Source organism: Streptomyces melanosporofaciens, assembly GCF_900105695.1.
Taxonomy (GTDB): Bacteria; Actinomycetota; Actinomycetes; order Streptomycetales; family Streptomycetaceae; genus Streptomyces; species Streptomyces antimycoticus.
In genome coordinates this window covers 5,257,708-5,488,393 of record NZ_FNST01000002.1, presented here as the reverse complement: position 1 = coordinate 5,488,393, position 230,686 = coordinate 5,257,708, and the positions used below count along the sequence as shown (strand labels likewise).

Below are 230,686 nucleotides of genomic sequence, written 5' to 3'. Positions count from 1 at the left end.
GGAGGCGGGCAGCACGCTGCGGCGGTAGTCGGCGGGGGCGAGGGCGCCCACCCAGGAGTCGAAGAGCTGGACGGCCGAGGCGCCCGCCTCGATCTGGACCTTGAGGAAGGCGGCGGTGATGTCGGCGAGCCGGTCGAGCAGCGCGGCCCACAGCGCCGGGTCGCCGTACATGAGCGCCTTGGTGTGCTCGTGGTTGCGCGAGGGGCCGCCCTCGACCAGATAGCTGGCGAGCGTGAAGGGGGCGCCCGCGAAGCCGATGAGCGGGGTCGCGCCGAGCTCGCCGACGAGCGCCCCGATGGCCTCGGTGACGTACTTCACATCGTCCGGATCGAGCGGACGCAGCCGCTCCAGATCGGCGCGGGTACGGATCGGCCGCTCGACGACGGGCCCGACTCCGGGCTTGATGTCGAGGTCGATGCCGATGGCCTTGAGCGGCACGACGATGTCGCTGAAGTAGATGGCCGCGTCCACCCGGTGCCGGCGCACCGGCTGCAGGGTGATCTCGGTGACCAGGTCGGGCCGCATACAGGACTCGAGCATCGCGGTGCCCTCACGCAGCTTGCGGTACTCCGGAAGCGAGCGCCCCGCCTGCCGCATGAACCACACCGGCGTATGAGGCACCGGCTCCCGGCGGCAGGCCCGCAGAAAGGCCGAATCGGCTGTGGCACGAGCCGCGGCGCGGCCGGTCTGCTGCTGGCCCGAGGGCCGCTCATTGGCGCTCATGCCCCAAATCTTCGCACGGGCCGAACGAGTGACCCGCCAACCCGGGTGTTCCTCCCCGGTTAGGGCCCTCACTGCGCCTAGTCTTCCGGGCATGGCAGCGGTTCAAGGACACCTCTCGAACGGTGCTGACGGCCCTGACGGCACGGAAGCAGGCGGTGAGGACACCCCTCCCGCCTTCCGGCATGCCGTCGCCGCGCTGTGCGGTGTGCGGGTACGGCCCGAGGTGGAGCTCGATCCGACCCCACCCCCGCGTCGGCTCGCACCCTACTCGTACGCGCTGGAGGCGGTGGTCACCGGCGCGTCGGACGACGAGGAGCTGGCCGAGGGGCGGCTGATCCTGCTGCACGACCCGGCCGGACACGACTCCTGGCGCGGCACCTTCCGTCTGGTGACCCTGGTCCACGCGGACCTGGAGCCGGAGATCGCGGCGGATCCGCTGCTGCCGGAGGTGTGCTGGTCCTGGCTCACCGGCGCGCTGGAGGCCCGCGGTCTGCCTTACGGGGAGCCGAGCGGCACGGTCACCCGGGCGAGCTCGCACTACTTCGGCGCGATGGGCGCACGGGAGCCGTCGACCCGGATCGAGATCCGCGCCTCGTGGACCCCGGCCGCCCACCCGGCCCCCGAACCGGCCCGCCCCGGCCCACGGCGCCCGGAGCCCGCGGAAGAGGGCGCGGGCGAACCGCTGGGCGTGCCGGACACCGCGGGACATCTGGCCGCCTGGTGCGACCTTCTGTGCCAGATCGCCGGGCTGCCCCCGGCGGGGGCGGCGGAGGCGGGGGTCGTGTCGCTGCCCCAACGGCGGGGTCCTCAGGCCCGCTGATCCGTCAAGGGGCAACCAGCCAAGCCCCAAGGGCACCGAAGCGCACAAGGTGGCCCGGGTCTTCTGGCCCGGGCCACTTCCCTGCGGCAACCGAGTAAGCCGATGGGCACCGCGACGTATCCGGCTCCTTGGGCCTTCCGGCAGAGGGCACTTCCCAGCGGTAGCTGGGGGAGGCTTTTGCGCCCCGGAGGCGGACCGAGCCCTGAAAAAGTGCACCCGTGATCGATCAGTCGTCCTAATTGCCCGAATTGTTACTCACCAAATCGTGATCATTCCCTAAAGCCAGGCCGTATCGGTGCCGAAGGACGTGGTGACCCGTCCCACAACTCCCCAGGAGGCCTGGTGTCTGTTCTCCTCGAGCAACCGTCCAGCCTGGTCGCCTACCGCCCGAACAAGCCGACGGCCATGGTCGTCGTCGCCGACCCCCGCGTACGTTCCACCGTCACCCGCCATCTCTGGGCCCTCGGAGTGCGCGACGTCATCGAGGCGTCGTCCATCGCCGAGGCCCGTCCCCGCATCGGCAATCCGCGCGACATCTGCGTCGCCGATGTCCACCTTCCCGACGGCTCCGGCCTCACCCTGCTCTCCGAGACCCGCGCCGCGGGCTGGCCCAATGGGCTGGCCCTGTCCGCCGCCGATGACATCGGCGCCGTAAGGAACGCGCTGGCCGGCGGCGTCAAGGGCTATGTCGTCACCGGCACCCGCACCAACCTCGGCATCCCGGGCCGTCCCGGCACCGCCCCGCTCGGCGCCGCCGCCCGGATGCACCGCCGCCCGCCGGGCGCCCCCGGCCACCCCGGCGGCTACCGGGAGCTGTCGGGCCGCGAGGTCGAGGTGCTGAGGCTGGTTGCGGAGGGCCAGTCCAACAAGGCCATCGGCGTCTCGATGGGCCTGTCCGCCCTGACCGTCAAGAGTCACCTCGCCCGGATCGCCCGCAAGCTGGGCACCGGGGACCGGGCCGGCATGGTCGCGGTCGCACTGCGCACCGGGATCATCCACTGAGCCGTATCGACCGCCCGGCCGTCGCGCCTCTCCCCACCGCCCCCGCGCCCGTCGACGGAACGTTCCGTCGACGGGCGCCCTGCGTACTCGCCGCACACAGCTACCCTTGACAGGTGACCGACGCCCAAGAGACCGCAGCAGAGACGACACTGCGAACCACCGGGGGCGCTCCTCCGGACGACCTCCCCCCGGCGCCGGTCCCCTTGCTGGAGCCGCGCGAGGGCATCCCGCCCGTCACCGCCGACGCGGACGCGCTCGCCGAGGTCATCGCGACCTTCGCCGCGGGCCACGGCCCGGTGGCCGTCGACGCCGAGCGCGCCTCCGGCTACCGCTACGGACAGCGGGCCTATCTGGTCCAGCTGCGCCGGGCCGGAGCGGGGACCGCACTGATCGACCCCGTCGGCTGCCCCGACCTCTCGGGTCTGGGCGCCGCGATCGCCGACGCCGAATGGGTCCTGCACGCCGCGACCCAGGATCTGCCCTGTCTGCGTGACATAGGCATGATCCCCACCCGGATCTTCGACACCGAACTCGCGGGCCGGCTGGCCGGATTCGCCCGGGTGGGGCTCGGCGCCATGGTCGAGAACATCCTCGGATACGCCCTGGAGAAGGGGCACTCCGCCGTCGACTGGTCCACCCGCCCGCTGCCCGACCCCTGGCTGCACTACGCCGCGCTCGATGTCGAGCTGCTGGTCGACCTCCGCGACGCGCTGGAGGAGGAGCTGGAGCGGCAGAGCAAGCTGGAGTGGGCGCACCAGGAGTTCGCGGCCATCGCCGCGGCCCCGCCCGCCCCGCCGCGCAAGGACCCCTGGCGGCGGACGTCGGGGATGCACAAGGTCCGGCGGCGCCGGCAGATGGCCGTGGTGCGCGAGCTGTGGACGGCCCGGGACCGGATCGCCCAGCGCCGCGATGTCTCGCCGGGCAAGGTGCTGGGCGACGCGGCCATCGTCGAGGCCGCGCTGGCCCTGCCCGCGAACGTGCGGGCGCTGGCCGCGCTGAGCGGTTTCGGCCACCGGATGAACCGGCGCCAGCTTGAGCAGTGGCAGGCCGCCGTGGACCGGGCGCGGGAGCTGCCGGAGGCCGACCTCCCGCAGCCGGGCCAGCCGGTGGCCGGTCCGCCCCCGCCGCGGGCCTGGGCCGACAAGGACCCGGCCGCGGCGGCACGGCTCTCCGCGGCGCGTGCGGCCGTCACCCAACTGGCCGAAGGGCTGAATCTTCCGCAGGAGAACCTGATCGCCCCGGACACCGTCCGGCGGCTGTGCTGGGAGCCGCCCGCCGAGCCGACGACGGACGCGGTCGCTTCCGTTCTCGCAGGTCACGGTGCCCGTCCCTGGCAGATCGACCAGGTGACCCCGGTGCTCGCGGCCGCCTTGCTGGCGACCCCGGCCTGATGTGACGCGCGTGGACCGGCGGCGGTTGCCGCCGGTCCACGGCTGTGACCTTCAACCCTCCGGTCGTGAGGACTGGGCAGCTTGGTTACTCATAAGTAGCATGAGGTGGTGAGGCGCGCCCCGGGCGTGCCCGCAGCAGTGCCATCCCGCACCTGGAGGAGAGCCAACGTGCCTCGTACCGCTAGGGACGTCGTCTTCGTCGACGGCGTCCGGACCCCATTCGGCAAGGCGGGCCCGAAGGGCATTTACCATGAGACCCGCGCCGACGACATGGTCGTCAAGTGCATCCGGGAGCTGCTGCGCCGCAACCCGGATCTGCCGCCGGAGCGCATCGACGAGGTGGCCATCGCCGCGACGACGCAGATCGGCGACCAGGGCCTGACCATCGGCCGCACCGCGGGCATCCTGGCCGGGCTGCCCCAGTCGGTCCCCGGCTACGCCATCGACCGGATGTGTGCCGGTGCGATGACGGCCGTGACGACCACCGCGGGATCCATCGCCTTCGGCGCCTATGACGCCGTCATCGCGGGCGGCGTCGAGCACATGGGCCGCCACCCCATGGGCGAGGCGGTCGACCCCAACCCCCGCTTCGTCTCGGAGAAGCTGGTCGACGAGTCGGCCCTGTTCATGGGCATGACGGCGGAGAACCTGCACGACCGGCTGCCGCACATCACCAAGGCGCGCGCCGACGAGTTCGCGGTGCGCAGCCAGGAGAAGGCCGCCAAGGCGTACGCCAACGGCAAGATCCAGCAGGACCTGGTGCCGGTCTCGGTGCGCCGCACCTCCCCCGAGGGCGGCGAGCTGGGCTGGGGCCTGGCGACCGCCGACGAGCCGATGCGCCCGGGCACCACGCTGGAGGGCCTGGCCTCGCTGAAGACCCCCTTCCGCCCGCACGGCCGGATCACCGCCGGTAACTCCGCGGGGCTCAACGACGGCGCCACCGCCTCGCTGGTCGCCTCCGAGGACTTCGCCCGGGAGCTGGGCCTGCCGGTGCGGATGCGCCTGGTCTCCTTCGCCTTCGCGGGCGTCGAGCCCGAGGTGATGGGCTACGGCCCGGTCCCGGCGACCAAGAAGGCGCTCGCCAAGGCCGGTCTGTCGATCGAGGACATCGGCCTGTTCGAGATCAACGAGGCGTTCGCCGTCCAGGTCCTGTCGTTCCTGGACCACTACGGCATCGCGGACGACGATGAGCGCGTCAACCAGTACGGCGGCGCCATCGCCTTCGGCCATCCGCTGGCCTCCTCCGGTGTCCGGCTGATGACGCAGCTGGCGCGGCAGTTCGAGGAGCAGCCGGAGGTCCGCTACGGCATCACCACGATGTGCATCGGCTTCGGCATGGGTGGCACCGTGATCTGGGAGAACCCGCACTTCGAGGGGAACAAGTGACCAACACCGCAGAGCTTCTCAAGGGGGCGGCAGAGCTGTTCCCGGGCGAGGTCGTGACGCAGGCGCACGTCCGCCACCTCGATCTCCCCCTGGGCGCGGGCCGCTTCGCGCTCATCACGCTGGACAACGGCCTGGACCACACCAAGCCCACCACCTTCGGCCCGGCCTCGCTCGCCCACCTCAACACGGCGATCGACCAGGTCGAGAAGGAGGCGGCGGACGGCACGATCACCGGTGTGGGCATCACCGGCAAGCCGTTCATCTTCGCCGTGGGCGCCGACCTCAAGGGCGTGGAGCTGCTGAAGCGCCATGAGGACGCGCTGGCCATCGGCAAGGGCGGCCATGACGTCTTCAAGCGGCTCTCCGCGCTCGCCGTGCCCACCTTCGCGTACTACAACGGCGCGGCGATGGGCGGCGGGGTCGAGGTCGGGCTGCACTGTTCCTACCGCACCGTCTCCGCGGCGCTGCCGGCCTTCTCGCTGCCCGAGGTGTTCCTGGGCCTGGTCCCCGGCTGGGGCGGCTGCACCCTGCTGCCGAACCTGATCGGCGCCGACCGCGCGGTCTCGGTCATCATCGAGAACTCGCTCAACCAGAACAAGCAGCTCAAGGGCGAGCAGGTCTATGACCTCGGGATCGCGGACGCGATCTTCGAGGGCGCGGACTTCCTGGAGCAGTCGCTGATCTGGACCGCCTCCGTCCTCAAGGGCGAGATCGAGGTCGTACGGCCGGAGATCGACCGCGGCGACGCCTGGCACGAGGCCGTGGTGCGCGGCCGCGCCATCGCCGACGGCAAGGTGCACGGGGCGGCCCCGGCCGCCTACCGCGCGCTGGAGATCATCGACGCCGCGCGCAACGGTGACCTCGCCCGTGGCTACGAGGCCGAGGAGAAGGCGCTCGCCGACCTGATCATGGGCAGCGAGCTGCGCAGCGGCATCTACGCCTTCAACCTGGTGCAGAAGCGCGGCAAGCGCCCGGCCGGCGCCCCGGACAAGTCGCTGGCGCGCCCGGTCTCCAAGGTGGGCGTCGTGGGCGCGGGTCTGATGGCCTCGCAGCTTGCGCTGCTGTTCGTGCGGCGGCTGGAGGTGCCGGTCGTCCTGACCGACATCGACCAGGAGCGGGTCGACAAGGGCGTGGGCTATGTCCACGGCGAGATCGACAAGCTGCTGCTCAAGGGCCGGATCAACCAGGACAAGGCCAATCGCCTCAAGGCCGCGGTGACCGGTTCGCTGGACAAGGCCGCCGCCTTCGGCGACGCGGACTTCGTCATCGAGGCCGTCTTCGAGGAGATGGGCGTCAAGCAGAAGGTGTTCGCCGAGGTCGAGGCGGTCGTGCCGGAGCACGCCATCCTCGCCACCAACACCTCCTCGCTGTCGGTGTCCGAGATGGCGTCCCAGCTCAAGCACCCCGAGCGGGTCGTGGGCTTCCACTTCTTCAACCCGGTCGCGATCCTGCCGCTGCTGGAGATCGTCCGCGGTGAGAAGACCGACGACGCGGCGCTGGCCACCGCCTTCGGCGTGGCCAAGAAGCTGAAGAAGACCGCCGTCCTGGTCAAGGACGCCCCGGCGTTCGTGGTCAACCGGATCCTGACCCGCTTCATGGGCGAGATCCAGAACGTCATCGACGAGGGCACCCCGGTCGACGCCGCCGAGCGCGCCATCGAGCCGCTGGGCCTGCCGATGTCCCCGCTGGTGCTGCTGGAGCTGGTCGGCCCGGCGATCGGTCTGCACGTCTCCGAGACGCTGCACGGGGCGTTCCCGGACCGCTTCACGGTCTCGGAGAACCTCCGGCGCGTGGTCGAGGCGGGCAAGCGCGGCTTCTACGTCCACGACTCCGGTAAGCCGGAGCTGGACCCGGAGGTCGCCGCGCTGCTCCAGCAGGGCGACACCGTCCTCACCGAGGAGCAGGTGCGCACCCGGGTGCTGGACGCCGTCGCGCAGGAGATCGGCCTGATGCTCGAGGAGGGCATCGTCGCCGAGGCGCAGGACATCGACCTGTGCCTGATCACCGGTGCGGGCTGGCCCTTCCACCTGGGCGGCATCACGCCGTACCTGGACCGCGAGGGCGTCTCGGAGCGGGTGAACGGGAAGGCGTTCCTGGCCCCGGGCGTGGCGAGCGTCCCGGCGTAACGCGACAGGGTCCGGCCGAGCGCCGGGCGGGCCGAGGAATCGGTCCCGCCCGGCGCTCGCGCCGTTTCCGGCCCTTCAGCGGGGCCCGCGGGCCGCTCAGCCGCTTCCCACGCGGCTCCAGGCCCTCAGGGCCAGCCCGGCCTCGTCGGTCTTCTGACGGGCCACCAGGAGCCGTCCGTCCAGTCCCAGCGCGGCCAGCACCACCCGGCCCTGGCCGTCCAGCGCCAGTGCCGGGGTGTGGGCGCCCTGCTCGCCCGAGGGCGTCCACCACACCCCCGCCGCCTCGTCCTCGCTGGGGTGGGCGGCGACCGCCAGCCGCCCGCCGTCCTGGTGGACCAGGACGGTGCAGTCATGACCGTCCACCACGGCGCGCACCGCGGCGACCGGGCCGGTGCCCGTCGACCCGCCCAGCGGCGCGGGGGCCGGGGCGTCCGGCCGCCAGGCCATAAGCTCACCGCTGCCGGCGTCGCGCCAGTAGTGGGTGAGGGTGCCGGGGCTGGTCTCCACCACGACCGCCGAATCCGGCCGGGCGTCGGCGGGGACGTCCTCGCCCCGCTTCGGGGCGGCGCCGGGCTTGGGCTGGTACCAGCGCAGCGCGGCGCCCTTACCGGCCGGTGCGAGCAGTTCGAGCCGGCCGTCGGCGGTCGCGGCCGCCGACAGGCCGCCCAGCACGTGGGTGCCCTTCCAGTCGGTCCAGCGCTCCCAGGTGCCCTTGGGGTCCTGCCGCCGCGCGCTCACCCCGCCCCCGGCGTTGCGGACGAAGACGCGCAGGGCGCCGGAGGAGTCCACCGCCATGGCGGGCGAGCCGGTCCGCTCGGCCTTACGGGCGTCTTTTGGATGCGGGTTGCCCAGCGAGTGCCACGCCGTCAGCGGGCGGCCGGTCTGGAACTGGGTGGCGTGGACGACGTCCACGCGCGCCGGCTCGCCCGCGCCGCCCGGGCGGCGCCGAAGCCCCACCAGATGCGCGTACCCCTCCGCGCTCTGAGCGACGGTCAGGCTGACCAGGCCGGGGGCCTCGATCAGCCAGGGGCCCGTCCACCCCGGCCCTCCGGGCCGGTCTTCCGTCCAGCGCGCCACACCGCCTGCCACCAGTGCATAGGCTGTGAGCCTGTCGTCCTTGCCGCGGAGCAACCGCAACGCCATGGCCCGCTGCCAACCTTCCCCGAGCTGGTCCACCTGATCGAACGATGTCCATAGTAATTTGCCTGGACTATGGATGGACTTGTGGTCGTCGATGCCGCCAACGTGATCGGTTCGGTCCCCGACGGCTGGTGGCGTGACCGCCGCGGCGCCGCCGAGCGGCTCCGCGACCGGCTGGCCGTCCTGGCCGGGACCGGGCTCCCCGACCGCCCGGGGGTGCCCGGCTGGGCCACCCGCCCTCCGGTGGACATCGTGATGGTGGTCGAGGGCGCCGCGCGGGGCATCGAGCCGGTGGAGGGCGTACGGGTGGAGAGCGCGCCGGGCAGCGGCGACGACCACATCGTGCGGGTGGTGGCGGCCCGCGAGGAGGGCCGCCCCTGCTTGGTGGTGACGGCGGACCAGGAGCTGCGGGCGCGGGTCACCGCGCTGGGCGCACAGGTGACGGGCCCCCGGTCGGTCCGCCCTGACCGCTCGTCCTAGGCCGGGTCAGACAGCTCCTCGCGGGCCCTGCTCCGTACGCGTCCCCACCTCGGTCACCCGGCTGTGGCGGCGCCCGTACAGGAAGTAGACGATGAAGCCGATGGCCATCCACACCGCGAACCGCAGCCAGGTCTCGGCGGGCAGATTGAGCATCAGCCACAGCGAGGCGGCCACCGACACGATCGGCAGCACCGGCACCCAGGGCGTACGGAAGGCGCGGGGCAGATCGGGCCGGGTGCCGCGGAGGATCAGCACGCCGAGCGCGACCACGGCGAAGGCGAAGAGGGTGCCGATGTTCACCAGGGCCGCCAGCTGGGAGATGCTGGTGAACCCGGCGACGACGGCGATGAGCGTGCCGAGCAGGATCGTCGAGCGGTAGGGCGTGCCGAAGCGCGGGTGCACCCGGGAGAAGACCCTGGGCAGCAGCCCGTCCCGGCTCATGGCGAAGAACACCCGGCTCTGGCCGAGCAGCAGGATCATGCACACGGTGGTGAGCCCGACCGCGGCGCCGAAGCTGATGACGCCCGCGTAGAAGGGGTGTCCGGTGGCCTTGAAGGCGTCGGCGAGCGGGGCGTCCACCGTCAGCCGGGTGTACTTCTGCATCCCGGTGACCACGATCGACACGGCGACGTAGAGCACGGTGCAGATGAGGAGCGAGCCGAGGATGCCCCGGGGCATGTCCCGTTGGGGGTTTCTGGTCTCCTCCGCCGCGGTCGCCACCACATCGAAGCCGATGAAGGCGAAGAAGACCACGGCGGCGGCGGTGAAGATGCCTTCGACGCCGAAGGTCGTCGGCTCGTAGCCGAACATCAGCTGGATCAGCGGGGCGGTGAGTCCCGAGCCCGAGATCGTGCCCTTGGGCTCGGGGACGAAGGGACGGTAGTTGGCCGGGTCGATGAAGAAGGAGCCCGCGATGATGACCAGCAGCACCACCGTCACCTTCACCCCGACCACCACCGAGGTGACCCGCGCCGACAGCTTCATCCCGAGGACCAGGATCACGGTGAGCGCCAGCACCAGCGCGGCGGCGAGTACGTCGAAGGAGAAGCCGTGCGCCGCGTCGGGCCCGGACAGGGCGGCGGGCAGTTCCCAGCCCCCGTTGGCCAGCAGCGAGCGGATGTAGCCGGCCCAGCCGACCGCGACCACGGCGGTGCCGAGCGCGAACTCCAGCACCAGGTCCCAGCCGATGGTCCAGGCGGGCAGCTCGCCCAGCGAGGCGTACGAGAAGGTGTACGCGGACCCGGCCACCGGCACGGTCGAGGCGAACTCGGCGTAGCAGAGCGCGGCCAGGGCGCAGACGATGCCCGCGACGACGAAGGCGAGGGCGGTCGCGGGGCCCGCCTGTTCCTTGGCGACGGCCCCGGTGAGGACGAAGATGCCGGTCCCGATGATCACGCCGACGCCGAAGACGGTGAGGTCCAGGGCGGACAGCGACCGGGTCAGGGCGTGCTCGGGCTCCTCGGTGTCCTTGATGGACTGTTCGATCGACTTCGTCCGCAGATAGTCCGGACGAGCCTTACGGCTGCCATCGCCATCAGTGCCGCCGCCGGAGCGGCCTTCGGGTTCCCGCTCGCTCACCGATGCCACCTCCACGCCTGCCCGTGCCCCGTGGCCGCCCATGGTTCTGCCAACCGGGCGGGAGGGAGGTGCGCACACCCGAAGCCCCGGCCGATTCACCCGATGGGGGCGGGCCCGGGGGACGCGCGCTGGGCCGGTCGGAGCAGGAAGCTCCGACCGGCCCAGGCGGCGGAAAGGGGGCGGCGGCCCGGTGGCTCAGTCGCGCACCGGCTCGGCCGTCGTCGACCGGGTCACATCGGCACTCCGGGAGCCCGCGTCCGCGGACTCGCTCCCGTAGCGGCCACCGATCCTGGAGACCAGCCCGGTGACCTGCCGGGCGATGTCCGGTGCGGTCAGCCCGATCTCCGCCATGACCTCCTTACGGGAGGCATGGTCGAGGAAGCGCGGCGGGATGCCGAAGTCGCGCACCGGCATGTCGACGCCGGAGTCGCGCAGCGCCTGGGCCACGGCGGAGCCCACACCGCCGACCCGGCTGTTGTCCTCGACGGTGACGACGACGCGGTGGCGCTCGGCGAGGGCGGGCAGCTCCTCGTCGACCGGCTTGACCCAGCGGGGGTCGACCACCGTAGCGGAAATGCCCTGTTTGTCGAGAAGGTCGGCGACCTCCAGACACATCGGGGCCAGCGCGCCCACCGAGACCAGCAGCACATCGGGCCGCTCACGGTCGGCCGCCGCGGGCTCCCGCAGCACGTCCATGCCGCCGATCCTGCCGACGGCCGCGACCGCCGGGCCCACCGCGCCCTTGGAGTAGCGCACCACGGTCGGCGCGTCCTCCACCTGAACGGCCTCGCGAAGCTGGGCGCGGACCTGGTCGGCGTCGCGCGGGGCGGCGATCCGCAGACCCGGGACGACCTGCAGCAGCGACATGTCCCACATGCCGTTGTGCGAGGCCCCGTCGGTGCCGGTGATACCGGCGCGGTCCAGCACGAAGGTCACCCCGCACTTGTGCAGGGCCACATCCATCAGGACCTGGTCGAAGGCGCGGTTGAGGAAGGTGGCGTAGACGGCGAAGACCGGGTGGAGCCCGCCGGTGGCGAGCCCGGCCGCCGAGACGGCCGCGTGCTGCTCGGCGATGCCCACGTCGTAGACCCGCTCCGGGAAGCGCTTGGCGAACTCGGTGAGCCCCACCGGGTGCAGCATGGCCGCCGTGATCGCGACGATGTCCTCGCGCTCCTCGCCGAGCTTGACCATCTCCTCGCCGAAGACCGAGGTCCAGTCGGCGCCGGAGGCCGAGATCGGCAGCCCGGTGTCCGGGTGGATCTTGCCGACGGCGTGGAAGCGGTCCGCCTCGTCCTGGAGGGCGGGCTGGTAGCCGCGGCCCTTCTCGGTGAGGCAGTGCACGATGACCGGGCCGCCGAAACGCTTCGCCCGCTGCAGGGCCGACTCCAGCGCCTCGATGTCATGGCCGTTGATCGGGCCGACGTACTTCAGCCCCAGATCCTCGAACATGCCCTGCGGGGTGATGAAGTCCTTCAGCCCCTTCTTGGCCCCGTGCAGCGTCTCGTACAGCGGCCTGCCGACGACCGGGGTGCGCTCCAGCAGGTCCTTGCCGCGGGCCAGGAAGCGCTCATAGCCGTCGGTGGTGCGGAGGGTGGCGAGGTGGTTGGCCAGGCCGCCGATGGTCGGGCCGTAGGAACGCTCGTTGTCGTTGACGACGATGACCAGCGGGCGGTTCTTGGCGGCGGCGATGTTGTTGAGCGCCTCCCAGGCCATACCGCCGGTCAGCGCGCCGTCGCCGATCACGGCGACCACGTGGTCCTGCTTGCCGAGCAGCTCATTGGCCTTGGCGAGGCCCTCGGCCCAGCCGAGGACGGTCGAGGCGTGGCTGTTCTCGATGACGTCGTGCTCGGACTCGGACCGCGAGGGATAACCGGACAAACCACCCTTGCTCTTGAGCTTGGAGAAGTCCTGGCGGCCGGTGAGCAGCTTGTGGACGTAGGACTGGTGCCCGGTGTCCAGCAGCACCTTGTCCCGGGGCGACTCGAAGACCCGGTGCAGGGCGATGGTCAGCTCCACCACGCCGAGATTGGGGCCGAGATGGCCACCGGTCTTGGAGACGGCGTCGACGAGGAAGGAGCGGATCTCCGCGGCCAGCTGGTCCAGCTCCTCCGGAGTGAGCCGGTCCAGATCGCGCGGTCCCGTGATGCGGGTCAGCAGCACCCGTGCCTCCTTGCTTCGAGCGTCTCCATGGAGCTTGCCGGTCCGCCCGAGTCTAATGTTCCGCCCTCCGGCGCAGACCTCCCCCATGCGATGTCCGTCACGCGTGTTCTTTTCAGACAGCTGCCCGGCGCCTCCGAGGAGGCACCGGGCAGCCGGGTGGGACGTGCGGGTCAGCCGCGACCCGCGGACCGTTGTGTCCTGCGCGACACCGAGTCGATGACGACGGCGGCCAGCAGCACGCCACCGGTGATCATGTACTGGACGGAGTTCGCGACGCCCAGCAGGTTCATCCCCGACGAGATCGAGCCGATGACCAGCATGCCGAGCAGCGCCGACCAGACCGAGCCCCGGCCACCGAAGAGGCTGGTGCCACCGATGACCGCGGCCGCGATGGCCTCCATCAGCAGGTTGCCGGTGCCGGCCTGCTGACTGGCGGAGCCGATCCGGGAGGCGATCATGATGCCGCCGAAGGCGGCCATCAGCCCGGCCAGCGAGTAGACCGAGATCCGGATGGCGACGACGTTGATGCCCGCACGGCGGGCCGCCTCGACGCTGCCGCCCAGGGCGATCACCTTGCGGCCGTAGGCGGTGCGCCGGACCACGAAGTCGAGGATCACCAGGACCGCCACGAAGATCACCAGGGCCAGGGGCAGGCCCTTGTACTCGTTCAGCCGCCAGGCCGCGGTGAAGGCGATCAACGCGAGCACGCCGGTGCGGACCAGGATCTCGCTCAGCGGCCGCGAGGGCACGCCGACCGCCTTACGGCGCCTGCTGTCCAGGAACTGGGCGAGGAAGAAGCCCGCCGTCGCCAGCGCGGCCACCCCGTACGCGGCGATGAGCTGGCTGAAGTAGTGGGCGGTGAGATCCCGCACGAAGCTGTCGTCCGCGATGCTGATGGTGCCGGTGGTGCCGAGCACCTGGAGCATCAGACCGTTCCAGGCCAGCAGACCGGCCAGGGTCACCACGAAGGCCGGGACGCCTATCTTGGCGAAGAAGAAGCCGTGCAGCGCGCCGAGCACCGCGCCGCTGGCGAGCGCGGCGAGCACCGCGATCCCCTCGGGCACGCCCTCGTTGACGTTGAGCACCGCCAACGTGGCCGCGGCCAGACCGCTGAGCGAGCCGACGGACAGGTCGATCTCACCGAGCAGCAGCACGAAGACGATCCCGACCGAGATCATGCCGGTGCCGCCGAGCAGGATCGAGAGGTCGGAGAGGTTCTTGGGCGAGAGGAAGGCGCTGTCCTTCCACTGGAAGACCGCCCAGATGATGGCGATGCCGACGATGACCGGGACCGCGCCCAGATCGCCGCTGCGCATCTTCCGGCCGAACTCCGTCAGATAGCCCTTGAACCCCTCCTGACGGACCAGCAGCCGGGGGTCGACGACGGTGACCGCGTCCTTGGCCACGGGGTTGACGTCGGCCGGGCCGCTCGCCTTGTTGCCGCCGTTCGACGGGCCGCCGTTGGTCTTGTCGACGTTCGTGGTCACTTCGCGACCTCCCCGCTACGCGCCTTGCGGCGGGTCACGGCGTTGTCCGTGGCGCCGGTGATGGCGGAAATGATCTCTTCCTGAGAGGTGGTCTTCACATCGAAGATGCCGTTGTTACGGCCCAGCCGCAGCACCGCGACGCGGTCCGCGACGGCCTTGACGTCGGCCATGTTGTGGCTGATGAGAATGACGGCCAGGCCGCGGTCGCGCAGCCGCTCGACCAGGTCGAGGACCTGCGCGGTCTGCTCGACACCGAGGGCGGCGGTCGGCTCGTCCAGGATCACCAGCTTGGGCTCGCCGAGCATCGAACGGGCGATGGCGACGGTCTGCCGCTGGCCACCCGAGAGCGAGGCGATCGGGATCCGCACACTGGGGATGCGGATCGACAGGGTCTGCAGCAACTCGCGGGAGCGCCGCTCCATCTCGACCTCGTCGAGCACCCCGGCGCGCAGGATCTCGCGGCCGAGGAAGAGGTTGCCGACGACGTCGATGTTGTCGCAGAGGGCGAGGTCCTGGTACACCGTCGCGATGCCCAGCCCCTGGGCGTCGTGCGGCCGGGTGACCTGGACGGACTTGCCCTGCCACTCGATGACGCCTTCGTCGGCGGGGCCGACTCCGGCGATGGTCTTGACGAGGGTCGACTTGCCTGCGCCGTTGTCGCCCACCAGGGCGACGACTTCACCGGCGTGGACCTCCAGATCGATGTCGGTGAGCGCCTGGACGGCGCCGAACCGCTTGGAGATCCCGCGCAACGCCAACACGGGTCCGTTCGGCACGATGGCCAGCTCCGTTCCGGGCAGGGAGATCCCTGCTGTGTGACGGAGGGGAGAGCGCGCTCTCCCCTCGGTTGGGGGGTGTGTCAGGGGCGGGCGGGCCGTCCGCGAGGGACGGACGGCCCCGCGCCGCTACTTCAGACCGGCCTCGTCGCACGCCGCCTTGTACTTGGCGGTGCAGATCTGGGCGACCGTGTAGTTCCCGTCCTTGACGACGGTGTCCTTGATGTTCTTCTTGGTCAGCGAGATCGGGGTGATCAGCGTGGCCGGGATGTCCTTGGTGGTCGGGCTGTCGACCGTGTTGGACTCGTTGACCTTCTCGCCGCGGCCGAGCGCGATGGCCATCTCCGCGGCGGCGGCGGCCTCGTCCAGGTAGGACTTGTAGACGCTCATGTACTGCTCGCCGGTGACGACCCGGCGCACACCCTCGAGTTCGGCGTCCTGGCCGGTGACCGGGGGCAGCGGGTTGAAGCCGCCGCTCTTGAGCGCGGTGATCGCGCCGCCCGCCATGCTGTCGTTGGCCGAGTAGACGCCGATGATGTTCTTCTTGCCGAGCGAGGAGATGGCGCCCGTCATGGCCTCGTTGGCCTTGTCCGCGAGCCAGCGGTCGATGTCGTACGACTTGCCGACGTTCACCTTGCCCTTGAGGACGGACATCGCGCCCTTCTTGAACAGGGCGGCGTTGGGGTCGGCCTCCCAGCCGTTGAGCATGACGACCTTGCCGCTCTTGGCCTTGTCGCCCAGCGCCTCGAGCAGCGCCTGGCCCTGGACCTTGCCGACCGTCTCGTTGTCGAACGAGGTGTACGCGGAGACCGGGCCCTCGGCCAGCCGGTCGTAGGCGACGACCGGGATACCGTCCTCGTCGGCCTTCTTGACCGAGCTGGCGATGGACTTGGAGTCCACCGAGTCGAGGATGATCGCGTCGACCTTCTTGGTGATCATCGAGTCGACCTGCTGCTGCTGAACCGACGTATCCGACTTGGCGTTGACGTAAAGGATCTTGCAGTCCGCGCAGAGCGCCTTGATCTTCTTGGTGATGTACGGCCGGTCGAAGTTCTCGTATCTGGCCGTCTGGTCCTCGGGCAGCAAGAGCCCGATCGTGAGCGGACCGGTCTTCTTCTTCTGATCCTTCTTGTCGCTGTCGGCCTCCTTCGCCGAACCACAAGCGGCGAGGGCTACGGTCATCGACACGACAGAAGCAGCAAGAGCGACGCGACGCATCGTTGCGTTCATTTGGGGGTGACCTCCCTGACGAGGCCGCGTCATTGCGGCCGAGGTGGCTGGAAGTCAACTCGGCCGCCCGCATGGCGTCAAGAAGTAAATCCTTAACGAGATGGCAACGGTGCCATTCGTTATCTGAGTGAACGCAGCCGGACAGGCCGGATAGACGGAGCGTGACCGGACAAAGCCGCTCAGGCAAGACCGGAGCCAACGGCCGCGATCCGGCGGTCAGGTGAGGGCCGGAGCCCCCGCCGAGAGCGCACCGTCCAGCAGCGTCGAATCTCCCATCTCGCTGAGCACCAGCGCCAGGGCGCCCAGCACCTCGGCCCGGCCGCCGAGCGCCCCGGGCATCACCGACAGCTGATGGGCCGCGCTGGGGATCGCGTACCGCGCGACCGACTCCCGGATCGGGCCCAGCACCAGCTCCCCCGCCTCGGCGAGCTGACCGCCCAGCACCATCCGGCTCGGATTGATCAGATTGCAGAGGTTGGCCACCCCGCTGCCGATGTGCCGGCCGACGTCCCCGATCACCCGCCGGCAGCCGGGGTCGCCCTCGCGGGCCAGCTGCACCATGCGCTCCACGGTGAGGTCCGCGCCATGGCTGGATTGCAGCAGCGGCAGCACATAGCGGGCCGCGGTGAAGGTCTCCAGACAGCCGCGGTTGCCGCAGCGGCACACCGGGCCCGACTCGTCGAGGGTGATATGGCCGATCTCGCCCGCCGTACCGCCGGGGCCGCGGTAGATCTTCCCGCTGATCACCAGCCCCGCGCCGACACCGTCGGCGACCTTGATGTACGCGAGGTCGGCGACCCCGCGGCCGGAGCCCCAGACCAGCTCGCCGAGGGCGCCGAGGTTGGCGTCGTTGTCCACGTGCACCGGCACCCCGAGCCGCTGGGCCAGGTCATCGCGCGGATTGGTGCCCGCCCAGCCCGGCAGGATCGCGGTCGAGCCCAGCGTGCCGGTCTCCACATCGATCGGCGCGGGCACCCCGAGGCCGACGCCGACCACCTTGTCCTGGCTGAGTCCGCTGGCCGTGATCAGCCTGCTGACCAGCTGCTCCGCCCGGTCCAGGCCCTGTGAGGAGGAGGCGTCCACATCCAGCGGCTCGGCCTCCTCGGCCAGTACCTGATGGGCGAGGTTGCCGATGGCGACGCGCAGATGCGTATGGCCGAAATCCACCCCTACGACGATGCCCGCGTCGCCGCTGAGCGAGACGCTGCGCGCCCGGCGGCCGCCCGCCGAGGTGGGGGTGACCTCGACCGTTCCGCCGTCCTTGAGCTCACGCACGATGTTGGAGACGGTGGCGGCGGACAGCCCGGTGGACCGGGCGATCTCCGCCTGGGTCAGCGAGCCCGCCATCCGCACCGCACGGACCACCCGCTCGAGATTGGCCCGGTGCAGCGACGACTGCGATCCCGGAGTCTCCACGCCCATCCACTCCCGCCTTCGCGGGCGGCACGACGGCCGCTCCGCCGGCCGGGCCGCAGCAGTGAGGCCCAGCGGTGTCTCCAACATGTGAACTCTAAGCTGAGCCGCCACGGTTGTCCCACGTCAAGTCCCTGACCGTCCCGGGACGCCCGGCGGCACCTTCTGATATCTCCGGTCCACCTCCTGATATCTCCCGCCCGCCTCCGGATGGCTCCCGGGCACCTCCGGATACCTCCCGCCCGTCTCCCGACGGGTCCGCGGCAGCGTGGCGATATCCCGCCAGCGTACGACCGGCGCGGCGGAACAAAATCCCCGGGGCGGCCCACAGCACACGGCCCCGTCCTTTCCGCGCGACGGAAAGGACGGGGCCGTGAAAAGCGCTCTCCGGCTGCCCCTATTTGAGCGCGCCCGCGGTCAGGCCCGCCTGGACCTGCCGCTGGAAGAGGATGTAGACGCCCAGCACCGGAAGCATCGCCAGCACCAGACCGGCGAAAAGCGCGGACCAGTCGCCCTTGTACTGCTGGCTGGCCGCGAGCTGCACAAGCCCCTGGGTGAGCACCCGTTTGTCCTCATCGGTGTTGAGCACCGTGGGCAGCATGTACTGGTTCCACTGGCCGAGGAAGTTGAAGATCCCGACGCTGATCAGGCCGGGCTTCGCCATCGGCAGCATGACCTGGAAGAACGTACGGGTATGGGAGGCCCCGTCGATCAGGGCCGCCTCCGCGACCGAGGACGGCAGCGTCTTGAAGAACGAGGTGAGGAAGAAGACCGTGAACGGCAGCGAATAGGCGATATAGACCAGAATGAGCCCATGGAAGGTGTTGAGCAGGCTCATGTTCTTCATCACGAAGAACAGCGGCACCAGCGCCAGGATGATGGGAAAGCTCATCCCGCCGACGAACATGAAATAGATGAATCGCTTTCCCGGGAATTCAAAGCGAGCCAGGATGTATGCCGCCATCGAGCCGAGCAGCATCGTGCCGATCAGGGAGCAGCCCACGACCAGGATCGTATTGAGGAAGAAGTCGCCGATGTTCGACTTGCTCCAGGCCCGGGTCCAGTTGTCGAAGTGCAGGGCGGAGGGGAGTCCCCAGGGCGAGGTGAAGATCTGCTTGTCGGTCTTGAGGGAGCTCATCACCGCCCACAGCAGGGGCAGGGTGACGAGCAGCCCCCAGACCACCAGGATGCCGTGCGAGAAGACGTTGAGGACCTTGCCCTCGCTGCCGAGCCGGCCCTCGGGGGTGAAGCCCGGCGGCGGCTGCTTGCGGACGGGCCCGGCGGGCGGCGCCTCGTCCTCCTTGGTGACGCCCGGGAGTTCCGAGGGCTCTGCGTGCGAGGTCACTGTGGTACCCCCAGATCGGCGGTCGGGCGGCGGTGGCCGGGTGCGGTCGGTGTGATCGGCATCAGTACTCCAGCCGCTCGCGCCGGCCGAGCCTGGTCACGATGACCGCGAAGATCAGGGTGACGATGAGCATCGCGACGCCGATCGTGGTGGCCCGTCCGGCCTGCCCGTCGTGGAAGGTCTTGGTGTAGACGTAGTAGCCCATGACCTGTGTGGAGTCGGCGGGGCCGCCCGGCCCCACGGTCATGATCTGCACCACGGCGAACGCGTCGAGCGCGATGATGCCCATATAGATCCAGCCGGTCTGGACCGTGTCCCACAGCAGCGGCAGGGTGATCTTGAAGAAGGTCTTGATCCGGTTGGCCCCGTCGAGCAGCGCCGCCTCGTAGAAGTCCTTCGGGATGGAGCTCATCCCGGCGGAGAAGAGGACGACGTAGAAGCCGACGTTGCTCCAGACCATCACCGCCATCAGGCACCACAGCGCCAGCTTCGGATCGGACAGCCAGCCCTGCTGGAGCGAATCCAGGCCGATTCCGCCGAGGAAGGCGTTGATCGCGCCGTTGCGCGGGTTGTAGGTGAACTGGAACAGCAGGGCGACGATCGCGATCGACAGCACCTGCGGAAAGAAGTAGATCACCTTGTACAGGCTCGACCCGCGCACCCCGGAGATCGCCGAGTTCTTCCTCCCCCGGCCGCCCACATTGAGCATGAAGGCGAAGAAGAGCCCGAGGCCGAGCGTCACCAGCGGCACCACCAGCAGCAGCACGACATTGTGCCCGACCGCTTTCCAGAAGAGGTCGTCGTGCAGCAGCCAGTTGTAGTTCTTGAACCCGACCATCTTGAAGTCGGAGCTCAGCCCGGTCCAGTCCGTGAAGGAGTAGTAGATGGCCTGGACGAATGGCGAGATCACGAAGACCGCGTAAAGGATCACCGGCAGGGCCAGGAACCCCGCGATGAACCGGTACTTCCCATGCTGCATTTCTACCGACCTCGGTCTTCCCCTACGGATAATGCCGCCGGTGACGCGTCGCGCTGCATCAGACGTGCTTGTACTTCTTGACGGCGTCGTCCTTGGCCGTTTCATCGGCGAACTTCTGGCACTTCTTGATCGTCTCGGCGGGGGTCATCCGGCCCGCCATCATCTCGCCGAGCGCGCCGACGCCGATCTGCTGCTTCTGCAGCGTCACGTACCAGTCCTGGAGCCGCGGGTTGACCACGTTCTTGCCCGCCTTGGTCAGCGCCTCCTGCGCCGAGGCCAGGCCCGGCGGCAGGCTGAGGCCCTCGGTGCCGCCGTTGAGCGAGGAGAGCGAGGAGACCTGCTTGATGAAGTTCTTGGTGGACTTCTCACCGAGCATGATCCGCAGCAGCTCCATGCCGCCCTGGGGGTTCTTGGCCGACTTCGGGACGATGAAGGGCTCACCGCCGGAGGCCCAGAGGGTGCCGAACGGCAGCTTGTCGCTCTTGTCGAGGCTGGAGGGCGCGGCCACCGCCATCTGGAAGTCCTTGGGCGTGGTCTTCTTCGCCTCGTTCTCCACCCAGGAGCCGTTGGGGATGAACAGCGCCTTGCCCTGGTTCCACGCGGTCTGGGACTCGATGTGGGTCAGACCGGGGGTGCCCTTGAGGATGTAGCCCTTCTTGTAGAGCTCGTAGTACGCCTCGAAGGCGGCCTTGACGGCCGGGTGCTTCCAGGCGTTCGGCTCCAGGTTGTCGATCGAGTCCAGGACGTCCCGGCCGCCGATCTTGGCGATGAAGGGGTAGAGGCTGAACGGCAGGTAGTAGGGGTACTTGCCGGGGTAGGTCCAGCCCGCGATCCCCTTCTTCTTCGCCGCCTCGCAGACCTTGAGCATGTCGTCCCAGGTCTCGGGGTACTCCATGTCGAGCTTGGCGAGATTGCTCTTGGAGTACCAGACGCCGTAGACGGTGTAGGCGTAGTAGAGGATCCACACCGGCTTGCCGTCGAACTGGCCCATCTCCACGACACCGGGGCGCAGCGTCTCGCGCACCGTCTTGTTGGGGTCGTCGAGGGAGGGCGCGTCCAGCAGCGGGGTGAGGTCGGTCAGCTGGTTCTTGCCGACCAGGGTGCCCATGTCCATCTGCTCGGCGCCGGAGTTGTCGACCAGGTCCGGCGGGGTGCCGCCGTTGAAGCGCGGCTGGAGCACGGTCTGGATCTTCTGGGTGGCCGCGTGCTTGACCTTGCCCTTGGTCTTCGGGAAGGCCGCGGCGTACTCCGCCTCGGCGTCCTTGGCGTACTGCTGCCCGAAACCGCCGTCGAAGATGACGACGTCGAGCGCGGCGCTCTCATTGACCGCGAGCGGGTTCTTGGCGCTCTTCTTGCCCTTGTCGACCTTCTTGGCGTCGTCGTCACCGCCACTGGCACAGGCGGACAGCGCGCTCATCGCGGGCACGGAGATCAATCCGAGCGCCGCCGAGCGCTTGATCAGATCGCGACGGCCGACATCTGAGGTGGATCCCATGCTCAAGTCCTCGCCTTCGTCAGGACTCAGGCGGTGTAACGGTTTCCCGTACATACTCGCCTCCGGCGAGGGGCCCGACACCGCGGGTCAGTTGAAGCGTCAAGCGGAGTATTGCTGGGTGTACGCCGGGGAGTGCGGAGGACCCGCCGAGGCCCTCCGATATGGGCCGCGGTGCGGCCTTCCCCCTGGGGCGACAGGTATAGTCCACTGGGCCTCATATGGGCAAGATCGAGAGGTCATCGGGTATCAGTCTTTCCCGAGTTGAGACCTGCCCGACATACCGTGGGTGGAGACAGTCCGTGCGGCACGCCGCCGTGCGCGCTCCCCGAAAGGCGGTTCCCGTGTCCCGGAAGCAGCTCACCCTCGCCACCAGCATTGTCGTGACCGCGACACTCGCGATCACCGCGGGGTGCGGCTCCGGCAAAGGGGGCTCGTCGGCCGGGGACAGCAAGGGCGGCGCGGCGATAGGCAAGGGCATGGCCCAACTGCCGGTGGAGCCCACTCAGGCGCCGACCGAGGAGCCCACCGACGACCCGTATGACGAGCCGTCGGACTCCCCCACCGGCGGCTCCGGCCTGATCACCCCGGACGCCAAGATGGGAACGTGCGGATGGGGTTCGGACGGCAAGCCCTACGCCAACGTGAAGATCAGCAACTCCGGCTCCGGCACCGCCTACTACTCGCTGCTGGTCGGCTTCGTCGACAGCTCCGGCAAGGCCGTGACCACCGGGGTGGAGTCCGACGCGGCCGTGGCGGGCGGCGCCGACAAGACCATCAAGGTCACCGGGCTCAAGGCGGACAGCTCCCACACCGCGAAGAAGTGCCGGCTCTCGCTCGCCACCAAGTCCGACAGCGCCGACTGAGCCGACGGCGGCGGCCGAGCCCGAGAGCGCCGACCACGTCCCACAGCGGCGGCTGACGACATACCAGGGACAGCCGCATCGGGCGCGCCGAAACGCCCCCCTGGACGCGGGCCGTGCCACCGATGGTGGTACGGCCCGTGTCGTACCGCCCCCCGGGCGCAGCCGAATTGGCGGTTGTCCGCATCCTTGACACCACCCTCCCCCTGCCTCCCTACTTATCTCTGCCCGACCCAGAGGACAACGTTGTCAGACTCGTTGAGAGGCTGCGTATGCGACAGAGACGACCACAGAGACGATGGCGTGGGATCGGACGGACCGCCCCCCTGGTGGCGGCCGTCCTGCTGGCGGTGACGGCCCAGGGCGGTGCGGTCGCCGCCCCCGCCGGCCCGGCCTCCGCGCACCACGCCGACCGCACCTTCGCCTCGTCCTTCGAGTCGGGCGACCCCCAGCCCGACTGGCTCAACACGGTCGAGACCGGACCCGACGGGAAGAAGAAGGCCTCCGGGGTGGACGGAGGCTACTCCTCCGGGATCCCCGGCAATGTGACCGACAAGGTCACCGAGGTCCGGGCGAGCGGGGAGAACACCGAAGGCGGGGAGATCAAGGAGAACCTCGTCGACGGCGAGCTCACCAGCAAGTGGCTGGCCTTCGACACCACCACCGCCTGGCTCGAGTTCGATCTGAGCGAGTCGGTGAAGGCCGTCCGCTACGCCCTCACCTCCGCCAATGACGCCCCCGGCCGGGACCCGAAGGACTGGACTCTCAAGGGCTCCGCCAACGGCTCCGACTGGACGACGCTGGACACCCGTAAGGACGAGACGTTCTCCTCGCGCCAGCAGACGCGGGAGTTCTCCTTCGACAGCGCCACGGCGTACCAGCACTTCCGGCTGGAGATCACCCGCAACGCCGGGGACGACCTCATCCAGCTCGCCGAGGTGCAGTTCGCGACCGGCGACACCACGCCGCCCGCGCCCTCCGACATGCGCACCCAGATCGACCGCGGCCCGACCGGCTCCCCCACCGCCAAGGCCAACGCGGGCTTCACCGGCACCCATGCCCTGCGCTACGCGGGCACCCACAAGCCGGACGGCCGGGCGTACTCGTACAACAAGGTCTTCGACGTCGACACGGCCGTCACCCGGGACACCCGGCTGTCCTACCGGATCTTCCCGTCGATGCCGGAGACCGATCTCAACTACCCGGCCACCCATGTCTCCGTCGATCTCGCCTTCACCGACGGCACCTATCTGAGCGATCTGCCCGGCGCGGTCGACCAGCACGGCGCCCGGATGAGCCCGCAGGGCCAGGCCGACTCCAAGACGCTCTACGTCAACCAGTGGAACAACAAGGAGTCGCGGATCGGCGCGGTCGCCGCGGGCAAGACGGTCGACCGGATACTCGTGGCGTACGACTCCCCCAAGGGCCCCGCGCAGTTCCGTGGCTGGGTGGACGACGTCTCGATCGCCCCCAAGGCGCCCGAGAAGCCGCTGAAGCACCTGTCGGACTACGCGCTGACCACCCGCGGCACCAACTCCAGCGGCAGCTTCTCGCGCGGCAACAACTTCCCGGCCACCGCCGTCCCCAACGGCTTCAACTTCTGGACGCCGGTGACCAACGCGGGCTCCACCGACTGGCTCTACCAGTACGCCCGCGCCAACAACGCCGACAACCTCCCCACCATCCAGGCGTTCAGCGCGAGCCATGAGCCCAGCCCCTGGATGGGCGACCGGCAGACCTTCCAGGTGATGCCGTCCGGCGCGGCCGGCACCCCCGACGCCGGGCGCACCTCCCGCGCGCTCCCCTTCCGCCATGAGAAGGAGACCGCCCGGCCGTATTACTACGGGGTGACCTTCGAGAACGGCCTCAAGGCGGAGATGGCGCCGACCGATCACGCCGCGGCGATGCGCTTCACCTATCCGGGTGAGGACGCGAGCGTCCTCTTCGACAATGTCACGGGCGACGGCGGGCTGACCCTCGACGCCGAGCACGGCGTCGTCACCGGCTACTCCGACGTCAAGAGCGGACTGTCCACCGGCGCCACCCGGATGTTCGTCTACGGGGTCTTCGACACCCCGGTGAGCGCGAGCGGCAAGCTGGACGGAGACGGCGGCAAGGATGTCACCGGCTACTTCCGCTTCAAGCCGGGGAAGGACCGCACCGTCACGCTGCGGCTCGCCACCTCGCTGATAGGTGTCGACCAGGCGAAGGCCAACCTCGACCGGGAGCTGCCCGCGTCGCGGTCGTTCGGGCAGGTCCAGCGGGCCGCGCAGGCGCAGTGGGACGACATCCTGGGCCGGATCGAGGTCGAGGGCGCGGACCGCGGCCAGCTCACCACGCTCTACTCCAGCCTCTACCGGCTGTACCTCTATCCCAATTCCGCTTTCGAGAACACGGGCACGGCGGCCAAGCCCCGTCACCAGTACGCGAGCGCCTTCTCGCCGGGCACCGGGGAGAACACCCCCACCCACACCGGCGCGAAGATCGTCGACGGCAAGGTGTACGTCAACAACGGCTTCTGGGACACCTACCGCACCACCTGGCCCGCCTACTCACTGCTCACCCCCAAGCGGGCGGGCACGATGGTCGACGGCTTCGTACAGCAGTACAAGGACGGCGGCTGGATCTCCCGCTGGTCCTCGCCGGGCTATGCCGATCTGATGACCGGTACCAGCTCGGACGTGGCCTTCGCCGACGCGTACCTCAAGGGCGTGCGGTTCGACGCCGAGGCGGCGTACGAGGCGGCGCTGAAGAACGCCACCGCCGTGCCGCCCTCGTCGGGCGTCGGCCGTAAGGGCATGGCCAGCTCGCCCTTCCTCGGCTACACGAGCACCGAGACCCATGAGGGACTGTCCTGGGCGCTGGAGGGCTATCTCAACGACTTCGGCCTCGCCAATATGGGCAAGGCGCTCTACGCGAAGACGAAGAAGGCCCGCTACAAGGAGGAGTCCGAGTACTTCCTGCACCGCGCCCAGGGCTATGTCTCGCTCTTCGACGACAAGGCCGGCTTCTTCCAGGGCAAGGACGCGGCAGGAAAGTGGCGCGTGCCCTCCGACAAGTACGACCCCCGGATCTGGGGCTACGACTACACCGAGACCAACGGCTGGGGCTACGCCTTCACCGCGCCCCAGGACAGCCGGGGCCTGGCCAATCTCTACGGCGGCCGGGCGGGCCTGGCCAAGAAGCTGGACACCTATTTCTCCACCCCGGAGACCGCCTCCCCCGAGTTCGCCGGTTCCTACGGCGGCGTCATCCATGAGATGACCGAGGCGCGGGACGTCCGCATGGGTAACTACGGCCACAGCAACCAGGTCGCCCACCATGTGACGTACATGTACGACGCGGCGGGCCAGCCGTGGAAGACCCAGGAGAAGGTGCGCGAGGTGCTCTCCCGCCTCTACACCGGAAGCGAGATCGGCCAGGGCTACCACGGCGACGAGGACAACGGCGAGCAGTCCGCCTGGTACCTCTTCAGCTCGCTGGGCTTCTATCCGCTGGTGATGGGCGGCTCCGAGTACGCGGTCGGATCGCCGCAGTTCACCAAGGCCACGGTGCATCTGGAGAACGGCCGCGATCTGGTCATCAAGGCCCCGCACAACAGCGCGCGGAATGTGTACGTCCAGGGCCTGAAGGTCAACGGCAAGGCGTGGAACTCCACCGCCCTGCCGCACGACATCCTCGCCCGGGGCGGCACGCTGGAGTTCGCGATGGGCGCCAAGCCGTCGGCCTGGGGCACGGGGAAGAACGCCGCGCCGTCCTCCATCACGAAGGACGACAAGGTGCCCACCCCGCGCCACGACCTGACGGTGCCGAGCGGTGGCACGGCCCTGCTGGACAACACCTCGGGCACCGAGGCCACCTTCGAGTCGGTGGACCTCCCGACCACGAAGGCGGGCCGCGCGGTGCAGTACACCCTGACCTCGTCCGACCGGAGCAAGGCCCCGGCCGGATGGGTGCTGCAGGGCTCGCATGACGGCGAGAAGTGGCGGGACCTGGACCGGAGGTCGGCAGAGACCTTCAACTGGGACAAGCAGACCCGCGTCTTCTCGGTGCGCACGCCCGGTGCGTACGAGCACTACCGCCTGGTGCCGGACGACAAGTCGACACTGGCGGAGGTCGAGCTGCTCGGCTGAGCCGCCGGGTGGGCCGGGTCCGTACGCACGGACCCGGCCTGCCCGGCCTGCCCGACCTCCCGGCCCCGCAGCAGACTCACGCGGCTCACGAGCGGCGAGCCTGGGCGGACCGTTACGGTGAGTCCATGTCACATGCCTCCGCGCTCCTCGTCATCGATATGCAGAACGCCCTGGCGGCGATCTCGTACCGGGCCACCGAGACCGTCGCCGTGATCGCGGGGCTGCGCGAACGCGCCCAAGCCGCGGGCGTACCGGTCGTGACGATTCAGCACCGTGGCGGGGGGCTGGAGGCTGATACGGACGGCTGGCGGATCGTGCCCGAGCTCACGCCCTCCGCCGACGAGACGGTCGTCCACAAGACCAGTGCGGACAGCTTCCTGCACACGGATCTCGACAAGATCCTCAAGGCGCTGGGCGTCACCGAGGTGATCGTCACCGGGTTCGCGACCGAGATCTGCGTGGACACCACGACCCGGCAGGCGCTGAGCCACCAGTACGACGTGGTGCTGGTCGCCGATGGGCACACCACGTCCGAGCGGCCCGACACCGGCGATCTCGCCGCACCGGAGCGGTCGATCGCCCATCACAACGCGATCTTCCGGCACATCGACTTTCCGGGGCGCCGCATCCGGGTACTGCCCGCGGCCGAAGTGGATTTCGCCGCCGCTTAGCGCTGCCCTCACCGGGGAGCGGTGGGGGCCGTCTCCTCACCGTCGTAATCCAGCCGGGCCCGCTCGACCTTGGGCAGGTTCTCGGCCGACCAGGTCGCGAGCGACGCGAACAGCGGTGCCAGGCTGCGGCCCAGCCCACTGATCTCGTACTCCACCCGGGGCGGGACCTCCGGGTGATACGTGCGCAGCACCAGCCCGTCGCGCTCCAGTTGCCGCAGCCGCTGGGTCAGCACCTTGGGCGTGATCGTGCCGATGCGGCGCTGCAGCTCCACGAAGCGCTGACGGCCGTGTTCATGCAGCGTCCAGAGGATGGGCGTGGTCCAGCGGCTGAAGACGATGTCGACCACGGGGGCGATCGGACACGCCTGTTCCGGTTCCTTCGACATAGTCACTTTCCTCTAGGTACCTACTATCCCCACGATGCTAGCTTCACCGTGCCGCGGCGAGGACAAGGTCTGTCACTACGGAACGGGGAGTCGCACATGATCGTGGTAACCGGAGCGACCGGGAATGTCGGTCGGCCACTGGTGGAGGCACTCGCGGCCGGCGGCGAGCAGGTGACGGCCGTATCGCGCCGGCCCGCCGGCCCGGAGTTGCCGGCAGGGGTACGTCACCATCAAGCCGATCTGGCCGACCGAGGGAGCCTGCGACCCGCGCTGGACGGGGCCGACGCGCTGTTCCTGCTCTTCGCGGGCGAAGTGCCGATCGGCGAACGGCTCGTCCGCGAACTCCTGGAGGACGCCGGATCCGCCGGGGCACGACGCGTGGTCGCGCTCTCCTCCCAGGCGGTCGGATCGCGGTCGCGGGCGGCATCCCACGCCCCTCTGCGGGCCCTCGAAGAGGCCGTGCGGGCGTCGGGGCTGGCCTGGACGGTCCTGCGACCGGGAGGCTTCGCTTCCAACGCGTTCGCCTGGGCCGAGTCGGTCCGTACCCGGCGGACGGTCGCGGCGCCGTTCGGCGATGTGGGGCTGCCGGTCGTGGGCCCGGCGGACATCGCCGAGGTCGCGGCGGCGACGCTACGGGGGCAGGGCCACGCCGGGCGTACGTACGAACTCACCGGCCCGGCGCCGGTCTCCCCACGCGAGCAGGCCCGGACGATCGGGGATGTGCTGGGCGAACCCGTACGCTTCACCGAGCTGAGCCGGGAGCAAGCACGTGCGGAGATGCTGCGGTTCATGCCGGAGCCCGTCGCGGACGGCACGCTCGACATCCTGGGCGAGCCGACGGCCGACGAACAGCGGGTGAGCCCCGACGTCGAGCAGGTCCTCGGCCGCCCGCCGCGTCACTTCGCCGAGTGGGCGCTCCGCAACATCACGGCCTTCCGCTGATCCGGCCAGGATGGGCGGATGGCCACCGTCGCTGCTGCTGGGCCGGGAGTGGTTCATCGACGTCGCCCCTCCCGGCCCCCGCAGCGACGCGCTCGCGGACCTCGGCAGTGACCTCGAGCCCCCGAGCGTTGAGGACCCGCAAGACGCTCTCGGCGCGGGCCTCGGCCCGTGCTTCGGCCCGTGCTTCGGCGCGGACCTCCGCAAAGGCTCGCTGGGCGTGCTCGGAACGGAAGAAGTTCAGCAACGCGGACATCAGGTCGCTCCAGATCTTTCGTGCCGGGGTGTTTCCGAGTCCCGCTTCGACGTTGTCTGAGCGCTCGTACGATGGCCCCGGTGTCCTCCTGGAAAGTCCGGTGGAGGGCCTCATGTGAAGAACTGACCATGCGTCGAAAGCTGGAGAGGCGAGGGCAAGTGCCGGTGGCACTTGCCCTCGTTTCACTCGATCGTATGCAGTAACCCTTGGGGTTGACTCCGTCAGCCGCGGGCGATCGCGAAGACGTGGAGATCCGCGTTGTCGGGCAGGGTGACGCTCTTGACCGTCTTGCCCTCGGGCGCCCGGAACGCCTTCGTGGCGAAGATGTACGCGTCCACCACGTCCTTGTCGCCGCCGCTGATGTTGCGGTAGCCGGTCTTGGCGAGGGTCACGTTTCCGTACTGGACCGTTCCGCCGCCGCCTCCCACCGTCCAGTCGGTGAAGGACAGGTCCGCCTCGTCCGAGCTGCCGTCCGTGTAAGTGACCTTGGCCGTGGCCTTCTGGTTGCCGTTGACCGCGCTGCCGATGAAGGACAGGGACGTGGAGGCCGGGAGGTTGATCGTCTGGCCGGTGGTGGAGGCGTTGTCGGGACGGCCGGGCGGGGAGGCGGGCCAGGTGTAGTCCAGGCCCTGGGTGGTCCCCTTGGCGCCCGGTTCGAGGCCGGTGGCGGCGAGGGCCTGGCGGGAGTAGCTCCAGCCGCCGCCGTCGTAGTCGCCCTCGTCGTGCTCGCCGTCGTCGTCGGTCGCGCCGGTGTTGTTGTACGCGGCGAGCAGGGTGCCGGGGGCGGCGACGGTCAGCGTGATCGGCTGGACGACCTTGGTGTCCTCGCTGGTCACCGTGACCTTCGCGGCGTAGAAGCCCTCGGCCGTGTCCTTCCCCGCGCGCAGGGAGATCTCCGCCGTACCGTCCGGGCCCACCGTCCCGGAGGCGGGTGAGGCGGTGAGCCCGTCGGGGGCGTCGGTGGTGAAGCGCACCTCGGGGCGGTCGCCCTCGCCGACCGGGACGGCGGCCACCTTCATGGTCAGGCTCTCGCCCGGGGCGAGCGTGCCCGTGGTCGGCCCGACCCCGATCTGGTACGGCTGCTCACCGTCGCGGAAGGAGGGCGGGGCGTCGGCCGGGGACGCGCCCCAGGCGCGGTCGGGGGCGTCGGACAGGGTGTAGTCCAGCGTGCCGCCGTGCCGGACGAAGGACTCCGCGAGCCAGGGGCGGTCGCTCGCCCGCCCGTTCACCTTCAGCGACTGGACGTACGGCGCGTCGGGCGCGGCCTGCGGGGCGCGGATGGAGATGTCCCGGGCGCCGCCGTCGATCTCGATCCGCGGGAAGAGGGGCGAGGCCAGGACGAGTTCGGCGCGGGAGGGCACCTGCGGGTACATGCCGAGGGCGGAGAAGACGTACCACGAGGACATCTCGCCGAGGTCGTCGTTGCCGGGGATGCCGTCGGGCTTCGTGGTCCACAGCTGACGCATCGCGGCGCGCACGGTCTCCTGGGTCTTGTACGGCTGCCCGGCGTACGCGTAGAGGTAGGGGACGTTGATCGACGGCTCGTTGTCCAGCTCGGACTTCTCGCCGCCCTTACCGGTGAGCGCCCAGCCCCCGTCGGCGTCGTGGAAGAAGGCGTCCAGACGCTTGATCGCGGCGTCCTTACCGCCCATCGCGGCGAAGAGACCGGCGGGGTTGTGCGGGACCATCCAGGTGTACTGGGCGCTGGTGCCCTCGACGAAGCCGTTGCCGGTGGCCGGGGTGAAGCCGGTGACCCAGCTGCCGTCGGCCTTACGGTTGGCGATATAGCCGCCGGTCTCCGGGTCGGCGGCGGCGTTGAAGTTGTTCTGCCACCACTGGGCGCGGTGCGCGAAGGTGTCGGCGGTGTCCTTACGGCCCGCGGCCCGCGCGAGCTGGGAGAGGGCGAAGTCCGCGCCGGACATCTCCAGGGTCTCGGCCGCGCCGCCCCACGCGTTGGAGACGGACGGCATGTAGTGCAGCTCGAGGTACTTGTCGAGGGAGGGCCGCTGGCCGACCGACATGATGGGCTTGCCCGCCGGGCTGAGGTCCTTCTCCGTCGGTACGGTGGCCGCCTTGAGCAGCGAGTCGAGGGCGGCGTCGAGATCGAAGTCGCCGCCGCCGAAGGCCCGGATCCCGGCGAGGGCGGCGGCCGACGGATCGCCGTTCATCACATGCGTCCCCGAGGCGCCCTGGAGCCAGCGGTCCCAGACGCCGCCGTTCTGCTGGGCGAGGTTCAGCAGGGACTGGGCGATGTCGGAGCCCGCCCGCGGCTCCAGCAGGGTGAGCAACTGGAGCTGGGAGCGGTAGATGTCCCAGCCGGAGAAGGTGCCGTACTGGGCCCGGTGGCCCCGGCTCACCCGGTGCACCTCACCGTCGCTGCCCCGGTAGCGGCCGTCGGTGTCGCTGATGACGTTGGGGTGCAGCAGGGAGTGGTAGAGCGCGGTGTAGAAGGCGGTGCGGTCCGCGTCCGCGCCACCGCCGACCCGGATGGCGGCGAGCTGCCGCCGCCAGGCGTCGTACGCGGCGGTGCGCACCTGGTCGAAGCCGCGCCGCGGCGGGTTCTCGGCGGCGAGGTTGGCCCGGGCGCCCTTGTCGTCGACGTAGCTGATGCCGACCTTGACGCCCACCCGGCGGGTGCCCGGGGCGAATTGGAGGTAGCCGCCGGAGCCCTTCCCGGCCACCGGGCGGCCGTCGGTGCCATAGCCGGAGCCGCCCTCGGCGCTGGTCGTGCCGGGCCGCAGCGTGCCGTCCTGCCAGGTGCCCTGGGCGGTGAACGCGGTGTCGAAGACCGCGGTGAAGTGCAGGGTGTAGTAGCTCCGGCGCCCCTCGGGGTCCAGATAGCCGCAGAAGTTGCCGCCGGTGACCGAGCCGGAGACGGTGCGGTGCGCCGGGTCGATGGTGAGGTCGGCGGCGCTGCTGCCGACCTCGGAGGAGGAGGTGCGGATCAGCAGGGAGGCGGCCCTGTCGGCGGGGTAGCTGAAGCGGGCCGAGCCGGTACGGGCGGTGGCGGTCAGCTCCGCGCCGGCGCCGGAGGCGAGGGCGACCTTGTAGCGGCCGGGTTCGGCGGTCTCGTCCGAGTGGCTGAAGTCGGAGGCGTAGACCTGGTCCTTGGTGTCGGCGGCGGGTGAGGAGGTGACCTCGCCCACATGAGGGAAGAAGGGGATGTCGCCCGCGCCGCCCGCACAGCCGGTGCCGGACATATGGGTGAGGCTGAAGCCGCGGACGCGGGTGGCGTCGTAGTGGTAGCCGCCGGGCGCGGCGGTGCGGGTGGCGTCGCCGCGGGTGTTCTCCGGGCTCCACGACAGCATGCCGAAGGGGGCGACGGCACCGGGGAAGGTGTTGCCGCCGGCCGAGCTGCCGATCAGCGGATCGACATACGCCGCCGGGTCCTTGACCAGCGTCGGCGGCGGGGCGGCCGACGCGGGCGCGGTGGCCGCGGTGGCGAGGAGCCCCGCGGTCAGGGCCGCGGCCGCCAGGGCGGCCAGGGGTCTTGAGGGCATTGCGGTCCCACCTTGTCGGAAGGGCCGCGATCGCCGGGTCGAACAAGCCGTGGGGACCGTACCGCACGGGGGCCGTCGGCCGTAAGAGTGCGCCAACGGTCTTGACAGGGACACCCGGTTGGCGGCGTACTGATCGTTAAAGTCATGCTGACAACGTTGTCGCGTTCGCCGGTCGAGCAAGCCGCTTCCACGTACCGACAATCCCCTCACCGGACGCGCCATCATGGGCTCATGATCCTCCGCCAGCTACGCGACACCGACGAGGACGCCGAGGCCGCCTGGGAGGTGGTGGCCGCCGCCTTCGGGGACGCCGCCGCCCTCGCGGGCAAGGACGGATTGCCGCCGGGGTACGTCGCCGAGATCCACGACCGGCACCGGCATCTGGCCCGTACCGACCCGGGCGGCTGCTGGATCGCCCTGGACGACGCCGGGATGCCGCTCGGCGTGGCGCTGTCCGCGCGGCGCGAGGGCACCTGGGGGCTCGCGCTGCTCGCGGTGCTGCCGCGCGCCCAACGGCAGGGCGTGGGGCGGGAGTTGCTGGCCGCGGCGCTGATGTACGGACGGGGCTGTCTGCGCGGCATCATCTGCGGCTCGGAGGATCCCCGCGCGGCGAGCACCTACCGGCGGGCGGGATTCGCGCTGCATCCCGCGATGCGGCTGCGCGGCACCGTCGGACCGGAGACCAAGCAGCGGCTGTCCCCGCCCGACGGCGCCGTCCACGAGGGCGTGGCCCGCCACCGGGATCTGCTGGACTCGGTGGACCGCCGCACCCGCGGCGGTGCGCACGGCGCCGACCACGAGCTGCTCGTGCGCCAGCGGCGGCTGCTGGTCGTGGACGACCTGGCGGGCAGCGGCTACTGCTATGTCGCCGAGGACGGCAAGGTCGAGCTGCTGGCCGCGACCTCGCGACGGCTGGCGAAGCGGCTGCTGACGGCGGCGCTGCTGTGCCTTCCGGAGGGCACCGACGCCCGGGTCGCGGGGCTGACGGCCGAGCAGCAGTGGGCGGTGGACGTGGGGCTCGAGGCCGGGCTCGAGCTGTCCACCAGCGGCTATGTGTGCATGCGGGGGATGCCGCCGCCGACGCCGTACATCCCCTCGGGGACGTTTCTCTGACCGCGCACGCGGACGGGCCGCACCCCACATCGGGGGTGCGGCCCGTCGCCGCTGCCGTAAGGCGCCGCAGTAAGCCGCCGTAGGCCCTGCTTACTTGCGGATCAGCGAGCGCAGCACGTACTGCATGATGCCGCCGTTGCGGTAGTAGTCCGCCTCGCCGGGGGTGTCGATGCGCACCTTGGCGTCGAACGCAACTTCCCCTCCGCGGTCGTCCCTGGCCTTGACCTTCACCGTCTCCGGGATGCCGCCCTCGTTGAGCGCGGTGACGCCGGTGATGTCGAAGGTCTCCTCGCCGGTCAGGCCCAGCGACTCGGCCGTGGCGCCCTCGGGGAACTGGAGCGGCAGGACGCCCATGCCGATGAGGTTCGAGCGGTGGATGCGCTCGTACGACTCGGCGACGACGGCCTTGACGCCGAGCAGCGCGGTGCCCTTCGCGGCCCAGTCGCGGGACGAGCCGGAGCCGTACTCCTTGCCCGCCAGGATGACCAGCGGGGTCCCGGCGGCCTGGTAGTTCTGCGACGCGTCGTAGATGAAGGAGACCGGCCCGCCGTCCTGCGTGAAGTCGCGGGTGAAGCCGCCCTCGGTGCCCGGCGCGATCTGGTTGCGCAGCCGGATGTTGGCGAAGGTGCCGCGGATCATGACCTCGTGGTTGCCCCGGCGCGAGCCGTAGGAGTTGAAGTCACGACGCTCGACACCGTGCTCGGTGAGGTACTTGCCGGCCGGGGTGTCGGCCTTGATCGCACCGGCCGGGGAGATGTGGTCGGTGGTGACCGAGTCGCCCAGCTTGGCCAGCACCCGGGCGGCGGCGATGTCCTCGACCGGGGCCGGGTCCATCGTCAGGCCCTCGAAGTACGGGGGCTTACGGACGTAGGTGGACTCCGGGTCCCACTCGAAGGTGTTGCCGGTCGGCACCGGAAGCGCCTGCCACTGGGCGTCACCGGCGAAGACGTCGGCGTAGCTGGTGTTGAACATCTCCTGGCCGATCGAGGAGGCCACGACCTCCTCGACCTCCTTCTCGGAGGGCCAGATGTCCTTCAGGTGGACCGGGTTGCCGTCCTGGTCGATGCCGAGGGCGTCCTTGGTGATGTCCACCTTCATGGAGCCGGCGATGGCGTAGGCGACGACCAGCGGCGGGGACGCCAGGTAGTTCATCTTGACGTCGGGGTTGATCCGGCCCTCGAAGTTACGGTTGCCGGAGAGCACCGAGGTGACCGCCAGGTCGGCCTCGTTGACCGCCTTGGAGACCTCCTCCGGCAGCGGGCCGGAGTTGCCGATGCAGGTGGTGCAGCCGTAGCCGACGAGGTTGAAGCCCAGCTTGTCGAGGTACGGGGTGAGCCCGGCGCGGTCGTAGTAGTCCATGACGACCTTGGACCCGGGGGCCAGGGTGGTCTTGACCCACGGCTTGCGGGTGAGGCCCTTCTCGACGGCCTTCTTGGCCACCAGGGCGGCCGCGACCATCACATACGGGTTGGAGGTGTTGGTGCACGAGGTGATCGCGGCGACGGTGACGGCACCGTGGTCGATCTCGTACTGCGAGCCGTCGGGGGCGATCACCGGGGTCGGCTTGGTGGGCACGCCGTTGGAGACGGCCGGGGCGTCGGAGGCCGGGAAGGACTCGACACCCGCCTCGTCCAGGTCGGCCACCGGGGCGTAGGCGCGGACGTCCTGGGCGAACTTCTCGGCGGCCTCGGACAGGATGATGCGATCCTGCGGGCGCTTGGGGCCGGCGATCGACGGGACGACCGTCGCCAGGTCCAGCTCCAGCTTCTCGGAGAACTCCGGCTCGGCGGCCGGGTCCAGCCACAGGCCCTGCTCCTTGGCGTACGCCTCGACGAGCGCGAGCTGCTGCTCGCTGCGGCCGGTGAGCTTGAGGTAGTTGATGGTCTCGCCGTCGATGGGGAAGATCGCGGCGGTGGAGCCGAACTCCGGCGACATGTTGCCGATGGTCGCGCGGTTGGCCAGCGGGATGGAGGAGACGCCCTCGCCGTAGAACTCGACGAACTTGCCGACCACACCGTGCTTGCGCAGCATCTCGGTGATGGTGAGCACGAGGTCGGTGGCGGTGGTGCCGGTCGGCAGCGAGCCGGTGAGCTTGAAGCCGACGACGCGCGGGATCAGCATGGAGACCGGCTGGCCCAGCATCGCGGCCTCGGCCTCGATGCCGCCGACGCCCCAGCCGAGCACACCGAGGCCGTTGACCATGGTGGTGTGGGAGTCGGTGCCGACCAGGGTGTCCGGGTACGCCTGGCCGCCTCGGACCATGACGGTACGCGCCAGGTGCTCGATGTTGACCTGGTGGACGATGCCGGTGCCGGGGGGGACGACCTTGAACTCGTCGAAGGCGGTCTGGCCCCAGCGCAGGAACTGGTAGCGCTCCTTGTTGCGGCCGTACTCCAGCTCCACGTTCTTGGCGAACGCGTCGGGCGCGCCGAAGACGTCGGCGATCACCGAGTGGTCGATGACCAGCTCGGCCGGGGCCAGCGGGTTGATCTTCGCCGGGTCGCCGCCGAGCTCCTTGACGGCCTCACGCATGGTGGCGAGGTCCACCACACACGGCACACCGGTGAAGTCCTGCATGATCACGCGGGCCGGCGTGAACTGGATCTCCTGGCTGGGCTGGGCCTGCGGGTCCCAGCTGCCCAGGGCGCGGATGTGGTCGGCGGTGATGTTCGCGCCGTCCTCGGTGCGGAGCAGGTTCTCCAGCAGGACCTTCAGGCTGTATGGAAGCCGGGCCGACCCCTCGACCTTGTCCAGCCTGAAGATCTCGTACGATTCGTCGCCCACCTGCAGGGTGCTGCGGGCGTCGAAGCTGTTCGCCGACACGACAGTCTCCTTCATGCATGATTTCGCGCGTACCACCGCAATGCTGCCGTCACATGCCCGCGCCGATCCGCTAAGGTATGGCTAAGTTAGGTAAGCCTTACCGACGCGGGGCGGCGATGCGTCTTCCAGCAGATATCTCGATGTCGAGATAACTCTAATACATCGCCCCCGCGCGGTCATGCCCTGCCCTGCCGCGAGCGCGTCCCCGGTGCGGTTCATGGGGGCTCACCGGCTGTCCCGTCTCATCGAGGGTTGCGTGCCGCCGAGGCGTGACCGGCTGGGGAGACGTGGCTGACGGCCACGGCCGGGAGCGGCAGACTGGCCGCGTGAAGCGACGATGGGTGGATGTGGACAGCGTCACGACGCGGCTGGTTCGTCGGTTCGGTCCACAGGTTGCCGAATGGTGCGCCGACACGCCGAACCTGATCGCACGGTTGACGTCCCGTTGGGGCCTTTCCCTCGGTGAATCCCTCCCGGATGGTGCCTCGTCGGTCACGCTGCGGTGCCAATGGCCCGACGGCACGCCCGCGGTGCTGAAGCTCAGCCCGGATCGGGCCCTTCTGGTCGAGCAGGCCGGAATGCTGGGGTGGTTCGCCGCCTCGGGCCGGGTGCCCGCCGTGCTGGCCGTCGACGAGGACGCGGGCGCGATGGTGCTGGAAGAGGTCGTGCCCGGAACGCCGGCGGAGGACATGCCTGCCGCTTCGCTTCCGGGGCAGTGGTCGGAGCTGCTCGCCGCGTTGCACGGGGTCGCTCCGCCTCCGCGGCCGCCGCGTGTGCTGCGCGGCCGGTGCGAGGAAGCCTTCGCCCGTGTCGGCAGGCGGCTGTCCGAGCCCGCGATCAGTGCACGTATGGATGTCACCGCGTGGGACAGGGCCGTCCAGCGGTGTGAGCGGCTGCTGGACACGGAAGCGACAACCGTGTTGCTCCACGGCGACCTGCACCTGGGCAACGCGCTCGACGGTGGCGCGAGGCGCGGTCTGATGGCCATCGATCCGAAGGCATGTGTGGGTGATCCCTGCTTCGACGCTGTGGACTACGTCGTGGCCGGCGCCGGGCTGGAGGGCGTCGAGACCCGCTGCGCGCGTGTGGCGGCGGCGTGCGGGCTCGACGGCGACCGGCTCCACGCCTGGAGCCAGGTGATCGCCCCGTTCGCGGCCATCGCCCACCTCGGTAACGGTGGTGAGGAGCCGGTGATCGATGAACTGCTCGCGTTGGCCCGGTGAGCACACCTGGATGAGACCGCTCAGCCTTCGACGGGACAGGACACCGGCGGGCGCGAGCGCGTCCCCGGTGCGGTTCATGGGGGCTCACCGGCGTTCACCGGTAAGGGTGACCGTCGGCCGGAAGGGCCCCGGGGGGCGGCGTTCCGCGTTAGACCTGAGGCCATGAGCATGTGCGCGGACGCGACCGACGGCCCCGGAACGGACGACGGCCGGGCCCGAACCGGCCCCGGTCACCTCCGAGTTCGGAACTGAGCCGCCCCGGCCCCCGCGATACTGCTGCCATGGACCCGCACCTGCTCCGCACGTTCGTCTCCGTGGCCCGCTGCGGATCCTTCTCCGACGCCGCCCATGAGCTGGGCTTCACCCCGGCGGCGGTCTCCGAGCACATCGCGTCCCTCGAAGCGGATCTGCGCACGTCACTGCTGACCCGGCGGCCGGTCATGCTCACCAGCGCGGGCGCACGGCTGCTGGAACACGCCGGTCCGCTGCTGCTGCGGCTGGACGCGGCGCGGGCCGACGTCGAGCGGCTGTCGGGGGCCGGCGCCGCCCGGCTGGTGGTGGGGGCCTCGCCGCTGGCGATGACCCCGCGAATCGCCGCGGCCCTGGACCGGGTGCGCCAGGCGCATCCGGCCATCCGGGCCTCGTTGCGGATCCTCGGCCGCCGGGAGATCCCGGCGGCGGTGGCGTCCGGGGCGCTGGGCCTGGGGCTGGTCGACGGCCCGACGACCCCCGCCGACGCCCTGCCGCTGCCCGAGGTGGGTCCGCTCACCTCCGTCACGGTCGCGGAGGCCCCGCTGGTGGTGGCCCTGCCCACCGGCCATCCGCTGGCCCGTCGGCTCGGCCTGCGGCTGGCCGACCTCGCCGAGGCCCAGTGGCTGGACGCACCGGACGCCGCCATGCCGCTGGCGCAGCTGCGCGCGATGAGCCGGAGCGGCGGCTTCCGGGCCTCGCTGACGTACGAGGGCACCGATGTACGCGGGCTCGTCGCCCTCACCGCCGCGGGCCACGGGCTGGCCCTCCTCCCCCACCCGGCCACCAAGGGCGCCCCCGGCATCGTCACGGCCCCCCTGATCGCCCCCCGCCTGGTCCACCGCACCGAACTCCTCCACGGCCCCGCAGTCGACGGCCCGGCACGGGCGCTGGCGGCGGTGGTGACGGGGGATCGTCACCGGTACGGGTGAGTACCGGGCACATTTGCCCAAGCTCGTGGAGGATTGCGATAGACCTTGCTCAGTCGTCATGCTGCAGCTACGCCGCCTGGTGGAGGACCGATGAGCGCGCAACCCCATTCGGAAACGGCTTCGTATGTGGCCGACGACCCCGAAACCGCATTGAAGTACGCGATCCAGCACATCCGGGGGGATGGCCGGGTGCAGATCGTGGAGGGGGTCATCGAGCAGTTGTCACCGACATGGGGCCATGAAAAGGCAGCGGACAAGATCCGCAATCAGATCGCGCCGGTCGTTGCCAAACTCGGCTGCGTATCGGGGTCGGGCAATCTGGACCTCCCCGGCAGCAGCAATTGGTACGTGCCAGATGTGGCGGTCGTTCCTGAAGAACTGGCGGAGGCTGCGGCGCTGGTACCCGATCAGACCCTGCTGGTAGTCGAGGTGACCTCCGACTCGAACGGGGACACCGACCGGATCGTCAAGCGACGCCGCTACGCGGAATACGGAGCCCCGCTGCATCTCCTGGTCGACCGGCAGCAGCGCACCTGCACGCTCTATGCGGCGCCCGGGAGCCTCGGCTACACCAAGGTGGACGGCCCCCACCCCTTCGGCACCCCCCTCGCCCTCCCGGAACCGTTCGATCTGGAGCTGGACACCTCCGGACTCTGAGGGGCCTCAGTCGCCCGCGAGGCGGGCGGCTGACCGGAACGGCACTCGCCACCCAGAGGAACCCACCCGGACGGCCGTCACTCCTTCGCCCCCTCCGGTCGCGTGCGTATCTCATATGTGAGATAGCCTCTTCTCCATGACTGACGACTACCTCTCACGTATCGGCAAGCTCATCCGTGACGCCCGCCAACACCGAGGCTGGACCCAGTCCCAGCTCGCGGAGGCGCTCGGCACAAGCCAGAGTGCGGTCAACCGCATTGAGCGGGGAAACCAGAACATCAGCCTTGAGATGATCGCCAGGATCGGTGAGGCCCTGGACAGTGAGATCGTCTCCCTCGGCTACGCGGGCCCGATGCACCTTCGGGTGGTCGGCGGCCGTCGGCTGTCCGGTGCCATCGACGTCAAGACGAGCAAGAACGCGTGTGTGGCGCTGCTGTGCGCCACGCTTCTCAACGCGGGCCGTACGACACTGCGGAGAGTCGCCAGGATCGAGGAGGTCTACCGCATCCTCGAGGTCCTGGGCAGCATCGGTGTACGCACCCGCTGGATCAACGACGGCGCCGATCTGGAGATCGTGCCGCCCGCCGAGTTGGACCTCGACGCCATGGACACCGAGGCCGCGCGCCGGACGCGCAGCGTCATCATGTTCCTCGGTCCGCTGCTGCACCGGATGAACCACTTCCGGATTCCCTACGCGGGCGGTTGTGACCTCGGCACCCGCACCGTTCAGCCGCATATGACCGCCTTGCGCCATTTCGGCCTCGAAGTGACCGCCACCGACGGGATGTACCACTCCGCGGTCGATCGCACGGTCGCCCCCACCCGCGCCATCGTGCTGACCGAACGGGGCGACACCGTCACCGAGAACGCGCTGCTGGCGGCCGCCCGGCACGACGGTGTCACGGTGATCCGCAACGCCTCGTCCAACTACATGGTCCAGGACCTCTGCTTCTTCCTGGAGGAGTTGGGCGTCAAGGTCGAGGGCGTGGGCACCACGACGCTGACCGTCCACGGCGTCGCCCATATCGACCGCGATGTGGACTACTCGCCCTCCGAGGACCCGGTCGAGGCGATGAGCCTGCTGGCCGCCGCCGTCATCACCGAGTCGGAGCTGACGATCCGCCGGGTACCGGTGGAGTTCCTGGAGATCGAGCTGGCCGTCCTGGAGGAGATGGGGCTGGACCACGAGCGCGGCCGGGAGTACGCGGCGGACAACGGCCGCACCCGGCTGGTCGACCTGACCGTGCGGCCGTCGAAGCTGCAGGCCCCCATCGACAAGATCCACCCGATGCCGTTCCCCGGCATCAATATCGACAACGTGCCCTTCTTCGCGGCGATCGCGGCCGTCGCCCAGGGCTCGACGCTGATCCACGACTGGGTCTACGACAACCGCGCGATCTACCTCACCGAGCTCAACCGGCTCGGCGCCCACGTCAAACTCCTCGACCCGCACCGCGTCCTGGTCGAGGGCCCCACCCGCTGGCGCTCCGCCGAGATGATGTGCCCGCCCGCCCTGCGCCCCGCGGTGGTCGTCCTGCTGGCGATGATGGCCGCGCCGGGCACCTCGGTCCTGCGCAACGTGTATGTCATCAACCGGGGTTACGAGGACCTGGCCGAGCGGCTGAACTCGATCGGCGCCCAGATCGAGACCTTCCGCGACATCTGACGCCGCGTCTGCCGCCGCACCCCCCTCACCCGCGAGGCAGGGTTGCGGCGGCCGCCGTGGGACCTTCTCGCCGGAGATGAACTCGCCTGCCGGGGTTGGTCGCGCCGCGAGGGTCAGGAGGACGACCCTGGTATCCCGGCCGACGCGCCGCCCTCCGCGAGCTGAGTCCGCACACCGCGCGGCACACGCACGCCATGGCTGCGCAGGTTGCCGATGAATCGTGCGACGAGCGGATCCGGTTCCCCGGACGTCACCGCCACCAGCTGCCTGATCCACCGCGGCGAGAACGGCCGCACGGCGCCCGGAAAGCCGTCGCTGACCGCACTCACGGGGCATACGGCGATTCCCAGACCGGCGGCCGCGAGCTGTGGTGCCGCCGTCGTCACCGATGTCCTCATCACCGGCTCCAGGCGGACTCCGGCGCGGGCGAAGGACTGATCGAGCCAGGCGCTGAGGCCGTTGTCCGGGGCGAAGTGAACGAGCGGCGCCCCGTCGAGATCCTCGAGGCGCACGGCCGATTGCCGGGCCAGCGGGTGGTCGTCGGTCGTCGCCAGCACGATCTCTTCCTCGGCGACGGCAGTGATCGTGAAGCGGTCGGACGAGGGAGTGGGCACCAGGGCGACATCGGCTTCGTCGGAGTCGACGAGGCCAAGTGCCTCGTCCATCGACGTGGACTCGCGCAAGGTGATCGCCACGTCGGGGTAGCGGCGGCCCCACCGGCGAATGACCGGGGCGAGCAGCGCCACGCTGAGGCTCTGCGCACTGACCAGCCGCAGCACCCCTCCGGCCGCCTGCCCCGCCGCACGTGCCGACCTCACCGCGGAGGCGGCCGCCTCGATCGCCCGTCTGGCATCCGCGACAGCCGCACGCCCCGCGGGAGTGAGCTTGACCCCCCGTGGTTCACGTCGAAGCAGGATCGTTCCGGCCTCGCGTTCCAGGGAGGCGATCTGGTGAGAGACAGCGGGCTGCGACGAATGCAGCAGGAGGGCGGCCTGCGTGATGGATCCGGAGTCCGCGACCGCGACCAGGCACTCCAACGCCCGAAGGGTAGCCATATACCGATCTTATCGCAGGAGGCATAAGCATGAATGACATCGATATAGGGCCCTCCCTCCTGGCATGAGGAAAATCTATGGCAAGGCCCATTTTTATCGATGCTCCGACGGGAAGGACCGTACCTCGCCGGCTGTTGGACTGGCCGACGAGGACGGGTACACCGCCTGTCCTGCGCGATATGCGTGGAGCGTTCGATGCCGTATTCATTGAAGGACAAGCGCGTTCTGATCGTGGGAGGCAGCTCGGACATCGCCGCTGCCCTGGCCACGGATCTCCTCCGGGAGGGTGCGCGGGTCACGCTCGCGGGCCGGAACGTCGAGAAGACGACCGTCGCGGCGAAGGCCGTCGGGGACGCCGTCCGGCCCATGACACTCGACCTCTCGGACGAGGAGTCGATCCAGGCAGCCGCGGATCAGGTCAGGGCCGCCGGCGGGCTCGACCATCTCGTCAGCGTCGCCACGGAGCGGAGCAACGGGCCGGTCGCCTCCCTTGAGCGCCGCGCGCTGCTCGCGGCCTTCGACGCCAAGGTCGTGGGCCCGATCCTGCTGGCCAAGCACTTCGCCCGGTTGATCGCCGAGAAGGGGTCGCTGCTGTTCTTCTCCGGCCTGGCCGCGTGGCGCCCCTCGCCCGGACTCGTCGCGATGGCGGCCACCAACGGCGGCGTGAGCACGCTCGCGTCCGCCCTCGCGGTCGAATTGGCGCCCACGCGCGTCAACGCCGTCTCCCCCGGCGTGATCGACACCAGCAACTGGGACACCGCGGTACCCGACAAGCAGGAGTGGTTCCGGCAGATCGCAACCTCCGCGCCGGTGGGCCGGGTCGGGGAGCCCTCCGACGTCTCGGCCGCCGCCCGCGCGTTGCTGGTCAACCCGTACATCACCGGCGAGACCCTCCACGTCGACGGCGGAGCGCGCTGGTCCTGAACCCGGCAGAAGCAGCACAAGCGAAGAACGGCAACAAGGGAAGAGCACTCACCATGAGCGACATCAGCATCATCGGCCTGGGACACATGGCCCGCGTCCTCGCCGCCCGCGCCCTCGATGGCGGCAACGCCGTCGAGGTCATCGGCCGTGACGCGGCCAAGACGGCCGACGTGGTCGGCGCGCTCGGCCGCGGCGCCACGGCGGGAAAGATCGACGCCGCCCCGGCCGGAGACATCGTCATCCTCGCCGTGCCCTACGCCGGGGCCGTGCCGGTCGTCAGCCAGTACGGGGACGCACTGGCCGGCAAGGTCATCGTCGACATCACCAACCCGTTCAACCCCACTGCCACCGGGCTGGCCACCCCTGACGGCACCTCCGTCGCGCAGCAGATCGCCGAGGCCGCCCCCGAGAGCGCCCATGTCGTCAAGGCGTTCAACACCATCTTCGGCCATGTCCTGGCCGAGGACCGCCCGCTGGACGTGTTCATGGCCGGCGACGACGCGCGGGCCAAGGCGAGCGTGTCGGCGTTCGTCGAGAGCATCGGACTGCGCCCGCTGGACACCGGCGACCTGAAGATGGCGCAGTGGCTGGAGGGAGCGGGCCTGCTGATGATGGGCCTGGGCCGCTATGGCGTGGGGAACTACGGCTTCTCGCTCGGCGTCAGCGTGCCCGGCTGAGCGCGCCCGCGCCCTCCGCTGCCGCGCGTCCGGCGTGTGACGTCATCCCGGCCTGCCCGGCTCCCGCTCGACGGGCCGGGATGGCGGGCCTGGACGGCGGGCAGCCCGCGCACCATCCAGTCCATGGACAACACCGTGAGATGCGTCCGGTCAGCCCAGCGACGCGCTCGCCGCACGCAGTTCGTCCAGGGCCGCCAGGGCGTACCCGGCGAGCTCGTCCTTGCCGTCACGGTCGCCCTCCGACCATTCGGCGTACCCCCGCTTGAAGGCGAGAAGGCCCAACTCGCCCGCGAGGGCCGCGGTCGGATCGGGTACGCCGCGGGCGACCAGGGCGGTCGTCATCGCGGCCGCCAGGCTGACGCTCTTGAGGGCGTCACGCTCTTGAAGCTCGGCGCTGGAGGCGACGGCCGCCTTCAGACGAGGGGCGAAGTCCCGATTGACGGGGCCCATCGCGGTCGAGGCGCGCTCGAGACCGGCAGCGACCGCCTCGAGCGGGCTGGCGCCATCGGGCGCCTCGGCGATCCCCTCGGCCAGCAGCCGGCTCAGCGTCTCCTGTCCGGCCACCAGCAGCTCGCGCTTGTCGGGGAAGTGCCGGAAGAACGTGCTTTTGGTGACCCCGGCGCGCTCGGCGATCTGCGCGACCGTCGTGGCGTCGTACCCCTGCTCGGTGAACAGGTCGACAGCAGCCACGACGAGGCGTTCGCGCGCCCCTGGTTCCCATCTGCCCATGGGCCCATCATAGGTGACGGGACTCTTGTCCCATCACTCGGCTATAGTGACGGGACAAGAGTCCCATCACTTGCGGGAGAGTATCCATGCGCGTCTTCGTCACCGGTGGCACCGGCCTGATCGGGTCAGCCGTCGTCGCCGAACTGCTCGGCAACGGCCACACCGTCCTCGCACTCGCCCGCTCCGACGCGTCCGCACAGGCCGCCGAGGCGGCCGGCGCCGAGCCGCTCCGAGGAGCTCTCGGCGACCTGGACGTCCTTCGCGCCGGCGTCGCGCAGACCGATGGGGTGATCCACCTCGCCTTCGCCAACGACTTCAGCAGCCCCGACGCCCTCGCCAAGGCGGTCGCCGAGGAAAGCGCCGCCATCGCGGCCCTCGGCGAGGAACTCGTCGGCAGCGACCGCCCCTTCGTCACCGCCTCGGGGACGCCCCATGTGCCGGGCCGCGCCTCCACCGAGGCCGACCCCGCCATGACCGATGGTCCGGTCGGTGGGCGCGGCCGCGCGGTCACGGCGGCCCTGGGCCTGGCCTCGCGCGGGGTCCGGAGCACGGCCGTACGCCTGCCGCGCACGGTTCACCACCAGGGCACCGGCGGGTTCGCCGGTCTGCTGACCGACATCGCCCGCCGGACCGGCATATCCGGCTATCCGGGAGACGGCGCACAGCGCTGGCCGGCCGTGCACGCGCTCGACACGGCCGTCCTCTTCCGGCTTGCCCTGGAGCTGGCGCCGGCCGGCAGCTCCTGGCACGCCGTGGCCGACGAGGGAGACCAGGTGCGTGACGTCGCCGCGGTCATCGGCCGACGGCTGGACGTGCCGGTCGAGTCGGTGTCACCGGAGACCTACGGCCCCCTCGGCCCGATCTTCGCGACCGACCAGCCCTCGTCCAGCGCCCACACCCGAGAGGCGCTCGGCTGGGAGCCGAAGCACCCGTCCCTTCTGGAGGACCTGGAGAACATCCAGCCCTGACCGGCGGCCGGGAGGACCGGCCACGCCCGCTGCCGGCGCTCGCGCCGGCAGCGGAAGACCCTCAGCTCCGGAGCCTGGTGTCCCGGCCCCTACCGACGGCATCCGTCGAGCAGCAGCCGAATCGTGACACGCACGTCGTAATGCGGATCGACCCTCTCTCCGCCCGCACAGATGTCGCCGATCGCGCGGATCAACTGATAGGGGGCGACGTCGGCCGTGACCTCGCCCGCGTCCCGGGCGGCATGGAGGATCTCGGCGAGCGCCGGCACGAGGCGCTCGATGAACAGCGCGTGCAGGGCGGTGAAGCCGTCGGGATCATTGCGCATGGCGGCGGCCAGCCCGTGCTTGGTCGCCAGGAAGTCCACGAAGAGTTCCACCCATTGACGCAGCGCGGCGAACGGTGACGCCGCCGTCGCGAGCAGGGTGGGCCCGGCTTCGGCGCAGGTGTCGACCTGGTGCCGATACACGGCCACGACGAGGTCCGCGCGCGTGGGGAAGTGCCGGTAGATCGTGCCCATGCCGACGCCGGCCGCGGCGGCGATCCGGCGCACCGGCGCGTCCACCCCGTCCGTGACGAACACCGACGCCGCGGCATCGAGCAGCGCCTTCTCGTTCCGCCGGGCGTCCGCGCGCTTGGCCGAGCTCGGGGTGGCCGGCATCGGCTTGTCGCCTTCACTCACGGGGGCGCTCCTGTCCTACGACCGCACTTGCCAAGCGGAACCCTGCTCCGTATATTCGGAACGTCGCTCCGCTTAACCGCGTATCCGGTGGCTCATGTCGTCGGACCTGCACCGGCGACGCATGTATTCCCCATGGACACGGCGCTCATCGCAACCGAAAGGCAGCTCCGCATGCCCGCACCCGATACGGCCGCCCCGCGCGCCGTTCCCGCCACGACCACTGCGATCATCAGCGTCAAGCCGGTCGTCCTGCCCGCACCGGAGCGCGGCGACGACCTGTGGGTACGCGTGTCAGCGCCCGCCTCCGGCAGCGGCCTCCCGATCGTCGTCCTCGCCCATGGCTTCGGCTTGTCGATGTCCTCGTACGACCCGCTGGTCGATTTCTGGGCCGCCAACGGCTTCGTCGTCCTGCAGCCCACCTTCCTCGACTCGCTGACCCTCGGCATCACTCCCGCCGACCCGCGATACCCCGACATCTGGCGCATCCGGGTCCAGGACGTCGAGCGCGTACTCGACGAACTCGACCGCATCGTCGCCGCGGTCCCCGGCCTCGGCGACCGCGTCGACAGCGACCGCATCGCCGTCGCGGGTCACTCCTGGGGCGGACAGACCGTCAGCATGCTCCTCGGCGCCCGTGTCGTCGGCGCGGACGGGCAGCCCGGCCCCGACAAGACCGATACCCGCGTGAAAGCCGGCGTGCTCCTCGCGACGACGGGCATCGGCGGCGACGCCCTGACGCCGTTCGCCGCGGAGAACTTCTCCTTCATGAGCCCCGACTTCGACCGCCTGACCACGCCGGCACTCGTGATCGCGGGCGACCACGACCAGTCCTTGCTCTCGACGCGCGGCCCCGACTGGTTCACCGACGTGTACAGGTACAGCCCCGGGGCCCAGAGCCTGCTCACCCTCTTCGGGGCCGAGCACTCCCTCGGCGGGATCCACGCCTACGGCGCCAAGGACACCACGGACGAGAGCCCCGAGCGCGTCGCTCTGATCCAGAAGGCTTCGTGGGCCTACCTCCGTAGCGCCCTCGGGATCGACGACAGGGATTGGAAGCAGGTGCGGACCGAGCTCGCGGAGACCGCCGACCCGATCGGGCGCATCGACGACAAGTAGGGCCGCGAGGAGACCCACCATCGGCGAAGGCCGCCGCACAGGATGACCTGTGCGGCGGCCTTCGCGATCTGCCTGGCCTGGCGGGGGGCCATCGACCGCTTAAGGGGGAGGCATAACGCAAACGAAGGTCAAAGCCCGGGCGACAGAGGAATCAATCCACAGTCCCGCCAGTTGGCATGCGTTGAATCTCCAGAATCCTTAAGAAGGAGGCACGATCGATGTATGACAAGGTGAATTGGCCCGAGCGGTACGACCCGAAGACATCAGCCATCTACGCGCTCAACGACATCGATGTGAAGGCGCCGCCCGAAGTGGTGTGGAAGCTGCTCGTCGACGCCGAGAACTGGTCGAGCTACTTTCCTCCCGAGGACCAGGTCAAAATCCTTGGCGGTGAGCCGGAACTGGCGCTCGGAACCCAGTACCGCAGGGTGACGGTGGGGTTTCCCATGAGTCTGAGGGTGACCGAGCACGAGCCCTTCAGCAGGCTCTCCTGGGAGACGTTCGTCGACGGCGACGAAACCGGTTCAGGCGCGTACCACGGCTGGGTCATCACGCCCACGGACGACGGTTGTCACGTGCTGAGCGAGGAAACGCAGCAGGGCCCCTTCTTCCTCGAGGAGCTCGGGCGCAAGAATCCCGGTGCGCTCTACCGCTATCACCAGGACTGGGTCGAACGCCTCGCCCACGCCGCAGAGGCGGAGGCGGCGCCTCGCCCCGCATAACGTGTATGGGCAGAACCGAGGCCCTCTGAACCGTGGCGGTTCGGAGGGCCTCGGTATCGACATGTTGATCAGGAACGTCCGGCGGTGTACCCAGGATCGGTCGCGACCTTGGCGAGCGCCGCAAGAAGCTCCTCGTGGGTGCGCCAATAGACGTCGGGGGCCGGCTTCGCCATTTCGATCCAGTGCGGGCCCTGCATCGTCTCTTCCGTCCAAAGGTGGCATCCCTTGGAAGTGGGGGTGATGATCCAGGCATGGTGGGCCTTGGATTCTTCCGAGACCTTCGGGTAACCACCCCAGGCGATGCGCGACACAGGCTCAAACTCCTGTACCGACGCGAAGACATCTTGTCCGGCCAGGTTGGTTTCGAACCGTGTGCCAAGGCGCAGTGACTCGTGGCCGTCAAGCAGCTGGACATGCTCGACGCCCGGGTAGAAGCTGGGCCAAGCCTCGGGATCCACGAGCAGGGACCAAATCCTTTCCGGAGAGGCTTCGACCTCGAGCTCGTTGGTGAAGTGGATCGGTGAGCGGCTGGGAACCATGGTCTCGGGCCAATTGATAGCTTCGAACATATCGCACTCCAAATAACCGGCTTCCGTTCGCCGGATCAGCTGTATCGAAAATTCAGGCGCGCCGTGGCCAGTGCGGGAAAGCGGGTGGTCGGCCCGCGACGGGCGCCGTGTGTGGCACTTTCACGCGCCGTCGGTGGCCACCGAGTTCCGGACGGCGTCCAGACCGGCGGCATGGGAAACCATGGGCTGGTAATCGAGTTCGGCCACGGCTTTGTCCGTCCGCAGAACGCACGACTGCCCGAGGAACCACCGGGCGGGAACGGGGACCTCCTGAGCGGCGGTATCGGCGTCCAGGTCGGGGATCGGCGTATCGACGCCATAGATCCCGAACAGCGTCTCCATGAACTCGCGCAGGATGACACGGTGCTGGTCGGTGATGAAGTAGGCCTGACCCGGTCGGCCGCGCAGCCATCCGAGGACGAGGCCCTCGACGGCATTGTCGACAAAGGTGACGTCGGTCGTGTGCCGACCTCCGTCGATCCAGGCGAACTCTCCCGCCCTCGCCGCGGCCACCAGTCCCTCGATGAGGATGCTGCCGGGACCCCAGACGAACCGGGGGCGGATCGACACCGTGGCGAAGCCGGGGGCGTTCGCGTCGAGCACGATCTTCTCGGCGGCGGCCTTTGTCGCGCTGTAGGCGGCCGGCGAGTCCGGTCGCAGCGGCGCGGTCTCATCGACGTCAACGAGCGGGTCGCCGGCCAGGAGGGCCGCTTCACTTCCGCAGTGGACGAACCGAGGCACCTGCGCGTAGCGGGCCGCGTCGACGGCCGCCTGGGTGCCGCGGACCGATACATGTTCATGACGCGCACGGTCGGCGGTGATGTCCGTCTCGGCAGCGAGGTGGAACACCACGTCGCTGCCCGTCACCTGGCTCCGCCACGTGGTCGGGTCGGTCAACTCGCCGCGTACGGGCTCCGCGCCAAGCGCGGACACCTTCGCGGCCGACGCCTCGCTTCTGACCAGAACACGGACCGTGTGCCCCTCGTGGAGGAGCCGGTGTACCAGCACCTGGCCGATGAACCCCGAACCGCCCGTGATGAACGCCTGTGCCATGAGCCTCTCCTTCGCCTCGTACGAGCCTCCTCGCTCGCCTTGGGCGAGAAGGTCTCGTGGGGTGAAGCGATCAGGGATCTCCAGGCCTTCCCTCGACAGCCTTTATATTTTGAAGGCTTGCGATAAAAACTTTGAATGGCTTCGTCTCGGCCGCGGCAGCAGCTCTCGGCAGGCCGACGCCCACCGGAAGACTGTTTGAATAAATTAGGAATAATTCTTGACAGGGTCTCGGCCGCGGGCCACAGTCATCGCCGTGACGCCGCCGACGCCCGTCCGAGGGCGGCCGCGTCATGTCTCCTCCTGCTTCCCAACCCTCCGGAGAGGCACGTGATTTCACACCCGCCCGCGCACAGACCCCGCCACCGAACGCTGACCCGCGGCGCCGTCGCGACCGCGATCGCCCTGGTCCTGGCCACGACCGCGGCTCCCATGGCCATGGCCGCCCCCGCCGTGGACCAGGGGGCGCCCGACTACTACGACAGCGGGCTCGCCCCGACGCCCTATATGGGGTGGAACACCTACTACGGACTGGGAGCGCCCACCGAGAAGGAGGTGCGCGCGGTCGCCGACCGGCTTGTCAGCAGCGGGCTGCGCGACAGCGGGTACGACATCGTGTGGCTGGACGGCGGCTGGCAGGCCGACAACCCCCGCGACGCACAGGGACGGTTGGCGGCCCACCCGGACCGGTTCCCCTCCGGCATCCCGGCCCTCGTCTCCTACCTGCATCAACGCGGTCTGCGGGCCGGGATCTACACCGACGCGGGCACCTACGACGGCGGCAAGAGCTGCGGCCTCGGCAGCCGTGGCCACTACACCGAGGACGCGCGGCAGTTCGCCCAGTGGAAGGTCGACGCGATCAAGGTCGACTTCCTGTGCGGCATCAGCGAGAAGCTCGACCCGGGCCCGGCGTTCAAGGAGTTCAGCGACGCCGTCGCGAAGTCCGGGCGCCGGATGCTGCTGAATCTGTGCAACCCGCTCACCGATGACTGGGGCCTGCCGCACACCCCGGAGCAGGACGCCCACAACACCTACGCCTACGCCCCGACGGCCGCGGACTCCTGGCGCACCGGCACCGATATCGCCTGGGGCACCCCGAGCCCCGGCCAGTGGCCCAATGTGCTGCGCAACATGGACGCCAACGCCTGGCACCCCGAGGCCCAGGGGCCCGGCCACTACAACGACCCGGACTATCTGATCCCGATGCGCCGCATGACCGACGGGTCGTACGAGCTGTCGGAGGAGGAGTCCACCACGCAGTTCGTGATGTGGGCCGAGATGGGCTCCCCGCTCGTCCTGGGCTCCGATCCCCGTACCCTGTCCGACTCGATGCTCCGGACGCTGCGCAACCCGGAGATCATCGCGGTCGACCAGGACCCGCTGGCCGTCCAGGGCGTGCGGGTGGCCACCGACTCCGTCGGCGATGTCTACAGCAAGGTCCTCTCGGGCCACGGCCGGCGCGCGGTCGTCCTGCTCAACCGCTCGGACCGGCCCGTCGAGCGCACCGTGAACTTCTCCGATGCGGCGCTGGGCGGCGCCGTCGCGGTCCGTGACCTGCGGGCGCGTGCCGACCGCGGAACGCACACCGGGTCGTACACCGTCGAGGTACCGGCGCATGGCACCGCGTTCCTCGGGCTCACCGGCGAGGACGCCCTCCCCGGTGCCGACCTGGGCGCGAAGGCCACGGCGAGCCCGGCCGTCGTACGGGACGGCGACGCGCTGACCACGTTCTTCCGCGGGCCGGGCGGTTCGCTCGTCCAGCAGGCGGATGGCAGGACGCGGGACCTCGGCGGCCCGGCGCACGGGAAGGTCCTCGGCCAGCCCGCCGCGTACGCCTCGGCGGACGGGCGGATCGACGTCTTCGTGCGGGGTGCCGACTCCCGGGCGTACCGGCGGGTCTTCGCACACGGGCGCTGGGGCGGCTGGCAGGACCTCGGCGGGAAGCTGACCGACGCCCCGTCGGTGGCGTTCACCGACCCCGCCCGCTGGACGCTGTTCGCGCGCGGCGCCGACGGGCGGATCGCGCAGCGGGGGTCGTCGTCCGGCTGGTCGTCGCTCGGCGCGCCGGGCGACCGGCCGACGTACGGCAGGCCGTCGGCCGTCGTGGACGCGCACGGCCGCGTTCATCTGGCCGTACGCACCGCTGCCGACGAGGTGTGGACGCGGTCGCGGGATGCCTCCGGGCAGTGGTCGGCGTGGAGTTCGCTCGGCGGGACCGTCAGCGGCAGCCCGGCGCTGGTCGCCGTCGGCGACGCGGTGGTGCTGTTCGCGCGGGGCGGCGACTACACGCTCTGGCAGCAGCGGTACGAGAACGGCGCCTGGCAGGGCTGGAGCAAGCGGCAGGAGTTCCCCAGCGCCGCGTTCGACGGTGCGCTCGGGGCGGTCGCGGGCCAGGACGGTGTGATCGACGCCGTGTACCGCGGGGTCGACGGTTCGGTGCACCGAACCCAATTCAAATAAATTAGGTATTAATCTTGACGTGGTGCGAGCGCCACGCGAACCTGGATCCGCCGCGAGCGGGGGCCCGGCGGGCAGCAAGCAGCCGGGCCCGCCGAGTGGATCCACAAGGAGCACTCCATGACGAACCAACTCCCCAGCCGACGACTGCTTCTCGCCGGCCTCGGCGCCGCCGGGACGACAGCGCTGCTCAGCGGCTGTGTCACCGCCAGCTCCTCCGGCAAGGGCTCCTCCGGGGGCGGCGCGGTGACCCTCCAGTCCAATCTCTCCGCCCCGCAGGCGAAGGCGGCCATGGAGGACCTCGCCGCCGCCTACGCCAAGCAGGGCTCCGGGCGCGCGAGCCTCAACACGGTCGCCGCCGAGACCTTCCGCACCCAACTGCCGACGTATCTGACCTCGGCCAATCCACCGGACGTGCTCACCTGGTACCCCGGCTCGGTGGCGGAGGCCTATGCCAAGAAGAACCTGCTGCTCGACCTCAGCGAGGTGTGGGCCTCCCCCGATCTGGGGCGCTACTCCACGGCGCTGAACAAGCTGTGCACCGCGGCCTCCGGCAAGAAGGTCTTCGTCCCCACCACCTACTACTGGTGGGGCATGTTCTACCGGAAGTCCAACTTCGCCAAGTGGGGCGTGAGCGAGCCGAAGAGCTGGGACGACTTCCTCGACCTGTGCGACAAGCTGAAGTCCAAGGGCGTCGCCCCGATCGGGCTCGGCGCCGGCGGCAACACCACCTGGGTGGCGTCCGCCTGGTTCGACTACCTGAACATACGGATCAACGGCGCCCCCTACCACCGCGAGCTCCTCGCCGGGAAGCACCGCTTCGACGACCCCGAGGTGCACAAGGTCTTCGACCGCTGGCGGGAGGTGCTGCCGTACTTCGACCCCAACGGCACCGCCGTGGCCTTCCAGGACGCCACGACCGCCCTGCTCAACGGCCGCAGCGGCATGATGCTCATCGGCACCTTCTTCGCCGACGCGGTGCCGAAGAGCGCCCTCGACGACATCGACTTCTTCCGCTTCCCGGTCATCGACCCCAAGGTCCCGCTCGCCGAGGAGGCGCCCACCGACGGGTACTTCGCCAGCGCCCGCACCGGACGCCGGGACGAGGTCTTCGACCTGCTGCGCTACCTCGCCACGGCCGAGGCGCAGGAGATCTACATCAAGGGCTCCTCGGGCACCGCCCTGCCCTGCCACCCCGATGCCAAGGACTCCGGGACGCCGCTGGTGAAGAAGGGCCGCAAGCACATCGAGGAGGCCGCCGAGCTCACCCAGTTCTTCAACCGCGACTCCAGCGACGCGCTCCAGCCCGCGACGGACACCGCGCTGACCAAGTTCATCGCCAAGCCGAAGAGCGTCGGGTCGATCCTCACCAACTGGCAGCGTGACGCCGAGAAGATCTGGCGGGCCTGACGTGGCCGTCCTCACCGCCCCCGAACGCACCTCCCCGGCCCCGCCGCCGCCCCGCGGCAGGCGGGCCCGGGGTCCTGGGCGCACACCCCCGCTGGTGCTCGCCTTCCTCCTCGTCCCGCTGCTCGCCGAGGCCGTCTGGGTCTTCTGGCCCGCGCTCCAGGGCTTCTACCTCGCCCTGACCAACTGGGACGGCGTGTCGGCGCCCGAGTTCGTGGGCCTCGGCAACTTCCGCGAGATGGTCCACGACGAGGTCTTCCGCACCGCCGCCGTCGACACCGTGCTGTGGCTGGTGCTGTTCGGCGGACTGTCCGCGCTGCTCGGCCTCGGCGCGGCCCTCCTCCTCCAGCAGGAGCGCCGCGGCGTCGGCTTCTACCGCGCCGCCCTGTTCCTGCCGGTCGTGTTCTCCCTGGTCGCCACCGCCCTCGTCTGGCAGGCCATCTACCAGCCCGACGGCGTCCTGAACCAGCTCCTGGAATCGGTCGGCCTCGACAGCCTGCGCCACGCCTGGCTCGCCGACCAGGACACCGCCCTGTACGCGGTGATCGTGCCCGCGCTGTGGCGCCAGGTCGGCTATGTGATGGTGCTGTACCTGGCCGGGCTCAAGGGCATCGACCCGGCCCTGTACGAGGCGGCCAAGGTCGACGGCGCCGGGCCCTGGCAGCGCTTCCGCTATGTGACGCTGCCGCAGCTGCGCGGTGTCAACGCGGTCGTCCTGTCCGTGATCATCATCGACTCGCTGCGCTCCTTCGACGTCGTGTGGTCGCTGACCCGGGGCGGTCCCTACCACTCGTCCGAACTGCTGAGCACCTACATGTACTCCACCGCTTTCCAGTCCCTGCGGCTGGGATACGGCTCCGCACTGGCGGTCGTCATCTTCGTCCTGGCCTTCGGCGTCATCGCCTCCTACCTCGTGCGCGCCTTCCGGGAGGCCGACTGATGTCCGCCACCTCCACCGCCGTGCGCCGCAAGCGCGCCGCGACCGCCGGATTCCACCTGGGCGCCGGTGCGCTGGCCGTCCTGTGGCTGCTGCCCATCGCGCTGGTCCTGGTGACCAGCCTGCGCTCCTTCGACGACATCGCCGTCCATGGCCTGGGCAGTTGGCCCCGCTCCTTCACCCTCGACAACTTCCGTCAGGCCTGGGTCGACGGCGGCCAGCAGCGGGCCCTGATCAACAGCCTGGTCGTCACCATTCCGTGCGTGCTGGTGACGCTGACCCTGGCCGCCATGGCCGCGTTCGCCCTCAGCCGCTACGAGGTGCCCTTCCGCCGCTCCCTGTTGCTGCTCATGCTCGGCGGCAACCTGCTCCCGCCGCAGATCCTGCTCATCCCCGTCTCCAAGCTGAGCGAGCTGATGGGCGTCTACGACACGCTCCCCGCGCTCATCGGGGTGCAGATCGGCTTCGGCGTCGGCTTCTACGTCTTCGTCCTGCACGGCTTCATGCGGGCGATCCCGGTCGAGATCCAGCAGGCCGCCGTCATCGACGGCGCCGGGCCCTGGCAGATCTTCTGGCGGATCATCCTGCCGCTCACCCGCCCGGCGCTGGCCGCGCTCAGCGCGCTGTCCTTCACCTGGATCTTCAACGATCTGCTGTGGGCGATCACCGTGCTGCGCAGCGACGCCAAGATGCCCATCACCGGCGCCCTGATCGGGCTGCAGGGCCAGTTCGTATCGATGTGGAACGTGATCGCGGCCGGGTCCGTCATCGCCGCGGCGCCCACCGTGGCCGTCTTCCTCCGCTTCCAGCGCCACTTCGTGGCCGGTCTCAACCTCGGAGCGGTGAAATGACCTCGTACCGGCGCTGGACCCTGCGCACCGAGCACACCTGCTACACCGTCCGCCTCTCCCCCGACGGCCCGTGGGCCGAGCTCGACGCGTGGGGGCCGCCCGGTGTCGAGACCGGCCCGTCCGCGCTGGACTGGTCGAGGCGCACCCACTTCATCACGCCCGCCGACGCCGCGCCCGCCGAGTATCTGCCCTACGGGCTGCGGCCGTTCACCGGGGCCGACCTGGTGGCGGGGCGCCCGGGCGCGGAGCGGGGAGCGTGGTGGGAGTTCGAGGGCGCCGAGGAGGGGCCGGGGACCCTGCGGCTCACCTTCACCGACGACCTGCTCGGTCTGCGTACGGCCCTGTGCTACGCCACGGTGCCCGGCACCGACGTCATCCACCGCTGGACCGAGCTCACCTGCACGGGCGACGAGGACCTGCGGCTGGAGCGGTTCGACTCGGCCGCCGTGAACGTCCCCGTGACCGCCGGCGCCCGGCTGACCTACCTCACCGGCCAGTGGTCGCAGGAATTCCAGCGCACCCAACTCACCCTGACCAGGGGCGCGTTCACCATGGGCAGCAGCCAGGGCGTGCCCGGGCACGCCTACGCGCCCTGGCTCGCGGTCCAGGACGCCGCGGAGCCCGGGGACCCGCCCGCCTATGGCGTGGCCCTGGAGTGGCCCGGCAACTGGCACATCACCGCGGAGGCCGAACCGGGCGGCGCCGTGCGCGTACGCGCCGGTCGCGTACCGCACGAAGGCGTGGTGCGCCTGGCACCCGGCGACACCCTCACCACACCGCGCCTCGCCTGCGCCTTCAGCGCCGAAGGGCTCGACGGGCTCTCCCGCGTCTGGCACCGCTACGAACGTCATCTGACCGGTGAGCGGCTGCACCGTCCCCGCAAGGTGCTCTACAACTCCTGGGAGGCCACCACCTTCGACGTCGACGCGGCGGCGCAGCTCGAACTGGCGAAGACGGCAGCGGACATCGGGGCCGAGCTGTTCGTCGTGGACGACGGGTGGTTCACCGGCCGCGCCGACGACACCGGGGGGCTGGGCGACTGGTATCCGGACCCGGCGGCCTTCCCGTCCGGCTTCGACACGTTCGTGGCCGACGTACGCGCGCTGGGCCTGGACTTCGGCCTGTGGATCGAGCCGGAGGCCGTCAGCCCCGGCAGCAGGCTGTACGCCGACCACCCGGACTGGGTGTACCGGATCGACGGCCGCCCCGCCCGGCTGGTGCGCAACCAGCTCCTGCTCGACCTGGGCCGGACCGATGTCCAGGACTTCGTCATCGCCACCCTCGACCGGCTGCTGACCGGCCATGACATCAGCTACCTCAAGTGGGACATGAACCGGCCGCCGACCGAGCGCGGCCGCCCCGGCGCCGGTCCGGCCGACCGTCTCGACCTGGACGCCCAGCATGTCGCGGGCTATCTGCGCGTCCTGGACCAGCTGCGCACCGCCCACCCCGGGGTCACCGTCGAGGGGTGCGCGGGCGGCGGCGGGCGCATCGACCACGCGACCCTCGCCCGCACCGACGTGGTCTGGCCCAGCGACAACACCGCGCCCCTGGACCGGCTGGCCATCCAGTACGGCTTCCTGCACGCCCATGCCCCGCATGTGATGAGCTCGTGGGTCACCGACGCCCCCGGCGTCTTCGACCCCCGTCCGCGCAGCCTCGCCTTCCGCTTCGTGAGCGCCATGTGCGGAGTGCTCGGCATCGGCGCCGACCTGCGGAAGTGGGACGCCGGGCAGCGCGCCGAGGCCGCCGGCTGGATCGCCCGCTACAAGGAGGTGCGCGATGTCGTCCACCTCGGCGAGGCCCGGCTCCTGGGCAGCCCGCTGGACGCCACCTGCGGCCTCCAGTACGACGGCCCGGACGCACGTACCGTCGTGGCCGCGCTCAGCACCGGCCGCCTGGACGGCTCCCCGCTCGTCCCGGGACGTCCGGCCCGGCTCCGGCTGCGCGGCCTCGACCCGGCCGCCCACTACCGGGACGCCGCGTCGGCGACCACGTACAGCGGCGCCCATCTGCTCCACTACGGGCTGCCGTTCACGTGGAGCGCCGACCACGACGCGGAACTGGTGGTGCTGACACGGCAGTAGACCGCCGACCGGCCCATGTCCGCCCCCGCCCGCAGTACAGCGAAGGAGCCCGAACCCCCGATGGAACAGTCCCGCCGGTACGGTGACCGCTTCACCGCCCGCACGGCCGTGGTCACCGGAGCCGCCTCCGGCATCGGTGCCGCCACCGCCGAACGCCTCGCCCAGGAGGGCGCCGCCGTCGTGCTCGCCGACATCGCCGAGGAGCGCGGCGCGGCGGTCGCCGAGCGGATCTGTGCGGACGGCGGCCGTGCCCGCTTCGTGGCCGCCGATGTCTCCGCGGAGGAGGACTGGGAGCGGATCGCGGCCGCCGCCCACGACTTCGGCCCCGTCGACGTGCTGGTCAGCAATGCCTACACGGTCGACGTCACCCCCGCCCACGACATGTCCCTGGGCTCCTGGCAGCGGCAGCTCTCCGTCAACCTCACGGGTGCCTTCCTGGGATTCAAGGCCGTCCTGGACGATCTGCGCGCCCGCCGCGGAGCCGTCGTCCTGACCTCGTCCGTCCACGCCCACAAGGGCATCCCCGGCCACCCCGCCTACGCGGCCTCCAAGGGGGCGCTGCTGTCCCTGTGCGGACAGCTCGCCGTCGAGTACGGTCCCGAGGTGCGGGTCAACGCCGTCGTGCCCGGCCCGATCCTGACGGCGGCCTGGGACCGGGTGTCCCCCGAGGACCGCGCACGCAGCGTCGCCGAAACCGCGGCCGGCCGTTTCGGCACCCCGGAGGAGGTGGCCGCGGCCATCGCCTTCCTGGGCTCCCATGAGGCCGCCTACGTCACCGGTGCGAGTCTTGTCGTGGACGGCGGCTGGAGCGTCGTCAAGTCCTCCGCATGACCACCGCGATCAGCTCGCAGCAGAAAGGCACTACGACATGACGCCCTACGCCCGTCGCGGCGTGCACGGCCAGACCGTGGAGGCCCTCGCCCGCCGCATCCTGGGCGGCGAGATCCCCGAAGGAGCCACCCTGGACCTGGTCGCCCTGCAGAGCGAACTGGACGTCAGCCTCACCGCCCTGCGCGAGTCGCTGAAGGTACTGGCCGCCAAGGGGATGGTCGACGCCCGTCAGAAGCGCGGCACCTTCGTACGGAACCGCTCGGACTGGAATCTGCTCGACGCCGACGTGCTGCGCTGGCAGTTCGACAGCGACCGCACCACCGACGCCGACCGCGCGCTGCTGCGCAACCTCGCCGAGGTGCGCTCCATCATCGAACCGGCGGCCGTACGCCTGGCCGCCGGGCGGCGCACCGACGCCGACCTCGCCGCCCTGGACACCGCCGTGGACGCGATGGGGGCGGGCGGCTCGGACGCCGCCCACGCGGTGGAGGCCGACCTCGCCTTCCACCGGGCCCTGCTCGCCGCCACCCACAACGAACTCCTCGAACGCATGGAGATGGTGATCGAGTCGGGCCTCGCCCACCGCGACCGCATCGTGCACAGCTCCCCCCACAGCCAGGACCCCGTACCCGCCCACCGCGCCGTCCTGGACGCCGTGCGCGCCCAGGACCCGCAGGCCGCCGAGGCCGCCATGCGGGCCCTGCTCGACCAGGCAGGCCGCGACCTGGACCGGGTCGGCGGCTCCGACAACGACATGGAAAGGCCCTCTGGCCAGTGAAGATCACCCGTATTGAGACCTTCGCCGTGCCGCCGCGCTGGCTGTTCTGCCGCGTCGAGACCGACGACGGCGTGGTCGGCTGGGGCGAGCCCGTCGTCGAGGGGCGCGCCGAAGTGGTCCGCGCCGCCATCGACGTCCTCGCCGAATACCTGATCGGCAAGGATCCGCTGCGCATCCAGGACCACTGGCAGGTGCTCACCAAGGGCGGCTTCTACCGCGGCGGACCCGTGCTCTCCAGCGCCGTCGCCGGCCTCGACCAGGCCCTGTGGGACATCGCCGGCAAGACCTACGGCGCCCCCGTGCACGCCCTGCTGGGCGGTCCCGTGCGCGACCGGGTCCGGGTGTACGCCTGGGTCGGCGGCGACGAGCCCGCCGAGCTGACCGAGCAGATCACCGCGCAGGTCGAGGCGGGCTTCACGGCGGTGAAGATGAACGGCGCCGGGGCGACCTCTCCGGTGGCCACCGCGGCCGAGACCGCCGCGGTCGTCGACCGGGTGGCCGCGGCCCGCGAGGTCCTCGGCCCGGACCGGGACGTGGCCGTCGACTTCCACGGACGCTTCACCGCCGCCAGCTCCCGCCGCGTCCTGGCCGAACTGGCCGCCCTCCACCCGCTGTTCGTGGAGGAACCCGTCGTCCCCGAGCACAGCCATCTGCTGCCCGGCCTGGTCGCCGCGACCCCCGTGCCCCTGGCCACCGGCGAACGGCTCTACGGACGGACGGAGTTCCTGCCCGTCCTCGCCGCCGGTATCGCCGTCGCGCAGCCCGATCTGTCCCATGCGGGCGGCATCTCCGAGGTGCACCGCATCGCCTCGCTCGCCGAGACCTACGGCGCCCAGCTCGCCCCGCACTGCCCGCTCGGCCCCATCGCGCTGGCGGCCAGCCTCCAGGTCGCGTTCGCGACACCGAACTTCCTGATCCAGGAGCAGAGCCGCGGCATCCACTACAACAAGGACGCCGATCTGCTGTCCTACCTCGTCGACCCCGAGCCGTTCCGCTTCGTGGACGGCCATGCGCCCCGCGGCGACGCCCCCGGCCTGGGCATCACCATCGACGAGGCGGCCGTACGCGAGGCCGACCGGACCGGTCACACCTGGCGCAACCCGGTCTGGCGGCACCCCGACGGCTCCTTCGCGGAGTGGTGACGACGGTGCTGGAGATCGTCACCGACCCGGCGCACGGCGGCCGCTGGACCTCGCTGCGCGCCGGGGACCGCGAATGGCTGTGGCACGGCACGGCGGCCGGACGGGACCGGGTGTCCCCCGGGGACGCGTTCGTGGACGCGGGCGGTCTGGAGGAGTGCGTCCCCACCGTCCGCGGCAACCCCGACCACGGCGACGCCTGGTCACGTCCCTGGAAGCGCGAGGGGGACACGGACACCGTCCGGTGCGACCGGTTCACGCTGAAGCGCACGATCCGCGGGACGGCCCAGGGTGCGGAGGTCGACTACGTCCTTGAGGCCGACCTGGGCTTCTCCTTCGTCTGGGCCGCCCACGCACTGCTCGATCTGTCGCCGCGGGCGACCCTGCGCCTGCGCGACGGGGCGCGCGCCCGGCTCTTCCCGGAGGCCGCACCGCTGCTGGACCGGCTTTGGCCGGCCGGGGCGCCGTGGGTGGAGGGTGACTGGCCCACGCCCCTCGGCCTGCCCCTGGACCGGTTCGGGCCGGACGACGGCACCGCGGTCGGCGCGGTCGTGGACGACTCGCGCGCCTGCGTCCACGACGGCACGGGCTGCCTGGCCTTCGCGCTGGAGGCCGACGGGCAGCCACTGTCCATCGCCGTGTGGCGCAACCTCGGCGGCTTCCCCGCCGAGAACCCCTATCGCAGCACAGGAGTCGAGCCGATGCTCGGCCGTGTCTTCGACCTCGCCGACGCGGGTCCGGGCGACGCCGCGCGCGTCCCCGCGTCGGGCGAGGTGCGCTGGCGGCTGACGCTCGGCGCGGCCTGCCGCTGCCCCTGAATCCCCCCCCATTTCTGCGAGGAGTTCCCCCTGTGGACCTGCGAGCCGCCCTGGCCGCCCATCGGCTGGTCGCCATCGTGCGCGGCGACGACCCCGAGGCCGCGCTGCGCACCGTACTGGCCCTGGCCGACGAGGGCATCGAGCTGATCGAGGTGTCGCTGTCCGGCACGGACGCCCTGTCCGTCATCGAGCGGGCCCGCGAGGCCCTGGGCCCCGACCGTCCCCTCGGCGCGGGCACCGTGCTCACCGCCGAGGACGCCCACGCCGTCCACCGGGCGGGCGCCGACTTCGCCGTCACCCCCGGTCTGGGCGCGGGGATGTCCACCGCCCGCGAACTGGGCCTCCCGGTCCTGGCCGGGGTCATGACGCCGACCGAGGTCATCGCCGCCCGTGCGCTCGGCGCCGAGGCGCTGAAGATCTTCCCGGCCGCGCAGGCCGGCGGCCCCGGCTATCTCAAGGCCCTGCGGGGGCCGTTCCCGCACGAGCCGTTCGTACCGGTCGGCGGTGTGGACGAAGCCGCGGCCCGCGCCTATCTGGCCGCCGGGGCGACCGCGGTCGGCATCGGCTCGCCGCTGGTCGGCGACGCCGCCGACGGCGGCAGCACGGCCGCCCTGCGCGAACGCGCCCGCGCCTTCCGCACCGCCGTCCAGGAGGCCACCGCGTGACCGAGGACCCGCGCCCGACCCGCCCCGACCGCCTCGAACTCGGCGAGGGCATCCGCTGGACCGGCGAAGCCCTCGTCCTCGTCGACATCCTCGAAGGCCGCCTGCTGACGGCACCCGAGGACCCCACCGCACCCCTGCGGACGCTGGCCGAACTGCCCGTCCCCCTGGGCGCGGTGGCACCCGTGGCGGGCCGGCCCGGCACCTGGATCGCCGCCGCGGGCACCGGGATCTGCCTGCTCGGCCCCGACGGCGCCACCACCTGGTCGGCGCGGCCCGAGGCGGCTGCCCGCCCCGCCCGGCGCATGAACGACGGCACCGCCGACCCGTCCGGCAGATTCTGGGCGGGCAGCATGGGCTACGACGCCGACGAGGACGCGGGCTCCCTCTACCGGGTGGACCACGACGGCACGGTGACCCGGGTCCTCGACGGCATCACGGTGCCGAACGGGCCCGCGTTCACGGCCGACGGACGCGCGATGTATCTGGCCGACAGCGCCCGGGGCATCGTCCGGCGCTACCCCGTCGACCCGGCGACGGGCGGCCTCGGCACACCGACGACGTTCGTCACCGTGGACGACGGCAGCCCCGACGGCATGGCCGTCGACGACGAGGGTGGCGTGTGGATGGCCGTCTGGGGCACCGGGACGGTGCGCCGGTACCGGCCGGACGGCGAACTCGACCGCACCCTGCGGCTGCCCGCCGCCCAGCCCGCCGGAGTCTGCCTCCAGGGCGATGTCCTGCACATCACCACGGCCCGGGTCGGCCTCACCCGGCCGGGCCCCGACGACGGTGCCCTGTTCGCGGTCCGGGTCGAGGTGCCGGGCCCACCGGCGGCCGTCTACCGCCCGCACCCAGGTGCCGGGCACGGGCCGGCACCGGCACCGGCGGGCGCATGACGGCCCCCTGGCCCCCGGCGGCCGGACCGGTGGTCTGCGTCGGCGAGACGATGACCGCGCTGGCCCCCGAACCGCCCGACTCCGTGGAAACCGGCGAGAGCCTGCGGCTGTCCGTGGCGGGCGCGGAGTCCAACGTGGCGATGTACCTCGCGGACCTGGGCCTTGCCGCCGTATGGCTCTCGGCCCTCGGCGACGACCCGTTCGGCCGGCGGGTCCGGGCCGCCGTCGCCGCGGCGGGCGTCGACGTCTCGGGCGTACGGTCCGACCCGAACCGGCCGACGGGCCTGCTCGTGAAGGAGCCGGGGCCCACGGGCACCCGCGTCCACTACTACCGGCGCGGTTCGGCGGCCTCGGCGCTCGGACCCGGCATCCTGGACGATCCGCGACTCGGGTCGGCGGCGCTCCTCCACCTCACGGGCGTGACCCCCGCGCTCTCGCCGTCCTGCGCCGCCCTGGTGGAACGGGCGCTCGCCACCCCCGCGCCCGACCGTCCGTACGCCATCAGCTTCGACGTCAACCACCGCCCGGCGCTATGGCCGGACGGCACGGCCGCCACGGTCCTGCGCGACCTGGCCGACCGCGCCGACATCGTCTTCGTCGGCCTCGACGAGGCGCAGCACCTGTGGGGCGCCGACCTCGACGCGGGCGGTGTCCGCACGCTGCTGCCGCATCCGCGCCTGCTCGTCGTCAAGGACGGCGGACGGGCGGCGACCGCCTTCGGCGACGGGACACAGGTCACGGTGGAGGCCCTGCGCACGGAGGTGGTGGAGCCGGTCGGCGCGGGGGACGCCTTCGCCGCCGGCTTCCTGGCGGGGCTGCTGCGCGACGGGGACCTGATCTCGGCGCTGCGACTCGGACACATCACGGCCGCGTCCGCGCTCAGCGTGATCGGAGATCACGGCCCGCTGCCGGAAGCCGGGACGGTCGAGCGGCTGCTCGGGCTGACGGAACGGGCCTGGGCGGAGCGGAACACCCCCGAGCGCGCGGGGCATACGCCGTCCTCGCCGCCGCTCACCGGTCGACCAGAGGCCGGAACGCGCTGCGCACATCGGAGGTGGAGGCGCTGACGTACCTGTTCGACGCCGGGCCCGGGCCGGAGCTGCCGGAGTAGTAGGTGATGACCGCCGGGCAACTGCTGCCGCCGATCTGCAGGGTGCGGTGGGACACGAGCTTTCCGGTGCGCAGCTCGTAGACCTTCACCGGGACCGCGACCTTACGGAACGTCACATAGGTGGTGGAGCCGGAGCCCCGGGGCCGGTACGGGCACGTCTGGACGGAGTTGCCGAAGGTGTCCTCGCCCATGCAGACCACCAGGACGGCGTCGGTGGCGCCCGCGGCCTTCCAGGAACCGGGAAGTTTGTCCGCGTGGTCGTCGCCGTAGGTCTCCCCGCCGTAGAAGAGGGCGCGGTTGATGCCCTTGCGCAGGGGCTTGGCGCCGCTGTACTTCGCGGGCTTGGAGCAGTACGCGGGCTGGGCGCCGGTGCCCGGCGCGAGCAGGTTGCGGACATTGGCCAGCTCGATGCTGAGCGTGGCCTTCTTGACGCCCGCCCGGGCCTTGGCCGTGAGTCCGTCGCCGGGGTACTGGTCGAGCAGCCGCTTGTAGTGGGCCTGGGCCGCCGTCCAGTCGCTGCGCCCCATGAGGTCGTCACCGCAGGCGACGAGCGCGGCGGGCGCGGTTCGCCGGGCCGTGGCGGCGGATCGGTCCAGTACGTCATGGCTCCGCTTCCGCTCGCGGAGCCAGTCGGTGACGGCGACGGTGGCACAGGGGTCCTCGGCCGGCAGGCCGCGGAGGAAGCGGGTCAAGGTCGTTTCGACCGTCTTCTCGTTGCCGGGCTGGGCGAGGACCGAGGCGAGGGTCTCGAAGCCCCCCTGAAGGGAGGCGGTGTCACCGGTCAGCCCGGTGGTGAGCTGACCACCAGCCGCATCCAGCCGATAGCAGTCCTCGACGATCTCATCGCCCCGGGCCGCCAGCGGCGCGTCGGCCATGCGGTGCCCGAACCACACCCCGTCCTGGGCGCTCACCACCTTTGCGCAGTCGCCGCGTTCACGGGCCCCGGCGACACTCTCACCGACCCTGGAGGCGTCGAACCGCAGGAGCCCCACCGCCAGCAGCACCGGCAGCGTGACGCCGAGCGCGACCAGTCGCTGACCGCGCACCGCGCCCCGGCCGCCGTCCCGGCCCGCCTCTCCGCGCGCCAGGAACCATCCGTGGGCGATGACGGCCGCCCACCACACGAGCATGGCGACCTCGTACGCCGGGTCGGCGGTCGAGACCAGCAGGGAGACGAGGACGACGGTGACGGCTACGGCGAGGACGGCGAGCCCGCGCCGCCGCAGCAGCAGATAGCCGACGCCGAGCAGGGAGGCGTTGCCGAGGGCGACGGCCAACGGGTCGTGCGGCCGGGGCGCGGGAGGCGCTGGCTCCGGCACGGCGAGGGTCGATTCATCCATCCTGATCTCTTCCCGTCACGGCGTGGGTGCGCAGGGCGCTCCATGGTTCACCGCGACCCCTGGGACCCCTCCCGAGGAGATCGGCGCGGGAGGCTCATGCGGCGGGGACGCCGGCGCTCCCGGGAAGAAAGCGGAGCGATGAGATCAGGTGTTTTCTGCGGAAACGACCGATATGGAGCAAACGCACCCACCAGGCCCTAGGTCCCGCCAAGAGTGGTCCACGGCCCCTTCCGGCACTATCGTCCGCTTCATACCGTCAAGGGCTGCGGTATTCCGTTTCACGCCGACCGACTGGACCCCTTCCGTGCCCGATCCCTCCCACGCCGCCACCTGGCGTTTCGCCCTGCCGCATACGACGGCCGCCGTACCGCTGGCGCGTGCGCTGATCCGGAACACCCTGGCCGACATCGGGGCGCCCGTGGACGGCGACACGGCGGAGCTGCTGACGGCGGAGCTGGTGGCCAACGCGGTGCGGCACACCGAGGGCGACGAGCCGATAGAGCTGGTGGTGGAGCTGGTGCCGACCGGGGGCTGGCAGGTCGAGGTGCACGACCAGGACCCGAATCCGCCCGGCGGGCTGGACGGGCTGGGCCGCCCCGAAGGGCCCAAGAGACCCGACGGCCTCGCCGAGGGCGGACGCGGTCTGCTGCTGATCCGCACCCTCAGCGCGGACGCGGGCTATCGGCCGACCCCTTACGGCAAGGCCGTCTGGTTCATCCTTCCGCCCACCGATGGCCCCGCGGCCGCGGAGCGCCCTACGGAGCGCTGAGGGTCGCGACCAGCACCGCCTTGATCGTGTGCATCCGGTTCTCCGCCTCGTCGAAGACGACGGAGTGCTCGGACTCGAAGACCTCGTCGGTGACCTCCAGCTCGGTCAGCCCGTGCCGCTCGTGGATCTCCCGGCCGACGTCGGTGCCCAGGTCATGGAAGGCCGGCAGGCAGTGCAGGAACTTCACGGCGTCGTTGCCCGTCGCGCGCAGCACATCCATCGTCACCGCGTACGGCCCCAGCAGCGCTATCCGCTCGTCCCACACCTCCTTGGGCTCACCCATGGACACCCATACATCGGTGGCGACGAAGTCCGCGCCGCGCACGCCCTCCTCGACGTTCTCGGTGAGCGAGATCCGGGCGCCGGTGGCCGTGGCGAGCTGGCGCGCCAGCTCCACGATGGTGTTGTCGGGCCACAGCAGGCTGGGCGCGACGATGCGGACGTCCATGCCCAGCAGGGCACCGGTGACGAGGTAGGAGTTGCCCATGTTGTACCGGGCGTCGCCGAGGTAGGCGTAGGCGACCTGGTCCAGCGGCTTGTCGCTGTGCTCGGTCATGGTCAGCACGTCGGCGAGCATCTGGGTGGGGTGCCACTCGTCGGTGAGGCCGTTGTAGACGGGCACCCCGGCGTGTGCGGCGAGCTCCTCGACGACGCCCTGGCCGTGGCCCCGGTACTCGATCGCGTCGTACATCCGGCCGAGCACCCGCGCCGTGTCCTTGACCGACTCCTTGTGACCGATCTGCGAGCCGACCGGATCGAGATAGGTCGTGGAGGCGCCCTGGTCGGCGGCCGCGACCTCGAAGGCGCAGCGGGTGCGGGTGGAGGTCTTCTCGAAGACCAGGGCGATGTTCTTGCCCCGCAGCCGCCGCTCCTCGGTGCCCGCGCGCTTGGCCGCCTTCAGCTCGGCGGCGAGCTCGATCAGGCGGCGGAACTCGTCGGCGGTGAAGTCCAGCTCCTTGAGGAAGTGGCGGCCGGTGAGGTCAATCGCCATAAGGGTGGCTCCTAGGTCACGGCGAACACGGCGAATCAGGGGCTACGGCGAGGGCGCCGCGGCCAGGAACCATGCAAGCATATACGATGCTCTGCATATATACGGAGACCAGGGGGTGAACCCCGGCATTACGGGTCCGTGGGCTCGCGTGACGGCACTGCGGGCTCGCTTACGTCTCGACGGGGTCGCTTACGTCTTCACGGGCTCGCCTACGGCTCCACGGGCTCGGTTACGGCTCGACCGGGTCCCGCTCGACCGGACAGCTCATGCACCGCGGCCCGCCCCGGCCCCGGCCCAGCTCGCTGCCCGGGATGTCGATGACCTCGATCCCGCACTTGCGCAGATAGGTGTTGGTCGTCGCGTTCCGCTCGTAGGCGACCACCACGCCCGGCTCGACCGCGAGCACATTGCAGCCGTCGTCCCACTGCTCGCGCTCCGCCGCGTGGACGTCCTGGGTCGCCGTGAGCACGCGGATGGAGTCCAGGCCGAGGGCCGCGGCTATCGCGCGGTGCATATGCTCCGGCGGATGGTCGGTGACCTTGAGGTCCTTGCTGCCCGCGCCCGGCTCGATGGTGTACGAGCGGAGCATCCCCAGCCCCGCGTACTGCGTGAAGGTGTCCCCGTCCACCATGGTCATCACGGTGTCCAGGTGCATGAACGCCCGCCCCTTGGGCATGTCGAGCGCCACGATCGTCCGGGCCGAACCGGCCTCGAAGAGCCGGTGCGCGATCATCTCCACCGCCTGCGGAGTGGTCCGCTCGCTCATCCCGATCAGCACCGCGCCCTTGCCGAGCACCAGCACATCGCCGCCCTCGATGGTCGAGGGGTACGCGGCCTGCCCCTCGGACCAGACGTGGAAGTCCTCCTTCGCGAAGAGGGGGTGATGGCGGTAGACGGCCTCGTAGTGCACCGTCTCGTGCCAGCGGGCGGGCCAGCGCATCGCGTTGATCGACACCCCGTCGTACACCCACGCGGAGGCGTCCCGGGTGAAGAGATGGTTCGGCAGCGGGTTGACCAGGAAGTCATCGGGCTCCATGGCGTGGAAGCGGACGGAGACCGGCTCCGGGTACCGCCCCAGATACTCCCGCTTGGTCATGCCTCCGATCAGCGCCTCGGTCAGCTCGGGGGCGCTCAGCTCGTCGAAGGCGGCCCGCAGATGGTCGGTGGCCAGAGGACCGTACTCCTTCTCGTCGAAGACCCGGTCCAGCACCAGCGCCCGCGCGTCCGGCAGGCCCAGGCTCTCGGTGAGCAGATCCCCGAAGAGATGGACCTCGACCCCGCGGTCGCGCAGGACGTCGGCGAAGCCGTCGTGCTCCTGGCGGGCGCGGCGCACCCACAGGACGTCGTCGAAGAGCAGAGCGTCCTTGTTGGTGGGTGTGAGCCGCTTGAGCTCCAGGTCGGGGCGGTGCAGTATGACGCGGCGCAGCCGCCCGGCCTCGGAGTCGACATGGAATCCCATGCCCCCATCTTCGCCGCTCGCGGGCCGTTGTGAACGCCCGGCGACACGGATCACTCGCGCTGATCGCGATGGCCACCGCGGTTCCGCCGCGGTTCCGCCGCGCGGGGCGGGACCTGCCGTCCGCGGCGGGCGGCTATCCGGCCGCGATCACCACGATCAGCACCAGGGCGACCGCGATGAACCCCAGCAGGGCGGAGACCCAGAGCTGGCCGGGCTTCAGATCGAGCCCGCCGCCCTCGTCGGCGCTCCCGCGCCGCCACCGTCGCCGTGCCTCGCGCCGGGTGGCGCGGGCCGCCGCCTCCTCACGCTCCCGGCACTCCTCGGCCACCCCGCCGAACAGCGCCTTCCAGCCCTTCTCGCCGAACCCCGTCATCTGCCGGGTGCCGGCGATCCGGCGCACCACCTCACGGCCGGCGCCATCGGCGGCCGTCCACAGGCCGGGCAGGACGCACGCCATCAGCTCCGGCACCGCGCCGCGCTGCGCGTACGGGCGGACCAGCCCCTCGTACAGCATCAGCGCGTTGCGCACCCGCAGCCGGCGGCCGGGGTCCCCGGCCGGTCCGTCCGCACCGCCCGGGGCGCGGGGCGGCGGGTCGAGATAGAGCTGGGCGAGCAGCACCTTCTCGCAGACCGCGTCGGCCAGCTCCGGTCCGCGCTCGGGCGCGCGGCGCACCAGCTCGACCACGACGCGGGTGGCCCGCTCGGCGGGCAGCCCCTCGTCCAGTGCGCTCAGCAGCAGGCCGTCATCGGCCCCCCGCAGCGCCGCGGGCAGGTCGTCCCCGCCGTGGCGCAGCGCCTCGCGCAGCATCCGCGCCCCGGTGACCGAGACTCGGCGAACCCCCGCGCCCGCCGTCCTCGCCCGCTCCGCCGCGGTGTCGTCCGTGATCTCCGTATTTGTCGGGTTCTCTGTCTCTTTCACCATCGATGTCTCTCTCCTCACAGCGCCTCCAGCACCTCCCGTATCCGTGTGGCCGCCGCCGCGTCGAGCGGCTCGTCGCCGTCCTGTGCCAGCCGGGGCAGAAAGCCGCACAACACCGTCAGCTGCCGCTCATCGCCGGCCGCCCGCCGGATCCAGCCGACCAGCGCGTCCTCGGCCGCCCCGGCCGATCTGGCCCAGGTCAGCGCGGCCCGCAGCAGCTCGGCCAGCCGCGGCGCGCACTCCGGATGGGCCGCCAGCACCGCCGTGGCCGGCGGCCAGGCGGCGTACGGCTCCAGCTCCGGCACCTCGCACAGGCCCCACAGATGCGAGGTGCGGGTGGTGACCGCACGCAACACCGTGAGCAGCGCCAGGTCCCGGCGGGGCCGCCGGGTGTCGCGCAGCCAGCGGGTGAGCGCGGTCAGTACGGTCTCCGGCTCGCTCCCGGCCAGCAGCCGCAGCACGCCGTAGGAGGTGGTGCGGCCGTCGTCGGCGCAGGCGATCCGGCCCAGTTCCTCCAGGGACGCCGCGACGGAGCCCGCCGCCAGGCCGTAGCCGTGGGCGAGCGCGGCGGTCTCGCGCTCCCGCTCGTCGTCGCCGCGCGCCCAGTCCCGCAGCAGCCCGTTCACGGCGGGGCGCACCTCCGGGGTCCGGGACGCCTCGGCGAGTGCGGTGGCCGCCGCCATCCGCTGCACCGGGCTGTCGGTACGGGCCAGCGGCAGCGCCAGCTCGACCAGGCCGTAGAGATAGTCGCGGGCGCACAGCACGCCCGCGGCGACCGCCGCGCGCACCCACACCTGGGGGCGCGGATCGTCGCACAGCCCGCGCAGCCAACGGGCCATCGGGCCGCGGAGGTTGTGGTGGGCGTCCCAGGACTCGTGGAGCACGGCGGGCGCCAGCCGCCGCCCCTCGAACCACACCGCGCGCACGGGCACCGACGCGTCCCCGAGGTCCTCCACCCCGTCGCCGTGGACCGCGCGCGCCGTGGCGAGCGAGGCCCCGGGGCGGGCGGCGAACAGCGGGCGGCCCGGCGCGTACTGCGGATCGAGCGTGACGGCCAGTTCCCAGGCCAGCAGTTCGGCGGCCTCCGCCATGAGGCTGTGCGCCGAGCCGTTGAAGACGGCGAGCGCGATCCGCAGCGCGGCGGCGCGCAGCGCGGGCAGCGCGGCGGGCAGGGTGCCGGGGCGCCCGGCCTCCAGGAACCACGCACGGGCCTGGTCCGGGGCGAACGACCGGCAGTGCTCCAGCAGCCGCTCCTCGGACAGCCTGCCCTCGGCGTGCGCGGCCAGCAGCTCGGCGAGCCGGGCGGCCTCGCCGGGCCGCGGCTCGTCCAGGCCGAGCGCCTCGGCCAGTTCGGGGCGCCGGGCGGTGGTGTGGGCCGTCTCCAGCAGCCCGGTGGGGCGGTCGGCGAGCAGTTCGGTGAGGTGGCGGTCGAGGACATCGGCGGCGGCCGGGGGCTCGTACGGCACGGCGTGGCGGCGGCCGCGCAACAGCCGGTCGGCGGCCGGGCCGCCCGCGACCAGGACGACGCAGAACGCCTCATGCCCGGCGAAGTGGGCGCGCAGTCGGTCCAGCAGGGGCTCGACCGCGAAGTCCGCCTGGTCGGCGGGGAGTTCGAGGAGATAGCCGTGGCCCCGCTCGGTCTTCTCCACGCCGGAGGGCCCCTGGGGGATGCCGGGCCCCAGCGGGAGGACGGAGTCATGTGGGGTGCCGACGCCGTACGGGATACCAGGCCCGTACGGGATGCCGGACCCGAGCGCGGCGTCGGCCACATGTGGGATGCCGAGCCCATGCGGAATGCCGGCCCCCAGCCGGGAGACCCCGCCGCCGGCCAGCTCGGACAGCTCGGAGAGGAGGGCGAGCCCGGTCCAGGCGCGGCCGGTGCCGGGTTCGCCGCACAGCGCCAGCAGACCCGTGCGCCGCAGATGGTCGCGCATCGCGGCATAGCCGGGGACGGTCCGGTAGAGCCGCCGCAGCCGGTCCAACTCCTCGCGGGGGACCGGGCCTTCGGGGAGGGGATACGGCGCCGGTTCGGCGCGCAGCCGGGCCGGGCCGAGGGGGATATGCAGATGGGCGCGTGCCTCGCGCGCCGTGCGGGCGCCGCCCGGCTGGCCCGCCCCGTCCAGCGGGTCGCCCTTGGGGATGTCCAGCCGCCGTCCCCGCGACTCCGCCCGGGCGTCGATGTCTTCCGCTGCGCTCATCGCCCGCCGTCCTTCATGCCGTGGCCCCCGCTTCCGCTGTGGTGGTGATGGGGTGCCGGTGAATGCCCGAAGCGGGCGGCGGGGTTTCTCCCCCTGCCCGCCCCGCCGCCCTTCTCCGGTGCGGGGCACTGGGCCGTGCGCACCCCCGTCGCTCACGGTCCGGCGCCCTTTGTGCCACTCCAGGGTCGCCGGGGAACGGCGGGGCGGCTGTAGCCGTTTACACAGTCGCGCAGAACGCGTGGAAAGTGCGCGCCCGCGCTCGGCCGTGGGGTCAGTCGCGGGGGTCGGTCGCGGGGCGCGCCGGGATGTGCTCCCCCGTCGCGCGTCCCTCCGCCAGCAGTCGCAGCAGTCCGATGTCCATCACCACGAAGCGGCGCGAGGCGGTCCGGACGACGCCCTGGCCGCGCAGCAGCCGCAACGCCTTGGCGACCGCCTCCCGGGTCGAGCCCACCGCGGCCGCGATGTCGTGCTGGGGCAGCGGCAGATCGACGGTGATCGCCCCGTCGGCGGCGGGGTGGCCGGTGCGCTCGGCGAGTTCGACGAGCCGGGCCGCCAGCCGCTGCAGCACCTTCTCCGAGGCGAGTGAGCGCCGCTCGCCGTCGGAGCTGCGCAGCCGGGAGCTGAACTGACGCATGATCAGTACGGTCGCGACGGGACGCGCGGCCAGATAGGCCCGGAACCGGTCGCCGGAGACCACCACCGCCTCCATCCGGCCGAGCGCGGTGACGGTGGCGCTGCGCGAACCGTGGTCCACCGCGGCCTGGTCGCCCACGACCTCGCCCGCCCCGCGCAGCGCCAGGATCAACCGCACCCCGCGCTCGGTCTCCACGGAGATGGTGGCCCAGCCGGAGGTGATCGCCACGACGAAGGTCGTACGGTCGTGTTCGCGCAGCACGACCTCGCCGGGGGCGTAGCCCCGGGGGGTGCCGAGTGCGAGCAGTGCGCGCCGGTCGTCGGCCGGAAGGGCGTGCAGGAAGGGCCGTCCGTCCTCGAAAAGACTCATCCGCCCTCCGCTCAGCTCGTCGTCGTCAGGCCTGCGGAGAACCCAGGGACCGGTCAGCACGCTAGGCAGCTGGCACGGGCACGTCAATGGTGCCGTAGCGGGTCGGTGCCGGATCCGCCGTTCTCCCCGGGATCGACCCGAACTCCCGTACGCACAGCGGCGCCCGCGACGGCCGCGAGCGCGGCGGTCACCGCCGTGAAGACCCATCCGGCGCGCAACGCGTCCAGCCCCGGCCGCGCGGCGCCGCCGGTGATCATGACCAGCGCCGCGACACCCAGGGCCGAGCCGCCCTGCCGGGACATCATGAGCACCCCGGAGCCGAGGGACAGCTGACGAGCCGGAAGCAGTCCGGCGGCCGAGAACATCACCGGCTGGTAGAGCCCCGCGCCGATCCCGGTGAGCACCAAGCCGGGCATGAACCCCACGGCGTAGTGGGCGCCGTCGCCGCCCGCCAGGAGCAGCCACCACACCGGCCCCGCGGCGAAGCACAACCCGCCGACCACGGCCGTGGTCCGCTCCCCCAGCGCCCTGACGATCCGCCCCGACAGCATCGACACCACCAGGACGGTGAGCGGCCAGGGTGTGACGGCAAGGCCCGCCCGGGCCGAGGACCAGCCCCATGCCCCGGTGAACAGCAGGGTCGCGGCGAGGATCGAGGCGGCGTAGGCGAGGAAGTAGCTGAGCAGCCCGAGCGTGGCGGCGGTGAAGGCGCGGGTCCGGAACAGCGCGGGGTCCACCACCGGATCCGGATGGCGGCGTACGTGCGCCACGGCCAGTGCACCCATGACCAGGCCGACGGCGAGGAAGCCGAGGGTGGCCGGGGCGCCGTAGCCCCAGTCCGCGGCCTCGACGCAGGCGGTGGTGAGCGACCCGGTGCCGAGCAGGACGAGCAGCGTGCCCAGCGGATCGAGCCGGCGGCGCTCACCACGAACGGGCCCGGTGCGGACGGGCCCGGTGCGCGGCAGCAGCCGCAGCCCGGCCACCCATGCCAGCAGCACCACGGGCGGATTGACGAGGAAGATCCAGCGCCAGTCGGAGGCGGCCAGCAGGCCGCCCGCCACCGGCCCCGCACTCGCCGCGACCGCGCTCACCGCCGTCCAGACACCGACCGCCGTGGCCCGTTCGCGCGGCGGGAAGGCGGGCAGGGCGAGCGAGAGGGAGGTGGGCACCAGGACGGCCGCCGCCACGCCCTGCACCACGCGCGCCGCGATCAGCGTGCCGAGCCCGGGGGCGGCGCCACACGCGACCGAGGCGAGCCCGAACAGCGCGATGCCGGTCAGGAACGAACGCCGCCCGCCGATCGCGTCGGCCAGCCGGCCGGCCGGGACCAGCAGCGCGGCGAGCACGATGGTGTAGGCGTTGAGCACCCAGGACAGCTCGGCGGTGGACGCCGAGCGGAAGTCCGCGCCGATCGCGGGGAAGGCGATGTTGACCGCGATCATGTCGAGCACGGCGAGGAACTGGGCCGCCGACGCGACGGCGAGGATCAGCCAGCGCCGACGGCTGGGGGCGGGGGCGGCTGCGTCGGGGGCGGTGGCGGGGGCCGGACCGGGGGTGGCCGCGGGCACACCGCTCCCCTGGGCCTTCGGGGAAGGGGTCGTCATGCCCGTCCAGCCTCGCCCCCGGGGCACGGCGGAGCGAGTGGCAGGAGTGACAGCATGCGCTACATTTCTGCCATGCGGTCCATAGCCCTCGCCGTCACCCCGGGCATGCCGATCTTCGACCTGGCGGTGCCCTGCCATGTCTTCGGCACCGATCGCCCCGGGCTCCCCGACCCCTGGTACGAGCTGCGGGTCTGTGCGATCGGACCGGGCGGCGCGGAGGCCGGTGACCCGGTCGCCGCCCGTTCGTGGTTCGCAGCCCACACCCCGTACGGCACCGAGGAGCTGATCGCCGCGGACACGGTGATCGTCCCGGCCTCGGCCGATGTGCGCGGTGATCCGCCCGAGGAGCTGATCGCCGCGCTGCGCGAGGCCCACCGGCGCGGCGCCCGCATCGTCTCGCTGTGCTCGGGTGCGTTCACCCTCGCCGCGACCGGACTTCTCGACGGCCGTACGGCGGCCACCCACTGGATGTACGCGGCGCTGTTCGCCGAGCGCTATCCGGCCGTACGGCTCGATCCGTCCGTGCTCTACGTCGACCACGGCGATGTGCTGACCGGGGCGGGGTCCACGGCCTGCATCGACGTCTGCCTGCATCTGGTGCGCGAGGACTACGGCACCGAGGCGGCCAACACCCTGGCCCGGCAGCTCGTCGCGCCCGCCCACCGGCCCGGCGGCCAGGCCCAGTACATCGAGGCGCCGCTGCCGGAGCGCACCGACGACTCGCTCGCCCCGCTGCTGCACTGGGCCGCCGAACGGCTGCATGAGCCGCTGACCGTCGCCGACCTCGCCCGCCGCGCCCACACCAGCCCGCGCACCCTGGCCCGCCGCTTCCACGCCGCCACGGGCACGACGCCGCTGCGCTGGCTGCAGGGCCAGCGGATCGCGCGCGCCCGGGAGCTGCTGGAGGGCGGCGATCTGCCGGTGGACCGGATCGCGGAGCTGTGCGGTCTTGGCACGGCGGCCAATCTGCGCCGCCACTTCACCCGGGCCGTGGGGGTGCCGCCGCACGACTACCGCCGCGCGTTCCGGGCCCGGGAGACCCGCCTTCCAGCCCCTCCGGCGATTGAGGAGCGGGGTCCGGGGCGAGGCCCCGCCTTCCAGCTCTCCGGCGATTGAGGAGCGGGGTCCGGGGCGAGGCCCCGCCTTCCAGCTCTCCGGCGATTGAGGAGCGGGGTCCGGGGCGGAGTCCCAGGTGAGGGAAGGGGCGGGGAGGGGAACAGCCCGCCGCAGGCGTGACGACCCGCCGCCCGACCGCCCCCGGACCGTCGTCCCTACAACCGCGGATCCACCGGTTCCGACTCCAGCGCGAGCACCGCGAAGACCGCCTCGTGGACGCGCCACAACGGCTCGCCCTCCGCCAGCCGGTCCAGCGCCTCCAGCCCGAGCGCGTACTCCCGCAGGGCGAGCGAGCGCTTGTGGCCCAGATGGCGCACCCGCAGCCGGTCCAGGTTCTCCGGGCGGGTGTACTCCGGACCGTAGATGATCCGCAGATACTCGCGGCCCCGGCACTTCACGCCCGGCTGGACCAGCCGGCCGTCGCCCTTGCGGACGAAGCCCTGGAGGGGCTTGACCACCATGCCCTCGCCGCCGGCCGCCGTCAGATCCAGCCACCACCGCACGCCCTCGGCGACCGAGGCCTCGTCCTCGGTGTCGACGATCAGCCGCCGGGTGGGGGCCAGCAGCCGGGCGCCGTGGCCGTCGGCGGCCGGCTTCTCGGCCTCGATCATCCGGTCGATCAGGGCGAGCTGCTGATCATGGGGCAGCGCGGTGGCGAGGTTACGGCCCTGGGCGGCCAGGATCTGGAACGGCGCCATCCGGATACCGTCCGGCCCGTCGACCGGCCAGCAGTAGCGCCGGTAGGCGTCGGTGAACGCGGTCGCGTCCGACGCCCGTTCCCGCTGCTTGCCGAGCAGGGCGGACACCTCGACACCGCGCGCCTCCGCCCCCTCCAGCGCCGCGAGTACGCCGGGGAGGACGGCGCGGGAGGCGGCGCCCACCGCCGCGTACTGGTTGCGCAGCAGCCCCTCGGCCTTGAGCGACCACGGCATCAACTCGGCGTCCAGCAGCAGCCAGTCGGTCTCCAGCGCCTGCCACAGCCCGGAGTCCTCGAGGGAGCGGCGCAGCACGCGCAGCACGGTCTCGGTGAGCTGGACGTCGTCGAAGAACGGCCGTCCGGTACGGGTGTGGATCGTGCCGGAGGCGCCGTCCGGCGCGCCGAAGCGCTCCCGTGCGAGCTCGGCGTCACGGCAGACCAGCGCCACCGCGCGGGAGCCCATGTGCTTCTCCTCGCAGATCACCTGGCGCACCCCGTCCGCGCGGTAGGCGGCGAACGCCTCCGCCGGATGTTCGAGGAAGCCTCCGTCGGCGGCTCCGCCGCCGGTCCCCTCCTTGGAGGTGGCGGTCGGCGCCATGGTGGGCGGGAGATAGCCGAGCAGCCGGGGGTCGACCGCGAAACGGCTCATGACCTCCAGCGCCGCCGCCGCGTTCTCCTCCTTGACCGCGATCCGGCCCATATGGCGGGTCTCGACGATACGGCGGCCCCGCACATCGGCCAGGTCGAGCGGGCGGCCGTCGGCGCCTCCGGGGGCCTCGGTGGTCAGCGGCTTGACCGGTTCGTACCAGACCCGCTCGGCCGGGACGTCCACCAGCTCGCGCTCCGGCCAGCGCAGCGCGGTCATCCGGCCGCCGAAGACACAGCCGGTGTCGAGGCAGATGGTGTTGTTGAGCCAGGAGGCACGGGGGGTGGGGGTGTGGCCGTAGACGACGGCGGCCCGGCCGCGGTAGTCCTCGGCCCAGGGATAGCGCACCGGCAGCCCGAACTCATCGGTCTCGCCGGTCGTCTCCCCGTACAGGGCGTGCGAGCGGACCCGTCCGGAGGTGCGGCCGTGGTACTTCTCGGGCAGCCCGGCGTGACACACCACCAGCGCCCCGCCGTCCAGTACATAGTGGCTGACCAGCGACTCGATGAACGCCCGCACCCGCTCGACGAAGGCCGGGTCCGCGGTGTGCTCCCGGTCAAGCTGCTCCACGGTCTCGGCGAGGCCATGGGTGACCCGCACCTTGCGGCCCTTGAGATAGCGGCCGAGCTTGTTCTCGTGGTTGCCGGGCACGCACAGGGCCGCGCCGGAGGCGACCATGCCCATCACCAGCCGCAGCACCCCGGGGCTGTCGGGGCCGCGGTCGACGAGGTCGCCGACGAGGACCGCCGTACGGCCCTCGGGGTGGGCGGCGTCGACCGGGCGGCCGGACTCGTCGCGGCGCAGGGCGTAGCCCAGCTTGCCCAGCAGGGTCTCCAGCTCGGAGCGGCAGCCGTGGATGTCGCCGATGATGTCGAACGGGCCGGTCAGATGGCGCAGATCGTTATAGCGGCGCTCGGTGACGACCTCCGCGGCCTCGACCTCCTCGACGCCGCGCAGGACATGCACCTTGCGGAACCCCTCGCGCTCCAGCGACTTCAGGGAGCGGCGCAGCTCACGGCGCTGGCGGGGGATGACATGGTCGGGCATCCCTGCGCGGTCGGGGCGCTGGGCGTTGCGCCGGGCGCACTCGCCCTCGGGGACGTCGAGGACGATCGCCACGGGCAGGACGTCATGCTCGCGGGCGAGCGCGATCAGGCTGCGGCGGGACTCGCTGCGGACGTTGGTGGCGTCGACGACGGTCAGCCGCCCGGCGGCCAGCCGCTTGCCCACGATGTAGTGCAGCACGTCGAAGGCGTCGGGGGTGGCGCTCTGGTCGTTCTCGTCGTCGGCGACCAGCCCCCGGCAGACGTCGGAGGAGACGATCTGGGTGGGCAGGAAGTGGTGCCGGGCGAAGGTGGACTTGCCGGATCCGGTGGTGCCGACGAGCACCACGAGGGACAGGTCGGGCACGCCGATCGGGCGCTTCTCCTCGGTCATGCTGCTGCCTCCTTCGTCGTGATCGCGGTGCGGTCGCCGCTCCGGCTGTCCGTGCCGTCGTCGCCGCCCTCTGCGGCCAGGCGGAAGAGCGCGAGCTGGGTGGGCGGGCCGACCTCGGGGTCCTCGGGGCCGACGGGGCGGAACTCCACCGCGTAGCCATGCCGTTCGGCGACCTGCTGCGCCCAGGCCCGGAACTCCTCGCGCGTCCACTCGAAGCGGTGGTCGCCGTGGCGCATCCGCCCGGCGGGCAGGGTCTCCCAGCGCACGTTGTACTCCACGTTGGGCGTGGTCACCACGACCGCCTTGGGCCGTGCGGCGCCGAACACCGCCTGCTCCAGGGCGGGCAGCCGGGGCGGATCCACGTGCTCGATCACCTCGCTGAGCACCGCCGCGTCATATCCGGCGAGCCGGGAGTCGGTGTAGGTGAGCGCGCCCTGGGTCAGCTTCAGCCGGGCCGACGACTGCCGCTCGGCCGAGCCGGTGTCCATTCCCGGACGGTCCGGCCCCGGACGGTCCAGCCGCAGCCTCCGTGCCGCCTCGTTGAGCGCGCGCATCGACACATCGACGCCCACGATCTCGGTGAACCGCGCCTCCTTCAGCAGCGCGCCCAGCAACTGGCCCTGGCCACAGCCCAGATCGAGCACCCTGGCCGCCCCGGCGCCGCGCAGGGCGTCGAGTATCGCCTCCCGCCGCCGTACCGCCAGCGGCACCGGCCGCTGCTCGGAACCCTCCTCCCCGTCGTCCTCCTCCAGCGGCTCGGCCGCCGGTTCGCCGAGGGCGTTGTCGACGGCGTTGTCGATCTCCTCCGCCTCGGTGTCGTCGGCCTCGGCGAGCCGCGCCAGCTCCAGCCGCTCCAGCGCGCTGCGCGTCAGCGACCAGCGCCGGGCCAGATAGCGGTTGGTGATCAGCCGCTGCTCGGGGTGGCGCTCCAGCCAGCCCTCACCGGAACGCAGCAGCTTGTCCACCTCGTCCGGGGCGACCCAGTAGTGCTTGGCGTCGTCGAGCACGGGCAGCAGCACATACAGATGGCGCAGGGCGTCCGCCAGCCGCAGCTCGCCCTCCAGCACCAGCCGTACATACCGCGAGTCCCCCCAGCGCGGGAACTCCTCGTCCAGCGCCACCGGCTCGGCCGTCACCGCCCAGCCCAGCGGCGCGAAGAGCCGCTCGACCAGGGCGGCGCCGCCGCGGGCGGGCAGCGCGGGCACCTCGATCCGCAGCGGCAGCGCTCGCTCCGGCAGCTCGGGCCGGGCCTTGCACTGGCCCCTGAGCGCACTGGAGAAGACCGCGCTCAGCGCGACGGCCAGCAGTGAGGAGGCGGCGTACGGGCGGTCGTTGACGTACTGCGCGAGCGCGGAGTCGGGGGCGCCGCCCCGGCCCTTGCCGCGGCCCCGCCGCACCAACGCCACGGGGTCCACTTCCAACAGCAGCGCCGCGGTGCAGCGTTCGGCGGTCGCCTCGGGATAGAGGACATGCGCGGTGCCGTAGGAGGTCGAGAACCGCTGCGCCTTGTCGGGGTGCTTGTGCAGCAGAAACCCGAGGTCGGTCGCGGGGCGCTCGGCGGTGCCGGTGGTGGTTATCGTCAAGAACACCCGTCCGAGTATCGCCCGGTGCCCCTTCCTCACCTAATGGTTTCTCACCACGGCGGCCAGCTCCGCGATCCGCTCCGGCCCCACCCGGCAGCAGCCGCCGATGAGCCGCGCCCCCGCGTCCCGCCATGCCGTCACCCGCCCCGGGTCGAAGGTCGCCCGGCCGCGCCAGCTGCGTGCCGTGGCATCCCACTCCTCTCCGCTGTTCGGATAGACCACCACCGGCTTGCCGGTGATGTCGGCCGCGATCTCCACGGCCCGGTCCGCGTCGCCCGGCTCACAGCAGTTGACGCCGACCGCGATCACCTGGTCGACCCCCGCGGCCAGGGCGAACGCGTCCCGCAGGGGCTGCCCGGCCCGGGTGGTCTCCCCCGCGACGCTGTAGGAGAGCCATACCGGCACCCCGCATCCCTCGACGGCGCTCAGCAGCGCCGCGGCCTCATCGGCGTCCGGCACCGTCTCCAGCGCCAGCGCATCGGGCCCGGCCGCGGCCAGCGCCTCGATCCTCGGCCGGTGGAACCGCGCCAGCTCGGCCACGCTCAGTCCGTACCGCCCGCGGTACTCGCTGCCGTCCGCCAGCATCGCCCCGTAGGGCCCGACGGAGGCGGCGACCCACACCGGCTCCGCGGCCTGGTCGTCCGTGGCCCGGTCGCCCGCCGTCGCGCGCTCGGCGGCCGCCCGTTCCGCCCCCGTGCGCGCCAGCTCGACACTGCGCCTCAGCAGCGACGTGGCCTCCTCGTGGCCCACGCCCCGGTGGGCGAAGCCCTCGTAGGTGGCCTGATAGCTGCTGGTGATGAGCACCCGTGCGCCCGCCCGTGCGTAGGCGATGTGGGCCGCCTCGATCTGCCCCGGGTCATCGGCCAGCAGCCGGGCCGACCACAACGCGTCGGAGAGATCGCAGCCCTGTGCCTCCAGTTGGTTGGAGAGCCCGCCGTCGAGGACGAGCGGCCCGCGCTCCAACGCGGTGGCCAAGGGCGTGCGGGATACGGACATCACGGGTGCTCCTGGTGGTTCGCTCAGCCCAGCTGGGCCTGGACCTGCGAGGAAATCAGCTCCAGGTGGTCGAGGTCTCGGAGGTCCAGCATCTGGAGGTACATCCGGGAGGCGCCCGCCTGCGCATAGCGGCCGATCTTGTCGACGATCTCGGCCGGGGAGCCCGCCAGGCCGTTCTCCTTCAGCTCCTCGACCTCCCGGCCGATCGCCGCGGCCCGCCGGGCGACCTCGGCGTCGTCCTTGCCCACGCACGCCACGAGCGCGTTGGAGTACACCAGGTCGTCACCCTTGCGGCCGGCGGCCTCGGCCGCGTCCCGCACCCGGCCGAACTGACGCTCACTGTCCTCGACCGAGGCGAACGGCATATTGAACTCATCCGCGTACTGAGCGGCCAGCCGCGGCGTGCGGGTCGCCCCCTGGCCGCCGATCAGCACCGGCACCTTGCTCTGGGCGGGCTTGGGCAGCGCCGGGGAGTCCACCAGCTGGTAGTGGGCACCGTCATAGCCGAAGGTCTCGCCGACCGGGGTCTGCCACAGCCCGGTGACGATGGCCAGCTGCTCCTCCAGCCGGGCGAACTTCTCCTTGGGGAAGGGGATCCCATAGGCCCGGTGCTCCTCCTCGAACCAGCCCGCGCCCAGACCCAGCTCGACTCGTCCACCCGACATCTGGTCGACCTGCGCGACCTGGATCGCCAGCACACCGGGCAGCCGGAAGGTGGCGGCGGTCATCAGCGTGCCCAGCCGGATCCGCCGGGTCTCGCGGGCCAGCCCGGCCAGGGTGATCCAGGCGTCGGAGGGACCCGGGAGGCCGTCCCCGCTCCCCATGCGCAGATAGTGGTCGGACCGGAAAAAGGCGTCGAATCCGAGGTCCTCGGTGGCCTTGGCGACGGTGAGCAGAGTGTCGTAGGTCGCCCCCTGCTGGGGCTCGGTGAAGATGCGAAGATCCATGGCCCCCATCCTGCCTCTTCACGCGGCACCGCCCCACTCCCCGCCCCACTCGCGGAACGTGAGATGCCGGAGCATCCCGTGCACCCGGTCCCGGGCCTCGTCCGCCGCGTCGATCGCCTCCACACACTGCCAGTACAGCGCCTCCTCCTCCGTATTGGAGGCGACGCCGACCAGCGCGAACCCCGCCTCCGCGAGCAGATCCCCCAGCGCCAGCAGCACCTCTCTCGGATCGCGCACCTCCGAGAGCTGTGCGGCCCGTAAACCCCCGCCGCGCAGCGTGGGGTGGTGCAGCGCCGGGTGGAACAGGGCGCCGCGCGCCCGCCCGCCCGCCTCGCACAGACCGCGCGCCTCCGCTCGCGCGGCCGCCGGGCCACTCACCACGAAATAACCGCCGACCGCCTCGGCCAGCGCTTGAACCTGCCAGGCTTCGGCCACGATGTCGTGCACGCCCCCGGCCTTCGCCAGGGCGTGCCGGGTGACACCGATCAGCCGCATCGCGTCCATTCCCCGCACCCCTCTCAACGGACTTCCGAGCCCGTCACTCCTCCACTACCCAGAGTGATAACTAACAGGCCGAAAAGCTAGGGGAATTCAGGAATCTGTTGACAACAGTTGCGGTGTGGATAACTTTTTCACTACGGAGAGTGACCAAGGGGAGGGTTGAAGGGCCTGCGGGCCATCCGAGATCACGGTTCACTGCCAGAGCGCCCGTTCACCGTCATAGTCCCCCGTTCACCGCCAGACCCCCCATTCACCGCCAAAGCACCCGTTCGCGGCCAGCGCCCGCCCGCGATAAGGGCCCCGTCCGCGGTCAGCCCCCGTCCGCGGTCAGCCCCCGTCCGCGGTCAGCGCCCGTTCGCGGTCAGCCCCCGTTCGCGGTCAGCGCCCCCCGTTCACCGGAAACCGCCCCTCGTTCCGGTCGATCTTCGCCGAGAGCGCCGCGAGCGCGTCGATCCCCAGCACCTCGCAGAACTGGAGCAGATACGCCAGTACATCGGCGACCTCGTCCTCGACCCGGCCCGCCTTGCCCTCGTCCTCCATCACCCGCGCCGACTGCTCCGGCGTCAGCCACTGGAAGATCTCCACCAGCTCCGATGCCTCGACGCTCAGGGCCGCCGCGAGGTTCTTGGGGGTGTGGTACTGCTGCCAGTCGCGCGCCGCCGCGAAGGCGGCCAGCCTGCGCTGCAGCGCCGCCACATCCAGGCCGTCGGTTCGGCCGCCGGTCCGGCCGTCGGTTCGTCGCTCGCTCTCATAGGACTCGCTCACGCCCCAGGTCTACCACCGTGACGGGGGCGTCCCCGACCGCCCCCGTCACGTCCCCCACCGTCCCCACGAGCCGGATGTGCCCCCGTGCGCACATCCGGGCCGCCACCCCCAGGAGCTCCCGCGCCTGCCGCCGGTCCAGACACCGGTCGAAACCGTCGGCCAGCACGGTCAGCACCTGCCGCGCGGGGAGCACATCGGCCGCCGGGTCCACGGCCAGCACACCGGGCCCGGTCAGCAGCACGAGCGCGAGCGCGAGATACCGCAACTCGCCGTCGCCCAGCCGCTCCACGGGCATCGCGCCGAGCTCCCCCTGCTCGACCAGGGCCCGCACCACCCCGTCCGCGTGCCCCTCGGTGACCAGGCCCTCCACCGGCCCGACGCACCCCGCGCGGACCGCCGCGACCAGCGCCGCATGGCGCGTGCCGCACTCCCGGCTGGTCCGCCGCAGCACCGCCGCCAGGTTTTCGCAGCAGCCGCGCAGCCGCCCGTCCCTCGGCACCGCCGGCGCGCGCATCCGCTCCGGCCGCGGATCGCAGGGGAAGACCGAGCGCAGCGCGATGACCACCTGCTCGGCGGCCGCCAGCGCGAGCCGCTGCCCCTCCGTCGTGCCCGCGACCCGCAGCGGCAGCAGCGAGGTCGCCAGCCGGTCGTCGGGCAGCGGGGCGCGGGTCACCGCCACCGCTCCCGCCGTATGCCAGGCTGCCTGCACACAGCGCCGCCCCGGGTCGCGCAGCGCCGTCTCCAGCAGCGTCTCCCCCGCCCCCGTCATCCGCTCGCCCACGATGCGCAGTTCGGGCTCGGCCTGTACGGCGACGTCGAGCTGTACGGGCCCGACCGGGCCGTCCACGGTGCAGCCGATGCGGAACCCGCGCCGCCCCTGCCGGTCCGGCCGCGCCCGGCGCGGGATGTACGCGGCCGGGTCGCGGAACACCTCCGCGAGCCGGGCGCCGCCCGCGAGCCGCGCGAGCGCCGCGTACGCCTCCAGCACCCCGGACTTACCGCTGCCGCTGGGACCGGAGATCAGGGTCAGCGGGCCCAGCGAGAAGGCGGCGCGACGGTGGGTCTTGAAGGCCGACAGCCTCAACTCGGAGACCACGGGCCGCAGTTCGGTCCTGGCGGGCAGGAGCCCGGATGCGCTCATGCTCCGGAACATATCTCTGGCACATACCGCTGAACCGTTACACCTTCCGTATCTTCCTACCATCGGGGGATAGCCGCGGTGGCCCATGATGACCAAGGGGCGGCGGATGGCCGGAGATGGGGGAGTTGAGGACGGGATGGGGGTCCATGGCTGACAGCACCTTCTGGATCGCGGCCCTCACCGGCGGCACCGCCGTCCTGGCCAGCTGGGTCACCAGCCGCGGCAACACCCGGGCCGCCCGGATCCAGGCGGACACCGCGGTGCTCGCCCAGCGCGCGGAGCGGCTGCGCGACAGCAGGCGCAGCGCCTATCTCGATCTGATCGAACAGACCCACAGCATCGGCGAGTTGTACTGGGAGATCGCCGCCGTCCAGCGAGCCGCCGAGGCGGGGCGCCGCCCCGCCCTCCAGGACGAACTGGACGAACTCGCCGAGCGCGAGCGGGACGAGTACGGCAAGCTGCGCCGCTGTGTGCGCGTGGTCGAGCTGGAGGGCCCGGCCGCCGCGGCCACCGCCGCGAACGCGCTGCAGAAGGCCACCGGCCCGTTCCACCGCGCCCTGGGCGCGATGCGCTCCGGCGAGCCGGAGGCGCCGCAGCGCTTCCACGACGCCTTCCGCCCGTTCTGGCAGGCCCTCACGGACTTCGTCGAGGCCGCGAAGACGGCCCTCCACCAGGCGTAGCGGGCGTCCTCGACGAGCCGCGGCGGTGGCCTTCAGAGCGTGGCGGGTGGCTTGTCAGGAAGCGGACGGCGCGGGAGGCGGGGTACCCGAGTCGGGCCGCCGGGGATAGCGATTTTGTCAGCAACATGTCAGTCCACACCACTTCACGGCCCGACCGCGCACCGGCACCGGAGACTCGGACGGTGGCCGTCGGCCCGGGGCTCGAGAGGCACCATCAGCACGGATGGTGATACGCGGGCCGCTCCCCTAAACCCTTTGGCGGAGCCGCCCTCAGCCCCCAGGCCGATTTCCACGGGGACACATGGCGCGGCCTGAACAGCTGTCCTAGCGTGCCCTTTACTGGAACCTTAAATCCCTAAGGAGCGTCATGTTCGGGCGAATAGGACGGTTTTCCGTCCACCGTCCATGGCTGGTCGTCGCGTTGTGGGTCATCGCGGCGGTCGGCCTGGCCATCCTGGCCCCACCGCTGAAGTCCAGCACCGACCAGGCCGACTTCCTGCCGTCGCACTACGAATCGGTGCGGGTGACCAAGCTCCAGGAGCAGGCGTTCCCGCAGCACGAGACCGCGGCCGCCATCCTGGTCTACCAGCGGTCGGACGGCGGAAAACTCTCCGACGCCGACAAGGCCGCCGTCGCCAAGGCGACCACGGGGTTCCAGGACGAGAAGTACAAGACCTTCAAGTCCGTGGTGACCACGCCCGAGGCCGTCTCCAAGGACGGCAAGATGGCGCTGGCCAACGTGTACTTGACCCAGAAGGACGTCTACAACGAGGACACCCAGCAGTCGATCAAGGATCTGCGCGCGGACCGCGACAAGCTGCTGAAAGGCACCTCGCTGAAGGTCGACGTGACCGGTCCGTCGGCTTCTGCCCTCGATTCCATCGAGTCCTCGGGTGACACCGACGCCATGATCATGATGGCCACCCTGGTCCTGATCATCGTGCTGCTCGGCGCCATCTTCCGCAGCCCGCTCATCGCGCTGATGCCCGTGTTGATGATCCTGGTGATGTTCATCATGGCCCAGGGTCTGATCGCGACCGCCAGCGACTGGTTCGGGCTCGAGGCCGACAGCAGCGTGTCCGCGATCCTGATCGTGGTGCTGTTCGGCGTCGGCACGGACTACATGCTCTTCCTGCTGTTCCGCTACCGCGAACACCTCCGTAAGGGCCAGCAGCCCAAGGAGGCCCTGGTCGACGCGGTCACCCGGGTCGGCGAAACCATCGCCTCGGCGGCCGGTGCGGTCATCGTGGCCTTCCTCGCCCTGGTGCTGTCGACGATGGGCAGCATGCGCGCCATGGGGCCCTCGCTGGCGATCTCCGTCGCGGTGACGCTCGTGGCGGCCCTCACCCTGGTGCCCGCGGTGTTCTCGCTGCTGGGAACGAAGGCGTTCTGGCCGTCCAAGGCGTGGAAGAAGACCCCCCGCAACCGGCTCGCCAACGGCGTCGGCTCCCTGGTGTCGCGCCGTCCCGGCCTGATCGCCGCGGTGTCCGCCGGTGTGCTGGCGGCCCTCGCGGTGGGCGCGCTCGGCTTCAAGGCCGAATTCGACACCGAGAGTTCGCTCCCCAAGGACCTGGAGTCCGTCCAGGCCATGGCGGATCTGCAGAAGAGCTTCTCGGCCGGTGAGTCCGACCCGAGCCTGGTGTACATCCAGTCGAACGGCGACAAGCTGGACGCCTCGGCGCTGACCGGGTTCCGGCAGAAGCTGGGGGCGGTCGAGGGCGTCGGCGAGGTCTCCCCCGCCGTGCTCAACCCCAAGGGCGACGTGGCCCAGTTCAGCGTGGTGCTGAAGTACCGGCCCGCCTCCGAGAAGGCCATCGAGCTGGTCGCCGGGGAACTGCGGGACACCGCGCACGACTCCGCGCCCGAGGGCTCCAAGGTCCTGGTGGGCGGGTCGACCGCGGTGCTGGCCGACATCGAGGACGCGGTCAACCACGACTACCGGCTGGTGTTCCCGGTCGCGGGCCTGGCCATCATGCTGATCCTCGGCCTGCTGCTGCGCAGCGTGGTGGCACCGCTGTATCTGATGCTCGCGGTCGGCCTCGGCTTCGCCGCGACCCTGGGTTCCACGGTCTGGCTGTTCCAGAACGTCCGGGGCGAGCACGGCCTGCTCTTCATGTTGCCGATCATCGTCTATCTCTTCGTGGTGGCGATCGGCACGGACTACAACATCCTCATGGTGGCCCGGCTGCGGGAGGAAGTCCGCAAGGGCAAGACACCGGCCGAGGCGGCCCGGCTCGCGGTGGCCCAGTCGGCGCCGACGATCGGTTCGGCCGCCATCATCCTGGCGGGCACCTTCGGTGTGCTGATGCTGGCCAGCAACAGCATGCTCCAGCAGATGGGCTTCGCCGTCGCCTTCGGCATCCTGCTCACCGCGTTCATCATGGCGCTGCTGCTGGTGCCGACGGTGACCGCGATGCTCGGCTCCAAGGCGTGGTGGCCCAACCACCGCTACGACTCCCCCGACACGTCCGGCGCCTCCGGCCCCGGGCGGGCCGAGGAGCCCGATGCGGCGGGCGAGACCGTACGGGTGTGACCTGACGGCCCCCTCGGACGCCCGAACGGCCCGGTGGCCCTTCGCGACATCGTCGCGGAGGGCCACCGGTGCGAGAGGCGGTCCCCGACGCCGAGCGCAACGCACCGAAGAAGCTGATCGCAGCGCACAGAAGGGCAGCGCGATGGACCGGTGGGACCGGATGGGGCGGCCGGCCGCGTACGGGGGCGCCGCCGCCATGGCCCCGTACGCCGTGATCAAGGTGTCGTGGGTGGTGGGCTCACTGCTCGGACTGGCGCCGGTCGGGGCCGGGTTCGGACTCGCCGAGTGGGTGGTGCTCAACACCGTGACGGTCGGCATGGCGGCCGTCGGGATCACTCTCGGGCTGGCGCTGGCCCGGCCCTGGGGGATGCGGCTCCCCGGGGTGCCGCTGGTGTTCTGCGCCTGGGTGGGCACGGGGTTCCTGGTGTCGATGCTGCCGTACGCGCTGGCCGACTCGCTGCTGTCGGAGCCGGACACCTCCGGGGCGACAACGACCCCACGATGCCGGGCTGGGAGGCGGCCCTGATCCAGTTCGGCTTCATCGGCATGGGCCTGGGCCTCACCCTCGCGCTCCCCGCCTATCTGCGCAGGCGGTGGCCGGAGGCGTTCGCCGGGCGCGGCGGCGGGCCCTCACCGCTCGGCCGGGCGGCCGTGGTCCTCGGTGCCGCCGTCGGGCTGATGTGGCTGTACTGGGCGGCGGGCGGCACCGCCGGGCTCGCCCACCCCGACGAGGGCCGCGCCACCTGGCGCCTGCTGTGCGGGATCTGCGGCACGTGGGCGCTGGCCGCCGCGTTCGCCGTGGCACGACCGGGCCGCGAAGGTCCCGGCCGGCTCCCCCGCTGGCTGCCCTCGGTCCTCGGCTGGCTCGGCTCGGGCTCACTCTTCGCGTGGAGCGGCTGGAAGCTGCCCTTCACGCTGTACGTCGCGGTCGCGGCGCCCCCGGACGTCGCGCTCCCCGAGCAGTTGGGCCTCGCGATCACCCTGCACCTGTGCGCCGTCGTGGCGGGCGGCGCGATGATGTGGACGCTCACCCGGGCCCCGTTGCGGACCCGCCCCGAAGTGGCCACCGCCCCGCCCGGCTGACGCCGCGCGGGCACGCCCAGGCCGGCGGGACACACAGCCGATGCCTCGCGGGCGGTCGCGGATGCCGGATCGGTGCCACCGGTCCGGCCGCGGCACGGCGCGCGGCGCGGCCCCCCGTCCTGCCCACCGGCACCGGCCCGTGCCGGTGCCACGCGTCCCGCTATGCCGTTGCCTGCTCGCGCGATCCGGCTGCCGGCCGCGACATCGCCGCGGGAGCGGCGAACAGCGCCTGGACGGCCGCACGGACCTGGCCCGCGACCACCTCGGGGGTGGAGGTGTCGAGCTTGCCGTCGAGGTGCAGGAACGCCAGGCCGTGGACGAGGGCCCACACCGTGGTGGACAGGGCTTCCGGGTCGGCGCCGGGGAAGGCGCCGCCGACGACACCGCGGACGTATTCCCAGATGGCGGTGGTCGCGCTGACCCGTTCCTCGCTGTTCGGATCGCAGGGCTCCGCGAACATCACCCGGAACAGTGCCGGGCGTTCCAGCGCGAAACGGACGTAGGCGACGGCGACGGCCCCGAGTCCGTCGGGGGTCGTGGGCGAGGGGTGCGCCGCGGCCAGATATTCGGCGAGTTCTCGGTAGCCCTGCGCGGCGACCGCGGAGACGAGCGCGTCGCGGTCCGCGTAGTGGCGATAGGGCGCTGTCGGCGACACACCGGCCCGCCGCGCCACCGCCCGCAGGGACAGCCCGGCGCTGCCGTCCTCCTCCAGCAGCTCCCGCGCGGCACGGAGGCAGGCGGCGCGCAGATCGCCGTGGTGATACGTGCCGCTCGCTTGCGACATAGGTCACGCTCCCTCATGTTTACGTCGCTTACATCGCTGCCTTAATGTGAACGCTGTATACATCGTAAGCGATCGAGATCGAGAGGGGAACTCGGATGACCAGCGAGCTGTTCTCGCCCTTGTCCCTGCGCTCCGGGCAGGTACTGAACAACCGGATCGCGAAGGCGGCCATGGAGGAGAACATGGCCGCCGACGGCCAGCTCCCGGACAAGGAGCTGTTCGGGCTGTACCGGCGCTGGGCCACCGGTGGCACCGGGCTGCTGATCACCGGCAATGTGATGGTCCACGCCGAGGCTCTGACCGGCCCCGCCGGTGTGGTGCTCGACGAGGCAGCGCCGCTTGAGCCGTTCATCGAGTGGGCCGAGGCCGGCAAAACCGGCGGCGGGGCGATCTGGATGCAGATCAACCACCCCGGCCGCCAGATCGGATCCGAGATGCCCGGCGTCGTATGGGGCCCGTCCGCGGTCGCCGTCGACCTGGGCAGGCACAGCGGCCGTTTCGGCCGCCCCGTCGCCATGACGCCCGAGCAGATCCAGGCCACCGTGACCCGGTACGCCGTCACCGCACGGCGCGCCGAGCAGGCGGGCTTCGACGGTGTGGAGGTCCACGCCGCGCACGGCTATCTGCTGTCGCAGTTCCTGTCCCCGCTGGTCAACAAGCGCACCGATCAGTGGGGCGGATCGCTGGAGAACCGGGCCCGGATGCTGCTGGACGTCGTCCGCGCCGTGCGCGCCGCCGTCTCCCCGTCCTTCGCGGTCGCGGTGAAGCTCAACTCCGCCGACTTCCAGCGTGGCGGCTTCGACGCCGATGACGCACGTCAGGTGATCGAGATGCTCGCACCGCTCGGCGTGGACCTGGTCGAGTTGTCCGGCGGCAGCTACGAGAGCCCGGCGATGTCGGGCCGCCCCGCCGACGCGCGCACCCAGGCCCGCGAGGCGTACTTCCTCGATCTGGCGAAGGACCTGGTCAAGGCCAGCCCGCTGCCGCTGATGCTCACCGGTGGCATCACCCGGCGCGCCACCGCCGAGAAGGTCCTCGACAGCGGCGTGGCGATCATCGGGATGGGCACGGCCCTCGCCGTCACCCCGGACCTGCCCGGCCGCTGGCGCCAGGGACGCGAGGCCGACGCGCAGCTTCGGCCGGTGACCTGGTCCGACAAGGCGCTCGCCTCGGCTGCCGGCATGGCACAGGTCCGCCATCAGATGCGCCGCATCGCCCGCGGAAGCCGCCCCACGCCGGGCACCCACCCGGCGTTCGCCCTCATCGCCGAGCAGCGCAGGCAGCGGCGGGCCCTGCGCCGCTATCGCGCCTGGCTGTCCGCAGCCCAGGGCGCGGCGTAACCGTGCCGATGGAAGGGCCCCAGGTGCTCGTCGCTTGCCGCGACCGCCTGGGGCCCTTCCGGTCTGTCGCCACGCCGCTCCTCGCAGGGGCCCGCCGTGGCCGAGTCGATGTCGGAATTCGGGTCGGTCGGCGTCTCAGCGGACGCCGGCCGCCTTGAGGACCTTGAGTGCGCCGGTCAGCAGAGAGGCCCAGGTGCCGGGCGAGACACCGGCCGGCGGGGTGAACCCCTGGATGCGCTGGTGGGCGACGGTCTGGGGCTCGGTGTACTTGAGGATGCCGTCGGCTCCGTGACGACGGCCGAGTCCCGAGTCGCCCATGCCGCCCATCGGCGCGTCGATGCTTCCCCACGCGGCGGCGAAAGCCTCGTTCACATTGACGGTGCCGGCGTGCACGCGGGCGGCGACGGCCCGGCCCCGGGCCCCGTTGCGAGGGCATGGACGCGGCTCCCTGGCTCAAATGTTGACGGTGATTACATGAGCGTAGCCCCGGATGTAAGCACCGTCAACAACCCGGGAATGGTGTGCTGGCCCGCTGAACCGCGCCGACACCGGACGGACATTCACCCCACCGTCGCCCTGACCGTCAATGCCGGTTTCTTGGCTCGGCGGGCCGTCATCGGCCGCGGAGGGCTTCGGCGATGACCTGGACGAGGTGGCGGCTGTCGAGGCCGGCGAGATCGCGTACCTGCGTACGGCAGGAGAACCCGTCGGCGAGGATGCGCCGGTCCGGGGCGGCGGACGCCTTGGCGAGAATGCCGGTCTGCGCGATCTTCTCGGAGACTTCGTAGTGGCCCTTCTCCATGCCGAAGTTCCCGGCGAGGCCGCAGCATCCGGCAGAGGTCTCGACGTCGCAGCCCATGGCCTGCAGGAGCGCCTGATCCGCGTCGTATCCCATGACCGAGTAGTGGTGGCAGTGGGGCTGGACGAGGAGTTTCTCCGCTGCCTGCGGCGGCGTCCAGCCGATCGAGGTGAGGAACTCGGCGACGGTCCTGACCGAACGGGAGAGCTCGGCGGCGCGGGGGTCGTCGGGGAGGAGCTCCACGAGGTCCGAGCGGAGCGTGGCGATGCAGCTGGGCTCGATGCCGACGACGGTCCGTCCGTCCCTGACGTGCGGGAGCAGCAGCTCGAGTGTCCTGCGGAGCTTGGCCCTGGCGGCGGTGAGCTGGCCGGTGGAGATGAGGGTCAGACCGCAACAGGCCCCGGGGGAAGCGATCTCGACGTCGCAGCCGGCGGCGGCGAGGACGTCGAGGGCGTCCCGGGGGACGTCCGGATCGATGGCGTCCGAGAAGGAGTCGACCCAGAGCAGGACCCTGGGCCCGCCTGCCTGCCCCTTGCCCGTCGTCTCCGGCCTGCTCCGGCGGAACGGCTTGGGAGGCAGGGTCGGCAGCGAACGGCGGGGGTCGGATCCCATCATCGTCGCCATGACTCTGCGGAGCGCGGGGATGCGGCCGGCGAGGTTGACGAGCGGGGCCACCGGCCCGGCGAGCCGGAGCCACTGCGGGAGCCGGCCGAGCGTGTAGTGGCTGAGCGGTCGCAGACGTCCCTTGTAGGTCTGGTGGAGGGTCTCGGACTTGAACATGGCCATGTCGATGCCGGTGGGGCAGTCGTTGGCGCAGGCCTTGCAGCTCAGGCACAGGTCGAGAGCCTCGTGGAGCTCGGGGGAGCTCCAGTCCTCCGTGACGAATCCGCCGTTGAGCATCTCCTGGAGCATCCGCGCACGGCCTCGGGTGGAGTCCTTCTCCTCCCGGGTGGCGGTGTACGAGGGGCACATGAATCCGCCCTGATCGCGAAGGTCGGCACGGCACTTGCCCACCCCGACGCACCGGTGGACGGCTTCGGTGATGTCTCCGCCGTCGTGCGCGAAGGCGAAGCCGTCGGTGGCGCGGAGCCGGCGGGCCCGGGGGCGGCGCAGGTCGGCGTCCAGCGGCGCCGGGCGGACGACGACCCCGGGGTTCATGAGGTCCTCGGGATCCAGGAGCGCCTTGAAGGCCTCCATCGCGCGCAGGGCCTCGGGGCTGTACATGGAGGGCAGCAGCTCGGAGCGGGCGCGCCCGTCGCCGTGCTCGCCGGAGAGGGAGCCGCCGTGCTCGGCGGCCAGGGCCGCGGCGCGCTCGAGGAATCCGCGCATGCGCGCGCCCCCGGCGTCGAGCGGGAAGTCGATACGGACGTGGACGCACCCGTCGCCGAAGTGGCCGTAGGCCAGCCCGGAGAGCTCCTTCTCGGCCATGAGCGCTTCGAGTCCGCGCAGGTAGTCCCCGAGCCGTTCCGGGGGGACGGCGGAATCCTCCCAGCCGGGCCAGGCCTGCTTGCCGTCGGCGGTGCGTCCGGCCAGACCTGCGCCGTCGGCGCGGATCTCCCAGAGCCTGGTCGCCTCGGGACCTGCGGGCAGGACGAGGGCGTCGGCGGTGGCGGAGGAGGCGACGAGTTTCCGGGCCGCCTCTACGGCCTCTTGCGAGGTGGCGCCGCCGACCTCGGCGAGCAGCCATCCGCCGCCTGCGGGCAGAGCGGGGACACTGGCGCCGCCGTGCGCCCGGCGGACGACGTCGACGAGCTGTGCGCCCAGGCCCTCCAGGGCGAGCGGGTGGAAGGGGAGCAGGTTGGGCACATCGTCCGCGGCGGTGGCCATGTCGCGGTAACCGAGGACGGCCAGGGCCGGTGCCGGTGCCCGCGGCACGAGCCTGACGGTGGCTTCGAGGAGGATCCCGCAACTGCCTTCGGTCCCCGTCAGGGCGGCTGCGAGGTTGCGGCCGTTCTCCGGGAGCAGGTGCTCCAAGGAGTAGCCGGAGATCTGGCGTCCGAAACGGCCGAACTCGGTACGCAGTACGGCCAGGTTCTCGGAGACGAAGGCTTCCAGACCGGGCACCGCCGTGAGCGCGCCGTCCCCCGAGCCGGCCGTGATCACCTCACCGCTGCCGGTCAGCCAGGTCATGGACACCACGTTGTCGGCCGTGCGCCCGTAGGAGAGGCCGTGGGGGCCGCATGCGTTGTTGCCGATCAACCCGCCGATCGTGCACCGGGTGGCGGTGGAGGGATCGGGGCCGAACCGCAGTCCGAAGGGCAGGGCCTCGCTCTGGAGCGTGCTCAGGACGGCCCCCGGTTCGACCACCGCCGTCGAGGACTCGGGGTCGACCGACAGGACACGGTTCAGGAAGCGGGAGAAGTCGATCACAAGGCCGGGGCCCACGGCGTTACCGGCGCAGGAGGTGCCTCCTCCCCTGACGGTGACGGGGACGTTGTGGGCGCGGGCGATACCGACCGCGGTGATCACGTCGCTCTTCGACCGGGGCATGAGCACGGCCTGGGGGATGATCCGGTAGTTCGACGCATCCGTCGAATAGACCGCCCTGGTCGCGGACGAGTCGTCGACGAGTTCGCCGAGCTGTCCGCGCAGGGCATCGAGGAACGCCCCGATGAGGGCCTTCGGATCGTCTGCCATGGTCGCGTCCATAGGGTGCTGCTCCTGGAGAGCCATCGGATCTGGTGGGTGGACACGCGTCCGTTCGCTGCGGAGTCGTGTCCGGGTGTCTCGGCCTGCTGACGGACGGGACGGGATGCGCTGCGCGCGCCTCAGTGGCTTCCCCCGACGGCCGTCACGGGAGGACGAGCTTCCGGGGGGTGTCGCCGGATGCGTCCCGCAGCCAACCGGGGTCCAGTCCTTCGGCGGTGAGCGCGGCGATGAGCTGTTCGAGGGCGGCGGGAGGCTCGGGGCTGTCGGGCTGTCCCGCGTCGGAGGCCAGGACCAGACGTGACCCTGCCGCCCGGGCGACGGCGGCCAGCCGGGCGGGAGTCATCCCGTGCTGGTGGAAGAGCTGGTAGGCGGTGATCTCGACATGGGCGCCCCGCGCCGCGAGCTCCGCGATCTCCCCTGGTTCCATACCGGGGACGGTGTAGGAGGGGTGCGTGAGCAGGAACCTGTCGATGCCCCGGGCTTCGGCCTGCTCCAGCAGCCACCGGCACTCCGCGCCGCTGAGATGACCCGTGCACAGCACCGCGTCGTGCTCGGCGATCAGGTCGAGAACGAAGGCGGCGTTCTCGGCGGACGCGCTGTCCGCGGCCAGGACCGGCGGGACGGACAGTACGGAGCGGTCCAGCCGCTCGTCCAGGTCGCCGAGCCGTGGCAGCCCGGCGCTCTCCTGGGTGTGGGCGTCCGCCGTGGGGAACCACACGACCCGGCCGCCGGTGGACAGGGCCGACAGAACGGCCGCCGGATTGATCCCGCCGACGGCACGGTTGAGGGTGATTCCCCCCACGACGTCCAGCCCGGACGAGCGGCTGAGGGCACTGGCCCGGCCCACCGTGGATTCGTGGTGAGCCTTCAGGACGAAGCCGCTGTAGCCCGCCCTGGCATAAGCGGCGCCGATCTGGTCGTCGTGGCCGATCCGTGCGAGGACGTCGGGGGCCGCGTGAACATGAACGTCAAACAATCGATGGCTCGCTTTCGGAGGGCCCCTGTGCCGACAACGTCCCGGCGGCGAGGAAGTCGGCCCGGGCTTCCGCGCGCATGGGTACCTCTGCGCGCAGCCGGCGCAGGGCTTTCAGGTCGAGATCGGCGAACGCGGCACCCGGCTCGTCCCCGAGGTGTACGAGGACGCCGCCGTCCGGGCCCACCACGCGCGATCCGCCCCAGAACCGGACGTCGCCGTCCGTACCGCAGCGGTTGACGAAGACGACGTAGCACTGCAGCAGCACGGCGGCATGTTCCAGGATCACCTCCCATGTGCGGCGGATCCCCGCCGGGTCGGTGCCCGCCATGCTGGCCACCGGCACGATCAGGACCTCGGCACCGCCCTGGGCCGCCAGCCACGGGATGACGGGATGCCACATGTCGTTGCAGATGACCGTGGCGATCCTGGCCGCGCCGAAGCCGGCGGTCCGCAGCTCCGCGCCGGGCCGGAACGACAGGTGTTCGTTCCACGGGGCGTAGGAGACGGGATGGAGCTTGCGCTGGAGGTGCCGGGTCCCGGTCGGCGGATCGGTCAGCAGGTAGCTGTTCCAGGGCAGCCCCGAGGCGCTCTTCTCGGCGAAGCCCACACCGACACCCGCGGACACCAGGGCGGCGAGCCGCGGATCATCGCCGGCGAGGAGATCCGTCTCCGCGTGCGGAGCGAATCCGTAGCCGCTGACCGAGAGTTCGGGGGTCAGAGCGAGGTCGACCCGGTTGAGGCTGCCGTGCAGTTCGGCGATGCCGGCGAGGTTCTCCCCCACCGCACCGAAGACGGGTGCGGTCTGGAGGAGTCCCACGCGAAGCGTGGAGAACTCCGCCGGGCCGGCCGTCAGTTCAGTTTGTTGGCGCTGAGCCACTGGTGTGCCACCTCCTCCGGCCTCTTGCCGTCCACGTCGATCCGCGCGTTGAGCTTCTGCATCACGGAGGTGGTCAGCAGCCTGGCCACCGGAGCCATAGCCGTCTGGATCCCCGGGTGTTTCCTCAGGGTGGCGCCTCGGACGTTCAGGGAGAGGTTGTAGGGCGTGAAGTACTTCTTGTCGTCCTTCAGGACGGTCAGCCCGAGGGCGGAGATCCGGCCGTCGGTGGCGAAGACCTCACCCAGACTGCACGGGTTTCCCTTGGCGACCGCGTTGTAGATCGGGCCTTCGGCCAGCTCCGCCACATCGCTCTTGGGGAGGCTGAAACCGTACGCCTTCTTCAGCCCGGACCACCCGTCGTCACGGCCGAAGAACTCCGAGGCACCGCAGAAGCGGGCACTCGCCGGATCCTTCGCGGCGAGCTCGGCGTAGTCGGAGAGAGTGGAAACGTTGAGCTTCTTCGCCGTCCGTGTCCTCATCGCGAGCGCGTAGGTGTTGTTCGCCGCCGCGGGCGGGAGCCACACCACATTGTTCTTGGCCTTGTCCAGGTCCCTGACCTTCTCGTACACGGCCTGCGGGTCGGTGGTGCTCCCCTGCTGCTTCAGGGCCAGCCAGCCAGTGCCGGTGTACTCCCAGTACATGTCCACGGAGCCGCCGGTCAGTGCGGCACGGACGGCGTTGCTGCCGCTCATGCCACAGGTGCGCTTGACGTTCGCCGCCTGTGACTCGAGCCGCTGGGCGGTGATCTCGCACAGCAGCAGCTGCTCGGTGAAACTTTTGGAGGCGACGTTCACGGTGGCCCCTTTGAGGGGGCCGCTGTCCGCGGGGCCGCTGCCCTGCCCGGGGCCGTTGCTGGTGAGAGCACAGCCGCTGGTGAGCGCCAGGCTGAGCAGGCTTGCCGCAGTCACCATGTTTTTCCGCATGCCGAAGCCCTTTCGTGGTGCTTGACGATGTGTGCGGGGTCTTGGAACCGGGCCGGTCTCAGATGCCGCGCGGGCGCAGGTCCCGCTCGGCCAGGCCGGCCAGCCAGTCGACGGCCAGGGCCAGGGCCATCGTGAGGGCGCTGCCGACGACGAGCACCGGCGTCCTGTCGAGGGAGATACCGGAGGAGATGACGGAGCCGAGGCCCCCGGCGTTGGTGAACGCGGCGAGGGTGGCCACGCCGACGTTCAGGATCAGGGCCACCCGGATGCCCGCCAGCATCACCGGTACCGCCAGCGGCAGTTCGATGGTGAGGAGCACCTCCCGTCGGCTCATCCCCATGCCACGCCCCGCGTCGATCAGCGCGGGGCTGACCTGGCGGATGCCCACCATGGTGTTGCGCAGTACGGGAAGCAGGGCGTACAGCACCAGCGCCACCACGGCCATCCAGAAGCCGACGCCGACGACCATGGCCAGCACCACCAGCACCCCGATCGATGGCACCGCCTGGCTGGCGTTGGCCGCCGCGAGCACGACCGCGCCCACCCTGCTGATACCGGGCCTGGTCAGCAGCACCCCCAGGGGGACACCGATGGTGATGGTCAGCAGCGTCGACGCGACCACGAGCTGGATGTGCTGCCACAGTGCGGTCAGTACGACGTCCGAGGCCAGGCTGCGGGTCTCGACGGAGTCCAGGTCACGGGAGCCGGCATAGGCCCAGACGGCTCCCAGCAGGACGAGGACGACCAGCGGCGGCACCCAGGTCCTCGATCGGCGGGCTTCGGACCGGGTGGCCGCCTGGACGGCCCCGGCACTCACGAGAGCACCTTCGCCGGCTGGGCGGCCGCGGTGAGCAGGGTCTGGAGGTCGAGGTAGCGGCTGACGTCCCCGGGAACACCGACCTCGATGCCCTCCGCCCCCGCGGCCAGGACCAGTTCGAGCGCCCTGTGGACGCTGTCGTCGGCGCCGACCTCTACGGTGCTCGCCGCGCCGGCCGCGTGGGACGGGGCGGCGGCGAGGACGTCCGAGACCTTCAGGAGGGACAGCCGCCGGACCGGGGCACCGGATCCGACGAAGTCGCGGACGAAGTCGTCGGCGGGGTTGCTGAGGATCTCCAGCGGGGTGTCGAACTGCGACAGGCGGGAGCCGGGTCCGAAGATGGCGATGCGGTCGCCCAGGCGAAGTGCCTCGTCGATGTCGTGCGTGACCATCACGATCGTCTTGCGGATACGTTCCTGCAGCCGCAGGAACTCCGTCTGGAGCTTTTCCCGCGCGATGGGGTCCACGGCGCCGAACGGCTCGTCCATCAGCATCACCGGCGGATCGGCCGCGAGGGCGCGGGCAACGCCGACCCGCTGCTGCTGGCCGCCGGAGAGCTGCCTGGGGTACCGGTCGGCGTAGGTGACCGGATCGAGCCCGACCATCTCCAGCAGTTCCCTCGCCCGCTCACGGCGCTCGGACTTCTTCATTCCGAGCATCTTGGGCACGAGGGCGATGTTGTCCGCGATCGTCAGGTGGGGCAGCAGACCGATCTGCTGGATGACGTAGCCGATGCCACGCCGCAGGCCGTCCACGTCGGTGTGGGTGACGTCCCTGCCCTCGATGAATATGCGCCCGTGGGTCGGCTCGACGAGGCGGTTGATCATCCGCAGTGTGGTGGTCTTCCCACAGCCGGACGGACCGACCAGGACGACGAACTCTCCTCGCCCGATCTCCATCGAGAGCTCGGAGACGGCGGCCTTTCCCTGGCCCGGATAGTGTTTGGAGACCTGGTCCAGACAGATCATGGCGTCAGGGCTCGGGGTGGACCTGTCAGACATTCGATCCTCGCAGGGCAGTGATCTTGGCGATGACGACGAACAGCAGGTCGAGGACCAGAGCGACGAGCACCACTCCGATCACTCCGGAGATGACTTCCTCCAGTGCGTTGGCTCCCCCGATACGGTCCAGCCCACGGAAGATCAGCTGCCCCAGACCGGGGCCGCGCACGACGGCTCCAATGGCCGCTGTCGCGACCAGCATGATCGTTGCCGTGCGGATCCCGTTGAGGATCACCGGCCAGGCCATGGGCAGCACGACCGTACGCATACGCCGTCCCGGGCCCATACCGAGGCCGCGTGCCGCCTCCACGACGGCCGGGTCGACCTCCTCGATGCCGGTGACCGTATTGCGCAGGATCGGGAAGACCCCGTACACGCTGAGGGCGACGATCGTCGGGGCCACACCGAGCCCGAGGACGGGGATCATCAGGGCGAACAGGGCGAACGACGGGATGGTCAGCAGGGATCCCGTGAGGGACAGCAGAGCGTGGCGCAGGCCGGGTGCGGACTGGGTGAGAAGGGCCAGCCCGACCCCGACGACCGCGGCGATCCCGACGCTGATCAGGACGAGCTCAACGTGCTGCTGGGTCAGGAACAGCAGGTAGGCGGCATTGTCGGAGATATAGGAAAAGAGGTTCATGGCGCGGCCGCCCGTGCGCCGGCACAGCTCACGACCGCGTGAAGGCGCGGCTGCCGCGGTCCGGCGGGGCCGGCCCCGGGCAGGGGAGGAGCAAGGTATCGCATGGTGTTCTCCGGTTCTCCGGGGCTCGGACGGGTGGGTGACGGCCGGTTTCGGCGGCCGTCAGAGATCACTCGGATCGGTGCAGGAGCGCACGTCGGAGCCGAGGGAGGACTGCAGGACCCGCATCGTCGAGAGCAGGTGCCCGGCGAGGGTCTGGATGTGCGGCTCGATCCTGAACGCGGGGCCGGAAATGTTCACCGCGGCCCTGATCCGGCCGGTGAAGTCCCGGACCGGTGCCCCGATGCCCACGAGCTCCGGGTCGAAGATCCGGTTCGCGACCGTGTATCCCCGCCGGCGGGCCTCCCGCACCTGGGCGAGGAACTCCCGCGCCTCACGGTCCGAGCCCCCCCGTTCGCTGCGCCGGACCAGGTCGAGGATGTGCTCGTCCTCGTAGTCCATCAGCAGAGCCATGCCGCTGGAGCTCCGGTGCGCCGGGATCGTGCGGCCCACCCAGTTCACGGCTTCGATCGACCGCCGGGAGCCCTCCGACAGTACGGTGAGCACCTCGCCGTCGCTGAGAACGCTCAGATAGGTGCGCTCCCGGACGGTTTCGGTCAGCCTGAGCAGCAGCGGGGCCGCGAGCGTGGTCAGCCGCTGGTCTCCCGCCCGGACCGCCAAGGCGAAGAGCCGCCAGCTCAGCTCGTACCGCATCGAAGGACGCCTGGCCACCATGCCCGTTTCGAGCAGGCTCTTGAGCTGCCGGGACACAACGGACTTCTCGCGCCCGAGCACCCTGGCGACATCGGCCACGCTCATCCCGTCCGGGAACACGGCCGGGTCCGCCGACGCGAGCGCGTCCAAAATCGCCATCACGCGCGAAGCGCCGCTGCGCGCGGTGGAAGTCTGTTGCTGCTCAGAAGCCATACCGAATCCTTGGTAGCGGTATGAATAACTAGACAGATCGCGACGCTGCATGCAACGCGATACTGCATTTTCTGCACCGTTCCGCTTCGCACCGCCCTCGTCGTCGGGACCGAACCGGCCGGATTCCGAGGGGGCGGCGCCGGACGGCTGTCAGGCCGAAACGGTCCGGGCGCAACTGGCGGAGGCGTCGAAGGCCCCGTCGAAGAACTCCCGCAGCCGGTCACACAGCAGCACGAACTCCGGGTGGTCGCCGAACATGAAGTCGTTGTGCCGGCCCGGGATCGTGTAGAGGGTCTTGGGCGAGGCGGCCGACGCGTAGAGGGACACGGCCTCGTCATAGGGGTGCAGCGAGTTCTGCTCACCGTGGCCGAGGAACAGGGGCGTCGGCGCGAGGTTCGCCACCACGTTCTGCACCTTCAGGTCCAGGATGGACTCGGTGAACTGCAGCCGGGTCGGGTGCCCGAAACCGTAGACCTGCGACAGCTCCTTCTGGACGTAGTCGCCGGTCGCCGGGTCGAGCGGGTAGTGGACGAAGGTGTCCGCGAGCTTCGACTCGCCGTGCAGGACCCGGTTCGTCCGGTCCTCCTCCACCTCGGCGACGATCTTCTGGAACTCGTCGTAGGTGTGGATGGACTTGAGCCAGCGCTCCCCGTCGTAGAACCCGTTCAGGGAGGCCACGCCCGCGATGTCGCCGGCCTTCTCGGCGGCGAGGATGACGTTCGCCGCACCCATGCCCCAGCCGATGAGGCCGACGCGGCGGGGGTCGATGTCCTCGTGCGAGCGCATGAACGTCACCGCGTTGCGCACGTCCTGGACCTGCTCCTCGATCAGGACGCGGCCCTTCTCGCCCTCGCTGTCCGCCATACCCCGGTAGTCGAAGCCCAGGCAGACGAATCCGCGCTCGGTCATCCGCGAAGCGAACATCTTCGGGTAGAACTCGTTGAACCCCTGGTAGCCGGAGTTGATGACGAGCGCCGGGTGCTGCCCGCCCTCCGCCAGGTCGTCCGGGTAGTAGAGGGTGGCCTCCAGACGGCTGCCCTCGCTGTAAAACGCGGTGTCCTTCTGAATCACGATAAATCCTTGCGTCGGTTCGACCGGGCCGGCCAGGCTCCCGCTCGCTCCGGGGCCGCGCTTGCACCGCGTCCCCGGCGGGGGTCCTGCGTTGGATGCCGAGACCGCACTGCGGGTCTCAGGCGGCCACTCTCAACGCAGGATGCGGCCAACGCAACAAGGTCGTGCACTTTCTGCAACGCCGGAGGGAGCGGTGGTCGCGCCGCCGGCTCCGGGCGCCGCGCCCATCGGGCGGTCCGCCAACACAAGGGCCGCCCGACGCGGTCGTCGAGCGGCCCATCCAGGCTACAAATCCGCAGGTCAGGAACGCTTCGCAACCGGCTCGAGCACCGCCACGCACTCCACGTGGTGCGTCACCGGGAAGAGGTCGAAGGCCCGCGTGCGGCGTGGGGAGTAGCCCTCCTCGTGGAAGTACTTCAGGTCGCGGGCGAGTGCCGCCGGGTCGCAGGCGACGTAGACGATGCGGCGGGCGCCCAGGGCCGCGAGGCGGGTCACCGTCTCCTTGCCCGCGCCCGCGCGGGGCGGGTCCAGGACGATGAGGTCGGCCTCGGTGATGCCGGTGCGCGGCAGCACCTGCTCGACCTTGCCGTGCTCGATGCGGACGCGGTCCAGGTCCTGGAGGTTGTGCCGGGCGTCCTCGACCGCGCGCTTGCTCGACTCGATGCCCAGCACCGCGCCGCGCTCCCCCACCCGCTCGGCGATCGCGCCCGCGAAGAGGCCGACCCCGCAGTACAGATCCAGGGCCGTCTCGCCCTGGCGGGGCATCAGGCCCTGCATGACGGCCTCCACCAGGACGTCCGCCGCCTTGGGGTGGACCTGCCAGAAACCGGCCTCGCCGACCCGCCAGGTGCGGCCCGCCGCCCGCTCGCGGACGAAGGGGCGGCCGTGGACGCGGTGCACCAGACGGGTCCGGTCACGGCCGCGGGACTCGCTGACCCGCAGCACCGAGACCGGCCGGTCCAGCTCGACGATCGGCAGCCGGCCGCCGGGGCGCGGGGTGAGGACGACCTGGCGGTCGGAGGAACCGGTGGCGGCGATGGCCTCCACGCCGGCGATCTGGGGCCATTCGCGCTTCTCGACGCCGAGTTCGGTGACGCCGGGGGCGGCGATCAGGCAGTGGTCGATCGGCTCGACCTCGTGCGAGCGGTGGCGGCGCAGTCCGGGCCGGCCCTGCTCGTCCACCGCGTACTGCACCCGGGTGCGCCAGGCCGGGACCTCGCCGCGGGCCACCTTGTCGCCGGGCGCGGGCTCGACCGTGCCGTCCCAGCCCGCCTCCGCGGGGGTGAGCCCCGCCAGCCGGGCCAGCTGCTCGGTGATCACCTCGGCCTTCAGCCTGCGCTGGGCGCCGGGGGCCGCGTGCTGCCAGTCGCAGCCGCCGCATTTGCCGGGGCCGGAGAACGGGCACGGCGCCTCGACCCGGTCCTTGGACGCGTCCAGCACCCGCACCGCGTCGGCGCGCAGGAAGCGCGCGCCCTCCTCGCCCTCGGTCACCCGGGCGACGACCCGCTCACCGGGCAGCGCGTGCCGGACGAAGAGCACCTGGCCCTCGCCGGTCCGGGCGATGCAGTGGCCGCCGTGCGCCACCGGGCCGACCTCGACCTCGTACTCCTCGCCGACCAGCGATGCCTTGGGTTCACTTTGCATGGCGGGTTCAGGCTCCAGAGGGGGTGAGGGGGCGCGGTGGGACAACAGCCCACCAGTCTACGTCGCGCCCGCCCCACCCCGTCACGCCCCGATGCCCCAAGACCGCGGGCCGACCGTCAGGGAACCTGCGAGGTGACGCCCGGCTTCTCGCCCTTGGGCCCCTTCTCGCCCTTCTCCCGCTGCTTGGCCGGGATCACCGGACCGCGCCGCACCGCCCCCGGGGCGTTCCACTCGGCCCGCTTGCGCGCCCGCTTCCGGGCCAGCTCGGAGGAGTCCAGCTGCCAGGGCACGGAGGTGACCATGACGCCCGGGGTGAACAGCAGCCGCCCCTTGAGCCGCAGCGCGCTCTGGTTGTGCAGCAGATGCTCGTACCAGTGGCCGACCACGTACTCGGGGATGAAGACGGAGACCACATCGCGCGGGCTCTCCCGGCGCAGGCTCTTGACGTAGTCGATGACCGGCCGGGTGATCTCGCGGTAGGGCGAGTCGAGGATCTTCAGCGGCACATCGATGCCGCGCTCCTGCCACACCCGCTGCAGCGCCTTGGTCTCGGCGGGGTCGACGTTGATGCTCAGCGCCTCCAGCCGGTGCGAGCGCATCAGCTTGGCGTAGGCCAGGGCGCGCAGCGTCGGCTTGTGGACCTTGGAGACCAGCACCAGGGAGTGCACCCGGGAGGGGCGCACCTCCTCCTCGTCGAGCTGTTCGGTGGCCGCCGCGAGCTCCTCGGAGACGCCGTCGTAGTGGCGCCTGATGGCCGTCATGGTGACGTAGAAGATGACCATGCCGAGCAGGGCGACCCAGGCGCCGTGGGTGAACTTCGTCAGCAGCACCACGACCAGCACCAGACCGGTGAAGAAGGCCCCGAAGGTGTTGATCGCGCGGGCACGGACCATACGGCGGCGGGCGTTCGGATCCCGCTCGGTCGCCAGATGGCGGTTCCAGTGCCGCACCATGCCGGTCTGGCTGAGGGTGAAGGAGACGAAGACGCCGACGATGTAGAGCTGGATCAGCCGGGTGGAGTCGGCCCCGTAGAGGTAGACCAGGACGGCGGCGGCCGAGGCGAGCAGCACGATGCCGTTGGAGAAGGCGAGCCGGTCGCCGCGGGTGTGCAGCTGGCGGGGCAGATAGCGGTCCTGGGCCAGGATCGAGCCGAGCAGCGGGAAGCCGTTGTACGCGGTGTTGGCGGCCAGGAAGAGCACCAGCGCGGTGGCCGCGGCCAGCACCACGAAGAGGAACGAGCCGTCGCCGAAGACCGCGGCCGCGACCTGCGAGATCACCGGGTTCTGGGTGTAGTCGGCGCCTAGCGGGGTGCCGTTCTTCAGCAGGTCGTGCGCGGGGTTCTCGGCCATCTTGACGTGGGTCACCAGGGCCAGCGTGATGATGCCGACGAACATGATCACGGCGAGGCCGCCCATCAGCGCCAGCGTCGTCGCCGCGTTACGGCTCTTGGGCTTGCGGAAGGCGGGCACGCCGTTGCTGATCGCCTCGACACCGGTCAGGGCGGCGCAGCCGTCGGAGAACGCGCGCAGCAGCAGGAAGATCAGCGCGAAGCCGGCCAGCCCGGTCTGCTCGGCGTGGACCTCGAAGCCCGCGGTGGGGGCCTTCATGTCGTCACCCAGGACCAGCCCGCGGTAGGCGCCCCACAGGATCATCACGAAGACGCCGCCGACGAAGACATAGGTGGGGATCGCGAAGAGCTTGCCCGACTCCCGTACGCCCCGCAGGTTCATGAGCGTCAGCAGCAGGATGATCCCGACCGCGCACAGCGTCTTGTTCTCGACGATGAAGGGGACGGCCGAACCGAGGTTCTCCACACCGGAGGAGATCGACACCGCCACCGTGAGGACGTAGTCGACCAGCAGGGCGCTGGCGACCGTCAGACCCGCCTTGGGGCCGAGGTTGGTGGTGGCGACCTCGTAGTCACCACCCCCGCTGGGATACGCGTGCACGTTCTGGCGGTACGAGGCGACCACCGTGAACATCAGCACGATGATGGCGATCGTGATCCACGGGCTGTAGTGGTAGGCCGACGCACCCGCCACGGACAGAACGATCATCACCTGCCCCGGCGCATACGCGACGGAGGACAGGGGGTCGGAGGCGAAGACGGGGAGCGCGATGCGCTTGGGGAGGAGAGTCTCCCCCAGCTTGTCGCTGCGCAGGGCCCGCCCGATCAGGATCCGTTTCGGGAGGTCGGTCAGTTTGGACACGCAGAGGATCGTAAGGGGTAGCGCGGGCCCCCGCCCACCCGCCCACCCCCGGGGAAAAGGGGAGGGCGGGAGCGGGGCGCCGGAGGGGATCAGGACAGGCGCGCGGGCAGGGTGCGGTGGCCGTTGGAGATGAAGGACTCCACCGGCTCCAGCGGCTCCTGCCCGGACGCGAGCGTGAGCCCGGGGAAGCGGTCGAAGAGCGCCGGGAGCGCGATCGCGGCCTCCAGCCGGCCCAGCGGGGCGCCGACGCACAGATGGACGCCGTGGCCGAACGCCAGGTGGCTCTTGAGCTGCCGGGTGACGTCGAAGCGGTCCGCGTCCTCGCCGTGCACCTCCGGGTCGCGTCCGGCGGCCGCGTAGGCGGCCAGGATCGCGTCGCCCTTGTGCAGCACCACGCCGCTGTCCAGCTCGATGTCCTCCACGGCGTAGCGCAGCGGCAGGTTGGCGACCGGGGCGGAGTGCCGCAGCGTCTCCTCGATCACGTCCTCCCAGGTGGCCCGGCCGGCCCGGACGTGCTCGAGCTGCTCGGGCCGGGTGAGCAGCGCGTGGATGGCGTTGTCCAGGAGGTTGACCGTGGTCTCGTGACCGGCCGAGAGGAACAGGGCGAGGGTGTCGGTCAGCTCCTTCTCGCTGAGCTTGGAGCCGCTCTCCTCGTCCCGCACCGCGATCAGCCCGCTGGTGAGGTCGTCGCCGGGCCGCTCGCGCTTGGTGGCCACCAGCTCGCCGAGGACGGCGTACATCTCGTTGAAGGTGGCGGTGACCTCCTCCGGGGAGGCGGAGGTGTGGAAGATGCTGTCCACGACCCGGCGCATCCGCTCGCGCAGGTTCTCGTCGTCGAGCCCGAACAGCTCGGAGATCACCTGGATCGGCAGCGGGTACGCGTACGCCTCGCGCAGGTCGACCACCTCGTCCGGCGCGGCGGCCAGGTCGTCCAGGAGCCTGGTGCAGATCTCCTCGATGCGCGGCCGCAGGGCGGCGGTGCGCCGGGCGGTGAACGCCTTGGAGACCAGGGTGCGCAGCCGCCGGTGGTCGCCGCCGTAGGCGGTGAACATGTTCTCGACGGCGACCCAGGTGATCAGCGGCCACTCGGGCGAGATCTCACCGTTGATCCACGCGGGCCAGTGCTGCCGGGGGTCCTTGGAGACCCGGGGGTCGGTCAGCAGCTCCTTGAGGGTCCGCTGGCGGGTTATTGCCCACGCCACCACGCCGTCAGGAAGCTCAACAAGCGTCGCCTCGCCGCCTGCGGCGACTCGGGCTGCCTCTCCGGCGATGTCGCGGCCGGCGGGGTCGAGGACGATGGGACGGGGTTCCATTGGCTGACTCCAGAGGTCTCGTCGAATCGGACCGGCTCGGACACGGGCGCCGCGAACGGCTCGTGCGCGGCCGCCGCTTGGGCGGGGAAGCGCACCGGCAGGGCGGCCAGGGCGCGGGCGAAGGGCCCGGTCCGCCAGGTCAGCCGCTCGACGGGGACCGCCAGCTCCATGTCCGGGAGGCGGTCCAGCAGCCGCTCGATGGCCACGGTGGCGATCACCCGGGCGGGCCGCTCGGCGGGGCAGCGGTGGGCGCCCGCGCTCCAGGCCAGATGGGCCCGGTTGCCGGACCGGCGCTCGGAGGCCATGGCCGTCTCCTGGTTGGCCGCGGCGTAGCTGATGAGCACCGGTTCGCCCTTGCGCAGCCGTACGCCCGCCACATCGCAGTCGTACCGGGGGAACCGGGTGCCGTAGTTGGCCATCGGCGGGTCGTTCCACAGGACCTCGTCCAGGGCGTCCTCGACGGGCATGCTGCCGCCGGACAGCTCACCGGCGAAGCGGTCGTCCGACAGCAGCAGGCGCAGCGCGTTGGCGATCAGGTTCTGCTGGGGGTCGGTACCGGCCGCCATCAGCAGGATCATCTGCTGCATCAGCTCGTCGTCGGTGAGCTGCGAGGGATGCGCGATCAGCCAGGAGGTGACGTCGGCGGAGAGCTGCTTGCGCTTGTCCGCCAGCAGGCCGGAGATCCACTGGAGCAGCGCGTCGTTGGCCGCCGCCGCCTCCTCGCCGCTGTCGAAGAGCTTCATCATCGTCTCGACCAGCTTCGGCCCGTCCGCGGGGCGTGCGCCGAAGAGCTGGTTGAAGACCAGCAGCGGGAGCACCGAGGCGTACTCGGTGATCAGGTCGGCCTCGCCCCGGGAGGCGAAGGCGTCGATCAGCGTCTCGGCGCTGCGCTCGACGTACTCGCTGAGGGCGTGCGGATCCACCCGGTCCAGGCTGTCGGTGATCGCCCCGCGCAGCCGGGCGTGCGCCTCCCCGTCGCAGAACAGCGCGTTCGGCCGGTACATCATCATCGGGGCGACCGGGTTGTCCGGCCCCACGCTTCCGTCCTGCATCGCCCGCCAGCCGCGCGGGTCCTTGGCGAACCGCTCGGTGTCGCGCAGGATCTCCAGGCCGAGCGGGTAGCTGGTGACCAGCGAGGCGTACACCCCCGGCGTCAGCTCGACCGGTGCGATCGGCCCATGGGTGGCGCGCATCCGCGCGTAGGTGCCGTGCGGATCGGCGGCGAACTCGGGACCGTACATCGGCACGGCCGCGCTGTGCCCGGTGTCGCCCACGGCCTCGGCGGGGCCCGTGTGCGCGGGGCAGCCCGGTGGGGGACGGGGCCGGCGGCTGGACGGTTGGTCACACAATCTCCTGGGAGCTACGGGTCTGGCGGGCCTGTAGATATTGGACGAGGGCGATCAGTGCGTGGGTGGAGGAGATCCGGTCCCGGGCGTCGCAGGTCACCAGGGGGGTTTCCGGAAGCAGATCGAGGGCCTCCCTGACCTCCGGCTCCGCGAAGCGGGGAGAGCCCTCGAACTGGTTGACGGCGACGGCGTACGGCAGTCCGTGCTCCTCCAGGACGGCCATCACCGGGAAGGACTGCTCCAGCCGCCGGGTGTCGGCCAGGACGAGCGCGCCCAGCGCCCCGTTCGTCATGTCCCGCCACAGCCGGGTGAAGCGCTGCTGTCCCGGCGCGCCGAACAGATAGAGCACCAGCGACTCGCTGAGGGTGAGCCGGCCGAAGTCCATGGCGACGGTGGTGGTCGTCTTGTCCTCGGTGCCCCGCAGGTCGTCGGTGAGCGCGCCGGCCTGCGTCATCGTCTCCTCGGTGCGCAGCGGCCGGATTTCGGACAGCGAGCCCACGTAGGTGGTCTTGCCGACGGCGAAGTGCCCGACGACGAGGATCTTCGCCGCCACCCGCACCGTATGGGGCAGGTAGACCGCCTTGTCGTCAGAGGCGAGCGCGGAGTCCATCGAGCACCTCCTGCAGGAGCTGGGTGTCGGGGAGGTCGGCGGCGGGGATCGGCGACCGGGTGGAGACGTGGCCGCTGTCCACGAGGTCGCCGAGCAGGACCTTGGTGACGCTGACGGGCAGCTCCAGGTAGCCGGAGACCTCGGCCACCGAGAGCGCACCGCCCAGGCACAGCTCCATGACCCGCCGCTTCTCGGGGCTGAGCCCGGTGAGCGGCCGGTCGGGGTGGGCCATGACCAGGGTCACCAGGTCGAAGGTGTTGCGAGTCGGGTAGGCACGGCCGTCGGTGACCACATACGGCCGCACCAACCCTCGTTCGCGCCGCCCCGGACTCATGCGTGGCTGCCGATCCCCTGCCGCGGGAGGCCCTGCCGCGGCGGGCTGGTGAGCTCCTTGCCGAGCCGGTCGACCAGCTTCTGCATCCGGTAGCTGACCGCCTCCATGTCCACGGACTCGGTGGCCGAGACCGCCAGATACGCGCCGGGCCCGGCGGCGATCAGGAAGACGTACCCGCCGACGAACTCGACCAGCGTCTGCTGCCAGGGCGTCTCGTGCGGATCACAGAACTCGGAGGTGGAGCGACTGATCGACTGCAGCCCGGAGAGTGCGGCGGCCTGGCGCTCGGCCTCGTCGCGGGCGATGCCCTCGGAGTACGCCCGCAGCATCCCGTCCGCGGAGAGCAGGATCGCGTGCCGTGCCTCCGGCATCTTGACGACCTCGTCGAGCATCCAGCCGAGCTCGTTGTTGAGATGGTCGTTCATGCCTGGCGATTCCCTTCGTCATGGTGAGGGGCGGAGTCCTGGGTGTCGGCACGGCCGGAGCGGGTGCCGCGCGCGAACGCGCCCAACCGCGAGGCGGTTTCCTCCGCCGAACGCGCGCGGTGCGCGCCGGTGTCGTCGGATTCGGCGGCGCCGGTCCGCCCGGTCCCCATGGACCAGTCGGCGGTCGGCGGGGTGGCGGCGGCCTGCCTGCGACGACGCTTGGGCAGACCGCCCTGCGTGGTGCCGTACACGCGCGTGGCCTCGTCGTCGCCCAGGGACGGCTGGGGCGCCGCGGCGGGTGCCGGTGCCGGGGCAGGCGTGGGGGCGGGGGCGGGCGCCGGAGGCTGGGCCTGGGGGATGGCCTGGGCCTCGGCCGGAGCGGCCTGCGCCTGCCGCGCCCTTCTGGGGGCGCGGGTGCGGCGGGAGGGCAGGGTGTGCAGCGGCTCGGCTCCCTCGGGGTCCTGCGCCGCGGTGGCCGGCCGTCCGTCGGGGTCGATATGGGTGAGCAGCTCGCTCGGGAGGAACAGCACGGCACGCACACCGCCGTACGGGGACCGGGTGTCCACCGAGACGCTGAAGCCGTACCGCGCGGCCAGCAGGCCCACCACGGCGAAGCCGAACTGCGGCGGGTCACCGAGCCGGGAGACGTCCACGGCGCGCCGGCCGGAGAGCAGGGCGGCGGCCCGCTGGACCTCCAGGCCGTCCATGCCCACACCGGCGTCGTCGATCACGATGCAGGCCCCGTTGTGCACCGGCTGGAGGCTGACCTCCACCGAGGTGTTGGGCTGCGAGTGGCGGGCGGCGTTGTCCAGCAGCTCGGCGACCGCGAGCACGACGGGCTCCACGGCCCGGCTCACCACGGCGACGTCGATCAGGGTGTGCACCTGCACCCGCTGGTAGTCGCGGATGCGCGACTTGGAGCCGCGGACGACATCGGTCAGCGAGGAGGCCAGCCGCTGACGGCCGGGCCAGGAACCGCAGAGCACGGCGATGGCCTGGGCGCGCCGGCCGAACTGGGCGTTGGCGTGGTCGATCTCCAGCAGATCCCGCAGCACATCGGGGTTGTCGTGCCGCTCCTGCATCTCGGAGATCGACACCTGCTGCTCGTTGGCGAGTCCCTGGACGGCTCGCATGGACGCCTTGAGCGCCGCCTTGGCGGAGGCGTCGGCCCGCGTCTGGGCCTTGTCCACCGCGCGGGTGAACTGTTCCATGACGGCGTGCAGGCTCTGCGCGAAGGCCGTACCGGCCAGTTTCTCGTCCCGCAGGCCCGGCAGCGGGCCTGGCTGGCTCAGCACATCGGCGATCGAGGGGAGGCGTACGTCGACGAGGTGCTGCACCTCCTCGTCACGGGAGCGCAGGCTGTCCTCGAGAGTGGCGTTGCGCCTGCGGACTCCGGCGGTGATCTGCCGCTGGCGGATCAGAAGCACCAGGACGACGAGAAGCGCGGCGGCCAGACACCAGCTCACCGCCTCCGATATGTGATCAGTCATCAGGAACCTCGTGCAGAAGAACGCGGGCGCGGAAGGAACGATTCAGAGCCCTGATGTCCCGTCCGGAAACGGAATACGGCGATCATCTTAGCCATGTCGTGACCTAGTATCCGACGCCCGCGACAAAGTTCGAACCAGCGGCAATCGCACGGCATTTGTCATGTGGTTTCGGTGAAGATCCGGGACTTCAGGCAAAGATGAAGGGTTGCGACCACCGTCGAAGCGCCGTAACCCGGGCCCACCGTAGTGGTCGGGGCTGATCGCCAACAGCCTTTTCACTCCGCGTCCGCAACCGGAAATGATCGTTGCCCTTCCCTGTCCAGTTCGTTCCCGTCGCTTCTGCGATCACCTCCGACCGCCTCCCCCCATCACCGATCATCACGGGAACTTTCCCGCTATGTCGTACGTCACCAGGTTCATCTCCCGGCCGTCGCGCGCGGACGGGAGAGCGGGCCGCCAGTACGGATACGGTGGGGACAGGTGCCACCGCGGCCGACTCCCGTCGTCCCCGGGCACCGGCATCGGGGTCCCGCCCCGCTGTCGCCCCGTAGGTCCTGGAAGGAAGATGTGAGCAGGGTGTTTGCGCAGGTCGGCACGGTCATCTGGAGTGCGGGGTAAGACGCATGCATATCGTGATCATGGGCTGTGGCCGGGTGGGCGCGGCCCTCGCCCAGACCCTGGAGCAACAGGGGCACACGGTCGCGGTCGTCGACCAGGACCCCACCGCCTTCCGCCGCCTGGGTGCGGGCTTCGGCGGGCGCCGGGTGACCGGCGTCGGCTTCGACCAGGACACCCTGCGCGAGGCGGGCATCGAAGAGGCCGGGGCCTTCGCCGCGGTGAGCAGCGGCGACAACTCCAACATCATCGCGGCCCGGGTGGCCCGCGAGATGTTCGGGGTGGAGAACGTGGCGGCCCGTATCTACGACCCCCGCCGCGCCGAGGTCTACCAGCGCCTCGGCATCCCGACGGTGGCCACGGTGCGCTGGACCGCCGACCAGATGCTGCGGCGGCTGCTGCCGTCCGGCGCGGAGCCGCATTGGCGGGACCCCAGCGGCGGGGTGCAGCTGGCCGAGGTGCACATCTCCCCCTCGTGGGTGGGCCACAAGGTCAGCGTGCTCCAGGAGGAGACCGGAGTGCGGGTCGCGTTCCTCACCCGGCTCGGCGAGGCGGTGCTGCCGACCTCCGGGACGGTGCTGCAGGAGGGCGACCTGGTGCATGTGATGATGCGCACCGACGAGGTGGAGAAGGTCGAGGCAGCCTTCGAAAAGGGGCCTGAGGAGGCGAACCGATGAGGGTTGCCATTGCCGGGGCGGGCGCCGTGGGGCGTTCCATCGCGAGCGAGCTGCTGGAGAACGGGCACGAGGTGCTCCTCATCGACAAGGCGCCGACCGCCATCTCGGTGGAGCGGGTGCCGCAGGCCGAGTGGCTGCTGGCCGACGCGTGCGAGATCACCTCGCTGGACGAGGCGGCGCTGCAGCGCTGCAACGTGGTCATCGCGGCCACCGGTGACGACAAGGTCAACCTGGTCGTCTCGCTGCTCGCCAAGACCGAGTACGGGGTGCCCCGGGTGGTCGCCCGGGTCAACAACCCCAAGAACGAGTGGCTGTTCAACGAGGCGTGGGGCGTCGATGTCGCCGTCTCCACCCCGCGTCTGATGTCGGCGCTGGTCGAGGAGGCGGTGAGCGTCGGCGATCTGGTGCGGCTGCTCCGCTTCAGCCACGGCGACGCCAACCTGGTGGAGCTGACGCTGCCGCCGGAGGCGGCGCTGGTGGGCACCCGGGTCGGCGATGTGGAGTGGCCGGAGGACACCACGCTGGTCACCATCATCCGCGGCACCCGCGTGCTGACCCCGAACAAGGACGATGTGCTGGAGGCCGGTGACGAGCTGCTGTTCGTCGCGGCACAGGCGCGCGAGGAGCAGCTCGAGCAGCTGCTGTCCGTCCAGCGCCAGGACGCCACGGGCTAGGACGAACGCCACGGGCACAGACCGCGGCCCGGACTCCCCGCAGCGGGAGTCCGGGCCGCGGTCTGTGTGGCCTCAGTGCCGGGGCGGCTGCCGGTCGGCCGATTCGGTACGGGCCTCGGACACGATCTGGTCGGTCCACTCCGAGAGCAGCGGATCGGCGACCTTGCCGGCGCTGTCGGCCTGGGACTTCCGCTCCCGCTCGGCCTTCTCCTGGGCCTCCATCTCCGCGATCACGTCGATCGGCGGCGGGGCCTTGGCCAGGAAGATCCAGGTCAGATAGACACAGAGCAGGAACGGCGGAATGCCGAGCGCGACCTTGACCCAGCCGAGCTGGGTGGCGTCCCCCCACCAGTAGAGCGGGAACAGCACCGCCGACTTGGCCAGCAGAATCAGCCCCCACGCCCAGGTGGAGCGGGTGTAGGCACGGAACCGGCCGGGGTTACGGGTGCGCCAGGAGAGGTTCTCCTTCAGCATCGGCCCGAGCAACACCCCGATCAGCGGGAAGCGGAAGATCGCCGAGAGGATGTAGGCGATCGCCAGACCCAGGGTGTAGAGCATGCCCGGCAGATAGAAGTTCTTCGCGTCACCGGACATCATCGCGAAGATCGCGCCGAACGCGACCCCGAAGACCCCGCTGAAGGCGTGCTTCAGGGTCTCCTTGCGCACCAGCCGGGTGAGCGCCAGCAGCACGGTGAGGCCGAGCGCGGCGATCGCGGCGAGATGGATGTCGCGGTTGATCGTGTACAGCAGGACGAAGACCAGACCGGGGACGGTGGTGTCCACCATGCCCCGCACCCCGCCGAACGCCTCCAGGAGCGCGGTGTCCGCCGCCGCCCTGCTGTCGGCGGCGGCGCTTCGGTGCCCGGTCGGGGTCGTCTTGTCGTCTGGCGTCACCGGCTACTCCTGTCCGAGCGGTCGGAGTTCGTACTTCGGATTGAACAGCACCCGGCGCCCATGGCTCATGGAGATCCGGCCCGAGGCGATCAGCTTGCGCCCCGGTTCTATCCCGATGATGGAGCGACGGCCCAGCCACACCACGTCCAGCGCGGCGGTGCCGTCGAAGAGCTCCGCCTCCAGCGCGGGAACTCCGGCCCGCGGTCTGAGCGTCACCGTGCGCAGCGTGCCCGTCACCTTGACGATCTGACGGTCGCCGCAGTCGCCGATCTTGGTGCAGCCCGCGGCCTCCGCGTCCTGCTGGAGCTCGGCGGAGTGCAGCTCCTCCTGGGAGCTCGACAGCCGGTCCAGCATCCGCCGGAACCGGCCGACCGGTTTGCCGGACCTGTCTCCCCTGGCGGCCCCGTCGGAGGGGTGGGGTACGGAACTCATACGGCCAGCGTACCGGTGCGCCGGGGCCGAAACGGCGTCCCCGCACTGATCGCCCGCCCCGCTCATCGCTCGAACCGGTAGCCCATCCCCGGCTCGGTCACGAAGTGGCGCGGATGCGAGGGGTCGACCTCCAGCTTGCGGCGCAGCTGCGCCATATAGACCCGCAGGTAGTTGCTCTCGGTGCCGTACGAGGGGCCCCAGACCTCCTGCAGCAGCTGCTTCTGGCTGACCAGGCGACCGGCATTGCGCACCAGGACCTCCAGCAGATGCCATTCGGTGGGGGTCAGCCGCACATCGCGGCCGTCGCGATGGGCCTTCTTGGCGGCCAGGTCGACGGTGAACGCATCGGTCTCCACCACCACCGAGTCGTCCGGCTGCCCGGCGGGCTCCGCACGGCGGACGGCCGCGCGCAGCCGGGCGAGGAGCTCGTCCATGCCGAACGGCTTGGTGACGTAGTCGTCCGCCCCCGCGTCCAGGGCCTCGACCTTCTCGTCCGAGGTCTGACGGGCGGAGAGCACCAGGATCGGCACCCGGGTCCAGCCCCGGAGCCCCTTGATCACCTCCACCCCGTCCATATCGGGCAGGCCGAGGTCGAGCACGATCACATCGGGATGCCGGGCGGCGGCGAGCCGGAGCGCGGTGGCGCCGTCCCCGGCGGCGTCGACCTCGTACTTGCGCGCCTTCAGGTTGATCACGAGGGCGCGTACGATCTGCGGCTCGTCGTCGACCACAAGCACCCGGTTCATGTGGCGGGCCTGCCTTTCCGTGTCGTTGTGCCTGACGTGGAGCCGACCTGGACCGGGAGGCCGGGGTCGACCGGCGGGCGGCCGGCGGCGACACGCAGCGTGAGCACCATGGTCATACCGCCGCCTGGGGTGTCCTCGGCGGTCAGCCGGCCGCCCATGGCCTCGGCGAAGCCGCGGGCGACGGCCAGCCCGAGGCCGACCCCGGCGCCGCGCGGGGCGTCCCCGTAGCGCTGGAAGGGCTCGAAGATGCGGTCCTTCTCGCTGTCCGGCACGCCCGGGCCGCCGTCGGCCACCCGCAGCTCCACACGGTCGCCGAGGGCGCTCGCGGAGACCAGCACGGGGCGGTCCGGCGGGCTGTACTTCACCGCGTTCTCCACGATGTTGGCGACGCCGCGCTCCAGCAGCCCGGGGTCGACCGCGACCATCGGCAACTCCTCGGGGATGTCGAGGGCGACCTTGGCCATCGGGACACCGACGAGCGCCATCGGCACCACCTCGTCCAGGTCGATCTCCCGGATCAGCGGGGTGACGGTGCCGGTCTGCAGCCGGGACATGTCCAGGAGGTTGCCCACCAGGTGATCCAGCCGGTCGGCGCCGTCCTCGATGCCCTCCAGCAGCTCCGCCTCGTCCTCCTCCGACCAGGCGACGTCATCGGAGCGCAGGGAGCTCACGGCCGCCTTGATGGCCGCGAGCGGGGTGCGCAGATCGTGGCTGACGGCGGCGAGCAGCGCGGTGCGGATGCGGTTCCCCTCGGCCAGCTCACGGGCCTGCCCGGCCTGCTGGGCCAGCCGCTGCCGGTCCAGGACGACGGCGGCCTGGGCCGCGAAGGCGGCGAGCACCCGGCGGTCCTCGGCGGGCAGGACCCGGCCGGAGAGCGCGAGCGCCATATGGTCGCCGACCGGCATGTCCACCTCCGCGTCCTCGGGCCGTTCGGGCGCCGGGGTGCCGTCGTGGCTGCCGACGCTGCCCGCGCAGGTCCAGGGGGCGACATCGCTCTCCCGCTCCAGCAGCGCCACCGAGTCCATGGCGAACGTCTCGCGGACCCGCTCCAGCAGCGCCTCCAGGCTGGTCTCGCCGCGCAGCACGCTGCCCGCGAGGAACGACAGTATCTCGGACTCGGCGCGCAGCCGGGCGGCCTGATGGGTGCGGCGGGCGGCGAGATCGACCACCGAGGCCACACAGACGGCGACCGCCACGAAGATCGCTATGGCGACGATGTTCTCGGGGTCGGCGATGGTCAGGGTGTGGGTGGGCGGGGTGAAGTAGTAGTTGAGCAGCAGCGATCCGACGGCCGCCGAGGCGAGGGCGGGCACCATGCCGCCCAGCAGGGCGGCCAGCACATTGAGGAACAGGAAGAGCAGCACCTCGTTGGCGAAGCCGGGCCCGGCCTCGGAGGCGAGGGTGGCGCCGGTGCCGGTGAGCAGCAGCGTGAGCAGGGCCGGTCCGGCCACCCCGACCACCCAGCCCGCGATCAGCCGGGAGCGGCCGAGCCGGGCACCGCGCGCGACCGGCAGCCCGCGGCCCTTGGCGACCTCGTCATGGGTGACGATGTGGACGTCCAGGTCGGGCCCGGAGTCACGGGCGACGGTGGCGCCCACCCCGGGTCCGAAGATGTACTGCCAGGTCTTGCGGCGGCTGGAGCCGAGCACGATCTGGGTCGCGTTGACACCGCGGGCGAACTCCAGCAGCGCCCCCGGGATGTCCTCCCCTATGACGTGGTGGAAGGTGCCCCCGAGGTCCTCCACGAGGGTGCGCTGGACCGCCAGCTCCTTGGGGGAGGCCGAGGTCAGGCCGTCGCTGCGGGCGATGTAGACGGCGAGGATCTCGCTGCCGGAGCCCTTGGCCGCCATCCGGGCGGCCCGGCGGATCAGCGTCCGGCCCTCCGGGCCGCCGGTCAGCCCCACCACGATGCGCTCACGCGCCTGCCAGGTGGAGCGGATGGAGTGCTCGTCGCGGTACTGCTGGAGGTATTCGTCGACCCGGTCGGCGGTCCACAGCAGGGCCAGCTCGCGCAGCGCGGTCAGGTTCCCGGGCCGGAAGTAGTTCGACAGCGCGGCGTCGACCTTGTCGGGCGCGTAGATGTTGCCGTGGGCCATACGGCGGCGCAGCGCCTGGGGCGACATGTCGACCAGCTCGATCTGGTCGGCCCGGCGCACCACCTCGTCCGGGAGGGTCTCCCGCTGGCGCACCCCCGTGATCGACTCCACCACGTCCCCCAGCGACTCCAGATGCTGGATGTTGACCGTGGAGACCACGTCGATGCCCGCGCGCAGCAGCTCCTCGACGTCCTGCCAGCGCTTTTCGTTGCGGGAGCCGGGGACGTTGGTGTGGGCGAGCTCGTCGACGAGCGCGATGGCGGGGCGGCGCGCCAGCACCGCGTCCACGTCCATCTCGGTGAAGGCGCTCCCCCGGTACTCCAGCTCCCGGCGGGGCACCTCCTCGAGCCCGTGCATCATCACCTGGGTACGGCGACGGCCGTGGTGCTCCACGAAGCCGACCACGAGGTCCGCGCCCCGCTCGACCCGGCGATGCCCCTCGGACAGCATCGCGTACGTCTTGCCGACGCCCGGTGCCGCGCCGAGGTAGATCCGCAACTTTCCGCGTCCCATACCCCTATTTTCCCTGTTGGACGGCGCCTGAGCTCATGGCGAGCTTCCAGAGGGCGATGCGTGTAGAGCAAACCCCGTCCCCGGCCCGGCCGCCCGTTCCTTGACGGCTCCCTTACGGCCGTCGGCGCCGTCTTGACGGGGCTTTGACGCCCGGCCGCCCCACCCCGGGCGAACCCCATGCGAAAAGCCGGTGGGCCGTACTCCGCAGAGAAGAGTACGGCCCACCGGCAGACGCTCACCTCGGGCCGGGCCTTACGCCGTCGGCTCAGCCGGATGTGAGCGAGCAGCCCGCCAGGGCGTCGAGACCGGAGGGGGCGGTCGAGCCCTGGCGGGAGAAGGAGAGTTCGATGCGGTCGATCGTCGAGGCCCGCTTGTCCTTCAGCGGGCCCAGGATGGCGTTCTGCACGAAGTTGGGGCCGCCCTCGCCCTGGCTCGTGCCGAGCCGCTTGTTGGCCTCCGCCAACTGGGTGTCCAGCAGGGCGATATTGCGGTCCACCTCGGCCTGGGCGGCGGCCGGCACACCGCTGATCTTGGAGGCGACATCCGGGCAGCTGATCGTCTGGGCGGAGCCCTCGTCGGCACCGGAGCCCGCTTCGGCCCCGCCGCCCTGCTCGGCCCCGCCGCCCTGCTCGGCCCCGCCGCCCTGCTCGGCTCCTGCGCCAGCGGACTCGGAGGCGGCGGCGGTCGGGGTCGCGCCGCTGTCCGCCTCGCCGCCCGCGCCGGTGCCCGCTCCCGCCTCGCCGCCCGAGAGGGTGCACTCGGCGAGCGCGTCCAGCCCCGTCGGCTTCTCGGCGCGCCGTCCGATGGAGATCGCGATGCGGTCCAGGGTGGACTTCCGCTTGTCCGCCAGCGGACCGAGGATGGCGTTCTGCACGAAGTTGGGGCCACCCTCGCCCTGGCTGGTGCCGAGCCGCTTGGTGGCCTCCGCTATCTGCGTGTCCAGCAGGGCGAGGTTGCGGTCCACCTCGGCCTGGGCCTCCGCCGGGATCTCCGGGAGGGAACCGGCGACGGCGGGGCAGCTGATGGTCTGGGCGGCCTTGGTCGACGCATTGGCGTCGCCGCTGCCGTCGTCCTGACCGGCCATGGCGGCTCCCACCACGACGGCCGCACAGGTGATACCGCCGATCGCGCCGGAGACGAGGATTCTCCGGCGGTGCAGTAACGGAAGGCCACGCGACATCTGATCACTCACCTCGTTGAGGTCGGACAGGGGGTGTGTCTCGCGACGCGCCCTCTCCCCCTCGGAGCGTCACAAGGTCTCGCGCCCATGAGTACGGCCGGTGCGGCGGGTGTGTTCACCGTGTCGCGCGAAATCCCCGAAGCGACCTTCCGAAAGACGCCGAAGGGGCCCGGGGGCCTGCCCCGGGCCCCTTCGGGCCCTGTCCTCTGCCGTGCGCGACGGCGGCTCAGCGGACCTCGGAGATCTCCGGGCCGCGCTGGAGCCGGTCGGCGCCGCCCGCGAACCGCGAGCCCTGCGCCTCGTCCTGCTGCACCCCGTCGGGCACCATCTGGGCGTCGTCCGGCAGCTTGAGGACGATCGGGTCGCGCGGGGCCATCGGGCCCTCGCCACGCACCACGACCGTGTCCCGGAAGATCGCCTCCAGGAGGCTGCCGGTCTCGGGCTGCACCGCGCCCTGCCCGGAGATCACCCCGCGCAGGAACCAGCGGGGCCCGTCCACGCCGACGAAGCGGACCACCTGCACGCCGTTCTTGCCGTCCGGGAGCTGCACCGGAACCTGGGCGCGAAGCTCCCAGCCGAGCGGGCCCTCGACCTCGTCGACGACCCCGCCCTGCTGGGTGATGCCGGTGGCGATCTCGTCGCGCACCTCGCCCCAGATGCCTTCCTTCTTGGGCGCTGCGAAGCCCTGGAGCTGCACGGCGCTGTCCCGCAGCACCACGGTCGCGGCGACGATCGCGTCCCCCGCGACCTCCACCCGCAGCTCCATGCCCTCGACGCCGGGTACGAACAGACCACCGAGGTCCACCCGGCCCTCGCCGGGCTCACGCACCTCGGATACGTCCCAGGGGCCCTCGGGGCGCGGGGCCGGAGGCAGGCTCACCCGGCCGGCCTCCACGGGTGCGGCGGTGTCCTCAGCGCCGTCCGCGTCCTCCGCGTCCTCGGCCAACTCGTCGGAGGTCACGTCGAGCGACTCGACGTCCTCCTTGCTGCGCTTGCGGCGACGTCCGAACACGTCATCGTCCTTCCCGGTCGGAACCGACCGAAGCGTATCCATTCCCACCCGTTGTGCCGTCCACGGCGGCATGACCGCCGGTGGACCCGAAGCCCCCTTCGGCCCGCGCCGACCCGGGAAGCTCCGCCACCTCCTGGAAGCGCACCTTCTCGACCTGCTGGACGACCAATTGGGCGATCCGGTCGAAGCGCTCGAACCGCACGCTCTCGCGCGGGTCCAGATTGACCACGATCACCTTGATCTCTCCACGGTACCCGGCATCGATGGTCCCCGGGGCATTCACCATGGCTACGCCGCAGCGCGCGGCAAGTCCGGACCGTGGATGCACGAAGGCGGCATACCCCTCCGGGAGCGCGATAGACACTCCGGTGGGCAGAACCGCGCGCTCCCCCGGAGCCAGCTCGGCCGCCTCGGTGGTGACCAGGTCGGCCCCCGCGTCGCCGGGGTGGGCGTACCCGGGGATGGGCACCTCGGGGTCCACCCTGCGGATCGGCACGTCGACGGGCAGCGGACTCATGGGTTCACCTCGAAAGCGCGCGCGACCTTCACCTGATCCGGATCGGCGAGCGCCGCGTCGATCTCCTCCGCCCGGCCGTTCTCGATGAAGTGGTCGACCCGCACCTCTATGAAGAGGGCCTGTGCCCGCACCGCGACGGGGCCGTCCGGAGCGCCGAGCCGTCCCGTGGCCGAGCAGTAGACCTTCCGGCCGTGCACGGCGGTCACCCGTGCCTCCAGATGCAGCTCGGTGCCGACCGGCACGGGCCGTACGAAGTCGGTCTCCAGCCGCCCGGTCACCGTGATCGCCCGCTGCAGCCAGTTGAGCGCCCCGAGCGTCTCGTCCAGCGCCGCGGCCAGCACCCCGCCGTGGGCCAGGCCCGGCGCGCCCTGATGGCCGCTGCGCACCGTGAACTCGGCGGCGACACTCACGCCCTCGCCCGCCCGTGCGATCAGCCCCAGGCCCCCCGGCTGATCGCCACAGCCGAAGCACTGGTCGTAGTGCACGCCGAGGGGCTTCCCGGGCGCGGGCGCGTCGGGGTGGCGCACGGGTGCCGTGGCACCCTCCGGCGGCGTCAGCCCTGTCGTTCGTCCAGTCACAACGGCTGACCTTACCCGCGAGAACAGTCCGGTTCGGCGGCCATGCCAAGCTGATACGCATGCAGCCTTACGAAGAACGCCTCAGCGCGCCCCGTTCCTGGTGGTTCATCGCCGTTCTGATCGGGGTCTCCGTGGGGTTGATCATGCTGCCGTTCGGCACTCTGCCGATGCTCGGCGGGCTGATCGGCGGTGCGGCGCTGGCCTGTGTCGCGGTGAGTTCGTACGGGTCGGCCCGGGTGCGCGTGGTGGCGGACTCACTGGTGGCCGGTGAGGCGCGGATCCCGGTGTCGGCCCTGGGGACCCCGCAGGTGCTGGACGCCGCCGAGGCGGCCGCCTGGCGGACCTACAAGGCCGATCCGCGGGCGTTCATGCTGCTGCGCAGCTACATCCCGACCGCGCTGCGGGTGGAGGTCACCGATCCGGAGGACCCGACACCGTACGTGTATGTGTCCACCCGGAATCCGGAGGCGCTGGCCGCCGCGCTCACGGCCGTGCAACCCGCCTGAGCGGGGCGCGCGAGGGGCTCATCTCTCCAGGGGCAGCGGGAGGTTCCAGGGGATCTGCTCGGCCCGCAGATCCTTGCGGACCTTGCGCGCGAGTTTCTTGGTGTCGCGCCGGTTCATCGCGGCTCCGACGGCCGCGCCGATCATGAAGGGCGTCAGGACCGGCATGTTCCGGAAGCTGCGCTTGAGGACCTGCTGCCGCAGCTCGCGCTTCATCTGGACGCCCAGGGCCGCGTTGACGCTCGCCGGCTGGGTGACGTCGATACCGCGCTCCTCCGCCCAGCAGCCGAGATACGCGATGGCGCGCTGACGCACCGTGCCGGGCGCCCGCACGCCGTAGACCTCGTGCAGCTCGGCGATCAGCTTGAACTCTATGGAGGCCACGCCGACGATCTCGGCGGCCAGCTCGGTGGGCATGGCGGGCGGGGTCGGCAGCATCGCCGCGGCACCGACGCCCGCGCCCACTGTGGCGGTGCCGCCCGCGGCACCGGCCACCAGTTTGTCCGCGAGCTCTTCCGGGCCGAGCCCCGGGAACTGCTCGCGCAGCGTTTTGAGATCGCGGACCGGGATGCGTGGAGCATTGGCGATGATCCGGTCGGCGACCGCGTGGACCCCCGCTCTCGCGCGCTCACCGCCTCTTCGCACACCGCGGCCGAGGTTGGTCGCGAGCGAGGCCATCCGGCCTCGCTCGGCCTCGTCCACGTCGTCGTGCTCCGCCTCCACGCCGACCCCGCGGCTCAGGCCGCGCAGTCGCGGCAGATCGGCTGGCCGTTCTTGGTCTCGGCGGCCAGCTGGCTGCGGTGGTGCACGAGGAAGCAGCTCATGCAGGTGAACTCGTCCGCCTGACGAGGCAGCACCCGGACGGACAACTCCTCATTGGAAAGGTCCGCACCGGGCAGCTCGAGTCCCTCGGCCTGCTCGAACTCGTCGACGTCGACCGTGGACGCCGACTTGTCGTTCCGCCGGGCCTTCAGTTCCTCGATGCTGTCCTCGTTGACGTCATCGTCGGTCTTGCGTGGGGTGTCGTAATCCGTTGCCATGTCGCTCTCCCCCTCTGGGTGTCTGTGGTGTCTCCAGCGCACGTAACGCGTGAGAGGCCGGACTTGTGCCCGACCCGAGGCGGAGATTTTGCCTCACATCAAGGTCTGTTACTCAATCGACACCCAACCGCACCCCTGAAGAGGTGATCGGGTTGGATGGCCATCGGGACCGTACACGGTCCGAATGTCGCACTCGCATGCGCCATGACGTGTACTTCCCGTGATCACGGTCCCCGAAAACCCGGATTTTCCCGACTTTCCGTCAACCGCGACGATCACGCAGAGTATATGGCCGGAAAATCGCCCATGTGATCGATCACACAGCCTACCTCGGGTGGGCGGATCACGAAAATTCCGCCCAAAGCGAACACTCCCGGACAGGCCCCCGGCCTCGGGTTTCCCGGCGTCAGACCGGGAGCACCACCCGCATCACCAGGCCTCCTCCCTCGCGCGGCTCCGCCGCGATCCTGCCGCCATGGGCGCGCGCCACCGACCGCGCGATCGACAGCCCGAGGCCGACGCCCTTGTCGCTGCCGGTGCGCTCGGTACGGAGCCGGCGGAAGGGTTCGAAAATGTTGTCCATCTCGTAGGCGGGGACCACCGGACCGGTGTTCGCCACCACCAGCACGGCCTGACCCGGCCGGCTCTCGGTGGTGACCTCGACCCAGCCGTCCTCCGCGATGTTGTACCGCACCGCGTTCTGGACGAGGTTCAGCGCGATCCGCTCGAGCAGCACTCCGTTGCCCTGGACCACCGCCGGAGCGCGCTGTCCGCGCAGCTCCACGCCCTTGCCCTCGGCCTCCGCCCGGACCTGCTCCAGCGCCTGAGAGGCCACCTCGGCGAGATCCACCGGCTTGCGGTCGACGATCTCGTTGTCGCTGCGGGCGAGCAGCAGCAGGCCCTCCACCAACTGCTCGCTGCGCTCGTTGGTGGCCAGCAGTGTCTTGCCGAGCTGGACCAACTCCGGGGACGCCTGCGGGTCCGAGAGCTGCACCTCCAGCAGGGTGCGGTTGATCGCCAGCGGGGTGCGCAGCTCGTGCGAGGCGTTGGCGACGAACCGCTGCTGGGCGGTGAACGCCCGGTCCAGGCGCTCCAGCATCTCGTCGAAGGTGTCGGCGAGCTCCTTGAGCTCGTCGTCCGGGCCGTCCAGCTCGATCCGGCGGGACAGGTCCGAGCCCGCCACCTGGCGCGCGGTGCGGGTGATCCGGCCGAGCGGCGAGAGCACCCGCCCGGCCATCGCGTAGCCGAAGGCGAAGGCGATCACGGACAGGCCCAGGAGGGCTATCAGAGAGCGGCGCAGCAGCCCGTCCAGGGCCAGCTGGCGCTGCTCCTTCATGCAGGTGTTCAGGACCGCGTTGAACTGGTCCGGGCTGCTCTGGCCGATGATCTCGGGGCAGGTGTTGTTGGTCGGCTGGACACTGCCGCCGACCAGTTTGAACGGCAGCTCGTTGCCGACGTGCAGGGCCTGGGCGGCCAGCAGGTAGATGATCGTCAGCAGCACCACCCCGGCGATCAGGAACATCCCGCCGTACAGCAGGGTGAGCCGTATCCGGATCGTGGGGCGCAGCCAGGGGTTGGGGCGCGAGGCGCCCTGGGGGTCCCAGCTGGGCTTGGGCGGTGCCGTGGGCGGCAGCGGGGTCGGAGTCGTCGCCATGCCGGATCAGATCCGGTAACCCGAGCCGGGGACGGTGACGATCACCGCGGGCTCGCCCAGCTTGCGGCGCAGGGTCATCACCGTCACCCGCACCACATTGGTGAACGGATCGGTGTTCTCGTCCCAGGCCTTCTCCAGCAGCTGCTCCGCGGAGACCACGGCGCCCTCGCTGCGCATGAGCACCTCCAGGACCGCGAACTCCTTCGGCGCCAGCTGGATCTCCTTGCCGTCCCGGAACACCTCGCGGCGATTGGGGTCCAGCTTGATCCCGGCGCGCTCCAGGACGGGCGGCAGGGCGACGGTCGTCCGGCGGCCGAGCGCACGCACCCGCGCGATCAGTTCGCTGAAGGCGAAGGGCTTGGGCAGATAGTCGTCCGCGCCGATCTCCAGGCCCTCCACGCGGTCGCTGACGTCGCCGGAGGCGGTGAGCATCAGGACCCGGGTGGGGATGCCGAGTTCGACGATCTTGCGGCAGACGTCATCGCCGTGCACGAGGGGCAGGTCCCGGTCGAGGACGACGACGTCGTAGTCGTTGACGGCGATGCGCTCCAAGGCGGCAGCTCCGTCATACACGACGTCGACGGCCATGGCCTCCCGGCGTAGTCCGGTGGCCACCGCATCGGCGAGCAGCTGCTCGTCCTCGACGACGAGTACGCGCACGTCGTTAGTCCTTCCTTGATTGCCGCACTGGGCATGATCTCGCCAAACTCGATGATTGTTCGGCGCCTCCATCCTGCCTCGAAGTCTCATAAACCGGCGGTAAGAGGGATCGCCTCGGGATCCCGGGGACCGATCTTGGACGCGGTGGTGGGGGCGGCAGCGGCTGGAACGCCGAATTCAGATTCTTTCGGGGCCCGAGGTTTCCGCCCAGGACGGGGTGGGGAGGACGACTGCACACCCGCGATCACGCCTTGTCTCCGGCATCTCTGACTGTCGTTGCCGTCGGCAAGGGCCACGCACGTGATCGTCCCGCCGTCGGCACACCCCCGTGCCACCGACCCACGACGAGGGGGCGCACATGGACGCGTTCACCGCAGGCATTCTGCAGCGCATAGAGAACACCAAGACCGATCTCATTCGCGCCCGTGAGACGGGCGACGACTTTCTTGTGGACGTGGAGCAGTCGGAGCTGGAAGACCTCCGTCGCCTCGCCGCCGAGCACGGTGTCGAAGTAAGCGCCTCGTTTGCTTGATCCCTTGCGGATTCCGGACCCGATCCAGATCCGGATTCCCTCCATGTAGCCGATTCCCATTGAGCTCCGGATGGTGATCCAGAAAACATCCGGTAACCACGCCGAAGCGCCCCGGTGTCCTCGTGACGCCGGGGCGTTTCCGTGTGTGGGCGGGGATGTGGACCGACGGCGCATGGCCCCGGGGGGATCAGTCGGGGGGATCGCCCCCGGGGGGATCCCCGGGGGGATCAGTCGTGCCAGGCGCCCAGGTCGTCCAGAAGCCCCCTCAGCGGCTCGAAAAGGCCGGGGGCGGCGGCGATGGTCAGCTCCGTGGAGGCAGGGACGCCAGGCCGCCCTCCGGTGAGCGCGCCCGCCTCGCGCGCTATGAGCGCACCGGCCGCGAAGTCCCAGGGGTTGAGCCCGCGCTCGTAGTAGCCGTTGAGCCGGCCGCAGGCCACATCGGACAGGTCGATGGCGGCCGATCCGCCGCGCCGGATGTCCCGCACCCGCGGCAACACCTCGTTGAGCACCCTGGCCTGCCCGATGCGGCGCTCGCGTACGTACCCGAAGCCGGTGCCGATCAGCGACTCCTCCAGCGGGGCCGCGGGGCGGCAGTGCACCGGCTCCCCGTTCAGCCGGGCGCCCTGGCCCAGGACCGCCTGGAAGGTCTCGCCGCGCATCGGGGCGGTCACCACCCCGACGACCGTCTCGCCGTCCTTCTCGGCGGCGATGCTGACCGCCCACGACGGCAGCCCGTAGAGGTAGTTCACCGTGCCGTCGAGCGGGTCGACCACCCAGCGCACCCCGCTGCTGCCCTCGCTGTCGGCGCCCTCCTCCCCGAGCACTCCGTCCTGCGGGCGGCGGCGCGCGAGGAGGTCGGTGATCAGCTTCTCGGCGGCGATGTCCATCTCGGTGACGACGTCGATCGGGCTGGTCTTGGTGGCCGCCACCCCGAGGTCGGCCGGGCGGCCGTCGCGCAGCAGGTCCCCCGCGCCACGGGCGGCCTCCAGCGCCGTCTCGAGGAGTTCGGTCATGAGCGGGTCGGTCATCGTGCTCCTTGGCGGATGGCCCGGACGGGCGGCGGGGGTGGCGGGGGCGGGGACGCTCAGTCCGAGCCCGCGGCGGCGGGGCGCGGCGAGCGGGCCGGACAGCAGCCCACCGGGCACACGTCATGGCTCGGGCCGAGTGCGCCCAGGGCACAGCGCTCCGGGGCGGCCGCGGCCCGGTCCTCGGCGAAACGCTCGGTGGCCGCACGCTCCAGCACCAGATCGCGCACGCCCGCGGCGAACCGCGGATCGGCGCCGACGGTCGAGGCGCGGGAGACCGGCAGACCGAGCTCGGCGGCCTTGGCCGTGGCCTCGGTGTCGAGGTCGTACTTGACCTCCATATGGTCCGAGACGAAGCCGATCGGGACCATGACGACGGCGGGCACGCCCTCGCCGTGCAGCTCCTCGAGGTGATCGCAGATGTCCGGCTCCAGCCAGGGGATGTGCGGCGCGCCGCTGCGCGACTGGTAGACCAGCCGCCAGGGGTGCGGGGCGCCGGTCTCCTCGCGCACCGCGTCGGCGATCAGCCGGGCCACATCGAGGTGCTCGGCGACATACGCGCCCCCCTCCCCGTCCTCCGTGTGCGCCTCCACCGGGCCCGAGGTGTCGGCGGCGGCGGTCGGGATGGAGTGCGTGGTGAAGGCGAGATGGGCGCCGGCGCGGTGCTCCTCGGACAGCTCGGCGAGGGCGGCCAGCGTGGCGTCCACCATGGGCCGCACGAAGCCGGGGTGGTTGAAGTAGTGCCGCAGCTTGTCGACGCGCGGCAGCGGCAGGCCCTCGCCCTCCAGGGCGGCCAGGGCGTCCGCGAGGTTCTCGCGGTACTGGCGGCAGCCGGAGTACGAGGCGTAGGCGCTGGTGGCCAGCACCAGGATGCGGCGGTGGCCGTCGGCGGTCATCTCGCGCAGGGTGTCGGTCAGATACGGCGCCCAGTTGCGATTGCCCCAGTAGACCGGCAGGTCCAGGCCGTGCTCGGCGAAGTCCTTGCGCAGCGCGTGCAGCAGCTCGCGGTTCTGCGCGTTGATCGGGCTGACCCCGTCGAAGAGGAAGTAATGCCGGCCGACCTCCTTCAGCCGCTCGCGGGGGATGCCCCGCCCGCGCGTGACGTTCTCCAGGAACGGCACGACGTCCTCGGGGCCTTCCGGCCCGCCGAAGGAGAGCAACAGCAGTGCGTCATAGGGGTCGGGGGAAGGCTGTACTGACTGATCCGGCATGCCTCCGATCCTGCCACCAGCCGCTGACAGGCGGGAAACGGCCCTGCGCGAACCAGGGACATGCCCGTAATCTGTATCAGCTCGTACGATCCTTACCCTGCTCACGGCGGAGCCTGCCTTGCCCAGTACCAGCCCCTATCGTGCGATCTTCGCCGCCCCCGGAACCAAGGGGTTCTCCGCGGCCGGCTTCCTCGGGCGGATGACGCTGTCCATGGCGGGCATCGGCGTGGTCACCATGGTCTCCGAACTCACCGGCCGGTACGGGCTCGCGGGCGCCCTGTCGGCCACGCTGGCGCTCTCCGCCGCCTCCATCGGCCCGCAGATCTCCCGGCTGGTCGACCGGCACGGCCAGCGCCGGGTGCTGCGCCCGGCGACCCTCGTGGCGCTCACCGCCGTCTGCGGGCTGCTGCTGAGCGCGCACCGGGGCTGGCCGGACTGGACGCTGTTCGTCTTCGCCGCGGGGGCCGGCTGTGTGCCCAGCGTGGGCTCCATGGTGCGGGCCCGCTGGGCGGCGATCTACGGGGACTCCCCGCGCGAGCTGCACGCCGCGTACGCCTGGGAGTCCATCGTCGACGAGGTCTGCTTCATCCTCGGGCCGGTCATCTCGATCGGGCTGTCCACCACCTGGTTCCCGGAGGCGGGCCCGCTGCTGGCCGCCTGCTTCCTGGCGGCCGGGGTCTTCTCGCTGACCGCCCAGCGGGCCACCGAGCCCGTACCGCATCCGCGCGGGCAGCACACCGGCCGTTCGGCACTGCGCTCGCGCGGGCTCCAGGTGCTGGTGGTCACCTTCGTGGCGACCGGCGCGATCTTCGGGGCGATCGACGTGGTGACGGTGGCCTTCGCCGAGGACGAGGGCCACAAGGGCGCGGCGAGCCTGGTCCTGGCGGTGTACGCGCTGGGCTCCTGTCTCGCCGGCGCGATCTTCGGGCTGCTGCGCCTGAGCGGATCGGTGTCCCGTCGTTGGTTGTGGGGTATTTGTGCGATCGCCGTGAGTATGATCCCGCTCCAACTGGTCGGGAACCTGCCGTTCCTGGCCGTGGCGCTCTTCGTCGCGGGCCTGGCCATCGCACCCACGATGGTCACCACCATGGCCCTCGTCGAACGCCACGTACCACGCGCGCATCTGACCGAGGGGATGACCTGGGTGAGCACCGGGCTCGCGGTCGGGGTGGCGCTCGGCTCGTCGGCCGCCGGATGGGTGGTGGACGCGGCCGGCGCCCGGGCGGGGTACGCGGTGCCGGCCGTGGCCGGGGTGTTCGCGGCGGCGGTGGCGTTCCTCGGGTACCGCCGGCTGCGGCCGGCGCCACAGCGGGAGGGGTCGGGTGCGGATGGCCGTCAAGACCATGAAGACCGTACGGAGCAGCGTGTGGCGTAACTGGGCGGGGAATGTGACGGCCCGCCCGGTGCGGAGCGTCGCGCCGTCGTCCACTCAGGAGCTGGCCGAGGTGGTCCGCCGGGCCGCGGCGGAGGGGCTGAGGGTGAAGGCGGTGGGCTCCGGGCACTCCTTCACCACCGCGGCCGCCACCGACGGGCTGCTGATACGCCCCGGCCGCATGGTGGGCGTGCGCGGGCTGGACCGCGAGGCGGGGACCGTGACCGTCGCGGCCGGCACCCCGCTCCGGCAGCTCAACGAGACGCTGACGGCCCATGGGCTGTCGCTGGCCAATATGGGCGACATCATGGAGCAGACGGTGGCCGGGGCGACCGCCACCGGCACCCATGGCACCGGCCGGGACAGCGCCTCGATCGCCGCCCAGATCAAGGGCCTGGAGCTGGTGACGGCGGACGGTTCGGTGCTGCGCTGCTCGGCTACGGAGAACCCGGAGATCTTCGCGGCCGCCCGGATCGGGCTCGGCTCGCTCGGCGTGGTCAGCGCGATCACCTTCGCCGTGGAACCGGAGTTCCTGCTCACCGCGCGCGAGGAGCCGATGTCCTTCGACCGCGTCATGGCCGATTTCGACAGGCTCGTGGCCGAGAACGAGCACTTCGAGTTCTACTGGTTCCCGCACACCGGCAACTGCAACACCAAGCGCAACAACCGCAGCACCGGCCCCGCCGCCCCGGTGGGCCGGGTCAGCGGCTGGGTGGACGACGAGCTGTTGTCCAACGGCATCTTCCAGGTGGCCTGTTCGGTGGGCCGGGCGGTCCCCGCCACCATCCCCGGAATCGCCAAAATCTCCAGCCGCGCCCTGTCTGCCCGGACCTACACCGACATCCCTTACAAAGTCTTCACCTCTCCGCGCCGAGTGCGCTTCCTGGAGATGGAGTACGCCGTGCCGCGCGAGGCCGCGGTCACGGTGCTGCGCGAGCTCAAGTCGACCGTCGACCGGTCCGGACTGCGGGTCAGCTTCCCGGTGGAGGTGCGCACCGCGCCCGCCGACGACATCCCGCTGTCCACCGCCTCCGGGCGCGAGACCGCGTACATCGCCGTCCATCTGTACCGGGGCACCCCGCACCGGGCGTACTTCACGGCGGCCGAGCAGATCATGATCGCCCACGGCGGCCGCCCGCACTGGGGCAAGCTGCACAGCCGCGACGCCGGCTACCTGTCCGGGGTCTATCCGCGGTTCGGGGAGTTCACGGCGGTACGCGACCGGCTGGACCCGGACCGGCTGTTCACCAACGACTATCTGCGGCGGGTGCTGGGCGACTGACGCCTCACGGCCCGGCGGTGGCGCCGGGCGTGGGCGTGGCGTCACCGGAACCATCCATTCCGTCCTCCGTGGCACCGCCGGACGGGGTCCGGGACGGGCCGGGGGTGGCGGGCGCGGAGGTGCCGGGGGCGGTTGTGCCCCCGGTGCCGCTCCCGGGGCCGGAGCCCTTGCCGGACTCGGATGATCCGGATGAATCGGGCGTCGATGCGGTCGACGCGTCGGCCGTGCCGCCCCCGCGGGAGGTGCGCGGCGACGGTGCCGGATCGCCGCCGCCCCGGGAGGCGCCGGGGGTCCGGGACGGGGCGGCCGGGCCGCGGCGCGCGGGGCCGGGGGTGGAATTCGAACCGGAGGAGCCGCCCACGCTGTCGCTGACGGTGGTTCCGCCCCGGCTCTCCCCCCAGACGTTGGACACCGGGCCTCCGGAGAACATCTCGATCCCCGTGATGACGCTCATGGCGAGGACGAAGACCGCCAGCGCTCCGAGGACGTGGCGCCGCCTCCCCCGCAGCCGGGTGCCGTGGGTGGTCGGCTCGCCGTACTCGCCGGCCGGTCCCTTCCGCCGGAGCGTGACGGGCCCGGCGGGCCGCCGGGGCCCCGTCTGGACCCGCACCTCCTTGATCTGCTCACCGGTGCGGTGGAACAGATGTTGGAAGACCGTGCCGCCCGCGGTCGCCACCACGCTCATCACACCGGCGCCCAGGATCGTCCCGTAGACGCCGAGTTTGGAGGCGAGGACCGCGGCGGCGATGGCCGCCAGTGCGCTGCCGGCCACATGGGCCACGCTCAGCTCGATCCGTCCGCTTTTGAGTTGTCCGTCGCCGTCGGCCTTGCCGTGCATCTACCGCCTCGCTTGGACATTCGTTCCAGCCTGCAGGGAGAAGTGACCGATAAACGAAGCAGATCGTTCCGATTCTGTCGATTCTGTGAAACTTGCCACCCAAATTGGGCCTCACTTCGAAGGATTCAGGCTCCGATCCCCCTTCCGGCCATGAACTCGGCTGGCGTGCCGCTCCACCCGAGCGGCCCGAATGGAGTACTGTGGCGAGCCCTGGCCCCGCTTTCCCGTCCGGCCGCCCGGACCCAGCGGGAGGGGTCAGAAGGCGGCAACCAACCGGCCCGGGCAACTCGGCAAAGTTGTGGCAGGCTGCACCCGGGCAGGCCACACTCGTCTAGCGGGAGAGCAGCGACGCAACCGTGACGTCGGCAGGCACCACCCGGGAGGTCCCCATGCCCGAACTGCGTGTCGTGGCCGTCAGCAACGACGGCACACGGCTGGTGCTCAAGGCTGCGGACAGCACGGAGTACACGCTTCCCATCGACGAGCGACTGCGCGCCGCGGTGCGCAATGACCGCGCTCGGCTCGGCCAGATCGAGATCGAGGTCGAGAGCCATCTGCGGCCCCGTGACATCCAGGCCCGTATACGTGCCGGCGCCACCGCCGAAGAGGTCGCACAGATGGCGGGCATCCCCGTCGACCGCGTGCGGCGCTTCGAGGGCCCGGTGCTGGCGGAGCGCGCCTTCATGGCCGAGCGCGCCCGTAAGACTCCCGTGCGCCGCCCCGGCGAGAACACCGGACCGCAGCTCGGCGAGGCCGTAGCGGAGCGGCTGCTGCTGCGCGGCGCCGAGAAGGACACCACGCAGTGGGACTCCTGGCGGCGCGACGACGGCACCTGGGAGGTGCTGCTGGTCTACCGGGTCGCCGGTGAGCCGCATTCGGCGAGCTGGACCTACGACCCGCCCCGGCGGCTGGTCCAGGCGGTGGACGACGAGGCGCGGGCGCTGATCGGCGAGGCCGACGACACGCCCGAGCCCAGCTTCCCGTTCGTGCCGCGGATCGCCCGGCTGCCGCGTGACCGGGATCGGGACCGCGACCGGCCGTCGTCCGAGCGCTTCGACGACGACTCCCCTGCGGCCACGCCCGCGTCCGCCTCGCTGGACGACGGTCTCGGTGAGCGGGACTCGCTCACCAGCCTGCTGGAGGCCGTGCCCAACTTCCGGGGCGACATGGTCGTGCCGGAGGCGCCCGTCGCGTCGGCCGCTCCGCCGGAGGAGCCCGACGAGGAGCCGGAGGCCGTCGAGCCGCCCGCCTCCGCGGCGAGCGCGGGTTCGGCGTACGCGGATGTGCTGATGCCGCGTTCGGTGGCGGGCCACCGCGACCGGCTGACCGGTACGACGGACCGGCAGGCGGAGGCGGACGGCGTCCGTCCGGGCCGCCGGGCCGCGGTGCCGAGCTGGGACGAGATCGTCTTCGGCACCCGCCGCAAGAAGCAGGAGTAGCAGCGAACGAAGGAAGCCGCCGGCCGCACCACGGCCGGCGGCGGCCGATCCGGGCCCTGCCACCGCATGCCGGTGGCAGGGCCCGTCGGCGTGTTCAGCCCCGCTCGGGGCCCGTGGCCACCGGACGGCCGCCGTCCGAGGACCATTCGCTCCAGGAGCCGACGTACAGCGCCGCCGGAACGCCCGCCACGGCCAGCGCCAGGACCTGGTGCGCGGCCGAGACCCCGGAGCCGCAGTACACCCCGACCTCGGCGTCCTCGGTGGCGCCCAGAGCCGCGAACCGCTCGGCCAGCCGGTCGGCGGGCAGGAAGTGACCGTCGGCGGTGACGTTCTCCACCGTGGGGGCGGAGACCGCGCCGGGGATATGGCCGCCGACGGGGTCGATGGGCTCGACCTCGCCCCGGTAGCGCTCGGCCGCGCGCGCGTCCAGCAGCACCCCGCGCCGCGCGAGCGCCGCCGCGTCGTCGGCCTCCAGCAGCGGCAGGGCCCCTGGCCGCGGGACGAAGTCGCCCTCGGGCGCCTCCGGTTCATCGGTGGACAGGGCGCCGCCGACCGCCGTCCAGGCGGGCAGACCTCCGTCGAGCACCCTTACGGACGGATGCCCCGCCCAGCGCAGCAGCCACCACGCGCGCGCCGCGGCCCACCCCTGTCCGCCGTCGTACGCCACTACGCGCCGGTCCTGACGTACCCCGGCCCGGCGCATCGCGGCCGCGAACGCGGAAAGATCGGGCAAGGGATGGCGGCCGGTCTTTCCGGGCGGGGCCGCGAGCTCGGTGTCGAGATCGACGTAGACGGCACCCGGCAGATGCCCCGCCTCGTATGCGGGGCGGCCGGGCGGCCCGCCGAGCTGCCAGCGCACATCGAGCAGGAGCGGAGGCTGCTCCTCCGCCAGCTCACTCATGAGATCGGATGCGGTGATGATGGCATGCATAGGAACCATCCTTGCGTAGATATCTCTGCGTCGATTGGACCACCCCGTCACCCGGTGTACGGCTGGGTGACACCCGAGCGCAATGAAGCCGAAACGGACGTGCGGTAGTAATTCAGACATTCTGCTGCGGGGCGCGACGAATTGCGGTTCCGCCAGGGCGCCATGTGCGACAGGTGGTGAAAACATCGGTCGGGCCCCCCGCATCAGCACCTCCGCACGACCGCCCCGCGCCGCCGACCGGCCCGGGGCCGCATGTCCACCACGATGGTCCGAGGAGAGAATGACGTATGACCGAGGCAGCGACTCGGCGCACACCGGGCACGCCCTGCTGGACGAGTCTGATGGTGCACAGCCTTGCCGCGACACAGGACTTCTACCACTCCCTGTTCGGCTGGGAGTTCACACCGGGCCCACAGCAGCTCGGCGCGTATGTCCGCGCGGTCCAGGGCGGCCGGCCGGTCGCCGGGTTGAGCGAGCTGCCTCCGGAACGCCATTTGCCCGTGGCCTGGACGACCTATCTGGCGTCCGACGACGCCGATGAGACCGCCGAGATGATCCGCGCCTGTGGCGGCACCGTGGCGGTGGGCCCGCTGGACGCCGACGAGGCCGGCCGGATGCTGATCGCCGCCGACCCCGAGGGCGCGGTGTTCGGGGTGTGGCAGGAGTCCACGGACGCGGCGCAGGAGACCGGGGCCCCGGGCACCCCGGTCTGGCACGAGCTGCTGACCCGTGAGGGCACCGGGGTCCACAAGTTCTACCGGATGGTCTTCGGCTACCAGGCGGAGACGGCGGCCGGGGAGGAGCCGGGCTGCCGCACCCTGCACCTGGACGGCCGGCCGGTCTGCGCGATCCAGAGCGTGGGCGACGCCCTGCCCCGCGACCGGGGCCCGTACTGGATGACGCACTTCGCGGTGGAGGATGTGGACGACACGGTGCGCCGGGTGACCGAGCTGGGCGGTCAGGTGGTACGGCCGCCGTCGCGGGGAGCCACCGGCCACCTGGCCACGGTGCGGGACCCGGAAGGGGCCGCCTTCACCGTCGTACGGCGCGCCGAGGGATAGGCGGGAGCGCCGGCCGGAGGGCCAGGGGATGTGGGGCTGAGAGGCTGATCAACGGGAGCCCCCCTGCTCAGTCGACGGGCAGCACATCCGGCGACAGGGCGGCGGCGCGCTCTCCGGCGGCCGTCATCCGGCGCCGGTGGTGACGTCGGCACAGCACCTCGTAACCGACCTCGCTCTCCGGCCGGTTGACGTCGCCCACGACGACCTGGGCGCCCTCGACGACCATCTCGCCGCCGACGGTACGGGCGTTGTGCGTCGCCCGGGCGCCGCACCAGCACAGCGCCTCCACCTGCAGCACCTCCACCCGGTCGGCGAGCTCCACCAGGCGCTGGGAGCCGGGGAAGAGCTTGCTGCGGAAGTCGGTGGTGATGCCGAAGGCGAAGACGTCCAGCTCCAGATCGTCGACCACCCGGGCGAGTTGGTCGATCTGTGGCGGAATCAGGAACTGCGCCTCGTCCACGATGACGTAGTCGACCCGGCCCCCGGCGGTCAGCGCCTGGACCACATGGTCGTAGAAGTCCAGGTCGTCGGCGACCTCGACCGCCTCGGTGGCCAGCCCCAGCCGTGAGGAGAGCTTGCCCTCGCCCGCCCGGTCGTCCCGGGTGTAGATCATGCCCTGGAGCCCTCGCGCCGAGCGGTTGTGCTGGATCTGCAGAGCGAGGGTGCTCTTTCCGCAGTCCATCGTTCCGGAAAAGAACACCAGCTCGGGCATGGGGAGGCGGAGCCTTTCGTAGGGCGGGGGGTGAACGGGGTTGCTCAGGAACGTACTTCGAGGAGCGGCACCAGCTGCTCCACGGGGGTCATCGAACCGTGCAGCCCGACCATGGCGGACTCCTTCGGCTCGGTGTGCGAGGCGACGATCGCGACGTCGTCGCGGGCGGCGGCCACGATATCGCCGATCCGCCGGTACACCCGGTCGTCGACGCCCTTACCGCCGCCATCGGCACCGCCGGGCCCGCCGAACCAACCCGCCTCGATGGCCTCGTCACGCCCGGCCACCCACATCCGCTCCCCCAGCACCTCACGCCAGACGGCCAGCACATCGCCCGCGGCGCCGGGGACGGCGTACACATGGCGGGCGCGGCCCTCGCCGCCCAGCAGCGAGACGCCCGCGCGCAGCTCCCAGTCCTCGTCGAAGTCGATGCGCGACTCCGGGTCGAAGGGGATGTCGATCATGCCGTGGTCGGCGGTGACATAGAGCGCCGAGCGGGGCGGGAGCTGTTCGGCCAGACGCTGGGCGAGCCCGTCGACATAGCGGAGCTGATCACGCCACTCGGGCGAGTCCACGCCGAAGCGGTGCCCCTTGCCGTCCACCTCGCTGTAGTACGTGTAGACGAGCGAGCGGCCCGCGGCGCCGAGTTGCTCGGCCGCGAGGTCCATCCGCTCCTCGCCGGTGAGCCGCCCGTGGAAGGTGCCGCCGCTCAACGCGATCTTGGTGAGCGGGGTCTCGGCGAAGGTCGGCGCGGAGACCTGGCAGGTGTGCACGCCCGCGGCATCCGCGAGCTGGAAGACGGTCGGATACGGCTGCCAGGCGTGCGGATCCGTCCAGGGCTGCCAGCGCAGCTGGTTCATCAGCTGGCCGGTGCCGGGGTCCCGCACCGTATAGCCGGGCAGGCCATGGGCGCCGGGAGGCAGTCCGGTGCCCACCGAGGCGAGCGAGGTCGCGGTGGTGGACGGGAAGCCCGCGGTGAGCGGCTGCCCGGCACCGCCCAGCGAACTGGGCAGCAGCGAGGTCAGGAAGGGCGCCTCGCCGGGGTGGGCGCGCAACAGCTCCCAGCCGAGGCCGTCGACCAGGAAGACGCAGACGCGGTCGGCGGGGGCGAGCGCCAGATCGGAGGAGAGCCCGGGGACCTCCTGGCCCGCGGCGACGGCGGGCAGCAGATCGGCGAGCGAGCCGGTGCCGTATTTCGGCAGCGGGGCGGAGCGCGGGTCGAGCGGGCTGGGCTCGGGCCAGAAGGAGGCGGCGGAGGGCAGCGGGCCGGTGGCGGAGCCGGACATCAGCGGCCGGTGTCCGGCGTGGCCGCGGTGGCCTCGGAGAGCGCCTGGGCGAAGGCGAGCGTCTGGCGGACGGTGTCGGGGCCGTCCCCCGCCTCGCTGACCCGCAGGCTGAGGTCGTCGGCGGTGGACGAGCCCGTGTAGCCGTGGTCGGCCTCGCAGTTGGGGTCGCCGCAGGCGGCGGGCTCCAGGTCGAGGCGGCTGACGGCCCCCCAGCCGATGGTCAGCACGACCTCGCGGGGCAGCGTGCCCGGTGCGTACGACTCGGGGTTGGCGACGACCCGGCTGAGCACGACCGAGGAGATCCGCTGGAGCTTCACCGACTCGGTGGAGGTGGTGGCGTACGGCGACGGGGAGGTGCCGTCCGCGGCCTGCTCGTCGGTGTGGCTGACGATGAAGCGATTGCCGGTGAGGACCAGGACCGTGACATGGCGGCGGACCTCGTTGGCGTCGAAGGTGGTCTCCTGATGGACCAGGTACGACACGATGGGCTCACCGCCCACGGCGGCCTCCACCGCTTCGGCCACGAGTGCCGGGTAATAGCCGCTGCGCTCGATCGCCGCGCGCAGCCCCTGGGTCGTCGTACCGGTCTTCGCCATGTGCACCATCCTACGGGGCCGCGCCGACACCGGCGCCGGTGCCCGCCAAGGCGCCGGGGGACTCAGTAGGCGGGCATGTGGCGGGGGCCCAGGTCGGTGCGCGGGGGCGGCGGGGCGAGCCGCGCCGAGGCGCCGAGCACGGAGAGGCCCTGCTGGGCGACCACGACGGGTTCGAGGTCGACGGCGACCATCTCGGGATGGTCGTCCACCAGGCGGGACACCCGCAGCAGCAGCTCCTCCAGGGCCGCGGTGTCCACCGGCTTGGAGCCGCGCCAGCCGAACAGCAGCGGCGCGGTCCGGATGGACCGGATGAGCTCGGCGGCGTCCCGGCCGGTGACCGGGACGAGGCCGTGGGCGGTGTCGCCGAGCAGTTCGGAGGGGGCGCCGGCGAGCCCGAAGGAGAGCACGGCCCCGGCGGCGGGGTCGATGGCGGCCCGTACGACGGTGTCCACGCCGCGGGGCGCCATCCGCTGCACGACCAGCCCCAGTTCCTCGGGCCGGCCCAGGTAGTCGGTCAACTCGGCGTAGGCCCGGCGCAGTTCCGTCTCGCTGCCCAGCTCAAGACGTACGCCGCCCAGGTCGGCGCGGTGGCGCAGATGGGCGGCGGTGGGCTTGAGCGCGACCGGGAAGCCGAGCCGCTCGGCGGCCCGCACGGCGGCGTCGGGGTCGGGCGCGGGGAGGGCGGGCAGCACGCTGACGCCGTAGCGGGCCAGGAGGCGCTGGGTGTCGGCGGCGGACAGCTCGACGCCGAGGCCCGCGTCGTCGCCGGTCCCGCCGCCCGCGCCGTCGGCCCTACGGTCGCCGGGCCCGGCTCCTGTGGCTTCGCTCTTACCGTCGCCGGGACCGCTGCCCGTGACTTCGCTCTTACCGTCGCCGGGCCCGCCGCCCGCGCCGTCGTCCGGGGTGCCGTCGGCCGGGGCGAGCAGCACCTGGATGTCGGCGGCCGCACCCACCTCGTCGATGTCGTCGTACTCGGGGACCCGCCCGGGCTCGGCGGCCTCCTGCCGCCAGCGCGCGTACCGCACGGCCTCGGCGAGCGCGCGCACGGCCCGCTCGGCGGCGGGGTAGGCGGGGATCCGGCGGGTGCCGGGGGCGGGCTCGCCACCGGTGCCGGCCAGTGCCTCCGCGAGCTCCTGGATCTCCAGGTGGACCACGGCCACCGGTTTGGCCGGACCGGGCCCGGCACCCTGGGCCGCCTCTCTTACGGCCGTGGCGAGTGCCTCCGCGCTGCCGTCGCCGTCCCCAGGGCCGGCATTTCCGTCGCCGACCGAGGGGATGGCGGTGACCACGACGGCGTCGCAGGCGTCGTCGGTAAGGGCCTCGGTCAGGGCGCGCCGGAAGTCGTCCGGCGCGGCGGCCGTGGTCAGGTCGCGGGGCGGCAGCGGGCGGAGCCCCTCGGTGAGGCAGGCGTCGTAGGTGATCAGGCCGAGCGACTCGGAGTTGCCGAGGATGGCGACGCGCGGACCGGCGGGCAGCGGCTGGGAGGCGAGCAGCACCCCGGTGTCGGCGAGTTCGGTGACGGTGTCGACCCGGATGACGCCCGCCTGCCGCAGCAGATCGGAGACGGTGGCGTCCGGGATCTGGGTGGTGGGCACGGCATGGCCGGTGGGGGCGCTGCCGGTGTGGCGGGCGCCCTTGACGACGACCACCGGTTTGACGGCGGCGGTGCGCCGGGCGAGCCGGGTGAACTTGCGGGGATTGCCGATCGACTCCAGGTACATCAGGACGACATCGGTGCGCGGATCGTCGTACCAGTACTGGAGGAGGTCGTTGCCCGAGACATCGGCGCGGTTCCCCGCGGAGACGAAGGTCGATATCCCCGCGATCCCGGCGAGGCTCGCCAGCCCGGCGCCGCGCCGGTGCAGCCCGGACAGCAGCGCGATACCGATCGCCCCGGACTGGGTGAACAGGCCCAGCCGCCCGGGGTTGGGGAGCTGCGGGGACAGGGAGGCGTTCAGCCGGACGCCCTCGGCGGTGTTGCTGACGCCGAAGGCGTTGGGGCCGATCACGCGCATGCCGTACGACCGGGCCTGGCGGACGAGGTCGCGCTGCCGGTCGCGGCCCTCGCTCCCGCTCTCGGCGTATCCCGCGGAGAGCACGACGAGGCCCTGGACGCCGTGCTCTCCGCATTCGGCCACGACGGCGGGCACCCGGTCGGCGGGGACGGCGACGACTGCGAGGTCCACGGGCTCCTCTATGGCGCGCAGCGAGCGGTGCGCCGGGACGCCCTCGGGCGCGAGGTGCGCCATGTCGTCGGGGAAGGCGTGGTTGACGGCGTGGACGCGCCCCGTGAAGCCGCCGTCCAGGAGGTTGCGCAGCACGGTGCGGCCGACGCCGCCGGGCGTGCGGCTGGTGCCGATGACGGCGACGGAGCCGGGCGCGAGCAGCCGCTGGACGGAGCGGGCCTCGGCCCGCTGCTCGCGGGCGCGCATGACGGCCAGGGAGCGGTCGGTGGGTTCCAGATCGAATTCGAGGCGGACGACGCCGTCCTCGAAGCTGCGCTTCTGGGTGTAGCCCGCGTCCGTGAACACCTTGATCATCTTGGTGTTGGCGGGCAGCACCTCGGCGGCGAACCGGCGGATGTCCCGCTCGCGCGCGACGGCGGCGATGTGTTCGAGGAGCGCGGAGGCCACCCCGCGACCCTGGTGGGCGTCCTGGACGAGGAAGGCGACCTCGGCCTCGTCGGCGGGGGCCGCGGCCGGCATCCCCCGTCCGTCGATGCGGTCGTAGCGCACCGTGGCGATGAACTCATCCCCCACGATGGCCGCCAGGCCCACCCGGTCGACGTAGTCGTGGTGGGTGAAGCGGTGGACATCGCGGTCGGACAGGCGGGGGTAGGGCGCGAAGAAGCGGTAGTACTTCGACTCGTCCGACACCCGTTCGTAGAAGCTGACCAGCCGCTGGGCGTCATCAGGGGTGATGGGACGGATCTGTGCCGTGCCGCCGTCCCGGAGCACCACATCGGCTTCCCAGTGGGTCGGGTAGGCGTGATGGTCCGACGGGCTCCGCATGGGGCCCAGGGTACGGGCCCGCCCGGTCCGGATGGTGGACACCCTTGCGTCGGGGCCGAGTGTCGGGGGAAGGTCCGTATCGGGCCAGTCCGGGCATGCCCGGGCTCACTCGGACATCGACCGGGTGAATCCGGACACCGTATGATTTTGGTCTAGACAACAGCACCCGTCACACCTGAAGGGCAACACCATGGCTGAGCGCCGCGTCACCATCGGCTGGGCCGAGGGCCTGCACGCCCGCCCTGCGTCGATCTTCGTCCGGGCGGCCACCGCCGCCGGCGTCCCCATCACGATCGCCAAGGGCGACGGCACCCCGGTCAACGCCGCCTCCATGCTGGCCGTGCTGGGCCTGGGCGCCCAGGGCGGCGAGGAGGTCGTCCTCGCCTCCGACGCGGACGATGCCGAGGTCGCGCTCGACCGGCTGGCGAAGCTGGTGGCGGAGGGCCTCGAGGAGCTTCCCGAGACCGTCTGATCCACCGCCCGATTCACATGTGATTCCTGTGTGATTTCCGTGTGATTCAAGGGTTCGGCACGGCGGGGCCGCGGCGACCATTACGGTCCCCGCGGCCCCGCTGTTTTCCGTTTCCACCCGGACTCGGCGGACCGAAAACCGGGCGCCGCAAAACCATGCGGAGAATTCCCGAGAGTTGTATACGGGATCGCTGTTAATTCCGGCCGCTCGCCGTGTTTACGGAATGTTTCGAAGCGCTCACCGGGATGGGGCGGCGCTGCCGGTATTCCGCCAGCGCGCGCTCGGTGTGCGCTGCGGCGAGCGCCCGCGCCCGGTCGGCGTCACCGCGCGCCACCGCGTCCACCAGCGCGCCGTGCTCCGCCCAGGACTCCACGGCCCGCGCGGCCGGGTCGGGGCGCCGGGCACCCCCGGGCGGTGCGGACTGCGGCGCGGGCACGGCCGCGTACACCCACGCGGTCTTGCGGCGCAGCTGGACGAGCATCGCGGCCAGGCTCGGGCTGCCGGACGCCTGGGCGAGCGTCTCGTGGAACCAGTCGCCCAGCGGCCGCAGCTCGCCGAGCCGGCCGTGTTGGGCCCGCTCCCGGCCGAGCCGGACCAGCCCGCGCAGCACCTTCAGATGGGCCTCGGTGCGGCGCTGTGCGGCCCGCGCGGCGCCCAGCGGCTCCAGCAGCGCCCGGATGTCCAGCAGATCGGCCGCCTCGCGCTCGGAGGGCTGGGCGACGCAGGCCCCCGCGTGCCGCCGGGTCGTCACGAAGCCCTCGGACTCCAAGGTGCGCAGGGCCTCGCGGACCGGCACCCGCGAGACGCCGTAGCGCCGGGCGAGAAGTTCCTCGGTGAGCCGGCTGCCGGGCTGATGGGTGCCGGAGACGATGTCGTCGCGAATCGCCGTGCACACCGCATGCGCCGAAATCCGGCGACCGCCCTGGGCCGCGGTCGTATCCCCGCTCACTTCCGGTCCCACATTGTCGAACCTCCGCCTTAATGCCCGCGAAACGCATCCATGGAACGCGCATTGCACGACTCTATTCCCATCGGACGTCATTTCCGATGGCGGAGTGCATTTCATGGATATTTTTTGGTCAGCGGGCGGCGGCACGCCGAAGGCCCCGTCCGGTGGACGGGGCCTTCTCGGAGACTCGCGGGGGTCGGACGTGAGCGGAGTCCCGCGGGGTCAGACGTTGACGCCGTGCGAGCGCAGATACGACAGGGGGTCGATGTCCGAGCCGTAGTCCGGACTGGTGCGGGCCTCGAAGTGCAGATGCGGTCCGGTGACGTTGCCGGTGGCGCCCGACAGGCCGATCTGCTGGCCGGGGGTGACCTTCTGGCCGACCGAGACGCTGATCGACGACAGGTGGCCGTACTGGGTGTAGGTGCCGTCGTTCATCTTGATGACGACGTTGTTGCCGTAGGAGCCGCCCCAGCCCGCCTCGACGATCTCGCCCATGCCCACGGAGTGCACCGAGGTGCCGGAGGAGGCGTGGAAGTCGATGCCGGTGTGGCTGCCGGAGGACCACAGTCCGCTGGCCGCCTCGTAGCCGGTGGAGACGTAGGAGCCGCTGATCGGCGACTCGAAGGTGTTCAGGCGCTTGCGCTCGGCCTCGCGCGCCGCGCGCTCCTTGGCCTCGCGCTCGGCCTTGGCCTTCTTCGCCGCGGCCTCCGCCTTTCTGGCGGCCTCCTGGCGGGCGATCGTCTCCGCCTTGGCCTTGGCGGCGGCCTGCTCGGCGGCGGTCTCCTGGGCCTGCGCCTGGTCCTCGATGTGGTCCGCGATCCCATCGCCGATCACGATCGCCTGGGTCAGACCGGTCTGCTGGGCACTGGGGCCCGTGTCGGCCGCGAACGCCTGTCCGGTGATCCCGGCGACCACACCCGAGGCGACGGTGGTGATGCCCACGACGTTCGCGCCGGTGCGGACGTTGACCTTGGTGGTGCGGCGGTGTTTCCCGGTGGCAGTGCGGGTGGACGCCATACTGAGGCGCACTCCTTTCCTTCCTTCTCGCCTACCGGGTTAGCTGACGGGTTCGGAGCAGGAAGGTCTCCTACGGACTCCTCCCCCAGCTGAGGAAGGGGCCCGATTCACCCCTGGGGACGTGTGGGTCCCCGGCTCCCCTGGCTCGCGCCGTACGGGGACTCGGCGATGACTGTCCGTGCCGCGGGTGCGGCGGGTTGCCGGCGAACAGCCGGACTGACGCTAAGCGGGCCCGCTGTCGATCACCAAACGGTTCCGGTTTTTTGTTGCTCTCCCCACAAACCAAACAAGCTGTCACTCCCGCAAATCGGGCATGAAGGAAGGACCCCGGCACCCTTACGGGGGCCGGGGTCCTTCCGTCGTGAGCTCGTTGACCGGACCGTCTGCCGGATCGTCAGTGAACCGGGATCGTCAGTGAGCCGGCCTGGGCGTCGGCTCCTCGGCCGGATCCGGCCACTCGGCCAACTCCTCGCGGCTCAGCCGGAGATGACGCGCACCTCGCCGATGCCCAGCGCCCTGACCGGCTCCTCGATCGCCGAGGCGTCCCCGACCAGCACCGTGACCAGCCGGTCCGCCGGGAAGGCGCTCACCACCGCGGCGGTCGCCTCCACCGTGCCGGTCTCCGCGAGGCGGGCGTACAACTGCGCCTGGAAATCGTCCGGAAGATGCTGCTCGACCTGGTCGGCGAGAGTGCCCGCGACGGACGCCGCCGTCTCGTACTTCAGCGGGGCGACGCCCACCAGGTTCTGCACCGCGACATCGCGCTCCTCGTCGGTGAGCCCCTCCTCCTTCAGCGTGCGCAGCACCTTCCAGAGGTCCTCCAGCGCGGGCCCGGTGACCTCGGTGGCCACCGAGCCGCTGATCGCCAGCATGGCGGCGCCCGCGGAGCCGCCCGAGGGCGCCGGGGGCGCCGAGCGCAGCACCTGACCGAAGGCGCGCACCCCGTAGGTGTAGCCCTTCTCCTCGCGCAGCACACGGTCGAGGCGGGAGGTGAGGGTGCCACCGAGGCAGTACGTGCCGAGCACCTGCGCGGGCCAGATCCGGTCATGGCGGTCGGCGCCGACGCGCCCGATGAGCAGCTGGGTCTGCACCGCGCCCGGCCGGTCGACGATCACCACACGGCCGAGGTCGTCCGCGACGATCGGGGGAACCGGGCGCGGCGCGCCCGCCCCGCCCGTCCAGGCGCCCAGGGTGTCGGCGAGCGCCCCGTCGAGGTCGACCCCGGTGAGGTCGCCCACGATCACGGCGGTGGCCGTGGAGGGGCGGACATGCGCCTCGTAGAAGGCCCGCACGGCCGCGGCGTCGATGCCCTCGATGGTCTCCTGGGTGCCCTGGCGCGGCCGGGACATCCGCGACTCGGCCGGGAAGAGGGCCGCGGAGAGGGCCATCGAGGCGCGGCGGGCCGGGTTGGCCAGCTCATGGGGGATCTCGTCCAGCCGGTTGCGCACCAGCCGCTCGACCTCGCCGTCCGGGAAGGCGGGCGCACGCAGGGCGTCGGCCAGCAGACCGAGCGCCTTGGGCAGCCGGGAGACCGGGACCTCCAGGGAGACGCGGAGGCCGGGGTGGTCGGCATGCGCGTCCAGCGTGGCGCCGCAGCGCTCGAGCTCGGCGGCGAACTCCTCGGCGTCGTGCTTGTCGGTGCCCTCCGACAGGGCGCGCGCCATGATCGTGGCGACGCCTTCGAGCCCGGTGGGCTCGGCGTCCAGCGGCGCCTCCAGATTGATCTCGACGGCGACGACCTGCTGGCCGGGGCGGTGGCAGCGCAGCACGGTAAGGCCGTTGGACAGCTCACCGCGCTCGGGGGCCGGGAACGCCCACGGCTTGGGCGCGCCGCCCTTGGGCTGCGGGTGGAAGGTCATGGTCGCGGTGACGGCGTCGCTCACTGGGCCGCCTCCCCTTCTGCGTCGGTCTCGGCGGTGTCGGCTGCGTCCTCGGCGCCCTGGACGGGCTCATAGACCAGCACGGCGCGGTTGTCGGGGCGCAGCCGCGCCGCGGCCACGGCCCGCACCTCCTCGGCGGTGATGTCGAGCACCCGCTCCACGGCGGTCAGCGCCAGCTGCGGGTCGCCGAAGAGCACGGCGTACCGGCAGAGCTCGTCGGCCCGGCCGCCGACCGTGGCCAGCCGGTCCAGCCACTCGCGCTCGATCTGCGCCTGCGCCCGCTCCATCTCCTGCGGGGTCGGCCCCTCCTCGGCGAAGCGGGCCAGCTCCTCGTCGACGGCGGTCTCGATGGCCGGCACCTCGACACCGCCGGAGGTCTTCACGTCCAGCCAGCCCAGCGAGGGGGCGCCGGACAGCCGCAGCAGGCCGAATCCGGCGGCCACGGCGGTGCGGTCGCGGCGCACCAGGCGGTTGTGGAGCCGGGAGGACTCCCCGCCGCCGAGGACGGTCAGCGCCAGATCGGCGGCGTCGGCCTCGCGGGTGCCGTCGTGCGGCAGCCGGTAGGCGGCCATCAGGGCGCGGGCCGGGACCTCCTCCTCCACGACCTCGCGCAGCTGGCCGCCGATCACCTCCGGGAGCGTGCCGTCGCGGGGCGGCCGCTTGCCGTCGTGGGAGGGGATGGAGCCGAAGTACTTCTCGATCCAGGCGAGCGTCTGCTCGGGGTCGATGTCGCCGACGATCGACAGCACGGCGTTGTTCGGCGCGTAGTAGGTGCGGAAGAACTCCCGCGCGTCCTCCAGGGAGGCCGCGTCCAGGTCGGCCATGGAGCCGATCGGGGTGTGGTGGTACGGGTGGCCCTCGGGGTACGCCATGGAGACGAGCTTCTCGAAGGCGGTGCCGTACGGGACGTTGTCGTACCGCTGGCGGCGCTCGTTCTTGACGACGTCGCGCTGGTTCTCCAGGCTCTCCTCGTCCAGTGCGGTCAGGAGGGAACCCATCCGGTCGGCCTCCAGCCACAGGGCGAGCTCGACCTGGTGGGCGGGCATGGTCTCGAAGTAATTGGTGCGCTCGAAGCTGGTCGTGCCGTTGAGCGAGCCGCCGGCCCCCTGCACCAGCTCGAAGTGGCCGTTGCCGGTCACCTGCGCGGAGCCCTGGAACATCAGGTGCTCGAAGAGGTGAGCCAGGCCGGTGCGCCCCTTGACCTCATGGCGCGATCCGACGTCGTACCACAGACAGACCGCGGCGACCGGGGTCAGATGGTCCTCGGAGAGCACCACGCGCAGGCCATTGGCCAGGCGGTGCTCGGTCGCTTTCAGGCCGCCGGAGCCGGCCTGCTGCGTGGCCGTGTGACCCATGGGCATGTACGTCCCTTCGATCGCGTGATGGAGCGCGTGCCAGCCGCATGCGCAGCGCTTCTGTCACTGTATGCAAGGGGACGGACATCTGGCGAAGTTCCGGTCCGTTCCCGTCCTCCCGAGCTGCCCCGAACCGTTTCGGCGGCCTCTCGGGCGTTGGACCTCGCCCTTCAAAGGGCCGTCACACGGGGTTGCCGCACCCGGTTTCGGGACCCGCTCCGGCCCTTGCGACCCCGGGCCGTTCCACACTTGTCGGCGGCCCGGGCCACAATGGTCCGCGTCAGATCCCGCATCGGCAGTTGAAGGAGCCGCAAGCGCGATGGCCCGCCGCAGCACGAAGACCCCGCCGCCGGACGACTTCGAGGAGCGCATCCTCGACATCGACGTCGTCGACGAGATGCAGGGCTCCTACCTCGAGTACGCGTACTCGGTCATCTACTCGCGCGCGCTGCCCGACGCCCGTGACGGGCTCAAGCCCGTGCACCGCCGCATCCTCTACCAGATGAACGAGATGGGGCTGCGCCCCGAGCGCGGCTTCGTCAAGTGCGCCCGCGTCGTCGGTGAGGTGATGGGAAAGCTCCATCCGCACGGCGACGCGTCGATCTACGACGCGCTGGTGCGCATGGCGCAGCCGTTCTCCATGCGCCTGCCGATGGTCGACGGCCACGGGAACTTCGGCTCGCTGGGCAACGACGACCCGCCCGCCGCGATGCGGTACACCGAGTGCCGGATGGCGTCGGCGACGTCGCTGATGACGGAGTCGATCGACGAGGAAACGGTCGACTTCTCACCGAACTACGACGGCAGTGAGCAGGAGCCGGTCACCCTCCCCGCCGCCTATCCGAACCTGCTGGTCAACGGCACGTCCGGGATCGCGGTCGGCATGGCGACCAATATGCCGCCGCACAACCTGGGCGAGGTCATCGCCGCCGCCCGCCATCTGATCCGGCACCCGGGCGCGGACCTCGACACGCTGATGCGCCATGTGCCGGGCCCCGACCTGCCCACCGGCGGCCGGATCGTGGGCATGAGCGGCATCCGGGACGCGTACGAGACCGGGCGCGGCACCTTCAAGATCCGCGCCACGGTGGCCGTGGAGGACGTGACGGCCCGCCGTAAGGGCCTCGTCGTCACCGAGCTGCCCTTCGCCGTGGGGCCCGAGAAGGTCATCTCCAAGATCAAGGACCTGGTCGGCGCGAAGAAGCTGCAGGGCATCGCGGACGTCAAGGACCTCACCGACCGCGAGCACGGGCTGCGGCTGGTCATCGAGATCAAGAACGGCTTCAACCCCGAGGCCGTGCTGGAGCAGCTCTACAAGCTCACGCCGATGGAGGAGTCCTTCGGCATCAACAACGTGGCGCTGGTGGACGGCCAGCCGCTCACGCTGGGCCTCAAGGAGCTGCTGGAGGTCTATCTCGACCACCGCTTCAACGTGGTCCGGCGGCGCAGCGAGTTCCGCCGCACCAAGCGGCGCAACCGGCTGCATCTGGTCGAGGGTCTGCTGGTGGCCCTCCTCGACATCGACGAGGTCATCCGTCTCATCCGGCAGAGCGACAACGCGGCGGAGGCCAAGCGGTCCCTCATCGAGCGCTTCGGCCTCTCCGAGGTCCAGACGCAGTACATCCTGGACACCCCGCTGCGCCGGCTGACCAAGTTCGACCGGCTGGAGCTGGAGTCGGAGCGCGACCGGCTCAACACCGAGATCGAGGAGCTGACCCGGATCCTCGACTCCGACGCCGAGCTGCGCAAGCTGGTCTCCGGCGAACTGGCCGCGGTGGCCAAGAAGTTCGGCACCCCGCGCCGCACGGTGCTGCTGGAGTCGTCGAACGCACCGGTGACCGCGGTGCCGCTGGAGGTCGCGGACGACCCCTGCCGGGTGCTGCTGTCCTCCACCGGGCTGCTGGCCCGTACCGCCGACGGCGAGCCGTTCCCGGTCGAGGGGAAGGCCAAGCGCGCCAAGCACGATGTGATCCTCTCGGCGGTCCCGGCGACGGCCCGGGGATCCGTGGGGGCGGTGACCTCGGCCGGGCGGCTGCTGCGACTCACGGTGATCGACCTCCCGATGCTCCCCGAATCGGCCGGACCGCCCAATCTGGCGGGCGGAGCGCCCATCGCCGAGTTCCTCTCCCTGGAGGAGGGCGAGGAGCTGATCTGCCTCACCACCCTGGACGAGTCCTCACCGGGGCTTGCGATCGGCACGGAGCAGGGCGTTGTCAAGCGCGTGGTCCCCGACTACCCCGCCAACAAGGACGAGTTGGAGGTCATCGGCCTCAAGGAGGGCGACCGGATCGTGGGCGCGGTGGAGCTGCGCACCGGCGAGGAGGATCTGGTCTTCATCACCGACGACGCCCAGCTACTGCGTTACGCCGCGAGCCAGGTGCGGCCTCAGGGCCGCGCCGCGGGCGGTATGGCGGGCGTCAAGCTCGCCTCCGGCGCCAAGGTGATCTCGTTCACGGCCGTCGACCCGGCGAGCGACGCGGTGGTCTTCACGATCGCGGGATCGAGCGGCACGCTCGATGACTCGGTACAGCAGTCGGCCAAGCTCACCCCCTTCGACCAGTACCCGCGCAAGGGCCGGGCCACGGGCGGGGTGCGCTGCCAGCGGTTCCTGAAGGGCGAGGACATCCTGGTCCTGGCCTGGGCGGGCGCGACCCCGGCCCGCGCGGCGGGGGCGAACGGAACGCCGGCGGCACTGCCGGACATCGACCCGCGCCGGGACGGCTCGGGTGAGCCGCTGGCCAAGCCGGTGGCGGTGGTGGCCGGGCCGGTGTAGCCCGGCACGAGCAGGACGAGCGCGCGGCAGGGGCGCGGCACCGCGAGGGTGCCGCGCCCCTCGCCGTTCACGGGCGCCCGCGGCGTTTATGGGCACACGTGGTGTTCACGGGCGCCCGCGGCGTTCATGGGGAGCCTCGCCGTGCACGGACCCCTGCGGGCGTTCACGGGCGCCCTCTCCGTTCACCGACACCTGCGGCGTTCATGGGCCCCCGCAGCGTTCCCTGGCATCCGCAGCGTTCGCAGGCACCCTCGCCGTTCACAGGCCCCCGCGCCGTTCGCCCCCCCGGCCCCGCGCCCTCGGACGGCGGAAGGTCCCGGCCCTCGCGGACGGCGGAAGGTCCCGACCCTCGCGGGCGGCGGAAGGCCGCGGCGCACGTGTCAGTGGCCGCTGCCGTTGCGCCGGGCGCGCAGCTGCCGGAGGGCAAGGCGCGCACCGGCGTGGCCGCGGTCCGCCGCCCGCTGGAAGTGCCGCTCCGCCTCGCCCAGCTCACCATGGTCCAGATGGACGGTGCCGAGCACCACCATGGCCGAGACGTCACCCGTCGCGGCAGCCTTGCCGAGCCAGTGGACCGCCTCTGCGTACGCGCCCCGCTCGCCCAGCCCGATGCCGTAGACGGTCATCCCCCGCGGATCACCGGCCTCGGCCGCCTTACGGGCGAGCGATTCGGGAATCGGCCGCCCCTCGTCGTAGGCCGCCCGCACCATCGCCTTCAGCCCGGGGTCCAGCGCGCGTACCCCGCGTCTCCCCCGGCGCCTGCGCCACCGCGCCCATAAACCACCCATATCCGCCCCCTCCACCCCCGGAGCGCCATTGTCGCGCCCGGCTCCCACGCCATGGAACGGCGGGCACGCGACGGGATGCGGACTGCCGCCCTCCGCCGCATGCGAACCGTAAGGCGCTCATGCGGCTCCCACCCTGCCTTCCACCAGGGCTCCGGCGCACACGCAGGACTCCAACGCGCACTATCGATCAAGAGAGGTTAGGCTTACCTTCGTGAGCACGTGCGCGACCGCTTCCCGCGACCTGTCCGAGCCGCTCGCCGGGACGGCGGCCACCGCATCCACCTGGCTATTGGTGGAACAGCCCGGGCCCTGGGGCACCGAGGCCCTCACCGCCAGCCGGCTCGACAGGGTCCTCGGACGCTCGCTGGAGCACGCCGCCGAGGGCACCGGCGTACGGGTCGCGCTGATCCGCCGCCCCGGCCGTCACGCCGATCTGCACACCGGCGCGCGGCACCGGGTCTTCGTGGCCCACACCCGGCCCGGCCGCTCCTGGATCCGCACCACCGCCCTGGACGACCCCGCACGGCTGCTCGGTCTGGACTTCGCCGCGCTGGGCGCGGGCGACCCCGGCGGACTCACCCTGCGCCCCCACGCCCCCGCGGCCTGGGAGGAGTACACGGGCGATCCGCTGGTGCTGGTGTGCACCAACGGCAAGCGCGACCGCTGCTGCGCCCTCCTCGGCCGCCCGCTGGCCGGTGAGCTGGCCGCCTCCGGTGTCCACGGCACCTGGGAGATCACCCATATCGGCGGCCACCGCTTCTCCCCCACCCTCGTCGTGCTGCCGCACGGCTACACCTACGGCCGTGCCACCGCGCAAGGCGTCAAGGACGTCATCGAGGCGCTGCGGCAGGGCCGGGTCGTCACCGAGGGCTGCCGCGGCCGCTCCGCCTGGGAGCGCCCCGGCCAGGCGGCGGAGCTGGCCGTCCGCGAGCTGACCGGCGAGGACGGGGCCGACGCGCTGAGCGTCGCGGGGACCGAGGGCGAGGCCCCGGTCTGGTCCGTGACCGTCGCGCACCGCGACGGCCGGGCCTGGCGGGTGAGCGTCGCGCAGGTTGCCGCGGCGCCGCCGCGGCCCGAGAGCTGCGGTTTGCCCTTGGGCTCCCCGGCCCGGATGGAGGTCGTCGGGATCCGGGCCGCCCGACGGCCCGCACCCGGCGTACGCGTGATGGCCGCCGGCCGCCTCTGAGCCCAGGCCCCGGCCGCGCGGCACTCCGAGATCGCCACTCCCGGGCCCCTCTCCGATCCCGCGCCCCGCCCCGTAGCCACCCCGGGATCGGCGCCCCCTCTCCGATCCCACGCCACCCCGGGATCGCCGCTCCCGGCCCCTCCCCCGGGTCCTGACGCGGCCCCGCCGGCCCGCCCTTGGTTACCCTTCGTTGCCATGGGCGCCGCGATACCGCCGGGGCAGACAGCCACGGCCACCAGGTGGCGCATCGGCTGGCCCCGACGCGTCTTCTCCCAGGTCCTGCTGATGCAGCTGGCCATCGCCACGGGTGTCACCGTGCTCGCGACCGGCCTCTTCCTCGCGCCGCTCAGCGACCACCTCGACGACCAGGCCATGCGCCGCGCCCTCGCCATCGCCCAGACCACGGCCGCCGAGCCCCGGCTGGCCGAGGCGCTCCAGCACACCCGGCCCACCCCCGGCGGGCCCGTGCAGACCGAGGCGGAGCGCATCCGCCGGGCGACCGGCGCCGAGTATGTCGTGATCATGGATCGGCGCGGAGTGCGCTGGTCGCACACCTCCCCGGGCGAGATCGGTAAGCATGTCTCCACCGACCCCACCGACGCCATCGAGGGCCGGGAGATCATGGAGATCGACGAGGGCACCCTCGGCCGCTCGGCCCGCGGCAAGGTGCCGCTGCGCGCCGAGAGCGGCCGTATCGTGGGCGCCGTCTCGGTGGGCATCTCCTACGAGAGCGTGCGCGCCCGGCTCGTCGCCTCGGTCCCGGAGATGCTCGCCTACGCGGGCGGTGCGCTCGCCGTCGGCGCCCTGGCGGCGTATGTGGTCGCCCGCCGGCTCCAGCGGCGCACCCATGACCTGGCCTTCTCCGACATCTCCGCGCTGCTCGCCGAGCGCGAGGCGATGCTGCACGGCATCCGGGAAGGGGTCGTCGCCCTCGGTGCCCACGGCCGCATCCGGCTGATCAACGACGAGGCGCAGCGGCTGCTGGATCTGTGCCCCGAGGACACCGGCCGGCCCCTGGAGGCGGTACTCGCCCCGGGCCGTACGACCGATGTGCTGTCCGGCCGGGTCACCGGCGCCGATCTGCTGACCGTCAGCGGCGGCCGGGTGCTGGTCGCCAACCGGATGCCGACGGACGACGGCGGTGCGGTGGTCACGTTCCGTGACCGCACCGAACTGGAGCGGCTGGGTCGCGAGCTGGACGGTACCCGGGGGCTGATCGACGCCCTACGGGCACAGGACCATGAGCACGCCAACCGGATGCACACCCTGCTGGGCCTGCTCGAACTCGAACTGCACGACGAGGCGATGGAGTTCATCACGGAGGCGATCGGGGTGCACCGGGTCACCGCCGAGCAGGTCACCGAGCGGGTGCACGATCCGCTGCTGGCCTCCCTGCTGGTCGGCAAGGCCACGGTGGCTACCGAACGCGGGGTCTCGCTGTCCGTCGCCGAGGACAGCCTGCTGCCCAACCGGCTGGTGGACCCGCCGGGGCTGGTGACGATCGTCGGCAATCTCCTCGACAACGCCCTGGACGCGGCGGTCGGTTCGCGGGAGCCGCACGTCGAGGTGGAGCTGTGCGTGGACGACCGTACGGTGCTGCTGAGGGTCTCCGACACCGGACCCGGGATCCCCGCCGACCGGCGCGATGTGGTCTTCACCGAGGGCTGGTCGACCAAGGAGCCGCCCGCGCACGGCAAGCGCGGCATCGGGCTCGCGCTGGTCCGCCGCCTCGCCGAACGCCAGGGTGGCAGCGTACGGGTGACCGACCGCGAGGGCGGGGGCGCGGAATTCACCGTCGTCCTCCCCGAGGCACTGGCCGAACAGCCCGCCGGGGCGCCGCTGACCGCGACAGGAGAGCCACGATGACCCTTGGATCCGGACCGGGCGGGCTCCTGGAGGTGCTGGTCGTGGACGACGACGTCCGGGTGGCCCGGGTCAACGCCGCGTACGTCGGAAAGGTGGCCGGTTTCCGCGTCGCGGGGCAGGCGCACTCCGCCGCCGAGGCGCTGGCCGCCCTGGAGACCACCCCCGTCGACCTGGTGCTGCTCGACCACTATCTGCCGGATGAGACGGGGCTGTCCCTGGTGCGGCGGCTGCGGCAGCTCGGCCACCACACCGACATCATCATGGTGACCGCGGCCCGCGATATCGCGACCGTCCAGGCGGCGATGCGCCATGGCGCGCTGCAGTACCTGGTCAAGCCCTTCACCTTCGCGGGGCTGCGCGCCAAGTTGGAGGGGTACGCGGCGCTGCGCCGTGCGCTGGAGGGCGACGGCGAGGCCGGACAGGACCAGGTGGACCGGATCTTCGGCGCCCTGGGCGGCGCCTCGGCAGGCCCGACGGAGCTGCCCAAGGGCCACTCGGCGCTCACCGCCGATCTCGTACGAGAGGTGCTGCGGGGCGCCGAGGGCCCGCTGTCGGCACAGGAGGTGGCCGAGCGCTCCTCGCTCAGCCGACAGACCGCACAGCGCTATCTGAAGCTGCTGGAGCGCACGGGGCGGGTGCGGCTCAGCCTCAAATACGGCGAGACCGGCCGCCCCGAGCACCGGTATGTGTGGGTCTGAACCCCGCCGTCGACCTCCGCTTGTCAGGCCGCGCCCGCCCCGGTGAGGGCCCGCACCTCCGTCTCGGCGTGCTTGGCGGCATGGCCGGGGACGTCGGCGGGCGCGGGTGAGGTGACCGTCCCGAGCCAGCCCGCGAGGAAACCGAGGGGCACCGAGACCAGGCCCGGATTCTGCAGCGGGAAGAGGTGGAAGTCCACCCCGGAGAAGATCGCGTCCGGGCCACCGGAGACCACCGGGGAGAGCACCACCAGCGCCACCGCCGGAAGCAGCCCCCCGTAGACCGACCACACGGCGCCGCGGGCGGTGAACCGCCGCCAGAACAGCGAGTACAGCAGCACCGGGAGGTTCGCCGACGCGGCGGCGGCGAACGCGAGCCCCACCAGGAACGCCACATTGAGGTCGTCGGCGAGCAGCCCGAGCCCGATCGCCGCCGCCCCGATCCCCACCGCGGCGATCCGCGCGACCACCACCTCGCCGCGCGGTGTGCGGCCCGCCCGCCGGCTCAGCGAGCCATACAGGTCATGGGCGACGGAGGCCGAGGAGGCGAGGGTGATCCCGGCGACGACGGCGAGGATGGTGGCGAAGGCGATGGCGGCGACGACCGCGAACAGCACCGTGCCCCCGGTCGATCCGGCGCCACCGCCGAGATCGAGCGCGAGCAGCGGAACGGCCGTGTTCCCCGCCGGGTTGGAGGCCCGTACGGCATCGGTGCCCAGCACGGCGGCCGCGCCGAAGCCGAGCACGATCGTCATCAGGTAGAAGCCGCCGATCAGCCCGATCGCCCAGATCACCGAGCGGCGGGCGGCGCGGGCGGTGGGCACGGTGTAGAAGCGCGAGAGGATGTGCGGCAGCCCGGCGGTGCCCAGCACCAGGGCCAGGCCGAGGCTCATGAAGTCCAGCCGGGCGGTCCAGCCGCCGCCGTAGGTGAGGCCGGGGGCGAGGAAGTCCACGCCATGTCCGCTGTTGTGCGCCGCGGTGCTGAGCAGGGCGTCGAGATCGCCGCGGAAGCGGACGAGGACCAGGGTGGTCAGCGCGATCGCCCCGCCCATCAGCAGCACGGCCTTCACGATCTGGATCCAGGTCGTGGCCCGCATCCCGCCCAGCGCCACGAAGACCACCATCAGAATGCCCACGCCGATCACCGTCCAGTCGCGGGCGCGGCCGTCCGTCTCCCCGATCAGCAGGGCGACCAGACTGCCCGCGCCGACCATCTGGGCCACGAGATAGAGCACACAGACCGTGACCGAGGAGATCCCCGCGGCGATCCGGACCGGGCGCTCCCGCATCCGGGCGGCCAGCACATCCGCCAGGGTGAACCGGCCGCAGTTGCGGACGAGTTCGGCCACCAGCAGCAGGACCACCAGCCAGGCCACGAAGAAGCCCACGCAGTAGAGCACCCCGTCGTAGCCGAAGAGCGCGATGAGTCCGGAGATGCCGAGGAAGGACGCGGCGGACAGGTAGTCACCCGCGATGGCGAAGCCGTTCTCCATCGGGGAGAACAGCCGCCCGCCCGCGTAGAACTCCTCCGGCGAGCCGTGCCGTCGGCGCCCCGCCCAGGTGGTGATCCCCAAGGTGGCCGCCACGAAGACGCCGAAGAGCAGCAGCGCCAGGCTCTGCTGATCGCCGGTCACCGGCCGCGCCCCCGCATCATCTCCTGCGTCACCCAGCGCAGTTCGAGCGCGACCCGGTCCCGGCGCAGCCGTGCGTGCCGGGCGTAGGCCCAGGCCAGCAGGAAGGTGGTGGCGAACTGCCCGAGCCCCGCGACCATCGCCACATTGAGCGTGCCCACGACCGGGCGGGCCATCAGACCGGGGGCGGTGGTCGCCGCGACGACATAGGCGAGGTACCAGAGGAGGAACGCGGCGGCCGCCGGGAAGACGAACCGGCGGTAGCGCCGGCGCACCTCCTGAAACGCGGCGCTGCCGTGCACCTCCGTGTAGACCTCCCGGGCGGCGGGCGGACGCGCGCGCCGAGCTGCGCCGTCCGTGTCATCCGGCTCGCCCCAGCCGGACGCGAGTGCGTCGTACCACGGATCTTCCACCCGCGCCGCTCCCGTATCGCGAGCGTTGTGCATGTCCACCCCGAACACTCCTTGTTCACTGCCGCATTCGCCGCGTGACCAAGGATGGGCAGATCGGAAAGATCCAGGACCCTTCAATACCGGACGTTCACCCCATCAGGTGACTCGGGTGATGAACGGCCCGGAACCGGCACTCCAGGAGCGGGCGGGGGGAAACGCCGACGGGGCCTCCCGGGTGGGAGACCCCGCCGAACCGGCCGTGGTGACGGGCCGGGCGTCAGACGTCGATGCGCGACCGGTCCAGGGTCGCCGCCGAGTTGGTGATGAACTCCTTACGGGGAGCGACCTCATTGCCCATGAGCAGGTCGAAGGCGCGCTCGGCGGCCTCCAGGTCGCTGATGTTGATGCGCCGCAGGGTGCGGTGGCGCGGGTCCATCGTGGTCTCCGCGAGCTGGTCGGCGTCCATCTCGCCGAGACCCTTGTAGCGCTGGATGCCGTCCTTGTAGCGGACCTCGCGGCGCTGGAGGTCCAGCAGCGTCTCCTGAAGCTCCTGGTCGGAGTAGGTGTAGACGTACTTGCTCTGCCCCCGCTTGGGGTTCACCAGCTCCACCCGGTGCAGCGGCGGCACCGCCGAGAAGACCCGCCCCTGCTCGACCATCGGCCGCATATAGCGCTGGAAGAGGGTCAGCAGCAGACAGCGGATGTGCGCGCCGTCGACATCGGCGTCGGCGAGGAAGATCACCTTGCCGTAGCGCGCCTGGTCGATGTCGAAGGTCCGGCCCGATCCGGCCCCTATCACCTGGATGATCGCGCCACACTCGGCGTTCTTGAGCATGTCCGAGATCGACGACTTCTGCACGTTCAGGATCTTGCCGCGGATCGGCAGCAGCGCCTGGAACTCGGAGTTCCGGGCCAGCTTGGCCGTACCCAGCGCCGAGTCCCCCTCGACGATGAACAGCTCGCTGCGGCCCACGTCGTCACTGCGGCAGTCGGCCAGCTTCGCGGGCAGCGAAGAGGACTCCAGCGCGGTCTTACGGCGCTGCGCCTCCTTGTGCTGGCGGGCCGCGATGCGCGTACGGGCCGCGGCCACGACCTTCTCCAGGACGGCCCGGGCCTGCTGCTTGGCATCCCGCTTGGAGGAGGTCAGGAACTCCTTGAGCTCCTTGGAGACCACATTGGCCACGATCCGGGAGGCCGCCGAGGTGCCCAGCACCTCCTTGGTCTGGCCCTCGAACTGCGGCTCGGCCAGCCGGACGGTCACCACCGCCGTCAGGCCCTCCATGGCGTCGTCCTTGACGACGTCGTCCTCGGCGACGCGCAGCAGCTTGGCGGTGCGCAGCGCCTCGTTGACCGTCCTGGTGATCGCGCGCTCGAAGCCGGCGACATGGGTGCCGCCCTTGGGCGTCGCGATGATGTTGACGAACGACTTCACGGTCGCGTCGTATCCGGTGCCCCACCGCAGCGCGATGTCGACGCCCAGGTCGCGGGTGACCTCGGTCGGCGTCATATGGCCGCGGTCGTCGAGGACCGGCACGGTCTCCTTGAAGGTGCCCTGCCCGGACAGCCGCAGCACATCGCAGACGGCCTTGTCCTGGGCGAGGTACTCGCAGAACTCGCTGATCCCCCCGTCGTAGCGGAAGGTCTCCTCGACCGGCCCCTCCCGCCCCTCCAGGGCCCGCTCGTCCCGGACGACCAGGGTCAGCCCCGGCACCAGGAACGCGGTCTGCCGGGCGCGGGCGTACAGCGTCTCCAGGGAGAGCTTGGCGTCCTTGAGGAAGATCTGGCGATCCGCCCAGTAGCGGATGCGGGTGCCGGTGCGGGTCTTGGGGACCCTCTTGCCCTTGAGGAGGCCGCTGGACGGGTCGAACGGAGCATCCGGCCCGGATTCGGTGAAGATCCCGGGGACGCCGCGTCGGAAGCTGATCGCGTGGGTCTTGGCGTCGCGGTCCACCTCCACGTCGAGACGGGCGGACAGCGCGTTCACCACGGAGGCGCCGACGCCGTGCAGACCGCCGGAGGCCGCGTACGAGCCGCCGCCGAACTTTCCGCCGGCGTGCAGCTTGGTCATCACGACCTCGACGCCGGACAGCCCCGTCTTGGGCTCGACGTCCACCGGGATCCCCCGGCCGTTGTCGCGCACCTCCACGGAGCCGTCGTCGTGGAGGATGACCTCGATGTGATCGCAGAAGCCGCCCAGGGCCTCGTCGACCGAGTTGTCGATGATCTCCCAGAGGCAGTGGCTGAGTCCACGGCTGTCGGTCGAGCCGATGTACATGCCAGGGCGCTTGCGCACTGCCTCGAGCCCCTCGAGGACGAGAAGGTGCCGCGCGGTGTAGTTGGAGCCGCCCCGGTCTGCTCCGGTCAGCAGCGCAGTGGACGGCACGGACGTGTCGGCGGTCACGCGGTTCGCTCCTCGCTGAATTTCTGGTTGGCCCAGCTGTGGGCACGATGGTGGCATGGTCGCCCGTCAGAGCGTACCGAGGCCTGATAGAGCCTTTGTGCCGCCACCCGTTGAAACGTCCATGCTAGTCGCACCGGCCACTGTTTCGCTCGTACGTTCGATATCTCGTGGCGGTGACGCACACATCACGTTCCCTTTCAGGCATGAACCATTTAGGCTCCGGGCACGTCATCATTCACAACCGGCAACCCGGCCGGGAGGGTGAACCAGACAAACGACGCAATACACCAAAGCTAGGCAATACGGCTCATTCGCCGCCAAACGTCACCATCCGGCCTACTCAGAAGCAATTTTTGGGAAAAAGCCACGAGCGGGAACGATTTCAGGCTGGTTGGATGTTGACCCTGGTACGACAGCTCGTCGAGCTAGAGAAGAGGCGACGTGACTACTGTTCTGACCCCCGCGAGCCCGTTGACGGCCGCTGACCGCTGCGACCGCTGCGGCGCCCAGGCGTACCTGCGCGTGGTGCTGATCAGCGGTGGTGAACTGCTCTTCTGTGCCCATCACGGGCGCAAGTTCGAGCCGGAACTCAAGAAGATCGCCGCGGAAATACAGGACGAGACCGAGCGGCTCACCGCAGCTCCGGCGTCCGCGTCCGACGACGAACGCTGACGCCTCACACCCACGACGACGAGCGACGCCGGCCCAGGGCCGGATTCGGGCGGTCTGCCCCCTGAGTGGGGCGGCCGCCCACGCTCGTTTCGTGGGCCCGTCCGCGCCACCCCACGGGCCCGCCGGGGCTCCTTCCGGGATTCACCGCCATCCCGGTGCTCCGCATCAGCCATGGGCGGCCACCAGATCGGCCACCGCCGAGATCCTCGTGTAGACGCCGGGCCGTCCCGCCACGGCGCATCCGCTGCCCCAGGACACCAGGCCCACCAGCCGCCCCCGGGCGACCAGCGGCCCTCCGCTGTCCCCCTGGCAGGCGTCCCGACCCCCGGCTGGCAACCCCGCGCAGACCATGGACTGCGGATCGTAGTCCCCCTCCGCGTTGCCCGGATAGGCGCGCTCACAGACCGTGTCGGCCAGCACCTGCACCGCCGCCGTGCGCAGCGCCGACGCATAGCTGCCATCGCCCTCCGTATCACCCCAGCCGTAGACCGCGGCCTTTTCGCCCGGCCGGTACGCCCGGTCACCGCTGCCCGCCATGGGGATGGTGTAGGCCGCCGGCACCGCGACCCCCAGGGTGAGGACCGCGATGTCCCCGGCCCGGTTGTCGCCCTCGTACGCCGGATTGACCCACACTCGCGCCGTCGGGTACTCCACCCCGTCGCTCTTCCGCAGGTCATTGCGGCCGATAATCACCCTGAGGTCCTTGACCTGGCGCCAGTCCATGCCGAGCACCCCACGGCTCAGGCAGTGGGCCGCCGTGATGACCGTCGTGGGGCCCACCACCGCCCCGCCGCAGAACTGGCCCGACCTCTTCTCCCCGAAGAGCGCACGGCTGGCCAGGGCCACCGTCCAGGGCGCCTCGACCGTACGGGCCGGATGGCCGCCGATCACGACACGGTCGGCCGTCGCCGGAGCGGGCGCGGTGAGCACCATCGCGAGCGCGGCGGTCAACGGCACCACCAGGACGACGAGGAGCGAGCGGAGCGACGTACGCATGCAGCCTCCTGACCATACGGAGCGTCTCGCACACTCAGAGTTACCCCCTGTGTCGCAAACCGCATCCCGAGTGGGCCAAGCGGGGAACATGGCGCCGACGCAGCGCGAAGGCCGGGCCCCTCAAGAGGCCCGGCCTTCGCGCTGTACCGCTTCGGTTATGAGACGGTGGTCCGCATCAGTCCAGGTAGTCGCGGAGGACCTGGGAACGGGACGGGTGGCGCAGCTTCGACATCGTCTTGGACTCGATCTGGCGGATGCGCTCACGCGTCACGCCGTAGACCTTGCCGATCTCGTCGAGGGTCTTCGGCTGGCCGTCGGTGAGGCCGAAGCGCATCGAGACCACGCCCGCCTCACGCTCGCTGAGCGTGTCGAGCACGGAGTGCAGCTGCTCCTGCAGCAGGGTGAAGCTGACCGCGTCGGCCGGGACGACCGCCTCGGAGTCCTCGATCAGGTCACCGAACTCGCTGTCGCCGTCCTCGCCCAGCGGGGTGTGCAGCGAGATCGGCTCACGGCCGTACTTCTGGACCTCGATGACCTTCTCGGGGGTCATGTCGAGCTCCTTGGCCAGCTCCTCCGGGGTGGGCTCACGGCCCAGGTCCTGGAGCATCTGGCGCTGGACGCGCGCCAGCTTGTTGATGACCTCGACCATGTGCACCGGGATACGGATGGTGCGGGCCTGGTCGGCCATGGCGCGGGTGATCGCCTGACGGATCCACCAGGTGGCATACGTGGAGAACTTGTAGCCCTTGGTGTAGTCGAACTTCTCGACGGCGCGGATCAGACCGAGGTTGCCCTCCTGGATGAGGTCCAGGAAGAGCATGCCGCGGCCCGTGTAGCGCTTGGCCAGGGAGACCACCAGACGGAGGTTGGCCTCCAGGAGGTGGTTCTTGGCGCGGCGGCCGTCCTCGGCGATGATCTCCAGCTCGCGCTTGAGCTTGGGGGCCAGCTTGTCCGAGTTGGCGAGCTTGTCCTCGGCGAACAGACCGGCCTCGATGCGCTTGGCGAGCTCGACCTCCTGCTCTGCGTTGAGCAGCGGGACCTTGCCGATCTGCTTGAGGTAGTCCTTGACCGGGTCGGCCGTGGCACCGGCCGCGGCGACCTGCTGCGCGGGGGCGTCGTCCTCGTCCTCGTCGGAGAGCACGAAGCCCGCGTTCTCGGGCTCGGCCTCGGCGCCCTCGGGACCGGGCTTGCCCGGTGCGGCTGCCTCCTCGATGACCTCGTCGCCCTCGAGAAGCTCGTCGGTGACGTCCTTCTTGGCGGTGGTCTTCTTCGCGACCGTCTTCTTGGCGGCGGCGGTGGTCTTCTTGGCGACCGTCTTCTTGGCCGTGGCCTTCTTGGCGGCGGCCTTCTTCGCGGGGCCCACCCCGGCCTCATCGGCCGGGATATCGCCGGCGTCCGCCGATGGAATCGCCGGGGCGGCGGGGGCCTTCTTGGCGGTGACCGTCTTGGCCGCGACAGTCTTGGTGGCGGTGCGCTTCGCCGGGCTCTTCGCTGCGACGCTCTTACGGGTGCGCTTGGGCGCTTCTGCGGCACTGACCATCAGCGTCACACCCTCCTCGTCGAGGATCTGGTTGAGGCTGCGCAGTACGTTCTTCCACTGGGTTGGCGGAATCTGGTCAGCCTCGAAGGCCCGGCGCACATCGTCGCCTGCGATCTGCCCCTCAGCCTTTCCCCGCTCGATGAGCGCCATGACAGACTCCGACTCGGCGATCTCCGGCGGGAGCGTACGGGATGTGCTGGCCGACACGAACAACCTCTCGGAACGTTGGAAACGGCTTCCGGCTCAGTCCGGTGGGGACCGGAGCCGACGACCGCCGGCAGGGATGAACCGACGGCGCGGGCGGAGTGCGGAGGAGTACAGCGTTACGAGCGACATCCGTATTCCCTCCGCGGCTGCCACCTCTTTAATCATCGCGCTACCCCAAAGAGCGTTACGCCCAATACTCGTGGCCCGAGTCACACCCCATAACGGTCTTAATGCCCATCCAACGGGACAGAAAACTCCCAGTCGCGCACCGATGGGAGTCGCACGGTGCCGACCGATCGGTCGCGCCGCGCCGCCGAACCCGCGGCGCGGGATCCGGCGACGCCCTCTCGTACGCCGTACGGCATCCATCGGGCCGGCACTCGCCGCCTACTGACACCGCTTTGCCGTACGTCGTACGCGGCACGCTCCGGACGCCCGGGGATCCGGGCACCGGACGCGCCGACGGATCAGTGCTCGCGCGGCGCGGGCACCCCGACCTCGGCGTGATCGAGATCCGGGTGGACGGTCAGCAGCTGGCGCATCGCCGCCTCGGACCCCGCGGCGTCACCCTCGCCGATCGCCTCGACGATCCGGCGGTGGTGGGCGACCCCCGCCTCGGTGAGGCGGTCGCAGCCGGAGACGGGCGCCCCGGAGACGTGGAGCGCGGCGGCGACGATGCCCGCCAGGTGCTCCAGCATCCGGTTGCCCCCGATGTGCAGCAGCAGCCCGTGGAACTCGGCGTCGGCGCGGGAGAAGGTGAGGGTGTCACCCTGTGTCAGCGCGTGGGTCATGATCTCGACCATGTCGGCGAGCCGCTGCTGCACCTCCTCGCGGCCGTGCCCGGCTGCGAGCCGGGCGGCCAGCGGCTCGATGGTCCAGCGCAGCTCGCACAGCTCGCGGCGCTGGTCGTCGCGCTGTGGCCCGAAGGCGCGCCACTCGATGATGTCCGGATCGAGCAGATTCCAGTCGCTGACCGGGCGGACCCGGGTGCCCACATTGGGGCGGGCGCTGACCAGGCCCTTGGCCTCGAGGACCCGCAGCGATTCCCGTACGACGGTGCGGGAGACCTCGAAGCGCTGTCCGATCTCCTCGGGGACGAGCGGGCGGTCCGCACCCAGATCGCCGGAGACGATCATCTGGCCCAGCTGCTGTACGAGTTGGCCGTGCAGCCCGCGGCCCCGGTTGCCGGCCGCGCGCCGGCCCACCCGGCCGATCTCTGCCTCGGCACCGTCCCAGGAGGAGGGGGCGCTGCCGCGGCCGGCGCCGGGGGCGTCGGCGTAGGAGTAGCGGTCAAGCTCGCCCGAACCGGCCAGGCCGGAGTCGGCGGGGCGAGCCGCGGTCATCGTGGTGTGCGCAAGGGTACTCACGCATCCTTTGTCGGCGACGCCTCGGAAGCCCTTGAGGTCTTTGGTGAAAAGCACACGAAAGGGTGATCGCCCATTACCTCATAATTGACGCTCAATCGGACAGAAAGAAGCATGCTGCGGGGAGTTGCGAGCAGTTCGCGCTATGGGTGTGCGAATCCACTTCGGGCCTGATCCACTGGCTCCGCACGGGCCGGTCGGCCGGGCGGCCGGGCCCGGCCGCACGGCCCGGGGTGGGCGCTACTGGCGGGTGCTCCTGCCGCGCAGACCGGTGAGGGCGTAGGCGCACAGCAGAACGGCGACCGACAACATCAGCGCCTGTCCCACCGGTTGGGAGGCGAGCCGCAGCGCGACCGCCAGACCTCGGTCGATCATGGACGGCGGCCGGTCCAGCGTCGCCGCGCGCAGCCGGTGCGGCAGCATGGCCAGCGTTCGCAGCGAGGGATCCTCCGCCGCACGCTGGACGACCGGCACCGCCAGGATCGGCACGGCGAGCAGGGTGGCCAGCCCGAGGGCGGTGGACCGGAAGACTCCGGCGGCCAGCAGCCCGGCCCACGACGAGCCGATGGTCAGCCCGAAGACGGCGACCACCAACTCCGGCCAGTCGCCCGGCAGCGGTACCGCGCTGCCGCCGACGAGCAGCAGGAGCGCCGCGCTGTCGAGCACGATGACGCCGAGCGACAGCAGGACGGCACCGGCCGCGCAGACCGCGAATTTGGCGGCCAGCAGCCCGAGCCGTCGGGGCACGGCGTCCCGGGTCGCGGCGAGTGCCGGAAAGCGGAACTCGTCCCCGAAGGCGAGGGCGCCCAGAAGGCCGGCCGCGATGGCCACGGGAGGCAGCGGGAGGTCGGCGGGCCAGCCGGTGAGCCGGTGCAGCTCCCCGACGCCACCCGCGCGGGCGAGCAGCACGGAGGCGAGGAGGGAGGCGACGATGGCGGCGACACCGATCAGCCAGCCGGTCCGTACGCCGGTGGTGCGGCGCAGCTCGTAGCGCATCGGCCAAGCGGGGCCGGGGAAGCGGAGCTTGGGGAGCAGGCGCAGCGGGGGCGCCTCGGGGTCGCGGGCGCGGGCGCCCGCGGAGGCGCCCGGGCCCAGATCCGCGGTCTCCTCGACCAGCCGGTGGACCACGATGCCGTGGCGGTAGGCGGTCTCCCCGACGGAGGCGGGGGACAGGCCGTAGACGGAGATGTGGGTGTCGTCGTCGCGCACCACGGAGAACGGGTCGGCGAGGGCTGTGACCGGCTCATCCTCGGCCTCGGTCCCGGCCACGGCCCCGGTCCGCGCGGCGGCCGCATCGGCTTCGGCAGCGGGGGCGGGGACAGAGGCGGCGGGGGCAGCCTTCTTCGCCTTGTCCGACTTGGCCACCTTGTCGTTCGGCCGAGCCGCCTTGTCGTCCGACTTGCCCACCTTGTCGTCCGACCGGGCCACCTTGTCGTCCGACCGGGCCACCTTGTCCTTGGCCGCGGCTTCCACGGTGGCCCTCTTCGCCTCGGCCCCGACAGCGGCGCCCCGGGCGGCGGACTGGGCCTTCCTGACCTTGCGCCAGAGCGCCCTCTTCCTGACCTTGGGTGCGGCACTCTCGCCCTTGGCGGCGTCGACGCCTTCGGCGACGTCGGACGGGGCGGCGTCGACCTTTGCCGCCTCGGCCTTGGCCGCGAGCTCGGCCGCGGCCCGGGCCTCCTCCTCCGCCTTGGCCTCGGCCAGCTGACGGGCGGCGTTGACCTCCTCCTCCAGGACGGCGGCGAGCCGGCCGACGAGCGGGGAGTGGACCACGACACGGGGGCGCAGCCGGGTCTGGGCGAACTCGCCCACCGGCTGATCGGCCACCAGCCGGCCCGACTCCAGGGTGAGCACCTGGTCCGCGACGCGGATGGCATCCTCGGCGTCCTCGGTGGCGACGAGGACGGCGCCACCCTGGGCGGCGAATTGGCGCAGCAACCCGTAGAGCCAGGCGGTCTCCCGGGCCGAAAGGCCCCGTGCGGGCTCGTCGAGCACCAGGGTGTGCGGATCCCCGAGAAGAGCGATGGCGATCCCGAGACGACGCTCCGCCCCGGTCGACAGATCACCGAGACGCTCGTCCGCCAGATCGGTGAGGCCCACCACGTCGAGCACCACATCGGCGCGTGCGGCGGGCACCCCGGCCGCGGCACCGAGCATCCTCAGATGCCCCCGCACGGTGCGGCCGGGGTGCCCGGGGACGTCCTCGAGGAGAACGCCGATCTCATGAGCCGGGCGCCGGATGCGGTGCAGGGGGCGGCCCCGGAAGAAGGCGGAGCCATGGCCCCGGTCGAGCTGCAGCAGAAGCCGCAGCGCGGTGGTCTTGCCCGCGCCGGGGCCGCCGAGCAGTGCGGTGACCCGGCCCGCCGGGGCCTCGAAGGTGAGGTCGTCGACAACGGGGGGCTGGTTGCGGCGGGGGGTGCTGGTCAGTCCGGTGGCCTGGATCATGGCTTCTCCCGCGGGGCATGGAACCGCTCGATGGCACGTGGGGACTGGTGGCGTACCGGAGCACGTTAACCCGCTATGTCCTATTTCGTCGGGACATACCCTCCCTGTGGATTCGTCGTGTCATGGCTCGTCACACCTCGGGACGGAGCATGGGCGGGTTGAGCAGTGTCGCCCCTCCGGCCCGGAACAGCTGGGCGGGACGGCCGCCCTGACGGGTCGTCGTACCGCCGGTGGGCACCAGGAATCCCGGGGTGCCGGTGACCTTGCGGTGGAAGTTGCGCGGGTCCAGGGCCACGCCCCACACCGCCTCGTACACCCGGCGCAGCTCGCCGACCGTGAACTCCTGCGGGCAGAAGGCGGTGGCCAGCGAGGAGTACTCGATCTTGGAGCGGGCGCGCTCGACCCCGTCCGCGAGGATGCGGGCATGGTCGAAGGCGAGCGGGGCGGCCAGATCGCTGTCGCGGCCGAAGGCCCCGTCCTGGTCGAGCAGCGATTCGACCGGGGCCCAGCGCACGCTGTGCGCGTCACCTCCGGCCCGTGGCGCGGGCAGATCGGGTGCCAGCGCGAGGTGCGCCACGCTGACCACGCGCATTCGGGGGTCCCGCTCCGGATCGCCGTAGGTGGCGAGCTGCTCGAGATGGGCGGCGTTCGGAGGGACCGGAAGCGTGGGGTCATGGGCGAGCAGCCCGGTCTCCTCGGCCAGCTCCCTGGCAGCGGCGGCGGCGAGATCCTCATCGGCCCGCACGAAACCGCCGGGTAGCGCCCACCGCCCCTTGAAGGGCGCCTCCCCGCGTCGCACGGCCAGCGCACACAGCGAATGCCGCCGTACGGTGAGCACGACCAGATCAACGGTGACGGCGAACGCCGGAAAGGCCGACGGGTCGTAGGGCATGACGCGATCATAGTCGTCTGCCTGACGATAATCAGGCCCTTGAGCATGATCACCAATGTTCGGGAAAACGCTCTCTCAAGCGCTCGTCTGCACGAATCCCGCACCTCCTTCCGAACGCCTCCGAGCCGCCCCAACACCCCGGACCACCGCGCCCCCGGACCACCCACCGACCGTCCACCGTCCACTTCCTGACCTCCGTCCCAGGGCTCCCCTGTCGCCCCTGGCCCCCGCCCCATGGCTCCCCCGCCAGTCCGTCAGCGGCGGCTGCGCGTCCCCCGTCCACCGGTCCGGCGCCGGGCGCGCGGCCGCCCTTCCGGACGGCGCCGGCCACCCGGGGCAGCCGCCCCGGCCGGGCCACTCTTTCCACCCGGGCCCACCGTCCCGCACGGCCACTCCCGCGCAGACTGCCGCTCTCCCTCGGCTTCCGCTTCCGCCGGTTCCTCCGCCTCTGCCAACTCCTCTGCCTCCGCCGGCTCCTCTGCTTCCGCGCGGGTGGCCCGCTCGGCGGGCTCAGCCGACTCGACCGGTCCGTCCGTCTCCACGGTTCCGACCTTTTCGGCCGTTGCGGCCGAAGACCCGGCCGTCTCCAACGGCTCGGCGTCCGCCAGGTCGCCGAGCCTCTCCAACTCCGCGTGCACCGCCGCGTGCACAGCACGGTCGGCACGCTCGGCACGGTCGGCCCCGTCGGAGTCCTCCCGCCGCAGGCATTGGCGCAGCAGCTTCGCCGGGACCCCCTCATTGCACGCCTGGTGCAGCAGCCTGGCGAAGAGATAGTCGGGATCGACCCGCAGGGCACGGCCGAGCGCCACTCGTGCCGTGAGCTCATCACCCGACGACCAGGCGACCCAGCCCGCCAGGGTGAGCGGTGCCGCCGCATGCTCCCCGTACGAGCCGACGCAGCGACGGGCCAGCGCGCGCCACAGCCGCAGCGCCGCGTCGGCGTCCACTTCCTCCATCCACCCGGCCGCCCGGTCCCGGGTCCGCCGGTCCTGCAGCCCGATGATCACCGCGGCCGCCTCCTGATCGTCGAGCAGCCGGTCATCGTGGAGATCAGCCGTACACGCGTCGGCAGCCGACGGCGCGGCTTGGAACGTGTCCAGCATCCGGCCCACCAGACCGAGGGTTTGCGCACATACCGTCGCGGACCCAGCACCGTCCAGAATCCTCGGCACGAGCTCGGCCCCGGCCGCGTCCAGCGCCCGCTCCTGCCCGTCGGCCCGGGGTGCGCCGAGCGGGGCGAGCCTGGCCTCCATCTCCCGCAGCGAGCCGCGCACCTGGACCCCCGCGAACGTCGCCGCCGCGGCCATGACCGAGGTGCCGGGCAGGGCGAGCGGAACGCCTTCCGGCGGGCAGCAGCGCCGGTCGGGACAGACATACGACCAGAACCGGCCGCCGGAGATGCACAGCGCTTCGAACACCGGCACCTCCAACCCGCCGCACGCGGTGCGCAGCCGCTGGGCGAGGGGCCGCAGCCGCTCCATCGCCTCCTCCCCCGACTCGCCCTCGGCAGGCTCCTGGCACAGGAACAGAACGACCCCGTCCGGCCGCCCGCCACGCCGCTCGCTGCCGCTGATCAGGCATTCGGCGAGCTGGTCGCAGACTTCGGGCCACTCCTCCGGGATCCGGGGAATGCCGAGCCTCAGCCTGCCGCCGAACCGGCCGCGAGAGCCGTGCAGCGCGATCATCACGATGCTGTCGTCCGGCTGAAAGCCCAGGACATAGGGCAGGGCATCGGCGAGCTCGGCCGGGCTGCGGAGAGTGACCTGCTCTTCGCCGGGCAGGCCGGCCGCTTCGTTGTGTCGAGTCATGGCCCGACGGTCCCTCAGCCCCGTCGGTCCCGCCACCCCTGTGGATAACGTTATCCACAGGCTGCCGGGACCATTGGCGCGATGTCGGCGGGATCGGGTTGCATGGGGGCATGAGCGACGAAGATCTGCGTACCTCGGCCGACCGCGTCCTGGCCCGCCTCGTCGGGGACACCACCGGCTCCGCCCGGCTCCGGGAGGATCAATGGCGGGCGATCGAGGCGCTGGTCGCCGAGCGCCGCCGGGCGCTGGTCGTGCAGCGCACCGGCTGGGGCAAGTCGGCGGTGTATTTCGTCGCCACCGCGCTGCTGCGCGAGCGCGGCAGCGGTCCGACCGTGATCGTCTCCCCGCTGCTCGCGCTGATGCGCAACCAGGTCGAGGCCGCCGCGCGCGCCGGTATCCACGCCCGCACCATCAATTCCGCCAACACCGAGGAGTGGGACACCATCCAGGCGGAGGTGGCCGCGGGCGGGGTGGATGTGCTGCTGGTGAGCCCCGAGCGGCTCAACAACCCCGACTTCCGCGACCAGGTGCTGCCGCAGCTTGCCGCCACCACCGGCCTGCTGGTCGTCGACGAGGCACACTGCATCTCCGACTGGGGCCATGATTTCCGGCCCGACTACCGCAGGCTGCGCACCATGCTCGCCGATCTGCCCCAGGGCGTGCCCGTGCTCGCCACGACCGCGACGGCGAACGCACGGGTCACGGCCGATGTGGCCGAGCAGTTGGGCACCGGCGAAGGGACCGCGCGGGCGCTGGTGCTGCGCGGGCCGCTGGACCGGGAGAGCCTGCGGCTGGGCGTGCTGCCGCTGCCGGACGCCGCGCATCGGCTCGCCTGGCTCGCCGAGCACCTCGATGAGCTGCCGGGCTCCGGGATCATCTACACCCTCACCGTCGCCGCGGCCGAGGAGGTGACCGCGTTCCTGCGGCAGCGCGGCCACACCGTCGCCTCCTACACCGGCAAGACGGAGAACGCGGACCGCCAGCAGGCCGAGGAGGACCTGCTGGCCAACCGGGTCAAGGCGCTGGTCGCCACCTCCGCGCTGGGCATGGGCTTCGACAAGCCGGACCTCGGCTTCGTGGTGCATCTCGGTTCGCCGTCCTCCCCCATCGCCTACTACCAGCAGGTCGGGCGCGCCGGGCGCGGTGTGGAGCACGCCGAGGTGCTGCTCCTGCCCGGCCGCGAGGACGAGGCGATCTGGCGGTATTTCGCCTCGCTCGCCTTCCCGCCCGAGGAGCAGGTGCGCCGCACCCTCGAGGTGCTGGCGGCGTCGGACCGGCCGGTGTCCCTGCCCGCGCTCGAGCCCCAGGTCGAGCTGCGGCGGTCACGCCTGGAGATCATGCTCAAGGTGCTCGATGTGGACGGCGCGGTGCGGCGGGTGCGCGGCGGCTGGACCGCGACCGGGCAGCCCTGGGCGTACGACGCGGAGCGGTATGCGTGGGTGGCGCGCCAGCGGGAGGCCGAGCAGCAGGCCATGCGGGAGTACGCCTCGACGGCCGACTGCCGGATGGAGTTCCTGCGGCGGCAGCTGGACGATGAGAAGGCGGCGCCCTGTGGCCGCTGTGACAACTGCGCGGGGGCCCGGTTCACCACCGAGGTGTCCGACGCCTCGCTGGACGCGGCGCGCGGCGAGCTGGGGCGGCCCGGTGTCGAGGTGGAGCCGCGCCGTATGTGGCCGACCGGGCTGCCCGCGGTGGGTGTCGACCTCAAGGGCCGCATTCCGGCGGATGAGCAGGCCGCCCCGGGCAGGGCCCTGGGCCGTCTCTCCGACATCGGCTGGGGAAACCGGCTGCGGCCGCTGCTGGCCCCGCAGAGCCCGGACACCCCGGTGCCCGACGATGTGGCCGGTGCGGTGGTGACGGTGCTCGCCGACTGGGCCAAGGGCCCCGGCGGCTGGGCCTCGGGCGCGCCGGACGCCGCGGACCGCCCGGTGGGCGTGGTCACGGTCGCCTCGCGCACCCGTCCGCAGCTGATCGGGACACTCGGCGAGCGGATCGCCACCGTCGGCCGGTTGCCCCTGCTCGGGAGCATCGCGTACCACGACGGCGATTTCGACACCCGGGTGCCGCGCACCAACAGCGCCCAGCGGCTGCGAGCGCTGCACGGCGCGCTGACCGTGCCTCCGCAGCTGGCGGCGGCCCTAGCCGAGGCGGGTGGGCCGGTGCTGCTGGTGGACGACATGGCGGACACCGGCTGGACCTTGGCCGTCGCCTCCCGGCTGCTCCGCCGGGCCGGAGCGGCCGGAGTGTTTCCGCTGGTCCTGGCCGTGCAGGGGTAGGGGCGAGCGGGGCCGCGGCGGGGCGTGAACCGGTCAGGAATATAGAACGCACATCCAGGCAAAACGGTCAGTGGGACCAACTGCTCATTGCCGCACGCGGGCGCGACCGCGAGAATTGTCCACAGCTCCCCCGCCCCCGGTCCGTCCGTGGTCCGACGGGGCTGTGTCGTGGCCCGCGCCCGTGCCCGACCCTTCGCACGGACCGTGGGCGCAGACGAAGGGAGGACCGTGACCTTCGGCTTCGCTCCGCCACCGTCCACCGATTCCGCTTCCCGGGTCGGCCGGATGCTCCAGCCCGCCGAGTGGGCGGCAGCGGGGATCCCGCTGCTGCGCAATCCCCGCGAGGTGGTCACCGGACTGCACAGCCGCCATCTGCCGACGCCCTCGACCGCCGTTGTCGCGGTCCTCGATCCGGACGAACGGCTCACGGCGAGCGCCTCGTTCGTGCGCCGCGCCGCCGCCGTCGACGGCTGGGACTTCCGGAACGCGCTGCTGGCGCAGTTGCGCCGGGTGATCCCACACGATCTGCGGCGCCGCACACCGATCCGCACCGCCGTGCTGCTCTACTGCCGCGAGGGCGAGAGCCGGTGGACGGACGAGGACGGCGCCTGGATGTGGGGGCTGCGCGACGCCTGCACCCTGCACGGCCTGCGCTGCGGCGCGTACATCACGCTGACCCGCGACGGATGGCGGGTCCTCGGCGAAGGGCGGGGCGGCCGTCGGCCGCACTCCGCTTCGCTGCCCACCGAGTTGGACGTGGCCGTCGAGGGCGACAGCGACCCGAAGGCGCTGCCGCGACCCCACCTCGGAGCGCGTACGGCGCTGAGCCACTCCGCCGCCGTCTGACCGGTCGCGGGGTGCGCGTCCGACCGGTCGCCGGACGCCCGCGCCCGACCGGTCGCGGGGCGCCCGTGGCCACCGCCGTCCGTCCGGGCGCCGGACAGCTCCGTCACGGGGGACAGAGCATGCCGGACACCGGGCGTTCGGGGACGTGCGGCCTCAGGCGCCCGGACCGATGAGGGCGTTGATGCGCTTCGGGTCGCCGCAGACGATCAGAAGCGTCCCGGCACGGCCCATCGCCTCGGGCAGCGCGCCGGCCACGACGTCGTCCGCACCGCCGTTGACGGCGACGACCACGACCGGGCGGCCCTTGGCGCGATCGGCATCCGCACCGGCGTAGAAGACATCGTCTCCGGCGTCGTGCTGCGCCCAGTACGACGCCTCGCCGAAGGACAACTCATGCGCCGCCCAGGGATGCTGCTCCCCGGTGGTCAGCACCAGGATGTCACCGGGGGCCCGGCCGGAATCCAGCAGCAGGTCGACCGCCTCGTCCGCCGCGTCCAGCGCGCCGTCCACCGTGGCGGGGATCAGCTGGAGCTGGGGACCGGTCTTCGTGGCGGCAGGGGCGGCCTTGGCAGCCGAAGCCGCCGGGGCGGTCGGCACGGGCTTCGTCGCATCACTCGTGGTGCGCTGCGACTGAGCCGACGAGGTCCCGGCGGAGCCACGGTTGGGACCGGGGCTTCCGGGCCGCCGCGGTGCGGGCCGGGGGCCGGGACCAGGGACAGGACGAGGGGTCGGCGCGGTGCGGCCTGCGGCCGGTGTCGCGCGGGGACCCGGGACACTCTCGTGAATCTGAGGCTCCTCGGGGATGAGAGGCATGGGCTGATGTCTATCAAACGTCGGTGCGAGTCGCATCGGCGGGTGGCGGTTTTGACCGCTTGGTCTGCTCAGAAGTCGAAGCCGAGTTGGCCTTCGTCCTCCAGCCCGACCGGTTCGGGGGTGCTGCGGACCCGCTTCAGGTGCCGCCAGCGAGGCAGCCCGTCCATATAGGCCCAGGACAGCCGGTGGTGGGGCGTGGGTCCCAGTTCCCGCAGGGCTGCGCGGTGCACGGGGGACGGATATCCGGCGTTGTCCTCAAAGCAGAAGTCCAGGTGCTCGGCTCCCAGTTCGGCCATCATCGCATCCCGGCGCACCTTGGCGATCACCGAGGCGGCGGCGACGGACACACAGGACTGATCGCCCTTGATGACCGTACGGACCGCCCAGGGAGCGCCGAGGTAGTCGTACTTCCCGTCCAGGATCACCGCGTCCGGCCGGACCGGCAGCGCGTCCAGCGCACGCGTAGCGGCGAGCCGGAGGGCGGCCGTCATCCCCAGGCCGTCGATCTCCTCGGGAGAGGAGTGACCCAGGGCGTGCGCGGTGACCCACGAGTGCAACTCCTGGGACAGGGCCGTGCGCTTCTTGGGGCTCAGCAGCTTGGAGTCGGTGAGCCCGGTCGGCGGACGGCGCAGACCGGTGACCGCCGCGCAGACCGTCACCGGCCCGGCCCATGCCCCGCGCCCGACCTCGTCGATGCCGACGACGATCTTGGCTCCCGTCGTGGCGCGAAGCGAGCGCTCGACACTGTGGGTGGGCGGTTCATATGCCATGGCGAGGACAACCTTACGCCGCTCTTACCTGCGTTCGGAACCCGGATCCTCGGCAGCGGTCCCCGGCTCCTCCGGGCGGTCCCTTCCTCGGTGAACCGGGTGGCCGATTCCACTCAATACGGCGCGGTGGAGGGTCGGTTCGCCGGTGAGGCAAACCGGGCGACCCACCGCATCACACCCGCGCGGGGAGGGGTCAGCCGGCCCGCGCCGGGACCCACTCCGGCAGCGCCTCGGTGCGGTCCTGCCAGTCGGCGGGCGGCGCACCGGCGGCCGCGGCCGCGACCACTCCCCCGACGATGGCGCACGTGGTGTCCACGTCCCCGCCGGCCGAGGCCGTCCGCCAGAACGCCTCCTCGAAGGAGCCCAGGTGGCGGGCGGCCGCCCACAGGGCGAACGGCACGGTGTCATGGGCGCTGGTGCGCCGGCCACAGCCGAGTACCGCGGCGACGGTCCCGGCGTCCGCGTAGTCGAGCATGTCGCGGGCGCGGCGCAGCCCCGCCCGGACCGCGCTGCGCGGCACCACCTCGACCACCCGGTCCAGCAGCTCCTCCGGCCCGCCGTGGCCCGCCGGATCCGCCACCAGCGCGGCGGCCGCGGCCACCGCCATGGCTCCCGCCACGGCCTCGCGGTGCTGATGTGTGGTGTACGCCGAGATCTCCGCCTGATGCGTCGCCTGCTCCACATCGCCCGCGTACCAGGCGCCCAGCGGGGCGATCCGCATGGCGGCGCCGTTGCCCCACGACCCCTGCCCCTGGAACAGCCCGGCGGCCAGGTCACGCCAGTCGCCGCCCTCCCTGATCAGGCGGAGCATCCGGTTCACGGCGGGGCCGTAGCCCCGGTCGAAATCATGGTGGTCGGCGAAGGACCGGGCGAGATGGTCCTGGTCGATCCGGCCGTGGGTCACCAGGACGGCCAGGATCGAACAGGCCATCTCGGTGTCGTCGGTCCACTGCCAGGGGGCCGGCGGCAGCTCGCGGCGCTTGAGGAACGGATAGTTGGCGGGGACGAAGAACTGGGAACCGAGGGCGTCGCCCACGGCCAGCCCGCGCAGACTCCGAAGAGCCCGATGGAAACGGTCAGCGGTCATCGCTGCGCACTCTAACCGGTGCGGCCGTAGGGCTTGGGGGTGCACCAGCGCTCAAAGGGCCGGTCCAGGTGGTAGCGCCCGTCGGAGCCGAGCAGCAGGGCCCGTGTTTCACCGTTGCCGGGGTTCGACAGCGACTCGAATTCGGCGACGTTCCAGTGCAGCCACCGCATGCAGAACAGCCTCATGGTCAGCCCATGGGTCACCAGCAGGACGTTCGGCGGATGTGCCGGGTCCTGGAAGCTGCGCCACAGGCTCTCCAGGAACGCGTCCACCCGGTCGTAGACATCGGCACCCGACTCACCCTGCGCGAACCGGTAGAAGAAGTGTCCGTAGGCGTCGCGGTACGCCATCTGTTTCCGCACGTCCTCGCGGTCCTGCCAGTTTCCCCAGTCCTGCTCCCGCAGCCGCGGCTCCTCCCGGACCCGGGTACGCGAGGGGTCGAGATCGAGCAGCCTCAGGGTCTGGTGGGTGCGGCGGTACGGCGACACATAGATCGACACCCGCTCGTCACCGAAAGCGGCGCGCAGCCGCTCGCCCGCCTCCGTCGCCTGCCGGCGCCCGGTCTCGGTCAGCTTCAGGGCATGGTCGGGCACCCTTTCGTACACCGAGTCATCAACATTCCCCTCTGATTCTCCGTGCCGCAGGAGGACGATGCGCCGGGGTCGTGCCATGGCGCCACCCTAGATCGAGGCCGCGGCCGCTGCCGCATCCCCCTCCTGGGTCATGAGCCGGCCTCCTCGTATTTCGCACCGGCGCCCGGTGAAGCGGCTGCGCAGCAGCCGGTCGTGCGACACCACCACCAGCGCCCCGGTCCACTGGGCCAGCGCCTCCTCCAGCTCCTCCACCAGGCCGAGGGCGAGATGGTTGGTCGGCTCGTCGAGCAGCAGCAGATCGGCGGGACGGGCCAGCAGCCGGGCAAGCGCCAGCCGCCGGCGCTGGCCCGCGGAGAGCGATCCCACCGGGACGTGGAGATCGTCCGTACGGAACAGTCCGTACGACAGAAGAAGCGCGCCCTGCTCCTCCGGTGTCCCCGGCAGCCCACGGCCGAAGGCCGACAGCAGCCGCTCCCGGGGCCTGGCAGCCGGTATCTCCTGGGCGAGATAGCCGATCCTGCCCCGGCGGGTCGCCCGGCCCGTATCCGGCTCCTCCCATCCCGCCATGACCCGCAGCAGCGTGGATTTGCCCGCGCCGTTGGCACCGTGGACGAGCAGTCTCTCCCCGGCCGCGACAGTGAGCCGGTCGACCGCCAGCCGCTCCCCCACGCGGACGTCGTGGAGGTCGATGAGCGCACCGTCCGCCGTGCCCGCGGCGGGGAGCGCGGAGAACCGCAGCGGCTCCGGCGGGCGCGGCACCGGGTCCTCCTGGAGCCTGCGCAGTCTCTCTCTGGCGTTGCGCACCCTGCTGGACACCGAGGACTGCACACGCCCCCTGTCCCGGTCGTACGCCAGCTTGTTGCCGTCCTTCATACCGCGGCCCGGGGCGACCCGCCGTGCGACGGTCGTGGCGGCCTCCGTCAGCGCGGCCGTCTCCGCGCACCACTCCTCGTACGCCTGCTCCCAACGGCGGCGCGCTGCGGTCTGCTCGGCGACGAATCCGGCATACCCCCCGCCGTACCGCACCAGGGTGCGCCGGTCGGCGTCCACCTCGACGATCGCGGTCGCCACCCGCTCCAGGAAGACCCGGTCGTGGGAGACCGCGAGGACGGTGCCCGAATGCCCCCGCAGCGCCTCCTCCAACCAGCTGAGCGCGGCACCGTCGAGGTGGTTCGTCGGCTCGTCCAGCAGCATCACCTCGGGGGCGGCGGCGATCAGGCAGGCGAGCCCGAGCCGGGCCTGCTCGCCGCCCGACAGACTGCCGAGCCGCCGCTCGTACCCGATGCCGCCGAGCCCCAGACCGTGCAGGGCCTTCTCCACCCGGGCGTCCGCCTCATAGCCGCCGCGGGCCTCGAAGGCGGTCAGCAGATCACCATATGCGGAGAGCGCGCCGGGGGCGCCGCCGCCGAGATCCGCCTCCAGCTCGCGCAGCCCGCGCTCCATGGCGCGCACCTCGGCGAGTGCGGCGTCCACCGCGTCGCGCACCATGTGGTCCGGGGGCAGCTCGGGCGTCTGGCCGAGGTGACCGATGCCGCCGTCGGCCACCGTCACCACGGCGCCGTCGTCCGGTGACTCGCTCCCGGCCAGCAGCCGCAGGAGGGTGGACTTGCCCGCTCCGTTCTCCCCCACGACGCCGACCCGCTCCCCGGGCCGGACCGCGAAGGACACGTCGTCGAGCAGCAGCCGGTCGCCCCGGGACAGGGTGACCCCTCGGAGTGAGATCTGCGTGGGCACAGGGGCGTACCTCCAAGCACGCGAGCACGTGGGCCATCCGGACCGCACGCTCCAAATACAACTACAGTTGCGTTACCCTCACCATGACACAGGAAACCCGCTAACACAACTGGAGTTGCACTTGTCCGCAGAGAGCGCCGCCCCCACACCGGGAACTGTCCGCCCCGGCGGGCGCACCGCGCGCACCCGCTCGGCGGTGCGGGACGCCGTGCTCACCGGCCTCGCCGAGCACGGTTATCCCGGTCTGACCGTGGAATACGTGGCCGAGCACTCCGGTATCCACAAGACGACCGTCTACCGGCGCTGGGGCAGCGTCGAGGGGCTCGTGGCGGACGCGCTCGACCTCGCGGGCAAGGACGCCTGGACCCCACCCGACACCGGAAGTCTGGAGGGCGATCTGCGCGCCCTCGCCCGCGAGGTGACCGAGACCTTCGGCAGCGCGCCGGCCGCCGCCGCCCCGACCGCCTTCGTCGCGGCCGCGTTCCAGTCCGAGCGCGCGGCCGAGGCGCTGCGCGACTTCTACACCGAGCGCTTCGCCCGCTGCGAATCCGTCGTGCGGCGGGCCGTCGGCCGCGGTGAGGCCCCGGCCGGCACCGACGCCGCCGCGGTCGTACGCGCCGTCTCCGCGCCCTTGTTCTTCCGGGCGCTCATCACCCGTGAGCCCATCGACACGCCGCTCGCCGACCAGACGGCGGCCGCCGTCGCCGCCGCGGTCCGGGCCGGGGCGTATTCCCCTGCCCATCGGTGATAGGTCCGCCTCCTGAGCGCCGGACCCGCCCCCGAGCGGCCGAGAGCTGATCACACCACCGTCCAGGCGGACTCGACCCGTACGACATCGCCGGCGATCGCCGCCACATCCGCTTCCGTCTGCGCGCGCAGGCCGAGCCGCTCGACCCGCTCCACCCGGTACTTCCCGTGCTCGGCCGCCGAATCCCACATCGACAGCACCAGGAACTCGTTCCCCGGCGCCTCGCCGAACACCCCGCGCAGCATCCCGGGCGACCCGGCCATGGCCGGATTCCACACCTTCTCCTGCACCAGCGTGAAGTGATCCACCCGGTCGGGGCGCACCCGGCAGTGCGCGACGCGCACCACGTCCGCGTCGGAGAACCGCGGCTCGAAGCCGACCTTCACATCGAATCGGTGCTCGAACAGCCGGACTTGCATATCCCGGTACGTGCCCGACTGCGCGGCCGCCAGCCGGTCGTGCGAACGCGCCATGAAGGAGTCGTAGAACGCCCGGCTCTCCCAGAACGCGAAGACATGCGCCACATCCGGACGCCCCCGGCTCCAGCCACCGCCCTGCCCCCGGAATCCCGGTTCGCCGGGCAACCCCGCCCACTTCCGCTGCCCCCGCTCGAAACCCGGGCGGTCCACCACGGTGCAGCGAATCCACTTGACCAGCACCGCGCCATCCTACGGCCGTGCGGTGGCCCCCATCACATACCGGAGAGTCCGCCCCCGGTTCGGCATCGCGCCGTACGACGCCCCGGGGACGACGACGGCGGGGCGCGGACCCGAAGGCCCGCGCCCCGCCGCGGATGTCATCCGTAAGGATCTGCGATCAGCTGCAGCCGCTCGTCGAACCGCAGCCCTCGCACAGGTAGCAGCTGCCCGCGCGGCGCATCTTGGTGCCGCAGGAGAAGCAGAGCGGCGCGTCCGCGTTCATCCCCAGCTGGATCTCGACCAGTTCGGTCGAGCTGTGGGCCTCCCTCGCCGACTCGGACGTGGTCCGCGGCTGGGACGTGCTGCTCTTCGGGGCGTCCACATGGCGAGGCGCCGACTGGGCCAGGCCCTCGACGTCCATCTCGTCGTCGCTGGGCTCGTAGGACCCCGTCTCCAGGTGCCGCTGGCGCTCCTCGGCGGAGTGGATGCCGAGCGCCGAGCGGGTCTCGAAGGGCAGGAAGTCCAGCGCCAGCCGGCGGAAGATGTAGTCGACGATCGACTGCGCCATCCGCAGGTCCGGGTCGTCCGTCATACCGGCCGGCTCGAAGCGCATGTTGGTGAACTTCGAGACGTAGGTCTCCAGCGGCACGCCGTACTGCAGACCGACCGACACGGCGATCGAGAAGGCGTCCATCATGCCCGCCAGGGTCGAGCCCTGCTTGGACATCTTCAGGAAGACCTCACCGAGACCGTCGTCCGGGTACGAATTGGCGGTCATGTAGCCCTCGGCGCCGCCCACCGTGAAGGAGGTGGTGATGCCGGGACGGCCCTTGGGGAGCCGCTTGCGGACCGGGCGGTACTCGACGACCTTCTCGACCTCGGGCTCGGCCTGGGCCTTCTCCTCCTTCTTCTTGGCGGAGAGCGGCTGGCCGACCTTGCAGTTGTCGCGGTAGATCGCCAGCGCCTTGATGCCGAGCTTCCAGCCCTCGAAGTAGATCTCCTCGATCTCCTCGACGGTGGCCGACTCCGGCATGTTGACCGTCTTGGAGATCGCGCCGGACAGGAACGGCTGGGCGGCCGCCATCATCCGCACATGGCCCATCGGGGAGATGGAGCGCTCGCCCATCGCGCAGTCGAAGACCTCGTAGTGCTCGGGCTTGAGCCCCGGCGCGTCGATCACATTGCCGTGGTCGGCGATGTGGGCGACGATCGCCTCGACCTGCTCCTCCTGGTAGCCGAGCCGCTTGAGCGCCTTGGGGACCGTGTTGTTCACGATCTGCATGGAGCCGCCGCCGACCAGCTTCTTGAACTTGACCAGGGCCAGGTCCGGTTCGACGCCCGTGGTGTCGCAGTCCATCATCAGGCCGATGGTGCCGGTCGGCGCGAGCACCGACGCCTGGGCGTTGCGGAATCCGCTCTTCTCGCCGAGGCGCAGCACGTCCTGCCATGCCTCGGTGGCCGCGGCCCAGACCGGGGTGTCCAAGTCGTCCATGCGCTTGGCGACGGCATTGGCGTCCGAGTGCTGCTTCATGACGCGCTTGTGGGCGTCCGCGTTACGGGCGTAACCGTCGTACGGGCCGACCACGGCGGCGAGCTCCGCGGAGCGCTTGTACGAGGTGCCGGTCATCAGGGACGTGATGGCTCCGGCCAGGGCCCGGCCGCCGTCGCTGTCGTAGGCGTGGCCGGTGGCCATCAGCAGGGCGCCGAGGTTGGCGTAGCCGATGCCCAGCTGGCGGAAGGCGCGGGTGGTCTCGCCGATCTTCTCGGTCGGGAAGTCCGCGAAGCAGATGGAGATGTCCATCGCGGTGATGACCAGCTCGACGACCTTGGCGAAGCGCTCGGCGTCGAAGCGCTGGTTGCCCGCGTCGTCGTCCTGGAGGAACTTCATCAGGTTGAGCGAGGCCAGGTTGCACGAGGAGTTGTCCAGGTGCATGTACTCGCTGCACGGGTTGGAGGCGGTGATCCGGCCCGATTCCGGCGAGGTGTGCCAGTGGTTGATGGTGTCGTCGTACTGGATGCCCGGGTCGGCGCAGGCCCAGGCCGCCTCGGCCATCTTACGGAAGAGGGACTTGGCGTCGACCTCTTCGATGGGCTCACCGGTCAGCCGGCTGCGCAGCCCGAACGAGGAGCCGGACTCGACCGCCTTCATGAACGTGTCGTTCACGCGGACGGAGTTGTTGGCGTTCTGGTACTGGACGGACGTGATGTCGTCGCCGCCCAGGTCCATGTCGAAGCCCGCGTCGCGCAGGGCGCGGATCTTCTCCTCCTCCTTGACCTTGGTCTCGATGAACGCCTCGACATCCGGGTGATCGACGTCGAGCACGACCATCTTGGCGGCCCGGCGGGTGGCGCCGCCCGACTTGATCGTTCCGGCGGAGGCGTCGGCGCCGCGCATGAAGGAGACGGGGCCGGAGGCGTTGCCGCCCGAGGAGAGGAGCTCCTTGGAGGAGCGGATGCGGGAGAGGTTCAGGCCGGCGCCGGAGCCGCCCTTGAAGATCATTCCCTCTTCCTTGTACCAGTCCAGGATCGACTCCATCGAGTCGTCCACGGAGAGGATGAAGCAGGCGCTGACCTGCTGCGGCTGCCTGGTTCCGACGTTGAACCAGACAGGCGAGTTGAAGCTGAAGACCTGGTGCAGCAGCGCGTAGGTGAGCTCGTGGTCGAAGATCTCGGCGTCCGCGGGCGAGGCGAAGTAGCCGTTGTCCTCACCGGACTTGCGGTAGGTGCGCACCACGCGGTCGATGAGCTGCTTGAGGCTCGCCTCCCGCTCCGGGGAACCCACCGCGCCACGGAAGTACTTGCTCGTGACGATGTTGACCGCGTTCACCGACCAGAAGTCGGGGAACTCCACGCCGCGCTGCTCGAAGTTGACCGAACCGTCGCGCCAGTTGGTCATGACGACGTCACGACGCTCCCAGACCACCTCGTCGTACGGATGCACGCCGGGGGTGGTGTGGATGCGCTCGATGCGCAGACCCTTGTTCGCCTTGCTTCCCTTGGAGCGGGAGCCTCGTGCCGGGCCGCTCGTCGTCTCTGTCATTCCGCCTCCCTGGTACGGGCGAAAACGCCCTGATGTGCCTATTTCTTCCCCAGGCACGTATCTGTCTTTCACCCGGATGCGGCAAGCGCCCCGGGTAGGTGTGTGGGTCGCCGGTCAGTCGGCGGCGACGGCCGGCGCGGGGGCCTCCGCGGCCCCTTCGGCGCCGGACCCGCGGTCGTGCGCGGGAGGCCGTTGCTGGTCACGCAGCTCCGCCACGGCCGCCTCGAAGTCCTCGAGGGAGTCGAAGGCGCGGTAGACGGAGGCGAAGCGGAGGTAGGCGACGAGGTCGAGTTTCTGGAGCGGGCCGAGTATGGCGAGTCCGACGTCATGGGTGGACAGCTCGGCGCTGCCGGTGGCCCGGACCGCCTCCTCCACCTGCTGACCGAGCTTGGCGAGGGCGTCCTCGGTGACCGGACGACCCTGGCACGCCTTGCGCACCCCGGAGATGACCTTGTCGCGACTGAAGGGCTCGGTGACCCCGCTGCGCTTGATCACCATCAGTGACGCGGTCTCCACGGTCGTGAAGCGACGCGAGCAGTCGGGGCACTGGCGGCGCCTGCGGATCGAGCAGCCGTCGTCGGTGGTGCGGCTGTCGACGACACGGCTGTCGGGGTGCCTGCAGAAGGGGCAGTGCATGACTCCGAACCCTCCCTCACCCTCAAGAACGGCGCATGCCTGGACATGCCTGACTAGCCCCGACCGGGCCGGGAGGCCCGCCGGAACGGCCACAAGCATAGGCGATAACCTTGGCAGCGAATCCACCAGGACCACAACTTGTGGGTGGCTTGCATCCATCTAACCACTAGATCTGGTGGCTGGCACTCAACCGAGCCGGATGGCGTGTCACGGCTGGGGAGCAGGCACGAGACTACGCGAGCCCCACGCGTCCCGGATTCACGGGGGTCGGGATGCAAGACTGGGGCCGCCCCCACGGCGGCCGGATCAAACGGTCCATACACCTAACCCTGTGATCACGTCAGCCCATCTGCGAAATTTCACTCGAACGTGTGTTTGGCGCAACCTTTCGAAAGCAACTACCGTTGTCCAACTAGGGAGAACATCTCGAGAGGGGCCGTCGTGACCACCACCGCAGAGAGCGCCACCGTTACCGCCCAGGAGCGCTCCCAGAGCCGACTCGAACAGACACACGCGATGAACCAGACCCACCCGATGAACGACGACGCCACGAATCCGGAAGGACAGAAGCCCACGCGCTCGCTACCAGGGCGACCTCCAGGCATCCGGGCGGACAGCTCAGGGCTGACCGACCGGCAGCGGCGCGTCATCGAGGTCATTCGCGACTCTGTGCAGCGGCGCGGTTACCCGCCGTCCATGCGGGAGATCGGCCAGGCGGTGGGCCTCTCCAGCACCTCGTCCGTCGCCCATCAGCTGATGGCGCTGGAGCGGAAGGGCTTTCTGCGGCGCGACCCCCATCGGCCCCGGGCCTACGAGGTCCGCGGCTCCGACCAGCCCAGCGCCCAGCCCACGGACACCGCCGGCAAGCCCGCCGCCTCCTATGTGCCGCTGGTCGGCCGGATCGCGGCCGGTGGGCCGATCCTCGCCGAGGAGTCGGTCGAGGATGTTTTCCCGCTCCCCCGGCAGCTGGTCGGCGACGGTGAGCTCTTCGTGCTGAAGGTGGTCGGCGACTCCATGATCGAGGCCGCCATCTGCGACGGGGACTGGGTGACGGTGCGCCGTCAGCCCGTCGCCGAGAACGGTGACATCGTCGCCGCGATGCTCGACGGCGAGGCCACGGTGAAGCGCTTCAAGCGCGAGGACGGCCATGTGTGGCTCCTCCCGCACAACGCCGCCTACCAGCCGATCCCCGGCGACGAGGCCACCATTCTGGGCAAGGTGGTCGCGGTGCTGCGGCGCGTCTGAGCGCACCGGACCGAGGTGCGCCCTGAGCGTGCCCCACGACCGGGCCCCGGGACCACTGCGCCGGTTCCGGGGCCCTGCTGTATGTGCCGACCATAGGGGCCGTCGTAGGGGGCGACCATGGCGGCCTCGGGGCGCGACGCCCCGCCAGGCCGCCTGGTCCTTGGCCCGCTAGGACCCCTGGGCCTTGGCCGCCGCGTCGATGGCGGCCAGCGAGCGGCGCACCTGGTTGCGGTCGGTCGTGTACCAGAAATCCGGCATGGACTTGCGGAGGAACGAGCCGTAGCGGGCCCGCTCGACCCGCGGATCCAGGACGGCGACGATCCCCCGGTCGTCCGAAGCGCGCACGAGCCGGCCCGCGCCCTGGGCCATCAGCAGCGCGGCATGGGTCGCGGCGACGGCCATGAAGCCATTGCCCCCGGCCTCCTCCACCGCCTTCTGGCGGGCACTCATCAGCGGGTCGTCGGGGCGGGGGAAGGGCACCCGGTCCATCACCACCAACTGACAGCTGGGCCCCGGCACATCGACGCCCTGCCAGAGGGACAGCGTGCCGAACAGGCAGGTCCGGGCATCGGCGGCGAAGGCACGGATCAGCTCGCCCAGCGTCTCCTCGCCCTGGAGGAGGATGGGCGCATCGAGACGCCCGCGCAGGTCCTCCGCGGCAGCCTGGGCGGCGCGCATGGAAGAGAACAACCCGAGCGTGCGACCGCCCGCGGCCTCGACCAGCTCGGCGAGCTCATCGAGCATGTCGGCGCGGCTGCCCTCGCGGCCGGGCTGGGCGAGATGCTTGGCGACGTAGAGGATCCCCTGCTTCGAGTAGTCGAAGGGCGAGCCGACGTCGAGGCCCTGCCAGCGCGGCGCGGTCTCCTCGCCGCCCTCCGGATCCTGCGGGCTCTCGGGGGCGAGACCGAGTGAGGCCGCCACCCCGTTGAAATCCCCACCCAGCTTGAGCGTGGCGGAGGTGAGGACGACGGACCGGTCGTCGAAGAGCTTCTCCCGCAGCAATCCCGACACGGAGAGCGGGGCGACCCGCAACGAGGCGCCGAAGCGGTCGTGACGCTCGTACCAGACCACGTCGTACTCGGAGCCCTCGACGATCCGCTCGGCCACCTGGTGGATGTTCTCCACGGAGCCCAGCGCCTGCTTACGGATCGCGTCCTCGTCCTTGACCGAGGCGTCCCGCGTGGCGCCCAGCGCCGAGATCACCGTGCGGGAGGCGTCGCGCAGCGCCATCAGCACATAGCCGAGGTCCTCGGGGACCTTCTCGAGGCGGCCGGGCAGGGCGAGCTCCATCAGCCGCTCGAAGCCCTCCGAGGCGGTCTGGAGGGCGTCCGCCGCCTGCTCGTTGACCAGCTTCGCGGCACGCCGCACGGCCCGGTTGACCTGTCCGGGGGTGAGCTCCCCGCTGGCGACGCCGGTGACCCGGGAGACCAGCTCATGGGCCTCGTCGACGATCAGCACCTCATGGCTGGGCAGCACCGGGGCGCCCTCGATGGCGTCGATGGCGAGCAGCGCGTGATTGGTGACGACGACATCGGCGAGCTTGGCCCGCTCACGGGCGGCCTCGGCGAAGCACTCCGCGCCGTAGGCGCATTTGGACGCGCCAAGGCACTCCCGGGAGGTGACCGACACCTGGGACCAGGCGCGGTCCGAGACACCAGGGCTCAGATCGTCCCGATCGCCCGTCTCGGTCTCGTCCGACCAGTCGCGCAACCGCAGCAGGTCCTTGCCGAGCTTGCTGGTGGGCGTGGCGGCCTCGAACGGATCGAAGAGGCCGGCTTCATCGGCGTCCTCCTGCGGGACGCCCTCGTGGAGCCGGTGCAGGCACAGATAGTTGGAGCGGCCCTTGAGCATGGCGAACTCGGGGCGGCGGCGCAACAGCGGATGCAGGGCCTCCACGGTGCGGGGCAGGTCTCGCTCGACGAGCTGCCGCTGCAGGGCGAGGGTCGCCGTGGCGACGACGACACGCTCGCCGTGCGCGAGGGCGGGCACCAGATAGCCCAGGGACTTCCCGGTGCCGGTGCCGGCCTGAACCAGCAGGTGGGAGCTGTCGTCGATCGCCTCCGCCACGGCTTGGGCCATGGCGGTCTGACCAGGGCGCTCGGTGCCGCCGACGGTGGTGACGGCGGCGTGCAGCAGATCGGCGAGTGGAGGCGAGGACGATTCAGTCATAGGGCTGCCAGCCTACGGGGCGGCACCGACATCACTCCCGTCGGTGTGGTCGGTGACGGACGGTTTCGGCAAGCGCGGAGCTGGGGCGAATCGCCGATTCCTGGCACGGAGGGCACCCGCCTTCGTGGGACGGCCGTCCTCGCTGCATGGGAACCGGGACCGGGCGAGCGGTGTATCAACAGTGAAAGCTCGCATCGAAGCAGGCACATCACCGGGGGGCACGGATGGTTGCGGAGGTTCACAGGACGTGTCGCAGGGCACGGTCGCGCAGCATCAGCGCGGCGCGTTTGCCGGGGAGTTCGACTTCCGCGGAGAAGCGGAATCCGGCGCCGAGGAAGGCGGCGACGGAGGGGGTGTTGCGGAGGTCCGGTTCGGCCACGACGCGGGTGCAGGACGGACGATGCTCGAGGACGAGATCGGCGGCCGCGCGGAGCAGGGTCGTCCCCAGGCCACGGCCACGATCGCCGACCCGGCCGATGAGGAGATGGATACCCGTGTCGTGCGGCCGGGCCGGGTAGTACCGCGCGAGCGGGTCCAGATCGGCGCGGTACACCTCCCAATAGCTCATCGGGGCGCCGTCCAGGACGCCCAGACAGGGCACGCTGCGACCGTCGCCGTCGAGCTGGTCCCCGAGGTGGCTCGCGGTGATCTCATCGGGGCCGTCGAGCTCCCAGAAGGCGGCGACGGAGGGGTCGTTCATCCACTGGGCGATGAGCCGCAGATCACGCCCGATGCGGACCGGGACGAGCTGGAAGGTGCCCAACGGGGTGCTGGTGGGCCGCCATTCGACGATGTGGTCGAGAAGATCCGCCCGGCTGTCGGCCTCCCGTCCGGTGGAGCCCAGGTCGATGAGTCGTGCGATGTCCTCTTCCTGGCGCAGCCGCATGTCGATGGTGTCGTCGGTGCTGGAGCTCGTACTGGAGTCGGTGTGCGGCACGGCGACGCTCTCCTCTCGGGGGTCTCGGCACGTCGTGAGGGACGTGAGGGTGAGGGGCGTGATCGCGGGTCGCGGAGTCAAGCCATGGGGGTGACAGCTGGGATGCCGGAAGGAGAGACAGAAGTGACGAGGGGGTTGGCGATGGTCACATAGACGGACTGGGTGTCCACCGGTCCCACGAGTTCGTCCAGGCCGCGCAGCCGCGTGAGCAGATTGGCCTTGCAGCGCAGGGTGGGCGTCTCCAGGAGCTGGGCGGGAAGCGGTGAGCGGGTTCTGCCGGGGCCGGACGCGGCCTCGGTGAGAAAGCGGCGGAACGCGGCCAGCAGGACGCGCTCGTCGACGAGTCGCTGGGACCCGAAGGCGCCGATCATTCCGAGGACGTTGTTGACACCCAGGTAGTAGGCGAACCGCTCGTCGGTGACCTCATCGGGCACGAAGGTGTCGCTGCGGCCGCCGATACCGGGCAGCCGGCGCTGGAGTTCGGCATGCCGGGACGCGCGGAAGTAGTAGCCCTGGTTGTCCCGGTAGCGGCCGCCGATCGGCCAGCCGTCGGGGTCCAGCAGCACCAGGGTGTTCTGCTGGTGCGCCTCGAGCGCGATACCGGCTTCTCCGTCCAGCCAGAGCACGGGGCGTACGACCGTGTGCAAATAGCGCAGGAACCACTCCGCGCCGACGGCCGCGGTGGAACGGCCGGTGCGAGCGGCGAGCCGGGCGACGAGGTGGGCGAGCCGGGAGCGCATCACCGGCTGTCCGCGCCAGGGGCGCAGCGCCAGGAGTCCGGCGACGCAGACGGCGTCGTCGCCGGGGCCGAACGGGTTGTGCCGGATGACGACGTCGAGGCCGGTCACGGGTTCGCCATCGGATCCGTCGACGGCGAGCCAGGCCGGGTCCCGGACGATGTCGAAGCCGGGGAATCCGGGGAAGGCCGCCCGCCACTGCTCGGCCAGTCCGCTGCGGAGCAGCCGGTGCACCTCGACACCGCGGCGGAGTTCCTTACGGAGGTTCTCACGACGGGAGTTGGTGATCCGCAGAGCGAGGGACAGTTTCAGCATGGCAGGAGCGCCGGGCCGGTAGACGGTGCGGACCGAGGAGGTGGGGTGCCAGTGTCCGCCGGACGGCCCGAGGTCGTGCAACAGGCCGGAGTCGAAGAGCGCGGCGGCGTCCGGGCGGTGCCGGATCTCGCGGGCCTGCCAGGGATGCAGCGGCAAGGGTACGGTTCCGTCGGGCAGTTGGAGGCCGCTGCCCGCCAGGGAGAGGGCGAGCCGCTCGGCGGGCACGGTCCGGCCGCGCTCCGTCCAGGACGACTCGCAGGCCAGCACGGACCGGGCGACCGCGATCCAATGAAGGGGGAAGGAGCCACGCGATTCCGGTGAGCAGACGGTGGATTCGCTGTCGGAGAGGCCCTCGCGGCTCTTCGGCGTGGGATGCAGGGGGTGACCGAAGAGGAGGGATTGTTCCGCGTTGAGAAACGGGGTGCTCGTGCCGGGATCTGCGGGCGCCGACCGGCGGTGGGCGAGGAAGAGGGCGGTGCGTCGTACGGAGTCCGCGACACGGCCGACGAGTTCGGTGGCGTCCGCGTCGGGGTCGTCCCGTCGCGCGCTGTACGCCGCCTCGCGGGTGAGCAGGGCCGCGAGGGTGACCGCCCCGACGGCGGGCGCGTCATGGGGGCCGTGCTCCAGCAGCGGCGGGCCGAAGCGGTGCCAGCCGGTGGGCGACCAGTAGCGCACGGGGACGAGGAGGACAGTTCCGCTGGCGGCGAGGGGGATGCGCAGGGTGTCCCCGTCGGGGCGCGCGAGGCCGCTCTCGCGGACCCAGCAGCGCAGCAGGTTCTCGACGCCCGCGCCGTCGGCAGCGATCTGCGGGTCGGGGTCGTCGAGCGGATCCACGCCGACCACACGGGCACGGTCGGCGGGCGCGTCATGGCAGTCACGGTCCTGCCGGGGAACCACCGGCGAGGGGAGGGGCGGCCCCTGGGCGGGCAGTTGCGGCACGGGCGACTCCTCCGCCGATGGCTCCGGGACGGAGGGCTGGGGTGCTCTCGCTCCTGCGCTCGCTTCCGCTGCGCCGACGAGCGGAGTCGTGGCGGGCGACATCGCCAGGGGCAATGGCTCTTCCGCGGGGGGCAATGGCTCCGCCGCCTGGGATGGTGGCACCGCGGCCGGGGGAAGTGGCCCTGCCGCCCCGGGTGATGGCAGCGCAGCAGGGGGTGGGACCACCGCCGAGAGTGGCACTGCCGCCGAGGGTGGCACTGCCGCCGAGGGTGGCACTGCCGCCGAGGGTGCTGGCACTGTCGCCAGGGGTAGCGGCACCGCAGCGGGGGGTGGCGACGGTGCTGAGGGTGGTGACGGTGCTGGGGGCTCCGCCTGGTCTCCGGCGGCCGTCATGGCGGTGAACGGTGCCCTGACCGTCGAGACCGCCGCAGGTGGGGCGGGCGGGGTGGGCGGTCTGGTCGTCCCGGCCGGAGGAGGCACCGTGTGGGGCGGGTGCGGGAGCGGCGGCGGGGGGCCAGGGTGGGCGGAGTCGCCGGAGTCGGTCAGGGCGCCGGGCACGGGCTGCGGTCGGGGAGACACGGGGGCTCCCCGGGAGTGTGCGGCATGGTGGGTGCGGCGCGGGCATCACGGCGTTCACGTCCTGGGCCCGGCGCCTGCCTCCTTCGGTGGTGCGATGGCGGTGCGGTCGTACGGTGCGGGGCACGTCAGTGGCGGTTTCCGGCGAACGGTGGGGCGAATGGGCCAGCGGCGGGCGGGAGTTCACCGGAGCGGGAGCGGGAGCGGGTTCCGGAGGTGCGGATCGCCGCGTCCAGGGCGTCGGCGAGCCGGTCCAGAACGGCCTCTGTCTGCTCGTCGGTGATGGTGAGTGGAGGCAGGAGGCGGATCACCGCGTCGTGGCGTCCGCCGAGTTCGACGATGAGCCCGCGCCGCAGGCACTCCTGCTGGACCGCCGCCGCGAGCGCGGGATCGGCGGGCGGGGCCGCCGTACGCGTGACACCGGCGTACGACACTCCCCCGCCCAGGACTTGGCGCGCCTCCCCGCTCAGGACTCCGCGCGCGCCCCCGCCCTCGGCGCCCGTCAGCCAGGCTCCCTCACACGGGGTCACTTCGCCCGGAGCCACCTCGATCATGGACGCTCCGTATGGGGCTGTGCCGCCCAGGGTCCCCTCCCAGTCGGCGTCCGCGACGGGCCCGACCTGCGCTGCGGGCCCGGACTGCCCGGCCTCCGCCATGGCCCCGGCTTCCGCCATGGCCCCGGCCTGGGCGATGCCTGACGCCTGCGCGGTGGGTCCGGCCTCCGGGGCGACCAGCTCCAGGCCGATCACGAGGCCGCGGCCGCGTACCTCCCCGATCTGGGGGCGTCCGGCGGCGAATCGGCGCAGCCGCTCCAGCATCCTTCGGCCGACGACCGCCGCTCGCTGGGCGAGGTGGTTCTCCCGGACGTACGCGAGGGTGGCCGTGCCCGCGGCCATCGCCAGCTGGTTGCCGCGGAAGGTGCCCGCGTGGGCTCCGGGGGGCCAGACGTCGAGCTCCTCCCGGTAGACCACGACGGCCAGCGGCAGGCCCCCGCCGATGGCCTTCGACAGCACCATCACATCGGGCACCACCCCGCTGTGGTCGACCGCCCAGAAGGCCCCGGTGCGCCCGACGCCGGTCTGCACCTCGTCCGCGATGAGCGGGATGGAGCGGGCCGCGGTGATCTCGCGCATCCGGCGCAGCCAGCCGTCGGGTGCCGGGATCACCCCGCCCTCGCCCTGTACGGGTTCGAGGATCATCCCGGCCGGGTCGGGCGCCCCGCCCTTCGGGTCGTCGAGCAGCTTCTCGGCCCAGCGCGCGGAGAGTTCGGCACCGCGCTCCCCGCCGACCCCGAACGGGCAGCGGTAGTCATACGGAAAGGGCAGCCGGGTCACACCGGCCGCAGAGGCACCACCGGAAGCGGCCAGCGCCCCGGCCGTCATGCCGTGGTAGGCCCCGGAGAAGGCGAGCAGGCCATCGCGCCCCGTGGCGATCCGCACCAGCTTGAGCGCGGCCTCGACCGCGTCCGTGCCCGCCGGTCCGCAGAACTGCACCCGCGCACCGGCGGCGAGTCCGGGCGGCAGGGTGGCGAACAGCTCGTCCGTGAAGGCGTCCTTGACCGGTGTGGCCAAGTCCAGGACCTGCAGCGGCGCTTCCGAGTCCAGAACGGCCCGGATCGCTTCCAGCACCACCGGGTGGTTGTGCCCCAGGGCCAGTGCCCCGGCCCCGGAGAGACAGTCGAGATAGCGGCGGCCGTCGGCCCCTTCGACCGTCATTCCCCGGGCGCGCACCGGGACGATGGGCAGCGCCCGGGCATAGGTGCGGGCGGCCGACTCACGCAGCGCCTGGCGCCGCAGAATCCCCTGGGTGGCGCCGCCGTCGTCACAGACGGCGGACAGGGCCATCGGCGGGAGCTGGGTCACGGCCACGAGTCTCGGTCCTCCTGCTGCTGAACACCCTCCGGCTGTCCCCCGTACGTACCAACGACGCGTGAGGCTCCGGATCACGGGCTTGGCGAAGATCCTTGCGGCCGGGGGCGAAGATCCTCGCGGCCGGGAACCAAGGACCCGCTCGCAGCCGTCGTAGGCGGCACCGGCATAGTGGGATACCACCCCATTGCCGGGGCGGTGCATGACAATTCCACATAGGCCGTAGAGCAGATCAGTACTCAGGGGGAGTTCCGCCCATGCCATCCTCACGCCGACCCGCACTGGCCGTGGCCGCCATAGCCTCGGTTCTGGCGCTCACCGCCACCGCGTGCGATTCCTCGGACGACAACACCGACGCCCGGCCGACCGCGTCGTCGGAGCAGGGCGTGGACGACATCAAGCTGCCCGACAACCTCAACGACAAGTTGAAGAACCTCGGCATCGATCTGGACCAGTGGAAGAACGGTGCCTGGAACAAGTGGGACCGGGACGACTGGCTGCGCGAGGCCGGTGACTTCATCAACCCGATCATCAAGGGTCTGTGGAAGCCGGACCGGATGCGCGACGCGCAGGAGCCCGACAAGCCGGTCGACGACAGCGACATCGCGGACGACCAGGGTGTGACCGACCCCGATCCGCAGCCTGTCCCGGCCAAGGAGGTCACCAGCCCGTACAGCTCCAAGGTCCCCTACGCGGGCAAGGTCTTCTTCGACGGCCCCGAGGGTTCGATGGTCTGCTCCGCGACCGTGGTCGAGGACCCGGCGCACCCCGGCAAGTCCAACCTGGTGTGGACGGCGGGCCACTGCGTCCACGCGGGCAAGGGCGGCGGCTGGTACAAGAACCTGATGTTCGTCCCCTCCTACAACGACGCGGGCAAGTCGCAGGCGGAGCTGGAGAACGCCACCAAGGAGGAGCTGGCTCCCAAGGGCGTCTGGTGGGCCGACTGGGCGCAGACCTCCTCGCAGTGGATCGACAGGGGCGCGGCCGTGGGCGGCAAGGGCGCTCCGTACGACTTCGCGGTGATGCATGTGAAGCCGGAGGTCAGCGGCGGCAAGTCGCTCGAGGAGATGGTGGGCGGCGCGCTGCCGGTCGACTTCAACGCCCCGGCGGTGAAGTCCATCGACGAGATCACGGCCACCGGCTACCCGGCCGCGCCGCCGTTCGACGGCCAGAAGATGAACCAGTGCGCGGACAAGCCGGGCCGGCTCTCCCTGGACGCCAAGCAGCCGACGATGTACCGCATCGGCTGCACCATGACCGCGGGTTCCTCCGGCGGCGGCTGGGTCGCCGAGGGCGCGGACGGCAAGCCCTCGCTGGTGTCCAACACCTCGATCGGCCCGTCCAACGCGACCTGGCTGGCGGGCCCGCACCTGGGCCCCGAGGCGAAGGGCGTCTACAACGCGGTCAGCAAGAAGTTCGCGAGCCAGTGACCGGCTGAGCCGGTAGCCGTCAGGCACCATACGGCGAGGGCCCGCCCCCGGAAGTCCGGGGGCGGGCCCTCGCCGTATGCCTGTCGTGCCTTCGCGGTGTGCCGGTCGTGGCTAGTGCTGTCCGGCGGCCGCGGCCGGTACGAAGCGCCGCAGCTCCGCCGCGAGCTCCTCGTGCACCCGCGCCTTGAGCAGCGTGCCCTCGGGGGTGTGCTCCTCGGAGAGCACCTCACCCTCGACGTGGGTGCGCGCGACCAGCTTGCCGTCGGTGTACGGCAGCAGGACCTCGATCTCGACCTGAGGCCGGGGCAGCTCCTCGTCGATCACCGCGAGCAGCTCGTCGATGCCCAGCCCGCTGCGGGCCGACACCGCCATGGCGCGCCGCTCCATGCGCAGCAGCCGCTGCACCACCAGCGGATCGGCCAGATCCGCCTTGTTGATCACGACGATCTCGGGCACGTCGACCGCGCCCACATCGCGGATCACCTCGCGCACGGCGGCCAGCTGCTCCTCCGGCGCCGGATGCGAGCCGTCCACCACATGGACGATCAGATCGGCGTCGCCGACCTCCTCCATCGTGGAGCGGAACGCCTCCACCAGGTGGTGCGGAAGGTGCCGGACGAACCCGACGGTGTCCGCCAGTGTGTAGAGCCGCCCGCTGGGGGTCTCGGCCCGGCGCACGGTCGGGTCGAGGGTGGCGAACAGTGCGTTCTCCACCAGGACGCCCGCACCGGTGAGCCGGTTGAGGAGCGAGGACTTGCCCGCGTTGGTGTAACCGGCGATGGCGACCGAGGGGACCTTGTGGCGCCGGCGCTCCTGCCGCTTGATGTCGCGGCCGGTCTTCATCTCGGCGATCTCGCGGCGCATCTTCGCCATCTTCTCGCGGATGCGGCGCCGGTCCGTCTCGATCTTGGTCTCACCGGGGCCACGGGTGGCCATACCGCCGCCCGAGGATCCGGAGCCACCGCCACCCATCTGCCGGGACAGCGACTGGCCCCAGCCTCGCAGCCGCGGCAGCATGTACTGCATCTGGGCGAGCGAGACCTGCGCCTTGCCCTCTCGGGACTTGGCGTGCTGGGCGAAGATGTCGAGGATCAGGGCGGTCCGGTCGACCACCTTGACCTTGACGACGTCCTCGAGGTGGATCAGCTGGCCGGGGCTCAGCTCACCGTCGCAGACCACGGTGTCGGCACCGGACTCGACCACGATGTCGCGCAGTTCCTCGGCTTTGCCGGAGCCGATGTAGGTGGCGGGATCCGGCTTGTTGCGCCGCTGGATCACGCCGTCGAGCACCAGGGCACCGGCGGTCTCGGCGAGCGCGGCCAGCTCCGCGAGGGAGTTCTCCGCGTCCTGCGCCGTGCCGGAGGTCCATACGCCGACCAGCACCACGCGCTCCAGGCGCAGCTGCCGGTACTCGACCTCGGTGATGTCCTCGAGCTCGGTGGACAGCCCCACCACACGCCGCAGCGCGGCACGGTCGGAGCGGTCGTACTGGTCGCCGTCACGCTCCTCGTCGATCTCGTGACTCCAGGCGACGTCCTCTTCCATCAGGGCGTCGGCCCGAAGGCTCTCGGCGGGTCGCTGCCGGTCCTGCGGAAGGGAAGAGGAGTGGGTCAAAGGAATCCTTACGTCGTGGAATACCGTCACTGTCGACAACGCGTGGCGAGCCCGCGGGATTCCCCGCCGGGTCCGGCCGCGACGCCGACTCCATGATGGTCGCACGCGGCGGCCGGGCCGTCACCCTGGTTTCACGGCCCATGGCACCGCGTAACGCACCGCATGCCGCCCTGCCCGGGCGCCCGGCAGCGCGGCGCCCTTCGTGCTCTCCTTCGCCGTCGGCCGCCAGTCGGCGTGTCCCGGCATCGGCGGCGTCTTCTTGCCGTACAGCCAGGGACGGAGGAATCCGCTCAGGTCGCGACCCGCCACGTGGGAGGCCAGCCGGATGAAGTCGGCGGTCGAGGCCACTCCATCGCGGTGGCGGAGCACCCATTCCCGCTCCAGCCGGTCGAAGGCGGTCCGGCCGATCCGCTGCCGCAGTGCGTACAGCACCAGCGCGCTGCCGTCGTAGACGACCGGGCGGAAGATGCCGATCTGCTGACCGGAGTCGGCCGGCTTGGGGGCCGCGGGCGGCCCGCCCTCGGCCCGCCAGGCGTCGGACTGCTCGTACGCCTTGCGCATCCGCCGCTCCAGGCTCGCCTTACCGCGCTCATCGGCGTACAGCGCCTCGTACCAGGTCGCGTGCCCCTCGTTGAGCCACAGATCGGACCAGCGGCGCGGGCTGACGCTGTCGCCGAACCACTGGTGCGCCAGCTCGTGCACCATGATCGATTCGATGTACCACCGCGGCAGCTCCTCGCTGGTGAACAGATCGCGCTCGAAGAGGGAGAGCGTCTGTGTCTCCAGCTCGAAGCCGGTGGTGGCGTGGGCGATCAGGACGCCGTAGTTCTCGAACGGGTAGCGCCCGGCCTTCTTCTCCATCCAGGCCAGCTGTCCGGGAGTGCGCGCGAGCCACTTCTCCAGCCGTGCGCGGTCCGCCGCGGGTACGACGTCGCGCACCGGCAGCCCATGGGGCCCGGCGCGGCGCGGCACGGCGGAGCGGCCGATGGAGATCTGCGCCAGTTCGGTGGCCATGGGATGGGCGAGGCGGTACGTCCAGATGGTCCGCGATCCCTTGCGGATGCGCAGTCCGGGAAGACCGCCCGCGACGACCGTAAGGCTCTTCGGAGCGGTGATCCGGAAGGTGAAGCGGGCCTTGTCGGCGGGGTGGTCGTTGCAGGGGAAGACCCGGTGGGCGGCGTTGGCCTGGTTGGCCATGACCAGCCCGTCGCTGGTGCGGACCCAGCCGCCGTTGGTGCCGCCCTGTGGATCGCTGGTGTGGTGGACGGTGATCCGGAATGCGGCGCCCTTACGGAGCGGGGCGGACGGCGTGACCACCAGGTCCTCACCGGCCGTCACGAACCGGGCCCGGGCCCCGTCGACCCGCACCCAGTCCACGACACCCTGGGCGAAGTCGAGGTTGACGGTACGCAGGGGGGCGGTGGCGTGGGCGTCGATGGTGGTGACGGCGTCGAGCGGCCGGTCCTGGCGGCGATAGTCGAACGCGATGTCGTACGCCGCGACGTCGTACCCGGGGTTGCCGAGCTCCGGGAAGAGGGGGTCGCCGATGCCCAGGGGCCCGGGGTGCGTGGACGATACCGGCCCCGCGGCGGAGGAGGGGCCGACCGCGAGGAAGACGGCGGCCATGGCCGCGGCCACCAGCGCGGTCCTGCGGCGCCCGGTGCGCGGCGGCCAGGGGCGGCGCCCCGAAGAAAACGTCATGCCCTACGGCTACCAGCGCCCCGGCACCGGCGCAGTCGCTCCCGGCTTTGATCCACCCGAAGGAGTTCAGGCGGACCGGGCGGCGCTCAAGAGCGCGCCGCGGCCATGCTGCGGCCCTCGCGGGTCACGTCATAGACCCCGGGGACGTTCCGCATGGCCCGCATCAGCGTCGGCAGCCTGCCCGCGTCGGGCAGCTGGAGCGTGTAGGTGTGCCGGACGCGCTGCTCACGGGGCGGTTCGACGGCGGCCGCGACCACCTCCGCGCCCTCGGCGGCGATGGCCTCGGTGAGATCCGCGAGCAGATGCGGCCTGCTGAACGCCTCCGCGAAGAGGGTCACGCGATAGTCGCCGCCTCCGTCTCCGTCGTCCTCGTCCGCCCAGCGCACCCCGACGGCCGTGCGCCCGGCCGCGATCATCCGCGCCACCCCGGGGCACCGCTCGCGGTGCACGGTGACGGCCCCGCCGCGGACCGCGAAGCCGGTGACCGCGTCGGGCGGCACGGGGGTGCAGCAGCGGGCGAGCCGTACGGTCGCGCCGGGCCGGTCGACGATGATGCCCCCCTCGGGGCGGACCGCCCCGGCCGCGGGGACGGCGGTCTCGCCGCCCTGCGAAGCCTGCGAGCCCTGCGCGTCCTGGCCGGCGAGCGTGGCGGCGGACTCCGCCTCAGGCTCTCGGGACTCGTGCTGCGCGGGCTGCGGCGCCGGGTGGGCGGCCAGCCAGCGGTTGATGGCGATGCGGGCGGCCGGGGTGCGGGCGTGGTCGAGCCACTCCGGCGAGGGGCCGTGGGAGGCGGCGTCCCGGCTGTCGCCTGCCATCAGCAGCTGCAGGGTGTCGCCGTCGCGCAGCACCGTGCTCAGGGTCGCGATCCGGCCGTTGACCCGGGCGCCGATACAGGAGTGGGCGTCCTCGCCGTACAGGGCGTACGCGGCGTCCACGCAGCTCGCGCCCGCGGGCAGGCCGAGCGTCCCGCCGTCGGAGCGGAAGACCGTGATCTCCCGGTCCTGGGCGAGCTCGTCACGGAGCGAGGTCCAGAAGAGGTCGGGGTCCGGGGTGGCGCTCTGCCAGTCGAGCAGCCGGGACAGCCAGCCGGGGCGGGTCGGGTCGGCCCGCTCGCCCTCGGGGGCGTCGGCGCCCTCCGTCGGGGTGTACGGATTGCCGAGGGCGATCACCCCGGCCTCCGCGACCCGGTGCATCTGATGGGTGCGGATGAGGACCTCGGTGACCTCGCCGTCGCGCCCGGCCACGGCCGTGTGCAGCGACTGGTAGAGGTTGAACTTGGGGACCGCGATGAAGTCCTTGAACTCCGAGATCACCGGGGTGAAGCAGGTGTGCAGTTCGCCCAGGACCGCGTAGCAGTCCGCGTCGTCGGAGACGAGGACGAGGAGGCGGCCGAGGTCGGTGCCGGTCAGCTCACCGCGCTTGATCCCGACCCGGTGGACGGAGACGAAGTGCCGCGGCCGGACCAGGACTTCGGCGGTGATGCCGGCCTCGTGGAGCACGCCCCGGACGTCCTCGGCGGCGCGGGTCAGCGGGTCGGGGCGCCCGGCGTGGGCCTGGAGGAGCTCGCGGGTCTGCGCGTACTCCTCGGGGTGGAGGATGGCGAAGACCAGGTCCTCCAGCTCGGTCTTGAGCGCCTGCACCCCGAGCCGCTCGGCGAGCGGGATCAGCACATCGCGGGTGACCTTGGCGATGCGCACCTGTTTCTCGGGGCGCATCACGCCGAGGGTGCGCATGTTGTGCAGCCGGTCGGCGAGTTTGATCGACATCACCCGGACGTCGTTGCCCGTGGCCACGAGCATCTTGCGGAAGGTCTCGGGCTCGGCCGCCGCGCCGTAGTCGACCTTCTCCAACTTGGTGACACCGTCGACGAGATAGCGGACCTCCTCGCCGAACTCCTCCCCCACCTGATCGAGGGTCACCTCGGTGTCCTCGACGGTGTCGTGGAGCAGCGAGGCGGTCAACGTAGTGGTCTCGGCGCCCAGTTCGGCGAGGATCAGCGTGACGGCCAGCGGATGGGTGATGTACGGCTCACCGCTCTTGCGCATCTGGCCGCGGTGGGAGGACTCGGCCAGGACATACGCCTTGCGGAGCACATCCAGATCGGCTCCGGGATGGTGTGCGCGGTGGACCTTGGCCACATGCTCGATCGCGTCCGGCAGCCGGCCGCGGGAGGCCGGGCCCAGCAGGGCCGCCCGGCTGAACCTGCGGAGATTGCGCAGGTCGATGCGGGGGAGACCGCGCCTGCGGCCGAACGGGGCCTGGTCGGTGGCCTCTGCGCTCATGGGCAACCTCCGGCGGCGTCGAGCGTCAACCGGCGTGGGTGCTCCCCGGGGCCGGTGCTTGATGCTATCGAGCCCATCACGCACGGCCGACCGGCTCTCGCCCAGAGTGAAACGGATCACCCATTCGAGGGAACTGTCAGCCGAGGTCCGTGCCCAGCCAAGCGGGATCCAGTTCCCCCTCGGCCACGATCACGGCAGGGCCGGTCATCTCCACCGTACCGTCCGGCCGTTCACTGATCACAAGGCGCCCTCCGGGGACGTCCACGGTGTACGTGACGGGGTGGCCGGTCACCGCCGGGTCGGCCCCGTCACGGCGCGCCGCGGCCACCATCACGGCGCAGGCGCCGGTGCCGCAGGAGCGAGTCTCACCGGAACCGCGCTCATGCACGCGCATCGCGACATGGCGCGGGCCGCGGTCGACGACGAACTCGACATTGGTGCCGTGGGGGTACGCGGAGGCGGGGCGCACGGCGGGGGCCGCCAGCAGATCACCGGCCTGGGCGAGATCGTCGACGAAGGCGACCGCGTGCGGGTTGCCCATGTTCACGTTGCGGGCGGGCCAGCTGTGCTCACCGACCGTGACCGTGATCTCCGCCTCGGGGCCGGGGCCGGGCCCGGGCAGCGTGGCCTCGCCCATCACCACGGTGATCGGGCCTTCGGACCGCGCCGTGGCCTCGCCCGGCCGCGCGGCGTCACCGGCGTCCTTGGCGATGTGGACCCGGCGCACCCCGGCCCGGGTGGCGACCGCGAGATCGCCCGCCTCGGCGAGCCCGGCCCGCTGCAGATACCGGGCGAAGACGCGGACTCCGTTGCCGCACATCTCGGCGATGCTGCCGTCGCTGTTGCGGTAGTCCATGAACCACTCGGCCTGGTCGGCCATGGCCCGCGCCTCGGGGTGGGCCGAGGCGCGCACGACGCGGATCAGCCCGTCACCGCCGATACCGGCGCGGCGGTCGCAGATCCGGGCGACGGCGGCCGCGGACAGCTCCAGGCTGCCGTCCAGGTCGGGGACGATGACGAAGTCGTTCTCGGTGCCGTGACCCTTGAGGAAGGACAGCCGTGGTGCGGTGCTCATCCCTCGATCCTACGGGGGACCGCGTGCGCCGTCCCGCCGTGCCCGGGCCGTCGGTGCCGGGCGGGCCGCAGGGCCGCGACGAGCGCACCGCCGCGAGGCGCCGTGCCGGGCGCCGTAAGGCCGCGAGGATGCGCCGGAGGGGGTCTAGCGGAGGCGGGCCACCCGCCAGAAGGTGAGGGCGGCCAGCAGGGCCACGATCGCCACGTAGAGGACGACGAAGCGCCAGTCCGGGCGGCGTCCGGAGCCTCTGGGGGGAAGGCCCGGCCAGGTGTAGCCCACCCGGCGGGCGGCCATCAGGCCCCAGCCCGCCGCGCAGCAGCTCAGCAGCAGGCCGAGCATGGCCACGACCGCCCCTCCGTCGCCGAACTCGAAGGCGAGCGGGAAGGCGAACATCAGCGAGCCGAGGATGGCGAGGCCGACGATCGGCGCGATCTGCCAGATCCGCAGCCGACGCGGCGGGCGCAGCTCCCGGAAGGACTCCCCGGAGACGGATCCCGCGCCGTCCGGGTCCTCGGAGCCGTCCTCGAGGACCGGTGCGCCGGGTTCGTGGAGCGCTCCTCCGGCCTCATCGGGGCCGTCGGGGGTCAGCGGCCCCGCGTCTCCGTGCGGCGATTGCTGCGATGCGTCGCGAGGGCCGGCCTCCATCGCCACACGCCCTCCCAACTCCAGACACCACGGCACGATCGGAGCTTGATGATGGCATGCCCGCCGGGGCCCGAATGACGAGCTGAGCGTCCCGATGCCATGACGTGATCAGGCTGTGACCGCCCGTTCAACCAACGCGAGCGCGCTCGCCAGGAGTTCCCCTCTGCGGTCGGCGGCTCCGCTGAGCCAGTGCACCCGGGGATCGCGGCGGAACCAGGAATCCTGGCGGCGCGCGAACCGCTTGGTGGCGCGCACGGTTTCGGCCCTCGCCTCCTCCTCGGTGCACTCCTCCGCGAGCGAGGCGAGCACTTGCTGATAGCCGAGGGCGCGGGAGGCGGTACGGCCCGAGCGCAGCCCGGCGGCCTCCAGCAGACGGACCTCCTCGACCAGCCCGGCGTCCCACATCCGGTCCACCCGCAGGGCGATCCGCGTATCCAGCTCGGGCCGCTCGACGTCGACGCCGATCTGGAGCGTGTCGTAGACCGCCTCATGCCCGGGCAGATTGGCGGTGAAGGGGCGGCCCGTGATCTCGATGACCTCCAGCGCCCGGACCACCCTGCGGCCATTGCTGGGCAGGATCGCGCGCGCCGCCTCGGGGTCGGCGGCGGCGAGCCGGGCATGCAGGGCCCCGGAGCCCCGCTCCTCCAGCTCGGCCTCGAGCCGGGCCCGGACGGCGGGGTCGGTGCCCGGGAACTCCAGCGCGTCGATGGCCCCGCGGATGTAGAGGCCGGATCCGCCGACCAGGATGGGAGTGCGGCCCTCGTCGAGCAGGCGGTCCATCTCGGCCCGGGCCAGCCGCTGGTACTCGGCGACGCTCGCGGTCTGGGTGACGTCCCAGATGTCCAACAGCCGGTGTGGGACCCCCTGCCGCTCGTCCTCCGTCAGCTTGGCGGTGCCGATGTCCATGCCCCGGTAGAGCTGCATGGAGTCGGCGTTGACGACCTCGCCGTCGAGATGTCTGGCGAGCGCGACGCCCAGATCGGACTTTCCGGCCGCGGTGGGGCCGACGACGGCGATGACTCGCGGCGGGTGGCCTGCAGTATTCACCGGGCCAGTCTCGCAAACGCCGGGGGCCTCCTCGAATGAGCGACGTGACGGGGCACCGACGGGTTCGTTGCCCGCTTGCGAGGTTCCGGGGGCCGGTTCAGCTCATCGGCCTCCGCGCGCGGCGCAAGGGAACGCTCCGAGCGGCACGGGATTTCCCCCGCACGAGTAAGGTATGGAGTGGTTATGGGCGTGTTTTCCAGGTTTCGTCGCGATCGTCATGTGCCGAAGGAGGCGAGCCGCTCGTCCGAGAAGGCACCGTCCGCACGGGACACCCAGGTCGCTGCCGACGCCATGACGGCGGAGGCCGCGTCCGGGACCGGCGACGGGGCTGAAACCGCGCGGAGCGGGAAGGAGAGCCCGGCGGGTGAAGGCGCCGGACTCCCCAAGCAGCAGTCCGCGGCCCAGGCGGCCGACAGCGAGACCGGTGGGAGCACCCGCACATAGGCAGCCGACGAGGGTAGGTGGCACATGGGGCTGATGGACAATCTCAAGGCCAAGGCCGGTCAGATGAAGGGCAAGGCCGGCAGCCTTGCGCAGCAGCACGAGGCCAGGATCGAGCGGGGCCTGGAGAAGGCGGCCAAGACGGTCGACACCAGGACCAAGGGCAAGTACAGCGCCAAGATCGAGACTGGCAGGGGCAAGGCGAAGGGCGCTCTCAACCGCCTTTCGCACATGGAAGAGGACAAGCCCAAGCGCAAGCGCGACGAATAAAGCCGGCCAGGCCAGGACGGCGCCCAAGTCGGGGGCGGGCGACGCCGGGCCCAGACCGGCCGGCCCCGCCGGTACGCGGCCGTGGAGCGGACGCTCCACGGCCGCGAGCGGGCTACGACGACCAGCTCGCCACGAAATACCCCACGCCGTACGGCGCTTCGTCATACCGCAACTCCCCCTTCAGAGGCGCCCCCTCGGCCGCCCCCGCGAGCACCTGCAGCGGCGCGCGGCCCGCCGCCTGGAGCTCGTACGCCAACTCCTCGTCGAGCGCGGCCAGCGCCCCGGTGTCGGCGGCCGCCAGCGCCCGCGCCACCTCGGCGTCGAACGGGGCCGCCCGCTCGTCGAGATAGCCCGGCGCCTTCAGCGTGCGGCATGCGGTGCCGTCGCCCATCACCAGCAACGCCATTCGCTCCGCCCGCCCGGCGAGCTCCCTTCCAACTTCAATACACCGCTCGGCCGCGAGAGGTTCCCCCACACCCAGCCCCTCGACGGGCACCGCCGGGTCCCACCCCGCGTGCTCCAGCAACCAGGCGGCGACCGCCAGCGACAGTGGCAGCGAGGGCGAGGGGGCCTGCCCCGCTGCATCGTCGCCCCCGGACGCCCCGTCCGCCGGCGGCGCGGCCAGCCGCACCTCCACCTCCACGCCGAAGCCGCGGAACGATCCGGCCGCGCCCTGCGCATGCGGTCCGCGCCCGGCGCGCTCGGCGGGCCCCACCACGATCAGGCGCTCCGGACGCGCCGCCGCGAGGGCGCGGACGGCCTCGGCGCATGCCGCGCGCAGCCCGTCCAGCTCGGGAGCGGCTCCGGCGGCGACCTCGGGCACCAGCAGCGGCGGACACGGGCAGACGGCGGCGGCGATCAGCATGATCGTCAGCCTAGCCGGGCGCTCAGTCGCAGCCGCAGCCCGCGGCGGGCGCGGCCGGCGGCGACGGCGGGGCGCCCACCGTCGGCAGGCCCAGCATCACCCCCGCGGGCTTCTTCTCCCCGGCTGCGTTCCGCCGCTCCCAGGCGTCTCCGGCACGGGTGCGCCGCACGCCCCGGGCCGGGCCCTCGGCCAGCAGATGGTGCGGCGCGGCGTAGGTGATGTCGACGGTGACGACGTCGCCGGGGCGCACCGGCTCATCGGGCCGGGCGAAGTGCACCAGGCGGTTGTCGGCGGCGCGGCCGGACAGCCGCCGCGTGGCGTCGTCCTTACGGCCTTCACCCTCGGCGACCAGCACCTCCAGCGTGCGCCCGACCTGCTTCTTGTTCTCCTCCCAGGAGATCTCCTCCTGGAGCGCGACCAGCCGCTCGTAGCGCTCCTGGACGACCGCCTTGGGCACCTGGCCGGCCATCTCGGCGGCGGGCGTCCCGGGCCGCTTGGAGTACTGGAAGGTGAACGCCTGCGCGAATCGCGCCTCGCGCACCACGTGCAGCGTCTGCTCGAAGTCCTCCTCCGTCTCACCGGGGAAGCCGACGATGATGTCGGTCGAGATGGCGGCGTCCGGCATGGCGGCGCGCACCTTCTCGATGATGCCGAGGTAGCGCTCCTGCCGGTACGAGCGGCGCATCGCCTTGAGCACGGTGTCCGAGCCGGACTGCAGCGGCATGTGCAGCTGCGGCATCACGTTCTCCGTCTCCGCCATGGCGGAGATCACGTCGTCGGTGAAGTCACGCGGATGCGGCGAGGTGAACCGGACCCGCTCCAGGCCTTCGACCTTCCCGCAGGCGCGCAGCAGCTTGCTGAACGCCTCGCGGTCACCGATGTCGGAGCCGTACGCGTTCACGTTCTGGCCGAGCAGGGTGATCTCGGTGACGCCCTCGGCGACCAGGGTCTCCACTTCGGCGAGGATGTCGCCGGGGCGGCGGTCCTTCTCCTTGCCGCGCAGCGCCGGGACGATGCAGAAGGTGCAGGTGTTGTTGCAGCCCACCGAGATGGAGACCCACGCGGCGTACGCGGACTCGCGCCGCGTCGGAAGGGTGGAGGGGAAGGCTTCCAGGGACTCGGCGATCTCGACCTGGGCCTCCTCCTGGACGCGGGCGCGCTCCAGCAGCACCGGCAGACTGCCGATGTTGTGGGTGCCGAAGACCACATCGACCCAGGGGGCCTTCTTGACGATGGTGTCGCGGTCCTTCTGGGCCAGACAGCCGCCGACGGCGATCTGCATGCCCGGCCGCCGCGCCTTCATCGGCGCGAGCCGGCCGAGGTTGCCGTAGAGGCGGTTGTCGGCGTTCTCCCGCACCGCGCAGGTGTTGAAGACGACGATGTCGGCCTCGCCCTCGCCGGTGCCCTCGGGAGCGCGGACAAAGCCCGCCTCCTCCAGCAGGCCCGAGAGCCGCTCGGAGTCGTGGACATTCATCTGGCACCCGTAGGTGCGGATCTCGTAGCTCTTGGGTGCTTGAACGTCCACTGCCGGGCTCCGGTCGCTGCTGATGGTCACGCATCAAGGGTAGGCGCTCACAGAAGCCCCCCTGCCTGGCGGTGGTCCGGGCACCCCTCGGCACACTATGTTCCATGACACGGAACAGTTCCCAAGGCAATATGCTCGACAAGGCAGTGGCGGTCCTCGACTGCTTCCGGCCCGACGGCGGCGCGTTCCGTCTCACAGAACTGTCCGCGCGTACCGGGCTGGCCAAGACCACCGCCTTCCGGCTCTGCGCCGATCTGGTCCGTCTGGGCCTGCTCGAACGGGATGCCGAGACCTACCGGCTCGGCGGGGCTCTGTTCGAACTGGGCTCGCTCGTCCCGCGCCGACGCGATCTGCGGGAGGCCGCGCTGCCGTTTCTGCAGGACCTCTTCGAGGCCACCCACGAGACCGTGCACCTCGGGGTGCGCGAGGGCCACGAGGTGGTCTATGTCGAGCGCATCCACGGCCACGACGCCCTTCGGCTGCCGTCCCGCATCGGCGGCCGACTGCCCCTGACCTGCACCGGCGTCGGTAAGGCGCTCCTGGCGTTCTCGGGCTCCGAGCTGGTCGAGGACGTCCTGGCCGCGTCCCTGCCCCGTCTCACCCCCCAGTCGATCACCGATCCGGACCGGCTGCGCACGGCCATCGAGCAGGCCCAGGTCGCGGGTCTGGCCTACGAGGAGGAAGAAGCGGCTCCGGGGGTCAGCTGTATCGCGGCTCCCGTCTTCGACGGGCCGACGGCGGTGGCGGCGCTGTCGGTGGCCGTACCCCGCAGCCGCTTCCGGCCCGCGCAGCTGGCCCCGGCCGTCCGGACCGCGGCCCTGGGACTGTCGAGGGCCCTGCGGTCCGGCACGTGACCGAGTGCCCGGCGGGATCCGCGGCTCGCCCCTCCCGTCCCGGGAGCGGGGCTGGCAGGATCCTCGCCATGGCCGTCACCCTTCCGCGCCTGGACCGGCGCCGTGCCCTGCAGTCCGCCGCCGCGGGCCTCGTCGCCCTGGGGCTGCTGCTGTGGTGGCTGCTGGCGGTGGGCGGCGGCCCCTCCCCCAGCGGCCGGGCGACCTTCGCGACCGGGGTCTCCACCGGGGTCTACGACACCTATGGCCGGATGCTCGAGCGGGACCTCGCCCGGGACCTCCCCGATGTCGATGTACGGCTGGAACAGACCAGGGGATCCCCGGACAACGTCGAACGGCTGGCCCGGGGCAGGGCCACCTTCGCCATCGCCGCCACCGACGCCGTCGCCGCCTACCAGGGCGAGGGCGCGGGGCGGCTGCGGGCCTGTGCCCGGCTGTACGACGACTACATGCAGCTGGTCGTGCCCAGGGGCTCCTCCGTGCGATCGGCTCGCGACCTGAAGCATCTTCGGGTGGGCGTGGGCGACGACGGCTCGGGCGTGCAGCTGATCACCCGGGCGCTGATCAAGGCCGCCGGGCTCGACTTCAATCGGGACATCCGGGCGGAGCGGGTCGGCATCGACGCCATGCCGAGGCTGCTGCGGCAGGGCAAGCTCGACGCCTTCTTCTGGTCGGGCGGGCTGCCGACCACCGCGGTGCGCACCCTGGCCCACGCCTACCCGATCCGGCTCGTCCAGCTCGGCGACCTCACCGGCCCGCTGCACCGGCAGGGCGGGGTGACGCGTTACTACCGGGCGGCCACCGTGCCCGCCGACGCGTACGAGGAGATACGCAGGCCGGAGCCGGTCAAGACGATCGCCGTACCGAACCTCCTGGTCACCACCGACCGGGTCGACCCCGATCTGGCGGAGGGCGTCACCCGCACGGTGATAGAGAACCGGGACCGCATCGGGGCGAAGGTGCACGCCGCGCAGAAGGTGGACCTGCGGACCGCCGTCTTCACCGATCCGCTCGCCCTCCACAAGGGCGCGGCGCGCTATTACCGCTCGGTCAAGCCGTAGCCGGGCCACGTCCGGGGTCGGCCGAAACCGCCGAGGCCCCGCCGGAAGGTCCGGCAGGATCCTCCTATGACTGTGAAGAACGGCAGGCGGTGGAACAACAACATCCACTACCACCCCCGTATCCTCGGCGCGGTCCCCGACGGCGCCCGGCGCGCCCTCGACGTCGGCTGCGGCGAGGGCATGCTCGCCCGCGAACTGCGGCGGGCCGTGCCGCACGTCACCGCCATCGACCTCGACGCGGCCAGTATCGAGCTGGGCCGCGCGTACCGGGACGATGTCGACTACATCCTCGGCGACTTCCTGAGCCATCCCTTCGAGCCCGCCTCGTTCGACGTCATCGCGTCGGTGGCCGCCCTGCACCACATGGACGGCGCCACCGGGCTGGCCCGGATGCGCGACCTGCTGCGGCCCGGCGGTGTCCTGGCCGTCGTCGGCCTCGCCCGTAACACCCTGCCCAAAGACCTGCCGCACATCCTCGCCGGTGTGACCGTCGGTGCCGTCCACCGCGCAAGGAAAGGGCTGTGGCACCACCCGTCGCCCATCGTGTGGCCGCCGCCGGTGACGTACCCGGAGATGCGGGCGATGGCCGCCGAGATCCTGCCCGGCTCGCTGTACCGCCGTCATCTCCTGTGGCGTTACAGCATCATCTGGCGCAAGCCGCAGGGCTGAGCGGGCTTGTGGCCCGCTGCGCCGCCCGTCCTTACGGTCTTCCTCACGTCCTTACGGTCTTCACGTCCTCACCGGGCCCGGTCCCTTCACCTGCTCACCCGGTCCGGTGCGCGGGACGGTGATGGTCACGCGCAGCCCGCGGGGCTCGTTGGGGGCGTAGTCGATCGTGCCCCCGCCCGCCGCGAGCAGGGCGCGGGTGATGGACAGGCCCAGACCCGAACCCGAGATGTTCTGGTGGCGGCTGCTGCGCCAGAAGCGGTCGCCGACCCGGGCGAGTTCGTCCTCGGTGAGGCCCGGGCCGCCGTCGGCGACGACGATCGCGACGGTGTCGCCCTCCGTGCGCGCCGAGACCTCCACATGTGCCCCCTCGGGCGTGAACTTCAGTGCGTTGTCGACGACGGCGTCCAGCGCGCTGGACAGGGCCACCGGGTCGGCCCAGCCGGTGATGGCGGCGGGGCCGGTGTAGGCGAGCCCGACCTCCTCCCGCTCGGCCACCAGAAGCCAGGCGTTCACCCGGTCGGTCGCCAGCTCCGCGATATCGGTGAGCCGCAGATCGGCTGCGGAGTGCTCGGCCAGGGCGAGGTCGAGCAGATCGTCCAGGACGCTGGCCAGGCGCTTGCCCTCCGCACGCACCGAGGCGATCTCCTCATGGCCGTCCGGCAGCTCCAGCGCCAGCAGCTCGATGCGCAGCAACAGCGCGGAGAGGGGGTTGCGCAGCTGGTGGGAGGCGTCGGCGACGAACGCCCGCTGCTGCTCCAGGACTTGTTCGACATTGTCGGCCATCTCGTTGAACGAGCGGGCGAGCCGCCGCAGTTCCGGGGGCCCCGAGGCGGCCGCGACACGTGACTGCATCCGCCCGGTCGCGATGTCGTGGGTCGCGGTGTCCAGGACGCGCACGGGCCGCAGCACCCATCCGGTCAGCCGGAAGGCGGCCCCCACGGCCAGCAGCATCGCGGCGCCTTCGCCCGCGCCGATGACCAGCCAGCCGTGCAGGGTCCGCGATCGCATCTGGCCGGTGGGCGAGTCGGTGACGACGACGGCCACCACGTCCCCGTCGCGGACCACGGGGGAGGCGACGGTGAGCCTGCCCCGCTGCCAGGGCCACACCTGGGGCGGATCGTGGCTGCGGCGCCCGGCGAGGGCCTCGTCGAACGCCCGGGCGCTCTCGCCCGTGTCCGGCAGCCGCCAGCTGCCGGGCGCCTCGGCCATGGGCGGCGCGTCCCGGTCCCGGTAGAAGACCCCGGCCCGGATGCCGTACAGATCGTGGTAGCGCTTGAGCTCGGCGCGCAGGGTGTCCAGCCGCTCGTCCCCCTCGGCGCCGACCGCCTCCGTCGGCCCGGCGGTGACGAACTGGGCGAGCGCGGCGAAGCGCGCGGTGTCGTCGATCCGGTCGACGACCACCCGCTGCTGCTCCCGGGCGGCCACGCTCCCGGCGAGCGGGAAGCCGAGCGCGAGCAGCACGCCCGCCATAAGGACGATGAGAAGCGGGAGGAGTCGGGTGCGCACCTGGGGAGTCCCGGTCGCTCAGTGGGCCGGGGCGACGAGGCGGTAGCCCACCCCGCGCACCGTCTCGATCAGGGCGGGCATCCGCAGTTTGGAGCGCAGGGAGGCGACATGGACCTCCAGGGTGCGCCCCGTCCCCTCCCAACTGGTGCGCCAGACCTCGCTGATGATCTGCTCCCGGCGGAAGACGACGCCGGGGCGCTGGGCGAGCAGGGCGAGCAGATCGAACTCCTTACGGGTGAGCGAGACGGTCGTGCCGTTGACCGAGACCTGGCGGGTGGGCAGCTCGATGGTCACCGGGCCGAGCCGCAGCGGCGGATGGGGGCCGTCCGGGGACTCGTCGGCGCCATGGCCCGTGTCCTGGGCGGCGGTGCGGCGGCTGACGGCGTGGATGCGGGCGAGCAGCTCCATGGTGTCGTACGGCTTGACCACATAGTCGTCGGCGCCGAGATTGAGCCCGTGTATCCGCGAGCGCACATCGGCGCGCGCGGTCACCATGATCACGGGGGTGGCGGTGCGCTTGCGGATCTTGCCGCACACCTCGAAACCGTCCTGGTCGGGCAGACCGAGGTCGAGGAGTACGACGCCGAAGGGCGCGCCGGAGTCGGGCAGCAGCGCCTGGAGCGCCTCCTCGCCGCTGCGGGCGTGGGTGACCTCGAAACCGTGCCGGGCGAGGATGGCGGACAGGGCCGCGGCGACGTGGTTGTCGTCCTCGACGAGCAGAAGTCTCACCAGCCCCTCCGCCACCTTCCCGTACCAGCGGAGACGCGTCTCGTACGCGCCCCCGTCACCATGGCTTCGAATACGGCCACGAACATGGCCACAGGGCATCCACCCCGATCGAGGGGCACCCGTCAAGACGCATTCGGTCACACACCGGTTTCCGTTATGCAGCCGGTACGGCGCGCGTCGTCTCGTTCACGCAGCGTGTCACGCCGCAGCCATATCGTTATCCTCAATTTCAGCTCAGATGTAATGACGCTGGTCGCAGCAGGTCACTACTGTCCTCCCAACCGAGGAGGACGGAGCGAGACGCCGATGAGCGAAGTATCGGTGACCAAGGACGCCGCACCAGTGGCGAACGCGTTGGTTGCGCTGTCAGGAGTCAACAAGCACTTCGGCGCGCTGCATGTGCTCCAGGACATCGACCTGACCATCAGTCGGGGCGAAGTGGTCGTCGTCATCGGGCCGTCCGGGTCCGGAAAGTCGACGCTGTGCCGCACGGTCAACCGGCTGGAGACGATCGACGCCGGTTCCATCACGATCGACGGCAAGCCGCTGCCCCAGGAGGGCAAGGAGCTCGCCCGGCTGCGCGCCGACGTCGGCATGGTCTTCCAGTCCTTCAACCTCTTCGCGCACAAGACGGTGCTCGAGAACGTGATGCTGGGCCAGGTCAAGGTCCGTAAGACGGACAAGAAGGCCGCCGAGGAGAAGGCCCGCACGCTGCTCGACCGGGTGGGCGTCGGCGCCCAGGCGGACAAGTACCCCGCGCAGCTCTCCGGTGGCCAGCAGCAGCGCGTGGCGATCGCGCGCGCCCTGGCCATGGACCCGAAGGTGATGCTCTTCGACGAGCCGACCTCGGCGCTGGACCCGGAGATGATCAACGAGGTGCTGGAGGTCATGCAGCAGCTCGCCAGGGACGGCATGACCATGGTCGTCGTCACCCACGAGATGGGCTTCGCCCGCTCCGCCGCGAACCGGGTGGTCTTCATGGCCGACGGCCGGATCGTCGAAGAGGCCGAGCCGGAGCAGTTCTTCAGCAACCCCCGCAGCGACCGGGCCAAGGACTTCCTGTCGAAGATCCTTCACCACTGAGTCCACGCCGGCCCGGCAGACCGCCGGCACGTTCGCCACTGCGTATCTGGACCACGTACTGAACACAGAGGGATGGGCACCATGAGGATTCGTAAGACGGCCGCGGCGGCCACGGTGGTTCTCGCGCTGGCCGCGACGGCGACCGCCTGCGGCGGCGAAAAGGGCACCGCCGGCGACAAGCCGAAGGGCGGCGAGGTCTTCAGCGGCGACTACACGGTCGCGAAGGACGTGAAGATCGACTCGTCGACCCTGAAGGCGGCGCAGAAGCGCGGCAAGATCGTCATCGGCGCCAAGGCCGACCAGCCCTTCCTCGGGTTCCAGGACACCGAGGGCAAGCGCTCCGGCTTCGACATCGAGATCGCCAAGATGGTCGCGGCCGACCTCGGCTTCTCCGCGGACAAGATCACCTTCAAGACGGTGGACTCCAACGTCCGCGAGACCTCGATCTCCAAGGGCCAGGTCGACTACTACGTCGGCACCTACACCATCAACGACGAGCGCAAGAAGCAGGTCGGCTTCGCGGGCCCGTACTACCAGGCCGGCGCCGACCTCCTGGTCCGCATGGAGGACAAGGGCAAGATCACCGGCCCGGACAGCATCAAGGGCAAGAAGGTCTGCTCGATCGTCGGCTCCACTCCGCTCCAGGAGATCAAGAAGCCGAAGTACGGCGCCAAGACCACCGAGCTGAGCAAGTACTCGCTCTGCGTCAAGCAGCTCCTCGACGGCCAGGTCGACGCGGTCACCACCGACGACGCGATCCTCAAGGGTTACGCCGCCCAGCGCTCCACCAAGCTGCACGTGGTCGGCAAGCCGTTCACCGAGGAGCCGTACGGCATCGGCATGAACAAGAACGACAAGGCGCTCCGCGACGCGATCAGCGACTCGCTCGAGAAGCACATCAAGAACGGCGACTACAAGAAGGCGTACGAAGGCACGCTCGGCAAGTCCGGCTCCTCCTACGTCGCCCCGAAGACCCCCCTGCCCCGCTACTGAGCAGGATTCCCCGTTCGCCTGGAAGCCGGTGCGCTCCGCACGCCGCTGACCTGACCGCTACCGCGGAGAATCGATGAACGTACTCCTCGATCATTTGCCCCAGTTCCGTGAGGGGTTCCTGGGAACCCTTTCCATCACGGCGGCCAGTGCGGCGCTGGCTCTCGTCCTGGGCATTGTCATAGCCGGCTTCCGGGTGTCGCCCATACCGCCGCTGCGGGCCTTCGGGACGGCGTGGGTCACCCTGCTGCGCAACACCCCGCTGACCCTGCTGTTCCTGATCGCGTTCTTCGTGATCCCGCAGATCTTCTTCCCCGGAACGAGCCCGTTCGTTCTCGCCATGGGGGCGCTGGGCTGCTACACGTCGTCCTTCGTCTGCGAGGCCGTGCGGTCCGGTATCAACACCGTGCCGCTCGGCCAGGCGGAGGCCGCCCGCAGCCTGGGCATGACCTTCTTCCAGACCCTCCGGCTGATCGTGCTCCCCCAGGCCACCCGGTCCGTGATTCCCCCCATGAGCAGCATCTTCATCGCGCTCACCAAGAACTCGGCCATCGCCGGGGCGTTCAGCAACACCGAACTGTTCAACGTCTCGAAGCTGCTGAGCGACAAGGGCTTCGCGATCGGCTGGATCTTCCTGTGGATCGCGCTGTGCTACCTGGTCATCACCTTCGCCATCAGCGGTCTCTTCCGACTGCTGGAGAGCCGCCTGGAGGTGGCCCGATGAGCTCGAGCGTCCTGTACGACGCCCCCGGTCCCAAGGCCCGCATCCGGAACCGCATCTACTCCGTCGTCGGCGGCCTGGCCGTCCTCGGGCTGATCGTCTTCGCCGTGGTGCGGCTGAACGACAAGGGTCAGTTCGCGCCCGAGATGTGGGACATCTTCAACTACGCGGGCGTGCGGACCAGCATCCGCGACGGCGTGGTCACCACCTTGAAGGTGTTCGCGGTCGCGGCGGTCCTCTCGCTGGTCCTCGGTGTCCTGCTCGCCGTCGGCCGGCTCTCGGACCACAAGGCCGTCCGCTGGTTCGCGACCGGTTTCATCGAGCTGTTCCGGGCCGTCCCGCTGCTGATCACCATCTACGTGCTGTGGGTGCTCTTCCTGACCTACCGGTCGGATCTGGGCCTCAGCGGTGACAACACCGGCTTCTGGGCCCTGGTCATCGGCCTGACCGTCTACAACGGCTCGGTCCAGGCCGAGGTGTTGCGGGCGGGCATCAACTCGGTGCCCAGGGGCCAGGGCGAGGCCGCCTACGCCCTGGGCATGCGCAAGACCCAGGTCATGATGACGGTCCTGGTGCCGCAGGCCGTACGGGCGATGCTGCCGACCATCATCAGCCAGCTGGTGGTGACGCTGAAGGACACCTCCCTCGGCTATGTCATCACCTATCAGGAACTGCTGTTCCAGCTTCAGCAGCTGGCCGGCAACATCGTCGTCAACGACGACAACCCCTACGTTCCGGTGATCATCGTCGGCGGCGCCATCTACATCGCGATGTGTCTGGCCCTCTCCGCCCTCGCCACCTGGATCGAGCGGCGCGGCCGGCGTGCCAAGACCGGCATCCGGGTCGCGGACGCGGGCCAGCCGCTGGCGGCCGCCGACGCGCTCGACGTCGTCGACCACTCCACGGTCTCCGCCCCGGACGCACCCACCGGCAAGACGAACTGAGGGTCCGTCCGGGGGGCCGGGAGGCCGGGAGGACCTGGCGGAGGTCCGTCCGGGGGGCCGGGCGGACGAGTGAAACCCTTACCAGGGCGGTGGCGCACGCGCCACCGCCCTTCGTCGCTTGACGCGGGCAGCGGCAGTGGGTTGCATGCTTTCTGTGATCGCTCACCGGGTTTCAACTGCCAATTTCCGTACGCCACGTACGACCCGCAGGGCCGCAGGAACCGCACCGTGGACCCGGTGATCGTCGCCGGGGCGGGCCCGGTCGGCCTCACCCTGGCCCTCGCCCTGGCGCGCCTCGAGGTGCCCGTCATCCTGCTGGACGAGTCCACGGGCGGTGAGGAGAGCCGGCTGGCCCGCACCGTTGTGCTGCGCCCGGACGCCGCCGCCCTGCTGGAGCGGCTGGGCTGCCGGGTCACCGCCCGGACGCGGCCGTGGACCGGATGGCGCACGATGCGGCGGCGGCAGCTGGTACGGCAGGTGGCCCTCACGCCCGGCAGTCTCTTCGGCGGCGAGCGCGGCACCGGCGGTCTCTTCGGCGGGCAGCGCGGCGCCGGCGGCTGGGACGGCGGCCTTACGGAGGCCATGGACTCCCCTGGCGGTGACGGGCCGGAGGACGAGGCGGCACCGGTGCCGACGGCCTCACCGGTGCATCTGCCCCAGCATGAGCTCACCCGGGCGCTGCGGGGCTCGCTGGCCGCCATCGGCGACGAGGATCTCGTCCGCATCGTCTCGGGAAGCCGGATCGACAGCCTGGAGCAGGACGACCACGGGGTCGGGGTGCGCACCCGCGGCGCCCAGGCCACCTGGTGGCGGGGCAGCTATCTGGTGGGCTGCGACGGGCCGCGGTCCACCGTCCGCAAGCTCCTGGGCGTGCGCTTCCCGGGCCGTACGGCGGTGGAGCGGCACGCCGTCGCGGCGCTGCGCGCCGAACTCCCCTGGCCCGGCGAGGCCGTGCTGCACCGCTCCCCGCCCTGGCGCAGCATCGACGCCGAGGTGACCGCCCGGCCGCTGCCGCACAGCCTGTGGCGGGTCGACTGGCTGCTGCCGCCCGGCCGCGATCTCGTCACCCCCGATGCCCTGCTGGTGCGGGTGCGCGACACCCTCACGGGGTGGTGCGGGGATTCCGAGCCCCCCTATGAGCTGCTGGACACCGGCGTGCACACCGTGCACCACCGGCTCGCGCTGCGCTGGCGCGTGGGGCGCGCCTTCCTGGCCGGGGACGCCGCCCATCTGCTGGGCGCGCTCGGCACCCAGGGGCTCGAAGAGGGGCTGCGGGACGTCGACAACCTCGCCTGGAAACTGTCCCTGGCCTGGCACCACGGGGCCTCGGAGGCGCTGCTGGACAGCTATCAGGCGGAGCGGCGCGGAGCCGTGGGGGCCCGGCTGCGCGCGGCGGACCAGGCGCTGCCGCTGGTGCGGGCGGCCGGCGGCTGGCACGCGGTGCGGCGCACCGTGCGGCCCGGTGGGGCGCGCGGGCACGACGCGCTGCTCACCGACGGTCATCTCGGACAGGGGCCGCTGGGCGCGCCGCCGGTCTACGACCGTTCGCCGTTGGCCCCTGCGGCGCCGCCGGATGGCTCGATCACGGTGGGTACGGCGCCCGGGGCGCCGGTCGCCGATGTGCCGGTGACCGCGCCGGACGGCTCGGTCGTACGGCTGCGGGAGCGGCTGGGCCGGGAGCTGCTGGTGGTGCTGGTCGCCCCCGGCACCGGAGTGTGGGACCGCCGTCACTGGATGCGTGCCGGGCTGATGCCGAGGCTGGCGGCGGCCGTCGCGGCGCTGCCCCTGCGCACCGAGCTGCTGGTCGCCGAGGCGTATCCGGGCGCCCCGGCGCACACGGTGCTGCTGGTGCGGCCGGACGGCCATCTCGCCGCCGCGCTGGCCGGGGTGCGGCCGAGCGCGCTGTACGCGTGCGCGGACGCCGCCCGGGGCGGGAACGCGGCCAGGGGCGTACCGGCGGAGGCGAGCGCGCGGCAGTAGTGCGGGATCGACCGGCGAGGCCGGGCCCGGGGCGCGCTCGGGCGCGCGGTCGGTTTGTCTCCGGGCGCGCGGTCAGTCCCAGGGCGCGCGGTCCTCGGCCGCACGCCCGGCCTGCGTCCGGGCGTGCGGTCCGAGTCGGGGCGTGCGGTCCGCGGCCGGGCGTGCGTGGTCGGGGCGCGAGCCGGTGAGGTTGACCTTCCTTTCCGGCACATGATTCACTTCGCAGCGTGACTGACACCTGCTTGCCTCGCTTCTGGCGGAGGGTCCATCTGGACCTGGTCCGCTACGCGGGCTGTGTCTGTCGTCCGTCCTGTTGATCCGCTTCTTTCCCCGCGCGGTGCGGCCGCGCCTCTTTCGCGATCACTCAGGACGGTTCTCTGTGCCCGACGTACGCACTTCCACTCCCGGCCTCGTGCGCCCTCCCACGGACATCATCACGGACCCGGCATCCGGCCCCGCCGCTCCGCCCAGCGCCGCGGAGCTGCTCGACTTCGCCCGCCGGACCGCCGCCGACGCCGAGCTCGTCGCCTCCCTTCCGCTCGATCCGGAGGGCCGCACCTGGCTGCGCCTCGACGGGCCGGGCGGCAGCGAAGCCTGGCTGATCGGCTGGCCTCCGGGCACCGGCACCGGCTGGCACGACCACGGCGGCTCCCATGGCGCCTTCGTCGCGGCGGCGGGTGCGCTCAACGAGCAGTCACTCGCCGCGCGGCTGCCCACCGAGGGCTGGAAGACCCTTGAGCTGGCCGACGATGTGGACCGCGAGCGGCTGCTGCCCGCCGGGCAGGGCCGGGCTTTTGGACAGCATCATGTGCATGAGGTGATCAATCCGTCCGACACCGAGCATGCGGTGTCGGTGCACGCCTACTATCCGCCGCTGCCGCTCATGCGGCGTTACAGCCGCACCGGTCATACGCTGCGGCTGGAGCAGGTCGAGCGGCCCGAGGAGTGGGGATGATCGTGGGCACGACCAAGCGGAGCGTGGACGAGCTGCTGGCCGAGGCCCGCGAGGAACTCGACCGGCTGGAGCCGCTCGATGCCGCGGCGGCCCAGGTCCAGGGCGCGCTGCTGGTGGACATACGGTACGCGGCGCTGCGGGAGCGCGACGGCACCATCCCGGGGGCGCTGATCGTCGAGCGGAACGAGCTGGAGTGGCGGCTCGACCCGCAGTGCGACCATCGGCTGCCCGAGGCCACCCATCACGATCTGCGGGTCGTGGTGGTGTGCAACGAGGGCTACGCGTCCAGCTTCGCCGCGGTCTCGCTGCGTCAGCTGGGCCTGGAGCGCGCGACCGATCTCATCGGCGGCTTCCAGGCATGGCGCGCGGCGGGCCTCCCGGTGGGCTAGAGCCACCCACCGGATTCGGGAGCCGCAGTCTCGGGTGTCACGCGTCTCGGGTACCGCACGGCTCGGGTGTCGCACTGATCGGGTGTCGCACTGATCGGGGGCACGCGCCTTGAGGACCGCGCGTCTGCCGCACGGCCGGACATCGCTCGTTCTCGGTAACCGGCTTCACCGGATTGACCCCCGGGGCCGTCACAGCCCACAGCCCCGCCGCGACAAGGGCCGCTGGGGCTCAGAGGTCGGGGAGATGGTGCTCCAGGAGGTCCGGGTCCTCCCCCTCCTCCTCCAGCGCACGCCGCACCACCCGCAGCGCCAGCCCCTCGGAGTAGCCCTTGCGGGCCAGCATCCCGGCGAGACGGCGAATCCGCTTCTCCCGGTCGAGGCCACGGGTGGCCCTCAGCTTGCGCTCGACCAGCTCCCGCGCCGTCCGCTCCTCCTGATCGGCGTCGAGCTGTCCCACGGCCTCGTCGATCAGGGCGGAGTCCACGCCCTTGGTGCGCAGCTCACGGGCGAGCGCCCGCCGGGCGAGCCCCCGGCTGTGATGCCGTGACTCCACCCATGCCTCGGCGAACGCCGCGTCGTCGATCAGGCCGACGCCCTCGAACCGGGACAGCACCTCCTGCGCCGCGTCATCGGGAATGCCCCGGGTGCGCAGCGCGTCCGCGAGCTGCTTACGGGTGCGTGGGGTCCCGGTGAGCAGGCGCAGGCAGATCGCCCGCGCCTGCTCCTCCGGGCCGGGCGGCGGCCCCTGCTCGGCCCTCGACAAGGAGGGGGCGCCGCTGTCCGGACGGTCCGGGCGCTCCGGACGGCCTGGGCCGTCCGGCCATTCGGTCCGCCGTGTCATGGATCAGCTCTTGGCCGCGGCGGTCTTGGCCGCCTTCGCCCCGGACTTGGCCGCCGGGGCGGCCACGGCCTTCGCCGGCGCGGCGTCGGTCACGCCCGCGGCACCGGCCGCGTCCGTGGTGGGTGCCGCGGCCGCCGGATCCTGGGGCCTCACCCCGATGCCGAGCTTTTCCTTGATCTTCTTCTCGATCTCATTGGCGAGGTCGGGGTTGTCCTTCAGGAAGTTGCGGGCGTTCTCCTTGCCCTGGCCGAGCTGGTCGCCCTCGTAGGTGTACCAGGCACCGGACTTGCGGACGAAGCCGTGCTCGACGCCCATGTCGATCAGACCGCCCTCGCGGCTGATGCCCTGGCCGTAGAGGATGTCGAACTCGGCCTGCTTGAAGGGCGGCGCGACCTTGTTCTTGACGACCTTGACACGGGTGCGGTTGCCGACCGCGTCGGTGCCGTCCTTGAGGGTCTCGATGCGGCGGATGTCGATGCGCACCGACGCGTAGAACTTCAGCGCCCGGCCACCGGTCGTGGTCTCCGGCGAGCCGAACATCACGCCGATCTTCTCGCGGAGCTGGTTGATGAAGATCGCGGTGGTCTTGGACTGGTTGAGCGCGCTGGTGATCTTGCGGAGCGCCTGGCTCATCAGCCGGGCCTGGAGGCCGACGTGGGAGTCGCCCATCTCGCCCTCGATCTCCGCGCGCGGCACCAGGGCGGCGACGGAGTCGATGACGATGAGGTCGAGGGCGCCGGAGCGGACCAGCATGTCCACGATCTCGAGCGCCTGCTCGCCGTTGTCCGGCTGGGACAGGATCAGGGAGTCGGTGTCCACGCCCAGCTTCTGCGCGTAGTCAGGGTCGAGGGCGTGCTCGGCGTCCACGAAGGCGACGGTGCCGCCGGCCCGCTGGGCATTGGCCACCGCGTGCAGGGTCAGGGTCGTCTTACCGGAGGACTCGGGGCCGTAGACCTCGACCACCCGGCCGCGCGGCAGACCGCCGACGCCGAGGGCGACGTCGAGAGCGGTCGACCCGGTGGGGATGACCTCGATCGGCTCGTTTGGCCGATCGCCCATGCGCATCACGGCGCCCTTGCCGAATTGCCGTTCAATCTGTGCGAGCGCGGCGTCGAGCGCCTTCTCGCGGTCCGTTCCTGCCATGGGTCCCACCCGGTTTGCTTGAGTCGATCGCTTCACGTCCATGACGCTAGCGCCTGCCACTGACAAGCGGCCCTGACGTCCTCGGCCTGTGGATAACCTGTCGGGCCTCCATCAGAATGGATGTTCGATTTTTGTGTCAACTACGCCGCGCCAACGCGGCGCGCATCCGCGCGAGGGCCGACATGCCGCGCCGCCGCGTGCGCCCGTGCACCCGCAGATCGTCGGTCACGTCATAGCGCTTGATGTACGCGCCGAGGAACGCCTGCAGCGTCGCGGTCGCCGGAATCGCGATCAGCGCGCCCACCGCGCCCAGCAGCGCGGTGCCCGCTATCACCGATCCGAAGGAGACGGCCGGGTGGATGTCCACCGTCCTGGCGGTGATCCTCGGCTGCAGCAGATAGTTCTCGAACTGCTGGTAGATCACGACGAAGATCAGGACCCACAGCGCGTACCAGGGGTCGATGGTGAACGCGATCAGCATCGGCAGCGCCCCGGCCAAATAGGTGCCGATGGTCGGGATGAACTGCGAGATCAGCCCCACCCAGACGGCGAGCGCCGGGGCGTAGGGCACACCCAGGGCCTCCAGCAGGATGTAGTGGGCGACACCGGAGATCAGCGCCATCAGCCCGCGGGAGTAGATGTAGCCGCCGGTCTTGGCGACCGCGATCTCCCAGGCGCGCAACACCTCGACCTGCCGGGTCGGCGGCAGCACCGAGCACAGCGCGCGGCGCAGCCGGGGCCCGTCGGCGGCGAAGTAGAAGGCGAACAGGGTCACCGTCAGCGTCTTGAACAACCCGCCGAGCACCTGTGCGGAGACGTCCAGCACGTTGTCGGCGCTGTTCTTGACGTAACTCTGCAGCCAGTCGGAGTGCACCAGGCTGTCCTGGATCTCCAGCCGCGACAGATGCGTGTGGAACGTGTCGTTGATCCACTTGACGACATTGTCGAGGTACTGCGGGAAGTCCTGGACCATGGTGATGATCTGATCGGCGAGCATCGAGCCGAGCAGGGTGAAGAAGCCCGCGGTGCCGATGAGGATGGCGAGAAAGACCAGTCCCGTGGCCAGCCCCCGGCGCATGCCGCGGGCGGCCATCCGGTCCACGGCCGGTTCGATCGCGAGCGCCAGGAAGAACGCGATCAGGATGTTCAGCAGAAGCCCGGTCAGCTGATCGAAGGCCCAGGTCGCAAGCCGGTAACAGGCCACCAGCGCGAGTGCGAGCACCATGGCGCGCGGCAGCCAGCGCGGCATGCGCGCGGCGGGTTGCGGGGAGTCCGAGGAGGCCCGAGCGGCGCTCGGGGTGTCGTCGGCGTCGGAGGGGAGGGTCTCTTCGGTCGGGGCCACGGAGCAAGTGTGGCCTACACCGGACGAAGAAATCCGGCCACCCCGGAAGCTGGTGCACCCGGAGCGGCCGGAGGGCCGCTCAGCGCCTGCTCTCGGGGATCTCCATCGCGGCGCAGACCGCGCGCCAGACGTCCTTGGCCTCCCAGCCGTCCGTCAGTGCCTCGTGCACCGTCCGGCCCCCGAGTTGCGACATCACATGATCGCGCGCGAAGGAGTCGGCGTACGCCTCACCGAAGTGGTCCGCCATTCGCTGCCAGAAGTCCGTCAACCGCATGTGACCAGTATCGCGCTCCCGGGGGTGCACCCAGGCGTGAGCCCCCTACCGACCGTGTCTCGCGGCCTACGGTCTGTCCATGGAACGATCCGCAAGCCTCCCCTCCTCGCCCTCCCTTCCCACGCCCGGGCCCGCCGAGCCGGCTCCGTCGGCCGAGTCCTCCGCGCTCTCCCGCGCCGAGCGGTTCGTCTGGCTGACCGCCCGCGTGCTGGAGCAGCGCAGATTCGCGTATCACTTCCTGGGCGGCGGTGCCGAGGCGGTCGAGACCGCGCTGGCCGCGTATCTGGGGACCGACGGGGGCTACGGCCATGCGCTGGAGCCGGATCTGCGTGGCCCGGTGAGCCAGCCGCTGCATGCCGTGCACGCCTTACGGGTGCTCGACGGGATCGGGCGCTGCGGCGGTCAGCGGGTGGAACGCCTGTGCCGCTATCTGACGTCCGTGTCCACCCCGGACGGCGCGCTGCCCGCCTGCCACCCCTCGCTGCGCGGCTATCCGGCGGCCCCCTGGGTCCCGGCGGCGGACGATGCGCGCAGTGATCTGCTGACCACCGGGCCGGTGGTGGGGCTGCTGCACCGCAACGAGGTGTGGCATGCGTGGCTCTTCCGGGCCACGGACTTCTGCTGGGCGGCGGTTGCCGCCCTGGGGGAGGGCGGCGCGACGACGCGTCCTTACGAGGTCGCGGCGGCCGTCGCCTTCCTGGACGGGGCGCCGGACCGGGCACGCGCCGAGGCGGCGGCCGAGCGGCTCGGCCGCCGGGTGCGGGAGGAGCGGCTGATCGTGCCGCCGCCGGCCCCCGAGCGCGGCGAGGACCGCCCCCTGCCGCCGGGGCAGGGCCCCGGCGAGCCCCTCCAGGTGCACGACATCGCCCGTACGCCCGGCTCGCTGGCGCGCCGGTGGTTCACCGACGCCGAGGTGGAGCGGTCCCTGGACGTGCTCGTGGCCGCGCAGCAGGAGGACGGCGGCTGGCCGCCGCCCCGGCGCCCATGGACGCCGGGCGCCACGCTGGAGTGGCGGTCGGTGGCGACCATCGAGGCGCTGCTGACGCTGCGGGCCTACGGACGGCGGATCTGAGCGCGCGCGTCCACGGCGGTCACAGGGCTCGCACCCCGGCCGTGACGACGACGGCCACGGCGACCACCACGAGGAAGGGGGCGCGGAGCACCAGCGCGAGCGCCGCCGCCCCCACCCCGGCCGCCCTCGCGTCCAGGAGGAGATGTTGACCGTCGCTGAAGGTCTGCTGAGCGGTGAGGGCGGCCAGCAGGGCCACGGGCAGCAGCGCGGCCAGACGCCTGGCGAGCGGACGCTCCAGGACTCCGGCGGGCACCGAGAGGCCCAGCAGCTTGACGAGATAGCAGCCCGCCGCGGTGACGCCGATGGCGATCCAGATGGTCATCGGCGCTCACCCGGCTCCGTGCCGCGCGTCATGCGCCCGTGCACCGTAAGGACGGCGGGGGCGGCGAGCGCCGCCACCAGGACCGGGACCCCGGCGGGCAGCACCGGCTGGCACAGGAGCACCAGCAGGACGCCGAGACCGGCCACGGCCCGTTCGACGGTGCCGCTGAGCATGGGGGCCAGCAGGGCGAGGAAGACCGCGGGCCCGGCGGCGTCCAGACCCCAGGCGTCGGTGTCGCCGAGCGCGGACGCCCCCAGGGCGCCGATCAGCGTGGTGAGGTTCCACAGGACGTACAGGGTCAGCCCGGTGATGGTGAAGCCGAGCCGCGCGGTGCGCCGGTCGGGCTGGGCGAGGGCGACGGCGGAGGTCTCGTCGATGACCCAGTGGGCCGCCAGGGGGCGCACCGCGCGCGGCAGCTCGAGCAGTCCGGACAGCCGCAGCCCGTAGAAGGCGTTGCGCACCCCGAGGAAGAACGCCCCGGCGGCGGCGGTGAACGGATTGCCGCCCGCCGCCAGCGCGCCCACGAGGGCGAACTGCGACGCCCCGGTGAAGACGAGCAGGCTGAGCGCGCAGGTCTGCAGCAGGCCGAGGCCGGCGCCCGCCGACGTCACCCCGAAGGCGAAGCCGGAGAGCCCCACGGCGACACCGACACCCAGGGCGTCGCGGACAACGGCCGAATCCGCCGGAGGCGCGGCGGGATCGGTTCGCATCTCTATCTGTTCTGACACACCGCGCACGTTAGGAGAGCGCTTCGGATCCGGTCTTGTACGTTCTTGCGCGCTCCCGCCGGTAAGCGCCCGGTGGCACCCCCACGATGCGGGTGAAGTGACGGTTCAGATGGGATTGGTCGGTGAAGCCGACGGCCACGGCCACCTCGGCGGGCGCGGTCCCGGCGTCCAGCAGTTGCCGGGCCCGGCGGACCCGGGCGTCGGTGAGCCAGGTGTGCGGCGGCATCCCGTTGACGGCGCGGAAGGCGCGCAGCAGGGCGAAGGGACCGGTGTCCAGCTCGGCCGCCAGCCGTTCCAGGGACGGCGGGTCCGCCATGCGCTCCTGGAGAATCGCGCGGGCGCGCGCCGCCCTTCGCGCACCCGCGGTGCGCGCCGTGCGCTCGGGGAGCGGGCCGCCATGGTCGCGCAGCAGCCGGGCGAGGACGATGCGCAGCAGGCTGTCGGCGGCCAGCGCGTTGCCCTCCTCGGCGGCCCGGTGCACCGCGGTGACCAGCCGCGCGCCCTGGGGGTCGTCGACGGAGGGGAGCCGGAATCCGGCCGTGCCACGGAGCGTGCTCGTCTCGGCGGCGACAGCTGCGACCAGGTCCGCGGCCGGGTACAGCACGCTGTACGCCCATCCCTCGGGCGCCCCCGCCCGGCCGGTGTGCGGAACCTCCGGGTTGATGAGCGCGAGGCCGCCGGGCCCGGTGCGCTCGACGGTGCCGCGGTGGTGGAACTCCTCGACGCCCTCGGTGATCGCGGCGATCACGAAGGCCTCGTGGGTGTGCCATACGAAGGTCTTGTGGATGTAGCGGGCCCGCAGCAGATCGACGCCCGGAAGCTGGGGGTACCGCCAGTGCCGCGCGCTCTCCCGGTTGACCATGGCACCATTGTGCGCCCCGCCCGGGCCTCCTCTGACCTGCGACTCCGTCCATTGTCAGTGGTGCGGTGCACGATGGAGGGCATGGCAGGCTCGGCGCTCGACGCATTCTCCCCGGCCACCCGCGGGTGGTTCACGGGCGCCTTCACCGCGCCCACGCCCGCGCAGGAGGGCGCGTGGCGGGCGATCGGCGAGGGCTCGGACGTCCTGGTGGTCGCCCCCACCGGCTCGGGCAAGACCCTGGCCGCCTTCCTGGCGGCGCTGGACAAGCTGGCCGGTGAGCCGCCGCCCGCCGAGGCGAAGAAGCGCTGCCGGGTGCTGTATGTCTCCCCGCTGAAGGCCCTGGCGGTGGACGTCGAGCGCAATCTCCGCAGCCCGCTGACCGGCATCCGCCAGGAGTCGGTGCGGCTGGGCAGGCCCGAGCCGGAGATCCGGGTGGGCACCCGCTCGGGCGACACCCCGGCCGCCGAGCGTCGCGCCCTGGCCACCCGCCCGCCGGACATCCTCATCACCACCCCCGAGTCGCTGTTCCTGATGCTCACCTCCGCCACCCGGGAGGCGCTGCGCGGGGTGGAGACCGTGATCCTGGACGAGGTCCACGCCGTCGCGGGGACGAAGCGGGGCGCCCATCTCGCGCTGTCCCTGGAGCGCCTCGACGAGCTGCTCGATCGCCCCGCCCGGCGCATCGGCCTGTCCGCGACCGTGCGGCCGGTGGACGAGGTGGCGCGGTTCCTCTCGCCGCGGCGCAAGGTGGAGATCGTCCAGCCGCCGTCGGGCAAGGAGTTCGACCTGTCGGTGGTCGTGCCCGTGGAGGACCTGGGCGAGTTGGGCGGCTCCCCCGCCCAGGAGGGCGAGGCGGGCGAGCGGCCGTCGATCTGGCCCCATGTGGAGGAGCGGATCACCGATCTCGTCCAGGCCCATCGCTCCACCATCGTCTTCGCCAACTCCCGCCGGCTGGCCGAGCGGCTGTGCAACCGGCTGAACGAGATCGCCTACGAGCGGGCCACCGGTGAGGCCCTGCCCGAGGACCACTCCCCCGCCGAGCTGATGGCCGAGTCCGGTGCGGCCCGCGGCGCGCCCGCGCTGCTGGCCCGCGCGCACCACGGCTCGGTGTCCAAGGAGCAGCGGGCGCTGGTCGAGGAGGACCTCAAGGCCGGCCGTCTGCCCGCCGTCGTCGCCACCTCCAGCCTCGAGCTCGGCATCGACATGGGCGCGGTCGACCTGGTCGTCCAGGTCGAGTCACCCCCCTCGGTGGCCTCCGGTCTGCAGCGGGTGGGCCGGGCCGGCCACCAGGTGGGCGCGGTCTCCACCGGCGTCGTCTTCCCGAAGTACCGCGGGGATCTGGTGCAGGCCGCGGTGGTCACCGAGCGGATGCGCGAGGGGGCCATCGAATCGCTGCGGGTGCCCGCCAACCCGCTGGACGTGCTCGCCCAGCAGCTGATCGCCATCACGGCCATGGACACCTGGGACGTGGACGAGCTCCTGGCCCTGATCCGCCGCGCCGCGCCGTTCGCCTCGCTCCCGGAGTCGGCGTACACCTCGGTCCTCGACATGCTCGCGGGCCGCTATCCCTCCGACGCCTTCGCGGAGCTGCGGCCGCGCCTGGTGTGGGACCGCGTCGCCCATACGGTCACGGGCCGCCCCGGGGCGCAGCGGCTCGCGGTGACCTCCGGCGGCACCATCCCCGACCGCGGGCTCTTCGGCGTCTTCCTGGCGGGTGCCGACCCCAAGAAGGGCGGCGGCAGGGTCGGCGAGCTCGACGAGGAGATGGTCTACGAGTCGCGGGTGGGCGATGTGTTCACCCTGGGCACCACCTCCTGGCGGATCGAGGACATCACCCGCGACCGGGTCCTGGTCTCCCCCGCCCCCGGCGTCCCCGGCCGGCTGCCCTTCTGGAAGGGCGACCAGCTCGGCCGCCCCCTGGAGCTGGGCCGCGCCCTGGGCGCGTTCCTGCGCGAGGTCGGCGCGCTGCAGCCCGAGGACGCCCGCCTGCGGCTGCTGGCCGCCGGTCTGGACGCCTGGGCCGCCGAGAACGTCATCGGGTATCTGGACGAGCAGCGCCGTGCCTGCGGGCATGTGCCGGACGACCGCACGATCGTGGTGGAGCGGTTCCGCGACGAGCTGGGCGACTGGCGGGTGGTGGTCCACTCCCCCTTCGGCGCGCAGGTGCACGCCCCCTGGGCGCTGGCCCTGGGCTCCCGTCTGTCCGAGCGGTACGGCATCGACGCCCAGGTCATGCACGCCGACGACGGCATCGTGCTGCGGCTGCCCGACGCCGATCTGATGGGGCTCGACCTCCTCGACGCCGACCCGATGCGCCAGGGCGTGGAGTACGACACCGATCAGTCCCCGGTGGGCGCGGCCGATGTCGCGTTCGACAAGGGCGAGATCAACCAGATCGTCACCGACCAGGTCGGCGGTTCGGCGCTGTTCGCCTCCCGGTTCCGCGAATGCGCCGCCCGCGCGCTGCTGCTGCCCCGCCGCGACCCCGGCAAGCGCACCCCGCTGTGGCAGCAGCGCCAGCGCGCCGCCCAGCTCCTCCAGGTGGCGAGCGAGTTCGGTTCCTTCCCGATCGTCCTCGAAGCCGTCCGCGAATGCCTCCAGGACGTCTTCGACGTCCCCGGCCTCACCGACCTGATGGGCGACATCGAGGCCCGCCGGGTCCGGCTGGTGGAGGTGACCACCCCCGAGCCGTCCCCCTTCGCCCGCTCGCTGCTCTTCGGCTACGTGGCGCAGTTCCTCTACGAGGGCGACTCCCCTCTCGCCGAGCGCCGCGCCGCGGCCCTCTCCCTCGACGCGCGGCTGCTGGCCGAGCTCCTGGGCCAGGCCGAGCTGCGCGAGCTGCTCGACGCCGACGTCCTGGCCGAGCTGGAGCACGAGCTGCAGTGGCTCACCGAGGACCGCCGGATCAAGGACGCCGAGGGCGTCGCCGACGTCCTGCGGCTGCTCGGCCCGCTCACCGCCGCCGAGTTGGCCGAGCGCGGTGCCGAGCCCGGGTGGGCCGAGGACCTGGCCGGGGCCCGGCGCGCCATCCGGGTCCGGATCGCGGGCGAGGACCACTGGGCCGCGGTGGAGGACGCGGGAAGGCTGCGGGACGCGCTCGGTACGGCGCTGCCGGTCGGCGTCCCCGAGGCGTTCACCGAACCGGTCAAGGACCCCCTGGGCGATCTGCTGGCCCGCTATGCCCGCACCCACGGCCCGTTCACCTCGACGCAGGCCGCCGCCCGCTTCGGCCTCGGCGTGGCCGTCACGGAGGGCGCCCTGCACCGCCTGGCCGCCGACGGCCGCGTCGTCCAGGGCGAATTCCATCCCTCGGGCATCGGCCAGGAGTGGTGCGACGCCACCGTGCTGCGCCGGCTGCGGCGCCGCTCCCTGGCCGCGCTGCGCCATGAGCTGGAGCCCGTGCCGCCCTCCGCGCTCGCCGCCTTCCTCCCGCAGTGGCAGCATCTGGGCACCCACAGCCTGCGCGGTATCGACGGGCTGGTGCGCGCGATCGAGCAGCTCCAGGGCGCGCCCGTGCCCGCGTCCGCCCTGGAGAAGCTGGTTCTGCCGTCCCGGGTGAGCGATTACTCCCCCACGATGCTCGACGAGCTCGCCGCCTCCGGGGAGGTCGTCTGGGCCGGGGCGGGAGCGCTGCCGGGGAAGGACGGCTGGGTCACCCTGCACCTGGCCGACACCGCCCCGCTGCTGCTGCACACCCCGCACCCCCTTGAGGCGGCCCCCCTCCACCAGGCCGTCCTCGATTCCCTGGCCGGGGGGTACGGGCTGTTCTTCCGCCAGATCGCCGAGCAGGCCCGCGCCGCCGGGCACGAGTTCCAGGACCCCCAGCTCGCCGAGGCCCTGTGGGACCTGGTCTGGTCCGGCCGGGTCACCGGTGACACCCTCGCCCCGCTGCGCTCCCTGCTGGGCTCGGGCCGTACGGCGGGCTCCACCGCCCACCGCGCCAAGCGCACGGTCCCCCGAGGGCGCTACGGCGGCCTTACGGGCCGCACCGGCCGACCCACGGCATCGCGCAACGGCCCGCCCACCGTCGCCGGGCGCTGGTCCCTGCTGCCGGAGCGCGAGACCGAGCCCACCCACCGCGCCCACGCCCTGGCCCGCACCCTGCTCGACCGGCACGGCGTGGTCACCCGCGGAGCGGTCGCCGCCGAGGGGGTCGAGGGCGGCTTCTCGGCCGCCTATCGGGTGCTGTCCGCGTTCGAGGAGACCGGCCAGGCGCGCCGCGGCTATGTGGTCGAGGGGCTCGGCGCCGCCCAGTTCGCGATGGACGGCGCGGTGGACCGGCTGCGCGCGGTCAGCACGTCCCGCGACCGCACGGCGGCCCCCGCCTTCGACGGACAGCGGGGGCAGTCCCGGCGCGCCTTCGTGCTCGCCTCGGCCGACCCCGCCAATGCCTACGGCGCCGCGCTCCCCTGGCCCGATCCGCCCGCGGACGCGGGCCACCGGCCGGGCCGTAAGGCGGGAGCGATGGTGGTGCTCGTCGACGGAGAGCTGGCGCTCTACATGGAGCGGGGCGGCAAGACCCTGCTCGCCTGGCCCTCGGGCGAGGCCGAGGCCGCCTCCCCCGAGGACGACGTCCGGCTGTTGACGGCGGTGGAGTCGCTGGCCGAGTCAGCCCGCGCGGGTGCGCTCGGCTCCGTCACGGTCGAGCGCGTCAACGGCGTCCAGGCGCTCTCGTCCCCGATCGGCAAGCTCCTGGAATCGGCGGGCTTCCACCCGACCCCTCGGGGCTTCCGGCTGCGTCCCTGATCGCCAGCGCCCTCGGCGCCACACGACTCCCTCGCTCCACGTGGCGTTCCCACCCCACGTGGCGCGCTCGCTCCCCCAGGCGGCCTTGATCCAACGAGGGTTCCGCACCGGACGGAGCCGGAGCGCTCCCACCTGTCCGCCCCCGCGGGCATCATGGATGCCATGCCCGAAGGAGACACCGTCTGGCAGACCGCACAGCGCCTGCACCAGGCCCTCGCCGGTTCTCCGCTCACCCGCAGTGATCTGCGCGTCCCTCGTCTGGCGACCGTCGACCTCACCGGCCGCCACGTCCTCGAGGTCGTGCCGCGCGGCAAGCATCTGCTGACCCGTGTCGAGGGCGGGCTGACCCTCCACTCCCATCTGCGGATGGACGGATCCTGGCAGGTGTACGGGCCGGGCGAGCGATGGCGTGGCGGCCCGCACCACCAGATCCGGGCCATCCTCGCCACCGCCGCCCACACCGCCGTCGGCTACCGTCTGCCCGTCCTCGAACTGCTCCGTACCGGCGACGAGGACCGGGTCGTCGGCCATCTCGGCCCCGATCTCCTCGGCCCCGACTGGGATCCGGACGAGGCGCTGCGCCGGCTGCTCACCGATCCGTCCCGGCCCCTGGGCGAAGCGCTGCTGGACCAGCGGAACCTCGCCGGGATCGGCAATGTCTACAAGTCCGAACTGTGCTTCGTGCTGCGGGTGTCGCCCTGGCTGCCGATCGGCGAGGTGTCCTCCCCCGAGCGCCTGGTGGCCCACGCCAAGAAGCTCCTGGAGGCCAACAGGAACCGGCGCGCCCGAGTCACCACGACCGAGCCGCGCCCCGACCGCCGACTGTGGGTGTACGGGCGCCCGGGGCGGCCCTGTCTGCGCTGCGGTACGCCGGTGCGCGCCGCCGACCAGGGCCGTGCGGGTCAGGAGCGCTCGACCTTCTGGTGCCCGAGCTGCCAGGCCGGACCACAGGGGCCCGCCCCGTCCTGACGCGGAGGGCCTCCCCTACGGGCGCCGGGAGGGCCTCCCCTACGGGCGCCGCCTCTTCTGGGCGAGGGACCGCAATGCACCGGCAGCAGGCTCAGCCCCCAGCCGCCGACCGCTAACGCCCCCTCCACAGGCCCGGCCTCTCCCGGCTGTATCGCCAGCCGCAGCACGGACCACCACCAGACACCGCCCAGAGCGAGCGCGAACACCCACCGGACCGGCCTGAGGCCCTGGGCGTCGGCCCCTCCGACGGCTGCCATGACTGCCTCCTTCGGCGACGCTAGACGCCTGTTCGCATACAGCGGGAGGGCGCACAGGAAGCACGTCGGCGCGTGTCGGACACTCGCGATCCCCCCAGTGTGCCCAGCCGGGCCACACCGCGCACCCAGAGCGAGCCGCCGAGCCGAAACACCAGGTCGAAGGGGCGGAAAAGAAAATCGCCCGGCGTCGGGGCGGGCCGACCACCACGGTCGGCCACCCCGAAGCCGGGCTGTCACCCGCCCCGGCGCCCAGTCGGCCTCAGCTCGCCCGAGGCCCGGGTCTGCGCCTCTACCAGCACCTGAGCCGACGCCCTCCGACGCCTCGGACCCGCCCGGGCCCGGGTCGGCGTCTCAGGCTCGATGGCCGCCGTTCTCGGCCTGGAACATCCAGTGGTGCTTCTCCAGGTCACGGGTGAGCTCGATGAGAATGTCCTGGGTCACCGGGTCCGGTTCATCCGTCGCGCGGATCCGCTCCCGCATGCGCGTGATCACCGCTCCAAGGGCGTCCACGAGCGTCGTAATGGCCTGGGTGTCATCGGTCCAGCCGTCCTTGACCGTGGCCACACCGCTGGTCGCGGCGACCGTCTGAGCCCGTCCGTCCGGTGCCACCCCGAGCGCCGAGGCCCGCTCCGCCACCGTGTCGGCATGATCCCTGGTCGTCGCCACGACCTCGTCGAGCTGCAAATGGATCGTGCGGAATCGCGGGCCCACGACCGTCCAGTGGATCTGCTTGCCCACCAGATGGAGGTCAACGAGATCGACGAGGGCGCCTTGCAGCGCGTCAGCGACGACCTTGAGGTGTTCCTCCGGCAGCGGGCTCCTCACCACAGACATCCGGTTCCTCCTGTTCGACCGTTTGGCCCCTCTTGATTACCTCTCTCCATGTGGGGTGACCCGAATCCGGCCGGACAAACATCGAGGCCCTGGCCGGTATGACTACCGGCCGGGGCCTCGAAGAGCTCTGGTCAGGCCCTCAGGCCGCCACCACGTCCACGGCTTCCTTGGGCGACTTGATGGTCACCCGCTCCTCCGGAACGCCCGTCACGGACGTCACAGAGACGGGATTGAGCACGGGCCGCATGGGCGCCGGGACCTTCTCGGTGGTCGACGCGGCCGACTCGGCCAGCTCGGCGAGCGACAGCTCGTCGCTGACCTCGCGCATGACCTGCGACATCCGCACCTCAAGGGCGTCGCAGATCGCCGACAGCAGCTCGGATGAGGCTTCCTTCTGGCCGCGCTCGACCTCTGACAGATAGCCGAGCGACACCCGGGCGGAGGAGGAAACCTCGCGCAGAGTACGGCCCTGGCGCTGGCGCTGCCGGCGCAGCACGTCACCCAGCAGGCGACGGAGCAGAATCATCGCTGGCTCCCTCCTCGGACCTCGGATCCGGATCCTTCACGCCCCACCGTACCGCCTCGGGCTGCGCCCGTGCGGGGAGCGATGTCGTGTTCACTCAGGGCTGCAAACATCAAAACTCGTCGTGTTGTTCCGTATCCTTTGCCCCTGCTGTCGCGATCAATTCGCTGAACAGCAGCTTGACTGCGGCGCGGACGGTCTGTCCGCGAATTCCGGCACGGTCTCCTTCGAGCCGCAGCGCTGCCGCGGCCACCGCCTCCGAGGGCCCCGCGACCGCCACATGAACGGTGCCCACGGGCTGGCCGTCCTGCGGTGTGGGACCGGCCACACCGGTGGTGGCCACGCCCCAGTCCGCGCCCAGCGCACGCCGTACGCCGCGGGCCATCTGCCGGGCCACCTCGGCGTCGACCGCGCCGCGCTCGGCCAGCAGCGCCCCGTCCACGCCCAGCAGCTCGTGCTTGAGCTCGGTGGCGTACGCCGTCACCGAGCCACGGAAGGAACGGGAAGCGCCGTCCACCGCGGTCAGCTCGGCCGCCACCAGACCGCCGGTGAGCGATTCGGCGACGGCCAGGGTCTGCCCGCGCCGCTCCAGCAGCGCCAGCACCTCGGCCGCCGTCCCGTCGCCGCTCACCTCGTGGCCTCCTCCGTCGCACGGCCCGCCCGGCGCAGCACGATCGCCTGCCGGACGTAGTCGAGGCCGGTGACCACGGTAAGGATCACGGCCACGGCCATCACCCAGAACCGCAGCGTGGCCAGCGGCCCGGTGAGCGCCAGGATGTACATACCGACGGCGGTGCCCTGCGCGAGCGTCTTCAGCTTTCCGCCCCGGCTGGCCGGAATGACCCCGATCCGGATCACCCAGAACCGCATGAGTGTGATTCCGATCTCACGGAAGAGGATCACCCCCGTCACCCACCAGGGGAGGTCGGAGAGGGCCGACAGACAGATCAGCGCCGCGCCCATGATCGCCTTGTCCGCGATCGGATCGGCGATCTTCCCGAAGTCGGTGACCAGGTTGTACCGGCGGGCCAGATGACCGTCGAAGAGATCGGTGATCATCGCGATGGCGAACGCCGCCCACGCGACGGAGCGCCACGCCGGGTCGTACCCGCCATTGTGCAGCATCAACAACACAAACCCGGGCACCAGGAGCAGCCGCACCATGGTGAGGATATTGGCGATGTTCCACAAACCGGCAGGCCCGACAGCGGCCGCCGGACGGCGGTGACCTCCCGCGGCGGAGGCCGGGACACCCGTCATCTGTCCGCCTTCCCGGTGGGCTCGCCGCCACCCTGCCGCTCCAGCGGCTCAAGCGGCTCCGCGACGAGGTCCACTCCCTCCGTCGCGATCACCTTCGCTTCGACCATACGGCCCACCTCCGGCTCCCCGTCGGTGCTGAGCAGCGTCTGGCCGTCGGTCTCCGGCGCCTGGTGGGCGCCACGGCCCAGGACTGCCCCGGTGTCGTCGATCTCCTCCACCAGCACCTCGACGACCTCGCCGAGCCGCTCCTCCGCCCGCTGGGTGGTCAGCTCCTCCGCGAGCCGCGAGACGCGCTCCAGGCGCTCGGCGACCACCTCGGGGTCGACCTTGTTCTCGTAACCGGCGGCCTCGGTGCCGTCCTCGTCCGAGTACCCGAAGACGCCGATGGCGTCCAGCCGCGCCTCGCTGAGGAAGCGCTCCAGCTCCGCCAGGTCGTCCTCGGTCTCGCCGGGGAAGCCGACGATGAAGTTCGACCGGGCACCGGCCTGGGGCGCCTTGCCTCTGATCGTCTCGAGCAGTTCCAGGAACCGGTCGGTGTCGCCGAAGCGGCGCATGGCGCGCAGCACCCCGGGCGCCGAGTGCTGGAAGGACAGATCGAAGTACGGCGCGACCTTCTCGGTCGAGGTGAGCACGTCGATCAGCCCGGGGCGCATCTCGGCGGGCTGCAGATAGCTGACCCGGATCCGCTCGATGCCGTCCACCTCGGCCAGCTCCGGCAGCAGCGTCTCCAGCAGCCGGATGTCCCCGAGGTCCTTGCCGTACGAGGTGTTGTTCTCGGAGACCAGCATGATCTCCTTCACCCCCTGCTCGGCCAGCCAGCGGGTCTCGCCCAGCACATCGGAGGGGCGGCGCGAGATGAAGGAGCCGCGGAAGGACGGGATGGCGCAGAACGAGCAGCGCCGGTCGCAGCCGGAGGCCAGCTTCACCGAGGCGACCGGGCTGCTGTCCAGTCTGCGGCGCAGCGGGGCCCGCGGCCCGGAGGCCGGGGCCACCCCCTCGGGCAGGTCCTCGGGCGCGGTGTCCTGGGCGTGGCCGGGCAGCGCCACCGAGGCGGCGTCCTGCCGCTCGGCGGGGCTGATCGGCAGCAGCTTGCGGCGGTCGCGAGGGGTGTGGGAGGCGTGGACGCCGCCGGCGAGGATGGTTCGCAGCCGGTCGGAGATGTCGGCATAGTCGTCGAAGCCGAGCACCCCGTCGGCCTCGGGCAGCGCCTCCGCGAGCTCCTTGCCGTACCGCTCGGCCATGCAGCCGACGGCGACCACGGCCTGGGTGCGGCCGTGGTCCTTCAGGTCGTTCGCCTCCAGCAGGGCGTCGACCGAGTCCTTCTTGGCGGCCTCCACGAAGCCACAGGTGTTGACGACGGCGACGTCCGCCTCGGTGGCTTCCTCGACGAGCTCCCAGCCGTCCGCCGCCAAGCGGCCTGCGAGCTCCTCCGAGTCCACCTCGTTACGGGCGCAGCCAAGCGTGACAAGGGCGACAGTGCGGCGTTCGGGCATGGGGTCAGACTACTTCGTCCCCACGACAGCCCCCGCTGGCAGGGCTCCCGATCTTGCTGTGGCTCAGCCCGCTTCGGGGTCTCCCTTGGTGTAGCTCAGCCGCTGGACGGCCCCGCTGGTGCCCACGTTCTTCACTTCCTTGCCGTTCACGAACAGCTTGATCGCCCCGGCGTTGCCCAGCACCAGGTCGATGCGCCTGCTGTCGCTGAAGGTCTTGGAGTCGCCCTCGCGCAGCACGCCCTCCTCGATCAGCCGGCCGTTGTGATCCTGGGCGGAAATCCAGCTCTGGCCGCCGTCGGCGGTCAGCTTGACGGTGACCTTGTCCGCCGGGACGCCCGCGATGGCGCTGTCGGACGGGTTGGGCTTGTTCGGGGTGGCGGGCCTGGAGGGCGCGGCGCTGTTGGTGGGCGCGGAGGCGCTGGGCTTGGGCGAGGCGGTGTCGTCGGCGACCGTCGAGCCGTCGCCGTTGCCGCCCCTGAAAAGAGTGAAGCCCACGAATCCGACGACGGCGACGATCGCCGCGACCATCGCGGCCGTCCAGTTGGGGCGCCGGGGCTCGGGGCGGATCCGCTCGGCCTCGAACAGCGGCGCCGGCGCGGTCGGCGCGGGCCGGCCGCCGTGTTCGGCGTCGAACTGTGCGATCAGGGACTCCGGATCGCAGCCCACGGCGCGCGCGAGCACACGGATGTGTCCGCGGGCGTAGACATCGCCGCCACAGCGCGAGAAATCGTCCTGCTCGATGCCCCGCACGATGGGGGTGCGCACCCGGGTGGAGGAACTGACCTCTTCGACGGTCAGCCCCGCGGAGATACGGGCCTGCTGGAGGGCGCGACCGATG

At 71.6% G+C, this 230,686-nt stretch carries 195 protein-coding genes, 1 pseudogene and 1 riboswitch (2 of these 197 running past the window's edge); of the genes and pseudogenes, 74 read left to right on the top strand and 122 right to left on the bottom strand.

The window, feature by feature from the left end; translation table 11 throughout:
- Window positions 1–723: the 5' portion of a uroporphyrinogen decarboxylase gene (gene hemE, locus BLV72_RS26555; RefSeq protein ID WP_093465338.1), read on the bottom strand. Its footprint begins 384 nt before the window's first position; 723 of the gene's 1,107 nt are visible here — the first part of the coding sequence; the start codon lies at window positions 721–723; the stop codon falls past the left edge of the window.
- A 91-nt stretch (window positions 724–814) separates the two neighbouring features.
- On the opposite strand from hemE, the gene BLV72_RS26550 reads away from it, so the two are divergent.
- The 5 genes from BLV72_RS26550 to BLV72_RS26530 all read left to right on the top strand — a co-directional run bounded on the left by BLV72_RS26550 (window position 815) and on the right by BLV72_RS26530 (window position 7,448).
- Window positions 815–1,543, top strand: a complete 729-nt coding sequence (locus BLV72_RS26550) for a DUF3000 domain-containing protein (protein ID WP_093465337.1) — start codon at window positions 815–817, stop codon at window positions 1,541–1,543.
- A 342-nt stretch (window positions 1,544–1,885) separates the two neighbouring features.
- Window positions 1,886–2,545, top strand: a complete 660-nt coding sequence (locus BLV72_RS26545; RefSeq protein WP_014055528.1) for a response regulator transcription factor — start codon at window positions 1,886–1,888, stop codon at window positions 2,543–2,545.
- A gap of 113 nt (window positions 2,546–2,658) precedes the next feature.
- Window positions 2,659–3,936, top strand: a complete 1,278-nt coding sequence (locus tag BLV72_RS26540; RefSeq protein ID WP_059141715.1) for an HRDC domain-containing protein — start codon at window positions 2,659–2,661, stop codon at window positions 3,934–3,936.
- Between the two features lie 168 nt (window positions 3,937–4,104).
- Window positions 4,105–5,322, top strand: a complete 1,218-nt coding sequence (locus BLV72_RS26535; protein WP_093465335.1) for a thiolase family protein — start codon at window positions 4,105–4,107, stop codon at window positions 5,320–5,322.
- Window positions 5,319–7,448, top strand: coding sequence for a 3-hydroxyacyl-CoA dehydrogenase NAD-binding domain-containing protein (locus tag BLV72_RS26530; protein ID WP_093465334.1), 2,130 nt, complete (start codon window positions 5,319–5,321; stop codon window positions 7,446–7,448). The genes BLV72_RS26535 and BLV72_RS26530 overlap by 4 nt, the downstream gene beginning before the upstream one ends.
- Before the next feature lie 96 nt (window positions 7,449–7,544).
- Here BLV72_RS26530 and BLV72_RS26525 read toward each other — a convergent pair whose 3' ends face one another.
- Window positions 7,545–8,624, bottom strand: a complete 1,080-nt coding sequence (locus BLV72_RS26525) for a PLL family lectin (protein WP_244320971.1) — start codon at window positions 8,622–8,624, stop codon at window positions 7,545–7,547.
- Window positions 8,625–8,660: 36 nt separating this feature from the next.
- Between BLV72_RS26525 and BLV72_RS26520 the strand changes: the two genes are divergently transcribed.
- The gene (locus BLV72_RS26520) at window positions 8,661–9,068 is read left to right on the top strand and encodes a PIN domain-containing protein (RefSeq protein ID WP_093465331.1); all 408 of its coding nucleotides are present in this window, start codon (window positions 8,661–8,663) and stop codon (window positions 9,066–9,068) included.
- Between the two features lie 6 nt (window positions 9,069–9,074).
- Here the strand turns inward: BLV72_RS26520 and BLV72_RS26515 are convergent, their stop codons facing one another.
- The 9 genes from BLV72_RS26515 to ngcE all read right to left on the bottom strand — a co-directional run bounded on the left by BLV72_RS26515 (window position 9,075) and on the right by ngcE (window position 21,531).
- Window positions 9,075–10,568, bottom strand: a complete 1,494-nt coding sequence (locus BLV72_RS26515; protein WP_093470553.1) for an amino acid permease — start codon at window positions 10,566–10,568, stop codon at window positions 9,075–9,077.
- A 273-nt stretch (window positions 10,569–10,841) separates the two neighbouring features.
- Entirely contained in the window at window positions 10,842–12,806 is a 1,965-nt protein-coding gene (dxs, locus tag BLV72_RS26510; RefSeq protein ID WP_093465329.1) for a 1-deoxy-D-xylulose-5-phosphate synthase, read from the bottom strand.
- Between the two features lie 170 nt (window positions 12,807–12,976).
- Window positions 12,977–14,293: a sugar ABC transporter permease gene (locus BLV72_RS26505; protein ID WP_059141709.1), complete on the bottom strand. Its 1,317-nt coding sequence runs from the start codon at window positions 14,291–14,293 to the stop codon at window positions 12,977–12,979.
- Window positions 14,290–15,069: an ATP-binding cassette domain-containing protein gene (locus tag BLV72_RS26500; RefSeq protein ID WP_079059090.1), complete on the bottom strand. Its 780-nt coding sequence runs from the start codon at window positions 15,067–15,069 to the stop codon at window positions 14,290–14,292. The genes BLV72_RS26505 and BLV72_RS26500 overlap by 4 nt, the downstream gene beginning before the upstream one ends.
- Before the next feature lie 129 nt (window positions 15,070–15,198).
- Window positions 15,199–16,299 (bottom strand): substrate-binding domain-containing protein, encoded by a 1,101-nt coding sequence (locus BLV72_RS26495; protein ID WP_093465327.1) that lies wholly within the window; start codon window positions 16,297–16,299, stop codon window positions 15,199–15,201.
- Window positions 16,300–16,515: 216 nt separating this feature from the next.
- Window positions 16,516–17,715 (bottom strand): ROK family transcriptional regulator, encoded by a 1,200-nt coding sequence (locus tag BLV72_RS26490; RefSeq protein ID WP_093470552.1) that lies wholly within the window; start codon window positions 17,713–17,715, stop codon window positions 16,516–16,518.
- Window positions 17,716–18,109: 394 nt separating this feature from the next.
- Window positions 18,110–19,057, bottom strand: a complete 948-nt coding sequence (locus BLV72_RS26485; RefSeq protein ID WP_093465326.1) for a carbohydrate ABC transporter permease — start codon at window positions 19,055–19,057, stop codon at window positions 18,110–18,112.
- A gap of 61 nt (window positions 19,058–19,118) precedes the next feature.
- On the bottom strand, window positions 19,119–20,036 hold the full coding sequence (locus BLV72_RS26480) for a carbohydrate ABC transporter permease (RefSeq protein WP_093465324.1): 918 nt from the start codon (window positions 20,034–20,036) through the stop codon (window positions 19,119–19,121).
- Between the two features lie 58 nt (window positions 20,037–20,094).
- Window positions 20,095–21,531: an N-acetylglucosamine/diacetylchitobiose ABC transporter substrate-binding protein gene (gene ngcE, locus BLV72_RS26475; protein WP_093465323.1), complete on the bottom strand. Its 1,437-nt coding sequence runs from the start codon at window positions 21,529–21,531 to the stop codon at window positions 20,095–20,097.
- Window positions 21,532–21,872: 341 nt separating this feature from the next.
- Between ngcE and BLV72_RS26470 the strand changes: the two genes are divergently transcribed.
- The 3 genes from BLV72_RS26470 to BLV72_RS26460 all read left to right on the top strand — a co-directional run bounded on the left by BLV72_RS26470 (window position 21,873) and on the right by BLV72_RS26460 (window position 27,195).
- Window positions 21,873–22,394, top strand: a complete 522-nt coding sequence (locus BLV72_RS26470) for a PT domain-containing protein (RefSeq protein WP_244320970.1) — start codon at window positions 21,873–21,875, stop codon at window positions 22,392–22,394.
- A gap of 269 nt (window positions 22,395–22,663) precedes the next feature.
- A complete protein-coding gene (locus tag BLV72_RS26465) occupies window positions 22,664–26,524 on the top strand; it encodes a GH92 family glycosyl hydrolase (protein ID WP_093465320.1) in 3,861 nt (1,286 codons plus the stop codon).
- Between the two features lie 125 nt (window positions 26,525–26,649).
- The gene (locus BLV72_RS26460; protein ID WP_093465318.1) at window positions 26,650–27,195 is read left to right on the top strand and encodes a cysteine hydrolase family protein; all 546 of its coding nucleotides are present in this window, start codon (window positions 26,650–26,652) and stop codon (window positions 27,193–27,195) included.
- A gap of 8 nt (window positions 27,196–27,203) precedes the next feature.
- On the opposite strand, the gene BLV72_RS26455 is transcribed toward BLV72_RS26460, so the two are convergent.
- A complete protein-coding gene (locus BLV72_RS26455; RefSeq protein ID WP_093465317.1) occupies window positions 27,204–27,581 on the bottom strand; it encodes a winged helix-turn-helix transcriptional regulator in 378 nt (125 codons plus the stop codon).
- A gap of 96 nt (window positions 27,582–27,677) precedes the next feature.
- On the opposite strand from BLV72_RS26455, the gene BLV72_RS26450 reads away from it, so the two are divergent.
- Window positions 27,678–28,523, top strand: coding sequence for an NAD(P)H-binding protein (locus BLV72_RS26450; RefSeq protein WP_093465315.1), 846 nt, complete (start codon window positions 27,678–27,680; stop codon window positions 28,521–28,523).
- Window positions 28,524–28,997: 474 nt separating this feature from the next.
- Here BLV72_RS26450 and BLV72_RS26440 read toward each other — a convergent pair whose 3' ends face one another.
- Window positions 28,998–32,276 carry a GH92 family glycosyl hydrolase gene (locus tag BLV72_RS26440; RefSeq protein WP_093465312.1) on the bottom strand — a complete coding sequence of 1,093 codons (3,279 nt, stop codon included), beginning with the start codon at window positions 32,274–32,276 and terminating at the stop codon, window positions 28,998–29,000.
- A 231-nt stretch (window positions 32,277–32,507) separates the two neighbouring features.
- On the opposite strand from BLV72_RS26440, the gene BLV72_RS26435 reads away from it, so the two are divergent.
- Entirely contained in the window at window positions 32,508–33,389 is an 882-nt protein-coding gene (locus tag BLV72_RS26435) for a GNAT family N-acetyltransferase (RefSeq protein WP_093465311.1), read from the top strand.
- 90 nt (window positions 33,390–33,479) lie between these two features.
- Here BLV72_RS26435 and acnA read toward each other — a convergent pair whose 3' ends face one another.
- Window positions 33,480–36,212 (bottom strand): aconitate hydratase AcnA, encoded by a 2,733-nt coding sequence (acnA, locus tag BLV72_RS26430; RefSeq protein ID WP_093465309.1) that lies wholly within the window; start codon window positions 36,210–36,212, stop codon window positions 33,480–33,482.
- 347 nt (window positions 36,213–36,559) lie between these two features.
- Here acnA and BLV72_RS26425 point away from each other — a divergent pair, with 347 nt between their 5' ends.
- The 4 genes from BLV72_RS26425 to BLV72_RS26410 all read left to right on the top strand — a co-directional run bounded on the left by BLV72_RS26425 (window position 36,560) and on the right by BLV72_RS26410 (window position 40,939).
- Complete coding sequence (locus BLV72_RS26425; RefSeq protein WP_093470551.1) at window positions 36,560–37,435, top strand: aminoglycoside phosphotransferase family protein; 876 nt, start codon at window positions 36,560–36,562, stop codon at window positions 37,433–37,435.
- Window positions 37,436–37,716: 281 nt separating this feature from the next.
- Window positions 37,717–38,616, top strand: coding sequence for a LysR family transcriptional regulator (locus BLV72_RS26420; protein WP_093465308.1), 900 nt, complete (start codon window positions 37,717–37,719; stop codon window positions 38,614–38,616).
- Window positions 38,617–38,706: 90 nt separating this feature from the next.
- Window positions 38,707–39,273 carry a Uma2 family endonuclease gene (locus tag BLV72_RS26415; RefSeq protein ID WP_093465306.1) on the top strand — a complete coding sequence of 189 codons (567 nt, stop codon included), beginning with the start codon at window positions 38,707–38,709 and terminating at the stop codon, window positions 39,271–39,273.
- Window positions 39,274–39,409: 136 nt separating this feature from the next.
- Window positions 39,410–40,939, top strand: a complete 1,530-nt coding sequence (locus tag BLV72_RS26410; RefSeq protein WP_093465305.1) for a helix-turn-helix domain-containing protein — start codon at window positions 39,410–39,412, stop codon at window positions 40,937–40,939.
- Window positions 40,940–41,052: 113 nt separating this feature from the next.
- Here BLV72_RS26410 and BLV72_RS26405 read toward each other — a convergent pair whose 3' ends face one another.
- Entirely contained in the window at window positions 41,053–41,994 is a 942-nt protein-coding gene (locus tag BLV72_RS26405; protein ID WP_093465303.1) for a LysR family transcriptional regulator, read from the bottom strand.
- A 195-nt stretch (window positions 41,995–42,189) separates the two neighbouring features.
- Between BLV72_RS26405 and BLV72_RS26400 the strand changes: the two genes are divergently transcribed.
- Entirely contained in the window at window positions 42,190–42,918 is a 729-nt protein-coding gene (locus BLV72_RS26400; protein WP_093465301.1) for an SDR family oxidoreductase, read from the top strand.
- Between the two features lie 53 nt (window positions 42,919–42,971).
- Entirely contained in the window at window positions 42,972–43,595 is a 624-nt protein-coding gene (locus BLV72_RS26395; RefSeq protein ID WP_093465299.1) for an NADPH-dependent F420 reductase, read from the top strand.
- A 150-nt stretch (window positions 43,596–43,745) separates the two neighbouring features.
- Here BLV72_RS26395 and BLV72_RS26390 read toward each other — a convergent pair whose 3' ends face one another.
- Window positions 43,746–44,324, bottom strand: coding sequence for a TetR/AcrR family transcriptional regulator (locus BLV72_RS26390; protein ID WP_093465297.1), 579 nt, complete (start codon window positions 44,322–44,324; stop codon window positions 43,746–43,748).
- 86 nt (window positions 44,325–44,410) lie between these two features.
- On the opposite strand from BLV72_RS26390, the gene BLV72_RS26385 reads away from it, so the two are divergent.
- The gene (locus BLV72_RS26385) at window positions 44,411–45,292 is read left to right on the top strand and encodes an SDR family oxidoreductase (protein ID WP_093465296.1); all 882 of its coding nucleotides are present in this window, start codon (window positions 44,411–44,413) and stop codon (window positions 45,290–45,292) included.
- An 89-nt stretch (window positions 45,293–45,381) separates the two neighbouring features.
- On the opposite strand, the gene BLV72_RS26380 is transcribed toward BLV72_RS26385, so the two are convergent.
- The gene (locus tag BLV72_RS26380; protein ID WP_093465294.1) at window positions 45,382–45,972 is read right to left on the bottom strand and encodes a TetR/AcrR family transcriptional regulator; all 591 of its coding nucleotides are present in this window, start codon (window positions 45,970–45,972) and stop codon (window positions 45,382–45,384) included.
- Between the two features lie 171 nt (window positions 45,973–46,143).
- On the opposite strand from BLV72_RS26380, the gene BLV72_RS26375 reads away from it, so the two are divergent.
- Both BLV72_RS26375 and BLV72_RS26370 read left to right on the top strand, forming a co-directional pair.
- Complete coding sequence (locus BLV72_RS26375; RefSeq protein WP_093470550.1) at window positions 46,144–47,088, top strand: alpha/beta hydrolase family protein; 945 nt, start codon at window positions 46,144–46,146, stop codon at window positions 47,086–47,088.
- 218 nt (window positions 47,089–47,306) lie between these two features.
- Window positions 47,307–47,810 (top strand): SRPBCC domain-containing protein, encoded by a 504-nt coding sequence (locus BLV72_RS26370; RefSeq protein WP_093465292.1) that lies wholly within the window; start codon window positions 47,307–47,309, stop codon window positions 47,808–47,810.
- Window positions 47,811–47,878: 68 nt separating this feature from the next.
- Here the strand turns inward: BLV72_RS26370 and BLV72_RS26365 are convergent, their stop codons facing one another.
- Both BLV72_RS26365 and BLV72_RS26360 read right to left on the bottom strand, forming a co-directional pair.
- Complete coding sequence (locus tag BLV72_RS26365) at window positions 47,879–48,379, bottom strand: SRPBCC domain-containing protein (RefSeq protein ID WP_093465291.1); 501 nt, start codon at window positions 48,377–48,379, stop codon at window positions 47,879–47,881.
- A 120-nt stretch (window positions 48,380–48,499) separates the two neighbouring features.
- Window positions 48,500–49,432 carry an NAD-dependent epimerase/dehydratase family protein gene (locus BLV72_RS26360; RefSeq protein WP_093465289.1) on the bottom strand — a complete coding sequence of 311 codons (933 nt, stop codon included), beginning with the start codon at window positions 49,430–49,432 and terminating at the stop codon, window positions 48,500–48,502.
- Between the two features lie 327 nt (window positions 49,433–49,759).
- Here BLV72_RS26360 and BLV72_RS26355 point away from each other — a divergent pair, with 327 nt between their 5' ends.
- The 12 genes from BLV72_RS26355 (at window position 49,760) to BLV72_RS26300 (ending at window position 63,362) form a co-directional block, all read left to right on the top strand.
- Window positions 49,760–51,889 (top strand): DUF8189 domain-containing protein, encoded by a 2,130-nt coding sequence (locus BLV72_RS26355; protein ID WP_093465288.1) that lies wholly within the window; start codon window positions 49,760–49,762, stop codon window positions 51,887–51,889.
- A gap of 117 nt (window positions 51,890–52,006) precedes the next feature.
- A complete protein-coding gene (locus BLV72_RS26350) occupies window positions 52,007–53,296 on the top strand; it encodes an ABC transporter substrate-binding protein (RefSeq protein ID WP_093465286.1) in 1,290 nt (429 codons plus the stop codon).
- A gap of 1 nt (window position 53,297) precedes the next feature.
- Entirely contained in the window at window positions 53,298–54,233 is a 936-nt protein-coding gene (locus tag BLV72_RS26345) for a carbohydrate ABC transporter permease (RefSeq protein ID WP_093465285.1), read from the top strand.
- Window positions 54,233–55,081, top strand: coding sequence for a carbohydrate ABC transporter permease (locus BLV72_RS26340; protein ID WP_093465283.1), 849 nt, complete (start codon window positions 54,233–54,235; stop codon window positions 55,079–55,081). Before BLV72_RS26345 ends, BLV72_RS26340 begins: the two co-directional genes overlap by 1 nt.
- The gene (locus tag BLV72_RS26335; protein WP_093465281.1) at window positions 55,078–57,168 is read left to right on the top strand and encodes an alpha-galactosidase; all 2,091 of its coding nucleotides are present in this window, start codon (window positions 55,078–55,080) and stop codon (window positions 57,166–57,168) included. The genes BLV72_RS26340 and BLV72_RS26335 overlap by 4 nt, the downstream gene beginning before the upstream one ends.
- Before the next feature lie 60 nt (window positions 57,169–57,228).
- Window positions 57,229–57,999: an SDR family NAD(P)-dependent oxidoreductase gene (locus BLV72_RS26330; RefSeq protein WP_093465280.1), complete on the top strand. Its 771-nt coding sequence runs from the start codon at window positions 57,229–57,231 to the stop codon at window positions 57,997–57,999.
- Window positions 58,000–58,036: 37 nt separating this feature from the next.
- Entirely contained in the window at window positions 58,037–58,777 is a 741-nt protein-coding gene (locus BLV72_RS26325; RefSeq protein ID WP_093465278.1) for a FadR/GntR family transcriptional regulator, read from the top strand.
- Entirely contained in the window at window positions 58,774–59,919 is a 1,146-nt protein-coding gene (gene dgoD, locus BLV72_RS26320) for a galactonate dehydratase (RefSeq protein WP_093465277.1), read from the top strand. Before BLV72_RS26325 ends, dgoD begins: the two co-directional genes overlap by 4 nt.
- Window positions 59,916–60,734, top strand: coding sequence for a hypothetical protein (locus tag BLV72_RS26315; protein ID WP_208905731.1), 819 nt, complete (start codon window positions 59,916–59,918; stop codon window positions 60,732–60,734). Before dgoD ends, BLV72_RS26315 begins: the two co-directional genes overlap by 4 nt.
- 32 nt (window positions 60,735–60,766) lie before the next feature.
- Window positions 60,767–61,399, top strand: a complete 633-nt coding sequence (locus BLV72_RS26310; protein ID WP_093465275.1) for a bifunctional 4-hydroxy-2-oxoglutarate aldolase/2-dehydro-3-deoxy-phosphogluconate aldolase — start codon at window positions 60,767–60,769, stop codon at window positions 61,397–61,399.
- Window positions 61,396–62,295 (top strand): SMP-30/gluconolactonase/LRE family protein, encoded by a 900-nt coding sequence (locus tag BLV72_RS26305; protein WP_093465274.1) that lies wholly within the window; start codon window positions 61,396–61,398, stop codon window positions 62,293–62,295. Before BLV72_RS26310 ends, BLV72_RS26305 begins: the two co-directional genes overlap by 4 nt.
- Complete coding sequence (locus BLV72_RS26300) at window positions 62,292–63,362, top strand: sugar kinase (RefSeq protein WP_244320968.1); 1,071 nt, start codon at window positions 62,292–62,294, stop codon at window positions 63,360–63,362. The genes BLV72_RS26305 and BLV72_RS26300 overlap by 4 nt, the downstream gene beginning before the upstream one ends.
- Here the strand turns inward: BLV72_RS26300 and BLV72_RS26295 are convergent.
- Window positions 63,307–64,746 (bottom strand): hypothetical protein, encoded by a 1,440-nt coding sequence (locus BLV72_RS26295; protein WP_143059809.1) that lies wholly within the window; start codon window positions 64,744–64,746, stop codon window positions 63,307–63,309. The two genes, BLV72_RS26300 and BLV72_RS26295, sit on opposite strands and share 56 nt — an antisense overlap.
- Window positions 64,747–65,050: 304 nt before the next feature.
- Here BLV72_RS26295 and BLV72_RS26290 point away from each other — a divergent pair, with 304 nt between their 5' ends.
- Window positions 65,051–65,515, top strand: a complete 465-nt coding sequence (locus BLV72_RS26290) for an ATP-binding protein (RefSeq protein WP_093465271.1) — start codon at window positions 65,051–65,053, stop codon at window positions 65,513–65,515.
- Here the strand turns inward: BLV72_RS26290 and argF are convergent.
- The 6 genes from argF to BLV72_RS26260 form a co-directional block, all read right to left on the bottom strand.
- Window positions 65,502–66,506: an ornithine carbamoyltransferase gene (argF, locus tag BLV72_RS26285; RefSeq protein WP_059141683.1), complete on the bottom strand. Its 1,005-nt coding sequence runs from the start codon at window positions 66,504–66,506 to the stop codon at window positions 65,502–65,504. The genes BLV72_RS26290 and argF overlap by 14 nt on opposite strands.
- A 229-nt stretch (window positions 66,507–66,735) precedes the next feature.
- Window positions 66,736–67,965, bottom strand: a complete 1,230-nt coding sequence (locus BLV72_RS26280) for an arginine deiminase (RefSeq protein WP_059141682.1) — start codon at window positions 67,963–67,965, stop codon at window positions 66,736–66,738.
- Between the two features lie 133 nt (window positions 67,966–68,098).
- Window positions 68,099–68,887, bottom strand: a complete 789-nt coding sequence (locus BLV72_RS26275; protein WP_093465269.1) for a hypothetical protein — start codon at window positions 68,885–68,887, stop codon at window positions 68,099–68,101.
- Between the two features lie 14 nt (window positions 68,888–68,901).
- The gene (locus BLV72_RS26270; protein ID WP_093465268.1) at window positions 68,902–71,082 is read right to left on the bottom strand and encodes a hypothetical protein; all 2,181 of its coding nucleotides are present in this window, start codon (window positions 71,080–71,082) and stop codon (window positions 68,902–68,904) included.
- Window positions 71,083–71,353: 271 nt separating this feature from the next.
- Window positions 71,354–72,085, bottom strand: a complete 732-nt coding sequence (locus BLV72_RS26265; protein ID WP_093465266.1) for a Crp/Fnr family transcriptional regulator — start codon at window positions 72,083–72,085, stop codon at window positions 71,354–71,356.
- An 83-nt stretch (window positions 72,086–72,168) separates the two neighbouring features.
- Window positions 72,169–73,689: an MFS transporter gene (locus tag BLV72_RS26260; protein ID WP_093465265.1), complete on the bottom strand. Its 1,521-nt coding sequence runs from the start codon at window positions 73,687–73,689 to the stop codon at window positions 72,169–72,171.
- A 54-nt stretch (window positions 73,690–73,743) separates the two neighbouring features.
- On the opposite strand from BLV72_RS26260, the gene BLV72_RS26255 reads away from it, so the two are divergent.
- On the top strand, window positions 73,744–74,805 hold the full coding sequence (locus BLV72_RS26255) for a GlxA family transcriptional regulator (RefSeq protein ID WP_244320966.1): 1,062 nt from the start codon (window positions 73,744–73,746) through the stop codon (window positions 74,803–74,805).
- A gap of 155 nt (window positions 74,806–74,960) precedes the next feature.
- On the opposite strand, the gene BLV72_RS26250 is transcribed toward BLV72_RS26255, so the two are convergent.
- The 7 genes from BLV72_RS26250 to BLV72_RS26220 form a co-directional block, all read right to left on the bottom strand.
- Entirely contained in the window at window positions 74,961–77,585 is a 2,625-nt protein-coding gene (locus tag BLV72_RS26250; protein ID WP_093465262.1) for a polynucleotide kinase-phosphatase, read from the bottom strand.
- Window positions 77,582–79,174 carry a 3' terminal RNA ribose 2'-O-methyltransferase Hen1 gene (locus BLV72_RS26245; RefSeq protein WP_093465260.1) on the bottom strand — a complete coding sequence of 531 codons (1,593 nt, stop codon included), beginning with the start codon at window positions 79,172–79,174 and terminating at the stop codon, window positions 77,582–77,584. The genes BLV72_RS26250 and BLV72_RS26245 overlap by 4 nt, the downstream gene beginning before the upstream one ends.
- Before the next feature lie 33 nt (window positions 79,175–79,207).
- Entirely contained in the window at window positions 79,208–80,164 is a 957-nt protein-coding gene (gene mmuM / locus BLV72_RS26240) for a homocysteine S-methyltransferase (protein ID WP_093465259.1), read from the bottom strand.
- A 23-nt stretch (window positions 80,165–80,187) separates the two neighbouring features.
- Window positions 80,188–81,111: an LLM class F420-dependent oxidoreductase gene (locus tag BLV72_RS26235; RefSeq protein ID WP_093465257.1), complete on the bottom strand. Its 924-nt coding sequence runs from the start codon at window positions 81,109–81,111 to the stop codon at window positions 80,188–80,190.
- An 18-nt stretch (window positions 81,112–81,129) separates the two neighbouring features.
- Window positions 81,130–81,615, bottom strand: a complete 486-nt coding sequence (locus BLV72_RS26230) for a DUF6099 family protein (RefSeq protein WP_059141673.1) — start codon at window positions 81,613–81,615, stop codon at window positions 81,130–81,132.
- A gap of 375 nt (window positions 81,616–81,990) precedes the next feature.
- On the bottom strand, window positions 81,991–82,308 hold the full coding sequence (locus tag BLV72_RS26225) for a nucleotide pyrophosphohydrolase (RefSeq protein ID WP_093470548.1): 318 nt from the start codon (window positions 82,306–82,308) through the stop codon (window positions 81,991–81,993).
- A 52-nt stretch (window positions 82,309–82,360) separates the two neighbouring features.
- Window positions 82,361–83,518: an AAA family ATPase gene (locus tag BLV72_RS26220; protein WP_059141850.1), complete on the bottom strand. Its 1,158-nt coding sequence runs from the start codon at window positions 83,516–83,518 to the stop codon at window positions 82,361–82,363.
- Between the two features lie 146 nt (window positions 83,519–83,664).
- Here BLV72_RS26220 and BLV72_RS26215 point away from each other — a divergent pair, with 146 nt between their 5' ends.
- The 4 genes from BLV72_RS26215 (at window position 83,665) to BLV72_RS50075 (ending at window position 87,814) form a co-directional block, all read left to right on the top strand.
- Window positions 83,665–84,198 (top strand): hypothetical protein, encoded by a 534-nt coding sequence (locus BLV72_RS26215; protein ID WP_093465256.1) that lies wholly within the window; start codon window positions 83,665–83,667, stop codon window positions 84,196–84,198.
- A gap of 367 nt (window positions 84,199–84,565) precedes the next feature.
- A complete protein-coding gene (locus tag BLV72_RS26210; RefSeq protein ID WP_093465254.1) occupies window positions 84,566–86,731 on the top strand; it encodes an MMPL family transporter in 2,166 nt (721 codons plus the stop codon).
- Window positions 86,732–86,873: 142 nt separating this feature from the next.
- Complete coding sequence (locus tag BLV72_RS50080; protein ID WP_244320965.1) at window positions 86,874–87,257, top strand: hypothetical protein; 384 nt, start codon at window positions 86,874–86,876, stop codon at window positions 87,255–87,257.
- Complete coding sequence (locus BLV72_RS50075) at window positions 87,233–87,814, top strand: hypothetical protein (RefSeq protein WP_244320963.1); 582 nt, start codon at window positions 87,233–87,235, stop codon at window positions 87,812–87,814. The genes BLV72_RS50080 and BLV72_RS50075 overlap by 25 nt, the downstream gene beginning before the upstream one ends.
- 160 nt (window positions 87,815–87,974) lie before the next feature.
- Here BLV72_RS50075 and BLV72_RS26200 read toward each other — a convergent pair whose 3' ends face one another.
- A complete protein-coding gene (locus tag BLV72_RS26200) occupies window positions 87,975–88,598 on the bottom strand; it encodes a TetR/AcrR family transcriptional regulator (RefSeq protein ID WP_093465253.1) in 624 nt (207 codons plus the stop codon).
- Between the two features lie 95 nt (window positions 88,599–88,693).
- On the opposite strand from BLV72_RS26200, the gene BLV72_RS26195 reads away from it, so the two are divergent.
- Complete coding sequence (locus BLV72_RS26195) at window positions 88,694–89,938, top strand: NADH:flavin oxidoreductase/NADH oxidase family protein (RefSeq protein WP_093465251.1); 1,245 nt, start codon at window positions 88,694–88,696, stop codon at window positions 89,936–89,938.
- A gap of 135 nt (window positions 89,939–90,073) precedes the next feature.
- On the opposite strand, the pseudogene BLV72_RS26190 reads toward BLV72_RS26195, so the two are convergent.
- From BLV72_RS26190 to BLV72_RS26105, 18 genes and pseudogenes are all read right to left on the bottom strand, one after another.
- Window positions 90,074–90,367: pseudogene (locus BLV72_RS26190) on the bottom strand (aldehyde dehydrogenase family protein); the annotation flags it as partial.
- 184 nt (window positions 90,368–90,551) lie between these two features.
- The gene (locus BLV72_RS26185; RefSeq protein ID WP_244320961.1) at window positions 90,552–93,374 is read right to left on the bottom strand and encodes an FAD-binding and (Fe-S)-binding domain-containing protein; all 2,823 of its coding nucleotides are present in this window, start codon (window positions 93,372–93,374) and stop codon (window positions 90,552–90,554) included.
- A 154-nt stretch (window positions 93,375–93,528) separates the two neighbouring features.
- The gene (locus tag BLV72_RS26180; protein WP_093465248.1) at window positions 93,529–94,362 is read right to left on the bottom strand and encodes a DUF6282 family protein; all 834 of its coding nucleotides are present in this window, start codon (window positions 94,360–94,362) and stop codon (window positions 93,529–93,531) included.
- A complete protein-coding gene (locus BLV72_RS26175) occupies window positions 94,355–95,179 on the bottom strand; it encodes a carbon-nitrogen hydrolase family protein (RefSeq protein WP_167746406.1) in 825 nt (274 codons plus the stop codon). Before BLV72_RS26175 ends, BLV72_RS26180 begins: the two co-directional genes overlap by 8 nt.
- A gap of 32 nt (window positions 95,180–95,211) precedes the next feature.
- Window positions 95,212–96,150 carry a glycine betaine ABC transporter substrate-binding protein gene (locus tag BLV72_RS26170; protein ID WP_167746405.1) on the bottom strand — a complete coding sequence of 313 codons (939 nt, stop codon included), beginning with the start codon at window positions 96,148–96,150 and terminating at the stop codon, window positions 95,212–95,214.
- A gap of 70 nt (window positions 96,151–96,220) precedes the next feature.
- Window positions 96,221–96,979, bottom strand: coding sequence for an ABC transporter permease (locus BLV72_RS26165; RefSeq protein WP_093465243.1), 759 nt, complete (start codon window positions 96,977–96,979; stop codon window positions 96,221–96,223).
- Window positions 96,976–97,980: an ABC transporter ATP-binding protein gene (locus BLV72_RS26160; RefSeq protein ID WP_093465242.1), complete on the bottom strand. Its 1,005-nt coding sequence runs from the start codon at window positions 97,978–97,980 to the stop codon at window positions 96,976–96,978. Before BLV72_RS26160 ends, BLV72_RS26165 begins: the two co-directional genes overlap by 4 nt.
- Window positions 97,973–98,620: an ABC transporter permease gene (locus BLV72_RS26155; RefSeq protein WP_093465240.1), complete on the bottom strand. Its 648-nt coding sequence runs from the start codon at window positions 98,618–98,620 to the stop codon at window positions 97,973–97,975. The genes BLV72_RS26160 and BLV72_RS26155 overlap by 8 nt, the downstream gene beginning before the upstream one ends.
- A 162-nt stretch (window positions 98,621–98,782) precedes the next feature.
- The gene (locus BLV72_RS26150) at window positions 98,783–99,586 is read right to left on the bottom strand and encodes an IclR family transcriptional regulator (protein ID WP_167746404.1); all 804 of its coding nucleotides are present in this window, start codon (window positions 99,584–99,586) and stop codon (window positions 98,783–98,785) included.
- A gap of 150 nt (window positions 99,587–99,736) precedes the next feature.
- Window positions 99,737–100,693 (bottom strand): alpha/beta hydrolase, encoded by a 957-nt coding sequence (locus tag BLV72_RS26145; RefSeq protein ID WP_466066474.1) that lies wholly within the window; start codon window positions 100,691–100,693, stop codon window positions 99,737–99,739.
- A gap of 264 nt (window positions 100,694–100,957) precedes the next feature.
- Window positions 100,958–102,301, bottom strand: coding sequence for a class I SAM-dependent RNA methyltransferase (locus BLV72_RS26140; protein ID WP_093465235.1), 1,344 nt, complete (start codon window positions 102,299–102,301; stop codon window positions 100,958–100,960).
- Between the two features lie 116 nt (window positions 102,302–102,417).
- Window positions 102,418–104,511, bottom strand: coding sequence for an APC family permease (locus BLV72_RS26135; protein ID WP_093465234.1), 2,094 nt, complete (start codon window positions 104,509–104,511; stop codon window positions 102,418–102,420).
- An 89-nt stretch (window positions 104,512–104,600) separates the two neighbouring features.
- Window positions 104,601–105,716, bottom strand: coding sequence for a cytochrome P450 family protein (locus tag BLV72_RS26130; protein WP_244320959.1), 1,116 nt, complete (start codon window positions 105,714–105,716; stop codon window positions 104,601–104,603).
- Window positions 105,698–107,065, bottom strand: a complete 1,368-nt coding sequence (locus tag BLV72_RS50070; RefSeq protein ID WP_244321435.1) for a cytochrome P450 — start codon at window positions 107,063–107,065, stop codon at window positions 105,698–105,700. Before BLV72_RS50070 ends, BLV72_RS26130 begins: the two co-directional genes overlap by 19 nt.
- Before the next feature lie 100 nt (window positions 107,066–107,165).
- On the bottom strand, window positions 107,166–107,780 hold the full coding sequence (locus tag BLV72_RS26120) for a GTP-binding protein (protein WP_093465231.1): 615 nt from the start codon (window positions 107,778–107,780) through the stop codon (window positions 107,166–107,168).
- Window positions 107,758–108,114, bottom strand: coding sequence for a DUF742 domain-containing protein (locus BLV72_RS26115; RefSeq protein ID WP_059141665.1), 357 nt, complete (start codon window positions 108,112–108,114; stop codon window positions 107,758–107,760). Before BLV72_RS26115 ends, BLV72_RS26120 begins: the two co-directional genes overlap by 23 nt.
- Window positions 108,111–108,539, bottom strand: coding sequence for a roadblock/LC7 domain-containing protein (locus BLV72_RS26110; RefSeq protein ID WP_093465229.1), 429 nt, complete (start codon window positions 108,537–108,539; stop codon window positions 108,111–108,113). The genes BLV72_RS26115 and BLV72_RS26110 overlap by 4 nt, the downstream gene beginning before the upstream one ends.
- Entirely contained in the window at window positions 108,536–110,029 is a 1,494-nt protein-coding gene (locus tag BLV72_RS26105; RefSeq protein WP_093465228.1) for an ATP-binding protein, read from the bottom strand. The genes BLV72_RS26110 and BLV72_RS26105 overlap by 4 nt, the downstream gene beginning before the upstream one ends.
- A gap of 623 nt (window positions 110,030–110,652) precedes the next feature.
- Between BLV72_RS26105 and BLV72_RS26100 the strand changes: the two genes are divergently transcribed.
- Both BLV72_RS26100 and BLV72_RS26095 read left to right on the top strand, forming a co-directional pair.
- Complete coding sequence (locus BLV72_RS26100; protein WP_093465226.1) at window positions 110,653–111,321, top strand: potassium channel family protein; 669 nt, start codon at window positions 110,653–110,655, stop codon at window positions 111,319–111,321.
- Window positions 111,318–111,995 carry a potassium channel family protein gene (locus BLV72_RS26095; RefSeq protein WP_059141661.1) on the top strand — a complete coding sequence of 226 codons (678 nt, stop codon included), beginning with the start codon at window positions 111,318–111,320 and terminating at the stop codon, window positions 111,993–111,995. The genes BLV72_RS26100 and BLV72_RS26095 overlap by 4 nt, the downstream gene beginning before the upstream one ends.
- Before the next feature lie 72 nt (window positions 111,996–112,067).
- On the opposite strand, the gene BLV72_RS26090 is transcribed toward BLV72_RS26095, so the two are convergent.
- The 8 genes from BLV72_RS26090 to BLV72_RS26055 all read right to left on the bottom strand — a co-directional run bounded on the left by BLV72_RS26090 (window position 112,068) and on the right by BLV72_RS26055 (window position 119,963).
- Window positions 112,068–112,889 carry a DUF3159 domain-containing protein gene (locus tag BLV72_RS26090; RefSeq protein ID WP_093465225.1) on the bottom strand — a complete coding sequence of 274 codons (822 nt, stop codon included), beginning with the start codon at window positions 112,887–112,889 and terminating at the stop codon, window positions 112,068–112,070.
- 3 nt (window positions 112,890–112,892) lie between these two features.
- Complete coding sequence (locus BLV72_RS26085) at window positions 112,893–113,321, bottom strand: OB-fold nucleic acid binding domain-containing protein (RefSeq protein ID WP_079059087.1); 429 nt, start codon at window positions 113,319–113,321, stop codon at window positions 112,893–112,895.
- Window positions 113,322–113,383: 62 nt separating this feature from the next.
- The gene (locus BLV72_RS26080; protein ID WP_093465223.1) at window positions 113,384–114,067 is read right to left on the bottom strand and encodes a response regulator; all 684 of its coding nucleotides are present in this window, start codon (window positions 114,065–114,067) and stop codon (window positions 113,384–113,386) included.
- A complete protein-coding gene (locus BLV72_RS26075; RefSeq protein WP_093465222.1) occupies window positions 114,064–116,676 on the bottom strand; it encodes a sensor histidine kinase in 2,613 nt (870 codons plus the stop codon). The genes BLV72_RS26080 and BLV72_RS26075 overlap by 4 nt, the downstream gene beginning before the upstream one ends.
- 265 nt (window positions 116,677–116,941) lie before the next feature.
- Window positions 116,942–117,856: a hypothetical protein gene (locus BLV72_RS26070; protein WP_093465220.1), complete on the bottom strand. Its 915-nt coding sequence runs from the start codon at window positions 117,854–117,856 to the stop codon at window positions 116,942–116,944.
- A 226-nt stretch (window positions 117,857–118,082) separates the two neighbouring features.
- Window positions 118,083–118,868 carry a DUF3710 domain-containing protein gene (locus BLV72_RS26065; protein WP_093465219.1) on the bottom strand — a complete coding sequence of 262 codons (786 nt, stop codon included), beginning with the start codon at window positions 118,866–118,868 and terminating at the stop codon, window positions 118,083–118,085.
- Window position 118,869: 1 nt separating this feature from the next.
- Complete coding sequence (dut, locus tag BLV72_RS26060; RefSeq protein WP_093465217.1) at window positions 118,870–119,385, bottom strand: dUTP diphosphatase; 516 nt, start codon at window positions 119,383–119,385, stop codon at window positions 118,870–118,872.
- Window positions 119,382–119,963 (bottom strand): PaaI family thioesterase, encoded by a 582-nt coding sequence (locus tag BLV72_RS26055; protein WP_093465216.1) that lies wholly within the window; start codon window positions 119,961–119,963, stop codon window positions 119,382–119,384. The genes dut and BLV72_RS26055 overlap by 4 nt, the downstream gene beginning before the upstream one ends.
- Window positions 119,964–120,022: 59 nt before the next feature.
- Between BLV72_RS26055 and BLV72_RS26050 the strand changes: the two genes are divergently transcribed.
- Window positions 120,023–120,469 carry a DUF3093 domain-containing protein gene (locus BLV72_RS26050; RefSeq protein ID WP_093465214.1) on the top strand — a complete coding sequence of 149 codons (447 nt, stop codon included), beginning with the start codon at window positions 120,023–120,025 and terminating at the stop codon, window positions 120,467–120,469.
- Between the two features lie 18 nt (window positions 120,470–120,487).
- Here BLV72_RS26050 and BLV72_RS26045 read toward each other — a convergent pair whose 3' ends face one another.
- From BLV72_RS26045 to BLV72_RS26030, 4 genes are all read right to left on the bottom strand, one after another.
- Entirely contained in the window at window positions 120,488–121,189 is a 702-nt protein-coding gene (locus BLV72_RS26045) for a hypothetical protein (RefSeq protein ID WP_093465213.1), read from the bottom strand.
- Window positions 121,190–121,203: 14 nt separating this feature from the next.
- Entirely contained in the window at window positions 121,204–121,506 is a 303-nt protein-coding gene (locus BLV72_RS26040; protein ID WP_009714537.1) for a DUF4193 domain-containing protein, read from the bottom strand.
- A gap of 406 nt (window positions 121,507–121,912) precedes the next feature.
- A complete protein-coding gene (locus BLV72_RS26035; RefSeq protein WP_093465211.1) occupies window positions 121,913–123,160 on the bottom strand; it encodes a sensor histidine kinase in 1,248 nt (415 codons plus the stop codon).
- Between the two features lie 6 nt (window positions 123,161–123,166).
- Complete coding sequence (locus BLV72_RS26030) at window positions 123,167–123,820, bottom strand: response regulator transcription factor (protein ID WP_014055413.1); 654 nt, start codon at window positions 123,818–123,820, stop codon at window positions 123,167–123,169.
- 358 nt (window positions 123,821–124,178) lie between these two features.
- Between BLV72_RS26030 and BLV72_RS48050 the strand changes: the two genes are divergently transcribed.
- Complete coding sequence (locus BLV72_RS48050; protein ID WP_014055412.1) at window positions 124,179–124,352, top strand: hypothetical protein; 174 nt, start codon at window positions 124,179–124,181, stop codon at window positions 124,350–124,352.
- A gap of 227 nt (window positions 124,353–124,579) precedes the next feature.
- Here BLV72_RS48050 and BLV72_RS26025 read toward each other — a convergent pair whose 3' ends face one another.
- Complete coding sequence (locus BLV72_RS26025; protein ID WP_093470547.1) at window positions 124,580–125,380, bottom strand: inositol monophosphatase family protein; 801 nt, start codon at window positions 125,378–125,380, stop codon at window positions 124,580–124,582.
- Between the two features lie 56 nt (window positions 125,381–125,436).
- Window positions 125,437–126,588, bottom strand: coding sequence for a ferrochelatase (locus BLV72_RS26020; RefSeq protein ID WP_093465210.1), 1,152 nt, complete (start codon window positions 126,586–126,588; stop codon window positions 125,437–125,439).
- Window positions 126,589–126,706: 118 nt separating this feature from the next.
- On the opposite strand from BLV72_RS26020, the gene BLV72_RS26015 reads away from it, so the two are divergent.
- Together BLV72_RS26015 and BLV72_RS26010 are read left to right on the top strand one after the other, a co-directional pair.
- Entirely contained in the window at window positions 126,707–127,963 is a 1,257-nt protein-coding gene (locus BLV72_RS26015) for an MFS transporter (RefSeq protein WP_093465208.1), read from the top strand.
- Window positions 127,917–129,242 (top strand): D-arabinono-1,4-lactone oxidase, encoded by a 1,326-nt coding sequence (locus BLV72_RS26010; RefSeq protein WP_208905730.1) that lies wholly within the window; start codon window positions 127,917–127,919, stop codon window positions 129,240–129,242. Before BLV72_RS26015 ends, BLV72_RS26010 begins: the two co-directional genes overlap by 47 nt.
- A 4-nt stretch (window positions 129,243–129,246) precedes the next feature.
- Here BLV72_RS26010 and BLV72_RS26005 read toward each other — a convergent pair whose 3' ends face one another.
- Window positions 129,247–130,080, bottom strand: coding sequence for a hypothetical protein (locus tag BLV72_RS26005; RefSeq protein ID WP_093465207.1), 834 nt, complete (start codon window positions 130,078–130,080; stop codon window positions 129,247–129,249).
- Window positions 130,081–130,436: 356 nt separating this feature from the next.
- Here BLV72_RS26005 and sepH point away from each other — a divergent pair, with 356 nt between their 5' ends.
- Window positions 130,437–131,519 (top strand): septation protein SepH, encoded by a 1,083-nt coding sequence (gene sepH, locus BLV72_RS26000; RefSeq protein WP_078505186.1) that lies wholly within the window; start codon window positions 130,437–130,439, stop codon window positions 131,517–131,519.
- A 94-nt stretch (window positions 131,520–131,613) separates the two neighbouring features.
- Here sepH and BLV72_RS25995 read toward each other — a convergent pair whose 3' ends face one another.
- Window positions 131,614–132,450, bottom strand: coding sequence for a sulfurtransferase (locus BLV72_RS25995; protein WP_093465205.1), 837 nt, complete (start codon window positions 132,448–132,450; stop codon window positions 131,614–131,616).
- A 287-nt stretch (window positions 132,451–132,737) separates the two neighbouring features.
- On the opposite strand from BLV72_RS25995, the gene BLV72_RS25990 reads away from it, so the two are divergent.
- Complete coding sequence (locus BLV72_RS25990) at window positions 132,738–133,511, top strand: VOC family protein (RefSeq protein WP_093465204.1); 774 nt, start codon at window positions 132,738–132,740, stop codon at window positions 133,509–133,511.
- Between the two features lie 67 nt (window positions 133,512–133,578).
- Here BLV72_RS25990 and BLV72_RS25985 read toward each other — a convergent pair whose 3' ends face one another.
- From BLV72_RS25985 to BLV72_RS25970, 4 genes are all read right to left on the bottom strand, one after another.
- Window positions 133,579–134,223 carry a thymidine kinase gene (locus BLV72_RS25985; protein ID WP_093465202.1) on the bottom strand — a complete coding sequence of 215 codons (645 nt, stop codon included), beginning with the start codon at window positions 134,221–134,223 and terminating at the stop codon, window positions 133,579–133,581.
- A 44-nt stretch (window positions 134,224–134,267) separates the two neighbouring features.
- Window positions 134,268–135,509: an alkaline phosphatase family protein gene (locus tag BLV72_RS25980; RefSeq protein ID WP_093465201.1), complete on the bottom strand. Its 1,242-nt coding sequence runs from the start codon at window positions 135,507–135,509 to the stop codon at window positions 134,268–134,270.
- Window positions 135,509–136,105: a DUF5998 family protein gene (locus BLV72_RS25975; RefSeq protein WP_093465199.1), complete on the bottom strand. Its 597-nt coding sequence runs from the start codon at window positions 136,103–136,105 to the stop codon at window positions 135,509–135,511. The genes BLV72_RS25980 and BLV72_RS25975 overlap by 1 nt, the downstream gene beginning before the upstream one ends.
- A 62-nt stretch (window positions 136,106–136,167) precedes the next feature.
- The gene (locus BLV72_RS25970; RefSeq protein ID WP_093470545.1) at window positions 136,168–139,116 is read right to left on the bottom strand and encodes a bifunctional acetate--CoA ligase family protein/GNAT family N-acetyltransferase; all 2,949 of its coding nucleotides are present in this window, start codon (window positions 139,114–139,116) and stop codon (window positions 136,168–136,170) included.
- Window positions 139,117–139,306: 190 nt separating this feature from the next.
- On the opposite strand from BLV72_RS25970, the gene BLV72_RS25965 reads away from it, so the two are divergent.
- Window positions 139,307–139,588 (top strand): HPr family phosphocarrier protein, encoded by a 282-nt coding sequence (locus BLV72_RS25965; RefSeq protein ID WP_020867963.1) that lies wholly within the window; start codon window positions 139,307–139,309, stop codon window positions 139,586–139,588.
- Between the two features lie 193 nt (window positions 139,589–139,781).
- On the opposite strand, the gene BLV72_RS25960 is transcribed toward BLV72_RS25965, so the two are convergent.
- From BLV72_RS25960 to BLV72_RS25945, 4 genes are all read right to left on the bottom strand, one after another.
- Window positions 139,782–140,537 (bottom strand): GntR family transcriptional regulator, encoded by a 756-nt coding sequence (locus BLV72_RS25960; protein ID WP_093465198.1) that lies wholly within the window; start codon window positions 140,535–140,537, stop codon window positions 139,782–139,784.
- Window positions 140,538–140,759: 222 nt separating this feature from the next.
- Window positions 140,760–141,554, bottom strand: a complete 795-nt coding sequence (locus BLV72_RS25955; protein ID WP_093465196.1) for a M23 family metallopeptidase — start codon at window positions 141,552–141,554, stop codon at window positions 140,760–140,762.
- Window positions 141,555–141,568: 14 nt separating this feature from the next.
- A riboswitch (cyclic di-AMP (ydaO/yuaA leader) is annotated at window positions 141,569–141,732 on the bottom strand.
- Window positions 141,733–142,030: 298 nt separating this feature from the next.
- Window positions 142,031–143,437, bottom strand: a complete 1,407-nt coding sequence (locus tag BLV72_RS25950; RefSeq protein ID WP_167746403.1) for a M16 family metallopeptidase — start codon at window positions 143,435–143,437, stop codon at window positions 142,031–142,033.
- Entirely contained in the window at window positions 143,434–144,795 is a 1,362-nt protein-coding gene (locus tag BLV72_RS25945; RefSeq protein WP_093465195.1) for a M16 family metallopeptidase, read from the bottom strand. Before BLV72_RS25945 ends, BLV72_RS25950 begins: the two co-directional genes overlap by 4 nt.
- 313 nt (window positions 144,796–145,108) lie before the next feature.
- On the opposite strand from BLV72_RS25945, the gene BLV72_RS25940 reads away from it, so the two are divergent.
- Window positions 145,109–147,562 (top strand): DNA gyrase/topoisomerase IV subunit A, encoded by a 2,454-nt coding sequence (locus BLV72_RS25940; protein ID WP_093465193.1) that lies wholly within the window; start codon window positions 145,109–145,111, stop codon window positions 147,560–147,562.
- Window positions 147,563–147,942: 380 nt separating this feature from the next.
- Here BLV72_RS25940 and BLV72_RS25935 read toward each other — a convergent pair whose 3' ends face one another.
- Window positions 147,943–148,347: an SEL1-like repeat protein gene (locus BLV72_RS25935; protein ID WP_093465191.1), complete on the bottom strand. Its 405-nt coding sequence runs from the start codon at window positions 148,345–148,347 to the stop codon at window positions 147,943–147,945.
- A gap of 211 nt (window positions 148,348–148,558) precedes the next feature.
- On the opposite strand from BLV72_RS25935, the gene BLV72_RS25930 reads away from it, so the two are divergent.
- The 3 genes from BLV72_RS25930 (at window position 148,559) to BLV72_RS25920 (ending at window position 152,097) form a co-directional block, all read left to right on the top strand.
- On the top strand, window positions 148,559–149,533 hold the full coding sequence (locus tag BLV72_RS25930) for a ferredoxin family protein (protein WP_093465189.1): 975 nt from the start codon (window positions 148,559–148,561) through the stop codon (window positions 149,531–149,533).
- Between the two features lie 195 nt (window positions 149,534–149,728).
- Window positions 149,729–151,399: an ATP-binding protein gene (locus BLV72_RS25925; protein WP_093465188.1), complete on the top strand. Its 1,671-nt coding sequence runs from the start codon at window positions 149,729–149,731 to the stop codon at window positions 151,397–151,399.
- Window positions 151,396–152,097, top strand: coding sequence for a response regulator (locus tag BLV72_RS25920; RefSeq protein ID WP_093465186.1), 702 nt, complete (start codon window positions 151,396–151,398; stop codon window positions 152,095–152,097). Before BLV72_RS25925 ends, BLV72_RS25920 begins: the two co-directional genes overlap by 4 nt.
- Before the next feature lie 23 nt (window positions 152,098–152,120).
- On the opposite strand, the gene BLV72_RS25915 is transcribed toward BLV72_RS25920, so the two are convergent.
- The 3 genes from BLV72_RS25915 to BLV72_RS25905 form a co-directional block, all read right to left on the bottom strand.
- Complete coding sequence (locus BLV72_RS25915) at window positions 152,121–153,728, bottom strand: solute symporter family protein (protein WP_093465185.1); 1,608 nt, start codon at window positions 153,726–153,728, stop codon at window positions 152,121–152,123.
- Window positions 153,725–154,177 carry a DUF485 domain-containing protein gene (locus BLV72_RS25910; RefSeq protein WP_425288397.1) on the bottom strand — a complete coding sequence of 151 codons (453 nt, stop codon included), beginning with the start codon at window positions 154,175–154,177 and terminating at the stop codon, window positions 153,725–153,727. The genes BLV72_RS25915 and BLV72_RS25910 overlap by 4 nt, the downstream gene beginning before the upstream one ends.
- 217 nt (window positions 154,178–154,394) lie before the next feature.
- Window positions 154,395–156,518: a DNA gyrase/topoisomerase IV subunit B gene (locus BLV72_RS25905; protein WP_093465183.1), complete on the bottom strand. Its 2,124-nt coding sequence runs from the start codon at window positions 156,516–156,518 to the stop codon at window positions 154,395–154,397.
- 441 nt (window positions 156,519–156,959) lie between these two features.
- Here BLV72_RS25905 and BLV72_RS25900 point away from each other — a divergent pair, with 441 nt between their 5' ends.
- Complete coding sequence (locus tag BLV72_RS25900) at window positions 156,960–157,190, top strand: DUF7455 domain-containing protein (RefSeq protein WP_030842698.1); 231 nt, start codon at window positions 156,960–156,962, stop codon at window positions 157,188–157,190.
- Window positions 157,191–157,355: 165 nt separating this feature from the next.
- Here the strand turns inward: BLV72_RS25900 and BLV72_RS25895 are convergent, their stop codons facing one another.
- The 6 genes from BLV72_RS25895 to BLV72_RS25870 form a co-directional block, all read right to left on the bottom strand.
- Window positions 157,356–158,186, bottom strand: coding sequence for a S1 family peptidase (locus BLV72_RS25895; protein ID WP_093465182.1), 831 nt, complete (start codon window positions 158,184–158,186; stop codon window positions 157,356–157,358).
- A 175-nt stretch (window positions 158,187–158,361) separates the two neighbouring features.
- Window positions 158,362–159,933, bottom strand: coding sequence for an RNA polymerase sigma factor (locus BLV72_RS25890; protein WP_208905725.1), 1,572 nt, complete (start codon window positions 159,931–159,933; stop codon window positions 158,362–158,364).
- A gap of 467 nt (window positions 159,934–160,400) precedes the next feature.
- The gene (locus BLV72_RS25885; RefSeq protein ID WP_093465179.1) at window positions 160,401–161,354 is read right to left on the bottom strand and encodes a FadR/GntR family transcriptional regulator; all 954 of its coding nucleotides are present in this window, start codon (window positions 161,352–161,354) and stop codon (window positions 160,401–160,403) included.
- 183 nt (window positions 161,355–161,537) lie between these two features.
- Window positions 161,538–163,742 (bottom strand): ATP-binding cassette domain-containing protein, encoded by a 2,205-nt coding sequence (locus BLV72_RS25880; protein WP_093465177.1) that lies wholly within the window; start codon window positions 163,740–163,742, stop codon window positions 161,538–161,540.
- Window positions 163,743–163,872: 130 nt separating this feature from the next.
- Window positions 163,873–164,634 (bottom strand): NUDIX hydrolase, encoded by a 762-nt coding sequence (locus tag BLV72_RS25875; protein ID WP_093465176.1) that lies wholly within the window; start codon window positions 164,632–164,634, stop codon window positions 163,873–163,875.
- A 254-nt stretch (window positions 164,635–164,888) separates the two neighbouring features.
- On the bottom strand, window positions 164,889–166,442 hold the full coding sequence (locus BLV72_RS25870) for a DUF4192 domain-containing protein (protein WP_093465174.1): 1,554 nt from the start codon (window positions 166,440–166,442) through the stop codon (window positions 164,889–164,891).
- Between the two features lie 110 nt (window positions 166,443–166,552).
- Between BLV72_RS25870 and BLV72_RS25865 the strand changes: the two genes are divergently transcribed.
- Window positions 166,553–168,718 (top strand): RecQ family ATP-dependent DNA helicase, encoded by a 2,166-nt coding sequence (locus tag BLV72_RS25865; protein WP_093465173.1) that lies wholly within the window; start codon window positions 166,553–166,555, stop codon window positions 168,716–168,718.
- A 228-nt stretch (window positions 168,719–168,946) separates the two neighbouring features.
- Window positions 168,947–169,564 carry a hypothetical protein gene (locus BLV72_RS25860; RefSeq protein ID WP_059141620.1) on the top strand — a complete coding sequence of 206 codons (618 nt, stop codon included), beginning with the start codon at window positions 168,947–168,949 and terminating at the stop codon, window positions 169,562–169,564.
- Window positions 169,565–169,717: 153 nt separating this feature from the next.
- Here the strand turns inward: BLV72_RS25860 and BLV72_RS25855 are convergent, their stop codons facing one another.
- From BLV72_RS25855 to abc-f, 5 genes are all read right to left on the bottom strand, one after another.
- A complete protein-coding gene (locus BLV72_RS25855; protein ID WP_093465171.1) occupies window positions 169,718–170,377 on the bottom strand; it encodes a hypothetical protein in 660 nt (219 codons plus the stop codon).
- A 68-nt stretch (window positions 170,378–170,445) separates the two neighbouring features.
- A complete protein-coding gene (locus tag BLV72_RS25850) occupies window positions 170,446–171,147 on the bottom strand; it encodes a ribonuclease HII (RefSeq protein WP_093465170.1) in 702 nt (233 codons plus the stop codon).
- Window positions 171,148–171,340: 193 nt separating this feature from the next.
- A complete protein-coding gene (locus BLV72_RS25845; protein ID WP_093465168.1) occupies window positions 171,341–172,234 on the bottom strand; it encodes an ADP-ribosylglycohydrolase family protein in 894 nt (297 codons plus the stop codon).
- A gap of 11 nt (window positions 172,235–172,245) precedes the next feature.
- A complete protein-coding gene (locus BLV72_RS25840) occupies window positions 172,246–172,905 on the bottom strand; it encodes a histidine phosphatase family protein (RefSeq protein WP_093465167.1) in 660 nt (219 codons plus the stop codon).
- A gap of 9 nt (window positions 172,906–172,914) precedes the next feature.
- Window positions 172,915–174,561, bottom strand: a complete 1,647-nt coding sequence (abc-f, locus tag BLV72_RS25835; RefSeq protein ID WP_093465165.1) for a ribosomal protection-like ABC-F family protein — start codon at window positions 174,559–174,561, stop codon at window positions 172,915–172,917.
- Between the two features lie 121 nt (window positions 174,562–174,682).
- On the opposite strand from abc-f, the gene BLV72_RS25830 reads away from it, so the two are divergent.
- Window positions 174,683–175,309, top strand: a complete 627-nt coding sequence (locus BLV72_RS25830; protein ID WP_093465164.1) for a TetR/AcrR family transcriptional regulator — start codon at window positions 174,683–174,685, stop codon at window positions 175,307–175,309.
- Between the two features lie 50 nt (window positions 175,310–175,359).
- On the opposite strand, the gene BLV72_RS25825 is transcribed toward BLV72_RS25830, so the two are convergent.
- The 3 genes from BLV72_RS25825 to nrdR all read right to left on the bottom strand — a co-directional run bounded on the left by BLV72_RS25825 (window position 175,360) and on the right by nrdR (window position 179,623).
- Window positions 175,360–175,968 carry a YdbC family protein gene (locus BLV72_RS25825; RefSeq protein ID WP_078644192.1) on the bottom strand — a complete coding sequence of 203 codons (609 nt, stop codon included), beginning with the start codon at window positions 175,966–175,968 and terminating at the stop codon, window positions 175,360–175,362.
- A gap of 157 nt (window positions 175,969–176,125) precedes the next feature.
- A complete protein-coding gene (locus BLV72_RS25820; RefSeq protein WP_093465162.1) occupies window positions 176,126–178,987 on the bottom strand; it encodes a vitamin B12-dependent ribonucleotide reductase in 2,862 nt (953 codons plus the stop codon).
- A 114-nt stretch (window positions 178,988–179,101) separates the two neighbouring features.
- The gene (gene nrdR, locus BLV72_RS25815) at window positions 179,102–179,623 is read right to left on the bottom strand and encodes a transcriptional regulator NrdR (protein WP_059141612.1); all 522 of its coding nucleotides are present in this window, start codon (window positions 179,621–179,623) and stop codon (window positions 179,102–179,104) included.
- Window positions 179,624–180,064: 441 nt separating this feature from the next.
- On the opposite strand from nrdR, the gene lexA reads away from it, so the two are divergent.
- Entirely contained in the window at window positions 180,065–180,868 is an 804-nt protein-coding gene (gene lexA / locus BLV72_RS25810; protein ID WP_093465161.1) for a transcriptional repressor LexA, read from the top strand.
- A gap of 168 nt (window positions 180,869–181,036) precedes the next feature.
- Here lexA and BLV72_RS25805 read toward each other — a convergent pair whose 3' ends face one another.
- The 4 genes from BLV72_RS25805 to BLV72_RS25790 form a co-directional block, all read right to left on the bottom strand.
- Window positions 181,037–183,037, bottom strand: coding sequence for an ATP-dependent DNA helicase (locus BLV72_RS25805; RefSeq protein WP_093465159.1), 2,001 nt, complete (start codon window positions 183,035–183,037; stop codon window positions 181,037–181,039).
- Window positions 183,038–183,275: 238 nt separating this feature from the next.
- Entirely contained in the window at window positions 183,276–183,974 is a 699-nt protein-coding gene (locus BLV72_RS25800) for a GNAT family N-acetyltransferase (RefSeq protein ID WP_093465158.1), read from the bottom strand.
- 77 nt (window positions 183,975–184,051) lie between these two features.
- Window positions 184,052–185,965, bottom strand: a complete 1,914-nt coding sequence (locus BLV72_RS25795) for an IucA/IucC family protein (protein WP_093465156.1) — start codon at window positions 185,963–185,965, stop codon at window positions 184,052–184,054.
- A gap of 704 nt (window positions 185,966–186,669) precedes the next feature.
- On the bottom strand, window positions 186,670–188,385 hold the full coding sequence (locus BLV72_RS25790; protein ID WP_093470542.1) for a diaminobutyrate--2-oxoglutarate transaminase family protein: 1,716 nt from the start codon (window positions 188,383–188,385) through the stop codon (window positions 186,670–186,672).
- Window positions 188,386–188,666: 281 nt separating this feature from the next.
- Between BLV72_RS25790 and BLV72_RS25785 the strand changes: the two genes are divergently transcribed.
- The gene (locus tag BLV72_RS25785) at window positions 188,667–189,839 is read left to right on the top strand and encodes a trypsin-like serine peptidase (protein ID WP_093465155.1); all 1,173 of its coding nucleotides are present in this window, start codon (window positions 188,667–188,669) and stop codon (window positions 189,837–189,839) included.
- 111 nt (window positions 189,840–189,950) lie between these two features.
- On the opposite strand, the gene hflX is transcribed toward BLV72_RS25785, so the two are convergent.
- The 6 genes from hflX to miaA form a co-directional block, all read right to left on the bottom strand.
- Complete coding sequence (hflX, locus tag BLV72_RS25780; protein ID WP_086710426.1) at window positions 189,951–191,453, bottom strand: GTPase HflX; 1,503 nt, start codon at window positions 191,451–191,453, stop codon at window positions 189,951–189,953.
- Window positions 191,454–191,573: 120 nt separating this feature from the next.
- Complete coding sequence (locus BLV72_RS25775) at window positions 191,574–193,154, bottom strand: M1 family metallopeptidase (RefSeq protein WP_244320957.1); 1,581 nt, start codon at window positions 193,152–193,154, stop codon at window positions 191,574–191,576.
- Between the two features lie 86 nt (window positions 193,155–193,240).
- Complete coding sequence (locus BLV72_RS25770; RefSeq protein ID WP_093465153.1) at window positions 193,241–195,436, bottom strand: RelA/SpoT family protein; 2,196 nt, start codon at window positions 195,434–195,436, stop codon at window positions 193,241–193,243.
- A 136-nt stretch (window positions 195,437–195,572) separates the two neighbouring features.
- Window positions 195,573–196,511, bottom strand: a complete 939-nt coding sequence (gene dapF / locus BLV72_RS25765; protein WP_093465152.1) for a diaminopimelate epimerase — start codon at window positions 196,509–196,511, stop codon at window positions 195,573–195,575.
- A gap of 144 nt (window positions 196,512–196,655) precedes the next feature.
- The gene (locus BLV72_RS25760) at window positions 196,656–197,156 is read right to left on the bottom strand and encodes a hypothetical protein (protein ID WP_093470540.1); all 501 of its coding nucleotides are present in this window, start codon (window positions 197,154–197,156) and stop codon (window positions 196,656–196,658) included.
- 108 nt (window positions 197,157–197,264) lie between these two features.
- Window positions 197,265–198,203 (bottom strand): tRNA (adenosine(37)-N6)-dimethylallyltransferase MiaA, encoded by a 939-nt coding sequence (gene miaA / locus BLV72_RS25755; protein WP_093465150.1) that lies wholly within the window; start codon window positions 198,201–198,203, stop codon window positions 197,265–197,267.
- 219 nt (window positions 198,204–198,422) lie between these two features.
- Between miaA and BLV72_RS25750 the strand changes: the two genes are divergently transcribed.
- Both BLV72_RS25750 and BLV72_RS25745 read left to right on the top strand, forming a co-directional pair.
- Complete coding sequence (locus BLV72_RS25750; protein WP_143059808.1) at window positions 198,423–198,647, top strand: hypothetical protein; 225 nt, start codon at window positions 198,423–198,425, stop codon at window positions 198,645–198,647.
- Window positions 198,648–198,671: 24 nt separating this feature from the next.
- Window positions 198,672–198,914 (top strand): antitoxin, encoded by a 243-nt coding sequence (locus tag BLV72_RS25745; protein ID WP_093465147.1) that lies wholly within the window; start codon window positions 198,672–198,674, stop codon window positions 198,912–198,914.
- Window positions 198,915–199,026: 112 nt separating this feature from the next.
- Here the strand turns inward: BLV72_RS25745 and BLV72_RS25740 are convergent, their stop codons facing one another.
- Entirely contained in the window at window positions 199,027–199,779 is a 753-nt protein-coding gene (locus BLV72_RS25740; protein ID WP_093465146.1) for a class III extradiol dioxygenase subunit B-like domain-containing protein, read from the bottom strand.
- A gap of 22 nt (window positions 199,780–199,801) precedes the next feature.
- On the bottom strand, window positions 199,802–201,253 hold the full coding sequence (gene miaB / locus BLV72_RS25735) for a tRNA (N6-isopentenyl adenosine(37)-C2)-methylthiotransferase MiaB (protein WP_244321433.1): 1,452 nt from the start codon (window positions 201,251–201,253) through the stop codon (window positions 199,802–199,804).
- Between the two features lie 182 nt (window positions 201,254–201,435).
- On the opposite strand from miaB, the gene BLV72_RS25730 reads away from it, so the two are divergent.
- From BLV72_RS25730 to BLV72_RS25720, 3 genes are all read left to right on the top strand, one after another.
- Window positions 201,436–202,158, top strand: a complete 723-nt coding sequence (locus tag BLV72_RS25730) for an IclR family transcriptional regulator (protein ID WP_093465143.1) — start codon at window positions 201,436–201,438, stop codon at window positions 202,156–202,158.
- Window positions 202,159–202,226: 68 nt separating this feature from the next.
- Window positions 202,227–203,216: a TAXI family TRAP transporter solute-binding subunit gene (locus BLV72_RS25725; protein ID WP_093465141.1), complete on the top strand. Its 990-nt coding sequence runs from the start codon at window positions 202,227–202,229 to the stop codon at window positions 203,214–203,216.
- Window positions 203,217–203,282: 66 nt separating this feature from the next.
- A complete protein-coding gene (locus BLV72_RS25720) occupies window positions 203,283–203,885 on the top strand; it encodes a class I SAM-dependent methyltransferase (RefSeq protein ID WP_093465140.1) in 603 nt (200 codons plus the stop codon).
- A 60-nt stretch (window positions 203,886–203,945) separates the two neighbouring features.
- On the opposite strand, the gene BLV72_RS25715 is transcribed toward BLV72_RS25720, so the two are convergent.
- Both BLV72_RS25715 and BLV72_RS25710 read right to left on the bottom strand, forming a co-directional pair.
- A complete protein-coding gene (locus tag BLV72_RS25715) occupies window positions 203,946–205,391 on the bottom strand; it encodes a sensor histidine kinase (RefSeq protein WP_093465138.1) in 1,446 nt (481 codons plus the stop codon).
- A gap of 18 nt (window positions 205,392–205,409) precedes the next feature.
- Window positions 205,410–206,120: a response regulator transcription factor gene (locus BLV72_RS25710; protein ID WP_093470539.1), complete on the bottom strand. Its 711-nt coding sequence runs from the start codon at window positions 206,118–206,120 to the stop codon at window positions 205,410–205,412.
- A gap of 306 nt (window positions 206,121–206,426) precedes the next feature.
- Between BLV72_RS25710 and BLV72_RS25705 the strand changes: the two genes are divergently transcribed.
- The 8 genes from BLV72_RS25705 (at window position 206,427) to BLV72_RS25675 (ending at window position 213,182) form a co-directional block, all read left to right on the top strand.
- Window positions 206,427–207,203 (top strand): amino acid ABC transporter ATP-binding protein, encoded by a 777-nt coding sequence (locus tag BLV72_RS25705; protein WP_059146743.1) that lies wholly within the window; start codon window positions 206,427–206,429, stop codon window positions 207,201–207,203.
- Between the two features lie 81 nt (window positions 207,204–207,284).
- Complete coding sequence (locus BLV72_RS25700; protein WP_093470538.1) at window positions 207,285–208,196, top strand: glutamate ABC transporter substrate-binding protein; 912 nt, start codon at window positions 207,285–207,287, stop codon at window positions 208,194–208,196.
- Window positions 208,197–208,269: 73 nt separating this feature from the next.
- Entirely contained in the window at window positions 208,270–208,917 is a 648-nt protein-coding gene (locus BLV72_RS25695) for an amino acid ABC transporter permease (RefSeq protein ID WP_059146744.1), read from the top strand.
- Window positions 208,914–209,858, top strand: a complete 945-nt coding sequence (locus tag BLV72_RS25690; protein ID WP_093465137.1) for an amino acid ABC transporter permease — start codon at window positions 208,914–208,916, stop codon at window positions 209,856–209,858. The genes BLV72_RS25695 and BLV72_RS25690 overlap by 4 nt, the downstream gene beginning before the upstream one ends.
- A gap of 228 nt (window positions 209,859–210,086) precedes the next feature.
- The gene (locus BLV72_RS25685; RefSeq protein WP_093465135.1) at window positions 210,087–211,838 is read left to right on the top strand and encodes an FAD-dependent monooxygenase; all 1,752 of its coding nucleotides are present in this window, start codon (window positions 210,087–210,089) and stop codon (window positions 211,836–211,838) included.
- A 227-nt stretch (window positions 211,839–212,065) separates the two neighbouring features.
- Complete coding sequence (locus BLV72_RS51550; protein WP_309471148.1) at window positions 212,066–212,155, top strand: putative leader peptide; 90 nt, start codon at window positions 212,066–212,068, stop codon at window positions 212,153–212,155.
- A 95-nt stretch (window positions 212,156–212,250) separates the two neighbouring features.
- Entirely contained in the window at window positions 212,251–212,793 is a 543-nt protein-coding gene (locus tag BLV72_RS25680; RefSeq protein WP_093470537.1) for a cupin domain-containing protein, read from the top strand.
- A complete protein-coding gene (locus BLV72_RS25675) occupies window positions 212,790–213,182 on the top strand; it encodes a rhodanese-like domain-containing protein (RefSeq protein WP_093465134.1) in 393 nt (130 codons plus the stop codon). The genes BLV72_RS25680 and BLV72_RS25675 overlap by 4 nt, the downstream gene beginning before the upstream one ends.
- A 229-nt stretch (window positions 213,183–213,411) precedes the next feature.
- Here the strand turns inward: BLV72_RS25675 and recX are convergent, their stop codons facing one another.
- From recX to BLV72_RS25655, 4 genes are all read right to left on the bottom strand, one after another.
- The gene (gene recX, locus BLV72_RS25670) at window positions 213,412–214,023 is read right to left on the bottom strand and encodes a recombination regulator RecX (protein WP_093465132.1); all 612 of its coding nucleotides are present in this window, start codon (window positions 214,021–214,023) and stop codon (window positions 213,412–213,414) included.
- A gap of 3 nt (window positions 214,024–214,026) precedes the next feature.
- Window positions 214,027–215,166: a recombinase RecA gene (recA, locus tag BLV72_RS25665; RefSeq protein WP_093465130.1), complete on the bottom strand. Its 1,140-nt coding sequence runs from the start codon at window positions 215,164–215,166 to the stop codon at window positions 214,027–214,029.
- A gap of 136 nt (window positions 215,167–215,302) precedes the next feature.
- A complete protein-coding gene (locus BLV72_RS25660; RefSeq protein ID WP_093465129.1) occupies window positions 215,303–216,508 on the bottom strand; it encodes an AI-2E family transporter in 1,206 nt (401 codons plus the stop codon).
- A gap of 79 nt (window positions 216,509–216,587) precedes the next feature.
- Complete coding sequence (locus BLV72_RS25655) at window positions 216,588–216,782, bottom strand: DUF3046 domain-containing protein (protein WP_014055336.1); 195 nt, start codon at window positions 216,780–216,782, stop codon at window positions 216,588–216,590.
- Window positions 216,783–216,861: 79 nt separating this feature from the next.
- Here BLV72_RS25655 and BLV72_RS25650 point away from each other — a divergent pair, with 79 nt between their 5' ends.
- Complete coding sequence (locus tag BLV72_RS25650; RefSeq protein ID WP_093465127.1) at window positions 216,862–217,854, top strand: hypothetical protein; 993 nt, start codon at window positions 216,862–216,864, stop codon at window positions 217,852–217,854.
- A 19-nt stretch (window positions 217,855–217,873) separates the two neighbouring features.
- On the opposite strand, the gene BLV72_RS25645 is transcribed toward BLV72_RS25650, so the two are convergent.
- Genes BLV72_RS25645 through BLV72_RS25635 form a run of 3 tightly spaced genes read right to left on the bottom strand, consistent with a single transcriptional unit; the run spans window position 217,874 to window position 219,766 of the window.
- The gene (locus tag BLV72_RS25645; RefSeq protein ID WP_093465126.1) at window positions 217,874–218,176 is read right to left on the bottom strand and encodes an AzlD domain-containing protein; all 303 of its coding nucleotides are present in this window, start codon (window positions 218,174–218,176) and stop codon (window positions 217,874–217,876) included.
- Window positions 218,173–218,886, bottom strand: a complete 714-nt coding sequence (locus BLV72_RS25640; protein ID WP_093465124.1) for an AzlC family ABC transporter permease — start codon at window positions 218,884–218,886, stop codon at window positions 218,173–218,175. The genes BLV72_RS25645 and BLV72_RS25640 overlap by 4 nt, the downstream gene beginning before the upstream one ends.
- A 28-nt stretch (window positions 218,887–218,914) precedes the next feature.
- Entirely contained in the window at window positions 218,915–219,766 is an 852-nt protein-coding gene (locus tag BLV72_RS25635; RefSeq protein WP_093465123.1) for a helix-turn-helix transcriptional regulator, read from the bottom strand.
- Window positions 219,767–219,847: 81 nt separating this feature from the next.
- Between BLV72_RS25635 and BLV72_RS25630 the strand changes: the two genes are divergently transcribed.
- Together BLV72_RS25630 and BLV72_RS25625 are read left to right on the top strand one after the other, a co-directional pair.
- Window positions 219,848–224,512 carry an ATP-dependent helicase gene (locus tag BLV72_RS25630; protein ID WP_093465122.1) on the top strand — a complete coding sequence of 1,555 codons (4,665 nt, stop codon included), beginning with the start codon at window positions 219,848–219,850 and terminating at the stop codon, window positions 224,510–224,512.
- Between the two features lie 162 nt (window positions 224,513–224,674).
- Window positions 224,675–225,481: an Fpg/Nei family DNA glycosylase gene (locus BLV72_RS25625; RefSeq protein ID WP_093470536.1), complete on the top strand. Its 807-nt coding sequence runs from the start codon at window positions 224,675–224,677 to the stop codon at window positions 225,479–225,481.
- Here the strand turns inward: BLV72_RS25625 and BLV72_RS50065 are convergent.
- The 7 genes from BLV72_RS50065 to BLV72_RS25590 all read right to left on the bottom strand — a co-directional run.
- On the bottom strand, window positions 225,415–225,738 hold the full coding sequence (locus BLV72_RS50065; RefSeq protein WP_093465120.1) for a hypothetical protein: 324 nt from the start codon (window positions 225,736–225,738) through the stop codon (window positions 225,415–225,417). The two genes, BLV72_RS25625 and BLV72_RS50065, sit on opposite strands and share 67 nt — an antisense overlap.
- A gap of 351 nt (window positions 225,739–226,089) precedes the next feature.
- Window positions 226,090–226,572 carry a Dps family protein gene (locus BLV72_RS25615; RefSeq protein ID WP_093465118.1) on the bottom strand — a complete coding sequence of 161 codons (483 nt, stop codon included), beginning with the start codon at window positions 226,570–226,572 and terminating at the stop codon, window positions 226,090–226,092.
- A gap of 139 nt (window positions 226,573–226,711) precedes the next feature.
- Window positions 226,712–227,098 carry a helix-turn-helix domain-containing protein gene (locus BLV72_RS25610; protein WP_014055327.1) on the bottom strand — a complete coding sequence of 129 codons (387 nt, stop codon included), beginning with the start codon at window positions 227,096–227,098 and terminating at the stop codon, window positions 226,712–226,714.
- A 109-nt stretch (window positions 227,099–227,207) separates the two neighbouring features.
- Complete coding sequence (locus BLV72_RS25605; RefSeq protein ID WP_093465116.1) at window positions 227,208–227,726, bottom strand: CinA family protein; 519 nt, start codon at window positions 227,724–227,726, stop codon at window positions 227,208–227,210.
- Complete coding sequence (gene pgsA / locus BLV72_RS25600; RefSeq protein ID WP_093465114.1) at window positions 227,723–228,355, bottom strand: CDP-diacylglycerol--glycerol-3-phosphate 3-phosphatidyltransferase; 633 nt, start codon at window positions 228,353–228,355, stop codon at window positions 227,723–227,725. Before pgsA ends, BLV72_RS25605 begins: the two co-directional genes overlap by 4 nt.
- Window positions 228,352–229,848: a 30S ribosomal protein S12 methylthiotransferase RimO gene (gene rimO, locus BLV72_RS25595; RefSeq protein WP_093465112.1), complete on the bottom strand. Its 1,497-nt coding sequence runs from the start codon at window positions 229,846–229,848 to the stop codon at window positions 228,352–228,354. Before rimO ends, pgsA begins: the two co-directional genes overlap by 4 nt.
- A gap of 63 nt (window positions 229,849–229,911) precedes the next feature.
- A protein-coding gene (locus BLV72_RS25590; protein ID WP_093465110.1) for a helix-turn-helix domain-containing protein crosses the window boundary here: on the bottom strand, window positions 229,912–230,686 show its 3' portion. Its footprint extends 56 nt past the window's final position; 775 of the gene's 831 nt are visible here — the last part of the coding sequence; its start codon lies beyond the right edge, outside the window; it ends in the stop codon at window positions 229,912–229,914.

Excerpts from the sequence above, each read along its gene's own strand:
- BLV72_RS26550 (WP_093465337.1), top strand. The coding sequence starts at position 815 with ATGGCAGCGGTTCAAGGACACCTCTCGAACGGTGCTGACGGCCCTGAC.
- BLV72_RS26520 (WP_093465331.1), top strand. The coding sequence starts at position 8,661 with ATGGATGGACTTGTGGTCGTCGATGCCGCCAACGTGATCGGTTCGGTC.
- BLV72_RS26495 (WP_093465327.1), bottom strand. The coding sequence starts at position 16,299 with ATGAACGCAACGATGCGTCGCGTCGCTCTTGCTGCTTCTGTCGTGTCG.
- BLV72_RS26480 (WP_093465324.1), bottom strand. The coding sequence starts at position 20,036 with ATGCAGCATGGGAAGTACCGGTTCATCGCGGGGTTCCTGGCCCTGCCG.
- ngcE (WP_093465323.1), bottom strand. The coding sequence starts at position 21,531 with ATGGGATCCACCTCAGATGTCGGCCGTCGCGATCTGATCAAGCGCTCG.
- BLV72_RS26465 (WP_093465320.1), top strand. The coding sequence starts at position 22,664 with ATGCGACAGAGACGACCACAGAGACGATGGCGTGGGATCGGACGGACC.
- BLV72_RS26460 (WP_093465318.1), top strand. The coding sequence starts at position 26,650 with ATGTCACATGCCTCCGCGCTCCTCGTCATCGATATGCAGAACGCCCTG.
- BLV72_RS26455 (WP_093465317.1), bottom strand. The coding sequence starts at position 27,581 with ATGTCGAAGGAACCGGAACAGGCGTGTCCGATCGCCCCCGTGGTCGAC.
- BLV72_RS26450 (WP_093465315.1), top strand. The coding sequence starts at position 27,678 with ATGATCGTGGTAACCGGAGCGACCGGGAATGTCGGTCGGCCACTGGTG.
- BLV72_RS26440 (WP_093465312.1), bottom strand. The coding sequence starts at position 32,276 with ATGCCCTCAAGACCCCTGGCCGCCCTGGCGGCCGCGGCCCTGACCGCG.
- BLV72_RS26435 (WP_093465311.1), top strand. The coding sequence starts at position 32,508 with ATGATCCTCCGCCAGCTACGCGACACCGACGAGGACGCCGAGGCCGCC.
- BLV72_RS26420 (WP_093465308.1), top strand. The coding sequence starts at position 37,717 with ATGGACCCGCACCTGCTCCGCACGTTCGTCTCCGTGGCCCGCTGCGGA.
- BLV72_RS26415 (WP_093465306.1), top strand. The coding sequence starts at position 38,707 with ATGAGCGCGCAACCCCATTCGGAAACGGCTTCGTATGTGGCCGACGAC.
- BLV72_RS26410 (WP_093465305.1), top strand. The coding sequence starts at position 39,410 with ATGACTGACGACTACCTCTCACGTATCGGCAAGCTCATCCGTGACGCC.
- BLV72_RS26405 (WP_093465303.1), bottom strand. The coding sequence starts at position 41,994 with ATGGCTACCCTTCGGGCGTTGGAGTGCCTGGTCGCGGTCGCGGACTCC.
- BLV72_RS26400 (WP_093465301.1), top strand. The coding sequence starts at position 42,190 with ATGCCGTATTCATTGAAGGACAAGCGCGTTCTGATCGTGGGAGGCAGC.
- BLV72_RS26395 (WP_093465299.1), top strand. The coding sequence starts at position 42,972 with ATGAGCGACATCAGCATCATCGGCCTGGGACACATGGCCCGCGTCCTC.
- BLV72_RS26390 (WP_093465297.1), bottom strand. The coding sequence starts at position 44,324 with ATGGGCAGATGGGAACCAGGGGCGCGCGAACGCCTCGTCGTGGCTGCT.
- BLV72_RS26385 (WP_093465296.1), top strand. The coding sequence starts at position 44,411 with ATGCGCGTCTTCGTCACCGGTGGCACCGGCCTGATCGGGTCAGCCGTC.
- BLV72_RS26375 (WP_093470550.1), top strand. The coding sequence starts at position 46,144 with ATGCCCGCACCCGATACGGCCGCCCCGCGCGCCGTTCCCGCCACGACC.
- BLV72_RS26370 (WP_093465292.1), top strand. The coding sequence starts at position 47,307 with ATGTATGACAAGGTGAATTGGCCCGAGCGGTACGACCCGAAGACATCA.
- BLV72_RS26365 (WP_093465291.1), bottom strand. The coding sequence starts at position 48,379 with ATGTTCGAAGCTATCAATTGGCCCGAGACCATGGTTCCCAGCCGCTCA.
- BLV72_RS26360 (WP_093465289.1), bottom strand. The coding sequence starts at position 49,432 with ATGGCACAGGCGTTCATCACGGGCGGTTCGGGGTTCATCGGCCAGGTG.
- BLV72_RS26350 (WP_093465286.1), top strand. The coding sequence starts at position 52,007 with ATGACGAACCAACTCCCCAGCCGACGACTGCTTCTCGCCGGCCTCGGC.
- BLV72_RS26340 (WP_093465283.1), top strand. The coding sequence starts at position 54,233 with ATGTCCGCCACCTCCACCGCCGTGCGCCGCAAGCGCGCCGCGACCGCC.
- BLV72_RS26335 (WP_093465281.1), top strand. The coding sequence starts at position 55,078 with ATGACCTCGTACCGGCGCTGGACCCTGCGCACCGAGCACACCTGCTAC.
- BLV72_RS26330 (WP_093465280.1), top strand. The coding sequence starts at position 57,229 with ATGGAACAGTCCCGCCGGTACGGTGACCGCTTCACCGCCCGCACGGCC.
- BLV72_RS26325 (WP_093465278.1), top strand. The coding sequence starts at position 58,037 with ATGACGCCCTACGCCCGTCGCGGCGTGCACGGCCAGACCGTGGAGGCC.
- BLV72_RS26300 (WP_244320968.1), top strand. The coding sequence starts at position 62,292 with ATGACGGCCCCCTGGCCCCCGGCGGCCGGACCGGTGGTCTGCGTCGGC.
- BLV72_RS26295 (WP_143059809.1), bottom strand. The coding sequence starts at position 64,746 with ATGGATGAATCGACCCTCGCCGTGCCGGAGCCAGCGCCTCCCGCGCCC.
- argF (WP_059141683.1), bottom strand. The coding sequence starts at position 66,506 with ATGGCGATTGACCTCACCGGCCGCCACTTCCTCAAGGAGCTGGACTTC.
- BLV72_RS26280 (WP_059141682.1), bottom strand. The coding sequence starts at position 67,965 with ATGGGATTCCATGTCGACTCCGAGGCCGGGCGGCTGCGCCGCGTCATA.
- BLV72_RS26275 (WP_093465269.1), bottom strand. The coding sequence starts at position 68,887 with ATGGTGAAAGAGACAGAGAACCCGACAAATACGGAGATCACGGACGAC.
- BLV72_RS26270 (WP_093465268.1), bottom strand. The coding sequence starts at position 71,082 with ATGAGCGCAGCGGAAGACATCGACGCCCGGGCGGAGTCGCGGGGACGG.
- BLV72_RS26265 (WP_093465266.1), bottom strand. The coding sequence starts at position 72,085 with ATGAGTCTTTTCGAGGACGGACGGCCCTTCCTGCACGCCCTTCCGGCC.
- BLV72_RS26260 (WP_093465265.1), bottom strand. The coding sequence starts at position 73,689 with ATGACGACCCCTTCCCCGAAGGCCCAGGGGAGCGGTGTGCCCGCGGCC.
- BLV72_RS26255 (WP_244320966.1), top strand. The coding sequence starts at position 73,744 with ATGCGCTACATTTCTGCCATGCGGTCCATAGCCCTCGCCGTCACCCCG.
- BLV72_RS26250 (WP_093465262.1), bottom strand. The coding sequence starts at position 77,585 with ATGACCGAGGAGAAGCGCCCGATCGGCGTGCCCGACCTGTCCCTCGTG.
- mmuM (WP_093465259.1), bottom strand. The coding sequence starts at position 80,164 with ATGTCCGTATCCCGCACGCCCTTGGCCACCGCGTTGGAGCGCGGGCCG.
- BLV72_RS26235 (WP_093465257.1), bottom strand. The coding sequence starts at position 81,111 with ATGGATCTTCGCATCTTCACCGAGCCCCAGCAGGGGGCGACCTACGAC.
- BLV72_RS26230 (WP_059141673.1), bottom strand. The coding sequence starts at position 81,615 with ATGGACGCGATGCGGCTGATCGGTGTCACCCGGCACGCCCTGGCGAAG.
- BLV72_RS26220 (WP_059141850.1), bottom strand. The coding sequence starts at position 83,518 with ATGAGCGCATCCGGGCTCCTGCCCGCCAGGACCGAACTGCGGCCCGTG.
- BLV72_RS26215 (WP_093465256.1), top strand. The coding sequence starts at position 83,665 with ATGGCTGACAGCACCTTCTGGATCGCGGCCCTCACCGGCGGCACCGCC.
- BLV72_RS26210 (WP_093465254.1), top strand. The coding sequence starts at position 84,566 with ATGTTCGGGCGAATAGGACGGTTTTCCGTCCACCGTCCATGGCTGGTC.
- BLV72_RS50080 (WP_244320965.1), top strand. The coding sequence starts at position 86,874 with ATGGACCGGTGGGACCGGATGGGGCGGCCGGCCGCGTACGGGGGCGCC.
- BLV72_RS50075 (WP_244320963.1), top strand. The coding sequence starts at position 87,233 with ATGCCGGGCTGGGAGGCGGCCCTGATCCAGTTCGGCTTCATCGGCATG.
- BLV72_RS26200 (WP_093465253.1), bottom strand. The coding sequence starts at position 88,598 with ATGTCGCAAGCGAGCGGCACGTATCACCACGGCGATCTGCGCGCCGCC.
- BLV72_RS26195 (WP_093465251.1), top strand. The coding sequence starts at position 88,694 with ATGACCAGCGAGCTGTTCTCGCCCTTGTCCCTGCGCTCCGGGCAGGTA.
- BLV72_RS26185 (WP_244320961.1), bottom strand. The coding sequence starts at position 93,374 with ATGGCAGACGATCCGAAGGCCCTCATCGGGGCGTTCCTCGATGCCCTG.
- BLV72_RS26170 (WP_167746405.1), bottom strand. The coding sequence starts at position 96,150 with ATGGTGACTGCGGCAAGCCTGCTCAGCCTGGCGCTCACCAGCGGCTGT.
- BLV72_RS26160 (WP_093465242.1), bottom strand. The coding sequence starts at position 97,980 with ATGTCTGACAGGTCCACCCCGAGCCCTGACGCCATGATCTGTCTGGAC.
- BLV72_RS26155 (WP_093465240.1), bottom strand. The coding sequence starts at position 98,620 with ATGAACCTCTTTTCCTATATCTCCGACAATGCCGCCTACCTGCTGTTC.
- BLV72_RS26150 (WP_167746404.1), bottom strand. The coding sequence starts at position 99,586 with ATGGCTTCTGAGCAGCAACAGACTTCCACCGCGCGCAGCGGCGCTTCG.
- BLV72_RS26140 (WP_093465235.1), bottom strand. The coding sequence starts at position 102,301 with ATGCAAAGTGAACCCAAGGCATCGCTGGTCGGCGAGGAGTACGAGGTC.
- BLV72_RS50070 (WP_244321435.1), bottom strand. The coding sequence starts at position 107,065 with ATGTACGGTCCCGAGTTCGCCGCCGATCCGCACGGCACCTACGCGCGG.
- BLV72_RS26120 (WP_093465231.1), bottom strand. The coding sequence starts at position 107,780 with ATGGACTCCGCGCTCGCCTCTGACGACAAGGCGGTCTACCTGCCCCAT.
- BLV72_RS26115 (WP_059141665.1), bottom strand. The coding sequence starts at position 108,114 with ATGAGTCCGGGGCGGCGCGAACGAGGGTTGGTGCGGCCGTATGTGGTC.
- BLV72_RS26110 (WP_093465229.1), bottom strand. The coding sequence starts at position 108,539 with ATGAACGACCATCTCAACAACGAGCTCGGCTGGATGCTCGACGAGGTC.
- BLV72_RS26105 (WP_093465228.1), bottom strand. The coding sequence starts at position 110,029 with ATGACTGATCACATATCGGAGGCGGTGAGCTGGTGTCTGGCCGCCGCG.
- BLV72_RS26100 (WP_093465226.1), top strand. The coding sequence starts at position 110,653 with ATGCATATCGTGATCATGGGCTGTGGCCGGGTGGGCGCGGCCCTCGCC.
- BLV72_RS26095 (WP_059141661.1), top strand. The coding sequence starts at position 111,318 with ATGAGGGTTGCCATTGCCGGGGCGGGCGCCGTGGGGCGTTCCATCGCG.
- BLV72_RS26085 (WP_079059087.1), bottom strand. The coding sequence starts at position 113,321 with ATGAGTTCCGTACCCCACCCCTCCGACGGGGCCGCCAGGGGAGACAGG.
- BLV72_RS26080 (WP_093465223.1), bottom strand. The coding sequence starts at position 114,067 with ATGAACCGGGTGCTTGTGGTCGACGACGAGCCGCAGATCGTACGCGCC.
- BLV72_RS26075 (WP_093465222.1), bottom strand. The coding sequence starts at position 116,676 with ATGGGACGCGGAAAGTTGCGGATCTACCTCGGCGCGGCACCGGGCGTC.
- BLV72_RS26070 (WP_093465220.1), bottom strand. The coding sequence starts at position 117,856 with ATGTCGCGTGGCCTTCCGTTACTGCACCGCCGGAGAATCCTCGTCTCC.
- dut (WP_093465217.1), bottom strand. The coding sequence starts at position 119,385 with ATGAGTCCGCTGCCCGTCGACGTGCCGATCCGCAGGGTGGACCCCGAG.
- BLV72_RS26050 (WP_093465214.1), top strand. The coding sequence starts at position 120,023 with ATGCAGCCTTACGAAGAACGCCTCAGCGCGCCCCGTTCCTGGTGGTTC.
- BLV72_RS26040 (WP_009714537.1), bottom strand. The coding sequence starts at position 121,506 with ATGGCAACGGATTACGACACCCCACGCAAGACCGACGATGACGTCAAC.
- BLV72_RS26035 (WP_093465211.1), bottom strand. The coding sequence starts at position 123,160 with ATGGCGACGACTCCGACCCCGCTGCCGCCCACGGCACCGCCCAAGCCC.
- BLV72_RS48050 (WP_014055412.1), top strand. The coding sequence starts at position 124,179 with ATGGACGCGTTCACCGCAGGCATTCTGCAGCGCATAGAGAACACCAAG.
- BLV72_RS26025 (WP_093470547.1), bottom strand. The coding sequence starts at position 125,380 with ATGACCGACCCGCTCATGACCGAACTCCTCGAGACGGCGCTGGAGGCC.
- BLV72_RS26020 (WP_093465210.1), bottom strand. The coding sequence starts at position 126,588 with ATGCCGGATCAGTCAGTACAGCCTTCCCCCGACCCCTATGACGCACTG.
- BLV72_RS26010 (WP_208905730.1), top strand. The coding sequence starts at position 127,917 with ATGGCCGTCAAGACCATGAAGACCGTACGGAGCAGCGTGTGGCGTAAC.
- BLV72_RS26005 (WP_093465207.1), bottom strand. The coding sequence starts at position 130,080 with ATGCACGGCAAGGCCGACGGCGACGGACAACTCAAAAGCGGACGGATC.
- BLV72_RS25995 (WP_093465205.1), bottom strand. The coding sequence starts at position 132,450 with ATGCATGCCATCATCACCGCATCCGATCTCATGAGTGAGCTGGCGGAG.
- BLV72_RS25990 (WP_093465204.1), top strand. The coding sequence starts at position 132,738 with ATGACCGAGGCAGCGACTCGGCGCACACCGGGCACGCCCTGCTGGACG.
- BLV72_RS25985 (WP_093465202.1), bottom strand. The coding sequence starts at position 134,223 with ATGCCCGAGCTGGTGTTCTTTTCCGGAACGATGGACTGCGGAAAGAGC.
- BLV72_RS25980 (WP_093465201.1), bottom strand. The coding sequence starts at position 135,509 with ATGTCCGGCTCCGCCACCGGCCCGCTGCCCTCCGCCGCCTCCTTCTGG.
- BLV72_RS25975 (WP_093465199.1), bottom strand. The coding sequence starts at position 136,105 with ATGGCGAAGACCGGTACGACGACCCAGGGGCTGCGCGCGGCGATCGAG.
- BLV72_RS25970 (WP_093470545.1), bottom strand. The coding sequence starts at position 139,116 with ATGCGGAGCCCGTCGGACCATCACGCCTACCCGACCCACTGGGAAGCC.
- BLV72_RS25965 (WP_020867963.1), top strand. The coding sequence starts at position 139,307 with ATGGCTGAGCGCCGCGTCACCATCGGCTGGGCCGAGGGCCTGCACGCC.
- BLV72_RS25955 (WP_093465196.1), bottom strand. The coding sequence starts at position 141,554 with ATGGCGTCCACCCGCACTGCCACCGGGAAACACCGCCGCACCACCAAG.
- BLV72_RS25945 (WP_093465195.1), bottom strand. The coding sequence starts at position 144,795 with ATGCCCATGGGTCACACGGCCACGCAGCAGGCCGGCTCCGGCGGCCTG.
- BLV72_RS25940 (WP_093465193.1), top strand. The coding sequence starts at position 145,109 with ATGGCCCGCCGCAGCACGAAGACCCCGCCGCCGGACGACTTCGAGGAG.
- BLV72_RS25935 (WP_093465191.1), bottom strand. The coding sequence starts at position 148,347 with ATGGGTGGTTTATGGGCGCGGTGGCGCAGGCGCCGGGGGAGACGCGGG.
- BLV72_RS25925 (WP_093465188.1), top strand. The coding sequence starts at position 149,729 with ATGGGCGCCGCGATACCGCCGGGGCAGACAGCCACGGCCACCAGGTGG.
- BLV72_RS25920 (WP_093465186.1), top strand. The coding sequence starts at position 151,396 with ATGACCCTTGGATCCGGACCGGGCGGGCTCCTGGAGGTGCTGGTCGTG.
- BLV72_RS25895 (WP_093465182.1), bottom strand. The coding sequence starts at position 158,186 with ATGCGTACGTCGCTCCGCTCGCTCCTCGTCGTCCTGGTGGTGCCGTTG.
- BLV72_RS25880 (WP_093465177.1), bottom strand. The coding sequence starts at position 163,742 with ATGATCCAGGCCACCGGACTGACCAGCACCCCCCGCCGCAACCAGCCC.
- BLV72_RS25875 (WP_093465176.1), bottom strand. The coding sequence starts at position 164,634 with ATGCCCTACGACCCGTCGGCCTTTCCGGCGTTCGCCGTCACCGTTGAT.
- BLV72_RS25870 (WP_093465174.1), bottom strand. The coding sequence starts at position 166,442 with ATGACTCGACACAACGAAGCGGCCGGCCTGCCCGGCGAAGAGCAGGTC.
- BLV72_RS25865 (WP_093465173.1), top strand. The coding sequence starts at position 166,553 with ATGAGCGACGAAGATCTGCGTACCTCGGCCGACCGCGTCCTGGCCCGC.
- BLV72_RS25855 (WP_093465171.1), bottom strand. The coding sequence starts at position 170,377 with ATGCCTCTCATCCCCGAGGAGCCTCAGATTCACGAGAGTGTCCCGGGT.
- BLV72_RS25850 (WP_093465170.1), bottom strand. The coding sequence starts at position 171,147 with ATGGCATATGAACCGCCCACCCACAGTGTCGAGCGCTCGCTTCGCGCC.
- BLV72_RS25845 (WP_093465168.1), bottom strand. The coding sequence starts at position 172,234 with ATGACCGCTGACCGTTTCCATCGGGCTCTTCGGAGTCTGCGCGGGCTG.
- BLV72_RS25840 (WP_093465167.1), bottom strand. The coding sequence starts at position 172,905 with ATGGCACGACCCCGGCGCATCGTCCTCCTGCGGCACGGAGAATCAGAG.
- BLV72_RS25820 (WP_093465162.1), bottom strand. The coding sequence starts at position 178,987 with ATGACAGAGACGACGAGCGGCCCGGCACGAGGCTCCCGCTCCAAGGGA.
- nrdR (WP_059141612.1), bottom strand. The coding sequence starts at position 179,623 with ATGCACTGCCCCTTCTGCAGGCACCCCGACAGCCGTGTCGTCGACAGC.
- BLV72_RS25805 (WP_093465159.1), bottom strand. The coding sequence starts at position 183,037 with ATGACTGAATCGTCCTCGCCTCCACTCGCCGATCTGCTGCACGCCGCC.
- BLV72_RS25790 (WP_093470542.1), bottom strand. The coding sequence starts at position 188,385 with ATGGCCCTGTCCGCCGTCTGTGACGACGGCGGCGCCACCCAGGGGATT.
- BLV72_RS25785 (WP_093465155.1), top strand. The coding sequence starts at position 188,667 with ATGCCATCCTCACGCCGACCCGCACTGGCCGTGGCCGCCATAGCCTCG.
- BLV72_RS25775 (WP_244320957.1), bottom strand. The coding sequence starts at position 193,154 with ATGACGTTTTCTTCGGGGCGCCGCCCCTGGCCGCCGCGCACCGGGCGC.
- BLV72_RS25770 (WP_093465153.1), bottom strand. The coding sequence starts at position 195,436 with ATGAGCGCAGAGGCCACCGACCAGGCCCCGTTCGGCCGCAGGCGCGGT.
- dapF (WP_093465152.1), bottom strand. The coding sequence starts at position 196,511 with ATGAGCACCGCACCACGGCTGTCCTTCCTCAAGGGTCACGGCACCGAG.
- BLV72_RS25760 (WP_093470540.1), bottom strand. The coding sequence starts at position 197,156 with ATGGAGGCCGGCCCTCGCGACGCATCGCAGCAATCGCCGCACGGAGAC.
- BLV72_RS25745 (WP_093465147.1), top strand. The coding sequence starts at position 198,672 with ATGGGGCTGATGGACAATCTCAAGGCCAAGGCCGGTCAGATGAAGGGC.
- BLV72_RS25740 (WP_093465146.1), bottom strand. The coding sequence starts at position 199,779 with ATGCTGATCGCCGCCGCCGTCTGCCCGTGTCCGCCGCTGCTGGTGCCC.
- miaB (WP_244321433.1), bottom strand. The coding sequence starts at position 201,253 with ATGAATGTCCACGACTCCGAGCGGCTCTCGGGCCTGCTGGAGGAGGCG.
- BLV72_RS25730 (WP_093465143.1), top strand. The coding sequence starts at position 201,436 with ATGCTCGACAAGGCAGTGGCGGTCCTCGACTGCTTCCGGCCCGACGGC.
- BLV72_RS25725 (WP_093465141.1), top strand. The coding sequence starts at position 202,227 with ATGGCCGTCACCCTTCCGCGCCTGGACCGGCGCCGTGCCCTGCAGTCC.
- BLV72_RS25720 (WP_093465140.1), top strand. The coding sequence starts at position 203,283 with ATGACTGTGAAGAACGGCAGGCGGTGGAACAACAACATCCACTACCAC.
- BLV72_RS25705 (WP_059146743.1), top strand. The coding sequence starts at position 206,427 with ATGAGCGAAGTATCGGTGACCAAGGACGCCGCACCAGTGGCGAACGCG.
- BLV72_RS25700 (WP_093470538.1), top strand. The coding sequence starts at position 207,285 with ATGAGGATTCGTAAGACGGCCGCGGCGGCCACGGTGGTTCTCGCGCTG.
- BLV72_RS25695 (WP_059146744.1), top strand. The coding sequence starts at position 208,270 with ATGAACGTACTCCTCGATCATTTGCCCCAGTTCCGTGAGGGGTTCCTG.
- BLV72_RS25690 (WP_093465137.1), top strand. The coding sequence starts at position 208,914 with ATGAGCTCGAGCGTCCTGTACGACGCCCCCGGTCCCAAGGCCCGCATC.
- BLV72_RS25675 (WP_093465134.1), top strand. The coding sequence starts at position 212,790 with ATGATCGTGGGCACGACCAAGCGGAGCGTGGACGAGCTGCTGGCCGAG.
- recX (WP_093465132.1), bottom strand. The coding sequence starts at position 214,023 with ATGACACGGCGGACCGAATGGCCGGACGGCCCAGGCCGTCCGGAGCGC.
- recA (WP_093465130.1), bottom strand. The coding sequence starts at position 215,166 with ATGGCAGGAACGGACCGCGAGAAGGCGCTCGACGCCGCGCTCGCACAG.
- BLV72_RS25655 (WP_014055336.1), bottom strand. The coding sequence starts at position 216,782 with ATGCGGTTGACGGACTTCTGGCAGCGAATGGCGGACCACTTCGGTGAG.
- BLV72_RS25650 (WP_093465127.1), top strand. The coding sequence starts at position 216,862 with ATGGAACGATCCGCAAGCCTCCCCTCCTCGCCCTCCCTTCCCACGCCC.
- BLV72_RS25645 (WP_093465126.1), bottom strand. The coding sequence starts at position 218,176 with ATGACCATCTGGATCGCCATCGGCGTCACCGCGGCGGGCTGCTATCTC.
- BLV72_RS25640 (WP_093465124.1), bottom strand. The coding sequence starts at position 218,886 with ATGCGAACCGATCCCGCCGCGCCTCCGGCGGATTCGGCCGTTGTCCGC.
- BLV72_RS25635 (WP_093465123.1), bottom strand. The coding sequence starts at position 219,766 with ATGGTCAACCGGGAGAGCGCGCGGCACTGGCGGTACCCCCAGCTTCCG.
- BLV72_RS25630 (WP_093465122.1), top strand. The coding sequence starts at position 219,848 with ATGGCAGGCTCGGCGCTCGACGCATTCTCCCCGGCCACCCGCGGGTGG.
- BLV72_RS25625 (WP_093470536.1), top strand. The coding sequence starts at position 224,675 with ATGCCCGAAGGAGACACCGTCTGGCAGACCGCACAGCGCCTGCACCAG.
- BLV72_RS50065 (WP_093465120.1), bottom strand. The coding sequence starts at position 225,738 with ATGGCAGCCGTCGGAGGGGCCGACGCCCAGGGCCTCAGGCCGGTCCGG.
- BLV72_RS25615 (WP_093465118.1), bottom strand. The coding sequence starts at position 226,572 with ATGTCTGTGGTGAGGAGCCCGCTGCCGGAGGAACACCTCAAGGTCGTC.
- BLV72_RS25610 (WP_014055327.1), bottom strand. The coding sequence starts at position 227,098 with ATGATTCTGCTCCGTCGCCTGCTGGGTGACGTGCTGCGCCGGCAGCGC.
- pgsA (WP_093465114.1), bottom strand. The coding sequence starts at position 228,355 with ATGACGGGTGTCCCGGCCTCCGCCGCGGGAGGTCACCGCCGTCCGGCG.
- rimO (WP_093465112.1), bottom strand. The coding sequence starts at position 229,848 with ATGCCCGAACGCCGCACTGTCGCCCTTGTCACGCTTGGCTGCGCCCGT.